At 70.4% G+C, this 230,686-nt stretch carries 187 protein-coding genes, 1 tRNA gene, 1 other RNA gene and 6 pseudogenes (2 of these 195 cut by a window edge); 78 read left to right on the forward strand and 117 right to left on the reverse strand.

Translation table 11 applies throughout. The features are described from left to right. Positions 1 to 1,063, reverse strand: partial view of a glutamine synthetase family protein gene (locus tag OG870_RS13240; RefSeq protein ID WP_266513150.1) — the 5' portion only. Its footprint begins 299 nt before the window's first position; only the first 1,063 of its 1,362 coding nucleotides appear in the window; it begins with the start codon at positions 1,061 to 1,063; its stop codon lies beyond the left edge, outside the window. A 374-nt stretch (positions 1,064 to 1,437) separates the two neighbouring features. Here OG870_RS13240 and OG870_RS13245 point away from each other — a divergent pair, with 374 nt between their 5' ends. The 3 genes from OG870_RS13245 to OG870_RS13255 all read left to right on the forward strand — a co-directional run bounded on the left by OG870_RS13245 (position 1,438) and on the right by OG870_RS13255 (position 4,895). After that, positions 1,438 to 2,103, forward strand: coding sequence for a DUF3105 domain-containing protein (locus OG870_RS13245; protein ID WP_266513152.1), 666 nt, complete (start codon positions 1,438 to 1,440; stop codon positions 2,101 to 2,103). 1 nt (position 2,104) lies between these two features. Continuing rightward, positions 2,105 to 2,731, forward strand: a complete 627-nt coding sequence (locus OG870_RS13250; RefSeq protein WP_266840731.1) for a DUF305 domain-containing protein — start codon at positions 2,105 to 2,107, stop codon at positions 2,729 to 2,731. Between the two features lie 256 nt (positions 2,732 to 2,987). After that, positions 2,988 to 4,895, forward strand: coding sequence for a S53 family peptidase (locus tag OG870_RS13255; protein WP_266927643.1), 1,908 nt, complete (start codon positions 2,988 to 2,990; stop codon positions 4,893 to 4,895). Positions 4,896 to 5,010: 115 nt separating this feature from the next. On the opposite strand, the gene OG870_RS13260 is transcribed toward OG870_RS13255, so the two are convergent. Next, on the reverse strand, positions 5,011 to 5,412 hold the full coding sequence (locus OG870_RS13260; protein WP_266840730.1) for a hypothetical protein: 402 nt from the start codon (positions 5,410 to 5,412) through the stop codon (positions 5,011 to 5,013). Between the two features lie 185 nt (positions 5,413 to 5,597). Here OG870_RS13260 and OG870_RS13265 point away from each other — a divergent pair, with 185 nt between their 5' ends. Beyond that, complete coding sequence (locus tag OG870_RS13265; RefSeq protein WP_266513160.1) at positions 5,598 to 7,634, forward strand: NAD(+) synthase; 2,037 nt, start codon at positions 5,598 to 5,600, stop codon at positions 7,632 to 7,634. Positions 7,635 to 7,853: 219 nt separating this feature from the next. Here OG870_RS13265 and OG870_RS13270 read toward each other — a convergent pair whose 3' ends face one another. The 4 genes from OG870_RS13270 to OG870_RS13285 form a co-directional block, all read right to left on the reverse strand. Beyond that, positions 7,854 to 9,083 carry an MFS transporter gene (locus OG870_RS13270; protein ID WP_327690883.1) on the reverse strand — a complete coding sequence of 410 codons (1,230 nt, stop codon included), beginning with the start codon at positions 9,081 to 9,083 and terminating at the stop codon, positions 7,854 to 7,856. Positions 9,084 to 9,180: 97 nt separating this feature from the next. Further along, positions 9,181 to 10,230 carry an endonuclease/exonuclease/phosphatase family protein gene (locus tag OG870_RS13275; RefSeq protein WP_266585187.1) on the reverse strand — a complete coding sequence of 350 codons (1,050 nt, stop codon included), beginning with the start codon at positions 10,228 to 10,230 and terminating at the stop codon, positions 9,181 to 9,183. A 220-nt stretch (positions 10,231 to 10,450) separates the two neighbouring features. Next, positions 10,451 to 11,080, reverse strand: a complete 630-nt coding sequence (locus OG870_RS13280) for a TetR/AcrR family transcriptional regulator (RefSeq protein WP_266513169.1) — start codon at positions 11,078 to 11,080, stop codon at positions 10,451 to 10,453. Positions 11,081 to 11,153: 73 nt separating this feature from the next. Further along, positions 11,154 to 12,743, reverse strand: coding sequence for an MFS transporter (locus OG870_RS13285; RefSeq protein WP_266513172.1), 1,590 nt, complete (start codon positions 12,741 to 12,743; stop codon positions 11,154 to 11,156). 169 nt (positions 12,744 to 12,912) lie between these two features. Here OG870_RS13285 and panB point away from each other — a divergent pair, with 169 nt between their 5' ends. The 3 genes from panB (at position 12,913) to OG870_RS13300 (ending at position 15,867) form a co-directional block, all read left to right on the forward strand. Next, positions 12,913 to 13,788, forward strand: a complete 876-nt coding sequence (panB, locus tag OG870_RS13290) for a 3-methyl-2-oxobutanoate hydroxymethyltransferase (protein WP_266513175.1) — start codon at positions 12,913 to 12,915, stop codon at positions 13,786 to 13,788. 223 nt (positions 13,789 to 14,011) lie between these two features. Continuing rightward, on the forward strand, positions 14,012 to 15,037 hold the full coding sequence (locus OG870_RS13295; RefSeq protein ID WP_266513177.1) for an ATP-binding cassette domain-containing protein: 1,026 nt from the start codon (positions 14,012 to 14,014) through the stop codon (positions 15,035 to 15,037). Further along, positions 15,034 to 15,867 (forward strand): ABC transporter permease, encoded by an 834-nt coding sequence (locus tag OG870_RS13300; protein WP_266840724.1) that lies wholly within the window; start codon positions 15,034 to 15,036, stop codon positions 15,865 to 15,867. The genes OG870_RS13295 and OG870_RS13300 overlap by 4 nt, the downstream gene beginning before the upstream one ends. A gap of 20 nt (positions 15,868 to 15,887) precedes the next feature. Here the strand turns inward: OG870_RS13300 and OG870_RS13305 are convergent, their stop codons facing one another. After that, positions 15,888 to 19,187, reverse strand: coding sequence for a BTAD domain-containing putative transcriptional regulator (locus tag OG870_RS13305; RefSeq protein WP_266840722.1), 3,300 nt, complete (start codon positions 19,185 to 19,187; stop codon positions 15,888 to 15,890). A gap of 259 nt (positions 19,188 to 19,446) precedes the next feature. On the opposite strand from OG870_RS13305, the gene OG870_RS13310 reads away from it, so the two are divergent. Continuing rightward, entirely contained in the window at positions 19,447 to 20,247 is an 801-nt protein-coding gene (locus OG870_RS13310; RefSeq protein ID WP_266513184.1) for a site-2 protease family protein, read from the forward strand. Here the strand turns inward: OG870_RS13310 and OG870_RS13315 are convergent. From OG870_RS13315 to OG870_RS13325, 3 genes are read right to left on the reverse strand one after another with little or no spacing between them, the layout of a single operon-like run. Then, positions 20,237 to 20,491 (reverse strand): hypothetical protein, encoded by a 255-nt coding sequence (locus OG870_RS13315; protein ID WP_266513186.1) that lies wholly within the window; start codon positions 20,489 to 20,491, stop codon positions 20,237 to 20,239. The two genes, OG870_RS13310 and OG870_RS13315, sit on opposite strands and share 11 nt — an antisense overlap. Positions 20,492 to 20,505: 14 nt before the next feature. Then, positions 20,506 to 21,222 carry an NADPH-dependent F420 reductase gene (gene npdG / locus OG870_RS13320; RefSeq protein ID WP_266585174.1) on the reverse strand — a complete coding sequence of 239 codons (717 nt, stop codon included), beginning with the start codon at positions 21,220 to 21,222 and terminating at the stop codon, positions 20,506 to 20,508. 37 nt (positions 21,223 to 21,259) lie between these two features. Continuing rightward, complete coding sequence (locus tag OG870_RS13325) at positions 21,260 to 22,333, reverse strand: sialidase family protein (RefSeq protein ID WP_266840720.1); 1,074 nt, start codon at positions 22,331 to 22,333, stop codon at positions 21,260 to 21,262. 79 nt (positions 22,334 to 22,412) lie between these two features. On the opposite strand from OG870_RS13325, the gene OG870_RS13330 reads away from it, so the two are divergent. Together OG870_RS13330 and OG870_RS13335 are read left to right on the forward strand one after the other, a co-directional pair. Next, a complete protein-coding gene (locus OG870_RS13330) occupies positions 22,413 to 23,015 on the forward strand; it encodes a hypothetical protein (protein WP_266513194.1) in 603 nt (200 codons plus the stop codon). Between the two features lie 262 nt (positions 23,016 to 23,277). Further along, positions 23,278 to 24,584 (forward strand): annotated as a pseudogene (locus tag OG870_RS13335) (MFS transporter). 18 nt (positions 24,585 to 24,602) lie between these two features. Here the strand turns inward: OG870_RS13335 and OG870_RS13340 are convergent. After that, positions 24,603 to 24,833 (reverse strand): hypothetical protein, encoded by a 231-nt coding sequence (locus OG870_RS13340; RefSeq protein ID WP_266585169.1) that lies wholly within the window; start codon positions 24,831 to 24,833, stop codon positions 24,603 to 24,605. Positions 24,834 to 24,891: 58 nt separating this feature from the next. Between OG870_RS13340 and map the strand changes: the two genes are divergently transcribed. After that, positions 24,892 to 25,749 (forward strand): type I methionyl aminopeptidase, encoded by an 858-nt coding sequence (gene map, locus OG870_RS13345; protein WP_266513199.1) that lies wholly within the window; start codon positions 24,892 to 24,894, stop codon positions 25,747 to 25,749. A gap of 80 nt (positions 25,750 to 25,829) precedes the next feature. Here the strand turns inward: map and OG870_RS13350 are convergent, their stop codons facing one another. Next, on the reverse strand, positions 25,830 to 26,486 hold the full coding sequence (locus tag OG870_RS13350) for a PhzF family phenazine biosynthesis protein (protein WP_266513201.1): 657 nt from the start codon (positions 26,484 to 26,486) through the stop codon (positions 25,830 to 25,832). Between the two features lie 274 nt (positions 26,487 to 26,760). Between OG870_RS13350 and efeO the strand changes: the two genes are divergently transcribed. Genes efeO through OG870_RS13370 form a run of 4 tightly spaced genes read left to right on the forward strand, consistent with a single transcriptional unit; the run spans position 26,761 to position 31,070 of the window. Further along, positions 26,761 to 27,912, forward strand: a complete 1,152-nt coding sequence (efeO, locus tag OG870_RS13355) for an iron uptake system protein EfeO (RefSeq protein WP_266585168.1) — start codon at positions 26,761 to 26,763, stop codon at positions 27,910 to 27,912. Between the two features lie 13 nt (positions 27,913 to 27,925). Next, positions 27,926 to 29,233, forward strand: a complete 1,308-nt coding sequence (efeB, locus tag OG870_RS13360; protein WP_266585166.1) for an iron uptake transporter deferrochelatase/peroxidase subunit — start codon at positions 27,926 to 27,928, stop codon at positions 29,231 to 29,233. 3 nt (positions 29,234 to 29,236) lie between these two features. Beyond that, positions 29,237 to 30,109, forward strand: coding sequence for an iron uptake transporter permease EfeU (gene efeU, locus OG870_RS13365; protein ID WP_266513209.1), 873 nt, complete (start codon positions 29,237 to 29,239; stop codon positions 30,107 to 30,109). Beyond that, entirely contained in the window at positions 30,069 to 31,070 is a 1,002-nt protein-coding gene (locus OG870_RS13370) for a hypothetical protein (protein ID WP_266585164.1), read from the forward strand. The genes efeU and OG870_RS13370 overlap by 41 nt, the downstream gene beginning before the upstream one ends. Before the next feature lie 10 nt (positions 31,071 to 31,080). Here the strand turns inward: OG870_RS13370 and OG870_RS13375 are convergent, their stop codons facing one another. The 5 genes from OG870_RS13375 to OG870_RS13395 all read right to left on the reverse strand — a co-directional run bounded on the left by OG870_RS13375 (position 31,081) and on the right by OG870_RS13395 (position 36,154). Continuing rightward, positions 31,081 to 31,815 carry a bifunctional DNA primase/polymerase gene (locus tag OG870_RS13375; protein WP_327690885.1) on the reverse strand — a complete coding sequence of 245 codons (735 nt, stop codon included), beginning with the start codon at positions 31,813 to 31,815 and terminating at the stop codon, positions 31,081 to 31,083. A 38-nt stretch (positions 31,816 to 31,853) separates the two neighbouring features. Continuing rightward, positions 31,854 to 32,516 (reverse strand): TetR/AcrR family transcriptional regulator, encoded by a 663-nt coding sequence (locus OG870_RS13380; protein WP_266513217.1) that lies wholly within the window; start codon positions 32,514 to 32,516, stop codon positions 31,854 to 31,856. A gap of 45 nt (positions 32,517 to 32,561) precedes the next feature. Beyond that, a complete protein-coding gene (locus OG870_RS13385) occupies positions 32,562 to 33,569 on the reverse strand; it encodes a small ribosomal subunit Rsm22 family protein (protein ID WP_327690886.1) in 1,008 nt (335 codons plus the stop codon). Between the two features lie 162 nt (positions 33,570 to 33,731). Continuing rightward, positions 33,732 to 34,907 carry a serine hydrolase domain-containing protein gene (locus tag OG870_RS13390; protein WP_266513222.1) on the reverse strand — a complete coding sequence of 392 codons (1,176 nt, stop codon included), beginning with the start codon at positions 34,905 to 34,907 and terminating at the stop codon, positions 33,732 to 33,734. Continuing rightward, positions 34,859 to 36,154: a multidrug effflux MFS transporter gene (locus OG870_RS13395; protein ID WP_327690887.1), complete on the reverse strand. Its 1,296-nt coding sequence runs from the start codon at positions 36,152 to 36,154 to the stop codon at positions 34,859 to 34,861. Before OG870_RS13395 ends, OG870_RS13390 begins: the two co-directional genes overlap by 49 nt. 118 nt (positions 36,155 to 36,272) lie before the next feature. Here OG870_RS13395 and OG870_RS13400 point away from each other — a divergent pair, with 118 nt between their 5' ends. Next, positions 36,273 to 37,295: a Gfo/Idh/MocA family protein gene (locus OG870_RS13400; RefSeq protein WP_327690888.1), complete on the forward strand. Its 1,023-nt coding sequence runs from the start codon at positions 36,273 to 36,275 to the stop codon at positions 37,293 to 37,295. 65 nt (positions 37,296 to 37,360) lie between these two features. Further along, positions 37,361 to 38,158, forward strand: a complete 798-nt coding sequence (locus OG870_RS13405) for an SDR family oxidoreductase (protein ID WP_327692301.1) — start codon at positions 37,361 to 37,363, stop codon at positions 38,156 to 38,158. 260 nt (positions 38,159 to 38,418) lie between these two features. On the opposite strand, the gene OG870_RS13410 is transcribed toward OG870_RS13405, so the two are convergent. From OG870_RS13410 to OG870_RS13420, 3 genes are all read right to left on the reverse strand, one after another. Next, complete coding sequence (locus OG870_RS13410; RefSeq protein ID WP_327690889.1) at positions 38,419 to 39,567, reverse strand: D-alanyl-D-alanine carboxypeptidase family protein; 1,149 nt, start codon at positions 39,565 to 39,567, stop codon at positions 38,419 to 38,421. A 93-nt stretch (positions 39,568 to 39,660) separates the two neighbouring features. Beyond that, positions 39,661 to 40,641, reverse strand: coding sequence for an aldo/keto reductase (locus tag OG870_RS13415; RefSeq protein ID WP_327690890.1), 981 nt, complete (start codon positions 40,639 to 40,641; stop codon positions 39,661 to 39,663). A 56-nt stretch (positions 40,642 to 40,697) separates the two neighbouring features. Continuing rightward, positions 40,698 to 41,024, reverse strand: a complete 327-nt coding sequence (locus OG870_RS13420; RefSeq protein ID WP_266513235.1) for a nuclear transport factor 2 family protein — start codon at positions 41,022 to 41,024, stop codon at positions 40,698 to 40,700. Between the two features lie 139 nt (positions 41,025 to 41,163). Here OG870_RS13420 and OG870_RS13425 point away from each other — a divergent pair, with 139 nt between their 5' ends. The 3 genes and pseudogenes from OG870_RS13425 to OG870_RS13435 all read left to right on the forward strand — a co-directional run. Further along, a complete protein-coding gene (locus tag OG870_RS13425) occupies positions 41,164 to 41,730 on the forward strand; it encodes a DoxX family membrane protein (protein ID WP_266923817.1) in 567 nt (188 codons plus the stop codon). Between the two features lie 22 nt (positions 41,731 to 41,752). Next, positions 41,753 to 42,079 carry a MazG-like family protein gene (locus OG870_RS13430; protein WP_266513241.1) on the forward strand — a complete coding sequence of 109 codons (327 nt, stop codon included), beginning with the start codon at positions 41,753 to 41,755 and terminating at the stop codon, positions 42,077 to 42,079. Positions 42,080 to 42,159: 80 nt separating this feature from the next. Further along, positions 42,160 to 42,399: pseudogene (locus OG870_RS13435) on the forward strand (cytochrome P450); the annotation flags it as partial. Positions 42,400 to 42,421: 22 nt separating this feature from the next. On the opposite strand, the gene OG870_RS13440 reads toward OG870_RS13435, so the two are convergent. The 24 genes from OG870_RS13440 to OG870_RS13555 all read right to left on the reverse strand — a co-directional run bounded on the left by OG870_RS13440 (position 42,422) and on the right by OG870_RS13555 (position 82,539). After that, positions 42,422 to 42,862: a lasso peptide biosynthesis B2 protein gene (locus tag OG870_RS13440; RefSeq protein ID WP_266923819.1), complete on the reverse strand. Its 441-nt coding sequence runs from the start codon at positions 42,860 to 42,862 to the stop codon at positions 42,422 to 42,424. Beyond that, a complete protein-coding gene (locus OG870_RS13445; protein WP_266923821.1) occupies positions 42,859 to 43,116 on the reverse strand; it encodes a lasso peptide biosynthesis PqqD family chaperone in 258 nt (85 codons plus the stop codon). The genes OG870_RS13440 and OG870_RS13445 overlap by 4 nt, the downstream gene beginning before the upstream one ends. Positions 43,117 to 43,121: 5 nt before the next feature. Then, positions 43,122 to 44,936, reverse strand: a complete 1,815-nt coding sequence (locus tag OG870_RS13450; protein WP_327690891.1) for an asparagine synthase-related protein — start codon at positions 44,934 to 44,936, stop codon at positions 43,122 to 43,124. 21 nt (positions 44,937 to 44,957) lie between these two features. Further along, entirely contained in the window at positions 44,958 to 45,101 is a 144-nt protein-coding gene (locus tag OG870_RS13455) for a lasso RiPP family leader peptide-containing protein (RefSeq protein ID WP_266513253.1), read from the reverse strand. Positions 45,102 to 45,258: 157 nt separating this feature from the next. Beyond that, on the reverse strand, positions 45,259 to 46,188 hold the full coding sequence (locus OG870_RS13460; RefSeq protein WP_327690892.1) for an ornithine carbamoyltransferase: 930 nt from the start codon (positions 46,186 to 46,188) through the stop codon (positions 45,259 to 45,261). Next, positions 46,185 to 46,796: a TIGR00730 family Rossman fold protein gene (locus tag OG870_RS13465; RefSeq protein WP_266513258.1), complete on the reverse strand. Its 612-nt coding sequence runs from the start codon at positions 46,794 to 46,796 to the stop codon at positions 46,185 to 46,187. The genes OG870_RS13460 and OG870_RS13465 overlap by 4 nt, the downstream gene beginning before the upstream one ends. Continuing rightward, positions 46,793 to 47,797: a 2,3-diaminopropionate biosynthesis protein SbnB gene (sbnB, locus tag OG870_RS13470; RefSeq protein WP_327690893.1), complete on the reverse strand. Its 1,005-nt coding sequence runs from the start codon at positions 47,795 to 47,797 to the stop codon at positions 46,793 to 46,795. The genes OG870_RS13465 and sbnB overlap by 4 nt, the downstream gene beginning before the upstream one ends. A 2-nt stretch (positions 47,798 to 47,799) precedes the next feature. Further along, complete coding sequence (sbnA, locus tag OG870_RS13475; protein ID WP_266513263.1) at positions 47,800 to 48,831, reverse strand: 2,3-diaminopropionate biosynthesis protein SbnA; 1,032 nt, start codon at positions 48,829 to 48,831, stop codon at positions 47,800 to 47,802. Between the two features lie 59 nt (positions 48,832 to 48,890). Continuing rightward, on the reverse strand, positions 48,891 to 49,877 hold the full coding sequence (locus tag OG870_RS13480; RefSeq protein ID WP_406349673.1) for a beta-ketoacyl-ACP synthase 3: 987 nt from the start codon (positions 49,875 to 49,877) through the stop codon (positions 48,891 to 48,893). Beyond that, positions 49,874 to 50,848 carry a TauD/TfdA family dioxygenase gene (locus OG870_RS13485; RefSeq protein ID WP_327690894.1) on the reverse strand — a complete coding sequence of 325 codons (975 nt, stop codon included), beginning with the start codon at positions 50,846 to 50,848 and terminating at the stop codon, positions 49,874 to 49,876. The genes OG870_RS13480 and OG870_RS13485 overlap by 4 nt, the downstream gene beginning before the upstream one ends. 102 nt (positions 50,849 to 50,950) lie before the next feature. After that, positions 50,951 to 51,604 carry a helix-turn-helix transcriptional regulator gene (locus OG870_RS13490; protein ID WP_266513271.1) on the reverse strand — a complete coding sequence of 218 codons (654 nt, stop codon included), beginning with the start codon at positions 51,602 to 51,604 and terminating at the stop codon, positions 50,951 to 50,953. A gap of 934 nt (positions 51,605 to 52,538) precedes the next feature. Further along, entirely contained in the window at positions 52,539 to 53,312 is a 774-nt protein-coding gene (locus OG870_RS13495) for a thioesterase II family protein (protein ID WP_266513274.1), read from the reverse strand. A gap of 13 nt (positions 53,313 to 53,325) precedes the next feature. Beyond that, complete coding sequence (locus OG870_RS13500; protein ID WP_327690895.1) at positions 53,326 to 54,480, reverse strand: Zn-dependent hydrolase; 1,155 nt, start codon at positions 54,478 to 54,480, stop codon at positions 53,326 to 53,328. A gap of 14 nt (positions 54,481 to 54,494) precedes the next feature. Next, the gene (locus tag OG870_RS13505; RefSeq protein ID WP_266513278.1) at positions 54,495 to 55,877 is read right to left on the reverse strand and encodes a condensation domain-containing protein; all 1,383 of its coding nucleotides are present in this window, start codon (positions 55,875 to 55,877) and stop codon (positions 54,495 to 54,497) included. Then, positions 55,874 to 56,146 carry an acyl carrier protein gene (locus OG870_RS13510; RefSeq protein ID WP_266513280.1) on the reverse strand — a complete coding sequence of 91 codons (273 nt, stop codon included), beginning with the start codon at positions 56,144 to 56,146 and terminating at the stop codon, positions 55,874 to 55,876. Before OG870_RS13510 ends, OG870_RS13505 begins: the two co-directional genes overlap by 4 nt. A 111-nt stretch (positions 56,147 to 56,257) precedes the next feature. Then, on the reverse strand, positions 56,258 to 57,028 hold the full coding sequence (locus OG870_RS13515; RefSeq protein WP_266585132.1) for a DUF4097 family beta strand repeat-containing protein: 771 nt from the start codon (positions 57,026 to 57,028) through the stop codon (positions 56,258 to 56,260). A 30-nt stretch (positions 57,029 to 57,058) separates the two neighbouring features. Then, the gene (locus OG870_RS13520) at positions 57,059 to 58,303 is read right to left on the reverse strand and encodes an MFS transporter (protein WP_266513285.1); all 1,245 of its coding nucleotides are present in this window, start codon (positions 58,301 to 58,303) and stop codon (positions 57,059 to 57,061) included. Next, complete coding sequence (locus OG870_RS13525) at positions 58,300 to 71,781, reverse strand: non-ribosomal peptide synthetase (RefSeq protein WP_327690896.1); 13,482 nt, start codon at positions 71,779 to 71,781, stop codon at positions 58,300 to 58,302. The genes OG870_RS13520 and OG870_RS13525 overlap by 4 nt, the downstream gene beginning before the upstream one ends. A gap of 13 nt (positions 71,782 to 71,794) precedes the next feature. Further along, complete coding sequence (locus tag OG870_RS13530) at positions 71,795 to 76,771, reverse strand: non-ribosomal peptide synthetase (protein ID WP_327690897.1); 4,977 nt, start codon at positions 76,769 to 76,771, stop codon at positions 71,795 to 71,797. Next, a complete protein-coding gene (locus tag OG870_RS13535) occupies positions 76,768 to 76,983 on the reverse strand; it encodes an MbtH family protein (RefSeq protein ID WP_266585126.1) in 216 nt (71 codons plus the stop codon). Before OG870_RS13535 ends, OG870_RS13530 begins: the two co-directional genes overlap by 4 nt. A 54-nt stretch (positions 76,984 to 77,037) precedes the next feature. Further along, positions 77,038 to 78,198: an acyl-CoA dehydrogenase family protein gene (locus tag OG870_RS13540; RefSeq protein WP_266513293.1), complete on the reverse strand. Its 1,161-nt coding sequence runs from the start codon at positions 78,196 to 78,198 to the stop codon at positions 77,038 to 77,040. Between the two features lie 3 nt (positions 78,199 to 78,201). After that, complete coding sequence (locus OG870_RS13545; protein WP_266585124.1) at positions 78,202 to 79,749, reverse strand: GMC family oxidoreductase; 1,548 nt, start codon at positions 79,747 to 79,749, stop codon at positions 78,202 to 78,204. Then, on the reverse strand, positions 79,746 to 80,708 hold the full coding sequence (locus OG870_RS13550; RefSeq protein WP_266513297.1) for a R2-like ligand-binding oxidase: 963 nt from the start codon (positions 80,706 to 80,708) through the stop codon (positions 79,746 to 79,748). Before OG870_RS13550 ends, OG870_RS13545 begins: the two co-directional genes overlap by 4 nt. A gap of 31 nt (positions 80,709 to 80,739) precedes the next feature. Further along, complete coding sequence (locus OG870_RS13555) at positions 80,740 to 82,539, reverse strand: fatty acyl-AMP ligase (RefSeq protein WP_266585122.1); 1,800 nt, start codon at positions 82,537 to 82,539, stop codon at positions 80,740 to 80,742. A gap of 160 nt (positions 82,540 to 82,699) precedes the next feature. Here OG870_RS13555 and OG870_RS13560 point away from each other — a divergent pair, with 160 nt between their 5' ends. The 4 genes from OG870_RS13560 to OG870_RS13575 are packed head-to-tail and all read left to right on the forward strand — an operon-like array spanning position 82,700 to position 86,386. Continuing rightward, the gene (locus tag OG870_RS13560) at positions 82,700 to 83,920 is read left to right on the forward strand and encodes a beta-ketoacyl-[acyl-carrier-protein] synthase family protein (protein WP_266513302.1); all 1,221 of its coding nucleotides are present in this window, start codon (positions 82,700 to 82,702) and stop codon (positions 83,918 to 83,920) included. Positions 83,921 to 83,949: 29 nt separating this feature from the next. Then, a complete protein-coding gene (locus OG870_RS13565) occupies positions 83,950 to 84,882 on the forward strand; it encodes an acyl-ACP desaturase (protein WP_266513304.1) in 933 nt (310 codons plus the stop codon). Then, complete coding sequence (locus OG870_RS13570) at positions 84,879 to 85,148, forward strand: acyl carrier protein (RefSeq protein ID WP_266513305.1); 270 nt, start codon at positions 84,879 to 84,881, stop codon at positions 85,146 to 85,148. The genes OG870_RS13565 and OG870_RS13570 overlap by 4 nt, the downstream gene beginning before the upstream one ends. Beyond that, positions 85,145 to 86,386: an Nramp family divalent metal transporter gene (locus tag OG870_RS13575; protein ID WP_266585120.1), complete on the forward strand. Its 1,242-nt coding sequence runs from the start codon at positions 85,145 to 85,147 to the stop codon at positions 86,384 to 86,386. The genes OG870_RS13570 and OG870_RS13575 overlap by 4 nt, the downstream gene beginning before the upstream one ends. 53 nt (positions 86,387 to 86,439) lie before the next feature. Here the strand turns inward: OG870_RS13575 and OG870_RS13580 are convergent. The 3 genes and pseudogenes from OG870_RS13580 to OG870_RS13590 form a co-directional block, all read right to left on the reverse strand. Continuing rightward, positions 86,440 to 87,045 (reverse strand): annotated as a pseudogene (locus tag OG870_RS13580) (response regulator); the annotation flags it as partial. Positions 87,046 to 87,061: 16 nt separating this feature from the next. Continuing rightward, on the reverse strand, positions 87,062 to 87,724 hold the full coding sequence (locus OG870_RS13585) for an AfsR/SARP family transcriptional regulator (RefSeq protein ID WP_266513311.1): 663 nt from the start codon (positions 87,722 to 87,724) through the stop codon (positions 87,062 to 87,064). A gap of 867 nt (positions 87,725 to 88,591) precedes the next feature. Next, the gene (locus OG870_RS13590) at positions 88,592 to 89,131 is read right to left on the reverse strand and encodes a hypothetical protein (protein WP_327690898.1); all 540 of its coding nucleotides are present in this window, start codon (positions 89,129 to 89,131) and stop codon (positions 88,592 to 88,594) included. A 341-nt stretch (positions 89,132 to 89,472) separates the two neighbouring features. Between OG870_RS13590 and OG870_RS13595 the strand changes: the two genes are divergently transcribed. Both OG870_RS13595 and OG870_RS13600 read left to right on the forward strand, forming a co-directional pair. Then, positions 89,473 to 90,651 carry a sensor histidine kinase gene (locus tag OG870_RS13595; RefSeq protein ID WP_266513318.1) on the forward strand — a complete coding sequence of 393 codons (1,179 nt, stop codon included), beginning with the start codon at positions 89,473 to 89,475 and terminating at the stop codon, positions 90,649 to 90,651. Next, positions 90,648 to 91,334, forward strand: a complete 687-nt coding sequence (locus OG870_RS13600) for a response regulator transcription factor (RefSeq protein WP_266585114.1) — start codon at positions 90,648 to 90,650, stop codon at positions 91,332 to 91,334. Before OG870_RS13595 ends, OG870_RS13600 begins: the two co-directional genes overlap by 4 nt. 101 nt (positions 91,335 to 91,435) lie before the next feature. Here OG870_RS13600 and OG870_RS13605 read toward each other — a convergent pair whose 3' ends face one another. Beyond that, the gene (locus tag OG870_RS13605; RefSeq protein WP_327690899.1) at positions 91,436 to 93,634 is read right to left on the reverse strand and encodes a DEAD/DEAH box helicase; all 2,199 of its coding nucleotides are present in this window, start codon (positions 93,632 to 93,634) and stop codon (positions 91,436 to 91,438) included. Beyond that, positions 93,634 to 94,983 (reverse strand): BREX system ATP-binding protein BrxD, encoded by a 1,350-nt coding sequence (gene brxD, locus OG870_RS13610; protein WP_266923854.1) that lies wholly within the window; start codon positions 94,981 to 94,983, stop codon positions 93,634 to 93,636. Before brxD ends, OG870_RS13605 begins: the two co-directional genes overlap by 1 nt. A 177-nt stretch (positions 94,984 to 95,160) precedes the next feature. Here brxD and OG870_RS13615 point away from each other — a divergent pair, with 177 nt between their 5' ends. Continuing rightward, complete coding sequence (locus tag OG870_RS13615) at positions 95,161 to 96,978, forward strand: GmrSD restriction endonuclease domain-containing protein (protein ID WP_266585108.1); 1,818 nt, start codon at positions 95,161 to 95,163, stop codon at positions 96,976 to 96,978. Continuing rightward, positions 96,975 to 98,021 (forward strand): CBS domain-containing protein, encoded by a 1,047-nt coding sequence (locus tag OG870_RS13620; RefSeq protein ID WP_266585106.1) that lies wholly within the window; start codon positions 96,975 to 96,977, stop codon positions 98,019 to 98,021. Before OG870_RS13615 ends, OG870_RS13620 begins: the two co-directional genes overlap by 4 nt. A 106-nt stretch (positions 98,022 to 98,127) precedes the next feature. Here OG870_RS13620 and pglZ read toward each other — a convergent pair whose 3' ends face one another. From pglZ to OG870_RS13640, 4 genes are all read right to left on the reverse strand, one after another. Continuing rightward, positions 98,128 to 101,034 carry a BREX-2 system phosphatase PglZ gene (pglZ, locus tag OG870_RS13625; protein WP_327690900.1) on the reverse strand — a complete coding sequence of 969 codons (2,907 nt, stop codon included), beginning with the start codon at positions 101,032 to 101,034 and terminating at the stop codon, positions 98,128 to 98,130. Beyond that, positions 101,031 to 104,915: a BREX-2 system ATPase PglY gene (gene pglY, locus OG870_RS13630; RefSeq protein ID WP_327690901.1), complete on the reverse strand. Its 3,885-nt coding sequence runs from the start codon at positions 104,913 to 104,915 to the stop codon at positions 101,031 to 101,033. The genes pglZ and pglY overlap by 4 nt, the downstream gene beginning before the upstream one ends. Positions 104,916 to 105,291: 376 nt before the next feature. Next, entirely contained in the window at positions 105,292 to 107,430 is a 2,139-nt protein-coding gene (locus OG870_RS13635; protein WP_327690902.1) for a tetratricopeptide repeat protein, read from the reverse strand. Next, positions 107,427 to 107,837 carry a hypothetical protein gene (locus tag OG870_RS13640; protein WP_327690903.1) on the reverse strand — a complete coding sequence of 137 codons (411 nt, stop codon included), beginning with the start codon at positions 107,835 to 107,837 and terminating at the stop codon, positions 107,427 to 107,429. The genes OG870_RS13635 and OG870_RS13640 overlap by 4 nt, the downstream gene beginning before the upstream one ends. A 228-nt stretch (positions 107,838 to 108,065) precedes the next feature. Here OG870_RS13640 and OG870_RS13645 point away from each other — a divergent pair, with 228 nt between their 5' ends. Next, positions 108,066 to 108,335, forward strand: a complete 270-nt coding sequence (locus OG870_RS13645) for a hypothetical protein (RefSeq protein ID WP_266513328.1) — start codon at positions 108,066 to 108,068, stop codon at positions 108,333 to 108,335. Continuing rightward, entirely contained in the window at positions 108,328 to 108,966 is a 639-nt protein-coding gene (locus OG870_RS13650; protein WP_266585096.1) for a DUF6879 family protein, read from the forward strand. Before OG870_RS13645 ends, OG870_RS13650 begins: the two co-directional genes overlap by 8 nt. 116 nt (positions 108,967 to 109,082) lie before the next feature. Here OG870_RS13650 and OG870_RS13655 read toward each other — a convergent pair whose 3' ends face one another. The 5 genes from OG870_RS13655 to OG870_RS13675 form a co-directional block, all read right to left on the reverse strand. After that, a complete protein-coding gene (locus OG870_RS13655; protein WP_266585094.1) occupies positions 109,083 to 109,958 on the reverse strand; it encodes a hypothetical protein in 876 nt (291 codons plus the stop codon). Positions 109,959 to 110,359: 401 nt separating this feature from the next. Further along, positions 110,360 to 111,016, reverse strand: a complete 657-nt coding sequence (locus OG870_RS13660; RefSeq protein WP_327690905.1) for a class I SAM-dependent methyltransferase — start codon at positions 111,014 to 111,016, stop codon at positions 110,360 to 110,362. 71 nt (positions 111,017 to 111,087) lie between these two features. Further along, positions 111,088 to 111,588, reverse strand: a complete 501-nt coding sequence (locus OG870_RS13665) for a hypothetical protein (RefSeq protein ID WP_327690906.1) — start codon at positions 111,586 to 111,588, stop codon at positions 111,088 to 111,090. A gap of 203 nt (positions 111,589 to 111,791) precedes the next feature. Continuing rightward, positions 111,792 to 112,028, reverse strand: a complete 237-nt coding sequence (locus tag OG870_RS13670) for a hypothetical protein (RefSeq protein ID WP_327690908.1) — start codon at positions 112,026 to 112,028, stop codon at positions 111,792 to 111,794. A 6-nt stretch (positions 112,029 to 112,034) separates the two neighbouring features. Further along, positions 112,035 to 112,229: a hypothetical protein gene (locus tag OG870_RS13675; RefSeq protein ID WP_327690909.1), complete on the reverse strand. Its 195-nt coding sequence runs from the start codon at positions 112,227 to 112,229 to the stop codon at positions 112,035 to 112,037. A gap of 176 nt (positions 112,230 to 112,405) precedes the next feature. Here OG870_RS13675 and OG870_RS13680 point away from each other — a divergent pair, with 176 nt between their 5' ends. Beyond that, positions 112,406 to 113,158, forward strand: a complete 753-nt coding sequence (locus OG870_RS13680) for a DUF6879 family protein (RefSeq protein ID WP_266585085.1) — start codon at positions 112,406 to 112,408, stop codon at positions 113,156 to 113,158. Between the two features lie 10 nt (positions 113,159 to 113,168). Continuing rightward, a complete protein-coding gene (locus OG870_RS13685) occupies positions 113,169 to 114,020 on the forward strand; it encodes a helix-turn-helix domain-containing protein (protein WP_327690910.1) in 852 nt (283 codons plus the stop codon). Positions 114,021 to 114,095: 75 nt separating this feature from the next. Here OG870_RS13685 and OG870_RS13690 read toward each other — a convergent pair whose 3' ends face one another. Together OG870_RS13690 and OG870_RS13695 are read right to left on the reverse strand one after the other, a co-directional pair. Beyond that, positions 114,096 to 114,299 (reverse strand): DUF397 domain-containing protein, encoded by a 204-nt coding sequence (locus OG870_RS13690; protein ID WP_266585082.1) that lies wholly within the window; start codon positions 114,297 to 114,299, stop codon positions 114,096 to 114,098. Further along, complete coding sequence (locus tag OG870_RS13695; protein ID WP_327690911.1) at positions 114,296 to 115,126, reverse strand: helix-turn-helix domain-containing protein; 831 nt, start codon at positions 115,124 to 115,126, stop codon at positions 114,296 to 114,298. Before OG870_RS13695 ends, OG870_RS13690 begins: the two co-directional genes overlap by 4 nt. A gap of 191 nt (positions 115,127 to 115,317) precedes the next feature. Here OG870_RS13695 and OG870_RS13700 point away from each other — a divergent pair, with 191 nt between their 5' ends. After that, complete coding sequence (locus OG870_RS13700; RefSeq protein ID WP_443063461.1) at positions 115,318 to 115,905, forward strand: ATP-binding protein; 588 nt, start codon at positions 115,318 to 115,320, stop codon at positions 115,903 to 115,905. On the opposite strand, the gene pglX is transcribed toward OG870_RS13700, so the two are convergent. Both pglX and pglW read right to left on the reverse strand, forming a co-directional pair. Then, positions 115,832 to 119,458 (reverse strand): BREX-2 system adenine-specific DNA-methyltransferase PglX, encoded by a 3,627-nt coding sequence (pglX, locus tag OG870_RS13705; RefSeq protein WP_327690913.1) that lies wholly within the window; start codon positions 119,456 to 119,458, stop codon positions 115,832 to 115,834. The genes OG870_RS13700 and pglX overlap by 74 nt on opposite strands. Then, on the reverse strand, positions 119,455 to 124,179 hold the full coding sequence (gene pglW / locus OG870_RS13710; protein ID WP_327690914.1) for a BREX system serine/threonine kinase PglW: 4,725 nt from the start codon (positions 124,177 to 124,179) through the stop codon (positions 119,455 to 119,457). The genes pglX and pglW overlap by 4 nt, the downstream gene beginning before the upstream one ends. Positions 124,180 to 124,653: 474 nt before the next feature. Here pglW and OG870_RS13715 point away from each other — a divergent pair, with 474 nt between their 5' ends. Then, positions 124,654 to 127,719: an AAA domain-containing protein gene (locus OG870_RS13715; RefSeq protein ID WP_327690915.1), complete on the forward strand. Its 3,066-nt coding sequence runs from the start codon at positions 124,654 to 124,656 to the stop codon at positions 127,717 to 127,719. 304 nt (positions 127,720 to 128,023) lie between these two features. Beyond that, the gene (locus OG870_RS13720; protein ID WP_266585070.1) at positions 128,024 to 128,152 is read left to right on the forward strand and encodes a DUF6408 family protein; all 129 of its coding nucleotides are present in this window, start codon (positions 128,024 to 128,026) and stop codon (positions 128,150 to 128,152) included. A 53-nt stretch (positions 128,153 to 128,205) separates the two neighbouring features. Here OG870_RS13720 and OG870_RS13725 read toward each other — a convergent pair whose 3' ends face one another. The 5 genes and pseudogenes from OG870_RS13725 to OG870_RS13745 all read right to left on the reverse strand — a co-directional run bounded on the left by OG870_RS13725 (position 128,206) and on the right by OG870_RS13745 (position 134,767). Continuing rightward, positions 128,206 to 130,317: a DUF2075 domain-containing protein gene (locus tag OG870_RS13725; protein WP_327692303.1), complete on the reverse strand. Its 2,112-nt coding sequence runs from the start codon at positions 130,315 to 130,317 to the stop codon at positions 128,206 to 128,208. Between the two features lie 205 nt (positions 130,318 to 130,522). After that, a complete protein-coding gene (locus OG870_RS13730) occupies positions 130,523 to 132,409 on the reverse strand; it encodes a DUF2075 domain-containing protein (RefSeq protein WP_266923881.1) in 1,887 nt (628 codons plus the stop codon). 399 nt (positions 132,410 to 132,808) lie between these two features. Then, positions 132,809 to 132,967, reverse strand: a pseudogene (araD, locus tag OG870_RS13735) (L-ribulose-5-phosphate 4-epimerase); the annotation flags it as partial. A 36-nt stretch (positions 132,968 to 133,003) separates the two neighbouring features. Continuing rightward, entirely contained in the window at positions 133,004 to 133,321 is a 318-nt protein-coding gene (locus OG870_RS13740; protein ID WP_327690916.1) for a hypothetical protein, read from the reverse strand. Between the two features lie 414 nt (positions 133,322 to 133,735). After that, entirely contained in the window at positions 133,736 to 134,767 is a 1,032-nt protein-coding gene (locus OG870_RS13745) for a substrate-binding domain-containing protein (protein WP_327690917.1), read from the reverse strand. Positions 134,768 to 135,278: 511 nt separating this feature from the next. Here OG870_RS13745 and OG870_RS13750 point away from each other — a divergent pair. Then, the gene (locus OG870_RS13750; RefSeq protein WP_327690918.1) at positions 135,279 to 136,778 is read left to right on the forward strand and encodes an arabinofuranosidase catalytic domain-containing protein; all 1,500 of its coding nucleotides are present in this window, start codon (positions 135,279 to 135,281) and stop codon (positions 136,776 to 136,778) included. Positions 136,779 to 137,048: 270 nt separating this feature from the next. Continuing rightward, positions 137,049 to 139,667: a LamG-like jellyroll fold domain-containing protein gene (locus OG870_RS13755; RefSeq protein ID WP_266513349.1), complete on the forward strand. Its 2,619-nt coding sequence runs from the start codon at positions 137,049 to 137,051 to the stop codon at positions 139,665 to 139,667. Between the two features lie 537 nt (positions 139,668 to 140,204). On the opposite strand, the gene rnpB is transcribed toward OG870_RS13755, so the two are convergent. The 6 genes and pseudogenes from rnpB to OG870_RS13790 all read right to left on the reverse strand — a co-directional run bounded on the left by rnpB (position 140,205) and on the right by OG870_RS13790 (position 144,983). Beyond that, an RNA gene (gene rnpB / locus OG870_RS13760) (RNase P RNA component class A) lies at positions 140,205 to 140,609 on the reverse strand. A 130-nt stretch (positions 140,610 to 140,739) separates the two neighbouring features. After that, positions 140,740 to 141,522, reverse strand: a pseudogene (locus OG870_RS48155) (DMT family transporter); the annotation flags it as partial. Positions 141,523 to 141,541: 19 nt separating this feature from the next. Continuing rightward, positions 141,542 to 142,369 (reverse strand): AraC family transcriptional regulator, encoded by an 828-nt coding sequence (locus OG870_RS13775; protein ID WP_266840648.1) that lies wholly within the window; start codon positions 142,367 to 142,369, stop codon positions 141,542 to 141,544. 30 nt (positions 142,370 to 142,399) lie between these two features. After that, a complete protein-coding gene (locus tag OG870_RS13780; protein ID WP_327690919.1) occupies positions 142,400 to 142,939 on the reverse strand; it encodes a TetR/AcrR family transcriptional regulator in 540 nt (179 codons plus the stop codon). After that, positions 142,932 to 143,354 (reverse strand): DUF4260 family protein, encoded by a 423-nt coding sequence (locus tag OG870_RS13785; RefSeq protein WP_327690920.1) that lies wholly within the window; start codon positions 143,352 to 143,354, stop codon positions 142,932 to 142,934. The genes OG870_RS13780 and OG870_RS13785 overlap by 8 nt, the downstream gene beginning before the upstream one ends. A gap of 147 nt (positions 143,355 to 143,501) precedes the next feature. Continuing rightward, positions 143,502 to 144,983, reverse strand: coding sequence for an RNB domain-containing ribonuclease (locus tag OG870_RS13790; RefSeq protein WP_266585053.1), 1,482 nt, complete (start codon positions 144,981 to 144,983; stop codon positions 143,502 to 143,504). A gap of 76 nt (positions 144,984 to 145,059) precedes the next feature. On the opposite strand from OG870_RS13790, the gene yaaA reads away from it, so the two are divergent. Together yaaA and eda are read left to right on the forward strand one after the other, a co-directional pair. Then, positions 145,060 to 145,842: a peroxide stress protein YaaA gene (gene yaaA, locus OG870_RS13795; protein ID WP_266585051.1), complete on the forward strand. Its 783-nt coding sequence runs from the start codon at positions 145,060 to 145,062 to the stop codon at positions 145,840 to 145,842. 123 nt (positions 145,843 to 145,965) lie between these two features. Beyond that, complete coding sequence (eda, locus tag OG870_RS13800) at positions 145,966 to 146,592, forward strand: bifunctional 4-hydroxy-2-oxoglutarate aldolase/2-dehydro-3-deoxy-phosphogluconate aldolase (protein WP_266513369.1); 627 nt, start codon at positions 145,966 to 145,968, stop codon at positions 146,590 to 146,592. Between the two features lie 22 nt (positions 146,593 to 146,614). Here eda and OG870_RS13805 read toward each other — a convergent pair whose 3' ends face one another. The 3 genes from OG870_RS13805 to OG870_RS13815 all read right to left on the reverse strand — a co-directional run bounded on the left by OG870_RS13805 (position 146,615) and on the right by OG870_RS13815 (position 149,598). Beyond that, entirely contained in the window at positions 146,615 to 147,934 is a 1,320-nt protein-coding gene (locus OG870_RS13805) for a bifunctional RNase H/acid phosphatase (protein ID WP_266585049.1), read from the reverse strand. 72 nt (positions 147,935 to 148,006) lie between these two features. Continuing rightward, positions 148,007 to 148,750, reverse strand: coding sequence for a zinc ribbon domain-containing protein (locus tag OG870_RS13810; RefSeq protein ID WP_323178434.1), 744 nt, complete (start codon positions 148,748 to 148,750; stop codon positions 148,007 to 148,009). Next, positions 148,747 to 149,598 carry a Nif3-like dinuclear metal center hexameric protein gene (locus OG870_RS13815; protein ID WP_266585047.1) on the reverse strand — a complete coding sequence of 284 codons (852 nt, stop codon included), beginning with the start codon at positions 149,596 to 149,598 and terminating at the stop codon, positions 148,747 to 148,749. Before OG870_RS13815 ends, OG870_RS13810 begins: the two co-directional genes overlap by 4 nt. A gap of 244 nt (positions 149,599 to 149,842) precedes the next feature. On the opposite strand from OG870_RS13815, the gene OG870_RS13820 reads away from it, so the two are divergent. Further along, positions 149,843 to 151,111 (forward strand): hypothetical protein, encoded by a 1,269-nt coding sequence (locus OG870_RS13820; RefSeq protein WP_266585045.1) that lies wholly within the window; start codon positions 149,843 to 149,845, stop codon positions 151,109 to 151,111. Between the two features lie 314 nt (positions 151,112 to 151,425). On the opposite strand, the gene OG870_RS13825 is transcribed toward OG870_RS13820, so the two are convergent. The 3 genes from OG870_RS13825 to OG870_RS13835 all read right to left on the reverse strand — a co-directional run bounded on the left by OG870_RS13825 (position 151,426) and on the right by OG870_RS13835 (position 154,463). Continuing rightward, a complete protein-coding gene (locus OG870_RS13825; protein WP_266585043.1) occupies positions 151,426 to 152,364 on the reverse strand; it encodes a 3-oxoacyl-ACP reductase in 939 nt (312 codons plus the stop codon). A 17-nt stretch (positions 152,365 to 152,381) separates the two neighbouring features. Continuing rightward, the gene (locus OG870_RS13830) at positions 152,382 to 153,467 is read right to left on the reverse strand and encodes a Zn-dependent alcohol dehydrogenase (RefSeq protein ID WP_266585041.1); all 1,086 of its coding nucleotides are present in this window, start codon (positions 153,465 to 153,467) and stop codon (positions 152,382 to 152,384) included. A gap of 120 nt (positions 153,468 to 153,587) precedes the next feature. After that, positions 153,588 to 154,463, reverse strand: a complete 876-nt coding sequence (locus tag OG870_RS13835; protein WP_266923903.1) for a MaoC/PaaZ C-terminal domain-containing protein — start codon at positions 154,461 to 154,463, stop codon at positions 153,588 to 153,590. A gap of 259 nt (positions 154,464 to 154,722) precedes the next feature. Between OG870_RS13835 and OG870_RS13840 the strand changes: the two genes are divergently transcribed. From OG870_RS13840 to OG870_RS13850, 3 genes are read left to right on the forward strand one after another with little or no spacing between them, the layout of a single operon-like run. Next, complete coding sequence (locus OG870_RS13840; RefSeq protein ID WP_266513392.1) at positions 154,723 to 155,646, forward strand: ABC transporter ATP-binding protein; 924 nt, start codon at positions 154,723 to 154,725, stop codon at positions 155,644 to 155,646. Beyond that, positions 155,646 to 156,362 carry an ABC transporter permease gene (locus OG870_RS13845; RefSeq protein WP_266520219.1) on the forward strand — a complete coding sequence of 239 codons (717 nt, stop codon included), beginning with the start codon at positions 155,646 to 155,648 and terminating at the stop codon, positions 156,360 to 156,362. The genes OG870_RS13840 and OG870_RS13845 overlap by 1 nt, the downstream gene beginning before the upstream one ends. Positions 156,363 to 156,377: 15 nt before the next feature. Further along, positions 156,378 to 157,658: a sensor histidine kinase gene (locus OG870_RS13850; RefSeq protein WP_266513394.1), complete on the forward strand. Its 1,281-nt coding sequence runs from the start codon at positions 156,378 to 156,380 to the stop codon at positions 157,656 to 157,658. Here the strand turns inward: OG870_RS13850 and OG870_RS13855 are convergent. Continuing rightward, positions 157,636 to 159,174, reverse strand: a complete 1,539-nt coding sequence (locus OG870_RS13855; protein ID WP_266585037.1) for an alpha-L-arabinofuranosidase B — start codon at positions 159,172 to 159,174, stop codon at positions 157,636 to 157,638. The genes OG870_RS13850 and OG870_RS13855 overlap by 23 nt on opposite strands. Positions 159,175 to 159,436: 262 nt before the next feature. Between OG870_RS13855 and OG870_RS13860 the strand changes: the two genes are divergently transcribed. Then, positions 159,437 to 160,069: a response regulator transcription factor gene (locus OG870_RS13860; RefSeq protein ID WP_266588465.1), complete on the forward strand. Its 633-nt coding sequence runs from the start codon at positions 159,437 to 159,439 to the stop codon at positions 160,067 to 160,069. A gap of 3 nt (positions 160,070 to 160,072) precedes the next feature. On the opposite strand, the gene OG870_RS13865 is transcribed toward OG870_RS13860, so the two are convergent. The 3 genes from OG870_RS13865 to OG870_RS13875 form a co-directional block, all read right to left on the reverse strand. Further along, positions 160,073 to 160,897: a hypothetical protein gene (locus tag OG870_RS13865; RefSeq protein WP_327690921.1), complete on the reverse strand. Its 825-nt coding sequence runs from the start codon at positions 160,895 to 160,897 to the stop codon at positions 160,073 to 160,075. Further along, positions 160,897 to 161,439: a SigE family RNA polymerase sigma factor gene (locus tag OG870_RS13870; protein WP_266513401.1), complete on the reverse strand. Its 543-nt coding sequence runs from the start codon at positions 161,437 to 161,439 to the stop codon at positions 160,897 to 160,899. The genes OG870_RS13865 and OG870_RS13870 overlap by 1 nt, the downstream gene beginning before the upstream one ends. Before the next feature lie 103 nt (positions 161,440 to 161,542). Further along, positions 161,543 to 162,973, reverse strand: coding sequence for an MFS transporter (locus tag OG870_RS13875; RefSeq protein ID WP_327690922.1), 1,431 nt, complete (start codon positions 162,971 to 162,973; stop codon positions 161,543 to 161,545). A 228-nt stretch (positions 162,974 to 163,201) separates the two neighbouring features. Between OG870_RS13875 and OG870_RS13880 the strand changes: the two genes are divergently transcribed. The 6 genes from OG870_RS13880 to OG870_RS13905 all read left to right on the forward strand — a co-directional run bounded on the left by OG870_RS13880 (position 163,202) and on the right by OG870_RS13905 (position 169,140). Continuing rightward, positions 163,202 to 164,938 carry an MFS transporter gene (locus OG870_RS13880; protein WP_266513407.1) on the forward strand — a complete coding sequence of 579 codons (1,737 nt, stop codon included), beginning with the start codon at positions 163,202 to 163,204 and terminating at the stop codon, positions 164,936 to 164,938. Positions 164,939 to 165,132: 194 nt separating this feature from the next. Then, a complete protein-coding gene (locus OG870_RS13885) occupies positions 165,133 to 165,783 on the forward strand; it encodes a class I SAM-dependent methyltransferase (protein ID WP_327690923.1) in 651 nt (216 codons plus the stop codon). A 22-nt stretch (positions 165,784 to 165,805) separates the two neighbouring features. Then, positions 165,806 to 166,777, forward strand: coding sequence for an N-acetylmuramoyl-L-alanine amidase (locus OG870_RS13890; protein WP_327690924.1), 972 nt, complete (start codon positions 165,806 to 165,808; stop codon positions 166,775 to 166,777). A gap of 85 nt (positions 166,778 to 166,862) precedes the next feature. Continuing rightward, positions 166,863 to 167,669: a DUF5336 domain-containing protein gene (locus OG870_RS13895; protein ID WP_266585027.1), complete on the forward strand. Its 807-nt coding sequence runs from the start codon at positions 166,863 to 166,865 to the stop codon at positions 167,667 to 167,669. Positions 167,670 to 167,793: 124 nt separating this feature from the next. After that, on the forward strand, positions 167,794 to 168,804 hold the full coding sequence (locus OG870_RS13900) for an LLM class F420-dependent oxidoreductase (RefSeq protein ID WP_327690926.1): 1,011 nt from the start codon (positions 167,794 to 167,796) through the stop codon (positions 168,802 to 168,804). Positions 168,805 to 168,852: 48 nt separating this feature from the next. Then, the gene (locus OG870_RS13905; RefSeq protein WP_266585023.1) at positions 168,853 to 169,140 is read left to right on the forward strand and encodes a hypothetical protein; all 288 of its coding nucleotides are present in this window, start codon (positions 168,853 to 168,855) and stop codon (positions 169,138 to 169,140) included. 149 nt (positions 169,141 to 169,289) lie between these two features. Here the strand turns inward: OG870_RS13905 and OG870_RS13910 are convergent, their stop codons facing one another. Genes OG870_RS13910 through OG870_RS13920 form a run of 3 tightly spaced genes read right to left on the reverse strand, consistent with a single transcriptional unit; the run spans position 169,290 to position 172,566 of the window. Beyond that, a complete protein-coding gene (locus OG870_RS13910) occupies positions 169,290 to 170,360 on the reverse strand; it encodes a prenyltransferase/squalene oxidase repeat-containing protein (protein WP_327690928.1) in 1,071 nt (356 codons plus the stop codon). Next, positions 170,357 to 171,091: a class I SAM-dependent methyltransferase gene (locus OG870_RS13915; protein ID WP_266513430.1), complete on the reverse strand. Its 735-nt coding sequence runs from the start codon at positions 171,089 to 171,091 to the stop codon at positions 170,357 to 170,359. Before OG870_RS13915 ends, OG870_RS13910 begins: the two co-directional genes overlap by 4 nt. After that, the gene (locus OG870_RS13920) at positions 171,085 to 172,566 is read right to left on the reverse strand and encodes a glycosyltransferase family 4 protein (protein WP_327690929.1); all 1,482 of its coding nucleotides are present in this window, start codon (positions 172,564 to 172,566) and stop codon (positions 171,085 to 171,087) included. The genes OG870_RS13915 and OG870_RS13920 overlap by 7 nt, the downstream gene beginning before the upstream one ends. A gap of 396 nt (positions 172,567 to 172,962) precedes the next feature. Here OG870_RS13920 and OG870_RS13925 point away from each other — a divergent pair, with 396 nt between their 5' ends. Beyond that, the gene (locus OG870_RS13925; RefSeq protein WP_266513435.1) at positions 172,963 to 173,616 is read left to right on the forward strand and encodes a TetR family transcriptional regulator; all 654 of its coding nucleotides are present in this window, start codon (positions 172,963 to 172,965) and stop codon (positions 173,614 to 173,616) included. Between the two features lie 305 nt (positions 173,617 to 173,921). Here OG870_RS13925 and OG870_RS13930 read toward each other — a convergent pair whose 3' ends face one another. Then, positions 173,922 to 174,155, reverse strand: coding sequence for a ferredoxin (locus OG870_RS13930; protein WP_266513438.1), 234 nt, complete (start codon positions 174,153 to 174,155; stop codon positions 173,922 to 173,924). A gap of 6 nt (positions 174,156 to 174,161) precedes the next feature. After that, positions 174,162 to 175,619 carry an aldehyde dehydrogenase gene (locus OG870_RS13935; protein ID WP_266513441.1) on the reverse strand — a complete coding sequence of 486 codons (1,458 nt, stop codon included), beginning with the start codon at positions 175,617 to 175,619 and terminating at the stop codon, positions 174,162 to 174,164. A 210-nt stretch (positions 175,620 to 175,829) separates the two neighbouring features. On the opposite strand from OG870_RS13935, the gene OG870_RS13940 reads away from it, so the two are divergent. The 9 genes and pseudogenes from OG870_RS13940 to OG870_RS13980 all read left to right on the forward strand — a co-directional run bounded on the left by OG870_RS13940 (position 175,830) and on the right by OG870_RS13980 (position 184,693). Further along, positions 175,830 to 176,858 carry an MBL fold metallo-hydrolase gene (locus OG870_RS13940; RefSeq protein ID WP_266585015.1) on the forward strand — a complete coding sequence of 343 codons (1,029 nt, stop codon included), beginning with the start codon at positions 175,830 to 175,832 and terminating at the stop codon, positions 176,856 to 176,858. 42 nt (positions 176,859 to 176,900) lie between these two features. Then, positions 176,901 to 177,341, forward strand: a pseudogene (locus OG870_RS13945) (nuclear transport factor 2 family protein); the annotation flags it as partial. A gap of 78 nt (positions 177,342 to 177,419) precedes the next feature. Beyond that, complete coding sequence (locus OG870_RS13950) at positions 177,420 to 177,755, forward strand: RidA family protein (protein ID WP_266588463.1); 336 nt, start codon at positions 177,420 to 177,422, stop codon at positions 177,753 to 177,755. Positions 177,756 to 178,158: 403 nt separating this feature from the next. Further along, positions 178,159 to 179,421 (forward strand): prenyltransferase/squalene oxidase repeat-containing protein, encoded by a 1,263-nt coding sequence (locus OG870_RS13955; RefSeq protein WP_266588456.1) that lies wholly within the window; start codon positions 178,159 to 178,161, stop codon positions 179,419 to 179,421. Continuing rightward, entirely contained in the window at positions 179,418 to 180,062 is a 645-nt protein-coding gene (locus tag OG870_RS13960; RefSeq protein ID WP_266585013.1) for an SCO2322 family protein, read from the forward strand. Before OG870_RS13955 ends, OG870_RS13960 begins: the two co-directional genes overlap by 4 nt. Next, positions 180,055 to 181,122 carry an energy-coupling factor transporter transmembrane component T gene (locus OG870_RS13965; RefSeq protein ID WP_266585011.1) on the forward strand — a complete coding sequence of 356 codons (1,068 nt, stop codon included), beginning with the start codon at positions 180,055 to 180,057 and terminating at the stop codon, positions 181,120 to 181,122. Before OG870_RS13960 ends, OG870_RS13965 begins: the two co-directional genes overlap by 8 nt. Continuing rightward, positions 181,119 to 183,098, forward strand: coding sequence for an ATP-binding cassette domain-containing protein (locus tag OG870_RS13970; protein WP_327690930.1), 1,980 nt, complete (start codon positions 181,119 to 181,121; stop codon positions 183,096 to 183,098). The genes OG870_RS13965 and OG870_RS13970 overlap by 4 nt, the downstream gene beginning before the upstream one ends. A 38-nt stretch (positions 183,099 to 183,136) precedes the next feature. After that, entirely contained in the window at positions 183,137 to 183,982 is an 846-nt protein-coding gene (locus OG870_RS13975) for an ECF transporter S component (protein WP_266513459.1), read from the forward strand. Positions 183,983 to 184,273: 291 nt separating this feature from the next. Further along, a complete protein-coding gene (locus OG870_RS13980; RefSeq protein WP_266513461.1) occupies positions 184,274 to 184,693 on the forward strand; it encodes a transglycosylase SLT domain-containing protein in 420 nt (139 codons plus the stop codon). A gap of 197 nt (positions 184,694 to 184,890) precedes the next feature. On the opposite strand, the gene OG870_RS13985 is transcribed toward OG870_RS13980, so the two are convergent. After that, positions 184,891 to 186,138 (reverse strand): alpha/beta hydrolase family protein, encoded by a 1,248-nt coding sequence (locus tag OG870_RS13985; RefSeq protein WP_327690931.1) that lies wholly within the window; start codon positions 186,136 to 186,138, stop codon positions 184,891 to 184,893. A gap of 103 nt (positions 186,139 to 186,241) precedes the next feature. Here OG870_RS13985 and OG870_RS13990 point away from each other — a divergent pair, with 103 nt between their 5' ends. After that, complete coding sequence (locus tag OG870_RS13990) at positions 186,242 to 186,946, forward strand: YoaK family protein (RefSeq protein WP_266585004.1); 705 nt, start codon at positions 186,242 to 186,244, stop codon at positions 186,944 to 186,946. Between the two features lie 9 nt (positions 186,947 to 186,955). Here OG870_RS13990 and OG870_RS13995 read toward each other — a convergent pair whose 3' ends face one another. From OG870_RS13995 to OG870_RS14005, 3 genes are read right to left on the reverse strand one after another with little or no spacing between them, the layout of a single operon-like run. Beyond that, positions 186,956 to 187,426 carry a pyridoxamine 5'-phosphate oxidase family protein gene (locus OG870_RS13995; RefSeq protein ID WP_266585002.1) on the reverse strand — a complete coding sequence of 157 codons (471 nt, stop codon included), beginning with the start codon at positions 187,424 to 187,426 and terminating at the stop codon, positions 186,956 to 186,958. Position 187,427: 1 nt separating this feature from the next. Further along, complete coding sequence (locus tag OG870_RS14000) at positions 187,428 to 187,883, reverse strand: hypothetical protein (RefSeq protein ID WP_266585000.1); 456 nt, start codon at positions 187,881 to 187,883, stop codon at positions 187,428 to 187,430. A 57-nt stretch (positions 187,884 to 187,940) separates the two neighbouring features. Beyond that, entirely contained in the window at positions 187,941 to 188,468 is a 528-nt protein-coding gene (locus OG870_RS14005) for a GNAT family N-acetyltransferase (RefSeq protein ID WP_266513476.1), read from the reverse strand. Between the two features lie 73 nt (positions 188,469 to 188,541). Here OG870_RS14005 and OG870_RS14010 point away from each other — a divergent pair, with 73 nt between their 5' ends. Next, positions 188,542 to 188,754, forward strand: a complete 213-nt coding sequence (locus OG870_RS14010) for a DUF397 domain-containing protein (protein WP_266513479.1) — start codon at positions 188,542 to 188,544, stop codon at positions 188,752 to 188,754. Here the strand turns inward: OG870_RS14010 and OG870_RS14015 are convergent. Beyond that, positions 188,738 to 189,907: a steroid 3-ketoacyl-CoA thiolase gene (locus OG870_RS14015; protein ID WP_266513482.1), complete on the reverse strand. Its 1,170-nt coding sequence runs from the start codon at positions 189,905 to 189,907 to the stop codon at positions 188,738 to 188,740. The genes OG870_RS14010 and OG870_RS14015 overlap by 17 nt on opposite strands. A 237-nt stretch (positions 189,908 to 190,144) precedes the next feature. Here OG870_RS14015 and OG870_RS14020 point away from each other — a divergent pair, with 237 nt between their 5' ends. Further along, positions 190,145 to 191,380 (forward strand): cytochrome P450, encoded by a 1,236-nt coding sequence (locus OG870_RS14020; protein ID WP_266840626.1) that lies wholly within the window; start codon positions 190,145 to 190,147, stop codon positions 191,378 to 191,380. A gap of 80 nt (positions 191,381 to 191,460) precedes the next feature. On the opposite strand, the gene OG870_RS14025 is transcribed toward OG870_RS14020, so the two are convergent. The 4 genes from OG870_RS14025 to OG870_RS14040 all read right to left on the reverse strand — a co-directional run bounded on the left by OG870_RS14025 (position 191,461) and on the right by OG870_RS14040 (position 196,724). Beyond that, positions 191,461 to 192,636 carry a flavin-containing monooxygenase gene (locus OG870_RS14025; RefSeq protein WP_266513488.1) on the reverse strand — a complete coding sequence of 392 codons (1,176 nt, stop codon included), beginning with the start codon at positions 192,634 to 192,636 and terminating at the stop codon, positions 191,461 to 191,463. Then, the gene (locus OG870_RS14030; protein WP_266840624.1) at positions 192,540 to 192,863 is read right to left on the reverse strand and encodes a tetratricopeptide repeat protein; all 324 of its coding nucleotides are present in this window, start codon (positions 192,861 to 192,863) and stop codon (positions 192,540 to 192,542) included. Before OG870_RS14030 ends, OG870_RS14025 begins: the two co-directional genes overlap by 97 nt. Positions 192,864 to 192,941: 78 nt before the next feature. Beyond that, positions 192,942 to 194,600, reverse strand: coding sequence for a response regulator transcription factor (locus tag OG870_RS14035; RefSeq protein WP_327690932.1), 1,659 nt, complete (start codon positions 194,598 to 194,600; stop codon positions 192,942 to 192,944). Positions 194,601 to 194,678: 78 nt separating this feature from the next. Then, positions 194,679 to 196,724, reverse strand: coding sequence for a bifunctional glycosyltransferase 87/phosphatase PAP2 family protein (locus OG870_RS14040; protein ID WP_327690933.1), 2,046 nt, complete (start codon positions 196,722 to 196,724; stop codon positions 194,679 to 194,681). A gap of 358 nt (positions 196,725 to 197,082) precedes the next feature. Between OG870_RS14040 and proP the strand changes: the two genes are divergently transcribed. Next, positions 197,083 to 198,498, forward strand: coding sequence for a glycine betaine/L-proline transporter ProP (gene proP, locus OG870_RS14045; RefSeq protein WP_327690934.1), 1,416 nt, complete (start codon positions 197,083 to 197,085; stop codon positions 198,496 to 198,498). 108 nt (positions 198,499 to 198,606) lie between these two features. Next, entirely contained in the window at positions 198,607 to 199,278 is a 672-nt protein-coding gene (locus OG870_RS14050; protein WP_266513503.1) for an O-methyltransferase, read from the forward strand. Positions 199,279 to 199,326: 48 nt separating this feature from the next. Here the strand turns inward: OG870_RS14050 and OG870_RS14055 are convergent, their stop codons facing one another. Further along, positions 199,327 to 199,719, reverse strand: coding sequence for a hypothetical protein (locus tag OG870_RS14055; RefSeq protein WP_266513506.1), 393 nt, complete (start codon positions 199,717 to 199,719; stop codon positions 199,327 to 199,329). A gap of 81 nt (positions 199,720 to 199,800) precedes the next feature. Here OG870_RS14055 and OG870_RS14060 point away from each other — a divergent pair, with 81 nt between their 5' ends. After that, complete coding sequence (locus tag OG870_RS14060; protein ID WP_266584990.1) at positions 199,801 to 200,229, forward strand: J-domain-containing protein; 429 nt, start codon at positions 199,801 to 199,803, stop codon at positions 200,227 to 200,229. A gap of 22 nt (positions 200,230 to 200,251) precedes the next feature. On the opposite strand, the gene OG870_RS14065 is transcribed toward OG870_RS14060, so the two are convergent. Both OG870_RS14065 and OG870_RS14070 read right to left on the reverse strand, forming a co-directional pair. Continuing rightward, a complete protein-coding gene (locus tag OG870_RS14065; RefSeq protein ID WP_266584988.1) occupies positions 200,252 to 200,881 on the reverse strand; it encodes a hypothetical protein in 630 nt (209 codons plus the stop codon). Positions 200,882 to 200,886: 5 nt separating this feature from the next. Continuing rightward, positions 200,887 to 201,558 (reverse strand): hypothetical protein, encoded by a 672-nt coding sequence (locus OG870_RS14070; protein WP_266584987.1) that lies wholly within the window; start codon positions 201,556 to 201,558, stop codon positions 200,887 to 200,889. 200 nt (positions 201,559 to 201,758) lie between these two features. Between OG870_RS14070 and OG870_RS14075 the strand changes: the two genes are divergently transcribed. Next, positions 201,759 to 202,391 carry a dihydrofolate reductase family protein gene (locus OG870_RS14075; protein WP_327690935.1) on the forward strand — a complete coding sequence of 211 codons (633 nt, stop codon included), beginning with the start codon at positions 201,759 to 201,761 and terminating at the stop codon, positions 202,389 to 202,391. A 92-nt stretch (positions 202,392 to 202,483) separates the two neighbouring features. Here OG870_RS14075 and OG870_RS14080 read toward each other — a convergent pair whose 3' ends face one another. After that, the gene (locus OG870_RS14080; protein WP_327690936.1) at positions 202,484 to 204,583 is read right to left on the reverse strand and encodes an MDR family MFS transporter; all 2,100 of its coding nucleotides are present in this window, start codon (positions 204,581 to 204,583) and stop codon (positions 202,484 to 202,486) included. Between the two features lie 353 nt (positions 204,584 to 204,936). Beyond that, the gene (locus OG870_RS14085; RefSeq protein WP_327690937.1) at positions 204,937 to 205,476 is read right to left on the reverse strand and encodes a hypothetical protein; all 540 of its coding nucleotides are present in this window, start codon (positions 205,474 to 205,476) and stop codon (positions 204,937 to 204,939) included. Between the two features lie 95 nt (positions 205,477 to 205,571). Between OG870_RS14085 and OG870_RS14090 the strand changes: the two genes are divergently transcribed. Continuing rightward, positions 205,572 to 205,739, forward strand: a complete 168-nt coding sequence (locus OG870_RS14090; RefSeq protein WP_327692304.1) for a peptidoglycan-binding domain-containing protein — start codon at positions 205,572 to 205,574, stop codon at positions 205,737 to 205,739. 230 nt (positions 205,740 to 205,969) lie between these two features. Here OG870_RS14090 and OG870_RS14095 read toward each other — a convergent pair whose 3' ends face one another. Continuing rightward, the gene (locus OG870_RS14095; RefSeq protein WP_266513538.1) at positions 205,970 to 206,638 is read right to left on the reverse strand and encodes an HAD family hydrolase; all 669 of its coding nucleotides are present in this window, start codon (positions 206,636 to 206,638) and stop codon (positions 205,970 to 205,972) included. Positions 206,639 to 206,822: 184 nt separating this feature from the next. Beyond that, positions 206,823 to 207,404, reverse strand: coding sequence for a TMEM165/GDT1 family protein (locus OG870_RS14100; protein WP_266923949.1), 582 nt, complete (start codon positions 207,402 to 207,404; stop codon positions 206,823 to 206,825). Positions 207,405 to 207,770: 366 nt separating this feature from the next. Between OG870_RS14100 and OG870_RS14105 the strand changes: the two genes are divergently transcribed. From OG870_RS14105 to OG870_RS14120, 4 genes are all read left to right on the forward strand, one after another. Continuing rightward, positions 207,771 to 208,415 carry an HNH endonuclease family protein gene (locus OG870_RS14105; protein ID WP_266513543.1) on the forward strand — a complete coding sequence of 215 codons (645 nt, stop codon included), beginning with the start codon at positions 207,771 to 207,773 and terminating at the stop codon, positions 208,413 to 208,415. A 92-nt stretch (positions 208,416 to 208,507) separates the two neighbouring features. Further along, positions 208,508 to 210,151 carry an alkaline phosphatase D family protein gene (locus OG870_RS14110; RefSeq protein ID WP_266584979.1) on the forward strand — a complete coding sequence of 548 codons (1,644 nt, stop codon included), beginning with the start codon at positions 208,508 to 208,510 and terminating at the stop codon, positions 210,149 to 210,151. 369 nt (positions 210,152 to 210,520) lie between these two features. Continuing rightward, on the forward strand, positions 210,521 to 210,976 hold the full coding sequence (locus OG870_RS14115; protein ID WP_266513548.1) for a DoxX family protein: 456 nt from the start codon (positions 210,521 to 210,523) through the stop codon (positions 210,974 to 210,976). 246 nt (positions 210,977 to 211,222) lie between these two features. Continuing rightward, positions 211,223 to 211,834 carry a DedA family protein gene (locus OG870_RS14120; protein WP_266513550.1) on the forward strand — a complete coding sequence of 204 codons (612 nt, stop codon included), beginning with the start codon at positions 211,223 to 211,225 and terminating at the stop codon, positions 211,832 to 211,834. Between the two features lie 201 nt (positions 211,835 to 212,035). Here the strand turns inward: OG870_RS14120 and OG870_RS14125 are convergent, their stop codons facing one another. Further along, positions 212,036 to 212,263, reverse strand: a complete 228-nt coding sequence (locus OG870_RS14125; RefSeq protein ID WP_266513554.1) for a DUF2277 domain-containing protein — start codon at positions 212,261 to 212,263, stop codon at positions 212,036 to 212,038. 105 nt (positions 212,264 to 212,368) lie between these two features. On the opposite strand from OG870_RS14125, the gene OG870_RS14130 reads away from it, so the two are divergent. Beyond that, entirely contained in the window at positions 212,369 to 213,268 is a 900-nt protein-coding gene (locus tag OG870_RS14130; RefSeq protein ID WP_327690938.1) for a ketopantoate reductase family protein, read from the forward strand. Positions 213,269 to 213,351: 83 nt separating this feature from the next. Beyond that, entirely contained in the window at positions 213,352 to 213,678 is a 327-nt protein-coding gene (locus tag OG870_RS14135) for a hypothetical protein (RefSeq protein ID WP_266513559.1), read from the forward strand. A 64-nt stretch (positions 213,679 to 213,742) separates the two neighbouring features. Here OG870_RS14135 and OG870_RS14140 read toward each other — a convergent pair. After that, positions 213,743 to 213,814 (reverse strand) — tRNA-Val (locus tag OG870_RS14140). A gap of 174 nt (positions 213,815 to 213,988) precedes the next feature. Here OG870_RS14140 and OG870_RS14145 point away from each other — a divergent pair. Continuing rightward, positions 213,989 to 214,759, forward strand: a complete 771-nt coding sequence (locus tag OG870_RS14145) for a DUF4097 family beta strand repeat-containing protein (protein ID WP_327690939.1) — start codon at positions 213,989 to 213,991, stop codon at positions 214,757 to 214,759. 81 nt (positions 214,760 to 214,840) lie between these two features. Next, positions 214,841 to 216,217 (forward strand): hypothetical protein, encoded by a 1,377-nt coding sequence (locus OG870_RS14150; RefSeq protein WP_266513564.1) that lies wholly within the window; start codon positions 214,841 to 214,843, stop codon positions 216,215 to 216,217. Between the two features lie 102 nt (positions 216,218 to 216,319). Here OG870_RS14150 and OG870_RS14155 read toward each other — a convergent pair whose 3' ends face one another. The 3 genes from OG870_RS14155 to OG870_RS14165 all read right to left on the reverse strand — a co-directional run bounded on the left by OG870_RS14155 (position 216,320) and on the right by OG870_RS14165 (position 220,891). Next, entirely contained in the window at positions 216,320 to 217,435 is a 1,116-nt protein-coding gene (locus OG870_RS14155) for an amidase domain-containing protein (RefSeq protein ID WP_327692306.1), read from the reverse strand. Positions 217,436 to 217,518: 83 nt separating this feature from the next. Further along, entirely contained in the window at positions 217,519 to 218,796 is a 1,278-nt protein-coding gene (locus tag OG870_RS14160) for a hypothetical protein (protein WP_266588452.1), read from the reverse strand. 76 nt (positions 218,797 to 218,872) lie between these two features. Continuing rightward, positions 218,873 to 220,891 (reverse strand): transglycosylase domain-containing protein, encoded by a 2,019-nt coding sequence (locus tag OG870_RS14165; RefSeq protein ID WP_443063428.1) that lies wholly within the window; start codon positions 220,889 to 220,891, stop codon positions 218,873 to 218,875. Positions 220,892 to 221,031: 140 nt separating this feature from the next. Here OG870_RS14165 and OG870_RS14170 point away from each other — a divergent pair, with 140 nt between their 5' ends. Further along, positions 221,032 to 221,253 carry an FmdB family zinc ribbon protein gene (locus OG870_RS14170; RefSeq protein ID WP_266840602.1) on the forward strand — a complete coding sequence of 74 codons (222 nt, stop codon included), beginning with the start codon at positions 221,032 to 221,034 and terminating at the stop codon, positions 221,251 to 221,253. A 3-nt stretch (positions 221,254 to 221,256) separates the two neighbouring features. Here the strand turns inward: OG870_RS14170 and OG870_RS14175 are convergent, their stop codons facing one another. From OG870_RS14175 to OG870_RS14185, 3 genes are read right to left on the reverse strand one after another with little or no spacing between them, the layout of a single operon-like run. Then, a complete protein-coding gene (locus tag OG870_RS14175; protein ID WP_266513572.1) occupies positions 221,257 to 222,069 on the reverse strand; it encodes an HAD family hydrolase in 813 nt (270 codons plus the stop codon). Continuing rightward, on the reverse strand, positions 222,069 to 224,876 hold the full coding sequence (locus OG870_RS14180; protein ID WP_266840600.1) for a phosphoribosyltransferase: 2,808 nt from the start codon (positions 224,874 to 224,876) through the stop codon (positions 222,069 to 222,071). Before OG870_RS14180 ends, OG870_RS14175 begins: the two co-directional genes overlap by 1 nt. Positions 224,877 to 224,900: 24 nt before the next feature. After that, positions 224,901 to 226,067, reverse strand: coding sequence for an HpcH/HpaI aldolase/citrate lyase family protein (locus tag OG870_RS14185; protein WP_266513577.1), 1,167 nt, complete (start codon positions 226,065 to 226,067; stop codon positions 224,901 to 224,903). 196 nt (positions 226,068 to 226,263) lie between these two features. Between OG870_RS14185 and OG870_RS14190 the strand changes: the two genes are divergently transcribed. Continuing rightward, a complete protein-coding gene (locus tag OG870_RS14190; protein ID WP_266840598.1) occupies positions 226,264 to 227,091 on the forward strand; it encodes a TerD family protein in 828 nt (275 codons plus the stop codon). A gap of 9 nt (positions 227,092 to 227,100) precedes the next feature. Here the strand turns inward: OG870_RS14190 and OG870_RS14195 are convergent, their stop codons facing one another. From OG870_RS14195 to OG870_RS14215, 5 genes are all read right to left on the reverse strand, one after another. Beyond that, positions 227,101 to 227,838 (reverse strand): TerD family protein, encoded by a 738-nt coding sequence (locus OG870_RS14195; RefSeq protein ID WP_266513582.1) that lies wholly within the window; start codon positions 227,836 to 227,838, stop codon positions 227,101 to 227,103. A gap of 111 nt (positions 227,839 to 227,949) precedes the next feature. Then, positions 227,950 to 229,098 (reverse strand): DUF475 domain-containing protein, encoded by a 1,149-nt coding sequence (locus tag OG870_RS14200; protein WP_266513584.1) that lies wholly within the window; start codon positions 229,096 to 229,098, stop codon positions 227,950 to 227,952. 163 nt (positions 229,099 to 229,261) lie between these two features. Continuing rightward, the gene (locus OG870_RS14205; RefSeq protein ID WP_266513587.1) at positions 229,262 to 229,837 is read right to left on the reverse strand and encodes a TerD family protein; all 576 of its coding nucleotides are present in this window, start codon (positions 229,835 to 229,837) and stop codon (positions 229,262 to 229,264) included. 113 nt (positions 229,838 to 229,950) lie between these two features. After that, positions 229,951 to 230,526, reverse strand: coding sequence for a calcium homeostasis/redox stress adaptation protein (locus tag OG870_RS14210; protein WP_266513589.1), 576 nt, complete (start codon positions 230,524 to 230,526; stop codon positions 229,951 to 229,953). A gap of 113 nt (positions 230,527 to 230,639) precedes the next feature. Further along, positions 230,640 to 230,686, reverse strand: partial view of a peroxiredoxin gene (locus tag OG870_RS14215; RefSeq protein ID WP_266513591.1) — the end only. The gene runs 412 nt beyond the window's last position; 47 of the gene's 459 nt are visible here — the last part of the coding sequence; its start codon lies off the right edge, out of view — the gene reads right to left on this strand; the stop codon is at positions 230,640 to 230,642.

The raw sequence follows: 230,686 nt of genomic DNA on the forward strand, positions 1-230,686 counted from the left end.
CCAGGTACGGGTTGGCGCCGGAGTCGATGGAGCGCACCTCGACGCGCGCGGAGCCCGTCTTGCCGGGCTTGTACATCGGGACACGGACCAGGGCGCTGCGGTTGTTGTGGCCCCAGCAGATGTACGAGGGGGCCTCGCCGCCGGCGCCGGCGGTGCGCTCCGAGCCGCCCCAGATGCGCTTGTACGAGTTCACCCACTGGTTGGTGACCGCCGAGATCTCGGCCGCGTGCTTCAGCAGGCCCGCGATGAAGGAGCGGCCGACCTTGGAGAGCTGGTACTCCGAGCCGGACTCGTAGAACGCGTTGCGGTCACCCTCGAAGAGGGACAGGTGCGTGTGCATTCCGCTGCCCGGGTGTTCCGAGAACGGCTTCGGCATGAACGTCGCCTGCACGCCCTGCTCCAGCGCCACCTGCTTCATGACCAGGCGGAACGTCATGATGTTGTCGGCCGTGGAGAGCGCGTCGGCGTACCGGAGGTCGATCTCCTGCTGGCCCGGGGCGCCCTCGTGGTGGGAGAACTCCACCGAGATGCCCATCGACTCCAGCATGGTGATCGCCTGGCGGCGGAAGTCCATGCCGATGTTCTGCGGGGTGTGGTCGAAGTAGCCGGAGTTGTCGGCCGGGGTCGGGCGGGTGCCGTCGAGCGGGCGGTCCTTCAGCAGGAAGAACTCGATCTCCGGGTGCGTGTAGAACGTGAAGCCCAGGTCGGAGCCGCGGGTCAGGGCGCGCTTGAGGACGTAGCGCGGGTCGGCGAAGGACGGGGAGCCGTCCGGCATGAGGATGTCGCAGAACATGCGGGCGGTGCCGGGGGCCTCGGCGCGCCAGGGCAGGATCTGGAACGTCGACGGGTCCGGCTTGGCGATCATGTCGGACTCGTAGACCCGGGCGAAGCCCTCGATCGCGGAGCCGTCGAAGCCGATGCCCTCATCGAAGGCCTGTTCGAGTTCGGCCGGGGCCACGGCCACGGACTTGAGGAAGCCCAGCACGTCCGTGAACCACAGGCGTACGAACCGGATGTCGCGCTCCTCCAAGGTCCGGAGCACGAACTCCTGCTGCTTGTCCATCTTCCGCTTCCCCATCCTTGCTGGTCAGGCCGCCTGTCTCCGTGTCCCGCAGGAGGCGGTCGGGCACCTGAGCATCACACCACAACAGCATTTCAGGCGCGTTGCAGACCATGATCGACGCGGCGACCTCGGCCTGAATGCCCGGCATACGTCAGGTGTACGGCTCTACAGCCCATCTTGCCTGCTCGGACTGACATCCGTAATGCCCGGCCCCACCTCCCACCCGAGGAGCACCGCTTCTGTTCGGCTCGGCTTCGGCGAGTTCCTGTCGGGTACCTGTCGATCCGGCCATTCCCGCGACCTCCCTTCGAGGCGCCCCAGGGCCCCCATTACGATCAGCGGACCCGATCGTCCCTTTCGCAGAAGGACACCCCATGGGCTCCGCCAACAAGACCACCGGCACGGCACGCAAGGCGCGAATAGAGGAGATGCGGCGCGCCGAGCAGGCCCGCGAGCGGCGCAACCGGATCCTGATCATCGCCGCGAGCACCGTGGTCGTCGCGGCTCTGGTGGCCGGCGGTGTCTTCGTCGTGAAGTCGCAGGACGGCAAGGACGACACGGCGGGCGACGGCAAGGCGCAGGCCTCGGGGCACTTCGTGACCGGCAAGGACGGCGTGCGGACCTGGACGGGCAAGCTGGCCCGCAACCACGTCCAGGGGACCGTCAAGTACCCCATGCGCCCTCCGGTCGGCGGCGACCACAACCCGGTGTGGCTCAACTGCAACGGCGACGTCTACACCAAGGCCGTCAAGGACGAGAACGCGGTGCACGCGCTGGAGCACGGCGCGGTCTGGGTGACGTACACCGACAAGGCGAAGAAGTCCGACCTGGACGCGCTGTCCGCGAAGGTGAAGCAGACGCCGTACTCGCTGATGAGCCCGTACGCGAACCAGACCTCCCCCATCGAACTGTCGGCGTGGGGGCACCAGTTGAGCGTGACGAGCGCGAGCGACCCGAAGGTCGGCAAGTTCTTCGAGACGTACGTGCAGGGCAAGCAGACTCCCGAGCCGGGCGCCTCGTGCACCGGCGGGACGATGTGACGTGAAGAAGCACATCGGCTGGATCACGGGAACGACCGCGGCGGTGCTCGTCGCCGCCGGGGCGATCACCTACGCGGTCGCCGAGGACAGCGGGTCGGGCGCGAGCACGCCGTCGGCCGGCTCCGCGGACGCCGGGTTCGCGCGGGACATGGCCGTGCACCACCAGCAGGCCGTCGAGATGTCGTACATCGTGCGCGACCGCACGAAGGACACGGAAGTGCGGCGGCTCGCCTACGACATCGCGCAGACGCAGGCCAACCAGCGCGGGATGCTGCTGGGTTGGCTTGATCTGTGGGGGCTGCCGAAGGTGTCGGCCGACCCGCCGATGACCTGGATGGGCATGGGTGACATGGCCTCCGGCAAGGACGGCTCGCTGATGCCCGGCATGGCGACCAACACCGAGATGAAGAAGCTCGGCACGCTGAACGGCAAGCAGGCGGAGATCTTCTATCTGCAGCTGATGACGGACCATCACAAGGGTGGCATCCACATGGCCGAGGGCTGCGTCGCCAAGTGCACGGTCGGCGTGGAGAAGAGCCTCGCACAGGGCATGGTCGACGCGCAGAAGTCGGAGATCGACCTGATGGCGGGCATGCTCAAGGAGCGTGGCGGGAAAGCGCGTTCATAAATCTCCGGTAGCGCCCCCACGGGGGCGAAAGCCTCAAATCGGTCCTCCTGACGGTTCCTTGGGTTTCTCTTGGCTTACCCATTCCCCTGGCATGAACGGTTCATCGAGAGAGTGGCCCCCATCACTTGATCCATTGCCCGCCCCTCCGCCGCGGAGCGGGTCTACGCGGATCACGTGACGACCGACCACACATGCGAAGAACCGCATCGCAGGGGGTTCAATGAGATCCAATCGCGCCAAACTGCGCGCCGTGAGCATGGCAGCGACACTGCCCATGCTCGCCGGTGCGCTGGCGCTCGGCATACCCGCGGCACACGCTGCGGACAACCCCGGCCGGGACGCACTCGCGGGCACCAAGCCCGCGTGGGCGACGGCCAAGGCGGACAAGGGCGACGCCTCGAACGGCGCCCAGGTCTCGCTGAGGGTCTACCTGGCCGGCAAGAACGCGGCGGGCCTCGCCGCGTACGCGAAGGCCGTCTCCGACCCGAGCTCACCGTCGTACGGCAAGTACCTGAGCGCCAAGAAGGCGCAGTCCCGCTTCGGCGCGACCAAGGCCCAGGTGGCCGCGGTCAGGTCGTGGCTGACGGCCAACGGCCTGAAGGTCACCGGAGTTTCGCAGCACTACGTCTCCGTCACCGGTGACGTGGCCGCCGCCGAGAAGGCGTTCGGCACCCAGCTGCACAACTACACCAAGGGCTCCAGGACGTACCGCGCGCCGTCGAAGACGGCCTCGGCACCCGACCGCCTGAAGGGCGCCGTGCTGACCGTCACCGGTCTGGACAACGCGCCGCACAAGGCGAGCCACGACGACCAGCTGCCCGGTCCGGGCGCCGCGTTCAAGAACGCCGGGCCGTTCTCCTCGTACTACGGCTCGAACACCGCGAGCACGCTGCCCGACGCGTACGGCAAGAAGATCCCGTACGCCATCAAGGGCTACACCGGCAAGCAGCTGCGTTCCGCCTACGGCGCCGGCACGTACACCGGCAAGGATGTCCGCGTCGCCATCACGGACGCGTACGCCTCGCCGACCATCGCCTTCGACGCCGCCAACTACGCGAAGAAGCATGGCGACGCCGCCTGGAAGACCGGTCAGCTGAGCCAGTCGCTGCCCAAGAACTACACGCACACCGGCGCCGACGAGTGCGACGCCTCGGGCTGGTACGGCGAGGAGACCCTCGACGTCGAGGCCGTGCACGCGGTCGCGCCGGACGCGCACGTCACGTACGTGGGCGCCGCCTCCTGCATGGACGACGACCTGCTCGACTCGTTGAGCAAGGTCGTCGACAACCACCTGGCCGACATCGTCTCCAACTCCTGGGGCGACATTGAGGCCAACCAGACGCCGGACCTGGCAGCCGCCTACGACCAGGTCTTCCAGTTCGGCGCGGTCGAGGGCATCGGCTTCTACTTCTCCTCCGGTGACAACGGCGACGAGGTCGCCAACACCAAGACGAAGCAGGTCGACACCCCGGCCAACTCGGCGTGGGTGACGGCGGTCGGCGGTACCTCGCTCGCCGTCGGCAAGGGCGACAAGTACCTGTGGGAGACCGGCTGGGGCACCGAGAAGGCCACGCTGTCCGCGGACGGCAAGAGCTGGACCGGATTCCCCGGCGCGTTCACCTCGGGTGCGGGCGGCGGCACCAGCAAGACGGTCGCCGAGCCCTTCTACCAGAAGGGCGTCGTCCCGGACGCGCTGGCCAAGGCCAACAATGCGGCCGGTAACCGTGTGGTCCCGGACATCGCGGCGATCGCCGACCCCAACACCGGTTTCCTGGTCGGCCAGACGCAGACCTTCCCGGACGGGTCGGAGCAGTACAGCGAGTACCGCATCGGCGGCACCTCGCTCGCCGCTCCGGTGATCGCGGCCGTGCAGGCGCTGGCCCAGCAGGCGGCCGGCGGCAAGGCGATCGGTTTCGCCAACCCGTCGATCTACTCCAAGTTCGGGTCGAAGCTGTACCACGACGTCACGGACAAGCCGACGGGCACCGACCTTGCGGTCGCGCGCGTCGACTTCGTGAACGGCGTTGACGCCTCCGGCGGTCTGGCCACCTCGGTCCGCAGCCTCGGCAAGGACAGCTCGCTGTCGGCCGTGAAGGGCTACGACGACGTCACCGGCGTGGGCTCGCCCACGAACGGCTACGTGGACTCGTACAAGCGTCACTGACGCCTTACGGGCTTCCGAGCGCCGTGCGCCCGCTCCTCCTCACTGGGAGGGGCGGGCGCACGCGTGTGCGGCCTCGGCTTCCGTGAGTCGGCTTCCGTAAGTCAACTTCCGTGAGTCAGCTGGTTGCTTTGTGCCGGCGGTCGAGGATCAGAAAGACCAGGAATCCGGCGGCGAAGAGCAGCGCGCCGGCGATCAGGAACGGCACCGGGGCGTACTCGTCGGTGCAGGTCTCCCCTCCGGCCGTGGCCCGGCACACGTTCCCCGGGCCGCCTCGATTCAGGTAGGCGAGGTAGAAGAGCGGCAGCGACAGCCCGGTGATGCCTCCGACGACGGCGTTGCGGTGCCCCTTGCGCAGCAGGAACACGGCGGCCAGGGCGCCCAGGACGATCAGGACCAGGCCCACGGACAGCAGCGCGGCCAGGCCGAGCGCGACACACCCGCCGACCGCGAGCCAGGCCAGGAACCAGCCCCATTCCGACGCGCGGTCGTCCAGGACCGCGGAAGCCTTGCGTTGCACGGCGCCTCCTGCTTCGGCCGTCGGCCTTCGGCACCTTCGGCGTGGGACTGCGGCGAACGTGCGGCACGTCCCGGCGAAGACAATTCAGCATACGGCGGTGCCATGATCACGCCAATCACGCTGTGCCGGTACGCGGACACGAGGCCCGCCCCCATCGCGTCGCTCTGACGATTACACTGGCCCTCGTGCCTCAGTCGAACTTCTGGTCCATCTATCAGCACGGCTTCGCACGGGTCGCCGCCTGCACGGGCCACACCGTCATCGCGGACCCCCACGCCAACGCCGAGGCGGTCCTGCGTCACGCACGCCGGTGCGCCGAGGAGGGTGTCGCCGTCGCCGTCTTCCCGGAGATGGGGCTGTGCGGCTACTCGATCGAGGACCTGCTGCTGCAGGACGCGCTGCTCGACGGGGTCGAGGCGGCGCTCCAGGAGGTGGTGGCCGGGTCAGCCGACCTGCTGCCGATACTGGTCGTCGGCGCCCCGCTGCACCATCGCAACCGGATCTACAACTGCGCGGTGATCGTGCACCGCGGCCGTGTCCTCGGCGTCGTGCCCAAGTCGTATCCGCCGAACTACCGGGAGTTCTACGAGCGCCGGCAGATCGGTGACGGTGCCGACGAGCGCGGCGGGTCGATCCGTGTCGGCGGCGAGGCCGTGCCGTTCGGAGTGGATCTGCTGTTCGCGGCGGACGACGTCCCGGGGCTCGTGCTGCACGCGGAGATCTGCGAGGACATGTGGGTGCCCGTGCCGCCCAGCGCGGAGGCGGCCCTCGCCGGTGCGACCGTCCTGGTCAACCTCTCCGGCAGCCCGATCACGGTCGGGCGCGCCGAGGACCGCAAGCTGCTGTGCCGCTCGGCGTCCTCCCGCTGCCTGGCCGCGTACGTCTACGCGGCGGCCGGCCTCGGCGAGTCGACCACCGACCTGTCCTGGGACGGCCAGGCGATGGTCTACGAGAACGGCGTGCTGCTGGCCGAGACGGAGCGGTTCCCGCTAGGCGACGAGTACGCGGTGGCCGACGTGGACCTCGACCTGCTGCGGCAGGAGCGGCAGCGGATGGGCACGTTCGACGACAACCGCCGTACGCACCGGGCGCGGACGAGTGACTTCCGCACGGTCGGGTTCGAACTCGATCCGCCGGTCACCGACCTGGGTCTGCGTCGCCGCCTGGAGCGCTTCCCGTTCGTGCCGGCCGACGCCGAGCGCCTGGCCCAGGACTGCTACGAGGCGTACAACATCCAGGTCGAGGGCCTTCAGCAGCGGCTCGCGGCGATCGGCGGCCCGAAGGTCGTCATCGGGGTGTCCGGCGGCCTCGACTCCACGCACGCGCTGATCGTCGCCGCCCGCGCGATGGACCGCGCGGGCCGCCCGCGCAGCGACATCCTGGCCTGGACGCTGCCCGGCTTCGCCACCAGCGACCACACCAAGGACAACGCCCACAAGCTGATGGCCGCCCTGGGCGTCACCGCGGCCGAGCTGGACATCACGCCGACCGCACGGCTGATGCTGCAGGAGATGGATCACCCGTTCGCGTCCGGCGAGCCGGTGTACGACGTCACCTTCGAGAACGTGCAGGCCGGGCTGCGTACGGACTATCTCTTCCGGCTCGCCAACCAGCGTGGCGGCATCGTGCTCGGCACCGGTGACCTCTCCGAGCTGGCGCTCGGCTGGTCCACGTACGGGGTGGGCGACCAGATGAGCCACTACAACGTCAACTCGGGTGTGCCGAAGACGCTGATCCAGCATCTGATCCGCTGGGTCATCAGCAGCGGCCAGCACGACGAGGAGACCGGCAGGACGCTCGCCGCGATCCTCGACACCGAGATCAGCCCGGAACTCGTACCGGGTGAGGAGATGCAGTCCACCGAGTCCAGGATCGGGCCGTACGCGCTGCACGACTTCACGCTGTTCCATGTCCTGCGGTACGGCTTCCGGCCGTCGAAGATCGCCTTCCTGGCCTGGCACGCCTGGCACGACCAGAAGACCGGCGCCTGGCCGCCGAACTTCCCGGACGCCAAGCGGGTGGCGTACGACCTACCGGAGATCCGGCAGTGGCTGGAGGTCTTCTGCCGTCGCTTCTTCGCGTTCGCGCAGTTCAAGCGGTCGGCCATGCCGAACGGGCCGAAGGTGTCGGCCGGTGGTTCGCTCTCGCCGCGGGGTGACTGGCGCGCGCCGTCCGACGGCTCGGCCACCGCATGGCTGCGGGATCTTTCCCGCTTCGACTAGCCGGTCAGTTCGCGCGGCTGATCAGTCCCGTGCGGCAGTCGGTACGTCCGGGAGTCGATACGTCCGGCAGTCGATACGTGCGGCCGGGTGGGGGTGCCCGGCCCTGGGGGCTGCGCCCCCGGACGCCCCATCGGCCCGAGGGCCTCGTCCTCAAACGCCGGACGGGCTGAATTGCCCCGACCGGCGTTGATGCTCCGACCATCCTTCAAGCAGTGAGCCTCAGCGGTGCAGCGCCTCCGGCTGCTGCGGCACGTGGGACGCGACCACGCGTTCCCGTCCGGACCGCGCCTGCGGGACGAACCGCCGCCGGTCCACCGCGTACGCGGCCCCCGCAACGCCCAGGCCGAGCACGGCCAGCGCCGCTCCGGCCAGGGAGGGCGAGGTCACGCCGAAGCCGGCGGCCAGTGCCACGCCGCCGATCCACGCGCCCCCGGCGTTGGCCAGGTTGAACGCGGCCTGGTTCGCGGAGGACGCCAGGGACGGGGCCGCCGACGCCTTCTCCATGACCATCAGCTGGAGGGGCGAGCCGGTGATGAAGGCCGCCGCGCCGAGCAGGATCACGGCGAGGGCCGCGCTCCACTGGGTGGACATCAGCAGCGGGAACAGGGCCAGTACGGTCGCCAGCGAGACCAGACCGCCGAAGAGCGTGCCCCGCAGCGAGTGGTCCGCCAGGCGGCCGCCCGCCAGGTTGCCCGCCGTGGCGCCGACGCCGAACAGGGCCAGCAGCAGCGTCACGCTGGTCTCGGCGTACCCGGCGGCGTCCGTGAGCATCGGCGTGATGTAGCTGTACGCGGCGAACAGGGCGCCGAAGCCGGCGACCGTGGTGCCGAGCGCCAGCCAGACCGGCACGGACCGCAGAGCGGCCAGTTCGCCGCGCAGGCCCGCGGAGGGGGTGGCGTGGGCGGGGGCGTGCGGGATCAGCAGGGAGAGTGCGGCTATCGCCGCCAGGCCGATCGCAGCGACGCCGAGGAAGGTGGCCCGCCAGCCCAGATGTTGTCCCATGAGAGTGGCGACCGGGACGCCGGCGACGTTGGCGACCGTGAGGCCGAGGAACATCAGCGAGACGGAGCGTGCCTTGCGCTCCGGCGCCACCATGTTCGTGGCGACGACGGCGCCCACGCCGAAGAAGGCGCCGTGCGGCAGACCGCTCAGGAAGCGGGCGGCCAGGAGCGAGTCGTAGCCGGGGGCGAACGCGGACAGCGCGTTGCCGACCACGAACAGGGCCATCAGGCCGATCAGGACCGTACGGCGGGACATCCGCGCGGTGGCGGCGGCGAGGAGCGGGGCGCCGATGACGACACCCAGCGCGTACGCCGAGACCAGATGACCCGCGGTGGGGATCGAGACGTTCAGGTCGCTCGCGACGTCGGGCAGCAGGCCCATCATCACGAACTCGGTGGTGCCTATACCAAAAGCGCCGACGGCCAGTGCGAGCAGGGCCAGGGGCATGAAGGGGCCCGTTCCTTCCGGAGTGCAGAGGGGGTGTGTTCCACGAGTGTATGTTCATTCGCGGAACAAAGCCTCTCGGGCCCGGTATTCCGGCAGATCAGGACTCGGTGTCGAGGCTCACACGGGCCGCGATCGGCAGATGGTCGCTGCCGGTCGCGGGCAGCGTCCACGAGCTCACGGGCTCGACGCCCTGGACCATGATCTGGTCGATCCTCGCCATCGGGAACGAGGCCGGCCAGCTGAACCCGAAGCCGCTGCCCGCCGCACCCTGCGTGGAGCGCATCTGGGAGGTGACGCCGTTCAGGGCACGGTCGTTCATCGTGCCGTTCAGGTCGCCGAGCAGCACCTTCCGCTTCAGCGGTTCGTCGGCGATGGCCTCGCCCAGGGCGTTGGCACTCTTGTCGCGCTGGCGGGCAGTGAACCCGGCCTCCATCTTCACGCGCACCGACGGGAGATGGGCGGCGTAGACGGCGACCGGTCCCTCGGGCGTGGTGACCGTGGCGCGCATCGCGCGCGTCCAGCCCAGCTTGATGTCGACGGCCCTGACGTCGGTCATCGGGTCCTTGCTCCACAGGCCGACGGTGCCCTGCACCGAGTGGTACCTGTACGTCGACGCAAGCGCCTTCTCGTACACCGGGACCGCCGACGCGGTCAGCTCCTCCAGGGCCACCACGTCCGCGCCGGACGCGGCCACGTCGCGGGCCGTGCCCGACGGGTCGGGGTTGTCGGCGTTGACGTTGTGCGTGGCGACGGTCAGGTCACCGCCACTGCCGGTCTTGTCGGAGAGCAGACCGCCGAAGAGGTTCAGCCACACGATCGCCGGAAGCACCACCGCGATCAGCGCGGTCGCCGACCTGCGCACCAGGGCGAGCAGGAACAGCACCGGGACCAGGAGGCCCAGCCAGGGCAGGAAGGTCTCGGTGAGGCTGCCCAGGTTGCCGATGCGGTTCGGGATCCGCGCGTGCAGCAGCATGATCAGGGCGAGGAGCACCGCGACGGCGGCGAGGATGATGCCTCGGCGCCAGATTCTCGGATCGCCGCGCCATCCGGAGACCAGGCGGCTCATCAGGCGCCGGAACCGGTCTCCGCGGCGCTCGGGCCCCGAGCCGCCGTTGTCCGTCTCCGTCATGTACGCCTGCTGCGCCATACCGCGTCGCCTCACTGCCTGCCTTGCACACCGTCCGTCCCCCGCACCACGGGGGTGTCGGACACCCCCCTAGACCCTAGGGGATGATCGGCCCTGGACCTGCCGTCACATGACGGCCGTACGGGGACGAGGACGACCGACCCGGCACCGGGAGTTCCACATACGGCTACGGAAAGCGCCGTCTGTGACGAAAGGCGCACACTCGGGCCGCGCACTCGGGTTACGGCGTCGGGGAACTGACGGGCCGTAGTCCTTCGAGGAGTGTGTCGACCAGCCGCTCCGAAAGACCCTCCGGCAGATCGGCGTTGGGCTGCATGACGGTGCGCAGCAGCATCGGGCCGACGACGATGTCGTTCAGCAACTCGACGTCGACGTCCGCCCGGATCTCGCCGTTCGCCTGCCCGCGCCGCAGGACCTCGACCTGGCGTCTGCGGCGCGGTTCGACGACCGAGGCGTGGTAGGCCGCCCAGATCTTCGGGCTGCTCTTCATCTGCGCGAAGACGCTGTGCAGCAGCAGCGAGGAGCGGGTCAGCAGGGCGCGCCTGCGCAGCTGTTCCAGCATCGCCACCAGGTCGTCGCGCATCGAGGTGCCGGGCAGCTGCGGATCCGGCGGCTCGGCACCTCGTACGACGTCGACGAAGAGCTCCTCCTTGCCGTTCCAGCGGCGGTAGATGGTGGCCTTGCCGACTCCCGCGGTACGGGCGATGCGCTCGATGGAGAGCTCCGCCAGCGGCACGCCCTCCTCCAGCAGCTTCATCACGCCCTCGACGATGGCACGCTCGACGGCCTCACTGCGAGGGCGGCCCCTGGCGGGTCCCTCGGGAGCGGCTTGGCTGTCGGCGAGGCTCACTTCACTGCGTCCCTTCGGTGTGCTGAACCCGATTCTCCCTTGTGTACGACACCACCCCGCAGTCCGGGCGGCGTTATTCCGCCGCGGTGACCAACTCCTGGGCTCCTTCGCCCTCCTGACGGGCCGGCGGCTTCCCGGGCAGGAACACCGCCACGACGACCGCGCCGATCACCGCCACGCCCGCGCCCCACAGCGCGGTGACGTGCATCGCGTGCAGGAACGCGTCGTTGGCCGGGGTGACCAGCGCCCTGCCCTGCGGGCCGAGCTTGGCGGCGACGCCGAGCGTGGCCTCGATGGACTCGCCGGCGGTGTCGCGCAGGGCGGGGGGCAGCAGGCCGAGCTTGCCCTCGATGCCGTTGCGGTAGGCCGTGGACAGGACCGAGCCGAGGACCGCGATGCCGAGCGCGCCTCCGACCTGACGGAAGGTGTTGCTGAGCGCGGACGCGGAGCCCGCCTTCTCGCGGGGCAGGGCCTGCATGATCACGACGCTGGTCGGCGTCATGATGTGCGCCATGCCGGTGCCCATGAGGAAGAAGATGACTTCCAGGAGCCAGATCGGGGTGTCCACGTCCAGCGTGGCGAACGCGGCCAGCATCGCCGCGATGATCACCATGCCGCCCGTGGTGGTGGCCCGGTTGCCGAAGCGGTCGACGACCAGCCGGGCGCGCGGCGCGAAGATCAGCTGGGCGGCGGCCAGCGGCAGCATCAGCAGACCGGTCTGCAGCGGCGAGTAGCCGCGCACGCTCTGGGTGTAGAAGACCGAGAAGAAGGTCACGCCCATGAGCGCGAAGAAGACCAGCGCGATGGCGGCCATGGCGGCCGAGAAGACCTTGTTCTTGAAGTACGTGACGTCGAGCGACGGGTGGTCGCTGCGCTTCTCGAACACGATGAACGCGGCGAGGACCACGACGCCGGCGGCGATGGTCGACAGCACCTTGACGTCCGTGAAGTCGGCGAGCTCGCCGCCCTTGATGATGCCGTAGACGAGCAGGACGAGTCCGACCACGGACAGGACGACACCGACGGGGTCGACGCGGCCGGGCTTCGGATCGCGGGAGTCGGGGACCAGCCACAGCATCAGCCCCAGGGCGAGGAGCACGATCGGCACGTTGATGAGGAAGACGGAGCCCCACCAGAAGTGGTCGAGGAGCACACCGCCGGTGATGGGCCCTATGGCGATGGCGAGACCGACGCCGCCCGCCCAGATGCCGATGGCCTTGGGCTGCTCGTCGCGTTCGAAGACGTTCATCAGGACCGCGAGGGTGGCCGGCATGACGAAGGCCGCACCGAGGCCCATCAGTGCACGGAAGGCGATGAGCTGGGTCGCCGAGCCGGACTCGGCGGCCAGCGCCGACCCGATGCCGAACACGGCGAGACCGCCGAGCAGGACCTTCTTGCGCCCCAGCCGGTCGCCCAGCAGGCCCGCGGTGAACAGCAGTCCCGCGAAGACGAGCGTGTAGGCGTTGATCGCCCACTCCAGCTCGCTCTGCGTGGCGCCCAGGCCGGTCGGGGCCGGCGTCGAGATCGTCTTGATGGCGACGTTCAGGATCGAGTTGTCGAGCACCACGATCAGCAGGCTCAGCATCAGAACGCCGAGGATCGCCCAGCGGCGCCGGTACACGGCTTCGGGTACCCGGGTGGCGGGAACGGGTGGAGTCGTCATGCGACCAGACTAGGTAATTCAGATACGAGACCGTGCCGTATCGAAAGTATTTTTACCCAGTCCTTACGTGATGGACGTCCCTCTGGCTCTCTCTGGCACGAAGTGCCACCATGGAGGTGATCCGGGGACGCCGTGAGGGCGCCTCGAGATGACTGAAGGAGCCGTTGCAATGACGCAGCTTTCGGCTGCCCAGACTGTCCAGAACAGGCCCTCCGACGGCAGCAAGGCGCTGTACGGGGGGAAGGGCACACGCCGTATCACCGTTCGCGACATCGCCCTCGCCAAGGAACGCGGCGAGAAGTGGCCCATGCTCACCGCCTACGACGCGATGACCGCGTCCGTCTTCGACGAGGCCGGCATCCCGGTGCTCCTCGTCGGCGACTCGGCGGGCAACTGCCACCTCGGGTACGAGACGACCGTGCCGGTCACCCTCGACGAGATGACCATGCTGTCGGCGGCCGTGGTACGCGGCACCCAGCGCGCCCTGATCGTCGGCGACCTCCCCTTCGGCTCCTACCAGGAGGGCCCGGTGCAGGCGCTGCGCTCGGCGACCCGGCTGGTCAAGGAGGCCGGCGTCGGGGCGGTCAAGCTGGAGGGCGGCGAGCGCTCGCACGAACAGATCCGCCTCCTGGTGGAGTCCGGCATCCCGGTCATGGCCCACATCGGCCTCACCCCGCAGTCCGTCAACGCCATGGGCTACCGCGTGCAGGGGCGCGGCGAGGAGGCGGCCCAGCAGCTGTTGCGGGACGCGAAGTCCGTGCAGGACGCGGGCGCGTTCGCGGTGGTCCTTGAGCTGGTGCCGGCGGAGTTGGCGGCCGAGGTGACGCGGGTGCTGCACATCCCGACCGTCGGTATCGGCGCCGGGCCGGAGACGGACGCGCAGGTGCTGGTCTGGACGGACATGCTGGGCCTGACCCCTGGCCGGGTCCCGAAGTTCGTCAAGAAGTACGCGGCCCTGCGCGAGGTCATGGGCGACGCGGTCAAGGAGTTCGCCCAGGACGTGGTCGGCGGGACGTTCCCGTCGGAGGAGAACTCCGTCCACTAGAGCCATCGCGGTACAGAGGCAGCCCGCCGATCTTCCCCCGTCGGCGGGCTGCTGCTTTGTGGCCCCGGCCGTTTCTGGGGGCCGCGCTCCCAAGACCTCCTGTCGGCCTCCGGCCTCGTCCTCAGACGCCGGACCGGGCTGGAAATGGCTGATGTCGGCCGCTTGTCGGGCCTGTAGGTGAGCTGTCGGTCGTTTGTCGGTGGGGCCTGGCACCGTTCTCGGCATGACGCGATTCGACAAGAACTCCAGTGACGGCGGTATCGCCGTGACCGTACGGGGGATGGTCAAGCACTACGGCGAGACCAAGGCGCTGGACGGCGTCGACCTGGACGTGCGCGAGGGCACCGTGATGGGTGTGCTCGGGCCGAACGGGGCCGGTAAGACCACCCTCGTACGGATTCTGTCCACTCTCCTGCAGCCGACCGCCGGGCAGGCGACCGTCGCCGGATACGACGTGCTGCGGCAGCCGCGGCAGCTGCGCCGGGTGATAGGACTCACCGGGCAGTACGCCTCGGTCGACGAGAAGCTGCCCGGTTGGGAGAACCTCTACATGATCGGGCGGCTGCTCGACCTGCCCCGCAAGCAGGCCCGCACGCGGGCCGACGAACTGCTGGAGCGGTTCTCGCTGACGGACGCCGCCAAGCGGCCCGCCAGCACCTACTCCGGCGGTATGCGGCGACGGCTCGACCTCGCCGCCTCCATGATCGGGCGGCCCGAGGTGCTGTTCCTCGACGAGCCGACCACCGGACTCGACCCCCGTACCCGCAACGAGGTGTGGGACGAGGTCAAGACGATGGTCGGCGAGGGCGTGACCGTTCTGCTGACCACGCAGTACATGGAGGAGGCCGAGCAGCTCGCCTCCGAGCTGACGGTCGTCGACCACGGCAAGGTCATCGCGGGCGGTGCCATCGACGAGCTGAAGGCCAAGGTCGGCGGACGGACGCTGCGGGTGAAGCCCGCCGATCCGCTGCACCTGCGCCCCCTCGCCGAAGCACTCGACGAGCTCGGCATCACCGGGCTCGCCACCACCACCGTCGACAGCGAGGGCGGCAGCGTGCTCGTCCCGGTCCTCAGCGACGAGCAGCTGACCGCCGTGGTCAGCGTGGTCATGGCGCGCGGCATCACCATCAGCTCCATCACCACCGAACTGCCCAGCCTGGACGAGGTGTTCCTGTCCCTCACCGGCCACCGCGCCAGTGCCCCGCAGGACGCCGTGCCCACCGAGACCCGCGAGGAGGTCGCCGTATGAGCGCCGCAACCGCCACCGCCGCCACCGCCACCGCTCCGGCCGCCGCCGACGCCCGTATCCCGCTGCGCGGCCACCTGCGCCACACCAGCGCCCTGATCCGCCGCAACCTGCTGTGGATCAAGCAGGACCCCGAGTCGATGTTCGACGCGCTGCTGATGCCGGTCATCTTCACCCTGCTGTTCGTGTACGTCTTCGGCGGCTCGATCGGGCAGGCCCTGGGCGGCGGTCAGGACGGGTACGTGCAGTACGTCATCCCGGGCATGATCGCGATGATGAGCATGTCGCTGTCCCAGGGCGTCGGCACCGGGTTCAGCCAGGACTTCAACTCCGGTGTCATGGACCGCTTCCGGTCGCTGCCGATCGGCCGCGGCTCGGTGCTGTTCGCGAAGATCGCGGTCGAGCTGGCGCGGATGCTGTTCGCGACCACCGTGCTGATGATCGTCGCCGTCCTGGTCGGGTTCCACATCAACCACTGGGGCGGTCTGTTCGCGGCCGTGGGCCTGTCCGCGGTGTTCGCCTCCTCGATCATGTGGGTGTTCCTCACCCTGGGCGTGACCCTGAAGAACGCGCAGTCCGTGCAGGCGATGGGCTTCCTGGTCCTCTTCCCCCTGCAGTTCGGCTCGTCGATCTTCGCGCCGACGAACTCGATGCCGGGCTGGCTGCAGGCCTTCACCGACTACAACCCGCTGTCCACGCTCGCGGACGCGGCCCGCGGACTGATGGTCGGCGGCCCGGTCGCGCACGACCTGTGGGTGACCCTGGGCTGGTCGGTGGCGATCACCGCGGTGGCGGCGCCCTACGCGATCCACAAGTTCCGTACCAAGAGCTGACGTTCACGCCTGTGCGCACGTCACACCAGGGCGGTGGCCTCCTCGGGAGAGAGGCCGCCGCCCTCGGCGTGCGCGGTCTCGTACGCCTGGTCGCCGAGGACGGCCCGCACCTGCCGCTCCGCGCGCTCGTACACCGCGCGTTCCAGGGAGGTCGGGACATGGCCCGACGGCAGGGCTGCCCGGGCCGCCCCGATGCAGCGGGCGGCATCAAGGGCCCGGCTGCCGCCGTCCGACCCGGCCAGGCCGATCGCGGAGAGGGCCAGGTACATGGGCCACATGTGCGGGGCGATGGCCTCGGACACCGGATCGCCGGCCCGCCGCATGGCCTGCCGGGCCTTGTCCAGGGAAGCCTCAAGATTGCCGTCGACCGCCTCCACCCAGGCCTCCGAGCCGAGTATGAACGCGTCGAAGACGACGAAGTGTGAGCTGCTGAACTCCACACGCAGCAGCCGCAGTTGCTCGCGCGCCTCGGTGAGCCGGTCGGTCATGGCGAGCCGGCCCGCGAGGAACATCCGGGCGGCGGGCATGGCCTCGTTGCCCGGGCCGAACGGCATCTCGATCACCTCGCGCAGGATCCGCTCGCCCTCCTCGGCCTCGCCCGCCTCAATGAGCGCGGCCCCGAGCCGGGCACCCAGCACCGCCATCTGGGCGTTGGCACCGAGCCGTTCGGCATGCTCGATCGCCGACTCGTAGTCGTCGGCGGCGCGCCGGTGCTCGCCGATGCGTTCACGGGCCTCGCCCCGCGCCGAGAGCGCTTCGGCCGTGCCCCACAGGTCGCCGATGCGCTGGAAGATCTCCAGTGACTCGTCGGCGTCGCGGGCCGCGTCGCCCGCCCAGTCGCTGCGGTTGGCCAGGACGTTGGCGCGCATCTGGAGCGTGGCCGCGAGCTCCCACTCCATGCCGGGGGTGGTGCGGCAGGTGTGGACCGAGGCGTCGAGGATGGCGGGCAGCCGCAACACGCCTCCGGTCAGCATCACCGCGTAGAACCAGACCATGCCCGGGGTGCGGCAGATCTGCGGGGCGCCGGGTTCGTACACCTCGGTGATCAGGCGCAGCCTCTCCTTCGCCTGCGGGGAGTCCCAGGCCTCCAACTCGGTGTCCATGCAGGCCAGATGGGCGAGATGGACACCGCGCCGGGCCTCGGCGAGGAGTTCGCCGGTCAGCGGGGGCGGGACGTCGGTGCAGCGCTGCCAGACCGGGGCGGCCCGCCGGACGGGCGCGGCGAAGGGGTCGGGGCCGAGGGCCATGACCTCGACACACCAGTTGCGCGCCTCGATCCGCACGTCGCGCATCTGCCAGTACCAGGCCAGCGACAGGACGAGACAGAGGCCTTCCTGTTCGTCACGCTCGCTGACGGCGTGGCGCAGGGCGGTGCGGAGGTTCTCGTACTCGCGCTCCAGCAGTCCGATGGCGGCGAGTTGGCCGGGGCCGCGGAGCAACGGGTCGGTGGTGCGGGCGAGTTCGCGGTAGTACGTCAGGTGGGCGCGCTCGGACTCGGCCCGCTGCCCGGCCTCGTCGAGCCGCTCGCCGGCGTACTCGCCGACGGTTTCGAGCAGCCGGTAGCGCATGTCCCCACTGCCCGAAGGGGCAGCCACGACCAGGGACTTGTCGACGAGCGAACCGAGGGCTTCCAGCGCTGCGGACCCGCACACGGCCTCGGCGGCGGCGAGTTCGCAGCCGCCGGCGAACACCGACAGACGGCGCAGCACGTCCCGTTCGGCCTCGTCGAGCAGCTCCCAGGACCAGTCGACGACGGCGCGCAGGGTCTGCTGGCGGGGCAGGACCGTACGGCTGCCGGAGGTGAGCAGCCGGAAGCGGTCGTCGAGCCGGTCGGCGATCTGGCGGGGCGTCAGCATACGGAGCCGGGCGGCGGCGAGCTCGATGGCCAGGGGCAGTCCGTCGAGCCGCAGGCAGATCTCGGCGCACGCCTCGGGATCCTCGTCGATGCGGAACCCGGGCCTGGCGGCGGCGCCCCGGTCGGCGAGCAGCCGCAGGGCCACCGGTTCCGGCAGTGGTTCCACGGGCCGCAGCACCTCCCCCGGTACGCCTAGGGGTTCACGGCTCGTGGCGAGCACCGTCAGCTCCGGGCAGCGCTCCAAGAGCTCCTCGACGAGCCGGGCGGCCGCGTCGACGACGTGCTCGCAGTTGTCGAGGACGATCAGCATGCGACGCCTGCCGCAGTGCTCGGCGAGCCGCTCCAGCGGATCGTCGTTGCGGTCGCTGCCGGCCGCCCGCATGGCTTCCGCTCCGGCGCCGTACAGCACGGTCTCGCGGGCTCCCACCGCGGTGAGCACGGCCTCCGGTACGGCGTCCGGGTCGTCCAGGGGCGCGAGTTCGGCCAGCCACACCCCGTCCCGGGCCGCGTCCCGCACGCTCTCGGCGGCCTCCTGCGACAACCGTGTCTTCCCGGCCCCGCCCGGCCCGAGCAGCGTGACGAGCCGGGCCGACGCGAGATCACCCCGAATGGCATCGATGTCGGCCTCCCGGCCGACGAAGGAGGTCAGGCGGGCGCGGAGGTTACCGCGCGGCGGGGCACCGGGGCCGGCGGCGGGCGGGGCGACGGCCGGCCCACCGGCTGCGGCCCCGGGGCTGCCTCCTGCCAGCAACTCCCCGTGCAGAGCGGCCAGTTCGGGACCGGGATCGGAGCCCAGCCGGTCCGCCAGCAGCCGCCGTACGTCGTCGTAGGCGTCCAGCGCCTCCGCCGTACGGCCCGCGTCGCGCAGGGCGCGCAGGCGCAGCACCTGGAGGGGTTCGTCGAGGGGGTGGGTGTCGCAGAGGGCGGTCAGTTCGGGCAGGGACTGCTCGGCGTGGCCCAGGGCGAGGGCAGCGGTGTGGCGGGCGCGCAGGGCGTCCAGGCGGCGGGCGTCCCAGCGGGCCGCCTCGGCGGTGCGGTCGGGGAGGTCGGTGAGGGCCGGGCCGCGCCACAGGCCGAGGGCGTCGTCGAGGACGACGGCCGCCTTGGCGGGGTCGCCGTCGGCCAGCGCGCGCGTGCCCTCGCCGGTCAGCCGCTCGAAACGGTGCAGGTCGACGTCGTCGGGCCGGGCCGTGAGCCGGTAACCGCCCTCGGCGGAGGCCACGGCGTCCGCGCCGAGCGCCCGGCGCAGACGGCCGACCAGCGCCTGCAGCGCGCCCGGTGCGTCGGCGGGCGGATCGGCGCCCCACACCTCGTCGACCAGGACGCCGGCGGGGACCGTGCGACCGGCCCGTAGCGCGAGCACGGTCAGCAGAGCACGCAGCCGTGCCCCGCCGACCTGGACGGGGGTGCCGTCGGGGCGGAGAGCCTGAGCGGTGCCGAGGATGCGATAGCGCACGGGATCCATTGTCTCCGGAGAGGTCGGGGCCGGTCACGGGGTTCGGGCCGACGGTGCGTCGGCTTCGGAGGTCTTCGGAGGTCTTGGGAGGTCTGGGAGGTCTTCGGCCGTACGGAAACGGGTTCGGAACCAGGTACGGGCGGGCGGTTCAAGGTCCCGCATGTCCTTACCCTTCCACGGAACCCCCGGCCCACCGCGAGACGTTTTCCCGGTACGCCCGGTACCGTCGGGCAGTCCCACCGCGCGCACGCACCGTCCAGGGAGCCCCATGACCACCGCCACCACCAGCCGCAGCGACCGGCGGATCAGCCCCGTCTTCATCGGGATCCTGGCCGTCACGGCGGTGACCGGCTGGGCCACCTGGACCGGGTTCTCCGAGCAGCCGGGCCTGGCCGTGTTCCTGTTCGTGACGGCGGCGTGGATCGTCTCCCTGTGTCTGCACGAGTACGCACACGCGCGTACCGCCCTGCACAGCGGCGACATCACGATCGGCTCGAAGGGCTACCTGAGCCTCAATCCTCTCGCCTACACGCACGCCCTGCTCAGCATCGTCCTCCCCGTCCTCTTCGTGATCATGGGCGGCATCGGTCTGCCCGGTGGCGCCGTCTTCATCGAGCGCAACCGCATCAAGGGGCGCTGGCGGCACAGTCTCATCTCGGCGGCCGGCCCGCTGACGAACGTCCTGTTCGCGGCCGTGTGCACCGCTCCGTTCTGGCTGCACGCGCTGGACGGCGTGCCGCGGGACTTCCGGTTCGCGCTGGCCTTCCTCGCCCTGCTCCAGGTCACGGCCGCCATCCTGAACTTCCTGCCGGTGCCCGGCCTGGACGGCTACGGCGTGATCGAGCCCTGGCTGTCGCGCAACATCAAGCGGCAGGTGGAGCCCTTCGCGCCGTTCGGCCTGCTGTTCGTGTTCGCCCTGCTGTGGATCCCGGCCGTCAACAGCGTGTTCTTCGACGTGATCGACTCGATCCTGCGAAGCCTCGGGATCGGCGACTTCGACACGTACTGCGGTCAGGAGCTCTACCGCTTCTGGCAGGGGACGAACGAGTTCTGCTCGGTCAGCCCGTGACCGACCTACGGGTCTTGCCCCGCTTCATGTAGTACCAGCACATGTTGCTGGACAGCCCCGCCAGCAGCACCCACACGATCCCCAGCCAGCTGCCCTGCGCGAAGGCGACCACGGCCGCGGCCACGGCGAGCACACAGACGATCAGGGCATACAGTCCAAGGCGGGGCATTTCGATCGGCTCCTGTCGGCGGACTCGAGTTCGGGCCTTCGGGGGGACACTGCTACGACGACCAGTGTCCCCCATCCCCCTCCGTCTCCCTACACGTCCGTGACACGCAGCCCGGCGTGGGCCTTGTACCGCCGGTTCACCGAGATCAGGTTGGCGACGAGCGACTCGACCTGGTGGGCGTTGCGCAGCCGGCCGGCGAAGATGCCGCGCATGCCGGGGATGCGTCCGGCGAGGGCCTGCACGATCTCGACGTCGTCCCGCACCTCCCCCAGCACCATCACGTCGGTGTCGATCTCGACGATCTCGGGGTCCTGCAGCAGCACCGCCGACAGGTGGTGGAAGGCCGCCGTCACCCGCGAGTCCGGCAGCAGGGCGGCGGCCTGCTCGGCCGCACTGCCCTCCTCCGGCTTGATCGCGTACGCGCCCTTCTTGTCGAAGCCGAGCGGGTTGACGCAGTCCACGACGAGCTTGCCGGCCAGCTCCTCCCGCAGTGACTCCAGGGTCTTGCCGTGACCGTCCCACGGCACGGCGACGATCACGATGTCGCTGCGGCGCGCGCACTCGGCGTTGTCCGCGCCCTCGACGCCGTGCCCGAGCTCGTCGGCGGCGGCCTGGGCGCGCTCGGCGGCACGCGAGCCGATGATCACCTTCTGGCCGGCCCTGGCCAGCCGGTAGGCCAGGCCCTTGCCCTGGGGTCCGGTCCCGCCGAGGACGCCGACGACGAGCCCGGAGACGTCGGGGAGGTCCCAGGGGTCCTTGGCGGGGGCCTTCGCGGGGACCTGTGCAGCACTGTCGGTAGAGGTCATGGGCCGACTTTACGTCCGCCCCGGACGCCCCCGGCGGTCAGGTGAGCCGCGTCACGGGCACCCGCCGGAAGACGATCCGCTCGTACGCGCCGAAGTCCCCGGTCTCGTAGAGGAGTCCGACGGTCGAGGAGTCGATCCGCACCAGGTCGGAGTAGGCGGCGGGCAGACCGTCGACCGTGTGCACGGGCCGCCAGGTCGTGCCGTTGTCCGCCGACGCACGGATGGTCATCAGCGCGCGGGCAAAGGCGTCCGCGGGGCCGGAGAACAGCAGGACGTCGGGGTCGCGGAGCTGGAGCAGGCTGCCCTCGCACACCGGACCGTCGAGACCGGCCTGCGGGCGGAAGGGGGTGTGCAGGGTCCTGCCGCCGTCCTGGGAGTGGGCGTCGGCGCGGTTGCCCGGCGAGGGAGAGTCGTTGCGGGTGTTGAAGTAGACGCGGCCGTCGGGGAGTTCGGCAGCGGTGGTCTCGTTGACGTTGATGTAGCCGTCGGTGTTCTCGTCGACGTAGCCGAGGGACCAGGTCTCGCCGCGGTCGTCACTGATCAGGCAGTGGCCGCTGTTGTACCGGGGCTCGGTGCCGACGTCGGTGCCGCTGGGCGGCAGGGTGTGGTTGGCGGGGACGACGACCCGACCGGTGCTCAGCTGGAGCGCGTGGCCGGGCGTGGTGGCATACCAGCGCCAGCCCGCCTTCTTCACCTGCCGGGTGATCTCCCTGGGGCTCGACCAGGTAACCCCGTCGTCGTCACTGTGCTGCACCCACACCCGCCGCCCGTCGGCGTCCTTGACCTTGCCGCGCAGGATGGCGTCCTCGCTCGCGGAGGCCGCCGAGCGGACGTGGACGAGGAGGATGCGACCGGTGTCGAGGACGACGGGCGCGGGGTTGCCGGCGAGCTGGACACCGTTGCTCGCGACGGCCTTCAGCGGGCCCCAGGTGCGGCCGCCGTCCGTCGAGCGTTTCAGCACGATGTCGATGTGGCCGTAGTCGCTCGCCGACTTGACGCGTCCCTCGCAGAAGGCGAGGAGGGTGCCCTTCGCGGTGGCGACCACCGCCGGGATCCGGTAACTGGCGTATCGCTCGCGGCCCGCACGGAAGGGGACAGTTGCTTCGGTCATCCGCGCAACGTCCCCAGGTCGGGCGAATTCGGGGTGAACTTCGGGTCACGGGTGACCGGTTGGTGCAGGATGCGGACGCATGGACGCCGTACGGGTCGCGCTGCTGCGCGAAGTGCTCGCAGGAACCGAGTGGTTGGGCGCCACGCGGCGCTTCGCGGGGACCTTGCGCGGATCCGTGGTGTCGCACGGCGGCGGGCTGCTCCTGGTGGGTACGCAGGAGTACGAGCCGTGGCATCTGGCGGCCCACCTGGTGGACGAGGCCGCGTGGTCGGGGACGCCGGAGCTGGCCCCGACTCTCGTACGGCATGGTGCGTGCCCGTCCGATCCGGCGCATCTGGCCGTCGGGCTCGGCCGGTTGGCCGCGGCGCGCCGGGGCGAGACGCTGCTGGTCGTGTCGCCGGGAGGGCCGGGCGCCCCGCTTCTGGAGCGGGTGCACGACGCGCGGCGGGCCGGGGCGACGGTGCTGGCACTTGGCCCCGGTGGAGGTGAACTCGCCCCTATGGCACACGAGTCGCTGAGTGTGCCGGAGGGCTCGGAGCTGGACCTGGACACCGTGCAGCACCTGGTCAGTGCGGCGGCCGGGGAGAGCGCGCTGCCGGCGCCGAGGGGGAACCGGCGGCTGAGGGACCGCCTGTCCCGGCTGGCCGACCACCTGACGGACCCACCACCCGCGGGCTGGTGACCTTCCCGACGGCCTGGGGCTATCGCCCCCACGGCCCCTACCCGTCCCGTCCCGGGGGCTGCGCCCCCGGACGCCCGTTTTCGGCCTGACGGCCTCGTCCTCAAACGCCGGACGGGCTGAAATGAAGGGCCGGACGGACTGAAGGCACACACCGGACGAGTTGAAGACAGCTGAAGGAAAAGCGGTTGCCGACGGCGGTGGCCTCCGCCGACCATGACCCCTCGTGACCACCGACGACGCCTCCGCACCGCCGCCCTCGCGGCTGCGCGACCTCCTCCCCGACCTCGCTCCCTGGCGGAACTCGGTCGACTTCCGGCGGTTGTGGGTGTCGGGGACGATCTCGAACTTCGGGAGTTTTCTGACGTTCGTCGCGCTGCCGGTGCAGTTGAAGGAGCTCACCGGGTCGGCGGCGGCGGTCGGTGCGATCGGGGCCGTGGAGCTGCTGCCACTGCTGGTGTTCGGGCTGTACGGCGGTGCGCTCGCCGACGCCCTCGACAAGCGGAAGCTGATCGGGTGGACGGAGGCAGGTCAGGGGCTGCTCAGCGCGGCGCTGCTGACCAACGCCCTGCTCCCGCACCCCGCCGTCTGGCCGCTGTACGTCGTCGCCGCGCTGTCCTCCGCGCTCGTCTCGGTGCAGCGGCCGGCCCTCGACTCCCTCTGGCCGCGGATCGTGGCCCATGAGCACCTGCCGGCCGCGGCCTCGCTCAACTCCCTGCGCTGGACGGTCGGCGGGGTCGCGGGCCCGGCGCTCGCGGGTGTGGTCGTGGCGTACGCGGGCCTCGGCTGGGCGTACGGCGCGGACCTGCTGACCTTCGTCGTCTCCGTGGTCCTCGTCGTCCGCATCGCCGCCTCCCCCGCCGCCCACGAGGCGGCGAAGCCGTCCCTCACGGCGATCGCGGAGGGCGCCCGGTACGCCTGGAGCCGCAAGGAACTCCTCGGCACCTACGCCGTGGACCTCGCCGCGATGTTCCTGGCGATGCCCCTCGCCGTACTGCCCTTCCTCGCCGACGAGTTGGACGCGAACTGGTCGCTGGGCCGTGGGGGTCCCCCCACGCCCTTAAGGCAGTGGGGGAGTACGCGACGGTGTCGCTCGGATCGATGCTGGTGGGCCTGACCGGTGGCTGGACCTCGCGGGTGCACCGGCACGGGCGGATGGTGGTGCTGGCGGCCGCGCTGTGGGGCCTGGCGATCGCGGCCGCCGGCATCGTCGGCAACGTATGGCTGGTGCTGCTGTTCCTGACCGTGGCCGGCGGCTGCGACATGGTCAGCGGGATCTTCCGCGGGGCCATGTGGAACCAGACGATCCCGGACGAGCTGAGGGGCCGACTCGCCGGGATCGAGCTGCTGTCGTACTCGGTGGGCCCCACCGTCGGCCAGGTCCGCTCCGGCGGTTTCGCCGCGTGGTGGGGCGTGCGGACGTCGGTCTGGTCGGGCGGCCTGCTGTGCGCGGGCGCGGTGGGCCTGCTGGCTCTCTGCCTGCCGAAACTGATGACGTACGACGTCCGCACGAACGAGCACGCGCAACGACTGCGCGACCGACGGAAGACGCCCGCACCCGCCCAATCCTGATCAGGATCGGGATAGGGATCAGTCGTCGTCAGGGGTTGCGGCCGGGGCGTCGTGCCACTTCGGGTCGTTCTCCCATTCGAGATTGCGCTCGCGGGCCGTCGCCATCGCGGCCTCCGCCTCCTGGCGCGAGGCGTACGGCCCGAACCGGTCCTTGGCCGGACACTCCGGCCCCTCCTCGACCTTCTTGTGCTCCAGGCAGTAGTACCACTCGCCCGGTTTCCCGGCAGTGCGCTTCTTGAACAAGGCCATGACCGGCTCCTCTCGCCACCGACATGTTCCCCCATGCCCGCTGGTTAGACTCGCTGGCATGTCTGGCCAGTCGCTGCTCGTACCAGGGGAGCTGTCTCCCACCCGTTCCGTACCCGGAAACATCCGCCGTCCCGAGTACGTCGGCAAGCCCGCGCCGTCGCCGTACACCGGACCGGAGGTGCAGACGCCCGAGACGATCGAGGCGATGCGCACCGCCGGCCGGATCGCCGCGCAGGCGATGGCGGAGGCGGCCAAGCTCATCGCCCCCGGGGTCACCACCGACGAGCTGGACAAGGTGGCGCACGACTACATGTGCGACCACGGCGCCTACCCCTCGACACTCGGCTACCGCGGCTTCCCCAAATCCCTGTGCACCAGCGTCAACGAGGTGATCTGCCACGGCATCCCGGACTCGACCGTGCTCCGGGACGGCGACATCATCAACCTCGACGTGACGGCGTACATCGGCGGGGTGCACGGCGACAACAACGCGACGTATCCGGTCGGGAACGTGGACGACGAGAGCCGTCTCCTGGTCGAACGCACCAGGGAGTCCCTGAACCGCGCGATCAAGGCGGTCAAGCCGGGCCGCCAGATCAACATCATCGGCCGAGTGATCGAGTCGTACGCCAAGCGCTTCGGGTACGGAGTGGTCCGCGACTTCACGGGCCACGGGATCAGCTCCTCGTTCCACTCGGGCCTGATCATCCCGCACTACGACAGCCCGCACGCGACGACGGTCATGCAGCCCGGGATGACGTTCACCATCGAGCCGATGCTGACGCTGGGGACGCACGACTACGACATGTGGGACGACGGGTGGACGGTCGTCACGAAGGACCGCAGGCGCACGGCCCAGTTCGAGCACACGCTGGTGGTGACGGAGACGGGAGCGGAGATCCTCACGCTCCCCTAGCGCACGCCAGGGATCGCTCTCCGCAGCACACCCCCGAGGCCCGCCCCCAACGGAAGTATCAGGGCGGGCCTCTTTGCCGGCTAGCGCTCCGGCTCACGCTCCAGGAAGACCCGGCCGCCGATCTCGACCCAGCCGTACGGCTGCGGAGCGGTGAGGATCTGCGACCCCGCGCCCTGGGTGATGTTGAGCGCCCGGCCGAGGCGGTCCGTCAGGAGCAGCGCCGCCGCACCCGTCGCCTCGTCCTCGTCGATGCCGTCGTCGCGCCCCGGGAAGCCTCGCGCCCGGACCCGCCCGGCCGGCTCGTCCTCCCAGGCCCAGGCGTAGATCCACTCCCCCTTGGCCGGCACGGGCAGCGCGTCGACCTCGGCGGCCGTCGCGTACTGGCGCAGCGTCCGCGGCGGAGCCCACTCAGCCCGCGCCTCGATCCAGCTGAACTCCCCGTCCTGGCGGGCCCCGACCACCCCGGCCGGCGTCACCAGCTCGGGCACGTCGAGGAGCCAGGCCGTGCCGACGCAGGGGTGGCCGGCGAAGGGCAGCCGCAGGGTCGGGGTGTAGATGTCGACGACTCCGCGCTCGGGGTCGTCGACGAACACGGTCTCGCTGAACCCCAGCTTCCCCGCGAACGCCTGCCGTTCGTCCGGATCCGGCAGCACGGATCCGTCACGGACGACGCCGAGTTCGTTGCCGTAGCCACCGTCCGCTCCGCAGAAGACACGGAGCACGTCGTAGTCAGTCACGGGGGCATTGAAACATCGCCGTTCGGGGCGTGTTGCGGCCGCCCACGGCGGGAGCCGTTCCGGTCGCTCGAAGCGAAATCCTTGAAGCTCCTTTGACCATCCCTTGGGGTCCGGTTTTGGCCAACGTGATCGCTCCGTGCCCATACACCGTCCATGAGAGCTGAATCACCACATGGGTGGGTATCACGCAGGCAAGCCTTAGATAAGTTAGGCGAGCCTCACCATCCCTGTGTGAGTCCCGACACGCGATTTTTCGCCACCGCTTGGAGCCTGCATGCGAGCCGCCAGACTCTCCGTCGTCACCGCCGTCGTCACGGCCGCGGCACTGACCGCCGTCACGGGGTGCACGGAGAAGAGCAAGGGTGACGGTGACGCGGCGGTCAAGGTGACCGCCGCCGACTCCACGTGCGACACCTCCGCCAAGTCGGTGCCGGCCGGCCAGGTCACGCTGAGCATCGAGAACAAGGGTTCCAAGGCGACCGAGGTCGAGATCCTCTTCCCGGACGACCGGATCGTGTCGGAGAAGGAGAACATCGGACCGGGCACCAAGTACACGCTGACCGCGGAGGTGAAGGCGGGATCGTACGAGATCGCCTGCCGCCCGGGGATGAAGGGGCACGGCATCCGGCAGAAGCTCACGGTCACCGGCTCCGGCGCGGTCGCCAAGCGCGACCCCAAGCTGGACAAGGCCGTCGCCGACTACCGCGAGTACGCGCAGGAGCAGGCCGACGCCACGCTCCCGAAGGTGGAGACCTTCGCCGCGGCGATCAAGGCCGGCGACCTCGACGCCGCCAGGAAGGCCTACGCCCCGTCCCGCGTCGGCTGGGAGCGCACCGAGCCGATCGCCGAGTCCTTCGGGGACATAGACCCGGAGACCGACACCCGCGCCGACGGCCTGGAGAAGGGCCAGAAGTGGACCGGCTGGCACGCGCTGGAGAAGGCGCTGTGGCAGGACAAGAAGATCGGTGCCGCGCAGAAGGCGCTCGCCGACCAGCTGGTCACCGACCTGAAGGACTGGCAGAAGCGGGTCGGCAAGGCCGTGATCACCCCGACCTCCATGGCCAACGGTGCCAAGGAACTGCTCGACGAGGTCGCCACCGGCAAGGTCACCGGTGAGGAGGACCGCTACTCGCACACGGACCTCTCCGACTTCAAGGCGAACGTCGAGGGCGCGCAGAAGGCGTACGAGCTGCTCAAGCCGGTCGCGCAGCAGAACGACAAGGCGCTGACCACCGAGCTGGACAAGCAGTTCACCTCGCTGAACACGACGCTCGACAAGTACCGCACGGACGGTTCGCAGGGACAGGAACAGAACGGCTTCGTGTCGTACGACACCGTCACCAAGGAACAGCGCAAGGAGCTCTCGGACGCGGTGAACGCGCTCGCGGAGCCGCTGTCCAAGCTCGCCGCCGCCGTTGTGAAGTAGGGGACGGAACACCATGACGGACACTCAGGAAGCAACGGGCGCGGAAGCCGCCGCTCAGCAGCAGCCCTCCCGGCGTTCGCTGATCGGCTGGGGCGGGGCCGGGCTCGCGCTCGGTGCCGCCGCGGCCGGCGGTGCGGTGGCGATGACCCGTGTCGGCAACTCCACCGACGAGGCGGACCCGGCCGCCGCCGAGACGGGCGCGGCGGTCGCCTTCCACGGCGCCAACCAGGCCGGCATCGCCACACCGGTGCAGGACAGGCTGCACTTCGCCGCGTTCGACGTGCAGACCGACGACCGCGCCGAGTTCGTGCAGATGCTGAAGGACTGGACGGCGGCCGCACGCCGGATGACCGCGGGGAAGGCGGTCGGTGACGGCGCGTACGGCGGTCTCGCCGAGGCGCCGCCGGACGACACGGGCGAGGCGCTGGGTCTGAAGCCCTCGCGGCTGACGCTGACGATCGGCTTCGGTCCGTCGCTGTTCGAGAAGTACGGCGACACGTTCGGGATCAAGGACCGGCGGCCCGAGGCCCTGGCCGACCTCCCGCAGTTCGCCGGCGACGCCCTCGACAAGTCGCGCACCGGCGGCGACCTGTGCATCCAGGCCTGTGCCGACGACCCGCAGGTCGCCGTGCACGCGATTCGCAACCTGGCCCGCATCGGCTTCGGCAAGGTCAACATCCGCTGGTCGCAGCTCGGTTTCGGCAAGACCTCGTCGACGACCCCCGACGCGCAGACCCCGCGCAACCTGATGGGCTTCAAGGACGGCACCCGCAACATCGCGGGCACGGAGACGGACCGGCTGAAGAAGTTCGTGTGGGTCGGGGACGAGGACGGCGGCAAGGGCTCGGACTGGATGACCGGCGGGTCCTACCTCGTCGCCCGGCGCATCCGGATGCACATCGAGACCTGGGACCGCACGTCGCTGCAGGAGCAGGAGGACGTGTTCGGCCGTGACAAGGGCGAGGGCGCCCCGGTCGGCAAGGCCAAGGAGCACGACAAGCCGTTCCTGAAGGCCATGAAGCCCGACGCGCACGTCCGGCTCGCGCACCCCGACTCCAACAACGGGATCACGATCCTGCGCCGTGGCTACTCCTTCACCGACGGCACCGACGGTCTCGGCCGCCTGGAGGCGGGCCTGTTCTTCCTGGCCTACATGCGTGACGTGCGCAAGGGGTTCATCCCGCTGCAGCGCAGGCTGTCGGCGACCGACGCGCTCAACGAGTACATCCAGCACGTGGGTTCGGCGGTGTTCGCCGTTCCGCCGGGCGTCCGCGACAAGGACGACTGGTGGGGCAGCACCCTGTTCTCCAAGGAGGCGTAGCCCGTGTTCTCCAACTATCTGATCGGTCTGCGCGAGGGCCTGGAAGCCAGCCTGGTCGTCTGCATCCTGATCGCCTACCTGGTCAAGACGGACCGCAGGGACGCCATCCGGCCGATCTGGATCGGCATCGCCGTGGCGGTGCTCATCGCGATGGGCTTCGGCTGCGCGCTCGAATTCGGCTCCCAGGAGCTGACGTTCCAGGCGCAGGAGGCGCTCGGTGGTTCGCTGTCGATCGTCGCGGTCTGCCTGGTGACGTGGATGGTCTTCTGGATGCGGCGCACCGCCCGGCACCTGAAGTCGGAGCTGCACGGCAAGCTGGACGCGGCCCTCGCGATGGGCACGGGCGCGCTGGTCGCCACCGCGTTCCTCGCCGTCGGCCGTGAGGGCCTGGAGACGGCGCTGTTCGTGTGGGCGTCGGTCCACGCGGCCAGCGACGGCACCCCGCGCCCGCTGGTCGGCGTGGCGCTGGGCCTGGCGACCGCGGTCTTCCTGGGCTGGCTGTTCTACCGGGGCGCCCTGAAGATCAACCTCGCGAAGTTCTTCACCTGGACCGGCGGCATGCTGGTCGTGGTCGCGGCGGGCGTGCTGGCGTACGGCTTCCACGATCTGCAGGAGGCCGACTGGGTGCCGGGCCTGACGAACCTGGCCTTCGACATCAGCGGCACCATCCCGCCGGACAGCTGGTACGGCACGCTACTGAAGGGCGTGTTCAACTTCCAGCCGGACCCGACCGTCCTCCAGGTCACGGTGTGGCTGCTGTACTTGATCCCGACGCTCGCGCTGTTCTTCGCCCCGGTAGGGTTCGCCTCCGGGAAGGGGAAGGTGAAGGCACCTGATGAGCAGGGATCGCGGCCCTCGAAGGCTCCGCAGGCTTGACCGGCGCGTACTGATCGCGGCCTCGGTGACCGCTTTGTCGTTGACGGCGAGCGGTTGCGTGGTGGTGCACGGGGAGCGCGAGGTACTCCCCTCCTCCACGCGCGGCGAGGCCGCCAGGGCGCTCCGGCAGTTCACCACCGCGTACAACAAGGCGGACAAGGCGTACGACAGTTCGCTCGATGCCGCCCATGTCACCGGCGCCCTGGGCGACATCGACGCGGCCCGCCTCAAGGCCGGTCACGCGAACAACCCGGGCGGCAATCCGGCGCACACGCCACTGAAGCTGTCCGACGTGACGTACACGATCCCCAAGAAGGCCGGCTGGCCGCGCTGGTTCGTCGCCGACGCGGCCGCCAACAAGGGCGGCAACTCGCGCTGGGTGTTCGTGTTCCTGCGGGACGGACTGGACGAGCCGTGGCAGGTGGCGTATCTGACGCTGGTGTTGCCCGGCCAGATGCCGAAGTTCAAGCAGGACGCGGACGGCTGGGGCGAGGCCGTGCCCGCGAACTCGACAGAACTGGCCGTCAGGCCCGCGGACTTGAGCAAGGACTACGCGACCTACCTGAAGAGCGGCGGGAGTTCCTTCGCGGACGGCGCGAACACCAGCAGGTGGCGCGCGAACCGGAAGAAGAGCGCCCAGCAGCCGGGGCGGGTCACCCAGTACATCGACGAGCCGCTGACGAGCGGGGACTACGCGCCGCTGGCCCTGCGGACGGCGGACGGCGGAGCCCTGGTGTTCTTCACCACGCGCTACTACGCGAAGGAGACGGCCTACCCGGGCACGTCGCTCCCCACGCCCACCAAGGACGTGCAGGCGCTGACGAAGGGCGAGGTCAAGCAGTCGCTGACCATGGAGCTGAGGTCGAACCAGGTGGCTCTGGACCCGGCGCGAGGCTCGGGGAAGACGCAGGTGGGCGTGCTGGGACGAATCGAGGGGCTCACGTCGGCGGTGGGTTCGTAGCCCCCAGGCCCTAGCGGCGCAGGGGCCAGGCGGAGCTCGCCTGGTCGGACTCCTCGCCGACGTGGCGGGCGCAGGCGTCGGTGAGGATCTCAAGGAGGCTCAGCGGGTCCGGCAGGGCGTGCTCGGGACCGCGTACCCAGTGCACGCCCTGGTCACCGGGGAGCCGGGCGGGCGGTACGAGGACGTAGGAACCGCGGCAGTGCCAGCGCAGTCCGGGATGTTCGTCCGCGGTCTCGGGGTGGCAGTCCAGTTCGCACGGCCACCACTCGTCCTCGTCCTCGGGGGTGCCCCGGGTGAGGGTGAAGAAGAGAAGCCGGCCGTCGTCGCTCTCGGCGACCGGGCCGACCTCGATGCCGGAGGCGAGCAACCGCTCCAGCGCCTCCCTTCCCGCCTCCAGAGGCAGGTCGAGGACGTCGTGCACCATGCCGGTGGCGGTGATGAAGTTGGCCTGCGGCTGGTGGCGGGCCCAGCGCTCGATCTGCCCGCGGTCGGTGGTCGACTGGGTCTGCCAGGCGAACGACACCGGGTGCCGGGCGGGGGTGGGGCAGCCGACGCGGTCGCAGGAACATCGGTAACCGGGGGCTGGATGCGCGGCGGGGGCGAGCGGCAGTCCCACTCCGGCGGCGGCGAGCAGCAGGGCCTCGCGGCCGGCGTCATCGGCGCCGGTCTCCTTCGGGCGGCGGCCACGCAGCCACTGGGAGAGTTTGCCCTGCCGGCCGGTGCGGCCACCGAACTCCGCGCTCATCTATCGCCTCGCCTTGCTGTCGTGCGGAACAGCATGCCCTATGGTCCCACCGACCCGCGCTCCGGGGTACCAGAAGGGACATCCGGGGTACGTGGGGCAAGTCCGTGGAGTGCGTAGTCGACGAGGGTGTCCGTGTAGTCGTACGAGATCGGGCCCGTGTGCTGGAGCCAGCGCTGGGCCAGGGGCGAGACGAAGAGTTCCAGGGCGATGCGCGGGTCGATCTCCGGGCGGACCTCGCCGGAGCGCTGTGCGGAGCGCAGCCGGGCGACGTACAGCTGGAGGGAGGGTTCGAGGAGCTTGGCCACGGAATCCCGGCCGAGTTGCTCGTTGACCAGGCCCTCTGCGGCCAGGGCGCGGGAGGGCACCTCGAATCTGGGGTCCTTCAGCTGGTCGACGGTCATCCGCAGCACGGCCTTGAGGTCGGCGGCCAGGTCGCCGGTGTCCGGGATGACGTAGGGCTCCTGGCCCGCCTCCCGCGCCGCCACCGCGCTGAGGTCGAGGAACGCCTCCAGCAGGACGTCCGCCTTGGATTCCCACCACCGGTAGATCGTCTGCTTGCCCACGCCGGCCCGTGCGGCGATGCCCTCGATACTGGTCTTCGGGTAGCCGACCTCGCTGACCAGCGCGAGGGCGGCGTCGTAGATCGCGCGACGGGACCTCTCGCTGCGGCGGGTGGAGTCGGGGGCGGGCTTCTTGACCATGCCCAGACCGTACCAAGGGGTGAGACGGAGCGTCTCGTCACGCTTCTACGACGATGACCGCGCCGGTGAGGTGTACGGCGGCCAGGGGTCCCCCCAGTCCGCGTCCCGCGCCGCCTTGTACAGGTCGCCGTGGCGTTTGGTGACCGTCGTGCGGCGCAGCTGCTCGTCGGCCTCGCACAGGTCGAGGAGGACCTGGCCCTTGCGGATCTGCGGGCGCCGGACGACTCGGGAGGGGGCGGGCCCGGCCGGGAAGCGGGTGGCGGCGACGTAGCTGAACTTCTCGTCCTCGTAGGGCAGGGAGCCGCCCTTGACCTGGCGGTGCAGGGAGGACCGGCTGACCCGGGCCGAGAAGTGGCACCAGTCCTCGCCGGGGACGATCGGGCAGGCGGCGCTGTGCGGGCAGGGCGCGGCGATGTGGAAGCCGCCCGCGATCAGGCGGTCGCGGGCCTCGATGACACGGGCGTAGCCGGCCGGGGTGCCGGCCTCGACGATCACGACGGCCTGCGCGGCGGCTGCCGCGGCGTCGACGAGCGAGGCGCGGTCGGGGGCGGTCAGTTCGTTCAGGACGTAGGAGACGGTGACCAGGTCGGTCTCGTCGAGGGCGAGCGTGGCGCCGATCCGGGAGCGCCGCCAACTGGCTTGCTCCAGCGCCGGGTTGGCGGCGGCGATCTCCCGGCCGAGGGCGAGGGCGGGTTCGGCCCAGTCGAGCACGGTGACGGGGCGGGCGCCGTCCCAGGTCGCGGTGACGGCCCAGGTCGCGGCACCGGTCCCGCCACCGACGTCCACATGACTCCCGGGCACCCACTCGGGCACGGCGTCGGCGAACGCCTCCAGCGCGGAGCACACCGCCTCGAAGGTCGCGGGCATCCGGTAGGCGGCGTAGGCGGCGACGTCGGCCCGGTCCCGGAGGATGGGGGCGTCGGTCGGGGTGGCCCCGCGATAACTGGCGATGAGCCGCTCGACGGCCTGCGCGGCCTGCTTGGGCGGAAGCCCGTCGAGCAGAGCGGCGAGGCTGTGACGCAGAGTCTCGGCGGGGGCTGCGGGGACGTTCACCGCCCGATTCTAAAGCGCGGCAACCTTGCCGATGCCGACGGGCACCTTCTCGCTGTCGTCCGCTGCATCCGGCCCGTCCGGCGTTTGAGGACGAGGCCGTTCAGGCCGAAGCGGGGGTCCGGGGGCGGCAGCCCCCGGCAACGGCCCGCACCACCCACCGCGTCATGCCGGCCGCACGGCGCGCGCCACCCTCGTCGCCGCAGCCGCCCTCGGCTTGCTGTCCGCCGCCCGCCGCCGCGGATGCACCGTGTTCGCCAGCAGCACCAGAAACGTGTCCGTCGCGGGGTCCAGTACCAGCGACGTCCCCGTGAACCCCGTGTGCCCCGCCGCTCCCCGCCCCGCCAGCTCGCCCATGAACCACGGCTGGTCGACGGCGAAGCCCAGCCCCGGCGGGGTCAGCAGCAGTTCCACGAAGTCGGAGCCGAGGATGCGGGCGGGGCCGTGGGAGCCGCCGGCGAGCAGCGTCCGACAGAACACGGCCAGGTCCCGCCCGGTGGAGAACATGCCTGCGTGGCCGGCGATCCCCCCGAGCGCCCACGCGTTCTCGTCGTGGACGACGCCCCGCACCATCCCCCGGTCCACCTTGGCCCAGGGCCGCCGCTGGTCCTCCGTGGCCGCCGCGCCGGGGCAGGGCCCGAAGTCGGTGGACAGCATGCCCAGCGGCCGGGTGATCCCGTCGTTGATCAGGACGTCCAGCGTGCGGCCGGTGATCCGTTCCAGGACGAACTGGAGCAGCAGGAGGTTGAGATCGGAGTAGGTGTAGGTACCGGGTACGCCCACGGGTTCCTCCGCACGCAGCTTCACCAGCCGCTCGGTGTCGTCGGCGCAGTCGTACAGCGGGAGTTCGGGGCGCAGCCCGGAGGTGTGGGTGAGCAGCTCCCGTACGGTGATGCGGTGCCGGACGGCCGCGCGGAACTCGGGGAGGTAGGCGCCGACCCGGGCGTCGATGCCGAGCGTGCCGCGCTCGATCTGCTGCACGGCGGCGACCGCGGTGAACAGCTTGGTGAGGGAGGCCAGGTCGAAGGGCGTGTCCACGGTCATCGGGACCCGCGCCTCGGCGGGCAGCTCGATGCCGCGGTCGGTCTCGGCGTCGTAGGCCGCGTACCGCACGGCCCAGCCCGCCGCGTCCTCGACGGCGATCACCGGTCCGCGCCCGGCGACCACGACGGTGCCCGCGGCCCAGGGGTGCTCCCCGGCGCTGAGGTCCCGGACCTTCTGGACGAGGTGCCGGAGTTCTCCGGGGTCGAGTCCGGCCCGTTCGGGGGTGTCCCTGCGCAGTCTCGGTGCGCTCAGCTCTCTGCTCCCTCTTCGCTCGCACGCCTGTTCCAAGGACGGCACAGTCCCACGAAGCAGGCCAGTGCCACCAGTGCAGCGGCCAGTTGGACGACGGCCATCGGGACGGCGGTGTGCTCGCCGGCGATCCCGACGAGCGGGGAGGCGACGGCGCCGATGAGGAACGAGGACGTGCCGAGCAGCGCGGACGCGGAGCCCGCGGCGTGCTTGGTGCGCATCAGGGCGAGCGCCTGGGCGTTGGGCAGGGTCACGCCCATCGCGGACATCAGGACGAACAGGGCGACGGCGACGGGCACGAGGCCGACCGTGCCGAGGACGCCGGTGGACATCAGCAGCAGGGCGGTCGCGGCGGCGATGACGACGGCCAGGCCCGCGCCCATCACCTTCTCCAGGCTCACCCGCCCGACCAGCACCTTCCCGTTGAACTGGCCGACCGCGACCAGCCCGACCGAATTGAGGCCGAACAGCAGGCTGAAGGTCTGCGGGGAGGCGCCGTAGATCTCCTGGATCACGAAGGGCGAGGCCGATATGTAGGCGAAGAGCGCCGCGAACGCGAAGCCGCCCGTGAGCATGAAGCCGGTGAAGGGCAGGTCGGCGAGCAGGCGCCGCATCGCGTGCAGGGCCTCGCCGACTCCCCCGCCGTGCCGCTCGCGCACGGGGAGGGTCTCGGGCAGCTTCGTCCACACGAAGCCGGTCAGCACCGTCCCGACGACGGTGAGCACCACGAAGACGCCCCGCCAGTCCGTCACCCGCAGGATCTGTCCGCCGATCAGCGGCGCGACGACGGGGGCGACCCCGCCGATCAGCATGAGGGTGGAGAAGAAGCGGGCCATCGCGACGCCGTCGTACAGGTCGCGGACCACGGCCCGCGCGATGACGATCCCCGCCGCGCCCGCCAGGCCCTGCGCGAGCCGGAAGGCGACCAGGAACTCGACGGTGGGCGCGACCGCGCACAGCACGGTCGACACGACGTAGGCGACGAGCCCGACCAGCAGCGGGCGCCGGCGGCCCCACCGGTCGCTCATCGGCCCGGCCACCAGCTGTCCGAGCGCCATGCCGAGCAGACAGGCGGTGAGGGTGAGCTGGACGGTGGCGGCGGGTGCGTGCAGGGACCTGGTGACCTCCGGGAGCGAGGGGAGGTACATGTCCATCGCCAGCGGGGGCGTGGCGGTGAGGCCGCCGAGGATCAGGGTGACGAGCAGACCGGTGCGGCGCACAGCGGGGGCGGCCGGTTCCCCTTCCGGTCCGGCCGCCTGTTCCCTGTGTGGTGTCGAGGCCCCCTGCTCGGCCATGTGCCCCTCCCTTTCCGAGCGCCGCATTTTCCCGGGGGCAGCCCCCGGACCCCCGGCCACCTATGCTCTCAGCTCGTACACAGTGCCGAAGGCCACATGAGCGAGGGCGGGGTCCGTGATGACGGCGGAAAGCGTGCGGTGGGGGATCCTGGCGACCGGCGGGATCGCCGCCGCGTTCACGGCGGACCTGGTGGACCTCCCGGACGCGGAGGTCGTCGCGGTGGCCTCGCGGACCGAGGCGTCGGCGAAGGCGTTCGCGGAACGGTTCGGGATCGAGCGGGCGTACGGCGACTGGGCCGCGCTCGCCGAGGACGCGGACATCGACGTCGTCTACGTCGCCACCCCGCACTCGGCGCACCGGGCGGCGGCGGGCCTGTGCCTTCAGGCCGGGCGCAACGTGCTCTGCGAGAAGGCGTTCACGCTCAACGCGCGCGAGGCCGAGGAGCTGGTCGCGCTGGCGCGGGGGCGCGGGAGCTTCCTGATGGAGGCGATGTGGATGTACTGCAATCCCCTCGTACGGCGCCTGAAGGATCTCGTCGACGACGGCGCTATCGGTGAAGTCCGCAGCGTGCAGGCCGACTTCGGGCTCGCCGGTCCGTTCCCGCCCTCGCACCGGCTGCGCGATCCCGCGCAGGGCGGGGGCTCGCTGCTGGACCTCGGCGTGTACCCGGTGTCGTTCGCGCAGCTGCTGCTCGGTGAGCCGGCCGACGTGGCGGCGCGGGCGACCCTCTCCGAGGAGGGCGTCGACCTCCAGACGGGCGCGCTGCTCTCCTTCGACAGCGGTGCGCTCGCCTCGGTGCACTGCTCGATCGTCGGCGGTACGGCGACCTCGGCGTCGGTCACCGGCTCGCGGGGCCGTATCGACATCCCGTACGGCTTCTTCTTCCCGGACCGTTTCGTGCTGCACCGGGACGGCCGGGACCCCGAGGAGTTCGTGGCCGATCCGGCGGACGGACCGCGCAGCAGTCTGCGGCACGAGGCGCGGGAGGTGATGCGCGCGCTGCGGGCCGGTGAGACCGAGTCGCCGCTGGTCCCGCTCGACGGCACCCTCGCGGTGATGCGGACGCTGGACGCGATCCGGGACCGTATCGGCGTCCGCTACCCGGGAGAGGACCTGGAAGAGGCCGCCACGACCGCTTGAGCCCCTGCTCCCCCGCCTCGGTCACGGCATGGCTGCCCTCGCCTACGCTCCAGGCCATGGATGCCATGCGGACTCAGCAGACGGAACGGACCGAGCAGACCGAGCAGACGGCGAAGCGGTCGAGGATCGCGGTGGTGACCGGCGCCGGCTCCGGCATCGGACGGGCGGTCGCCGTGGAGCTGCTGGGTGCGGGCTGGTCGGTGGCGCTGGCGGGACGGCGCCTCGGGACGCTGGAGGAGACGGCGGCGCTGGTGCCCGACGGGGCCGGTCTCCCCGTACGGACGGATGTCTCGCAGCCGGACGACGTGGCCGCGTTGTTCGCCGCCGCCGTCGACCGCTTCGGCCGGGTCGACCTGCTGTTCAACAACGCGGGGACGTTCGGTCCCGGCGGGGTGCCGGTCGAGGAACTGCCGTACGACGCCTGGCGGCATGTGGTGGACACCAACCTCAACGGGGCGTTCCTGTGCGCGCAGGCGGCCTACCGGCAGATGAAGGAACAGGACCCACAGGGCGGACGGATCATCAACAACGGGTCCATTTCTGCCCATACGCCCCGGCCGCTCTCCGTCGCCTACACGGCGACCAAGCACGCGCTGACCGGCCTGACCAAGTCGCTGTCGCTGGACGGGCGGGCGTACGACATCGCGGTCGGGCAGATCGACATCGGCAACGCGGCGACCGACATGACCGCGCGGATGCAGACCGGGGCACTGCAGGCCAACGGCGAGGTCGCGGTCGAGCCCGTGATGGACGTCGCCGATGTGGCGCGCACGGTGCGGCACATGGCCGAGCTGCCGCTGGAGGCGAACGTGCAGTTCGCGACGGTGTTGGCGACCGCCATGCCGTACGTGGGGCGCGGCTGACCGCACCCGCGGACCCCTCCACTCCTCAACTTGCACAACCGGAATGTGAGATTCCGGAGATTGTTGCCGGTCGCGGGCCTATGCTCAAACCGTCTCCACAAGAGCTTCACACTTGGGGGAGTGAAGTTCCGTAGACCAAACTGAGGGGGGAACGGCAGCCGTTCCAGCGCGTCGGATGGGGGTGGATTCCGCGTGGGACCGCGGGATACGCACCGGTGCGTGGAACGGCTGCCGTGTACGTCGGTCGGCCGCCGTGCACGTCAGTCGGCGGCCCGGCTCCCGCGTTTGACCCGCCGCCGCAGCGCCCACACCCCGCCGGCCAGCACGGCGACCGTGCCGCCCGCGCCCTCCAGCAGCCGCCAGGCCGAGGGACCGCCGGACCCGGCGCCCGCAGCGCCGGCCGCCGCCTGGACCGTCCCGTGGCTCGGCGTCACCTTCGCCCCGCCCTCGCTCAGCGGCTCGACCAGCGTGCCCACCGCCCGCGCCGAACTCCCCTTCGTGAAGCCCCAGTCGAGCAGCGCGGCCGTCTCCTCGTACACGGCGTTGTAGCCGCTCTTCGGATGCATCACGGTGACAAGAAGAGTCCGCCCGCCGCGGGTGGCGGCACCGGTGAAGGTGTTGCCGGCGTTGCTGGTGAAACCATTCTTGACCCCGATCAGTCCGTCGTACGTCTTCACGCCCCACGCGCCCGTGAGCAGGCGGTCGGTGTTCTGGATCTGGAAGGTCTTCTTGCCGCCGGCCGGGAAGTTCGCGGTCCTGGTGTGGCAGTACGCGCGGAAGTCGGCGTTCTTCAGTCCGTGCCGGGCGAACAGGGTGAGGTCGTAGGCCGAGGACAGCTGGCCCTTGTGGTCGAAGCCGTCGGGGCTGACGACATGGGTGTCCAGGGCCTGCAGGTCCTCGGCCTTGGCCTGCATCTCGGCGACCGTCCTCGCCACCCCGCCGTTCATGTGGGCGAGGACGTGCACGGCGTCGTTGCCGGAGCGCAGGAAGACGCCCTGCCACAGCTGCTCGACGGTGTACGTGATCCCGGGCTTGACCCCGACGAGGCTGGAGCCGGCCGGGATGTCGGCCAGGTCGGCCTCGGTCACCGTGTACCGCTCGGTGCGGTCGAACTTCTTCAGCACGGTGTCGGCGAACAGCATCTTCAGCGTGGAGGCGGGGGCCAGGCGCCGGTGCGCGGCATTGGAAGCGAGCACCTCTCCGCTGTCGCAGTCGGCGACGAGCCAGGCGCTCGCGGTGAGTTTCCCGGGCAGACCTGTGACGCCGCTCACTTGAATTCCCGCGCGGGCAAGTCGCGCACCGCCGACGACGGTGGCCGCGGCGGCAGCGGGAGTCGCCGCGGCGAGCGGAACGGCGACGGCGGTCAGGCCGAGAGCGGCACGCCGTGTGAGCGGAGAAGAATCGCGCATTCCGGGACCGTACACCGCACCCAACAGGGGCTTCCTGGCAGTACGCCCGTACGGCGACCAGGGCCGTTGGGCGCTGCCCCCCGCGGGAACCCTTCACCGCCCGAGCAGCCGGTCGATCTCGGCCAACTGCCCGGCGGCGAGCGGGCCCTTGGCGATCGCGCCGGCGTTCTGTTCGGCCTGGGAGACCGAGCGGAACCCGGGGATCGGGATCGTGTGCGGGCTGCGTGCCCACAGCCAGGCGAGGGAGCCCTGCGCGAGGGTCCGGCCGTCACTGGTGAGGATCTCGTTGAGCGCGTCGACGCGGGAGAGCCACCGCGGGTCGACGCCCGCGCCGTCCCCGAAGCCCTGGAGCCAGGCCGGCGGCCTGCTGCGGATGTCCCCGGCATCCGCGCTTCCCTGGCGCTTGCCCGCCAGCAGCCCCATCGCGAGCGGACTGCGGTTGACGCTCGCGAGTCCCGACTCCTCGCACAGCGCGAGCATGTCCGGCGCGTCCTGCAGGACATTGAGCGCGTGCTGTACGGCCGTGCCGTGCTCCCCCTGCGCGAACACGGCGGCACGGGCCGGGTCGTCCGTGCTCCAGCCGTAGGAGCGGATCAGCCCCTCCCGCACGAACTCCTCGCAGGCGTCCCGGAGTTCGGCCGCGCGCGCCGGGTCGAGGTCGCTGAGGTGCAGCTGGTAGAGATCGATGTGACCGGTGCCCAGGCGCTTCAGGGACGCGGTCAGCGCGCGGCGGGCGTACGCCGGGGAGTCGTCGCTGCCGGTGAGGGTGCGGGTCTCCTCGTCGAAGACGTTGCCCCACTTGGTGGCGAGCACGACGTCGTCGCGGCGCCTGCCGAGGGCGCGCCCGAGGATCCGCTCGCTGTGCCCGGCGCCGTAGGTGTCCGCCGTGTCGAAGAAGGTCACGCCGAGGTCGAGGGCGCGGCGGACCGCCCGTACGGACTCGTCGTCGTCGACCTTGCCCCAGCCGAGCGGCTGCCCGTCGGCCGCCTGCCACTCGCCGCCGATGGCCCAGCAGCCGAAGCCGAGCGCGCTTACGTCCATGCCGCTGCGTCCGAGAGTCCTGTTCGTCTCCATGGGTGAGGACGTTAGAAGCTGGAGCGCACACGAAGACAAGAGCCGGGTCGCGCCGCTTACGCCTGCCCGGTCTCGAAGCGGGAGATCCTGCCGTCGTCCTCGACCTGGAAGCTCCACCGGGTCTGCATCTCGCCCCAGGTGTCGTTGCGGTAGTGGGCGAGGAGGGCACGGCCGCCCTGCGACTCGTTGTCGACGTCCAGGTGACCGTTGGAGGAGAAGATCTCCCGGTCGATCCACTCGTTCAGATCGCGGTCGGAGCCGTCGTCCGCCATGGTCGCGTTCTCCGTGAGAAGGGCCAGGAAGCCCGAGCGGTCATGGGCGTTGACGGCGGTGACGAAGGCGCGGACGGCCGGGTCGCTGAGTCTGGCGGGCTGAATCGTCATGCCAGCAGACTCACACCACCCGCCGGGACCCGCCACCCGTACGGCGGCGCGGGCGGGTACGGCGGCGCGAGAGGTGCGACGGTGGAAGGCGGAGGGGACTGTTTCCTGCCGACTCGTTCCAGTTGCTCCAGGAGAAACCATGACCTCTTACGACCGGCGTGATCTGGGGCTGCTGCTGCTCCGGCTGGGTACCGGCGGTGTGCTGGCGGCACACGGCGCGCAGAAGCTGTTCGGCTGGTTCGGCGGACACGGCATCGAGGGGACCGGCCAGTTCATGGAGTCCGTCGGCTATGCGCCCGGCCGGGCGAGCGCGACCGCGGCGGGCTTGGCGGAGACCGGCGGCGGCGCGCTGCTGGCGCTGGGTCTGGCGACCCCGGCGGCGGGCGCCGCGGCGGCCGGCGCGATGGCGGGAGCGTCGGCGGTGCACGCCCCCAACGGCTTCTTCAACATGGAGGGCGGCTACGAGTACGCGGCGACCCTGGCCCTGGCCGCCACCGGCCTCGCGGTCACCGGCCCCGGCCGCCTCTCGCTCGACCACGCGCTCGGCCATGTCCTGGACCGCGGCTGGATGGTCCCGACGGCACTCGGCGCGACGGCCGCGGTCACGGCGCTGGTCGTGGGCGCGCGCAACAAGAGGCTGCGGGATGAGAAGAAGGACGACCAGGAGGCCCTGTTCGAGGAGGAGGAAGCGCTGTTCAGGGAGTGACCGGGGTGGGCAGGCTGCGCCCATGACCGACCTCTGGGAATCTGTCGACGACCTGTGGACCTGGCTGGACGAGAACCGTGCGCACGGCGGCCGGGAGGGCCTGCTGCTGCGCATGCTCAAGCTGTCGGAGGAGGTCGGCGAGGTCGCGCAGGCGGTCATCGGCGCGACCGGGCAGAACCCGCGCAAGGGCGTGACCCACACCTGGGAGGACGTCGAGGGCGAGCTCTGCGATGTCGTGATCACCGCCCTGGTCGCCCTGCGCACTCTCACCCCCGACACCCGTGAGGTGTTCACCCGCCATCTGGAGCGGGTCACCGCACGCTCCCTCGGGCCGTCCGCCGGCCACTGAGGATCCAGGTCGGTCCTCGTGGCCGTCGTCTGCGGGGTCGTACAATTTGGATCCGAACGACATCCGAGATCCGACATGCTGAGATGGACGGCGGCCGCCACCGCGCGCTGCGCAGCGTGATCCAGCGGCAGTTCGGGGCGAGCGTCATCAACAGCTACAGCGACTTCCTGCGGGGCCTGACCGCGAAGACGCTGGACGCGGCGCTGGCGAAGGGAAGCTTCGACTTCGTGGCCGACGTCTCCGCGGACTTCCCCATCAACGTCCTGGCCCGTCTCCTGGACGTCCCGCCGGAGGACAACCAGCAGCTCATCGACTGGGGTCGCTCGCCTGACACAAAGATCTTCAGCAGCTTTCTGGCGCGCCTCGCCGGCCGACCGGAGGGACCACCAGCAAGGGGCGGTAGTGGCCCGCCGGGACCGGCTCACCGACAGGCAGGCCGGCGACCTCGATCCAGGCGTGGGCCGCGAAAGGACTGGTGCGGACTCCGGTGCACCACGTGGGCCACACCCCGCGGAACCTGCACAGGAGGGCCACCGCTATCGACCGCTGCAGACAGGCCTGGCCCGCGCAGCGCAGACTTACGGAGACGATCGCCTGTCGGGCCTGCAGGGCCTGATCCGCCGTGGCGGGCGGCGCGCCCCGGCGGAGGAACTCAAGAACCGACCGCAACCGGGCCGGCCTGCGGGAGGCGAGCACACGGGCCGCGGCGACCGCGAGCAACGGTGCCAGGCGGCGATGAGGCGGAAGGCCGCTTTGCTCGGGCAGAGCCAAGGGGGCGCTCATGTGACGTCCAAGAGGAGTTCGGCCGCCTGCAGTTGGGCCACCACCGCCGAGACGTCACGGTGGGCGTGCGCCAGGACGATCCGGTGCCGCTCGACCAGCGCATGCGCGGCGCGCTCGTCCGACTGGTCGTCGAGCAGGCTGTGGAGTACGAGCACACCGGTGCGGTTGAGCTGCCAGTAGCGGCCGGTGCGTTGGTGGAGAAGGACGGCGCCGTCGTCGGTTTCGGCCATCACCACGTCGGGGTGCAGACGCATGGGCATCATCGTCTCCCAGGGGTCGGTGGAAGCTGCCTGGCGGCGCGGGCCCAGACCTCGAGGCCGATCAGGTCCTCGACCGCTATGTCGGTGGAGATGCCGGCGTGCGGAGTCAGGAGTTGGCTGCGCAGCACTCCGGTGGAGATCAGCCCCATGTCGCTCAGGACCGAGTCGGAGAACAGTTCAAGAAGCGCTGTGAGGTTGCGTTTTCGTCCGGCTCGCAGGTCGGCGCTGAATTCTCCCTTCGTGGTGCGGTCGAGTACGACGTCCGGGACGAGGCCGCGCATGGAGGTGGCCAGCAGCGGCTTGTAGCGCCGTGGGGTGACCCGCTCATGGAGACGCACGGCCAGGGCCGCTTCCACGACCTGGTTGTCGAGGTACGGCTGGTGCAGGCGCACGCCTGATTCCTCGTACAGGCGGGCCACCTGGCGATAGGCCGGCGCGGTCGTCCGCAGTGCGGTGAGGAACTGGTGCTGTCCGCGGTCATGAGCGAAGGGCTGAGCGTGCTGGGCGGTGTCCCGGAGAGCTTCTCGCGCGGCGTCGACCGCCTCGTCGGTGGCCCATGCCGGAGCACGCAGCGATGCGAGTCCCCAGTCCAGGGAGGGAGTGCGGCGCGGCGGTGCCGGACGCGTCAGTTCCGCGGCCTGCCCGAGCCACCAGTCCCGCACGTCGCCCCGGCGCTTGAGCTGGTGGACGACTCCGTCCCACGGCCATCGGTGCAGTGCGCGGTAACCCCGCAGGTGCCGTAGTGCGATCGCCGGGTGGCGGCGGGCCAGGCGGTACAGATAGCCGGGGGCCCGGCCGAACAGCTCGTCCCCTCCGTGCCCCGCGATGTGCCGGCGAACGCCGTGTTCGGCGAGCAGGTGGGCGGAGTAGCGCACGCGTGCCAGGGTGCGCGAGAACGGGTAGGGGCGCTCGCCGTCCGCCGCTGCGTCGGGATGTGCGAACACCGGGGGCAGTTCGTGCTGCCCTGCGACGACATGGCGGGCCTCGGGGAGCCAACGCGCGGACTCTCCGGCGAAATAGGCGTCGTCGTTGCCGGCTTCGGCCTCGCCCCATCGGAAGGTCAGCAGGTCGGGCGTGTGTCGTGCCGCGAGGAAACACAGAGATGTCGAATCCATGCCACCCGAGAGGTCCGCGCCCAGTGATCCGCTGCCGGCTCGGCGGCCGTCCGTCGCGGTCACCAATGCGTCTCTGAGGTGTGCGGCACCTTCGAGCAGCGGGATGTCAGGCTCCGGCGGGTGCCACCAGCGTTCTTCTGCCGTTCCGTGGGGCTCCAGCACAAGGCGGTGGTCGTGCGGCACCGTGCTCACGCCGGCCCAGACGCTCCTGTCGGACAGTGGCGGTGGGAGCAGGCCCCCGCACACCAGCCGGGCAGCCAACGCCTTCTCGTCGACGCCGGCCCCCGTCATAATGGCGAGCACGTCGGCCCGGTCGGAAGCGACCGGCAGGTGGCCCGCCCGTGCGTGAAAGACCTGCCGCAGGCCGGACAGACTGCCGTAGACATGGATCGCGGGGCCGGCTGCGGCCACCAGATGAAAACTGCCCGGCAGCTCCGTCACCAGGGCGGCGGCCTCGGACAGCGTCCGGATCCGTCGGCAGTGGTCGGCGAGGCGGGTGGTGGTGACCGGGCAGAACCCGATCACCACCACCCTCATGGGGGATGCCGTCGCCTCAAGGATCTCGTCCGGATCCCATTCGCCCACCAACCACGGCCGCCCCGAGGGATGTTCGATCACGTTCGGGCTGTTGAACGGCCCTGGGGCGTCGGTGACGTGGATTCCTGGTGCGTCCGGAAGGACGACAAACCCCTTGCTCATGTCATCGGACCTCGACGGGCCCTACCAGCCCTGCTTGCCCAGCACGTCGGTGTGGTCGCTGCCGAACCCGAGCGTGTCCTCGGAGAACTCCCCGACGGCCACCAGCGCCGGCGGCTCGTAGCTCTCGGCAACGTCCTGCTGGTCGCGCACGGTGTTGTTTTCCATGGCTTCATTCCTCCTTGTAGACGAACGGGCTCTCGGCTGGAGGGCCCGCCTGCCGCACGGCTTCAGGCGCTGATCACGGCCTTCTCGATCCGGCGAGGCCACGTCCTGAACCGTGCGGAGTCCCCGCGGCCTCTGCCGCGCCGCGACCGCGCCGGTCTCACGGCCGTTCGGAACGGACCCACTCCAGGACGGCCATCGCGCTGTGCATCTTGTTCTCGGCCTGCTCGAAGGCGATCGACCGCTCTCCGTCGAGCACCTGCGCGCTGACCTCCTCGCCGCGATGGGCCGGCAGATCATGCATGAACAGCGCGTCCGCTCCGCCGTCCCACAGCCGCTCGTCGACCTGGAACGGGGCGAAGACCTCGCCCCAGTGCGGATCCGGCTTGGAGGTGCCGGTGGTCTGCCAGCGCGTCGTGTACACCACGTCGAACTGCCCGGCCGCGCCCGCGGCCGGCGGCTCGCTCCGCTCCAGCACCGTCGCGCCGTGCTTCTCGGCCTGCCGCTCGGCCCTGGCTAGTACGCCGTCGGGGAGGCCGTATCCGGGCGGCGTGCGCAGTTCGAGGCGGACGCCGGAGAACCGGCTGAGCGCGAGGGCCAGCGCGACCGCGCTGTTGTTGCCCTCGCCGACGTAGAGCACGCGCAGATCCTCGACGGTCGAGAACTTGTCGAGCAGCGTCGTCAGATCCGCCAACGCCTGGGTGGGGTGCTCGTCGGTTGTCATCGCGTTGACCACCGACATGCCGCCGGGCGCCGCGAACTCGCGCAGCTCCTGCGGGTCGCCGGCGGTGCGGGCCACCAGCAGGTCGAGCATGCCGGAGAATACGCGCCCGGTGTCGGCGATGGACTCGCCGGTGTTCAGCTGCAGGTCCCCGGGCCCGTAGGCGAGCACCTGGGCGCCCAGCCGCAGTGCCGCCGCCGAGAAGGCGGTGCGGGTCCGTGTCGACGTCTTGCGGAAATAGGTGCCGACGATCTGGCCGTCCAGCGGTTTGCCCGCGGCGGCGAGGTCATGGCGGAACTGGACGCCGCGGGCAGCGATCGCCTCCAGATCGGCGTCGCTGAGGTCGTCGAGCGATATCAGATGTCTCATGCGGGGCCTTCCAAACCTGTCGCAACGGGGACCCTGGGGGCCTGGCCGAGCAGGTCCAGCGCCTGCTCGCAGTCCTGGGCGACCTGCACGAGCGCCCGCTCGGACGCGGTGATGAAGCCCTCCGCGTGCAGGTGGTCGAGCAGCGCGGTCAGCGGATCGAAGAAGCCGTCGACATTGAGCAACACCACGGGTTTCTCATGGAGGTTCAGCCGGTTCCAGGTGACCACCTCCATCAGCTCGTCGAGGGTGCCGAACCCGCCGGGCAGTACCGCGAACGCCGACGCCAGCCGGTACATGAGGGCCTTGCGCTGGTGCATGGAGCGGACGATGAAGAGCTCCGCGCCGACCCGGTCGGGATGCTCCCGGTCGAACAGCTCGTGCGGGATCACTCCGGTCACCCGCGCGCCCGCGTCGACGGCTCCGTTGGCCAGTGCGCCCATCACGCCGACGCCACCGGCTCCGTACACGAGCCCGACGCCCCGGCCGACGAGCGCCGCTCCGAACTCGGCCGCGACGTCCGTGTACTGGGGCCTGGTCCCCGCTCTGGAGCCGCAGAAGACGCCGATGCCCCGGGTGTGACGGGCAGTCTGCGCGGACACCTCGGTCACGAGTCGGTCCCGTCGAGGAAGTCGGTCACGGCCACTCCCGATCCGCGTTCCCGGGCACTGTCGAAGACGAGCCGGGCCACGGCGAGGTCGAGCACCCCGAGTCCGAACGGCGAGTAGACCGCGACGCGGCCGGGATCACGCCGCAGCTGTGTTCGCTTGGTCAGCAGGTCACCGATCTGGGCGTCGACGAAGTCCTGGTTTCCCGCCTCCTGCCGGGCCAGATCCAGCGAGGTCTTCTCGCGCAGTACGTGGTCGGTGTCGTCGACGACGTTGTGCGCACCGCGAATCGCGTCGGGGTGGATGTCGCGCAGCGAGATGTGCAGCACCGTCGCGCCCGGTTGGCATGCCTCAAGTCCGGTGTGCGGGGACGCCGCCGTGGTGGCCAGCGAGACCAGTTCGTGGGCGCCGAGAGCCTCGCTGATCGTCGCGGCAATCGTGTACCGCAGTTCCGGCAGGCGCCCCGCGGCCTTCACGATGAACGACCGCGCCCGCTCGGCGTCCTGGTCGAAGACGGTCACCTCGGCCAGTGCGGGCAGCTTGGCGGCGAGGAAGGCGAGGATCTCCGCGTTGATCACGCCGGCTCCGACCAGGCCGACTCCGCGCACTCGCTCGGGCGCGGGGACCAGCAGCGCGGCGCCCAGCGCGGCACTCGCGGCGGTGCGCTTGGCGGAGATCAGCGACGCTTCGAGCAGGGCCTGCGCCCGGCCGGTGCGCGGCGAGTTGAGCACCATCACCGCGCTGGCCCGTTCCAGCCCCACGTCGAGGTTGCCGGGGAAGGAGGCGATCCACTTGACCCCCGCGCTCTCGTGCGCGCCGCCCAGATAGCCGGGCAGCCCGATGATGCGTTTGCGCACGTCGTCGGGGAACCGCAGAAAGACCGAATGCGGCAGCACCGAAGCGCCCTGTGCGTGTGCCGCGTACGCCTCACCGACGAGGTCGATCAGATCGTGCTCGCGACCGTCGAGGATCTCCCGCACCTCGCGCTGTCGAATGATGAGCATCGTTACCCTTTCTCCCGCTGCGTCGCGGCGACCGAATCAGGGGTCTTCCACAGGTGCGAGACTTCGCCGAAGTGCTCCTGCACCCAGCTGTCCGAGTAGACGGTGTGCAGATAGCGGTCGCCTCCGTCAGGGAAGATCAGCACGCACACCGATCCGGCCGGGAGCCGCGGCCGCAACCGCTCGAACGCGGCAACGGTCGCCCCGGACGAGCCGCCGGCGAGGAGCGCCTCGCGCTGGCTCAGCCGGCGACAGCCCACCACGCAGTCCAGGTCGGTGACATGGACGACCTCGTCGGCGGCGCCCGGCTCGAACAGCGCGGAGCGGACCGAGGCGCCATGGCCCGGGATCAGCCGCCGGGGCGGCGGGCCGGACTCGGAGCCGGGCTGGAACAGCACGCTGCCCATGGCGTCGACCGCGATGACCTTCGTGTCCAGCCCGTGCTCGCGCACGTATCTGCTGCAGCCCAGCAGGGTTCCGGTGGTGCTGGTGGCGGAGAAGAGATAGTCCACGCGACCGTCGAGTGCCTCGACGATCTCCCGCATCGTCCCGGTGTGGGCCCGCGGGTTCATCTCGTTGGCGTACTGGTTCGTCCAGTACGCGTGCGGGATCGACTGCACCAGCTCCTTGACCCGGCGCAGCCGCACCGACAGGTACTCGCCGTCGGTGTCCGGCTCGGTCACCACCTCGACCTCGGCGTGCAACGCCCGCAGGATCGCCAGGTTCTGCTCGGTGGTCTTGGCGTCCACGACGCAGATGAAGCGGATGTCGTGGTAGCGGCAGACCTGGGCCAGGCCGACCGCGAGATTGCCCGAGCTGGATTCGACGACGACCGAGCGGCCCGGCACCAGCCGGCCGGAGCGGATCTCGTCCATCAGCATGCTGACCGCGGGGCGGTCCTTGATGCTGCCGCCCGGATTGAACCGCTCCATCTTGGCGAAGATCCGTCCGTCGAATCCCGGACGTAACCGCTCCAGTTCGATCAGTGGGGTGCTGCCGACGGCGGAAAGGATGCCGGTGAGCTCATGTTCTGCCACAACTCGATCCTTCGCGCCGGCCCTATAGCACCCCTATACGTGCCGCCCCGGCACGGGTCCTAGGGCAGCGTGGCGAGCAGGCCGGCATAGCTGAGACCCGCGCCGAAGCCGAGCAGCAGCGCGAGGTCGCCTCGTTTGACCTGTCCCGACGAGCGCATCCGCTCCATCGCCAGCGGAATGGACGCCGCCGAGGTGTTCGCCTGCTCGACGATGTCGCGGGCGACGACGACGCCGCCGAGGCCCGTGCTCTGTGCCACGGCGTCGATGATCCTGAGGTTGGCCTGATGCGGAATGAAGGCATCGACCTCGCCCGGTGTCAGGCCGGCGCCGTCAAGGATCTGCCCCACCACGCCGGGCAGTTCGGTCAGCGCCCAGCGGAACACGGTCGGACCCTGCATCCGGATGACGGGGCCCCGGTCCGGCAGCTCCGGGCGGCGGCGGACGGTGATCGCCTCGGCCAGGCTCGGCTGCCCGCCCATCACCGCGGGACCGATCTGCGGACGACGGCTCGCGGCGACGAGTACGGCGCCCGCGCCGTCGGAGAAGATGAAGGCCGTGCTCCGGTCGGTGGGATCGAGCAGGTCCGACATCCGCTCGACGCCGATCACCAGGGCCGTTCTGGCGCCGCCGGCGGTCACCGCGTCGGCGGCCAGCCGCAGCGCCACGGCGAATCCCGAGCAGGCGGCGCTCACTTGGACGGCGGGCGCGCGCACGCCCATCCGCGCCGCCACCGCCGACGGCAGGTCCACCGGATCGTCGCCCACGTGCGACATGGTCGCGATGATGACGCGATCCACTTCCGCGGGGCTCGCGCCGGCGTCGGCCAGCGCCTTCTCCCCCGCCGTGGCAGCCATCTCCGCCAGGGTCTCGTCGGCCTGCGCGAAACGGCGCGTACTGATTCCGGTGCGGCGCACGATCCATTCCGGGGAGGAGTCCAGCACCCGGCAGATCTCGTCGTTGCCGACCACGCGCCGCGGACGGAACACCCCGAGGCCCACCATCGCCGCACCACTCATACCGGCACCGCTCATGCCAGTACCGCTCATGCCAGCACCGCTGACCCGTCCGGCCGGTGTCCCCGGGTGCGGCGTGCGTCGAGATGGACGAACGTGCGGTGCAGCCAGCGGTCCCGGCCGTCGTAGCGCGGCGTGAAGGCGGTACGGCCGTGGATCGAGATCCTGTTGTCCACGAACGCGAGCTCGCCCGCGGCCAGCGTCAGCTGCGTGGAAACGCCCACGAACGCGTCGCGCAGAAGCTCCAGTGCCTGCTTCGCCTCGTCGTCCAGGGCGACGGTGGCGTTGAAGTCCACGCGCACATCGGGATCGTCCGGTGCGCCCGCGAGCACGGCGTGCGCCGCACCGGCGTCACCCTGCTGGAACGACGGCGGCGGGTCCGTGACGAAACGCGGACGGTGCAGCACCTGCCGGGCCGCCTGGGGAAGGTGGGCCAGCGCTCGTCGAATCGAGGAGACCACCGTGCCTGCTTTGCCGTCGTGGTCGCTGCGGAGGCACAACAGCCCGACGTAGTCGGGACGATGCGGGTGGAAGGCGTTCTCCACGTGCATCTCCAGCGAAACCGAGCCGGCGTTGCTCTGACTGCCCTCCCGGCCGGGCACCGGCACGACGTTCTGCACCAGCGCGCCGCCCTTCTCCGCCCGGTACGCGGCGAGTTCGCCCAGGCACGACGTGAGCAGCGCGATGATCGCCGCGGGCGCGGTCGGGGTGCGTACGACCGATTCCGCCGCCGTCGGAGTGGGCGGCAGGGTCGACTCGTCGACCGGCAGATTGCGGACGATCAGCAGGCCGTCGACGCCTGGATCGTGCCGGTAGTGGCGCACCGCTTCGCGCAGCCGAACCGGCAGGCGCACGGAGAACTCCCGCGCGCGAGCGACCCAGGCGTCCTCGTCAATTCTCGGCAGTTCCTCTCCGACCAGATCCGCGCCGACCGCGGCCACCGCGGCACGCTCGGACGTGGTCAGGGTGATGTCACCGGCGTCGGCGCTCCCTGTGCGGCCCATGATGATGCTCCGTTCCATCTCGAACAGGGCGCCCAGGATGGAGGAACGGGCAATATTTGATCGATACTTCCTGACTTCCCACGTGGACGAGGTCCTCGACGCTCACGAACCGGGCGTCTCCTCCAGGGCGAGGTCGTCCAGCACACTCTGCTGCCCGAGCAGGAAGCACAGCTCCGACCGGGAACTGGCACCCAGCTCGTTCTTGATCCGCCGCAGGTGGTTCTGGACCGCCCGTGGTTTCAGTCCGACGCGCCGACCGATCTGCTCGTCGGTCTTGCCCTCGATGACGAGGCGCTTGACCGCCTCCTGGACCTCGGCGCCGACCAGGTTCGCCGTCTCGGCGAGCGGAGCGGACTCGAAGATGATCGCCCGGCTCCAGAAACGGTCGAACAGGTCCCCCGCGAACCGCGCGACCGCGGGGTCGGTGAACATGGCCGCCTCGGTGCGCTCGGAGTTGGTGGGCACGATCACCACCTGGTGGTCGACGACGATGAGCCGGTCGAAGAACTCGTCGAGGGTGCGTACTTGGGCACCGTGCTCGGCGGTCTCACGGACGTAGTCCTTCGTGGGCTGGTCGTAGCGCGCGGGATGCTGGTACAGGGTGCGGGTGATCACACCGCGCTTCAGGCAGTCCAGGTGCGTGGGAAGCGCCTTGGCCAGCGTCGACTTGGACCGGGCGCCGCCGGGCTGGGCCAGCAGCACCTCTTCGCGCGAGGATTCGAGGGTGAAGCGGATGGTATCGTTGATCTTCTTCATGCCGGAGATCAAGCACGTGGACCTGCCGTTGGGCCCCGCCCCCGTCTTCGGTTCGTACTCCGACGGTATGACGCCGCGCCCCAGGGCTTCGCCCAACTCCCCCAGCAGATCGCGCAGTTCGTTCTCCACTCTGCGTGCGCGTGCCAGCAGTCGTCCGCTAGCGGGATCCGAGTCGCCTGGCCCAGTGGAGTGAGTGGCTCTTAACTGATCGGAAACCGCCATGAATCCTCCCCGTGTCATCTGGCTGTCTGTGGCGATGCTACTGGAAGCTGTGGATCATGTGTGCGAAGCATGTCCATGGCCCTGACCGAGCTTTTTGTCCCAGCGGGACTGTTGCTCGGGGCTTCGAACGCGGAGTCGTGTGGGACATGTGGGACAGATTCGCTTGAGGGCATCACCGGCGACAGATGGCGCCGTTGATTCCGTTTACGCCCTGAGAGGCACGGCGCCACTGCGCCAAACGGTACTACTGAAACAAGACACGACACCGCCCATATTCCACGGCCCCCACGATGCGGCGCAGGCCGCGCCCGGGCGGGCACGGCCTATGTCCAGGGGGAGACGGTCTTACGGGCACTTCGCCGCCTGGCCGACAGAGGGCAGCTGCGGCCCTGCTCAACGGCCTTCTGTGGTGCCGGTCCGGGACGTGCCGTCGCAGACGCCCGACGCGCCCCCGGCGAGAGCCACCCGCGCCACTCCGGCGCCATATTCCGGATCGCGTCAATCGGCCTCATGGAGCCGACGGCTCACCCGCGCGTCCACCCCGGGCCGGCGCGACACCCGAGCCTCGAACCGGGCAACGTCACCGGGACGCCCTACGAGCCGTTTTTTGACCGACATTTTGGCTCCCGGTTCCGAGCCCGCCGTGAGCAAGGGTCCGCTCGGCCCTCTCCCGTGAACGCGGATGTGTACCAGGGCGAGACGACCGCTCACATCAAGGTTCGCTGCGGGTCACCGTGAGTTCATTCAGCAGGAACCCGAGCACCTCGTCGCGCTGCTCGCCGAGATAGAAGTGGGCGCCGGGGAAACGCCGGACACGAAACGGCCCGGCCGTCGTGTGCGCCCAGGCCGTCAGCTCCTCGGCGCCGACGCGGGGGTCGTCGAGGCCGCCGATGGCGGACACAGGTATCTCCAGCGGGGTGCGCCGCTCGCAGACGTAGCTGTCGCACAGCCGGTAGTCGGCTCGGATCGTCGGGGCCAGCAGTTCCAACAGGGCGGGGTCGGTCAGCACTTCGGCCCGGGTTCCGCCCAACGACGCCAGGTGGTCGCGCAGTTGGCCGTCGGACATCAGATGCACCGCGGGGCTCTCCCTCACGAGATGCGGCGCCGCATATCCGGACACGACGAGCGAGTCCGGCGCGCGGCCCGCCTCGGTCAGCGCACAGGCGAGTTCGAACGCGATCAGGGCACCCATGCTGTGGCCGAACAGCACGAACGGACCGTCCTGTGCGTGCTCGATCAGCGCCTGGGCCGCCTCGGCCGCGACCGCCTGCACCGAGTCGGCCATGGGTTCGCCGAACCGCCCCTCACGTCCGGGCAGTTGCACGGGGACCACACGGGTCGCGGGAGCCAGCTCGGCGATCCACTCCCGGTAGGCCGACGCCGCGCCGCCCGCATGCGGCAGGGCGTACAGTCGCGGTCCCGAACCCGGGCCGTCGCCGTAGGGAAACCACTTCTTCAGCAGGCGCTCCGCCGCGCTCTGCGCCATGTCCTCACCCCGATCACAGCTCTTGGCCGGTGCCCGGCACATGGGCGACGACTGATTCGAGCAACGCCTGTGCGCCGCGGACCAGTTGCGGAGCCGGAGTGTCCTCCTTCGGGTTGTGGCTCACCCCCGCGGCACTGGGTACGAAGATCATCGCGGTCGGCACCCGGCCGGCCAGCACGCTGGCGTCATGTCCCGCGTAGCTGAACATCCGCGACCTCGTGCCGCCCGCTCGGCCGCAGCCTCGTTCGAGGACCTCGCACAGCCGCGCGTCGAAGGTGGTCACCGGCTTCGCCGAGATGCGGACCACGTCGCAGGTGCACCCCTCCGCCGCGGCCGCCTCGTCCGCCGCGGCCCTGAGCGCGAGGGCCACGTCGCCCAGGGCGCGCTCGGAGCCGGACCGCCACTCGACCACCAGCCTGGCCTCACCAGGGATGACGTTGGGAGCGCCGGGGAGGAACTCGATGAATCCGATGGTGACCACCATCGCCGGATCGGTCGCCGAAGCGATCCGGCGAACTCGCGTCGCGAGGGCGGCCGCTGCCATCCCGGCGTCGGCCCGCTGCTCCATCGGCGTGGTGCCCGCGTGGTTGGCCGACCCGGTCATCGTGACGGCGTAGCGGTCGATGCCGACGATGCCCTCGACCACCGCCAGATCCAGCTCGGCGTGCTCCATCCGCGGCCCCTGCTCGATGTGCAGTTCGATGAACGCCTCGACATCGGCGATGGCCGCCGACCGGGCGAACGCCGTCGAGCCGATCAGCCCGCCGGGTGAGTCCGGCCGCGCGCCCTCCTCGTCGAAGAACCCCGCCACCCGGAGGCTGCGCGCCGCCGGATGGTGGTTCTCGTGCAGCGTGCGCAGCACTTCGAGCGCGGCGATCACGCCGTAGGCGCCGTCCAGGCGTCCTCCTGCCGGAACCGTGTCGGTATGGGATCCGGTCAGCAGATACCGGTCCTCGCCGTCGGGTGCGGCGGCGAAGACATTGCCGATCTCGTCCGTCGAACCCGTCAGACCCGCCTCGCGGATGCGTCCCAGGAGCCAGGCCCGCCCTTGCAGGTCGGCTGCGGATCCCGCGATCCGGTCGACGCCCCCGTCCGGGCGTTCGCCGAACTTCGCGAAGCCGGCGATGTCATCGAGGAGACGCTCGGCGGAGACTCTCGGTGTCGTCATGGTGATCGCCCCCTTCACCCGACGCCGATCGCCAGCAGCGCCTGGCGTTCCGGCTCGCTGAGAATCGACACCCGGCCGACCTGCTGGTCCGGATCGTCGGTCGCGACCTCCACGAACCGGATGAACCGGTCGGCGAAGCGCTCCATCCACGCGCGGTCGAACAACGCGACGTCGTACTTGAAGAAGGCCCGGATCGAGGTGCTGCTCTGCACGATCTCCAGCATCACGTCGCACTGGCCCTCCTGTTGGGGGACGTCGAACGCCCGCACCCGGAGCGGCCCCGCCGTGTGCTCCCGTCCGCCCTCCTCCCCCGCGGCCAGCACGTCGGAGAGGGGACGGAGCCGATTGGCCGTCACCATGGTCACCGCGACCTGGGTGAGCGGCGGCCGGGAGGGGTCGTGCGGCAGCCCGAGCGCCTTCGGCAGCAGCGCGAACGGGTAGCCGACATGGGAGAGGCCCTGCTTCACCTGGGTGTCCACCGCGCGGAACAGATCGTCGAAGGTCGTCTCCCGGTCGAGGGTGGCGCGCAGCACCAGGGAGTTGGCGAAGGAGCCCGCCACCTCACGCATGTCGCGCGTCAGCCGCGTGGTGGTCGGCCAGCCCGTCAGGAAGTCGCTCTGACCGCTGTGCCGGTGCACCACCGCCTGGAACACCCCGGTGAGGAAGACGAACGGCGTGAAGCCGCGCCCGAACGCGCTCTCGCGCAGCCGTCCGGTGAGCTCGTCGGGGAGCCTGACCTCCACGGTGGCACCCTGCATGCGCGAACGCGCCGGGCGGGGGCGGTCCGTCGGCAGGTCGACCACGGTCGGGGCGCCGGCGCAGATCTCCCGCCAGTACTGTTCGTGCTCGGCGAAGCCCTGACCGCGTAACAGCGCCTGTTCCGCGGCGACATGGTCGTCCCAGGTGGCGGGCAACGGCTCCCAGTCCGGGTCGCCGCCCTGCGCGCAGGCGTCGATGAGATCGCGCATGACGATTCCCTGGGAACTCGCGTCGGTGGCGACGTGATGCGCGGTCACGGCCAGTACGCCGTCGAGGGGGGTGCGCCGGAAGAACGCCACCCGGTACGCGGACTCGTCGAGCCGCAAAGGCTTCGCCGTACTGCGGTGGACCAGCTCGTGGAGTCGGTCCTCGCCGATGTCCGCGGGCGTCTCGTGCAACTCCAGGAGGACCGAGTCGGCGTCGTGCACCACGCGGCGCACCCCGCCGTCGGTCTCGACGAACGCGGAGCGCATCATGTCGTGTCGTTGCGCGGTGGCCCGGAGCGCGGCCCGCAGGACGTCCGGGTCGAGTTCGCCGACGATGCGCGCGGCCACCACCACGTTGTAGGCCGGGCTGTCCGGCGCCATGCGATGGATCAGCCACAAGGCTTCCTGCCCGACCGAAAGCAGCCGTGTCATCGCGATTCCGCGACGTCCTCGGCCAGCCGCCCGGCCAGCGATCCGACCGTCGGATGGTCCCAGATCATGGCTGCGTCAACCACGACGCCCAGCTCGTCCTCGATGTCGCCGCACATGGTCAGCACGTAGATCGAGTCGAGTCCCAGCTCGGTGAGTTTCCGGTCCGGATCGATCCGCTCGATCGGGAGGTCTATGTAGAAGGCGATCCGCTCGGTCAGCCACCGGCGGATCTCGTCTGTGGTCGGCGCTGTGCCAGTCTCACTGATCATCGCCCCAGCGTCACAGGACCGTCTATACAGGAGCTATCGGCGGGGAGGCCGGGTACCGGAACCCCGGTGTCCCCGGCGTCCCCGCCGTCCCTGCCGTCCCTGCCGTCCGGCTCAGGCCGGCTTCACTACCACGTCGCCCGACGAGGTGGTGACCGAGATGGCCGGCCCGGATCCCGTGGGCACGCTCACCGACCGGCTCCCTGACGAGGTGTGTGCCGTCACCGCGTACGGTCCGCCGGGCACGGACAGCTCCACGGCGCCGGAACTGCTGTGCGTGGTGACCGAGTTGGGCCGCTCGGCGAAGGCGAGATCGATGCGGCCCGAGCTGGAGTTCGCGGTCGCCGCGCCCTTGCCCAGGCCCGCGCCGTGCACCGCCCCGGACGAACTGTCGACGTCCACCGCGCCGGCGATGCGATCGAGGGTGACCTCGCCGGAATCGGTGCTCACCTTGACGGCGGCGACGCCGGTGATGTCGACCGCGCCGCTGCTGTTGCTCGCGCTGACCTTCGCTGTCGCGGGCACGGTCAGGTCGTAGTCGATGTAGCAGTTGTCGCATCCGTTGCTGAAGGTCAGCGACCCGTCGGAAAGCGACTGGTCCGGGTGCGGTTTCGCGCTGTCGTGGTAGTGGACGGTCCGGTGAATCGTCACCGTGCCGTCTTTGCCGGGGTGGACGCGGACGGAGCCGTGGCGTCCGTCCTCGATGGAGACCGAGGTGACGCGGCCGGTGACCGACGTGTCGGCGCTCATCTGCTTGAGGGGGCCCTCGTTCAGGGCCGAGCCCTGGCATCCGCTCGCGCCCAGCACAGCCGCCGAGACGACCGCGGCCGCGGCGAGCAGACGAGGGGACGAGGGAACGAGGGAGACAAGACGGCTACGGGACATGGGGGGTTGTACCTCTCGGTCTGTGGATCTTCAGGTCTGCGACGCCAAGTCGTGGGGTGCCGTCGCGAGTTCACGGATCGCCGGGCTGAGTGCGGTCCACACGGCCAGTCCCGCCATGCACGCCCCCAGCGCCAGCACGGTATGCACACTGCCCCATGAGTTCAGGAGGAATCCTCCCGCCATGGACCCCAGAGGAACGGTACCGTACGCGACCAGAATGGCTACGGAGAGTAGTCGGCCCTGGAGTTCATCCGGCGTCACTCGCTGCTGGTACGAGGCGGCCGCCACGTTCCACAGGGCGCCCGCGTATCCCATTCCGGCGAACAGGGCGCCGAGGCCGGCCGGCGAGCGCACCACCGCGACCAGGGGCATGAGCACGGCCCAGGCGACGTTGCAGCCGATGACGAGCGCGGGCAGCGACGCGACCCGTGTCCACCACGCCGCGTTCAGCGCGCCCAGCAGTCCGCCGACGCCGGAGATCCCGAAGATCACGCCGATCGCCACGCCCGCCTGTGCCGCCGAGGAGTGTTCGTTGCGGACGATGTACTGCAGCGACAGCGTCAGCGCGGCGAACAGCATGTTGCTTCCGGCGATCAACAGGGCGATCACCCGCACGATCGGCTGATGCCACGCCCAGGACAGACCCGCTCCGAGATCCGCCGTCATCGAACGGCGAGGCCCTTTCACCCGCTCCGTCTGGAACTTGGTGCGGATCATCAGCAGCGACACCAGCGACGCCAGCGAGCTGACCAGGGTGGAGACGAACGGCGCCCATCGGGCCACGGCGAACAGAAAGCTGCCGATCGGGGCTCCGATCAGGCCGGCGCCGCGCTGCCGCGCCTCGTTGCGGGACAGCGCGACCGGAAGGTCGTCGTCGCTCACCAGATTGCGCACCGAGGCACGCTCGGCTATCCGGTACAGGATCGCCAGCCCGTTGTCGAAGAAGGCGACGCAGGCCACCTGGGGCAGCCAGAACCGCCCCCACGCCAGGGCGGCGATCAGGGTGGTGACAGCGGTGATCCGCCCCAGGTCGCACGCGATCATCAGCCGTCTGCGGTCCACCCGGTCGGCGAGCACCCCGCCGGCCAGCTGCAGCAGGTACGGCAGATTGGCGAAGAACCCGACGATCCCGGCGTCCGACGCCGACCCGGTGCAGGCCAGGACGAGCATCGGATAGGCCACCGTGCTGATCCGTGATCCGACGAAGGCCAGGCCCGCGCCGGTCCACAGCAGCAGGAAGTCGCGGTTGGCGCGCAGCGGCCGGGGCGAACTCAATCCGTCATCACCTCGTTGACCAGCGCGGCGAGCAGGCTGGTGCCGGGCTTCGCGAACGGCGCCTCATGGCTTCCCGGCAACCGGTCGACCCGCAGGCCCGCGCCGCTCAGCTGCACCCACCGGCTCAGATAGGACCGGTAGGAGTGGCCACGGGACACGGAGTGCGTTCCCTCGGCGCACGCGTCGGTGACGATCAGGCGCACCGGCGAGACCGTGTCCTCGTACCGGTAGTCGATGCACGCGCGCGTCAGCGTCCGCCACGACTCGACATGGCCGGCCACGTCGTCGAGCGCGCCGGCCCCGCCGGTGATGCCGATCTTGGCCAGCAGGTCCGACACGGCCTGCTCGCGCACCGCGTCGTCCAGGCCGCGCGCGTCGAGCAGTTCGGTGAGGATCTCACCGGCATGCCTGGGCGCGGACGCCGTCGGTTCCAGGTCGGCCAGCGGGTCGACGAGGATCAGTTCCGGTGCGCCATGCCCGCGTTCGACCAGCAGCCGGGACATCTCCCAGGCGATCGTCGCGCCGGAGGACCAGCCCAACAGGGTGTGCGGCCCCTCGGGTTGGGCGGCGAGCAGCTCCGGCAGATAGCGCGCGGCCATCTGCCGGACCGAGCCGGGTTCGACGACCTCGAACGCGGCCACGGGACGCACTCCGTCCAGCCGGTCCGCGAGCGGCACGAACCAGTGCGCGCTGCCGCCCTCGGTGTGCGGTACGAACAGGGTGCGCCGCGGCCCGGTTTCAGCCAGCCACACCAACGCCGCGCTGCGTGCCGTGGCCTGCGAGTCGACGTGCGCAGCGAGCCGTGCCACCGTGCGCTCGCGCACCAAGTCCCGTACGGACAGAGCCATTCCCTGTTTACGGGCTTGCGCGACGATGCGCAGCATGAGCAGCGAGTGGCCGCCCAGGGCGAAGAAGTCGTGCTCGACACCGATCTCGTCGACGCCGAGTGCGACACTCCACAGCGCCGCCAGCGCGCGCTCGGTCGGGGTGCGCGGCGGGACGAGGGGTACGGCACTCGGTCCGCTCGCCCCCGGCGCCGGCAGCGCGCCGCGGTCGAGTTTGCCGTTGGCGTTCAACGGCAGACCGCCCAGCGCGACGAAGGCCGCCGGAACCATGTAGGGGGGCAGCTTCTTCGCGCAGTGCGCCGCCAGTTCCTCGGGCGTCGCGGCGGATTCGGACGCCGGCACGTGATACGCGACGAGCGTCTCCTCGCGGACGATCACCACGACGTCCTTGACCGCCGGATGCGTGGCGAGTACCTGCTGGACCTCGTCCGGCTCGATGCGGTATCCGCGCAGTTTGATCTGATGGTCGGCGCGGCCGAGGAACTCGACGTTGCCGTCCGGGCGGATCCGGGCCAGGTCGCCGGTGCGATAGAGCCGCGAACCGGCCTCACCGAACGGGTCGGGCACGAACGCGGCGGCGGTGCGTGCCGGAAGGTTGGCGTAACCACGGGCCAGGCCCGCCCCGCCGATGTAGATCTCACCGACGGACCCCACCGGCAGGGGTCGCATACGCCCGTCGAGCACGTACATGGTGGTGTTGGGTACGGGCAGGCCGATCGAGACGACCTCGCCCTCGACCGGTCCGTCGAGGTGGTGGACGCTGTTGGCCACCGAGATCTCGGTCGGGCCGTACTCGTTGAGCATCCGCGGGCCGGGGCCGACACCGACGAGTTCGAACCACCGTTCGGCGATCCGGGCGGGGAAGGAGTCCGCTCCGACGGCGAGCATTCCGGCGAGGGTCGCGGCCTGCTCGGTGCCGAGCTGGTGGGTGAGCAGGTCCAGGTGGCCCGGCGTCAGCTTGATGAAGCTGTACGGGCCGCCGCGCGCCAACAGCTGGCCCAGATCGTCCAGTTCGAACCGCGGCGGCAGCAAGGTCACCGGTTCGCCCGCCATCAGCGGCGCGTAGATGTTGGGCACCACCATGTCGAAGGCGATCGACGAGAACAGTGGCGCGCCGCCCTTTCCGTAGGCGCCGTAGCCCTCCACCGCCCACCACAGGTAGTTGGCGAGACCGGCGTGCGATATCTGCACGCCCTTGGGCCGTCCCGTCGATCCGGAGGTGTAGATCACGTAGGCGAGGCTCTGCGGGTCGGGGTCGGCCGTCCGCTCGGGTGGCGTTCCCCCCGCACTGAAGTCGGTGACGACCGTGCCGTCGTATCCGTGCAGGATCGCCGCGAACCGGTCCTCGGATGCGGTGAGGACAACCCGCGCACCGGAATCGGCGAGCATGTATCCGATGCGGTCGGCCGGCAGGTCCGGATCGAGCGGCACGTACGCGCCGTGCGCCTTCCACACCGCCAGGAACGCGACGATCAGCTCGGGGCCCCGGTCCAGCAGAACGCCCACGGTGGTCTCGGCGCCGACACCCGCGGCACGCAGCCGGGCCGCAAGCGCTGACGCGCGTGCGTCCAACTCCGCGAAGGTGAGGCGCTGTTCACCGGCGACGACCGCGCAGGCGTCCGGGTCGCTCGACGCCCGGCGCTCGATCGTGGCGAGCACCGATTCCTGCGGGCGCGGCTTCTCGTTGCTGTTCCAGGCCCGCAGTTGCCGGTCCGACTCGCCGTCCGGCAGGAAGGTGGCGGTCGCGTCGCCGTCCGGATCCGTGGCGATCGCCACCAGTACGGCCCGGTACAGCTGGGCGATCCGCCCCGCGTGCTCCTGGGAGAGCACCCGGGTGTCGGTGGCGATGGTGATGAAGCCGCCGCCGGTGGTCACCGAGAACGGGGAGTCGTTGGAGCCGGCACCGATCACCGCCGCCTGCGCGTCGGGGGCGATCGCCTCGTACTCGGCCTCGAACTCGTGGAAGTCCAGGTAGTTGAAGAGCACGTCGATCAGGTCGCTGTCCTTGACCGCGCGTTGCAGGGCGGGCAGGGGCAGCCGCCGGTGCGGCCAGAGCTCTGTCTCCTGGTCGTACACCTGCCTGGCCAGCTCGCTCCAGGTGGCGGCGGTGCGCTCGAAGACGAACGGAACGCTGTTGAGGTACATCCCGTAGACGCGTTCGGCACCGGACGCCTCCGGACGGGCGTCGACGACGAGGCCGGTGTGGAAGCGGGACTCGTGGGTGAGCATGCTCATGACCTTCAGGTGGGCCGCGTGCAGCACCGCCTTCATCGAGGTCCGCGACGCGTACACCGCCGAACGCAGCCCGGTCGCCAGGTCGGCGAACGGAACACGGACCTGGAACCTCTTCGGCCGGCCCGAAGGCACCGCCCACTGCTGCGGCAGGGTGAACTTGGCGACGTCGGCCACGCGTCGCCGCCAGAACTCGACGTCGTCGCCTGCCTGGACCGCCTCGTTCTCCGCCGCGATGAAGTCGGCGTAGCGCACGGCCTGCGGGCGATGCGGCTCAAGCGCGACACCGTCGCGAAGCCGTGTGTACGCGCCGATCAGCTCGGCGAGCAGGCTGTGATGACTCCAGCCCTCCAGTACAGCGTGGCAGTGCGTCAGGCACAGCCACCAGGTGTCGTCCGCGACGAGATACGCGCCGATGCGCATCAGCGGCGCCTGCTCCACATCGAACAGCGCCCTGGTCTCCCGCTCCACCGCCGCCCGGATCGACGCCTCCCGCTCCGTCGCCGGACGGCCGCGCAGATCCTGCACGGTGACCGGGACGGCGACCTGGCCGTGCACCAGTTGCAGCGGGACGGGATGACCGGTCAGGTCGAAGGAGGTCCGCAGCACCTCGTGGCGCTGCAGCACGATCGCCGCGGCGTCCCGCAACGCCCGCTCGGAGAACGGACGGCCGCCGCTGATCGGGAACGCGGTCACCGTGTGGTACGGACGGTCATGCTCCGGATCCGCGGCGAGCATCTCGGTAAGCATGCCCAACTGCACCTGGGAGATGGGATAGGCGTCCACCACGTCGTCCGGGAAGACCGAACCCTCAGGTGCCAGGGCGAACCGTGCCACGCCCGGGGCGGCGGGCGCCGCGATGGTCTCGCGGGACGCCAGTGCCTCGGCCAGCCCGGCCACGGTGCGCTGCTCGAAGACGTCCCGCACGGACACGTCGTATCCGCTCGCGCGCAGGGCCCCCACCAGACTCACGGCCTTGATCGAGTCGCCACCGACGTCGAAGAAGGCGTCGTCGACCGCCAGATGTTCCACACCCAGCACCTCGCGCCACACCGCGGCGACCGCTTCCTGCTGCGCGGTCATCGGCGACGCGTCGCTCCCCTGCTCGCGCTCGACCGACGTGGGCTCGGGCAGCGCGGCGCGGTCGACCTTCCCGTTGGCGGTCACCGGAATGCTCGCGACCGGCACGATGAAGGACGGCACCATGTAGCCGGGCAGCCGGGCGGCGAGTTCGGCGCGCAGGCCGGCGGCGGACAGCACCGCTCCGCGTTCCGGGCTCGCGTAGCCGACCAGCTCCCGGGCACCGTCGCCGCCGCGCACGGTGACGACGGCCCGGCGGACGCCGGCGCAGCCGGACAGCGCCGCCTCGACCTCGCCCAGCTCGATCCGGTAGCCGTGCACCTTCACCTGGTCGTCCACGCGTTCCACGAACTCGAACTCGCCGTCCGGCCGCATCCGGCCGCGGTCGCCGGTGCGGTAGAGCCGCGATCCGGGCGGGCCGTACGGGTTGGGCACGAAGGCCGCCGCGGTGCGGTCCGGCAACTGCCCGTAGCCGCGGGCCAGTCCGTCGCCGCCGACATGGATCTCGCCGACCACGCCGACCGGCACCGGTTCCCTGTGGCGGTCGAGCACGTACATGCTGGTGTTCGGGATCGGCAGCCCGATCGGCAGCTGGTCGCCGCCCTCGGTGCCGTCGGCCACGTGCGCGCTGTTCCCGACGGTGATCTCGGTGGGGCCGTACTCGTTGACGATCCGCACCGTCCGGCCGTCTCGGGCGCCCCTCGCCAACCGTGCCCAGCGTCGCGCCAGTCCGGTGTCGAAGACCTCTCCGCCGGCGACCGCGACGGCGGCGATCTCCGCCGCCTGCCGCGGGCCGAGCTGTCCGGACAGCAGGTCGAGCAGGGTCGGTGCGACCTTGACGAAGCTGAACGGTCCGGACTCCAGCAGCAACAGGCCGAGGTCCTCGATCGGGGTCTCCTCGTCGAAGATCGTCACCGGGTTTCCGGTCATCAACGGCGCGTACAGGATGGTGACCACCATGTCGAACGACGGCGAGGACAGCAGCGGGGCGCCGCCCGGAGCGCCGGCGTACTGCTCGACCGACCAGTGCAGATAGGTGGCCACGCCACGGTGGGTGTTCTGCACGCCCTTCGGCCTGCCGGTCGATCCCGACGTGTAGATCACGTACGCGAGCGAGTCGGGATCGAGGTCGCGGCCGCTCTCGATCGGCGTGCCAGGCTCGACACCGGCGACGTCGATCACCGGTCCGTCGAATCCGCCGAGCAGGTGCCGATGCCTGTCCAGCGTGATGACCGCGCAGGACCGGGAGTCGCCGAGCATGTGGTCGACGCGTTCCTGCGGCAGCGTCGGATCGATGGGCACGTAGGCGCCGCCCGCCTTCCACACGCCCAGGAACGCGACCAGCAGTTCGGCGGTGCGGCCGAGCAGCACTCCGACCGTCGACTCGGCGGCGACGCCGTGTTCTCGCAGCCGGACGGCGAGTGCGCTCGCGCGCGCGTCCAGCTCGGCGAAGCTGATCCGCTCGTCGCCGTGGATCACGGCGTCGGCGTCGGGAGTGGCGCGTGCCTGCAGCTCGATGGTCTCCAGGACGCCGGGTCCACGGTCGAGGACGGGCCCGCGGGCGGACGTCGCCCGCTCCCGTTCGCCGTCCGGCAGGTGGGCGACGCACGCGTCCCCGTCCGGGTCGGCGGCCATGGCCTCCAGCACGGCGCGGTACATCTGGCCGATGCGGTCGGCGTTGCGCAGCGACAACACGCCGGTGTGCGTGGCCAGTGTGACGTGGCCGCCGCCCGTGGTGACCGCGAGATCGAATTCGGTGGCCCCCTCGCCGATCGCCTCCCCGGCGTCGACCAGATCGGAGGAGAACGCGCTGAAGTCAAGGTAGTTGAAGAGCACGCTGAGCAGCTGACCGTCACCGGAGCTGCGGGCGATCTCCGGCAGCGGATGGCGCCGGTGCGGCCACAGCTCGACCTCCCGGGCGAACACCGTGCGGACCAGGTCCACCCAGGTGCTGCCCGCGGCGACCCCGTCGAAGGCGAACGGCACCGAGTTCAGGTACATGCCGTACACGCGGTCCGCGCCGATCGACTCCGGACGTCCGTCGCACACCAGCCCGTCGAAGAACGGCTCGTCGCCCAGGAGCGAACTCATCACCTTCAGATGCGCCGCGTGCAGAACGCTCTTGAGCGAGGTACGGGAGCGGACGGCGAGGGCGTTCAGGCCCGGCCGCAGATCGTGGAAGGGAATCCGCCGACGGTAGTCCGACCTCGGCAGGTCGGGGTCGTGCCATCCCGCGGGCAGCACGGCGCTGCGCCGGCCGGCGACGACGGACGCCCAGTAGGCGCGGTCCTCCTCGGAGTCGAGCGACGCCAGCTCGGCGGCGATGTAGTCCGCGAAGCGCACCGCCGGAGCCTGCCACGGCTCCGGTTCACCGCCGTCGCGCAGGGTCGCGTACGCGCGCAGCAGCTCGGACGTCAGCGCGTGCAGGCTGAAGCCCTCCAGGATCGCGTGGCAGTAGGCGATCGAAAGCCACCAGGTGCCGTCGTCGACGACGGACGCCGTCAGGCGCATCAGCGGCGCGTCGGTGAGCGTCATCGGTGTGGAGCGTTCCACGGCGGCGAAGCCCTGCATGGCCTCGCTCGCCTCGTGTGTGCCGTATCCGCGCAGATCCCTGACGGCGAGCGGCAGTTCGGCCTGCGCGTGCACCGATTGCAGCGGCGTGCCGTACTCGGTCAGCTCGATGGAGGTCCGCAGGATCTCGTGCCGCTCGACGACGACGGCCGTCGCCCGCCGCAGCGCTTGTTCGTCGAACGGGACGCCGTCGTTGACCGGGAAGGCGGTGACCGTGTGATAGCGGGTGCTGCCGGTGCCGGAGAGCATCTGGGCGACCATGCCCAGCTGCACCATCGACAACGGATAGGCGTCCACGACGTCGTCCGGCAGGACGACGTCCCGTGGCGCCAGTGCGAACGGTTCGACCGGCGCCGCGGACTGACGCGGCGCGGGACGGCCGCTGAGGTGCGCGGCAAGCGTGCGCACCGTGGAGTGCTCGAACACGTCCCGGGCCGAGGCGTCGTAGCCGGCCGCCCGGAGTGCGCCGACCAGGCCGACCGCCTTGATCGAATCGCCGCCGAGTTCGAAGAACCCGTCGAGTGCGCCGACCCGCGGCACGTCCAGTGCCTGCCGCCAGATCAACGCGATCCGCTCCTCGTCGACGCCGCTGGGCGCGGTGAACGTCTCGGCCGCCGTGTACGCGGGCTCGGGCAGCGCCAGGCGGTCGACCTTGCCCGCCGGATTGAGCGGGAACGCGTCCAACGCCGTGTAGACCGAGGGCACCATGTACGAGGGCAGCGCTTCGGCGGCGAACGCGGCCAGGCCGTCGAGGGCGCCGATCACATAGGCGACCAGCGTCTTGTCCTGCGCGCCGCGGGCCGTGACGACGACGTCGCGCACGCCCGGTGCGGTGCGCAGCACCGTCTCGATCTCGCCGAGTTCGATGCGGTGCCCGCGTACCTTCACCTGGTCGTCGGCGCGGCCGAGGAACTCGATCTCGCCGTCCTCGCCCACCCGGACGAGATCCCCGGTGCGGTACTCCCGGCCGCCCGTCCGTGCCGGGGTGAAGCGGGCCGCGGTCAGCTGCGGCTGCGCGTGGTATCCGCGGGCCACGCCCGCACCGCCGATGACGAGTTCGCCGACGACGCCGACCGGAACCCGGGCTCCGCGCGCGTCGAGCACCCGCAGCCGGGTGTCGGCGAGCGGGGCGCCGACGACCACCCGGTCCGGCTGAACCGGCACCTCCCAGGCGGTGGACCAGATGGTGGTCTCGGTGGGTCCGTACACGTTGAGCAGGCGGCCGACCCGGCCTCGGAGGTGACGGGCCAGATCGAGCGGCAGCGCCTCGCCGCCGCACAGCGCGGTCACCTCGGGCCGGTCGAACCCGGCCGCCAGCAGCATCTTCCAGCCGGACGGGGTGGCCTGCACATGGTCGACGCCGTGTTCCTCCACCAGCCGCACCAGCTCGGCGCCGTCGCGCAGTTGACTGTCCGCGGCGAGCACGATCCGTCCGCCCGCGGTGAGCGGGCCGAACAGTTCGAGTCCGCAGATGTCGAACGAGAGTGCGGTCGAGGCCAGCCAGCAGCCGTCGCCCGCGAGGTCACGCATCGAGGCGAGCAGATTGGCGAGTGCGCCGTGGCCGATCTCCACGCCCTTGGGCTTGCCGGTGGATCCGGACGTGTAGATCACGTAGGCCAGATCGTCGTCCGCCCACACGGTCGTGGGCGGTGTCGGTGCCGGCGCCGGCGCCGTCGAGTCCTGGGCGAGATCGGAGAGCGCGTCGTCGAGGACGATGCGCGCGCCGGAGTCGGCGAGCATGTGGCGCACCCGCTCCGCCGGCAGCCCCACGTCCAACGGCAGATAGGCCGCTCCGGCCTTCCACACGCCCAGCAGGGCCGCGATCATCGCAGGAGTACGACGCATCGACACCGCGACGACGTCTCCGCGGGAGACACCCCGCCGTCGCAGCAGTTCCGCGACGAGATCGGAGCGACGGTCCAGTTCGCCGTAGGCGACCTGCTCGCCGTCGCAGACCACCGCGATGTCGTCGGGACGCTTCCCGGCCCGCGTCCGGAACGCGGACGGCGCCGCCGGACGCCGCTCGGCGGGAAGCGGTGCGCCGACCAGCCCGTCGAGCACCCGCAGGTCGTCGTCGGCCAGCGGAACCCGGGACGCCTCGCCGTCCGGGTCGGTGAGCATCGCCTCCAGTACCGCCCGGTACATGGCTGCCAGCCGGTCGGCGTTGGCCCTGCTGACGACGTGGGTGTTGACGGTGACCGAGAAGTGCTTGGCCTGGGTGGTGACCCGGAGCGAGAACTCGTTGGGGCTGATGTCCATCGTCTTGAGGTAGTCGACGCGTTCGCCGTCGACCACGTGGAAGTCGATGAAGTTGAAGTAGGCGTCGATCATCCGCTCGCCACCCGCGGCCCGCTGGATCGCCGGGATCGGGTGACGGCGGTGCGGCCACAGGTCGATCTCCGTGGCGAACACCCGCCGCACCAGCTCGGTCCAGGTCCCGTCGGTGCCTTCGAACGGGAACGGCACGGTGTTGAGGTACATGCCGTAGACGCGGTCGGCGCCCACCGCCTCGGGCCGCGCGTCGCACACCAGCCCGGAGAAGAAGCGCTCCTCCGCGGTGATCATCGACATGACCTTGAGATGGACGGCGTGCAGCACCGCCTTCACCGAGACACCCGCGCGCGCGGCGAATCCCTTGATCTGCGGCAGCAGGTCCAGGTAGGACACACCGGTCCGGTAGGTCTCGCGCGGCGTCGCCGGGTCGGCCCCCCAGCCCTGCGGAAGACGGAACGCCGGACGGCCGGCGACGATCCCCGCCCAGTACGCGGCGTCCTCGCCGTCGGCCAGCGACTCCAGCTCGGCAGCGATGAAGTCGGCGTAGCGCACGGCGGCCGCCGGCTCGGGTTCCGGCTGTCGGCCGGAGCGGAACAGCCCGAACAGATCGATGATCTCCATCAGCATCTGGTGGTAGCTCCACCCCTCCAGCACGGCGTGGCACTCGGTGATCGTCAACCACCAGGTGTTCTCGCCGGTGAGATGGGCGGCCAGCCGGATCAGCGACGGCCGGGACAGGTCGAACGGCTGGTCGCGCTCGCGGGCCATCCACGCGCGCATCGCACCGAGCTGCTCCTGCTCGCCCAGCTCCCGCAGATCCTGTACGTCGACGCTGATCCCGGCGCTCTCGTGCACCAGTTGCAGCGGACGCGAATAGCCGTCCAGGTCGAACGAGGTCCGCAGGTTCTCGTGCCGCGCGACCACGGCCTGGGCGGCCCGGTCGAAGGCGTCGGCGTCGAAGGCCGCGTCGTCGTCGATCTTCATCGAGGTGACGTTGTGGTAGTTGCGCTCACCGCTGTCGGCGAGCATCTCGACCACCATGCCCAGCTGCACGCCCGAGATCGGGTAGGCGTCGACGACGCCGGCGGGCAGCCGCTCGCGGTCCTGCTCCGCGAGCAGCGCGAACGGCTCGACCGGCGGCCGCTGCTCGACCAGCGGGTCCCGCCCGGCCAGGTGCGCGCAGAGCTGTGCCACGGTGCGCTGTTCGAAGACGTCCTTGACCGCCACGTCGAAACCGGCCGCGCGCATCGTTCCGGTCAACGCCACCGCGAGCAGCGAGTCCCCGCCGAGTTCGAAGAATCCGTCCTCGACGCCGACCCGGTCGATGCCCAGGACCTCACGCCAGATCTCGGCCGCCCGCTGCTCCTCATGGGTGCGCGGCGCGACGTACCGCGCGGTGACGGCGAGCGCGGCGCCGTCCGGCGCGGGCAGGGCGCGTCGGTCCAGCTTCCCGTTGACCGTCAACGGCAGCGCGGCCAGCGTCACGAACGCCGACGGGACCATGTAGGCCGGAAGCGCCGCCTCGGCGACCGAGCGCAGCTGCGCGGCCCAGGTGCGCTGCTCGGTGGCCACGCCCTCCTCGGGCACGACGTAGGCGACCAGCCGCTTGTCGCCGGGCGTGTCCTCGCGCACGATCACCACGGCGTCCCGCACCGTCGGCGCCGACGCCACCGTCGCCTCGATCTCGCCGAGTTCGACGCGGTATCCGCGGATCTTCACCTGGTGGTCGGCTCGGCCGAGGAACTCCAGCGAGCCGTCGGCGCGCCGGCGTGCCAGGTCGCCGCTGCGGTAGAGCCGGGCGCCGGGCCTGCCGAAGGGATCGGGCACGAAGCGTGCCGCGGTCAGGTCCGGGCGGCCCGCGTATCCGCGGGCGACGCCCGCTCCGCCGACGTAGATCTCCCCCGGCACGCCGACCGGGGCGAGGCCTCCGTCGCCGTCCAGCAGATAGATGCGCAGGTCGTCCAGGGGGCGGCCGATCGCGTTGGGGGCGCTCGGCGCCAGGTCCTGCTCGGTGATCCGGTAGAAGGTGGAGTGCACCGTGGTCTCGGTGATCCCGTACATGTTGTACAGGCACGGCGCGTCCAGACCGAGCCGGTCCGTCCACGGCCTGAGCTCCGCCGGTTCGAGTTTCTCGCCCGCGAACACCACGGCGCGCAACGCCAGATGCCCGATCCGCGGATCATCGTCGGCAGCTGCGGCGACCAGGGCGCGGAACGCCGACGGCGTCTGGTTGAGGAAGGTGACCTCGTGGCGCACCAGAACGTCGAGGAAGTCGCTGGGCGAGCGGGTGACCGAGGCGGGGACGACGACGAGCTTGCCGCCGTACAGCAGCGAGCCCCACAGCTCCCACACCGAGACGTCGAACGCGTAGGAGTGGAACAGCGGCCAGACGTCCTTCGGCGAGAACCCGTAGTGGCGCTCGGCGGAGGTGAGCAGCCGCGCCACGTGGGCGTGCGTGAGGACGACGCCCTTGGGCCTGCCGGTCGATCCGGAGGTGTAGATCGTGTAGATCAGGTTGTCCGGGACAGACCACGGCTTCGGATCGGCCGTCGGCAGGCCGTCCAGGTCCTCGGAGTCGAGGTCGAGGACGGCACCGGTGTGCACGGCGGCGATCTTCTCGGCGTGCTCGCTCTGGGTGAGCACGATCGGGGCGTGGGCGTCGCCGATGACGTAGGCCAGGCGGTCCGCGGGCGCCGCCGGGTCCAGCGGCAGGTAGCCGGCGCCTGATTTGAGGATGCCCAGCAGCGCGGGGACCAGGTGTTCGCCGCGTTCCAGGCAGATTCCGATCATCTGCTCCGGACCGGCACCGAGTTGCCGCAGCCGATGCGCGATCCGGTTGGCCCGCTGGTTCAGTTGGGCGTAGCTGAGTTCCGCGGCGGGCGCGCCGTCGCCGCTGTCCACCACCAGGGCGGTCGCGTCCGGGGTGCGCAGGGCCTGGGCCTCGAACAGCTCGTGCACGGTGGCCCGCACATCGTGGTCGAAGGTGTCGGCGCGCGGTCGTGAACCCGCTTCGGTGAGCAGGTCGATCTCCGGCTGGTCCAGGAAGGACAGCCGTGAGAGCGGCAGTTGGGGCGCCTCGGCGACGGATCGCAGCAGAGCGAGATAGTGCCGCCCGATCCGTTCCACGGTGGCGTCGTCGAACAGTGCCGTCGGGAAGAGGATCTCACCGTTGAGCGAACCGTCGGGGTGTTCACTGGCGAGTACGGTCAGGTCGAATCGCGAGGACTTGGCGGCGATCGGGAACTCGCTGACGGTGAGCCCGGCCAGGTTGGCCTCGTAGGCACCGGTGGTGCGCAGGCCCAGCATGACCTGGAACAGCGGTGAGCGGGCCGGGTCCCGGTCCGGTGCCAGCTCCCGCACCAGGTGCTCGAACGGAACCTCCTGGCTGATCAGCGCCTGCTGCACGGTGCGGCCCGTGTCACGCAGCAGCTGGGCGAAGGCCGGATCACCCTCCCAGCGGTTGCGCAGCACCAGGGTGTTGATGAAGAAGCCGATCAGGTTCGACGCCTCGGGACGGCCGCGGCCCGCGACCGGCGACCCGACGCTGATGTCCCTGCTGCCGGTGTACCGGTGCAGCAGTACGTTGAAGGACGCGAGCAGAACCGCGTAGAGGGTGGTGTCCTGGTCCCGGCCGATCGCCCGAAGCCGGTCGGCCAGCTCGGCCGGGATGTCGAACGGAACCATCCGGCCGGTCCAGTCCCGCCGTGCCGGCCGCGGGCGGTCGGTGGGCAGTTCCAGCGGCTCGATGTCGGCGAGCTGTTCCCGCCAGTACCGCTGCGCCGAGGTGAAGCTCTCCCGGCGGGCGAGCGTCTCGCGCTCCCACACCGCGTAGTCGGCGTACTGGATGGGGAGTTCCGGCAGCGGGGACGGCCGGCCCTCGACCCGGGCCTGGTAGAGCGCGCGCAGCTCGCGCACCAGGATGTCGATCGACCAGCCGTCCAGCGCGATGTGATGGCAGGACAACGCCAGTACGTGGTCCTGCTCGCCGAGCCGGATCAGCAGCGCCCGCACCGGCCAGTCGGCGGCCAGGTCGAACGGTCGCGACGAGAGCTCGGTCGCGAGTTCGTGCGCGAGTGCCTGCGGATCCGGCGCCGACGCGACGTCGACGACCTCCAGTTCGGCGGCCGTGACCGGCGGATCGATCAACTGCTGCGGCTCGCCGCCGCGTTCGACGTAGCGAGTCCGCAACACCTCGTGGCGCGCGACGACGTCCTGCCACGCCTGGCTCCAGGCCGGTGTGTCCAGGCTGCCGCGCAGGCGCAGCGCAAGCGGAACCACGTACTCCGTGGACCCGGGATCGATCCGGTCGATCAACCACAGCCGCTGCTGCCCGAACGACAGCGGCAGCGGACGCGAGCGGTCGGTCGGTGCGATACGGGAGCTCGCACCCGAGCGTGCTCCCGCGCCGCCCGCCAGACGGCTGCGCAGCAGTTGCGCGCGCAGCTCGTCAGGGGCAGAGGTTTCAACGCCGGTCATCGTGGCCAACCCTTCACTGCTGTTCCAGTTGTTCCTGATGGGCCGCCGCGAGCTGTGCGTCGGACATGTTCTCGATCTCGGCCTGGATCGCCTCCTCCACCGCCTGGGCGAGTTCGGCGACGGTCGGCCCGGCGAAGACGGTGCGCACCGGAAGGTCGACGTCGAACTCGTCCTGGATGCGGGCGATCAGCCGCACCGCGGCCAGCGAATTCCCGCCGGCGGCGAAGAAGTTCGTATGCGCTCCGGGGTCGACGCCCAGCAGCGCCGAGAAGATCGTCGCGACGCGGATCTGCGCCGGACCGGTGGGAGTGTCGCCGTGCGCGAGAGCGGCGTCGTCGACCCGGATCCGCGGCAGCGCCGACCGGTCGACCTTTCCGTTGCGGTTGAGCGGGATCAGCTCGATCGCCGCGAACGCCACCGGAACCATGTAGTCGGGCAGCCGCCGTTCGGTGTGGGCGGTGAGTTCGGAGCCCGTGACCTCCGCGCCCGCCGGCACGTAGTAGGCGTGCAGCCGGACGTCGCCCGACTCGGGGCCCTGGGACGTGTCGGATCCGGTGGCCGCGGCGACCACCACGGCGTCGCGGACGCCGGGGTGCTCACGCAGTACGGCCTCGATCTCGCCGGTCTCCACCCGGTAGCCGCGCACTTTGAGCTGGCCGTCCATCCGGCCGAGGAACATCACGTCGCCGGTGGGCCCGAACCTGGCCAGGTCCCCGGTGCGGTAGAGGCGTTCGCCCGGCGCGCCGTAGGGATCGGGCACGAACCGTGCCGCCGTCCTGGCCGGATCGCCCGTGTACCCGTCGGCGACGCCGGCGCCGCCGACGCACAGTTCACCGGGCGACCCGATCGGTACGCGGTTCAACGCGTCGTCGAGCACGTGCACGGTGACGCCCGGAAGCGGTCTGCCCAGCGGCACGATCCGCTGTACCGGCTCGCCGGCCACCGGATGGATCGTCGAGCCGACCGATCCCTCGGTGGGGCCGTACTCGTTGATCAGCCTTCCGTCGCCGAGCAGCCGGCGCCAGTGCTCGGCCTGGCGCGCCGGCAGTGCCTCGCCGGCGACGACGATCACCGAGGCGAGACTGGCCGCGGCGGCGTCGCCGAGCTGGTGGGCGAGGAGTTCGAGGTGGCCCGGGGTGAGCTTGATGAAGCTGAACGGACCCGTCTCGGCCAGCACTCGGCCGAGTTCGGCAACCGGAAGGTCACGCGGAGCCATGTGCACCGGCTGCCCGGCGAGCAGCGGCGCGTACAGGTTGGGCACCACCAGGTCGAACGCGGTCGAGGAGAAGACCGGCGCACCGGTCGTCCCCTGCGAGGCGAGATCGCGGACGGCCCACTGCAGATGGTTCGCCAGCCCCCGGTGCGGCACTCGCACGCCCTTGGGCCTGCCGGTGGAACCGGAGGTGTAGATGACGTAGGCGGTGTCCTGCGGCGTGGCGTGCGGGCCGACCGGATCTCCCGGCCGGTTCTCGACGCGTTCGCGGTGCAGATCCACCATGACCAGTTCACCGTCGAAGGCCTCGGGCAGCATGGTGCGGTAGCACGATTCGCTGATCAGCACCTTTGCTCGCGCGTCGGTGAGCATGTGCCCGATGCGTTCCGCCGGGAAGAGCGGGTCGATCGGCACGTAGGCGGCGCCCGCCTTCCACACCCCGAGCAGTACGGCGTGCAGATCGAGCCCGCGTCCGACCAGGACACCCACCGCGTCGCCGCGGCACACACCGAGGTCCTTCAGCAGTCCGGCGAACTGGTTCGCCTTCACGTCCAGTTCGCGATAGCTCATCGCCGTGCCCGAGTACGTCACCGCCGGCGCGTCCGGGGTCTTCGCCGCCTGCCGCTCGAAGAGCGCGAGCGTCGTCTCGGGGCCGAATGCGGCGTCCCTACGATTCCACGCGTCGAATTGCCCGTGTTCGGTCTCCGACAGCAGATCGACTTCGCGCAACGGCAGTTCGGGGCGGGCCGCGAGGCGGCCGAGCAGCAGACGGAACTGTTCGGCCAGCGCCTCGACCGTGTCGCGGTCGAACAGCGCGGTGGCGTATTCGAAGCCGAAGGCGTACGAACCGTCGGGTCTGCGGCGTGCGAAGACGGTCAGATCCGTCTTCGCCACCCGCCACGCCTCGCGCATCGCCGCCAGGTCGTCCGAACTGGACATGCCGCCGGTGAGTTCCTGGTCGTGCAGGTCGAACGCGACCTGGTACAGCGGAGTTCGGGACATGTCCCGCTCGCCGCCGTAGGCGTCGACGAGGCGGTCGAACGGCACGTCCTGGTGGGCCAGGGCGAAGCGCCTGGCCTCGTCGACCCGCCGCACCGACCGCTCGAAGTCCTCCTCGGGACGCAGCCGGGGACGCACGACCAGGGAATTGAGGAAGAAGCCGACGACGTCCTGGGTCTCCGGGCGCAGCCTGCCCGCGGTCGGCGTGCCGACGGCCACGTCCCACTGTCCGGTCCGCCGTGCCAGCAACGCGGTGAGCCCGGTCAGCAGCACGGCGAACGGCGTGGCACCGCACCGGCGGCCGATCCGCGTCAGTTCTTCGGCGGTCTCGGCGGGCACGTCGAAGGTGACCAGGGCGCCGGCCTCGTCGCGGACCTGCGGGCGCGGGCGGTCCGTGGGCAGTACGAGCGGTTCGAGGTCCGCCAGTGTGTCCCGCCAGGCGGCGACCCCGCGCTCGGTGCGGGCGTCGGTGTGCCATTGCCGCTGCCAGTGCGCGTAGTCGGCGTACTGGACAGGTGGCGGCGTCGGCTCGTCTCTGGCGAGAAGGGCGTGGAAGTCCCGTTCCAGGATGACCGCCGACCAGCCGTCGCAGGCGATGTGGTGCAGGGTCAGCAACAGCAGGTCGTTCCCGCGGCCGTCCGCGGAGCGCACCAGCAGCGCCCGCCAGACCGGACCGGCGGCCAGGTCGAAGCCGCGGGCGATCTCGGCGTTCACCTCTCCGACCGGGTTCGAGCTCTCGCTGGTGCGCAGTTCGACCGGGGTGGACGGATCGATGATCTGCAGCGGCTCGCCGTCCTCCTGCGCGTACCGGGTACGCAGGATCTCGTGGCGCTCGGCGAGCCGGCCGAGCGCCCCTCGGACCTGCCCCGGGTCGGCCCTGCCGTGGAGGCGGACGAACAGCGGAACGGTGTATTCGCCGCTTCCCGGGCGCAGTTGGTCCAGGAACCACATGCGCCGCTGTCCGAAGGACAACGGGAGCCGGCCGTCACGGGGCGCGCGGGCGATCGGCGGCGGCTCCTCGCGACCGGGACCGTCGGCCGGCGGTGCCACCAGCAGCGCCTGGTCCGCGACGGTCGTGTGGGTGTAGAGATCCTGGAGACCCACGTCCGTTCCCGTCGCCCGGGTCAGCCGCCCCGCGAGCCGGGTGAGCAGCAGCGAGTAGCCGCCCAGCTGGAAGAAGTCGTCGTCGGCTCCGACCTTCTCCACACCGAGCAGTTCCTGCCAGACCTCGGCGACCGCGAGTTCGGCGTCGGTGCGGGGTGCGAGGTAGGCCGGGCGCGAGGCGAGCACGGACTCCATGCTCGACAGCGCCGATCTGTCGATCTTCCCGTTGGACAGCAGCGGGAAGCTGTCGACCGGGGTCAGCACCGAGGGGATCATCGGCGCGGGCAGGCGCTCGCGCAGGAAGGAGCGCAAGGCCGCCGGAGCGACGTCGCCGACGACATACGCCGTCAGCCGTGCCGCTCCGTCGGATCCGGCCGCCGTGCCGACGACCGCGGCCGTGACCTGGGGATGCGCGGCGATCGCCGTCTCGACCTCGCCCGGCTCGATGCGGACGCCGCCGACCTTCACCTGCTGGTCGAGGCGACCCAGGTATTCCAGGTTGCCGTCCTCGCGCCACCGGACCCGGTCGCCGGTGCGGTAGAGCCGGCCGCCGGCCGGTCCGTAGGGATCGGGGACGAAGCGCTGCGCGGTCAGGTCCGGGCGGCCCTCATAGCCGCGGGCCTGCGCCGCGCCTCCCACATACAGCTCGCCGGGCACGCCGACCGGGCACGGCTCGCCACCCGGGTCGAGAACCAGCAGGCGTACGCCGGTCACCGGCCGCCCGATGGGAGCCGGCCCGGACGACACGTCCCGGTCGCACGGGTGTGCGGCGACGTCGATGGTGCACTCGGTCGGCCCGTAGGTGTTGTACACCTGCGCCGTGGCGGGCACGGCGGTCAGGTACTCGGCGTGCAGCGCCTCGCCGCCGGAGGTCAGCAGCCTGAGGCTGTGGCAGCGCGACCAGCCGGGTTCGTCGGCCAGCAGCCGCAGAATCGAGGGCACGACCTGCAGCACGCTCACCTCGGCGTCGAGGACCGCCCTGACGATCTCGGCCGGGTCGCGTTCGGCTCCCGGCGGGGCGATCACCAAGGTGGCGCCGCAGGCCTGCGGGGCGAAGATCTCCCAGCCGGCCGCGTCGAACCCCACCGGCGTGCGTTGCAGCACCCGGTCGCCGGGGCCGAGGCCGTGGGTCCTGACCCGCCAGTCGACGTAGCCGGCGATCCCCTCGTGCGTGATGACGACGCCCTTGGGGTGCCCGGTCGACCCGGACGTGTACAGCACGTAGGCGGCGTTCGCGGGATCCGGCACCGGACGGACGACGTCCGACGGCCGTGCCGCGACCGGCGGTTCGTCGGCCGCACCGACCAGCAGGGTGGGCACCGCGTCGGCCGGCAGGACGCCGGCGTGCGCGTCGTCGGTCAGGACGACGCGCACGCCGGCGTCGGCGACGATCCACCTGGTCCGCTCGGCGGGATGGGCCGGGTCGAGCGGAACGTAGGCCGCCGCCGCCCGCCACACGCCGAGGAGCGCCACGACGAGATCCAGACCGCGCGGCATCAGTACGCCGACCCGGTCCTCCGGGCCGAGGCCGCGGGCGCGCAACGTGTCGGCCACCCGGTCCGCCGCGGCGACAAGCTCCCCGTAGGTGAGCGACCGGTCGCCGTCGACCACGGCGACCGCCGCCGGGGTGCGAGCCGCCTGATCGACGATCCGGGCAGGCAGCAGCGGGCTCAACTGAACTGCCCCATGCGTCGGCGAAGGCTGGCCGGGCGCATGTCCGTCCACACTTCGGCGATGTGCGCCAGGCACGCGTCCTCGGTGCCCTGGAAGCCTTCCGCGTGCCATCCGGCCGGAAGCTCACGTCCGAGCCACCAGATGGAGTGCTGGTCCTCGTCGTTGCGCACCACCAGATGGGTCGGCGCCGCCTGTTCCGTCTGCTCTGTCACAGCGTTCCCCTCATTCGACCTGAGTCCACTGTCGAAAGCAGCGCTATATCGGACCTATACCGAATCAGGACGGTGCAGCAGATCGTCGGCAATGATGCCGCGCATAATCTCTGACGTGCCGCCGTAAAGCCGGGTCACCCGGGTGTCGGTGTAGAGGCGGGCGATCGGGAATTCGGTGACGAACCCGTAGCCGCCGTGCAACTGCAGGCATTGGTCGATCACTTGGCCGGCGGTCTCGGAGGCGAACAGTTTGCAGGCGGCCGCGTCGACCGCGGTCAGCTCGCCCGCGTCGAACAGGTCGAGCGCCTTATCGGTCATCGCCTGCATGGCGCGTACTCGTGCCGTGCAGTCGGCGAGCACGAATTTGGTGTTCTGAAAAGTGGAGACGGCCCGGCCGAACGCCTTGCGCTCCTTGACGTAGGCGACGGTGTGGCGGACCGCCGCGGCTGCCTGCGCCGTCGCCCCCAGCGCGATCGTCATCCGTTCCTCGGCGAGGTTGTGCACCAGGTACTTGAAGCCCTGGCCCGCCTCACCGAGCAGGTTGGCCGCGGGTACCCGCACCTCGTCGAAGAACAACTCGACCGTGTCCTGGGCGTGCAGTCCGATCTTCTCCAGCCGCCGGCCCACCGTGAACCCGGGCGAGTGGGCGTCGACGCACAGGATCGACAGGCCGCGCCGTTCGTCCCCGGGTATGCGCACCACCACCAGCACCAGATCCGCCTGGGCGCCGCCTGAGATGAACGTCTTGGATCCGCGCAGCACGTAGTGCTTGCCGTCCTCGGACAGCGTCGCGGTGGTGGTGATCCCGGCGAGGTCGGAACCGGCTCCCGGTTCGGTCATCGCGATGGCGGTCATCATCTCGCCGCTGATGAACGGCGGTAGCCAGCGCTCCTTCTGCTCGTCGTCGGCGAAGGTCATCAGGTACGGGAGCACCAGGTTGAAGTGGATCGGGGCGGCGCCCAGACCGACGCCGGCCCTGGTGGTCTCCTCGATGAGGATCGCGTTGTACTTGTAGCTGTGCTCTCCCGCGCCGCCGTACGCGACGGGGGCGCGGATGCCGAACACACCCAGCTCGCCGAGCCGCCGGTAGAGCCGGCGCGGAACCTGGCCGGTCCGTTCCCATTCCTGGTGGTGCGGCACGACCTCCGCCTGCAGGAAGTCGCGGATCACGCGCCGGAACGCCTCGTGGTCTGCGTCATAGACAGTGCGCCGCATGGGTCAGCCCTTTCGCTCGGCCGCGATCAGTTCCGCGGCGCGCTCACCGATGAGCATCGACGGCGCGGCGGTGTGTCCGCGCACGATCTCCGGCATGACCGAGGCGTCCGCCACCCGCAGGCCGCGGAGGCCGCGCACCCGGAGCCGTTCGTCCACGACGGACGCCGGGTCGGTTCCCATCCGGCATGTTCCGGTCGGGTGGTAGAGCGACTGCGCCGCCTGGACGGCGGCGTGACGGCGGTCCGGGCCGGGGGGCAGCGCCGGTTGTACGGGGGCGCCGGCCTCCGAGGCGAGGGGCTCGGTGGCGAGCACCTCCTCCGCGATGCGCAGCCCGGCGTCCAGGACTCGCCGGTCCTCCGGATCGCTCAGATATCCCGGATCGATCAGCGGCCGGGACAGCGGATCCGCGTCGCGCAGCGCGATCTCGCCGCGGCTTCGCGGCTGGAGCAGCACCACGGCGAGGGTGAACCCGGCGGACTGCGACCGAGTGCGCCCCTCGTCGACGAACTGCCCGGTCAGCAGCACCAGTTCGATGTCCGGGTGCGGCAGCGCCGGGTCGCTGCGCACGAACGCGTACGCCTCGCCGAGGTTGGAGGTGAGCGGACCGCGGCCGTTCGCGCGGAACTGCGTGAACGCCCCCGGAGCACGGCGCGGATCGGGGCCGGGCTCCGCCGCCTCGACCAGCAGCATCGCGGCCAGGTGGTCGCGCAGGTTGCGCCCGACCTCCGGCGCGTCGGCGACCAACTCGATCCCGTGGTCGCGCAGTCGGTCGGCGGGCCCGATCCCGGACAGCATCAGCAGTCTCGGCGAATCGACGGCCCCCGCGCACAGGATGACCTCGCGGCGGGCCGTCACCGTGACCGGCCGGCCGTCGACGGAGTACCGGACCCCTTCGGCCCGCCCGTCGACGATCTCCACCTTGTGTACGGCCGCTCCGTGGCGCACGACGAGGTTGGGCCGGTGCGCGGCGGGCCGCAGATATCCGTCCGCCGTACTGCGCCGTCGCCCGCCGGCTTGCATCACCATGGTGGGCCGGGCGCCGTCGGACGCCGAGCCGTTCTCGTCGGCGGCGAGGGGAATCCCGGCCTTGCCGCAGGCGTCGAGGAACGCCGAGGTCACCGGGGCCGGATCGGGCAGCGCCGCGACGCGCATCGGGGCGCCGTCGTCGCAGCCGATCCGGGACAGCACGGGGCGGACCGCCGCGTAGGACCAGAGCGGGCCGGCGAGTTCGCCCCAGCGGTCGTAGTCGGCTCGCTGGCCGGGGACCCACATCATCGCGTTGATCGACGACGAGCCGCCGAGGGTCCTGCCGTGCGGCCAGTACACCCGCCGTCCGGCCAGCCGCTGCTGCGGGGCGGTCTCGTCGGCCCAGTCGACGGCGCTGCCGAACAAGCCGGGGAACAGGGCGGGGACAGCGATCGAGGGCAGGTCGTCGGCCGGTCCCGCCTCAAGCACCAGCACGGTCGTGTCCGGGTCCTCGCTGAGCCGGGCGGCCAGCGGTGCGCCCGCCGCCCCGGCGCCGACGACGACGTAGTCGTACGCCTCGTTCACCGCGGCGTACTCGCCTTGCGGCGGTCCTCGTCGGCGAACTCTTCCTCAAGCCGCTCTGCCACGACGTCACGCTCGACCTCGCCCGCGGACTCGTTCAGCGCCGAGGAGATCGCCCGCAGGCGTCGGCGCGGACGGCTGCTCGCGTACAGCAGGATCTCCTTGACCTCGATGTCGAACAGGTCCGCGGGATAGGACTTGGCGGCGAAGTCGATCTGCCGCAGCGCGTGCGGTATCAGCTCCCGCATGGTGCTCTGGGCGACGTTCCAGTTCTCCGGATCGGCGGCGACGTGCCGGCGGCAGGTGTACGTGCCCCACGCCATGTGCCGCCGCTCGTCGTCGCCGATCAGTTCCACGACCCTGCGCATGCCCGGGAAGATCCCGAGTGAGGTGCAGAACCGGTTCCAGGTGTAGTAGCCGGTGAGCGCGAGCGTCCCCTCGACGAGGTGGTTGTACGTGATCGAGGCGCGCACCTGGTTGGCCGGGCTCGGATCGTGGTGCAGTTTCTCCAGCGCCTCCGGCAGGGCGATGCCAAAGATCTCCTGGTAGCCGGGGTTGCCGGTCACCAACTCGTTGAGATCGTCGTGCAGTCCCACGGCGTCCATCCACCGGCGGAAGACCTCGACGTGCTTGGCCTCTTCGAAGCAGAACTGCGCCAGGTACATCTCGTCACCCAGCCGTCCCTCGGACGCGACGGCGGACATGAACGGCTGGATGTCCCGGGTGACCGCCTCCTCGCCCGCCACGAACTGGGCGCACATGACCGCCACGGCCTCCTGGGCCTGCGGGGACAGTGCCGCGAAATCCTCGGCGTCGCGGGTGAAGTCGAGGTCCGCCGGATTCCAGAACCTGCGGTTGCCCTTCGCGAACAGCCGCATGGGCAGCATGTCCCAGTCGATGCCGCCCGCGTTCAACGACGCGTAACCGGTGCGCCGGGCTGGTGAGTCGGGTTGGTTCGTCATGGTTCGTTCCTTTCCGAAGTGCCGGCCTCGCTCAGAGGAGGTCCAGCTGCTTGGCGAGATATCGGCTCCGGCATTCGGCGCGCTTGATCTTGGCGCTGCTGGTGTAGGGCAGTGAACCGGCCGCCAGCAGCACCACCTCGTCCACGCGCACTCCCTGCGCGGACGCGACGGCAGCGGCGACCGCCGTCTCGATCTCGGCGGCGTCCACGGGCCGGCGCACCGAGTCCTGCACGGTCTGCGCCCCCCGCACCACCTGGTGCCGGCGCTGCACCTCCGTCAGCACGACCAGCCGCTCCCGGCTGCCGTCGTCGACCGAGAAGGCACAGCACCGGTCCTCGCGCAACGCCGGATGGGCTCCGTGCAGCGCGGCCTCGATGTCGTGCGGGTAGTAGTTGAGCCCGTTGAGGATGATCGCGTCCTTGCGCCGGCCGGTGACGAACACCTGGCCGTCGTGGACGAATCCGAGGTCGCCGGTGGCCAGGAAGCGGAGCCCGGGTGCTTCGGCCAGTTCGATGCCGAACGTCTCGGCGGTCTGCCGCGGCGCGTTCCAGTAACCCTCGCTGACGCTGGGTCCGGCGATGTAGATCTCGCCGACCTCGTCCGCGGCGCACACGCGGCGGGTCAGCGGAGCGACGATGCGCAGGCACAGGGTGTCCTGGATCTGCCCGCACCCCACCAGCGCCTGGACGCCGGCGACACCGCGGCGGCCGGCGACCGGGACCACCCGGCCCGCGGCCAGTCGCTCGGCGTCGAAAGTGGCGATGACCGGGTCGCGCAGTGCGGGACCGCCGCTGACCATCACCGTCGACTCGGCCAGCCCGTAGCAGGGGAAGAACGCGGAGCTGCGGAACCCGGCGGCGGCGAACTTGGCGCTGAACGCCTCCAGCGTCTCCGGCCGCACCGGCTCGGCGCCCACGCCCGCCAACTCCCAGCCGGAAAGGTCGAGTTCGGCGACCTGCTCCTCGGGCACCCGGCGCACGGCAAGCTCGTAGGCGAAGTTCGGCGCGACACTCACCGCCCTGCCGCGGTCCGAGACGGCGCGCAACCAGCTGACGGGACGCTGCACGAAGGCCATCGGCGACATGTGCACGGCCTCGTAGTCGCGGTACAGCGGCGACAGAACTCCGTTGACCAGACCCATGTCGTGGAAGAAGGGGAGGAACAGCACGTTGGGCGGGGGGCGTTCACCGGCGCGCAGCTCGCCTCGATAGGCGTTGGCCCGGATGAGTTCCAGGTTGTTCAGCACGTTGCGATGGGTGAGGGTCACGCCCTTGGGCACACCCGTCGACCCGGACGAGTACTGCAGATACGCGACCGAGCCCGGCTCGATCTCCGGAGGGCTCCACTTTTCCGCCAGTTCCCGTGCGTCCTCGCCGAGAACCGTGTCCGAGGCGAGGCAGACCACGTCGGCCAGCGACGCGACGGCCCGGCCCCCGTCCAGCCGCGTGAGCGCGGACTGCGTGGTCAGGAGCACCCTGGGCTCGGCGCTGCCGCAGACCGCGTCCACCTTGTCGGTCTTCGGTCCGGTGCGGCCGATCTCAACGGGCGGTATCGGTACGGCGATCAGGCCGGCGTACAGGCAGCCGAAGAATCCGACGATGAACTCGAGGCCGGGCGGATACGCCAGCAGAACCCGGTCGCCGGGATCGGCATGCCGCAACAGCAGCACCGCCAGTGCCCTGGCGCCGCGGTCCACCGCCTCGGCGGTCAGCGACGCGCCGACGGTGCGCCCGTCGGGAAGATAGGTGAAGTACACGCGCTCGGGATCCTCGGCGGCTCTCGACGCGCACATGTCGACCAGGGTCGGCCATCGCCCGGATTCCAATGGCATGCTGCTGCGCTCCTTTGACACCAGATGTGTGCTCAGCCTCCTGGTGTTCGCGGCGCCCTCACAACCGCCTCCCGGCGGCCCCGATCTCCTCCTTTGGTAGGGGGGAATCCCGCCCGATCGCCGGTGCCGACGCGCACCGTCACGTCGTTACCGTCGCGGCGTGACGAGGAGCGAAGAACAGCAGGTCGTGATCACCGGTCTCGGCATGACCACTCCCCTCGGCGGCGATGTGCCCGGCACCTGGCGGGCGCTGCTGGCCGGCGAGAGCGGCGCCGCACGGCTGACCGAGCCGTGGGCCCAGGAGCTGGCCGCGCCGATTGCGGCCAGGGTGAAGGTGGAACCCGCCGAGGTCCTGGAACGGGTCAAGGTCCGCAGGCTGGACCGCAGTCAACAGCTCGCCCTGATCGCCGCGCGCGAGGCGTGGGCCGATGCCGGGTCTCCGGAGGTCGATCCGTACCGTCTCGCCGTCGTCATGGGCACCGGAATCGGCGGACCGCTGACCGTGCTCGGCCATGACGCGGTGATCAGCAGCCGCGGACCGCAGTCGGTCAGCCCGTTCTCCGTGCCGATGCAGATGGCCAGCGGCGCGGCGGCGACGATCGGTATCGAGCTGACCGCACGGGCCGGTGTCCACACCCCGGTGAGCGCCTGCGCCTCGGGTGCCGAGGCGATCGCCACCGGTCTCGCGCTGATCAGATCCGGCCGCGCCGACGCGGTGCTCGCCGGCGGGTCCGACGCCTTCATCCACCGGCTCGGCCTGACCGCCTTCGATCAGATGCGGGCCCTGTCCCGGCGGATCGACGATCCGGAGGGCGCGTTGCGCCCGTTCGACTCCGACCGGGACGGCTTCGTTCTCGCCGAGGGTGCCGGTGCCATGCTGCTGGAGACGGAGGAGCACGCCCGGGCGCGTGGCGCGCGGGTGCACGCCCGGCTTGCCGGTGCCGGACTGACCTCGGACGGGCGGGACATGACCGCGCCGGACCCGGCCGGTCAGATCAGGGCACTGCGCGGCGCCATGGAACAGGCGCGGCTGCGCGCCGCCGACGTGGTGCACGTCAACGCGCACGCCACCGGCACCTCGGCCGGCGACATCGCCGAGGCGAGCGCCCTCGTGGACGGAGTCGGCGGCCACGTCCTGGTCAGCGCGACCAAGGCGGGCACCGGGCACATGATCGGCGGCTCCGGCGCCGTCGAGGCCGTCTTCACCGCGCTGTCGGTCCGCGACGACGTGCTCCCGCCGACCCGCAACCTGCACCGTCAGGACCCGCAGATCAAGCTCGACGTGGTCACCACGGCGCTGCACACCCGGGTCGACGCCGCGCTGTCCAATTCGTTCGGGTTCGGCGGTCACAACGTCGTGCTCGCCTTCGTCAAACCGTGAATCGGCGAACAACGAAAAGGGAAGCACCCGTGACACAACTCGATTTGCTCGCCGAGCTGGAGCCGGTGGTCGAGAAGAACCTCAACCGCCATCTGGCAACGGCCAAGGAGTGGTTCCCCCACGAGTACGTGCCCTGGTCCGAGGGGCGTGACTTCGACACCGAGCCGTGGGAGCCGGGCCAGTCGCGCCTGACGCCCGAGGCGCAGGCGGCGTTGGAGATCAATCTGCTCACCGAGGACAACCTGCCCTCCTACCACCACATCATCGCCGAGCGGTTCGGCCTGGACGGACCGTGGGGCACCTGGGTGCACCGGTGGACCGCGGAGGAAGGCAGGCACGGACAGGCGCTGCGCGACTACCTGCTGGTGACCCGGGGCGTCGATCCGATCGGCCTGGAGCGCACCCGGATGGCCGCGGTCGGGATCGGCTATCCGGGCCGCGGAGACGATCCGCTCAGCTCCGTCGTCTACGTCACCTTCCAGGAGCTGGCCACCCGCGTCGCGCACCGCAACGCCGGCCGCGCCTGCGGCGATCCGATCGCGGACCGGCTGCTGGCGAGGATCGCCGTCGACGAGAACCTGCACATGGTGTTCTACCGCACCCTGGTGGAGACCGCGCTGGACCTCGACCCGTCGGCGACGGTCATCGCCGTGGAACGGATCCTGCGCGAGTTCGCCATGCCAGGACGCGGCATTCCCGGCTTCGCCCGGCGCAGCCTGACCGTGGCCAGATCAGGGATTTTCAATCTGCGGACCCACCACGACGAGGTCGCCGCGCCGTTGCTGCGTTACCTGAAGGTCCTGGACACCGGCGGTCTCGACGCGCAGGCCGGCGCCGCACAGGAGCGGCTCGGTGAGTTCATGGCCGATTTGGACCGGGCGGCCGCCCGGCAGAGCGAACAGATCGAGGCGGCGAACGCGAGAGACCGTGCCGCCCGCCCCACCACAAGGAGGACATCATGACCATACCCGCCGAGCAGGCCAAGCCCCTGACCAGGGAGGAAGCCACGACGAAGGTCACGGAGATCTTCGAGCTGATCGCCGCGATCCCGGCGACCGACCTCACTCCGGACCGAGGACTCGTCGATGACCTGGGAATCGACTCGCTGACGATGATGGAAATCGCCGTCACGATCCAGGACGAGCTGCAGGTCTCCGTCTCCGACGACAAGATCAAGGACCTGCGCACGGTCGGCGACATCATCGATCTGGTCGCCACGGCGACGTGACGCGCCTCCTTTCCCCGCCGCGCCCTCCCGGCCGCTCCCGGCGCCTCGTGCAGCCGGCGGCCGGGAGGGCCGCGTCGCTCGTCGGCCCGGCCGCGGTGGCCGGCATGGCCTATGTGGATCCGGGCAACTTCGCGGCGAGCGCCGCCGCCGGGGCCGGGGTCGGATACGCGCTGATGTGGGCGGCGCTCACCGCGAGCGTCGCCGCGGCGTTCGTGCAGTACCTCGCGGCCAAACTCGGCGCCGTCAGCGGCGCGGGTCTGTCCCAGCTCTGCCGGGAGCGGCTACGGCCGGCCGCGGTGTGGCCGCTGTGGCTGCAGGCCGAGTTGGTGTGCGCCGCCACCGACCTGGCCGAGGTCGCCGGTACGGCCACCGCCCTGAACATGCTCACCGGCATGCCGCTGCTCGCCGGCGGGCTGCTCGCCGGTGCGGTCGGTTTCCTGATCATGGCTGCGACGCCGGGTGGCCGGCGCGGGGTGGAACGGGTGATGGCCACGGCGCTGACGACGGTGTTCGTCTGCTTCGCCGCCGTCGTCACCGTCGTACGTCCGTCGGTCCACGGGGCCGCGGCCGGACTCGCTCCGCAGCTGCCCGCCGGCGACGGCGCCGCCTTGATGGCCGGCCTGGTCGGCGCGACGATCATGCCTCATGTGATCTATCTGCACTCGGCGTTGGCCGCGCGGACGCCCCGCGTCGACGTCGACGCGGGGGTCAGGGCGCACCGGCTGAACGTGACGACCGCGATGACCGTCGCCGGCATCGTCAACCTCTCGATGCTCGCCATCTTCGCCGGCGTCCTGCACGGACGCGCCGACGCCTCGGTGACGATGGAGCAGACGCATCACATCCTGTCGGCGCAGAGCCCCACGGCCGCGCTGATCCTGGCCCTGGCGCTGCTCGTGGCCGGACTCGCCTCGACCGGAGTCGGCGTCTACGCGGGCCAGGAGGTGATGCGCGGCTTCCTGCGCCGTTCGCCTCCCGCGACGGTACGCCGTCTGGTGACACTCGTCCCGGCGCTGATTCTGCTGAGCGCAGGGGTCAGCCCCACCCGGGCGCTGGTGTTGTCTCAGATCGTGCTCTCGTTCGGAGTCCCGTTCGGCCTGGCACCGTTGATCTGGCTCTCACGCCGCGAGGACGTGATGGGCGAACGCCGGGCCGGCGTCTGGACGACGGCGGTGGCGACGGCACTGTCCTGCGCCTTGGTCACGTTGAACGTGTGGACCGTCGTGGAAGCCGTATGACGTTCCGGGCCGCCGTGTCCGCGCACCAGCCCGATGCGATAGGCGAGCAGTGCCGCGTGCACCCGGCTGGGCAGGCTCAGCTTGGACAGGATGTTGGACACGTGCGACTTCACCGTGGCGGTCGTCAGATGCAGATCACGTGCGATCTGCTGGTTGGAGCCGCCGTTGCCGATGGCGGTCAGGACGTCACGCTCCCGCTCCGTGAGCACGCTGACGGTGTAACTGAAGGCGTCCTCGGGCGGCAGGAAGATCTCGAAGCGGTCGATGAGCCGGCGCGTCAGCGCCGGCCCGATCACCGCATGCCCGCGGGCGATCGACCGGACCGCGTGGACCAGCTCGGGCGCCGACATGTCCTTGAGCAGGACTCCGCTGATCCCGGCGCGCAACGCCCTGAACAACTCCGCGTCGTCGGCCGTGTCGGTCAGCAACGCGATCCTGGTCCGCTCCGCGCGGACCGAGGTCTGCAGCCGGTCCAGGAAGGCCTGGCCGCTGCCGGCGTCCATGCGGGTGTCGACGAGTATGACGTCCGGCTCGTGCCGACGGGCCAGCAGATGCGTCTGCGGGGACCGGTCCGCCGCGACCACGACGTCGATGCCGTCCTGCGCCTGCAGCACGTGCTTGAACCCCTCGCGGACGATCGCGTGATCGTCGACGAGCATCACGGCAAGGCTCACCTCAGGCGACCTTCTGGGGCAGTTCGCCGGCGAGTATCCCCTGGAACAGCCTGCTGAGCCCCGGCCCCGGATACACGCCGAGCTCCTCCTGCAGGATGCGGCGCATCTTGTCGTACTCAAGCAGGGCCTCCGACTGGCGGTTCGCCCCGTAGAGGGCGGTCATGAGCGAAGCCCGGAAGCCTTCGTGCAGGGGATGGCAGGACACCAGCGAGCGCAGCTCCGGCAGGAGTTCGACGGCGCGGCCCAGTTCGACCTCGGCCTCGATGCGCCGTTCCAGCACCGCCAGCCGCGTCTCCTCCAGGGCGGCGGCCTCGGCGCTGATCAGCGGGTCGGCGCCCCCTGCGAGCGCGGGTCCTCGCCACAGCGCCAGCGCGTCACGGTAGGCCGCGGCGGCTGCCGCGTGGTGGCCCTCGTCCCGTGCGGCGTCGCCCCGACGGCGCTGCCTGTCGAACTCCACGATGTCGATCCACGCTCCGTCGGTGTGCAGCAGGTACCCCGGAGCCCGGCGCACCACGCGTACATGCCCGTCCAGATAGGAACGCAGTCGCGAGGCGTATGTGTAGAGCTGGGCGTCCAGCGTGGACGGCGGATTCGTTCCCCACAGATGTTCGGCCAGCCGGACATCATGAACGATGCGTCCCTGACCGAGCAGCAATGAAGCCAAGAATGTTCGTTGTTTGGTCCCGTCAAGTCGTATTTCTTCGCCGGAATGCCAGGCTTCTATCGGCCCAAGAATGCGCAATTCCATGAACGTCCCCCTTACCTCTGACCACTCCGTTCGTTCATTAATGCCGCGCACGGGCGCGCCGCGAATTCGAGAATTCCGCGGCGCGCCTTTGGCGGGCTACGTGGTGCAGTCCCAGCCCGGATCGTCCGGCGTTACAGATATGCACAACGAGATGCCCACGGCACCTGAATTTCCGGCTGTAGCGTGCTGAACAGCAGCTGACGCTTGATCAGAGGGTCCCGCGTGATGCGCACCCAGCGACACCGCCAAGCTCAGGCACAATGCGCCGAGCGCGGTCATGGCGATATTCCAGTTCTTCATCGAGCTCCCCGTGTTGACTCAATCCCCTAAACCCGGTCATACAGCTGTTAGGGGCCTGACTCCTCCGCAAGGATCTCAGGATGGCCGCGCCGCAGGCTACAGACGACCCTCTGCGAGGTTGCGCACTGCTCACTTCGGCAGCAGTGAAACGCCCCTTTGGGAGACGCAGGGTGACGAGAGCTCCACAGCAGGTTGCCCTATAACCGTGATCGACGCCAGGTCGAGGCGACATCGAGATCAATCACGGCAGAGGAGGCTACGGATGCCGGTACGAGAAGTCCCCGTCGGCGAGCAAGGCCGACGGGGACTTCAGGAACATCAGGAACCTTGGGGACTTCGGGGACTTCAGGAACCTTGGGGACTTCAGGGGCTTCAGGGACGTCATGGGCTTCGGGAACATCAGATCGGCCGCGTGTGCCGCATGTGCCGCACGTGCCGTCGAGCCGGACCTGGGTCCGACACGGCCGCCTCGCCCGGCAGTTGTCAATTGACGGCAGCCAGCGATGCGGTCTGCGTGACGGCCGCCGGCTTGGCCGTCATGGCCCTGCCGACCAGCGTCGCCGTGCGCGAGAGGGTCATCGTCACCGCCATGAAGATGAGGGCATCGGTCAGCGCGTGGGAGCTGATGTGGTGGTTCACGAGCCAGCGGCCGAGCTGCTGGTCGAAGATGTGGTTCGCCCCGTACACGAAGAAGAGACGGGCGCCGATCGCCGCGACCCACAGAGCTGCGTAGCCCATACCCGCGCGGGAGACCGCACGTCCGGTCGCCGGGTCGCGGTGCACCTTCATCAGGGCGCCCGCCGAAAGCCCGAACAGGATGCCCACCACGGCGCCGGCCACCTCCAGAGCGAGTCCGGAACCGCTGGACGAGGGGTTCTTGATGTACACGGGAATGATCACAGCCGACAGCAGCAGCGGCCTGGCGATCCGGAACCAGGTGATTTTGCGGCGACCCAGATCGGCCTCAAGCACCGCGATCAGCACCGCGAGGTTGACGATCCAAACGCTGGCGCCCATGAGCATCTCCTTGTGTCACTCCGGTGGTTCCGACATCCTCAAGGCTAGGAATCGCGTGCCGTCGACGCCTCAGCCTGCGGATTGAAGCCAGGTGGACGCCGGGTGGAACCGTCGGCCTCCACCCGGTCTCCACCCGTGCGTCGTTCCGCACACCCCTGCGTCGTTCCGCACACACGCACCGCGTGTGCCGCGGGCGCCGATGAACCCAAGAACCCGGAACTTCCGCAGGTTTCCAGCCACTTGGGCACTACCGCCGAAAGTTCCGGCGCAGCGTACCGACTTTCACAGTGGTGGAAAGATCTCTGGAAAGCTCTCTGGAAAGAGCGCAGCGTCTCGAAGGAGCTTGAATGCCCGCTTCAGCCCCACGATCCGCGTGGTTCGCCTGGCCCTTGCGGGCCGCGCGCGCCCTCGGCCTCGTTCTGGTCATAGCGGAGAGCCTCACCGGGCATCCGGCTCCCGCCGCCGAGGGCCGTGGACTCGCCATCGCGCTGGCGTTGTCGGTCGCCGCGCTGTGCTGGGCGTTGTGCGTCTTCGCCGAGTTGCTCGACCGACGCGTCCTGACGCTGGCGCTCGGCGGTCTGGCGGCGGGCGGCGGCCTGCTCGCCTCACTGCAACACCACGGTGTCAGCCTGGTGTTCGGCTGCCTGGCCGGGTTCATGGCCGGCTACCTGCTGGAGCTGACCGCCGCTCTGGGTGTCACGGCGCTCGCCTGCCTGGGCGCGGCGTGCGGACAACTCGCTGTGGGCGGCAACACGGCCAAACTCGCCGTCAGTCTGTTGCTGTACTGCTGGTTCTTCTTCGCCGGGCGGGTCCGCGACGACTACTCCGCACGCGCGCGACAGGCCGAGCAGCTACTTGAGCAGAGCGCGAGGTTGTCCATAGAGGAGGCAAGGGTGGCCGCGTTGGCCGAACGTGCGCGGATCGCCCGGGAGATCCACGATGTACTCGCGCATTCGATGGCTTCGCTGTCAGTGCAGTTGCAGGCCGCCTCGGCGCTGCTCAACAGTGACGGTCTGCCGAAGCATCCGGATCTCGCGACGGCGTCCACCTGCGTCAGACGGGCCGGCAGTCTTGCGCGTGAAGGTCTGATCGAGACCAGGCGCGCCATCCACGCCTTGCGCGAGGACCATGAGGACGACGCCGAGCAACTACCGGCGCTGCTGGCCACGTTGGCCGAGGACTATCAGGACGCCGACGGCTCGGCCGCGACCCTGGCGGTCACGGGCGACGTCAAGGCGTTGCCCGCGCAAGCCGGGCTGGCGCTGTTGCGTACGGCTCAGGAGGCATTGACCAACGTCCGTAAGCACGCGCCGGACGCGCCGGTGTCGATCACCCTGGACTATCAGGAGACGGAGACGAGACTCACGGTGACCAATCCGGCATCCGACGCGGCGGCACCGCTGGCCGACACCGGCGCGGGCTACGGTCTGACCGGGTTGCGCGAGCGCGCCGAGCTGGCCGGAGGGCAGCTCAGCGCGGGCCCGCTGGACGGCGGCTGGCAGCTTACGGCGAGGATTCCGTCATGAGTGTGCAGAACGGTATGCAGAGCGCACAGGCGCCGATCCGGATCGTGATCGCCGACGATCAGACCGCTGTCCGCGAGGGTTTGGGTCTGCTGCTCGGCCTGCTGCCCGACATCGATGTGGTGGCCCAGGTCGGCGACGGCGACGCGGCGATCGAAGCGGTCGCCCGGCACGCACCGCAGGTGGTGTTGATGGACCTGCACATGCCGCGCCGCGACGGAATCGAGGCGACCAAAGCGATCCGCGCCGACCATCCGAATGTACAGGTGGTCATCTTGACCACCTACGACGATGACGCGTCGATCCTGCACGCCCTGCAGGCCGGGGCGTTGGGCTTCTTGACCAAGGACGCCACACAGGCCGAGATCGGCCGCGCCCTGGCGGCCGCTGCCGCGGGCCAGGCCATCCTCGACCCGACCGTACAGACCCGCCTGCTGGCCGCGGCCGCCGGCGGCCCCCTGCTGTCGCAGGACCCGGGCGGCCTGACCGCACGCGAGACCGACGTGCTGCGGCTGATCGCGCAGGGACAGACCAACCGGGAGATCGCACACACCCTGTTCGTCACGGAAGCCACCGTGAAAACGCACATCAACCGCATCTTCGCCAAGACCGGAAGCCGGGACAGAGCCGCCGCGGTCCACTACGCGTACGCCCGAGGCATCGCGGAGCGGCCCTCGTCGGGATAACTGGTCCCCGTCGAAATGACTGGCCCACATCGGGATGACCCCGGTCAGGCCGTAGGCGTAACCGTGCAGCGCCCGTCTTCAGCGGCCTCGGCGACTCCGGTTCAGCCGTCGTACTGAAAGCGTGCCGGCTCGCCGAGGACCGACCGAGCGTTCTCGAAATCGGCCAAGCGGGCCGCCACGGTGGCCACGGCGAGGCTTTCCGGGAGGGCGGCGGAGAACTTCAGGCCGCGTACGGCCCGGCGGTCCACGTCAGGCAGGACGAGGTTCTCGCCGACGTTGTCACGGGCCGCATGCCAGTCGGCCGGGGTGAGGTTCTCGCGCAGGCGCAGCCAGCTGTCAGTGGGCCGCTGCAGCGGATCGGTCACCGACTGCAGGGTGGCTGCCAGGGTGGCATTGGCGCGATAACCAGCCCACGTCCACCAGCGCACGTCGCTGCCGACGCGCGCCACCAGGGTGCCGCCCGGATGCACGGTGTCCGGTGCGTCCACCTCACCCTGCTCCGCCAGGCACGCCTCCGCACGCCGGGTAAGGGAGACGGGCGGATCCGTGCCCAGCAGAACCTCGCGCATGGCACGCGTCAGGGCGTATGACAGTCCGGCGACTCCGCCGTTCATCCACTTGGCGATGCCGCCGCCGTCAGCCGGCTCGACGAAAACGCGCTTACGTAGCCAGTCGATGTACGTGACCTGCCAACTGCGTCCGCCGAGCAGCAACCGTCTGGGGCCGGGGCGTTCCTCGGTGAGCACGCTCGGGTCGGTGCGGCCGATCTCTGTGCGTCCGGACAGGACCGTGAACTGCGGCGGTGCGGTGAAGGAGGCGGTGAGTTCGATGAAGTGCCGCTTGCCGAAGCGGTGTTCCGCCTCGGGACCGACGAACAGCATGCCGCCGTCGCTGTCGAGGAAACCCTCCTCCCTGAGGAAGCGCAGGATGGGAGCAGCCGACTTGTCGAAGGGGGCGAGGCCGTTCCACTGCCGGTCCCACAACTGATCGCCGAGCTTGTGCTGTTGCAGGGTGACGGCGAGCAGTTGCTGGGCCACCAGGTGGCGCGGCTCGGGCGGGGGGACGACCGGTTCCACCCAGCCGCGCGACCACATCAACAGCAAGCCCGCCGCCTGGAGCAGCGTTTCCTTGCGAGTGGTCAGGAAAAGACAGTTGCGCACCGTGCCCGACCGCCGCCCCGTGCGTCCGATGCGTTGCAGGAATGAAGCGACGGAGGCCGGCGAGTCGATCTGGATGACGCGGTCCAGGTCACCGACGTCAATGCCGAGCTCGAGGGTTGACGTGGAGACAATGACGCAGTCGCGTGCCTCGGCGAATGCCTGCTCTGAACGGGTCCGCTCGTCGACCGAGAGGGAGGCGTGAGACAGGAAGACGGTCACCTCGCGCGCACGAAGCGCGGCGCCCAGCTCCTCGACTTGGCGGCGTGAATCGCAGAAGACGAGCCGCTTCTCTCCCCTGTGCAATGCCGCGATGAGTTTGGCTGCGTTGTCCAGGGAGCCGACGTAGTCGAGTTCCACTTCGCCCGCCGGCCTGTGAAAGGGTTCCGCGACCACCTTGTCGCCGTGTCCGCCGCTGCCATCGGCGGCCGGCGGTTGCACCCCAGGAGCGACGACCTGACCGGTGCGGCGGCCGGCGCCTGCGCCTTGCAGCCAGTGCAGCAACTCGGCGGGGTTGCCGACAGTCGCCGAGAGCCCGACGCGCTGGATGGGCCGTCCGGTGACCCGCTCCAACCGTTCGAGCACGGCCAGCAGGTGCCATCCCCGGTCGTCCCCTGCGAACGCGTGCACTTCGTCGACGACGACGGCCCGCACGCTCCCCAACAGACGGGCGTGGTCGGTCTTGACGCCGATCAGCATCGCTTCGAGCGACTCGGGTGTGGTCAGCAGGACGTCCGGCGCCTCGCGCCGGATGCGCTGCCGTTGCGATTCCTTGGTGTCGCCGTGCCAGAGCGCGGCGCGTCGCCCAAGCCACTGGGCGTACGCATCGACACGGCCGGCCAGGTTGTTGAGGAGTGCCTTGAGCGGGCACAGGTACAGCACGGATGTTCCGGTCCACTTCTGCTCGGTCATCGCCGACAGCAGGGGGAAGCAGGCCGCCTCGGTCTTGCCGCCGGCCGTCGGAGCCAGCAGTACGGCGTCCTGTCCCTCCATGAGCGGGGTGATCGCCGCGCGCTGCAGGGGCCGCAGGTCGGGCCAGCCGAGGGTGTTGACGATGTGATGCAGGACCACGGGGTCGAGCCGGTCGAGTACGTCGGCGCGCTCGTCACTCGGGTCTTTCCCCGCCGGGTCCCCGTCTGCCATCACAGCTCCAGGTCGATGTCGTCGGCCGATGCGGAGTTTCCGGAGACGGCGGCGGCCAGGTTCCGTTCGACGTCGGTGAGTTCGCTGCTGGCGACGGTGAGCCGGTAGTGCTGCCGGGGGTCGAAGTCGTCGAACTGGTCCACACGGTCGAGCACATCCCCGACGAGTTTCTTCAGGAACAGCCGGGGAGCCACCCCGACCTTGCCTCCCAGCGCTCCGCCGACGGCCAGCGCCAGGTCCGCGACGTACGCGTCGTCGACGACCTTCCGCACGCGCTCCGGTGCTTCCGCGGCATCGGCGTACAGGTCGCGGATGGTGACGCCGAGTCCGACCAGGGACTCCTGGTTGAAGCCGGGCAGCCTGATCTGCACGGCGCGAGGGTTGTCGAAGCGGGGGTCGGTGGTGAAGTCGGTGGCCAGCCGCTGAGCCAGCGGGGCCAGGCGCTGCACGCCCTGCTGACCGTCATAGAAGGCCGGGGTGCCCGTGATGACCAGGTAGAGCCCGGGGAAGCGGCCTGAGTGCACTTCGTCGATCAGCTGCCGCAGCGCGTTGAGTGCCTTGTCCCGGGCGTCCGACCGGACCCGCTGCAGCGTCTCCACCTCATCGAGGACGACGAACAGCCCGGTGTGCCCGGAGTCGCGCAGCACGGTGAGGAGCCCCTGCAGGAACCCGAGAGCGCCGAAGTGGTCGAGGTCGCCACGCACCCCCGCGGTCCGGCGCGCGGAGGCCGCGACATGCGGCTGGCCGCCGAGCCACGCCAGGACGGCCGCAGCGGTCGCCTCGTCGCCGTCCGCGAGGGCGGCCCGGTAGCCGCGCAGAGCGGTGGCGAAGGACGGGGCGTGCCGGGAGACCTCGGCGAGCCGCGCGGCAAGCAGCTTCTCCACCTCGCCCGGAAGTTCGTCCTCGGTCGCGCCGGCCGCGAGGGCGTCCTCCTCCAGGGCGTAGAACCAGGCGTCGGCCACGGGCCGCAGCGCGCTGGGTGGGAAACTGGAGGTGGTGAGCCGTTCGGTGAGCCGCCTGTAGACCGTTTCCAGCCGGTGCAGCGGGGTCTCGTTCTCCGAGACCTGGATCTCGGCGACGGCGAAGTTACGGCGCTTGGCCCGTTCCCCCAGCCAACGAGTGAAGAACGTCTTTCCGGACCCGTACTCGCCCCGCACGGCCTTGAACACGGAGCCGCCGGACGCCACGGCGTCCAGCTCTGCGTCCAGGGCCGCCTCGAACCGGTCAAGTCCGGTGGCCAGTAGGTCGAGCCCGCTGTCGGGCACAGCACCGCGCCGCAGGGCGTCGATGACGATACGGCGACGGGCGGCGCTCACCTGCGTGGGGCGCTGGGATCCGGTGGTGCTCACAAGCACCAGTCTTCCATTTCTACGGGCACCACCGTATGGGGACCGGAAGCCGGTCGGCCCACGGTCCCTGAGGGCACTGCGACGAGCCGCCTACTTCGTTGAATCGGTTGACGGTCACCTGAAGACGCTGCTGGAATCACTCTCCGTACATATGCCTGGGTGGGGAGTGGAACGAACGTGGCGGCACTGGACAATGTGAAGCTGAAGGACGTACTCGCGGACGTGGCATCGGGCTCCTTACAGTTGCCCGACTTTCAGCGGAACTGGAAGTGGGACGACGACCGGATCCGCGCGATCATCGCGACAGTGACGCTGGATTACCCGCTCGGTGTGGTGATGACGCTCCAGACCGGCGGTGCCACCCGGTTCCGCTCCCGGACGCTCACCGGGGCACGCCCGGACGGGGATCCGGCCGCGGACCTCCTCCTGTTGGACGGGCAGCAGCGTCTCACCTCCCTCTTCCAGGCCCTGTGGCTGGACGCCCCGGTGGAGACCGCGGATGCCCGTAACAAGCCCATCGAGCGGTGGTACTACGTCGACATCGCGAAGGCGGTCGGCCCGCCCGCGGACCGCGACGAGGCCATCCTGTCCGTCCCGGCAGACAAGGTGCTACGTACCGACTTCAACCGCACGGTGGTGCTGGATCTGAGCACCACGGAGAATGAGTGCGCGGCCGGTGTCTTCCCCCTGCATCTCGTCTTCGACGCCCAGCGCGTGAACCAGTGGATGATGTCGTACGTCAAGGCGGACGAGGACCGGAACTGGGACCTGTGGGGGCAGTTCGACGATTTGGTCCTCCAGCAGGTTCGCGCCTTCCAGGTCCCGATGATCCGGCTGGCCGCCTCCACCTCCATGGATGCCGTCTGTGCGGTGTTCGAGCGGGTCAACACGGGGGGTGTGCCGCTGAACGTCTTCGAACTGCTCACCGCCACCTATGCCGGGGACCGCGAGTACGTGGACGGGACCGGGGACTACTACCAACTCCCTGAAGTGTGGCGGGAGATCAAGCAAGGGCTGGCGGCCAAGTACCCGGTCTTCGGCCGTCTGGACAGCAGCATCGAGAACGGACTGAGCAGTATCGACTTCCTGCAGGCCATCGCCCTGGTGCGCACGTGGGAGCGGAAGCAGGCCGGCATCGGGTCGACGGTGTCGTGCAAGCGCCGGGATCTGCTGGACCTCCCGCTGGCCGATTTCGTCCGCTTGGCGCCGAAGCTCGCCGAGGCCTTCGCCTGGGTGGGCGACTTCCTGGAACGGCAGTGCATCGTCCGCCCGAGCGACCTGCCGTACAAGACGCAACTCGTCCCGCTCGCAGCCGTCCGTGCCATCCTCGACACGGCGCTGGACAGCCTGGGAGCGGAGGAAAAGACCGAACAGTGGTACTGGTGCGGCGTCCTCGGCGAGATGTACGGAGGCTCCACCGAGACTCGCTTCACCCGTGACGTCGAACAGCTCGTCCCCTGGATCGCGCAGGAGGACCGGGCGCCCGACACCGTCACGGATGCGTTCTTCTTCGCCGACCGCCTCGACAGCCTCACCACCCGCAACAGTGCCGCCTACAAGGGCATCTACGCCCTGCTGATCAAGCAGGGCGCAGTGGACTGGCACTACACGGACAGCCCTCTCAACCCCGGCAGGCTCGACGAGTACAGCGTGGACGTCCGGCAGGTCTTCCCCAAGACCTGGTTCCGGCGGGGCAACAGCGAGGGCCTGCCCACGAACTCCATCGTGAACAAGACCCCCCTGTCCTACCGCGCGGCGATGGACATGACCGGGGCGCCGGCGTCCTACGTGTCCACCATGGTCGCCGCCTCCGACATGCGCCCCGAGTGGTTCGACGATGTCCTCGCCACCCACCTCATCGATCCGGAAGCACTCCGCGACAACGACTACGAACGGTTCTACAACGACCGTTCCAAGCAGCTGCAGGATCTCGTGCACGCCGCCATGGGCAAGAGGACCATGCTCCGTGACCTCGCGGAGGGCGACGCCCGATGACGACCCCACCGAGCGGGCAGGACCTCGCCGCGCTCAAGGGCAGGACCGTGCCCGTGCAGGACATCCTCGACCTGTTCCAGGTCAGGGTCCGCGACCACCGGACGGTGCACCGTATCTCGCATGCCCTCACGGACGCCGGGCTGACGACACTGCCGGACTTCGCCGTCTGCGGCCTGCGCAGCAACGTCGACGTGGTGCCGCTCGCGTCCATTCCGGCGCAGGCCGCCTCCGCCGACACGGAGGAGGACGAGACGGAGGAGGCACTGCCTTCGGCCGCCCTTCCACAGCGGCTTCTGCTCGGGGACATTCCATCGGCGCGACGCGGACTGGTGTCCGTCGGTCCCGGTACACCCCTCGCGCAAACGACGTTCCTGATGCGCACGAAGGGCGTCGCGCAGGTCCCGGTGACCACCGGCATGGCGCAGATCCACGGAGTGGTCACCTGGGGCTCTGTCGCCAAGATGTACGAGGCGGGCAAGCAGCCGACGCTGGACAACGCGATGGAGAAGGACTCGCTTCCGGTCGCCGACACCCGCCAGGAGTTCTTCTCCGCCCTGCCGGTCATCCGCGAACACGGCTACCTCCTGGTCCGTGGCGACGACGGCTGCCTCTCGGGCATTGTCACCGCCGCGGACGTCACGGACCGCTTCGAGGGCGCGGCACGGCCCTTTTTCATCGTTGGCGAGATCGAGTCCCTGCTGCGCCGCTGCCTGGGCGCGGCGCTGGACGAGGAGACCATCAAGGCCGTCCAGACGAACAAGAAGCCCGAGCACCGCACCGGCCAAGTATCCGACCTCATGTTCGGTGACTATCTGAGGCTCCTGGACGGCGACCAGACGAAGACATCGCTGGCCGAAGCGGCCGACGCCAACTGGGAAGCCCTCAAGTGGCCCAACATGCCCAGGGAACAGTTCATCGGCCGACTGAAGCGAGTGAAGGACATCCGCAACCGGATCGCACACTTCGACGAGAAGCCGCTTCCGCAGGAGCTGATCGACGAGCTGACGACCTTCGCGAAGGTGCTGCGGGCGTTCGTGGCCTGAAGCAGCGCAGCGGCAGACGAAGGCAACGCCGGCTGCTTCCTCTCGGGAACAGTGAGTCGCGTTCGGGGTGCCTCCAGGCGAACGCCGGGGGGCACCCCGAACGCTGTCAGCCGGCTCGAAGGGCGAACTGCTCACGCAGCAACGCCTCATGGAGCCGTAGCGTGCGCCCGTCCGGCAGGGTCTCCAGCACTTGTACCCCGTCGTAGTTGAGGAGCTGCCGCAGGACCGCGGCGAAGCCGTCGCTCCGGGTGGCGGGCATGCCCGCACGCTGGGCGAGCGCGGTCACCGGCAGCGTGCCGCCCGCGTCGAGCAGTGCGGCGAGGGCCTTGTGGACCTGTTCCTGCTGCGGCTTGCGGGCCAGACCGTCGAGCTGCCCCTGGTATGTCTCCGAGTCGAGCAGCGCCGTCACGAGCGCCTCGGTCCGTGATACGGCGGTCGGAGTGAGGAGGGCATCATCCGCCTTGGCGGTCAGCGCCACGTCGAAGAGGGCGTCGGGCAGCGTCCCGGGGTCCGGTTGCTTCTTCCGGGGTTTCGCGGTGCCCTTCCTCGGAGCCGCGTCGGCCATCTGAGCCGCACGCTCGTCCGTGACCGGCCTCCCCGCCTCCTCCGGAGCCCACCAGATCGGCCGCTGATCCCCCAACTCCCTCCAGCTCTTGGGCGGTTCCGCCCCGAACGGCAGGAAGGCGAGCACCGGGATGGTGAACTCGGCGAGGGAGGCCCCGCCGTGGTAGCCCGCCTTGAGGGCGGTGTAGCGCGAGTCTGCGTCCCAGAGCGCGACGATGGACGCACCAGCTTCTGGCCACACCACGCGCGGCCCGGAAAGGGCGATCTCCCGTTCGCCGAGCGGACCGCCGCCGGGCAGGCGGTGGCGCGCGGAGGCGGGTTCGGTGGCGGCGTCGGCTTTGGTGCCATGACGGTCGACGACGTGGCCGTGGTCGCTGGTGACGATGACGGCCATGCCCTGGGCCGCCGCCACCCGGAGCAGGTCGCGCAGGCCGGGTACGTCGTCGACCCGCCAGGCTCCGTCGCCGAGCTTCTGTTCCTTGGCAAGCCGGTCGTCAATGGCGTTGAGGACGACAGCGACATGAGTTCTGCCGTCGGTGAGCGCTTCCGTGAGCGCCGAACCGAAGGTGTCGCCCGCCATGTCGGTCCGCAGGTCATCCTTGTGGAATACGGCGGCCGGGGCCCCGCCCCACAGCTTCAGAGCAGGGAAGAGCCGCTTCTCATCGGCCTGAGTGCCCTTCATCAGAGTGCCCGCGAAGAGCGACGTCCGGGATACGGCCGTCACGGTGGGCAGGGCGGCGGCCATCGCCCTCCGGAGGGGATCGTCCTCGGACAGTGGGTCGAACTCCGCCCAGGAGCGGCGCAGTTCCTCGCCTAGCTCGTTCGCTATGGCCGCGCTCATGCCGTCGAGCACGAGCAGCAGCACCCGCCGCTCCTCTCCGCGCCGGACGACCGGTCCGACCACGCGGTCGAGGAAGGTCTCGACGGTGAGCATGCTGCCCGGCTGGGTGCCGGCCTTGGTCCAGCCGGCCAGGCAGCGCGCGAAGGACGCGTCGATCTGCTGGCGCAGGTCCCGGACGCGGGTGCCCAGGGTGTCGTAGGCGGACTTGAGCACGAGGTTCGCGTCGCCGCCGGCCTCGATGTGCTCAAGGGCGAGGTCGGCCCAGCCGGTCTCGGTGATGTGCCTCTTTATGGCGTCGGCGACGGTGGGGGCATCGGCGGACGGGTCGGTGGCCAGCCAGCGGGCGAGACGCTGCCCCATACGCGCGCGCTCTATGCGGGCGGATTCCTCCGGATCACTGGCGAGCCGGTGGTCAGCCAGGCGCAGCACGGCCTCAGCCACGGCGGCCGTGTCACCCGTCGCGAGGGCCTGGCCGACCGCGGTGAACCGTGCGTCGAGTCCGCCGCGCAGGACGGGGCTCGCCGCTACGACTGCCTCCGCACCGAATTGGCGCGCCAGCACGGCCGCCCGGTCGAGCACCATGCCGGTAGTGCGGCGTGCCTCGCGGGCCCGGTCGGCGTCGGCTCCACCGTTGCGGTATCCGACTGCCAGCAGCGTGGTCACGTACTCCTCGGCGGACCTGCCGAAGGCGGTTACCAAGGCGTCGAGTTGTTCGGCGACCGCCGGGGGCTGATCACCGAAGTAACGTTCGGCACGGCCCCGGGCCTGGTAGGTCTCCGGGGCGGGCTCGGCGTGCTGCCACAGGGCCGCGCACACGAGGCCGAAGGCAGCGGCGTCCGAGCCACGTTCGGCGTCGACGAGGGCGAGCAGGGCGCGTCCGGCGAGGCCCGCCTGGTCCTCCTCGCCGAGGAAGGCGGTCAGTCCGGCGCGCTCAGGGCCGCGCAACCCGAGCAGCCCGTCGGAGGCGCTGGGGCGGGTCGACCAGTTCAACAGTGTCTGCGCACCGAGCCGGTCGTCACCTGGGCGCCGCGTGCCACTCTCAGTGTCGTAACGGCCGAGACGCAGGCGGCGCTGGGCGAGCGCGGTGAGAGCGTACTGCCGGGACAGCCAACCGCCGGGCACGGGCGGCCAACCGCCGGGCGGAGTGGCGTCGAGCAGGGCTTCGGCCGCCCAGTTGATGTCCTTGAGGCGCGGGTCGATCTGTCGCGCGCCGAACGCCTCCCGCACGACGTCCCAGCTGTCGACCGTGTCGATACGCAGCTTGTGGACGCGGGCGAGGATCGCCGGGTCGAGTTCGTTCTGCTCGCGGTCGGTGAGGACGACCAGGACGGCGGGGCCGGGGCGGCGGCCCGTCAGGTGGTCGAGGACGAGTTCGTGGACGGCGAGCGGTGAGGGCGCCACCGCGACGCCGGCCGTCCGGCCCTCGCCCCAGGCGGGTTCGGCGGGCCCGTCCCACTGAGGTGCGGACCGCAGCAGCACGACCCGGCGCCTGCCTCCGCCATCTCCGGTGAGGGAGGCGGCGAGGGAGGACTGCGAGGACAGGTACTGGGTGACGGTCGCGCTGTTCAGCCGGACGGCGCCCGGGACGGCGGCGACGGTGTCCGTCATTCGACGACCTTCCAGGTGATCTCGATGGTCGCGTCGGGGTGGCGGGCAGCCAGTTCGGACAGTTCCGCCTGGAGGTCGGCGGCGGCGCGTGCCGCGGTCGTACGGCGGCCACCGGACGTCCGCGCGGAGCCGCTGCCGGAGGCGGCCGGTGTGGGTGTCTCCTGCGGGGCGTACGGGATGCGCGGGTCGCTCGTCGGCGTGTTCAGGGACAGGTCGTCAGCCGTGGGCTGGGGTGCGACGGGAGGGGGCGGCGGGGTGGCTGCCTGAGTGCGCTTCACCAGGGCGACGACCTCGCGCTGGGTACGGGCCAGGGCGTCGCGCAGGTCCGCGGTGCGCTGGTCGTCGCGGGCCACGTTGCGCAGCGAGTCGAGCAGTGCCGCGCCCTCGGGGCCGAGTCCGGCCGCGAGTTCGAGGGTGCTCCAGGGCGCGGAGGCGACGGCCTCCGCGACTCCGCGGGCCTGCTTGATGGAGGTCCCGTACCGGTCGGCGCTGGTCTCGCCGAGGTCGAAGGAGGCGAGGGCCTCCACGGTCTTCTTCGCCCCGGCCGCGCCCTTGCCGGCCTCCGCCGTGAGCGCGTCCAGCAGTTGCAGGGAGCGGCGGGCGAGGGCGAGTCGTCCGGTGTCGGCGGTCTGGTCGAGACCGAGGAAGGAGGCGTGGGCCTCCAACTGGTGCACCAGGTCCGCCGCGTGGTCCCGGTGGGCGCGGGCGGCCTCGATGATCTGGCGGGCGAACTGGTTGACCATCCGGCCGCGCCGCAGGGCGGGAGCCTTCTGCCCGAAGATCGTCTCGAAGCGCTGCCGTGCCGTGTCCCAGTCGGACTCGGCGGGCAGTGGCTGGCTGCGCAGCGCGTCATGGTCCTTGATCGCGGACAGTTCGGGCGCGGGGTCGAGTACGGTGCCGCCGCGCACCCACACCCGGTCGTCCATCTCGGCGAACGCGGCGACGACGAGCCGGGCGAGGAAGTCGGGCAGGCCGCGCGGGTCGGGCTTGTCCGTCCAATCGGTCAGGGTGATCAGGGACAGGTCCCCGGTGACGCCCTGGGCGCTGGCGAGCTGGCGGAAGTGGTCGGCCCAGTAGCGGGACAGCTCGAAGTACGCCTCCTTCTGCTGCCCGAGGCGCAGGGGCCCGGCGATCCGCTGCATGAGCTTGCGGTCGGTGGCCGGGACCTCCACCCGCCCGTCACGCGCTTCCGCGGCGGACCGGACGTGGGTGAACACCTTCTTGGTGTCGACTGACTTGACGGCGGTGCCGGTGCCGTCGGGGTCGAGGTCGGGGTGCGCCGGGTACTGGTGGGCGAGCAGCTTGCCCGCGACGTGCCGGATGCCGTCGTGCAGGCTCTGCCCGAAGGACAGGGTGAGGCCGTCGACATCGGGCAGCGGGACGAGGTGGTCGTCGAAGTCGGGCACGACGTCGGCGGCCTGCTTCTGGGCTAGACCGTAGGCCTGCTTGAAGGCGCCCTTGACCTGCTTGAGCAGAGCCTCACGCTGGGTTTCGAGGAGGCCCTTGGCGCGGCTGCGGTTGTCGGCGTTGAGGTGGCCGGCGTACTGGGTGTCGAAGCGGTGCTCGTCGGAGAGGGCCTTGTCGATGACGACGAGACGCCGGAAGTCGGCGAAGCGCTGCGCGGACAGATGGGCGGGCAGCCAGGCGACGATGCGGGACCGCTCGCCCTGCTGGCGCTCGCGCAGCCGCCGGATGCGGTTGACGTCCTCGACCGGGCCCCACTCGCCCTCGTCGAAGGGGAGGTCTATGGCGATACGCCAGCGGCCGTCCTCCTGCGGCATCAGGTCGTGGTCGGGCAGCTCGTCCTCATCGGCGACGTTCCCGAACACGATCTCGGCGGTGCGGGAGGTACCGCGCCAGGTGAAGCCGAGCTGGTCGCTCAACTGCCCGTGCTCGACGCCCAGTTCCTCGGACAGCAGACGCCGGGCGAGAGCGACCCGGTTGCCGGGGTTGTCGTTGACTTGAGCGTTGGCGATGACGGAGTCCACGTCGACGCCGGACAGCTCCAGCCGCACGCCGGGGTTGGCGTCGGTGCCGGTCTCCTTGATCTCGGGGAACCGGGCCGCCCACTCGGCGACCTTGTTCTTGATGATGCCGACCTCGGCGCCCGGGATCGGCGCGAGGACGGACCCGTGGTTGAGGGCGCCGAGCCGACGGATGGTCAGCTCCGCCAGGGAGGGCACGCTGGGCGCGAGCGCCGAGAGCAGCAGGGTGCACACGAGCCGGTTGTCGCCGACGAACATGCGGCAGCGGTTGGCGCGCTGCGGGTCGGCGATGGCCTCGGGCCGGTTGACGTACTGCTCGACGTCGTCCTCGGTGATGTCGTACGAGCTGAGGAGGTAGGGCCGAAGCTTGGTCTTGTAGAGCTTGTCGGCGGCCTCAAAGACGACCTTCAGGCTGTCGGTGAACGGCTTGTCGCCGCCCGCTGCGATCACCGGGTAGAGGTCGCCGACCGGGATGAGCTGCCCGAGCCGGATCTCGTTGCGGTGGTCGGCGAGCAGCTGGCCCATCAGCTTCAGACCGGTACGGGAGCGCTGCAGCGCGGACGAGATGTGGACGAGGGTGTCCATGAACGCCGGCGAGAACGGGTACGTCAGCCGGAACGACTCCGCGTCCGCGCCGGTCGTGCCCTTCTCCGAGCCGAGGAGGGTGTCCCAGACCTGGGTGCCGACCCGCTTGGTCTGCTCGAAGGCCGCGTCGACGAGCCGTTCCGCCTCGGCGTCCTTCGGCTTGAGGATGCGCGCGTGAGCGATCTGCGGGAGGTTGCGGTCCTCCAGGGTGATCTTGTCGAACCGGCCGGAGGCCAGGTTCAGGGTGTCCTGGATGGAGGCTTCCGCCGCGCCGGACACCTCTTCACCGACGAGTTCACGCAGGTCGCGCTGGCGGGCGATGAACGACACGACGGGGATGGCACGCCGGGCGTCGCCGCCCTCCACGAAATTCGTGATCTTGCTGGCCTCGCGGGCCACGAACTTCTGCTCGTGGATGAGAGTCGCGAGCCAGAGGATCAACTCGTCCAGGAACAGGATCAGGCCGTCGTAGCCGAGCGACTTGGCGTGCTCGGCGATGACGGACAGACCGGCGTCAAGGGAGACGAAGCCGTGCTCGTTCTCGACGGCGTTCTTGGCGAAGCCGGGAAAAAGGTTGGTGCTGGCGTCGTTGACCAGCTTGGCGCGCAACTCGGCCGGGGTGGAGGGGTTGCGGAGGTTGAGCGGGGTGCCCCCCTCGTGGTTCTCCTCGGCGGCGAGCGCGGTGTCGAGGAGCTGCGGGGTCCAGGCGAAGCCCTCACCCCACTCGTCCGTTTCCCCGTCGCCCGCGTCGCCGCCGCCCAGGCCGCGGATGACCGCCTCGTCACCGTAGGTGGCACGGTTGGCGCGGATGTCGGCGAAGAGGGAGTCGGTCCGGTACACCTGCGGGGTCGGCGCGTCCGGGTGCAGCTTCTTGACGTGCGTGACGTACCCGCCGAGCACCCGCTGTTCGAGGGCCTTCGCGCCGAGCATGTGGTACGGCACGAGCAGGAACCTCTTGCCGTCCGTGGTCAGCCACTCTTGCCTGGTCAGCACCGGGTCGAACTCGGTACGGGCACGGGCGGCCGGGTCGCCGCTGAGCAACGCGTACAGCACGGCCATGAAGTGGGACTTACCGGAACCGAACGAGCCGTGCAGGTAGGCCGCCTTGGAGCGGTGTCCGTCGAGCGAGGACTTGATAAGGGCCAGCGCCTCGTCGAAGTTCTCCAGCAGCCGCTCGGTGACGACGTAGTCCTTGAGCGCGTTCTGTGCGCCTTCGGGTGTCGTCGCCTCGGCGAGGGACAGCACGAAGTCCGAGGTGGAGATGTTCTCTTTGATGTCGATGACATCGCTGAGGAGGGGCGGCTGGGCCATTGCGGGTCTCGCTCTCCCTGACGGTGGTCGGTGCTGCTGCTCGTACTCGGTGTCGTGCGGGGTCCGCCGCCGAGGCCCGAGGCCGGTCCGAGGGGTGGGGCGGGGCACAGGGGTGCGGATGACCGGTGCGGCGGGCCGGCTGTCCTGGCCGGTGGCGAGGACGGAGCCGGTCGTGCGGTGACCTGACGGGAACGACGCTCACGGCATCGGCCGGGTCAACGTAGACGGGTTCTCGGCGTCTGCACTTTCGTCCCCCTCGTACTGAACGTCACCCGTACGGCCTGCGCATAGCACCCTACATCGGTACTCCCGTCGACCCCGTGGCGTATACCCTCGCGCACCGTCCGTGCGGGCCGCTCACGCCCCGTCGTAGGCGCTACGGCCGCCATCGCCCTGTCCGGTAGGCGTCCAGCAGTTGTCGGCTCGCGACCGTGAAGGGGTGTTCGGGGCCCAGGCCGTGTTGCCGCCGCTCCACGACGTCGGTCATCAGCGCGATCCCCTCCTCCACGTGTCCGAGCGCGGCCCGGGTCCGGGAGAGGAGTTGCCGGGCGGCGAGCACGATCGGGTACTCGGGCCCGAAGCGCCGCACATACGTCTCGGCGACCCGCCGGATCTCGCGGTCGGCCTCGTCGAAGCGGCCCAGGAGGTACAGCGCCCACGCGTGGTTGTGCCGGGCTCCCAGTGTCACGGTGTGGTCGGGGCCGAGGGACCGATCGCATTCCGACGGCAGCGTGAGCAGTGTGCCGCCTTCCTCGGTGACCACTTCGGCGGCGGGCAGCATCTCCAGCAGGCTGGCGCGGGCCCGCAGGGTCAGCGGATGCGTGGGGCCCAGCGCCGAGCGCCGCCCGGCGACGGTGTCGCGGAGCAGCGCGACGGATTCCTCGCGTCTGCCGAGGTTCGCCAGCACGAGCTGAAGTCCGTAGCCGCTGTCCGCGGTGTCGGGGTCGTCGGCGCCGAACAGGCGCTCCTGGGCGCCCCGGACCGCGCGGAGCGCCGCTTCGGCTTCGGCGTACCTGCCCAGCCGGAACAGTGCCCGCCCTGCCCTGGAGCGGGCGGCGAGGACCGTACGGTGGTCCGCGCCGAGGAGTCGCTGTGCGAGGTCCGCCGCGCTTCGGGCGGTCTCCCAGGCGGAGAGGTAGTCACCGGTCCGGTGCAGGGCGACCGACAGCCGCGTCGCGACGGCCAGGGCGTCGGCGGCGGACGGCCCACCGATGTGCCGCAGCAGGGCCAGCGCGTGGGGTACCAGCAGGCGCAGTCGCGGATCGTGCGGCCCCGCGTCGGGTACGCCGGGCACGGCCGCGTCGAGCAGCCGGACGGCTGTCGTGTCGAGGGCGGGCACCAGGTCCGCGGGGGTCGCCGCCGAGACGCTGTCGAGCAGGATGCCGTGACTCTGTACGCAGCGCGCGCCGGCGGCATCGACGAGTTCGGACAGCGACTGGTCGAGGAGTGCTCTGAGGGCTGTCTCGGTTCGGGCACGAGGCAGTACGGCGCCGATGCCGGCGTGGTTGAGCAGGGTCAGCGGCAGCGGCTCGGCAGCGAACCGGGCCAGCAGTCTGAGCAGGGCCGCCGCTTCGGGCAGCCCGCGCGCTCCGAACGCGTCGAGGGTCAGCTGCCAGGTCAGGCCGACCAGATGCCGGGGGTCCGCTTCGGACAGCGCGTCGGCTCCCCGGTCGATCAGCTGGACCCGTTCGTCTCCGTCGAGCTGGTCCCCGTAGGCGTCCATCGTCCAGGGGTCGAGCACCTGGTGGGAGAGGAAGCCGCCCGCCAGGGTGAGGGCGAGGGGCAGCCGCCCGAGCCGGTCCGCGACCCGTGCCGCCTGCTCCGTCGTACCGCTGTGCGGTGCGAGATCGCGCAGCACGAGCGCGGCGTCCTCTCGGGGCAGTACGCCGATGTACTGCAGCTCGGCGCCCGGCCACCACCGGGCCGCCGCTCGCCGTGTGGTCACCAGGACGGTGCCGCGCGGGCTGGTGCGCAGCCAGTTGCCGTCCCGCAGGATCTCCGGCTCGTCGGTGTTGTCCAGGACCAGTAACCAGGGTTCGGCGGAACGGTCGAGATACGTCCAGACGAGATCGGCGGCAGGTCTGAGGCCGTTGCGTGCGGCGAGCAGTTCGCCGTCGCCCGCTCCTCGGTCGGCGGCAACGGCGAGCATGCCGGCGCGCAGGCTCGCACGGTCGGAGGCGTTGACCCACAGGCCCACCCGGCCCTGTTCTGCGGTGACCTCCTGGAAGAGGGCGCAGGCGACCGCCGTCTTGCCCGAGCCGCCCATGCCGTACAGCACGTAGACCTGGCCGCCGCGCTCCGCCTCGACGCTCGCCCGCAGGTGTTCCATCACCTCGCTGCGGTCGCGCAGCGCGACGGGGGACCGGCCGACCGCCGGGCGTCGCACCGAGTCCGGTCCGCCGTGCTCCGGCCCGTCACCGCCGGAGTGGTGGTGGTGTTCGCTGATGTGCTGGTCGCCCCGCGACTGGTAGACACGTCCCTGGTCCTCGGCGTGGCCGTCCGTCCCACCCGTCATCGCTCTGCGATGTGCTGGTCACGTCCCGCTTGGTAGACCCGGGCCTGACCGGACGCGGTCGCGTGCTGGGTGAACTGCCGGGCGGCCGAGCCACCGGGATCGAGTCGGTCCAGCAGTGCGCGCAGTTCCTCGACGGCGTCGGGCCGGGCGACGAGCAGCCGCCGCACCAACCCCTGCCACTGAAGGCGGAGTTCGTCCAGGGTCTCCTGGTCGTCCGCCGCCACGGCGGCCAGCACCTGCTCGCGACCGGCCTCCAACTCGGCGGCGACGGTCTCGGCGCGCTCGGGTTGCGTCCGACGCCAGAGCTGTGTGATCCCGTCACGCACACGGTGCCAGGCATCGGTCGCCATCAACGCGACCAAGGTGGTCCCCGCGCTCTGTGCGAGCAAGGTCACTTCTGGGTCCACAGCCGCCCCTCCGTTCACCTGATTATCCGACAGCACAGATGGGAAGTGTCACCTGTCAGGCGTTTGCGTGATTTTCTTTCCGATCATTATCATTCCAGCCCTGAGCGGCATGAGACAAGGAGGAATCAATCCTCGCCATTACCCCTTCGAGCTGGTTCTAACACATGATCAGGCGGGTAAGTTGCACGCTACAGTGAGACATCCCGATCGATCGAGGGGGCGACGGAAATGGCCAGGCCATGGGAAGCAGATCCGGACACAGGTTTCAAACAGCGCCTGGGAAAGACTCCCCAGGAGCTCGGTAACACAACCGGAACTCCTGACTGCCCTGACATCTGGGAACTCACGAACGGCGACATCGCTGTCATCGGCCGGGATCTGACGCAGTCACTCGGAAGGAACCTTCCCGACGGGGTCTCGATCGGGTCGGACGAACGCCTCGTAGTCATCCCCCGGAACATGCTCATCGCGGCGAAGCCGGACATCCCCAGTGTTTGATTCCTTCCCCGGCCGCGCCTCCGAACGCCTGGATCGCCCCACGTACCACGCGGACTTGGGCCGGGTCTACAGCAGTGGGATCGGCTTCCTCAACAAGCTTGAGCGCGGCCAGCACTTCAAGGAGCGCGGCTTCCCGAGCTGGGAGGCCTTCGCCGACGGCGACTGGGAGGGGGCGCTGTCCCTGGCCGAGGAGAGGCGCGAGGAGTACGCCGAGGAACTCCGCCAGGCGTCGCGACTGGGGGTCAGGCACCGCCGCCTTCGCGTCGTGGAATTCCCGGTCACGCCGTATGTGCAATGGGAGTTGTTCGTCCTGCGCGTACGCGTGGACGTGGGCGACGACATCAAGGTTCTCGACGCTCGCGATATTTCGCACATCGAGCGGACTCGCCCAGTTCCAGAGGTAGTGATTCTCGGCGATGTAGCCATGTATGAGGTCGTTTACGACGAGGACGGAAATGCGGCCGGAGCCAACCGTTACACCGACCACTCGCTGATCCGGGAAACGAACGCCGGATTCGATGCACTCTATGAGCGCGGTGAGGGATTCCACGATTTCTTCGACCGGGAGATCGTCACCCTGGCCCCGCCCCGGGTGTCCGGTGCTCCGACGGGTGTTCGCGGTTCGCGGTGATCAGCGGGGCGGGATGACGAGCGAGCCCTCATGCCAACAGATCACCCCGCCCGGCGATGAGGAGAACGCCCGTCGCATCGGCCACCCCGTCGGGGGTGAGGAGTGCGCTGGCGGTGTCAAGACTGGGGTTCCTCCAGCTTGATGGCAGGGGCGTCTGCGCCGTGCTGTTCGGCGTGTGGGGTGGCGAAAGACTCGTGGTCTTCCACGACTTCGCCGTCCACGACTTCCCCATCCATCACTCGGTGCGACGGGTCCGCCAGCGGCAGGCTGGAGAGGTGCTTCTTGAGCCTCTTGGCCATCGGAAGGTAGGTCGCAAGAGTGAGCCCGCCGGAGACAACGGCCCCAACGAGAGGGATGGCCTTCGAGACGCTCTTCGCGAAGGAATCCTTTGTCATCTTGACGCCGAGGTAGGCTGCGACTTTTTTGACGATGGGATAGATGAGGCCCTTGGTGAGTGCCTTCTGAGGCAGCTTCTTGACGGCCTGCTCCGACATCATCCCCGCGACCTTCCCCACAGCGGCGTTCGCCGACTGGGTGCCGAACATCACGCCGAAGAACAGCGTGAGCACCCCCATGGTCGCGTCGTCGACGTCATCGCCGTCGTCGGAGAACAGGTCGGGCCAGCTGTAGAGGTAGGCGAGTTTCTGCGCGATACGCACCATGTGGCCGAAGTACTGGGCCAGGTCGGCGGGCACAGTGGCGGGAAGGGCGAGGATGCCGGGGATCCCGGCAGCGGCGGAGAGAGCGCTGACCTTGCCGGTTTCGAAGCGGATGGAGTCATTGGCCACCTTGTCGAGAACCTCAACAGGGATGCCCGCAGCAGCAGGGGTCTCTTCTATCGCTCTCCGGATGTCGTCCTCGGAGCAGTGGCGAGCCAGCGCACTTCGGAGGTACGCCTCCCTGTTGATACGCACACCCGGAAGCTTTGCTGCCGCCAGCAGCACCGCGGAGAAGCGCGACTCGGGGTTCTCGATGCCTTTGCCCTGTTTCATAGCAGAAACTTACAGTAACTTTGCGCCCCAAGGGGCGGGCTTTGTATGCCCAGTTGGGGCCTCCTGATGTGGGTGTCGGTGGCGTGAGGGCTGGGTCCATCACGATGTAGATCGTCGCCCAGGAAGGCGACCGCCGTCGCGAACCGCGCGTCTCTGGGCGGACGTTGATCGCGGTGGCAGCCAGCGCCGGCGCGACACCCGGTGAGCGAGGCGCCAGGGCTGCTGAAGGTCCTGCGGAGGCGGACATGCGCAGGGCCCTCGGCACATGCCACAGCGTCCGGCATCCGAACGCGAGTTCACCATGCGCTTCACCTCAACTCCACGCGGGGCCCGCCTCGCCCGCCGACTCCTCGGACCAGCCGTCGCGGATCGAAGCACAAAGACACGCTCGACCGTGTCCGTCACGGAGCGACCGCGCGGACAAGGAGCGTCCCGATGTGCCCAGGCTGAGGCGCGTCGAGGACCCGCGCGTCGGCCGTGGCGAACCCGGCCCGCGTGAGCAGGCGCTCCCAGACGGCCGGGCGGTAGCTGTAGCGGTAGGTGAACATCGCCTTTCCGGCGAAACCTCCCTTGTACATGCCCTGCGGCCCGTACGCACCGGGGATGGCCGGCGGCTGCGAGAACACGAACACGCCACCGGGCCTGAGCCGTTGGCGGACAAGGGGGAAGAGACGGCCCGGGTCGGTGAACCATGCGGCACCGAAGATCGAGTAGACCGCGTCGTACACCTTCTCGTGCCCGCTCAGGTACTCCAGCACCTCGCAGCACACGAACTCCGCACCGGTACCGGCCCACTTCGTGGTGGTCTTCTCGACCATGACGGGAGACAGGTCGACACCCCGAGCGGCGATGCCGCGCTCAGCAAGGTGGGCGAGGGCGCGGCCGGTGCCGCAGCCGATCTCCAGCACGGAGCGCGAGTCGCCCAGCAGCTCCGGGCCGGGTCCGTGACCGGCGTACTGGGTCCAGCAGAACCCCGGCTCCGCGTCTTCCTTGAAAGCGGAAGCGGCGAAGGTGTCCCACAGCTCCGTCTCGGCAGCGATGTCGTGTTGTGCGGGCAAGTCGATTCCTCTTCGCAAAGGCTGGCCCCTGTCCTCCTGGGGACCGAGGACAGGGGCCAGCGTAGGACTGTTCAGTGGCTGTCAGGGACCTTGTTGTCGCACGGCGAGCAGTCCGTGCCGTCGATCGCCCACAGCTCCTTGTCGATGTCGAAGCCGATGGAGTTCAGGAAGCCCGCCGTACGCAGGCACAGACCGTCGCGACGGCGCTGGATGAACGGGGCGTGGTGCTTGTAGCGACCCTCGTTGTACGCGTCGCAGAGGGCCCACCACACGGGAGTGTCAAGGATGAGCTGGTGAACACCGATGTCGACGAGCTTGCCGACCCCGAGGTGGACCTCCGGGTGCTCCATGCAGCCGATGGTGTACATGACCGCGTTGCCGAGGATCCGCTCGGCCATGTCGCGGACCATCGTGTGGTCGCGCAGCAGCAGAGCCACCTCGCGGTCCCACAGGGTCATGTCGCCGTCCAGCACGTTGATCGTCAGGTGCTTGATGCGGGGCTGAACGGCGTTGAGGAGTTCCTTCGGGTCCCGTGTGCGGGTGCTCACGGGCCGGTCGAGTGTGGCGGTCATGGACTACTCCTTCGAAGACAGCTCGTGTCGTACCGGTTCGAGCCCGCCCCGCCTGTCAGCCTGTCCCGGCTGAAAGCGCGGCGCGGGCGCCTTTGAGGATCCCGTTCCAGCGAGGACTACTGGGTGACCTGGCTGGAGCGGGCGGCTGGGTGGAGCCCTGGCGGTTGCCCATTCAGCAGACATGGTCGAGGTGTCCGGAGTGGTCACGAGAAGACCCCGCCACTGCTTGCCGAGTTCAGAGCACGGGTTCGCTCCCGCATGGCCTGCTGCCGCTCCTCGTCCGTTGCACGGCGGACGCGAGCAGGGTCGACGCCCCACTCGCGTCCGCCCGTCACCGGCCGAAGCTGCACGACCCGTCCGAGGTGACCCATGACGTAGCCGAGCCTGTCGCGCTCGGTGTCGACGACCAGCGCGCCCTCCGGCTGCTGTTCCTCAGGCATCACGCGTCACCCCCGTCGGATCGCTTCGGCCAGGCGGGCGGCCACGTCGGAGCGCACCCGCCCCAGCTCAATGAGCCGCAGCGTGGGGGAGGCAGGGTCGACCCTCAGCGAGGGCAGGACGAGCCCGACATCGGACAGCGCCGCTCTCAACGTCTCCGCCGCCGCGTGCGGGTCGACGTTGTTCCGTTCTTTCGAGGCCATGAGCAGGACGCTAGAAGCGGGACGTTGACTGGCGGTATGCTGTTTTCTCGAATTTGCTCGCCTCGCGCCCAAGATTGCTGGTGTTTTCCCCTGAGCCCTGCCTGACCCCGTAGTGCCAGGCCCGGACCCCCGACCATGCTGATGGGATCAACACCCCGCGAAAGGGAGGAACGTCCATGGCGCGTCGGTTGCGCTTCACCGGCACGGACAGCAAGGTCGACGGTTGCCCCGCCCTGCACACGGACGAAGGCACCGGCGAGATCATCGTTCAGGGCACGCCCGTCACCGCCCCCGAAGACCTCGCACAGCTCCAGCACTTCGGAGTCAGCGAGGCAGCGGTGGCCGTGCCGCGCGAACTGCTCGTGAACTGGGGACCGAAGGAGATGGAGCGAGTGCCGGAACTCGTGGACCGGGCCACCTTCCGCCGCCTGTTCGAGACCTTCGAGCACACCGCCTGGCGGCTGGAGACGCGGCGCGGTTACGCGTCGGACCGACAGGACCCCGACTTTCAGGCGTTCCTGGCCACCGGCTCGTCACCCTGCGACCCCGACGAACCCTGGTTCGTCAACATCAAGGCCCAGACGGGCGCCGGTAAGACGGTCGGCCGTGTCCGCATCGCCGACAACCCGCCCACCACGGAACAGCTGTTCCTGCTCGACTACGCCCGGCACAACGCCACCTTCGGCGAAGACATCCGGTACCTGTGGCGCGAGGACGCCGCGCGGGCCGGCCTACCCGCCGAGGACTTCTGGATCTTCGATTCACGGCTGGTCGCCCTGCTGCACTTCGACGACGAGGACAACCTGCTCGACATCGAGCTGATCACCGAACCGGCTGAGGTCGTGCGGTACGCCATCGTGCGCGACGCAGCGACGCACCACGCAATCCCGCGCGACCAGTTCGCCACGCAGGTGGCCACGACCGAATAGCGCGTGACAGGTGAGCACTGACTACCAGCAGGCACGGGTGGCGTTGGGGGCGCGGCTGCGCGAGCTCCGTTTCCTGTGCCCTGGTGGTCGGCTCACCGGTCAGCAGCTCGCGCAGCGACTCGGCTGGCCGGGCTCCAAGGTCAGCAAGCTGGAGAACGGCAAGCAGACGGCCACCCCCGAGGATCTGAGGGCGTGGGCCGACGCGACCGGGCAGCCGGGGGTATACCCCGAACTCGCTGCCCGGCTGGCCGGGTTCGAGTCGCACATCAGGTCATGGCGTCGAGCGCTGGCGAACGGCTTCAAGCCCCTTCACGAGGGGCTGAGCGCCGAGATCGACCGCACCTCGGACATGTGGGTCTGGGAGGAGTCGGTGATCGCCGGACTGCTGCAGACCCCGGAGTACGCCCGGCACGTCATCCAGCGGTATGCGGAGCTGCTGGACGGACCCGGCGACATCGAGGCAGCCGTCCGCTCTCGGGTACAGCGCCAGGAATGGCTGTACCGGTCCGGCCGCAGGCTGCACGTGTTGATGTGGGAGGCCGCGTTGCGGTCGCTGATCTGCCCGCCCGCGGTGCTGGCGAGCCAACTCGACCGTCTCAGCGGCATGATCGGTATGGACACGGTCGAGCTGGGTGTCATCCCCTTCACGGCGTCCGTCAAGATCGTGCCTGCCAACGGCTTCTGGGTGCTCGATGACCGGCTGGTCGTCGCCGAGGACTGGCACGCCGAACTGTGGCTGGACGACGCCGACAACATCGCCTTGTACAAGAAGGTCTGGAAGACCCTCAGCGAGTCGGCGGTGCATGAGGCCGACGCCCACAACCTCATCAACTCGGCCCGCCGAGCCTTGAACTCGCGTTGAGGGGGCTCAAGCTCCCGTTGGGATGTGCGCAGGGCCCCTGGGTAAGCACACGCCTGCCCAGGGGCCCTGCCGCTGTCAGAGGGCCGCGAACTCGACGAACGCGGTCCACGCCGTGGGTTCTACGGCGAGTGCGGCGCGGGTTGTGTCCTTTGAGTCGCGGACGTGGACCCTGGCCGGGGCAGCGGCAACTTCGACGCACTGACCGCCCTCAGCGCCGCTGTAGCTGCTCTTGACCCAGACAAGCGCAGGCGTGGGACCGCGCTTTGCTTCAGCGTTCATCTCTCTCCCAACAGCTTCTCGATGAAGGCCAGGGACTCACTCGGAGTGAGAGCCTGCGCTCGGATAATCCCATAGCGCGCGGACAGCGCATGGACCGCATCTCGCTCGGTGACCAGCGTGCTCCGACCTTGAGCCTCCATGTAACCGACCTGTTGCCCCTGCCTCGGCATCAGCAAGGTGAACGCGCCATCCACACCAGCATTGTCCTCGCGGTCGAGCGGCATCACCTGAAGCTCGACGTTCCGCTTCTGGCCGAGCAAAAGCAGCTGCTCAAGCTGTCCGCGCCACACCTGCTCGCCGCCGAGCGGCCGCCCTACAACCGGCTCCTCCATGACGAAGCTCAGCAGCGGGGCAGGCCACCTGTCGAAGATCTCCTGTCGTGTGAGTCGCGCTGCAACGCGCTGCTCGATGGTCGCCTCGTCCAGCAGTGGACGCCGCATCCCCAGCAGAGCCCGCGTGTACTCCTCTGTCTGCAACAGGCCGTTGACCACGTGGGTGTCATACACGTAAAGCTCGACTGCCTCGGCCTCCAACTTGGCCGCATCCCGGAAGAACGCCGGATACTGAGCCCGAGCCACCTCCTCCTTGCTCGCGCTCAACACCCCACCCGCCCCCAGCACTTCATCCGCCTGGTCGATGAACTTCGGCGGCGGGATACGTCTCGCCTGCTCGAACGACGCGATCGTCGAGGCCGAGTACCCGGTCAGCGACCCGAGCTTCGCGCGGTCCATCCCCGCCCGCTCCCGGAACAGCTTCAACTGCCGCCCGAACACATAGAGAATGCCCGTCCCGACCTCGTACTCCGGCTGCTGAACCTCGACGTCCACTCCGCAGCTCCTCTCGTACAACCGCCCAGTCAGCGAACTCGGAGCCTGGGAACCGGTCACGCCCAACACCACGTACAAGCGCACGGCCCGCGTGTACAGCCCGTACCCGTCAGAGCATCGCTCCTGTTCAACGCTACGCAGTGTCCGCAACCGTTGACCTCATGAAGTCAGCAACTCCCCCGAACGGGCATATGCCACAACACCGCGCACCCGAACGCGAGTTCACCATGCGCTTCACCTCAACCCCACGCGGTGCCCGCCTCGCCCGCCGACTCGTCTCACACCGCCTGAACGACTGGGGCCACTCGTACGCGACCCCGATCAACGAGACGCTCACCCTCATCACGGCGGAACTCACCGCCAACGCCGTACGACACGGCCACGTCCCCGGCCGGGACTTCCACCTCCAACTCACCCTGGCCGAGGGCACCTTCCGCATCGAGGTGACCGACACCCGTGCCGAGAAACAGCCCCCGTCCACTCCCCCGAACCCCGACACCGCATCCGAGTCCGGCCGGGGCCTGCTCCTCGTCGCCGCCCTCGCGGACGACTGGGGCGTCACTCCTCGCCTGGCCGCCCCCGGCAAAACGGTATGGGCGCAGCTGCGCGTACCGACCGGAAGCCGCCCGCCCACTTACCAGGCGGCGGCCCCTTGTCCGACCGACTCGGTATCGGCGTACGAGCACAACACCGAGTCGTTTCCGGCTACTTCTTCACTGCCACGCGACGGCCTCGGGTTGCGGCCGGGGGCTGCCAGTTACGGAGATCGTCATCCGTGAGTCCGTGTTCGCCCTGCTTCTGCTGGCGGTAACCGGCGAAGAAGTCCGCCGGAGAGCCGCTGTAGAGCATGTCGAACTCGTTGTGCCACTGGGACAGCCACGGCTGGAGTTCCAGCAGGCCGGCGAGGAACGGCGTGATCTCCTCGGTGGACAGCGCGGTGTTGGTGAAGTACGTCGCGAGGGCCTGCGCCTGCTCCCGGTGGTCCCAGCCGGCCCACCCGTACAGCTCGGGGGTGGCGGCGTTGGTCTGCCCGTAGGAGATGAACCGCTCCTTCGGCACGTCGAGCTTGCCGCGCGCCTTCCAGTAGGAGACGCGCAGGAAGTCGGCCGAGGTGTACTTCGGTGGCACGGGGATGGAGTCCCGGATCTTCCGCTTGGCGGGCTCGTCGGGCGCGGCGTCCTCCTTGCGCTGGAGGTCCCACACCTCTTCCCAGTCGGCGCGCTTCTTCAGCCCGGAGGGCTTGTAGCGCAGGGCAGGGAGAAACGGCACGTGCTCGTCGGTGATCAGCTCGGCGACAACCTTCGCGAGTTCCTTGCGAGGCGCGTAGAGCTTAGCGACGGAGACGAAGTCCTCGTCGCGGGAGAGCGCTTCGGTAAGGCGGGCCAAGGTGAGGATGATGGACTGACCGTTCTCGTCGAACCAGAAGTTGCGGTTCTCCATACGGTCGAGCAGCCAGGAGCGGAGGGCCTTCTCCTGCATAGCATCCCAGCCTTCAGCGGCCCAACGGCGCTTGTACTCAGGGCGCTCGACCGCACTAATGGCACGAGACGATTCAATGGCGTTGATGCGCTTCTGAACGACCTCACGATACTCGGCGGGCCAGTGAGACGGAATCTCGGTAATCGGGGTGGACCCATGACGGGCAAACCATGCCGTCTCCTGTTCCCCCCGCCTGACTTGCCGCGCGAGTACAATTTCGAAGGAGCGTTCGCCTAGTGCGAGTTCCGGGATGTCAGGGTCATCGGAATTATCGGAGACGCGAAGATCCTCAGGATAAAGGTCATACAGGAAGTAGACTTGCCAGTCCAGCTCCTCTTGAAGGGCCAGCATCCGAGCGCGAGTGGATTCCCACTTAGCCCTAGCTTCGCGAAGGGCGCGTGCCGTAGGGGCGCCATCAGCGACCAAGGCAGCGGGGCTGTTGACCGCTAGATGCTGGGCGAGGTTGTCGAGGGCCGTGGCTAGAGCGGCAGGGCACTCGGCAGGAACAGGGAAACGCTCCAACTTAGTTCCCGTGAACTCATAGCGCTCTTCCCACGCCTCATCCTGCATGCCGCGCCCGTTGCCGCCTCCAGCCTTGGGTTGACTCACTTGCCTCAGCCAAAACCCAGCAGCCGAGCTGTTAAGTAGTCCCAACAACTGCAGGTACCCCTCCTCGCTCCCCCCCTTCGGCAACTTAATCACCGGAGACGACTGTTTGAACACCTTCCCACCCCGGTCCAAAACGAAGTGGTTATGCGTGGCAACAAATGCAAAATTGATCGTCCAATCATGGGCACCGGGACTTGGAGTGGTTTGGTGCCATTCATACCACCGTCGACCATCCGTAAAATACGTCCCCTTTGAGAAGGTGGCACGATTCCCCATCGTGGTTCGCGCCGGCCACAACCATTTGTACGCTTGGGAAGCATGAGGCAGCTCACGAAGCATCAGGTCCTCGGTGTACGGAAAGAAGCTATAAGTGTCACCATCTCGCACCCAGTCTCGCAATTCATCACCGAGCACCAGATCCTTACCGAAGGATTCCTCTGCCCCACGTCGCACCCAAGCTGCTCGAGTCGTCAACATGATGTCGTCAGCGTTTGTCATGCCAAAGACCCCGAGTCGACTGGTCAAGGAAGAAAGTTTGGTCGCGCAAGCTTCGTCGAGCCGCTCGACCATCTCAAGTCCACCATCGGCCAAAATCCACGGCTGACGCCCGAAGTACTTCCCTCGTGCAAGATCATCTACTGATACCCACTGGCTAACCGAACCAGGCATGTCGATTTGCGCCACAATCGCCTGCCAAACCAACCCGTCCTCGGCGTTGCCTGGCACAGACGGCTCGCCCTGGACACTACGAACCGTCCGGATGACGGGCGATCGCCCGTCTCCGCCTCGCTGCCTTCCCACGAGAATGACAGTCGGCGTGCCATGCCCTGGGATGTAGGCTCCCGAGGTGTCAATTACCTCAGTCAACTCCACTGCGTGACCGAAATATTGCTCGATAAGCTTGGTCCCAAACTCACGCTTCATAAAAGAGTTTGCGGTGATCTGGCCAACCATTCCATAGCCATGTCCCGTAGCGTCCCCGCGCTTAGCCAGCTCGAAGAAACGCTGAGCGAACGGAACCGACAAGGCATACTTGCCAGAACACGCCGGATACATCTCCCGATACAGCTCGTTAAGCGTCTTGTCCTTGACCGTGATGTACGGCGGGTTCCCCACCACCACGTGATACCGCCCCGGCCGCAGGATCTCCGGGTGCAGGTGCACATCCTCCGTGGCGTACTTGAACTCGGCCAGTTCGTCCGCGAGGTCCTCGTCCACCCCGCCGAACAGGTTGCCCTGCTGAGAGCGGCGGGCTTTGATCAGCGAGTCCCCCACCGCCAAATGAATCGGCCACTCGTACTTCGCCGCCTCCGCCAGCGTCCGCACCTCACCCGCCGCCATCGCCGCAACCAGCAACCGGAACCGAGCAACAGCCACCGCGAACGGATTGATGTCCACCCCGTGCACTGAGTCCAGCGCAGCCCGCACCCGCTCATGCGCATCTCGCCCCGGCTGCCCCTCCCCCCACAACCGCACCAACCGCCGAAACGCCCCCAGCACAAAGTGCCCCGACCCACAAGTAGGGTCGATCATCTTCAGTTCCTCGTATCCGAACTCCCGCACAGCCGGATTCATCGTCCTGTCGAGGATGAACTCCTCCACGAACTCCGGCGTCTGGAGCAGCGCGTACGTCTTCCGCGCAGCCTCACTCAGGTCCTGGTACAGATCCCCCAGGAACCGGGTGTCCCAGCCCTCCGTACCGTCCTCGTTCAGCGGGTCGGTGAAGTCATGGACAAGGAAACCCCCCTCATCCCTCCCCCGCCAGAACTCGACCAACTCCCGCGCACCGTCGTGCGACAGCGGAACCTGGTACAGCGGATTATGCCGCTCATCAAAAAGCAGCCGCCCCGCCTGCCCCTGCCCCAACTCCTCGAACGCCTTCTCCAGCCACCCCCGGTACGTCGGATCCTCGTCCGATTCCACATACGCGTCGTACCGAGACTCCGCCAACTCCCGCCGGTCGCCGTCCGGCCCCGTCAGGTACGGCTCCGGGATCAGGCGGTTGTCCTCGCAGAACCGTACGAACACAGTCCCCAGCACCCACGCCACCGCGACCTGTGTGACCCGCTCGTCCAGCCACGAGGTCCACGTCGCCGCCGTACGACCCAGCTTGCGTGCCTGGTCGTACTCGGACTTCAGACGCGCGCCGACATCGCCCAGCGCCTTCACCTGTCGCCCGAGGTCGGTCTCGACCGCCTTGACCTGCTGCTTCAGGTCGTTCAACAGAGCCTTGCGGTCGATCACTTGACGTCTCCCTCGACACCACTGGCACCAGCACTAGCCACAACCTCGCCGGACCCGCGATGGGCGTTGCCCACCCACGTGTCCGGAAGCTGAATCCACTCGCCCAGGCCGGCCTGGTACGGCACGGCCACCTGCCCGAGCCGGGGCTCGCGCGAGGGATCGCTCTGCGGGACCAGGAGCCACAGTCCCCGCCCGCCCCGCCGGGCCGCCGACGCCAGCCGGTCCAGGACGCCCATCGCGTCGTAGCGCGCGAACACCCCGGCCTCCGTCAGCAGCACAGGACCGGCGGGACCAACAGGGCCGGCCCCGCCCCCGCCCCCGTTGCCCAGCAGCTCCGTGATCCGGGGCTCCACCGCACCCCACGCCGTCCGCACGTACTCCGCGAACCGCACCGCACCCTTCGAACCCGGCTCGGCGGCGTCCGCCTTGAGCAGGGTCTCCCAGGTGGGCTTGGTGCCCGGCGTGACCTGCGCGTGCAGGGCCTCCAGGAACAGCTCGGTCACCGACACCGCATCCGTGCCCAGCCGCCCGGCACCCAATTCCCGCAGCGCGTCCCGCACCAGCTGCTGCCGTACGGTCAGCACCCGGTACCCGTCCCGGCGGGCCGACGCGAGCAGCCGTTCCTCCGCGCGTACCGCGCCCGCGAGCTGCGGGTCGTCGGCGTACCGGGTCACCGCACCCGTACGCGTCGACTGGCGCCACGCACCCGTCGTCAGATAGCTCGACGCGTCGTCCACCCGCGTCGGCAAGTAGCGCAGCACGCCCTCGCGTTCGTGCATGCTGAGCGACAGTTCGAAGCCGGCGTCGCGCAGCGCCTTGGTGAGCGGGCCGCCCGTCGGCAGTTCGTGGTGTGTGCCGCCACGCCCGTCGGGGACGACCATCTCCGGGAAGCGAGCACGGACCCGCTCGTGCACGGCCTCGCCGGTCAGCCCCGGCTGCTGTCCCTCCGGCATACCCGGGATCCAGCGGACGAGCCCCGCCTGTGTGAGGCGCAACGCCCTGACCAGCGACAGGTCCCGCGAGTAGATCTCCAGGCGCGGTGTGGCGGCGGCGTTCACGGATGCGGCAGCCGCCAGCTCCACCATGCGCCGCTCGTCCCAGTCCACCGCGCCCGGTGGCACCGTCAGCGCGCCCAGTTCGGCCAGGACGGTCGCCGCCGTCGGCAGGGTGTCCAGCTTGGCGAGGCGGTCGGCCGTCTTGCCGAGGCGGGTCGCGTACTCCAGCAGGCCGGGCGCGGTCGGGGTGTCCGGGCCGTCGTTCTCCCGTACATCGAGGGCGAGCAGGCCGGCGCCCAGGGACTCGTCCGTCGCCTTGCGGTTCGGCTGGTGCTGGAACTCGGCTTCCTGCGGCAGCAGTTGCTCGCCCTCGACCACGGCCCGTACGGCCGCCAGCGCCATCGCCCGCCGCTGCTCGCGCCCCGCGAGATGCGTGCCGCGCCGGACCGCCAAGGCATCCGCGATCTCCACCGCCGAAGCGACCCGTCCCATGCTCGCCAGGAGGTCGATGATCTCCTCGCGCAGTGCCTGGACGGCGGGCTCCGCCTTCCACCGCTTGCGCTCGTCCTTGAGCATCTGCGGGATACGGCCGTGGCTCAGGGCGAGCGCGTCCGCGACGTCCTTCTGCTTCGGCCAGACCCCGATGTCGGGCAGCACGCCGTGCTCGTCGGGCAGGCGCAGCAACAGCCGTACCATCTCCGCCTTGTTGCGGTTGGAGCCGTTGTTGTTGACGGCGGGCACGAAGACGGTGGCGAGGGTGTCGAGGCTGACGGAGCGGAGCGTGCGGGGGGACAGCGCGCCCGCCGAGGCGCCCGTGGCGAGTTCGCCGACGAGGGCCGACTCGGCGGCGGTGAGCTGCTCCAGCTCCTCCTTGGCCTCCGCGCGGCCCTTCGGCGTCAGCGGCGAGACGGGGATCTCGCGCAGCCGCTCGCCCCACTCGCGCTGACGCTGCTGGACTTCGTTGCGGGTCTTGGCGCCGAGGCCGGGGGCGTTGACGAGCTTGCGGCGGCTGTAGTCGAGCAGTTCGCCGACCGTGGTGATGCCGAGGCCGTAGAGGAAGGACTGGGCGGCGGGCGTGAGGCCGGAGACGGTCAGCGGGGTGTCGCGGGTGACCTCGGCGGCGAGGCGGTCGCGCTGCTGCTCGGCGGTCTCCGGCTCGGCGTCCGCGATCGCCACCGCGGCGGCGCCCTCGGCGGGTGTCCCCTCCCCTGCGGTCGCGGGGGCCGGGTGGCGTGAACGGTGGCTGGACGGGACGGTCTGGGAGGCGTCGAGGAAGACCTTCCGCCAGGCGTCCCGCATCGGCTTCAGCTCGGGGAACCGCTTGCCGGCGTCGCGGTGCAGGGCCTTCTGGAAGAAGGCGACGAGACCGTCCCGTACGGCCGGGTCGAAGGCCTCGGCCGCGATGGTCGGGTACGGCCACTCCTTCGCGTCGGTCATACGCGGCAGGACACTGCCGTCGCCCCACTTGGGCAGCTCGCCGGAGGCCATCTGGTGCAGGGTGACGGCGACGGCGTACCGCTCGGCGTGCGAGTCGTACGAGCCGCGGGTGATGACGTCGACGAAGGGGTCGAGGTAGCCGTCGGTGCCCGCGTTGGTGCTCTTCGCCGGGTAGCCGGCGAGGGAGAAGTCGATGAGGACGAGTTCGCGGGTGCGGTTGGGGCGGATGCGGATGGCGATGTTGTCGGGCTTGATGTCGCGGTGCCAGACGCCCTCGCCCTCCAGGAAGTCGACGGCTCCGAAGAGGTAGTCGCCGTACGCCTCCAACTGGTCCACCTGGAGGCGGCCGTTGTCGCGGAGCTGGCGGGCGACCGTCTCCTCACGGCGGCGCGGGCGGCCCCCGCCCTCGGTGCTCTGTCCGTTGTCGTCGCGCTCGTCGCCGACGTACTCCAGTGCCAGGACGGTACGGCCGCCGATGTGCAGCGGCTCGGGTTCGACGAGGCGGATGATGCCGGAGTGGGGGCGCAGGCGTCCCATGGCCTCGGCCTCGCGGGCGAGGATCTCGCTGCGGCTGTCGGAGAGGGCGACCTTCAGCACGGCCAGCGGGCGGGTCCTGCGGGCTTCGGCCTGCAGATCGCGGACAAGGAAAGCGCGGCTGGTGGAGCCCGTGCCGAGGCGGCGGCGGATCTCCCACCGGCCGGCGAACACGTCACCGGCGACGGCCTCCAGCGGGTCCTTGTCGGCGGTGGTCCCGTCGTCCTCGTCGGCCGGCCCCTCCGTAGCGATGGCCGCCTGGGCCGGGGCGGTGAGGGAGTCCTCGACGACCTCCAGCAGCTCCAGGAACTCGTCCACGCTGGACAGGCGCTGGCCCGGCCGGTAGGCGGTGGCGGCCTGGACCAGCTCGTCCACGTCCTCCGACAGGCCGTCCACCAGGGAGCTGGGGCGCAGGCCCTCCCCCGCCTCCAGTCGGGCCAGCAGCTCGGCCTGGCTGGCGGCCGGGGCCTTGCCGGTGACGAGGAGGTAGGTGAGGACGCCGAGCCCGTACACGTCGAGGTGGACCGGGTCGGGGTTGAGGGCGGTGAGTTCGGGGGCGAGGTAGGCGTCGGCGTCGTCGGCCAGGTGCATCGCGGACAGGGCGGTCGGCGCGAAGCGGGTCATGCCCTGGCCCTGGGAGGAGTCGCCGCTGCGCTGGGTGGCGATCTGCCAGTCGGAGATCTGGAGGTGCGGGGTGAGCCAGGCGGCCTCCTCCCCGACGGCCCGGCCCTTCCTGCCGCGCGGCCGGGGGACGACGAGCACGGAGCGGGCGGCGAGCGCCCGGTGGTGGATGCGGCTGGAGTGCGCGGAGCGCATGGTCTCGGCGAGCTGGCGGACGAGTGCCATCCGGCCGAGGATGTCCAGCTTCTCGCCGTACTGGACCAGGTACTCGTCCAGCTTCAGGGTGTCCGGGTGGTAGTCGAAGATGAGGGAGGGGCCGGCCGCGTGTCCGGAGGGGAAGTACTGCTTGAGTTCGACCACGCCCGGGTGCTTGAAACGGCCCAGCACCGCGGCTTCGCGCCGGGCGGCGTTCTCGACGGACTGGCGCAGGGAAGCGTCCGAGCCTCGCTCGCTGAGGTAGATGCGGACGCGGGCGGCCTCGGGGAGGTCGCTGTGGCGGGCGAGGTAGTCCGCCCAGGTGGGACCGGAGTCGAAGGACTTCCGCTCCAGGTCGTACGGGCCGACCTTGTACTGCGCGTCGCTCTTGCGGATGCCGATGTTCTTGAGGGCCGCCTCGATCTCGCGCGAGCCGATCGCGGTGATACGGCGCCGCTCGTCGCGCGGGGGCTGCCCCAGCATCTCGACGAGCTGGTGGACGGTGTAGACGCCGTTCTGGTCGTGGGCGGGCAGCCGTACGCGGAGGCTGTTGTCCGTGAAGCAGACGGCCTCTGCGACCCAGACCCGCTTGTTGCCGGGCAGCGCAAGCAGGCCGGCGAGTTCCTTGGCCTTGCGGTTGACCAGGTGCAGCGGGTTGCCGTGCGTACGGCGGCGGCCGCCGGGTGTGGTCTGCACCCAGGTGCCGTTCTCGGACGTGACCGAGCCGTGCCAGTCCTTCAGCTCGATCATGCAGACGCCGCCGGGAGTGACGACCAGGAGGTCGACTTCCCGGACGTGACCGGTGTTCGCGGTGAAGGTGAAGTTCGACCAGGCACGCCAGGGGTCGGAGTCCGGCAGCTGCTCCCGGATCGCCTCCAGGCCGCGGCGTTCGTGATCGAACTCGGACTCGGTGACCGTGACCCACCGGCCTTCCCGCATGCCTGTTCCCCGCTCCTCGTGCCTTCAGCGGCCGCCGTTCCCCATGGTCAGCCCCTCGATAATGATCCTAGTGGCCGCCTGTGGCTTGAGAAGGGGTGGTGAAGAAACGGGACCATGGGACATGCGGCCCGCAGGACCGGCCCGGTCCGCGTCGCGCAAAGGAGCGGCGAGAGGCCCCGTGAACGGGCCGTACCCGTACGCACCCGCAGCGCGAAGAAGAGACCGAAGGTGAACTCACACTCCCCGCCCGCCCCGCAGCAGCCGGGTTCCGACGCTCCGGGCTCCTGATCCGCGGCGAACAGATCGTCGCGGAGCTCGCCACCTACGCGGTGCTGCATGGGCCACGTCCCAGAACTCGACTTCCACCGGTGAGGAGGGTGTTCTCCCCGCCCGGCAGCGCTGACCGGAAACACGTTCGCCCCACCTCGGGGTACATAGGCTCGCTCTTCCGTGTGCCCTGGTCCGGCACACGTCATGACGATGAAGCCGATCACCTCGGGGGTGGAGATGGCACAGGAATCGATCCGTCCGTATCCGGTGGGTGAGCTGCTGGCAGCGGTCCGGCTGGAGGTCACCGCCGAGCTGCGCAGCGACGGCAAGGACGAGCAGAAGGTGGCCCTGTCGAAGGGCCGCCGTACCTCGCACTCCGAGGCGCGGCACGAGTACCTGTTCCAGTGCCGCAAGTGGCAGGACGGCCTCGACGGCAAGCCCGTGCTGGTCCGGCCATCCCGCTCCACCGGTGACTGGGCGCCGGCCGAGGCCAAGCGGCTTCCGGACGGCGGTGTGCGCCTGACCACCGCCGTGGACCTGGGCGACTCGCCCGCGAACGTGCAGATACGCGAGGACGACGCAGCCGGATGGCGCACGCTCGCCGAACGCCTGGAAGCAGTGGGACAGCCGGAACACCCTGTGCGTGTGGAGAGTGCCGGGTGGATGGTCGGCCGGGGCAGCCCGCGGCTCGGCAGCGACCGCTCGATGGCCCGGTGGGTGGCCGACTGGGCGTCCTTGCAGCTCAATTCCGGACAACGTCAGGCGGTCTCCCAGGCTCTCGCCAGCGAGGTCACCTTCCTGTGGGGGCCGCCCGGCACCGGCAAGACCGATGTCGTCGGACACATCATCGAGGGAAGTTACCGACAGGACCTCACGGTTCTCTTCCTGGCGCCCACCAAGGTCGCCGTCGACCAGGCCCTGGAACGCGTCTGCGACCTTCTCTCCGCGGAGACCGGCTTCCCCGACGGGCTCGTGCAGCGCGCCGGAGACATCACGGTCCCGTCGCTGCGGGACAGGTACGGCGAGCAGGTGGATCCCGACCGGATCGCCGCGCGGCTCTCCGCGACGCTGGACGCCGCACTCACCGAACGCGCCGCCGCCCTGCGCACCGCTCAGGCGGGCATCGCCGCGCACGACAAGGTGGGCGTCGTCCGTGCCGATCTCGCGACGGCCCAACAGCAGTACACGCAGTCCACGCAGAGCCGCGACGCGGCGAACTCAGCCCAGGCCTGCGCCCGCAGGGAGATCGCCGAGCAGACCGCCCTGATCGAGAAGGTCGGCGCTCCACGCGGCCTGTTCGCCGACCGGAAGCAGAAGCAGCTGGACGACGCACGAGTAGCCGTCACCGGAGCCCGTACCCGCCTGGAGTCGATCGCGTCGAACCTCGCCGCTGCCGAACGTGCCGGGCGGCATGCCATGGCGGAAGTGACCCGGCTGCGGTCCGTCCTGTCGGCCGAGGAGACAAGGGTGTCCGGCCTGCCGAGCCGGGCATCGCTGGTGTCGCAGGCCGACAGGCTGCAACAGGAGATCAACACGCTGGAAGAGCAGCGGCGGGCGATCAAGGACACGGTCCGTTCGAAGTGTCGGGTCCTCGGTGCGACCGTCGCCAAGGCCGTCCAGTCGCACAAGCTGCTCGACCGGGTCGACGTGGTCGTCATCGACGAGGCGGGGATGGTCGATCTTCCCTCCGCCTGGTACGCGGCAGGTCTCGCCGGGAAGCGGGTCGTCGTGGCGGGCGACTTCCGCCAGCTTCCGGCGGTGACCAAGGGCAGCGGCGACCGCAAGGCGACGCCGGAGGAACGCGACCACGCCCTGCAGTGGTGCGCGCGGGACGTCTTCCACGCGGCGGGCCTGGTCGGGGAGGCCGGATCCGTCCGGCCGGACAATCGGCTCGTGGCGCTGAACACCCAGTACCGGATGCGCGGTCCGATCTGCGATGTGGTCAACACCGTCGCCTATCCGGACGCGCCCTTGTCCACAGGACGGGCGGACGGCTCTCGCATTCCGTTCAACCCGCTGGTCGACGCGCCCGTGATCCTCATCGACACGTCGAAGCAGCGGATCGCCGGGCGCGACCACCTCACCAACACGGTGCACGAGGCGGCCGTCCACGAACTCGTGCGCGGTCTGCAGTACGAGGGCGTCCTGCCCGGCCGCAAGGCGGAGGACGTACCCGCGGGGGAGCAGGCCACGGACCGGCTGGCGGTGATCGCCCCGTACCGCGCGCAGGTGCAGGCCCTCAAGAACAGCCTGTCGTACCGTTTCGGGACGTCGTACGAAGGTCTCGTGGACACCGTCCACCGGTTCCAGGGGAGCCAGCGACCGATCGTCGTCCTCGACACCACGGCCGGATCCGGCAGGTCGCCCGGGTACTTCTTCAGCGGCAGCGGCCTGTCCTCGCACACCTGCCGGCTCCTCAACGTCGCACTGAGCCGGGCGCAGGACCACCTCGTCGTCCTTGCGGACGTCGAGCACCTGCGTGAGCACCTGCCCGTCGGCAGCGAGGCGCTGCGCATGCTCGATCACCTGGAGGCGAACGCGCAGTGCATGTCCGTGGACCAGCTCATCCCGGTCCGTGACGCGGCCCAGCTGTCGGCCCTGTCCGACGAGGAGCTGGCCCGGCCTGCGTTCTTCCCCGCGGACGAGGTGCCCGCGGCCGTTCAGTGGGACATCGCGAGGACCACTCGCACGATCGAGTTGTACTCACCCTTCCTCGATCGCCAGCCGGTCCGCACCTGGTCGGCCCATCTTGCGAAGCGGGTGGTGGACGGCGTTCAGGTGACGGTCAGGACCCGGGACCCGCAGGAGCAGACGACCGATACGGCGGCTGCACGTGTTCGGGAACTGGTCGACGAACTGCTTTCGGTGGGCTGCCGGGTCGAGTTCCGCGAGCGGATGCACGAGAAGGTGCTGATCCTTGACGGGAGTGTGCTGTGGCACGGCTCGCTCAATCTGCTGGCCAACAAGGGCCCCACCGACCTGATGATGCGGCTCACGGACCCGGTGGCGTGCGAGCGGGTGGGGCGGGTCATCGAGCGTGCCCGCAAGGAGAGGGCCGCGTGGAACCCGCGGACGACAGGCGCGGACAAGGCGGGCGGAGCGGGCCGTTCCGACGGAGAACGCCTCTATCTGGAGGTCCCCTACGCGGACAAGGACGAGGCGAAGAAGCGGCTCGGCGCGCGGTGGGATCCCGACCGCCGCAAGTGGTATGTGGACGCCGCCAAGGTGAGCCGGGAGCAGGCCGCGCGCTGGCTGCCGCCGTCATCATGACGTCCTCCCGGCGGTCGCAGGCGCCGCCCGGATCCACACACAGCCCTCACGGACGACGGAGAGCCGCCCGCCCCCGGCAGGCCCGGACAGGGCGCCTCACTCGCATGCCTGCACAACTCCAGTTGCAGTAGGGTTATTTGTGCTGCGCATCCTCCCGGAGGGGTACGAGCGCGGAGTTCATGTGCCGGTCGGCGGCATGTGAGCAGTGGTGGTGAATCGCCACGCGGACACGCGTGGTGTGTGAGCGGATGCCCGGTGGGCCGTCCCCCCACCATTCCTGCTCACGGCCAAGGAGTGGTCACCTGTGAACCCTGCCGAGTACAAGCCTGCGCGTTTCGCCTGGTTCCGTAAGGTCCTGGTGGACGTCGCCATCAGTGTCGTCGCCAACGTGTTGGTGGCGGCGATGATGTCGGCAGCGCACCTGCTTTTCTGAAGCAGGCGAGTGGCGGGCACCGGGAGCCCGCCGCTCCACCTTGAGCGCAGGGCTCAGAACAGCATCATGTCGTTCTTCCGCTTGGCCTTGCTCTGTGCCCGTCGGGCCCTGCGGCTCCGCGCGGCCCCGCTGTGCCGCGCGATCCTCAGCTCGGGAGGGATGGTCGACTGCGTCGGCCGGAGCCCCTGCACGTCGGTCTTCCCCACCAACTTCCTGAGGTGACGCCGGGTCTCCTCGTCCGTGGAGTAGAGGACGGTCGCCCGGCTCGCTCTGGTCAGCAGGACGTGGTAGGCGTGACGCACGCAGCGGGCGAATTCGTCGTCGTCGAGGGTGCTGGTTCGAACCTTCGGATCGAGCGAGCCCGGCTTCGCGACCCGCATGACACCAGCCGCCAGGCCCTTTCGCTGTTTTCCTCGCCGGAAGACCCAGCGGTCGGTACGCCAGACCATGTCATCGCCCATGATCACCCCACACCAGTCCCACTCAAGACCTTGCGCGGTGTAGACACAGCCGACCTGGCCGATTCCGGCGTCGTGTACCGGCCAGATCCTCGACGGTGGCTCGCCGTTGGCGCAGAAGGACTCACTGGACGCGTTCCATGGACGGTGCCAGCCACCTATGCGTACGTCCTTCTCGAGGTTCTTGTTCTCGTCCGGCTTGCTCCAGGGCCAGCAGTAGCCGGCCACCATCCGGGCGGTCGCTCCTGCCTCGAACTCGGTGCGGACGATGTGCTCCATCTCGTCGGGTGTGTCGACGACTTCGATGTGCATGAGTCCGTCCGGGACCCAATCGTGCGGCTCCTGCGTCGAAACGCCGAGCAATGCCCGAACCCAGCGGAGGTAGGCGTCACTGCCTCCACATCGGTACTGCTCCGTCAGATGGTAGCGACGGACAAGCGCATCGCGGCGTCGCGCGGCATCCTCGATATGTTCCACGGTGCCGACGTCGTGCGGGCGCACGGTCTGGCCTGCGTCGAGAAAGAAGACCGTCAGACGTGACGCATCGAGCAGTTCGTCCACCTGCGGCTTCGTGCCCTGCTTCTCCGCAGGGAGGCGGTAGTTGGTGGTCTTGTCCCTCAGCCGGTGCGCCTCGTCGCAGATCAACACGTCCAGCGGCGGACTCGGCGCATTCACGAAACTGCTGAAGTACGCGAAGCGCTCCCGGAACTCGGCCGCGGTGTATCCGACGTTCTCCTTGATCGCGGCGTTGAAGGCCCGCGAACCACTCGCGTACTTCACCGTACGACCTGCGGCTTCAAGATCGGCTCGCAGTTGCAACCCGACGGCGCTTTTCCCGGTGCCAGGCCCTCCGCTGATCAGGAAGACGGCATGCTGTGGACGGGGCACGATCGCCGCTCGGTCCGGGCTGTCCAGAATCAGCTCCGAAGCATCGAGTACGTCATCGGCGACTTCCCTCTGGCGCCCCCGCAAGGTGAAGACCGTGTCCTCCCCGCACGAGTTGACCATCGCTTCGAGCAACGGCGTGTTCCGGAGATTCATCCGGTGCAGTATGTACTCGGCCGAGGAGTAGTCGTCCTCGGCTGTGAAATGGCGCTGCAAGTCGCTGAGAAGCCTGGCCCGGGTATCACTCGTGTACGTGTGCGCGTAGGGGCCTGTAGGCGCGTCGACGCCGAGCAGTGGCCGGACGGATTCATTCGTGGCGTTGTGCAGATAGGCGAAACCACCGCACTCGAACTGCAGCCCGTTCAGCGGACCTGTGGGGCCGGTGAACAGCGCGTGGTATTCGCTGAGTTGGAGGGCAGGGTGTTTGACGGGGTCGTCGATCCCGTCGACGTACACGAGATCAGCTGTCGCAGCCTCCACCCTCGTCACCGCCGACCACTGTTTCAACTCGACGAGCTGGACGGAAAGGGTGCCTTCCGCGGGGTGCCTGCCCACGAGAACCACATCGATCTGCCCGTCCGTACCAGGGCCTTCGGATTCCTCCACGGTCGGCGAGCATTCGACGATCATCTCGACGTTGCCCCGCTCGGCGGCCACCAGGTCCTCAGCGAGAGAGACAAGGCTTCTGGCCCAGGCGGAGCGCTCGCCGTCAGAGGACTCACCTCGCCCGAAGTGCACCCAGCGGGCGGCCAGGTGCGGCACCAGGCGACGCCGTGCGTGCAGGGCCAGCAGGTCTCGCGCCGCCAACCGCAGCAGGAGCATGGACACGAGGAGGTTCCCCCAGGGCACGAGTGACTCGTGCGGGTGGGGGCGTGTCCACAGAGGAAGCCCGTCGGGCCGCGACCGGTTCGGTGATCTTAGGCAGAAAGCGGCTCACCCAGGGAACGGCGATCCTCTTTCGGCCTGTTCGACCGAGTGGCTTGGCCGATTCACGGCAATCTCGGTTGTCCGGCCGTGGGTACCGCGGTCACGTCGCGGCCAGATTCCGCGTCGGCTGTCCCCCGAGTTCCCGCAGCTTCTCCCGTGTCTCCGGGTCCGTCGAGTACACGATCGTTCCGACCATGCCGCGGGTCAGCAGGACCTTGTAGGTGTTGCGGATCAGGCGGTCCACGTCGGCGTCCGGGGTGGACTTCTTGAAGACCGGGTCCTTGGACGCCGTACGGTCCGTGACCCATCGGTCGCCGCGCCACACAAGATCCGGGCCGATGATCACGCCGGACCAGTCGTACTCGAAGCCCTGGGCGGTGTAGACACAGCCGATCTGTCCGAAACCTGCCGGGTCAGTGGCCCACAGAGCGGCCGGCGGCGCACCGGAGACGGAGCGATCACCACGCAGATTCCAGGGGCGGGCCCAGTCCCCGATGACGACGTCGGGCGGGAGCGGATCGCCTGGTTTGGGTTCCGGGGACCAGCGCCAGCAGTAACCCGCGGACATGCGGGCGCCGTAGCCGTGGGTCCGCCGGGCTTCGAGGAAGGCTTCCATCTCCTGCGGGCTGTCGGCGACCGACAACCGCATGCGGTCGTCGGGTTCCCACACCACCGGCCCGCCCGGCTCCAGGCCGAGGAGCCGGACCACCCAGCGCAGGTAGGCGTCACTGCCCCCGCAGCGGAACTGGCTGTCCAGCGGGATGACGTGGCACGGGATGTCCCGCTTCGCCGCTGCCGCCTTGATCTCGGCGACCGTCCCCATCTCGCCGGGACGGACGACCTGGTGCTCGTCGAGGAAGAAGACGGGCACGTAGGCGACGTCGATGAGTTCGTCGATCTGGGCCCTGCCGGTACGGTTCTCGGCGCGCGTGTAGCGGTTGGCCGAGGTCTCCCGAATGCGGTGCGCCTCGTCGCAGATCAGGGCACCCAGGCTGTTCTTCTCGGCCGTCATGAAGCTGTTGAAGTACTTGAACAGGTCCTGGACTTCTCGCCTGCGAGCTCCGGCGACCTTCCTCATCGTCTTCGTGAACGACTGCGAGCCGGTGGCGTGCAGTGCGGGAACACCGCGACGGTAGAGCTCGCCGAGCAGTTGGAGAGCGATCACGCTCTTGCCGGTGCCGGGGCCACCCGTGACGATGACGACTTCCTTGCGGTCGGAGTGCTTCGCCTTCTCCACCGCGTTGAGGACCATGCGATACGCGACCTGCTGCTCGTCGAGAAGGACGAACTGTGTGCGTTCGCGCACCTCCTCGGCGGCCACGGACATCAGCTGCTTCGACGGCACCGTCGCGCCTGCGTGGAGTTCGTCCGCTGCCCTGGCCCCTGGGTGCTTGTCGCTCAGCCTCGAACGAAGGTGGTCGAGGAAGGCGCCGCGGCGTTCCGCGGTGAAGAGCAGTCCATGGCCGTCGTACTCGATCTCCCGCAGCCCGGTCACGCCGAACTCGGTGGCGTTGTGCAGAAATGCCACTCCGGCCACCCGGTGCCCGTGTTCGGATACCGCCCCGTTGAAATTGACGAGGTACTCGCAGTAGCGGCGCACCTGCTCGATGGGGTTGAGGACCGGCTGGGCGTATGCGTCGACATGGCACAGGGTGAGGTCGTCCTCGTGGGGCAAAGCCTGGCTCCACTGTTTCAGCTCCACCACGACGTACGACGGGTCTCCCGTGACCGGGTGCACACCGGCGAGTACGACGTCGGCCCGCTTGCTGTTCAGCGGGAGCGCGTACTCCAGCATGACCTCCACGTCTCCCAGGCCGGCGTCGTTGAGTGCGGCTGCCAGGACGGGGATGCTGCGTTCCCAGGAACGCACCTCCGAGGCACCGGGCCGATAGCCGTGCATGTGGACGAAGTTGTCGGTGAGGTGCAGGAACAGCGAACCGTCGAGTGCCATGACGGCGACCGTTTTCGCGGACGCGCGGAACAGCAAGGACTTCCCCCAGGCAGCACGAAAGGACTCGTGCGGGTGGGGGCATGTCCTTCGAGACTCCACCGGGGTGGAGCGGAAGCCCGTCGGGCCGCGTTGACGATGTGTTTGAGGGTACCTGGCGGTCTTGAGGCTCGCCGAGTCGTTCTTCGCCACCATCAAACGGGAGTTGCTCGGCACGAGCTCCTGACCCAGCCGGGCCGCCGCCCGCACCGCGATCTTCGACTTCCTACGTGGCCACACGGTCCGCTTTACACCGGTGCGGAACAGGGTCTGGCCAAGTCCCTGATTTCGCCAAAAGGGCCGATGACCAGCGCTTTCACTGGTCATTGGCCCTTGAGGGCAGACGAGTCGGGCTGTACGCCAGTACAGCCCGATCAAGCCGACAGCGAAGCGTGCCGGTCATCTGGAGGCCGTTGTCATGTCTGGGTTGCCGTAGTAGGCGTCGGTGCCGTGCTTGCGGGTGTAGTGGCGGTCGAGCAGGTGGCTGAGCGGTGGGGCGGTCGGGGCGAGGCTGAGGGTCTGGAGCGCGATATCGGCGACGGCCTCGTAGATGATCGCGTCGGTCCACCGGGACGGACCCGGCCAGCGTGCCCATCAGCGTGGACTTCCCGGCGCCGTTCTCATTGACGAGTGCCATCGTCTTGTCCTTGCCCAGCGCCTTCTCCGCGGCCAGGGTGTACGCCCCGGTGTCGCCCTGCTGGTACGGCACTGCACCACAGTGCCGAAAATGACGCCGGACTTGATGAACTTCAGCGTCTGGGCGTCGGAGTCGTCCGACACGATGTGCACGGAGCCGGACTTGCCCGCCGAGGTCACCGCCTGCGCCAGCGCGGGGCCGTCGTAGGAGTGGACCCCGTACAGGCCGTTGACGTCGGGGTTGTTGGCCAGGATGGTCTCCGCGTCGGAGGCCACGGTCCCGCCGACGGTCTCCGGCCGTTGGCATGGCGGTGCCTGGGAGGCGGGCGGGGATGGTCGGTGGTGGTGCAGTCAGCAAGCACAGGCGGGCGAGTGGCCTGCTGTGGCCGTGCGAAAACGCCGACCGTGGTGAACGGCCGCGGTGAGGGCGGCACGGTGACGATATGTGAGTGCCTGACGGTGGGTCAGGTCGTGGGGGCCATCGGACCGGAAGACGGCTCGCCTCGCCGGGATCGCGACCCAAGTGGCTTGGCAGCAACGGTCGTTCGGCATATGGCACTCGCCGTGACGACCCCTGGTGATCGGGGTGGTCCCCCAGCCGAATGGCCGGCGCTCACGCTGACGGGAAGCGGTCCATGGCGGACTTCCCTTTCTCAGTGCAGGCCGGTGGTGCGACCGGGGCGACGCCGGTCAGCGCCGGGGGCGGGTGGCCGAGGTTCGCACCACAAGAGTGGGCGGGATGACGATGTGGGGTGTCTCGCCGGACGCCGGGATCCCGGCGTCGGGATCGCCGACGATCTCGATCAGCGCCCGCAGGGCACGTCGGCCGAGTTCGTCGAAGTCCTGACGGACGCTGGTCAGCGACGGGCCGAAGTACTCGGTCTCCGGCATGTCGTCGAAACCGACGACGCTGATGTCCTCGGGCACCCGGTGCCCGGCCTGTTGCAGGGCTCGCAGCAGGCCGAGGGCCATGTGGTCGTTGGCGCAGAACACCGCGGTGACATCGGGGTCGGCGGCGATCCGCTGACCGAGCTCGTACCCGGTGCCGGCCGTCCAGTCGACGCCGCCCAGCGGTTCGACCACCGGAGCGCCACGCTTCCCCAGCATGTTGCGCCAACCGGCCTCGCGCTCCTGCGCGTCGAGCCAGGAGCGCGGCCCGATCAGATGGTGCACCGTGCGATGACCGAGGTCGAGCAGGTAGGAGGTGGCGAGTTCGGCACCCGCCTCGTTGTCCACGGCGACCGAGGCCAGCGAGGTGTGGGTGCCGCAGCCGACCGCGACCAGGGGCACGTCCGACGGCACGTTCGCCAGTGCGGCGACCGCGGTGCTCTGCGGCGCGATGACGATGATCCCCTCCACGCCCTGGTCCCGAAGCCGGTCGACGGCATCCAGTACCGAGCGCCGGTCGAGCGTGCCGATCGCGGCCACGGTGACGAAGTACTCGTGCTGTCTGGCCGCCTGCTCGATGCCGTAGAGCATGCAAGCCGGGCCGTACAGCGTGGTGTTGAAGCTGATCACACCCAGGGTGCGGGTGCGGCGGGTGGCCAGGGTGCGGGCGGCGGCGTTGGGGCGGTAGCCGAGTTCACGGACGGCGGCGAGCACACGGTCCCGGGTGGCCGGCCGCACGTTCGGGTGGTCGTTGAGGACCCGTGAGACGGTCTGGTGCGAGACGCCCGCGACCTGGGCCACGTCCGCCATCACCGGTGCACGATCCGCGTCCATGCTCCACCTTCTCACGCACCATCATGTATCCGATCCGGCGCCTTCTCCGATGGGGGGCAGCGCGTCGTGGGCGAATTGTTAGCGCACACATCCTGAGGGTCAAGGCGCTCCAACCGCTCTCTTTCGGAATTCTCAACCGGATCGTCAGGCCCTAGAACCGCTCTGACCTGCCCATTTGTCGCCGCCAGCGTCGCCTACGCAATGCCGACCGGGCGCCGGAGCTATGGGAGTGCATGACCTTTGTTTCCACACTCTTGACTGTTCAGCAGTGTTGACCGGATGTTCATCCCGGCGTAAAAAGACGGAGTCGCGAGACCGGTCGATCATCATCGACCTCGCGAGAACAGTGCAGGCACAGCATCCCGGTCCAGCTCCAACAGGGCGTCCGACAGGCCGACCGTACCCCCGTCCCCATACAGCTCGGATGAGTGGCGGCATCCGAGAGCCCCCCTTGTTAGCGCTCACAATTCCCCTGCCGAGCGGGTCGAACCCAAGACGGAAGAGGTCCACAGTGATAGCCACACATCTGAGAGGGCTCCGGCTGAGGGTGGTGGGCGCGGTCCTGGCACTGCTCGCCGGCATCCTGGCCGCCACCATCAGCACCGCGGGCACGGCCCAGGCCGCCTCGTCGCTGCCCTGCGACATCTACGCTTCCGCCGGGACGCCCTGCGCCGCGGCGCACAGCACCACGCGGGCGCTCTACGCCTCTTACAACGGCTCTCTCTACCAGGTCAAGCGCGCCTCGGACTCCGCCACCACGAACATCGGCGTACTCAGCGCCGGCGGCTACGCCAACGCCGCGGCGCAGGACTCCTTCTGCTCCGGCACGACCTGCGTCATCACCAAGATCTACGACCAGAGCTCGAACCACAACGACCTGACCATCGAGGGGCCGGGTGGCAACGGCGGACAGGACGTCGGCGCGATCGCGAACGCTCTGCCGGTCACGGTCGGCGGCCACAAGGCGTACGGCATCTTCGTGAACGCCGGCGTCGGCTACCGCGACAACAGCACCACGGGCATCGCCACCGGCAGCTCCCCCGAGGGCGCCTACATGGTGACCAGCGGCCACCACGTGAACAACCGCTGCTGCTTCGACTACGGCAACGCCGAGACGTCCGGCAACGACACCGGCAACGGCCACATGGACGCGATCAACTTCGGCACGGAGTGCTGGTTCTCGTGTTCCGGCGCCGGATCGGGCCCCTGGGTCGAGGCGGACCTGGAGAACGGGCTCTTCTTCGGAGGGAACGGAGCCAACTCGAACAACAAGGGCAACTCCAGCGAGTTCGTCACCGCCCTGGAGAAGAACAACGGCAAGACCACCTACGCCATCAAGGGCGGCAACGCCCAGTCGGGCAGCCTGACCACCTGGTACAACGGGGCCCTGCCCAACCTCGGCGGATACACCCCGATGCACCTGGAAGGCGCAATCGTCCTGGGCACCGGCGGTGACAACAGCAACGGTTCGGCCGGATCCTTCTTCGAAGGCGTCATGACCTCCGGATATCCGACGGACGCCGCCGACAACGCCGTACAGGCCAACGTCACCTCGGTCGGCTACACCACCCCGACCGCGACCTTCCCGGTCGCCGGCACCGCCTACCGCCTGACCAACGTGAACAGCTCCAAGGTCCTCGACGCCGTCAACTGCGGGACAGCCAACGGAACCGCGATCGACCAGTGGGCCTCGCTCGGCAACTCCTGCCAGCAGTGGAAGTTCGCCGGCGCGGGCAACGGCCACTACACGATCACCAACGTCAACAGCGGCACGGTCCTGGACGACGAGAACTGCGGTCAGTCCAACGGCACGGCCGTCCAGCTGTGGGCCTCGCTCGGCAACACCTGCCAGCAGTGGGACGTCACCGCCGTCGGCAGTCACTACACCATCAGCAACGTCAACACCGGCACGGTGCTCGACGTGACGAACTGCGGAACGGCCAACGGGACCGCGGTCCGTCAGTGGCAGCAGCTCGACAACACCTGCCAGCAGTGGAACATCGCCCCCTGACCGAACGACCGACTCGCCGATGGCCCGCCAACCTCCCCAACGGCGGACCAACGGCCTGTCTTGGAACGCGATCGGTGGACGGGCCGCCAAGCTGCCCGGACCTCACCCTCCACAGCCGGCCCGGAGCGCACTGATCCGCGCCTGGGCTCCACGCACATCCAGCCGCCGCCGGCAGAAAGGCACTTACCTCTCTCCCCCGGGTCAGCCTCGTTCCCCCGCCGCGCCCCACACGCAGTGTCCGATCGATCCGTCTCGCAAAGGAATTCCCGCATGCCTTCAGAAGCCGGACTGCCCCGCAGAACCGTCCTGACAGCCCTCGGTGCCGCATCCCTGGCCGGGACCTTCGCTGCTTCCGCTCCCGCCCGGGCCGCCGAGCGCTCGGGCACGGCCGCGGACGCCACCGCCTCGGACCTGCCCGCCGCAACCGCACACTGGACCTTCGACGAGGGCTCCGGTACCTCCGCCGCCGACTCGTCCGGCAACGCTCACCCCGCCACGCTCCAGGGTGCGGCCGCCTGGGACACCGGCAAGGTCGGCGCCCACAGCCTGAGCCTCACGGCAGGCGGCAACGCCACCGCGTCCGGGCCCGTCCTCGACACCTCCAAGGCGTTCTCGGTGGCCGCCTGGGTCAACCTCACTCAGCTGGGCGGCTACCAGACCGCCGTCAGCATCGACGGCAAGGTGGTCAGCTCCTTCTACCTGGGGCTGCGCGACGACGTCGGCACCTTCGCCTTCGCCCGACTCGACTCGGACGCCGCCCAGAACGCCGCCGTGGCGGCCGCCGCCTCGGCCCCCACCACCGGCACCTGGACCCATCTGGTCGGCGTCAGCGACCCCTCGGCCGGTGTCACCCGCCTCTACGTCGACGGCGTGCTGGAAGGCGAAACCGCCTACACCGCGGGCTGGACCGGCACCGGCGACACGGCGATCGGCCGGGCGCTCTACGGCGGCGGGCAAGTCGACCAGTGGCAGGGCCTGATCGACGACGTGTGGATGTTCCCGGCCGCCCTCACCTCCGACCAGGTCGCGACGCTGGCCGGGGTGCCGGTGGAGACCACGACACCGCTGCTGAGCGTGGACGTCGCCAATCCCGCACACGCCGTGTCCCCGATCCTCCCCGGCCTGATGTTCGAGGACATCAACCACTCCGGCGAGGGCGGCATCTACGCCGAACTGGTGCAGAACCGCTCGATGATGGCCAGCGACACCACGCCCGTGCACTGGTCCGCCGTCGGCGGCACGACCCTGGCGCTCGACACCGCCACCCCCCTCAACGACGTCCTCAAGCGTTCCCTCAAGGTCGTACTGCCGAGCGGTACCGGGACCGGGAACCGGGCCGGGGTGGCCAACGACGGTTTCTGGGGCATACCCGTGCGCCCCCGAACCACCTACACCGCACGCTTCTTCGCCAAGGCATCGCGCCGCATCGGTCCCCTCACGGTGGCCATCGAGTCGGCGGACGGCACGACGGTGTACGCCTCCGCACGAGTGCCGCACATCGGCACCGCCTTCCCCGACCGCCCCTTCGAGCTGACCCTGCGCACCGGTTCAGGCGCCCCCGTGACCGGCGACGCGAGGCTGACCGTCACCACCGCCGACCCCGCCGCCGCGGGCGGGACCCTGTGGCTCCAGCACGTCTCGCTCTTCCCGCCCACCCACAACAACCGCCCCAACGGCCTGCGCACCGACCTGATGGACAAACTCATCGCCCTCAAGCCGAAGTTCCTGCGCTTCCCCGGCGGAAACTTCCTCGAGGGCAACACCATCGCGACGCGGTTCAACTGGAAGAACACCATCGGTCCGGTCTGGGAGCGCCCCGGCCACATGGACGACGCCTGGGGCTACTGGTCCACGGACGGGCTCGGACTCCTCGAATACCTGGAATGGGTCGAGGACATGCACGCCCAGCCGGTCCTCGCCGTCTTCGCCGGCTACACGCTGAAGGGTGAACACGTCACCGGCGACGCGCTCAAGCCGTACGTCCAGGACGCCCTCGACGAGATCGAATACGTCACCGGCCCCGTCACCAGCACCTGGGGCGCGAAACGGGCCGCCGACGGACACCCGAAGCCGTTCCCGCTGGAGTTCGTGGAGATCGGCAACGAGGACTGGTTCGATTCCTCGGGCTCCTACGACGCCCGATTCACGGCCTTCTACGACGCGATCAAGGCGAAGTACCCGCACCTGAAGCTGATCGCCACGACGACGGTGACGAGCCGCACGCCGGACCTGATCGACGAGCACTACTATCTCGCGCCGTCCGCCGCCCAGGCCTCCACCCACAAGTACGACAACCGGGACCGCAATTCGACGAAGGTCTTCGTCGGTGAGTGGGCCGCGCAGGAGGGCCGCCCCACCCCCGACCTCAACGCCGCGCTGGGCGACGCCGCTTGGCTGGCCGGACTGATCCGCAACTCGGACCAGGTCCTGATGGAGTGCTACGCGCCGCTGTTCTCCCACGTCAAGAACAACGTGTGGGCCACCAACCTCATCGCCTACGACAACCTCACCAGCTACGTGTCGCCCAGCTACTGGGCGCAGCAAATGCTGACAAGCCAACTGGGCAAAACGGTGCTGCCGGCCACCGCACGCGCGCTGCCCGGCCTCGCCACCGTGGCCACCCGCTCCGGCAACCGTCTCTACGTCGCGATCGTCAACTCCGGGACGGAGAAGGCGACCGTGCCGGTCGAACTGAAGGGCTTGGCGAAGGGTGTCAAGAAGAACGCCACCGCCACCGTCCTGACGGGCCCTTCACGCACGACCACCAACACCCTGGCCGACCCCAACACCCTCGTACCCAGCACCAGCACGGTCAAGGGCGCCGCGGCAACATTCACCAGCACCGTGCCGGCACTTTCCGTCACGGTCCTGGAACTCACCCTGACCTGACGCCTGCCGAATGCCACAACACACCCTGCTTGCCTGCTCGTTGCGGGCGGGCAGGGTGCAATCTCGCGTGCGGGAACGCGGCCCGCAGTCCTGGCGCACAGCAGGCCGAACAGCGCCCCGTGGTGCTCGGCGGCGGCCGGTCGGAATCCGCCGGCGGGGCCTCGATCGGCCCGGCCTGGGGGTCGGCATCCACGTCGCCCCCGGGCCAAGCCGGGGCGCATCCGCCCGGGGGGCAAATGTCAAGCATGCAGCTTGCCCACGAAGCCGGATTGTCGAAGAGGTACAAGCTCACGAAGCTTCGCGCCTTGCCAGGCTTCGCAGCCGGACCATCCGGATCACGCAGGGCAGAGGCCTCTTGCCGCAGGCCAGAACCCGTCGCCGCCAATCTCCACCCTCGGAGCCCATCGCTGCTTTCATGGCTACGCACGTAGCCGTGCGACCCCGTTTGAACCGGTGCGGTACGGGTTCTGACTAGGCCTCAGATTCCACAAAAGGAGCCCCTGACCGGCACTTTCACTGGCCAGGGGCTCTTGGCGACAGACGAGTCGGGCTGTACGCCGGGTTCTGTCGCCCGGTCGCCTCGCGGCGGCCGGGGAGACGGCCATCCATCTAGGACCGGCGTTGCCGCCGGCCTCGTGCGGTCTACCCGCGGACTCGGGCGGGCAGCCCTCGAACGTCCGCGCAGAAACACCGGGGTGTTTCCTTTTGACCTTGCTCCGGGTGGGGTTTACCTAGCTGCCCAGGTCGCCCTGGGCACTGGTGGTCTCTTACACCACCGTTTCACCCTTACCGGAGGCCGAAGCCTCCGGCGGTCTGTTTTCTGTGGCACTGTCCCGCGAGTCACCTCGGGTGGCCGTTAGCCACCACCCTGCCCTGTGGAGCCCGGACGTTCCTCGGGAAGCCTCCGTCAAGAGGACTCCACGCGGCCGTCCGCCCGGCTCGTCTGCCGTGTCGACCATGCTACCCGGCGTGTGCGTTCGACCGGACCGGAGCCGGAACCGGGTCCCGCCGTCGCCAGGACCGAGCCTGCCAGGATCAGGGTGAAGGCCGCCGCGATGCCCGCCGTCAGCTCCTCGCCCAGGAACAGGGCTCCCGCCGCCACCGCCACGGCCGGGTTGACGTAGGTGAAGACCGTCGCCCGGGTGGGTCCGACCTCCTTGATCAGTTCGAGGAACGCCACGAAGGCGAGCGCCGTGCAGATCGCGCCCAGGCCGATCAACGCCACCAGCACCGAGGTCGACGGCATCTCGGACGGCCAGGTCGCCGCGGACGCCGGCGCGTAGACCAGCGCCGCCAGTGCCAGGCAGGGCGCGGTGAGCTGGAGGGTCGGGACGTCCTTCAGCCAGCGGGCCGCGATCAGCGGTGCCGTCGCGTAGCCCAGGACCGTGAGCATGACCTCGCCCAGGGAGCGGGCGTCTCCGCCCGTCAGGTGCGGGACCGTCAGCACGCCCACCCCCACCAGGCCAAGGGCCAGCCCCGCCATGCGCCGTACGCCCAACTGCTCCGTGTCGCCGAAGAAGCGGGCCAGGACCACGCCCACGATCGGGACGCCCGCGATCAGCAGGCCGGCCGTGGAGCTGGACAGGTGCCGTTCGGCATCGGTGAGGGTGAACCAGGGGCCGATGATCTCTATGCACGCGAAGGCCAGCATCGGCAGCCAGTGGGTACGGATCGTGCGGAGCAGGCCGCCCTGCCGTATCGCGAAGGGAAGCAGCAGGACCGCGCCCAGGGCGCAGCGCGTGAACACCACCATGGACGGGGAGAGCGGGGCGTCCACCGCCACCTTGATCATCAGGTAGGGGATGCCCCAGACGACTCCCATCAGGGAGAACAGGAACCAGCCGCGTGCAGTCATGCAGAGACCATGCGCCCGCTCAGCGCCTGCCGTCTTGAACGCTGTTGCGGTACGCCGCAGGCGTCACCCCCAGTACCCGCCGGAACCAGCGGGTCAGATGCGCCTGGTCCGCGAAGCCGACGAGGGAGGCCACCTCCGCGGGGCGCAGGCCGGTGTCGAGGAGGCGGCGGGCCCTGGTCACGCGGTACTGGGCCAGCCAGGCGTACGGCGGCAGACCCATCGTCGTACGGAAGGCGCGGAGGAGTTGGTAGCGGGAGAGGCCCAGGTCGGCGGCGAGGGCTGCCAGGGAGGGGGGTTCCAGCAGTTCGTCGGCCAGGCGGTCTCGTACGACCGTGGCGATGCGGTCGGCTCCGGGGATCGCGTCCGTCGTCGGGCGGGCCGTGGAGTGGCGGCGGGCCAGGGCCGTGAGCAGCCAGGGGAGGCGGGACTCGGCCTCCAGGGGGTCGGGGCAGGTGTTGAGGTCGGTGTGGGTGCGCAGGATGGCGGCGGCCAGCTCCGGGTCGTCTATCAGCGGCTCGCGGAAGTGCGGGACGCCGTCGGAGAACGTGCCGTCCGTGAGGAGGGCGGGGGCGGCGTACAGGGCGCGGTAGGCGTAGCCGTCCGTCGCGTTGCCGGGGCCGCCCGTGTGTACCTCGCCGGGGGCCAGGACGACGATGGAGCCGGGGCCCGTGCGGATGTGGCCGCCGCGGTAGTCGATGACCTCGGAGCCGCCCACGCAGACGCCGACGGTGAACTCGTCGTGGGCGTGCGGGGCGTAGACGTGCTTGTCGAAGCGGGCGGTCAGCAGGTCGAGCGGGGGTCCGCAACGGCCCAGCCTCGCCCTTGTCCACAGTGCCTGCTCGGCCATGCGCCCATACCCCCTCGACCTCCTTGTGCCCTACGGGGAGTGGAACGCCTTCAGGCCTCTTTTCCATGCCGCGGCGAGGTCGGCGTCGTCCGGAAACCGTCCGTGGATCTCCAGGATCACCATGCCGTGCGCGAACGCCCACAGGGATCGGGCCGCGTCCACATCCCAGTCGCACGCCCGCATCAGCGGCATCGCGGCCCGGTCCTCCAGGCCGGGCGGGAGAGCGGCGCGCGGGAGGGGGCGCTCGGTGGCCAGGCAGTAGAGGTGGGGGTGGGCGAGGGCGTAGGTGCGGTACGCCTCCGCGAGGGCCGGGAGCGAAGCGGGCTCGCGTTCCTCCACCGCCTCCAGGGCCGCCGCCGATTCCTCCAGCATCTGCGCGATCAGCTCCACCTCGACGGCGTGCTTGTCGGGGAAGTGCTTGTAGAGGGAGGGCGCCTTGATGCCGAGGCGGTCGGCGAGCGCGCGCAGGGTGAGCGCGGCCGGCCCGGACTCCTCCAGGAGCGTCCGGGCGGCGGTCGCGATCTCGCGGGCGCGGGGGGTCAGGCGGTCGGTGGCGGGTCGGTCAGCCACGCTGGAAGCCCTCCTTCGTGCGCAGTCCGTAGCCGAAGGCGCGATCGTACGAGATGTGGGCGAGCCAGCCGCACAGGGCCGCGAAGGCGGGGGCCCAGGCGAAGACGGGCTGGACCGAGTACGCGACCGCCAGGGCCAGGGGGACGAGGGCCCGGTGCATCGCGTTGTAGTACGGCACCGCGCGCGGAGCCAGCTGTCCCTTCGCCATACGGGGCGCCTCGTCCAGGGCGACCAGGAAGGTCAGGTCCGGCAGGACGAAGAAGACGAGGGCGAGGCCACCGGCGAGCCACCCGTGGTTGACGGCTTCCAGGATCGCGAAGGCGGACCAGAACAGGGCGTTCGCGAGCCAGGCCGTGCGGCGGAGGAGGGATCGGGCGGAGCGGTGGGCGGTGGTGGTGGTCGTGACCGTACTCATGGCTGCCTCCTGTTGCGGAAGAGAGTGACCGACGGAGTGGCTAACACCGTTAGCCCCCTCTGGACATGACCGTACGGCTAACAGTGTTAGCCGTCAAGGGGTGCCGAGCGCTCCCGCACGCGATCGCGGCGACGATCACGCAGGCGATTACGCAGGCGTGAAGCGTACGGTCGCCGTTCCCGGGTCGGCCTGCGTGAGCCGGACCCGCAGGCGTTCGCCCAGGGGCAGGTGGTCACCCTCGATCCGGCCGATGATCGCCGGAGACTCCAACTGGACCTTCCCGACCGCGAGTTGACGGTCCGCGGGTCGACGGTCCGCGGGTTGACGGCCCGTGGGTTGGTGCTCCCCGACCTCCACCACGTATCCGTCGAAGACCTCGCCCACCCGGTCCTTGAGCAGCGCCGCCTCCACGATGTCCACGCACGCGCGTTCCACCGTGCCCGCGAGCCGGCTGCCGTCGGCCATCTCCTTCGGCAACACGTCCAGCGCGGCGAGCACCCAGTCCGGCGGGGGCTCTCCGGCCACGGCCGCGAGGCAGATCTCGGACGCGTACCGGTCGGCGAGCCGCCTCAACGGCGCCGTGCAGTGGGCGTAGGGGGCGGCGACCGCGGCGTGCGTGGTGATCGGCGGAAGGGCCCCGTCCCGGAAGACGGTGTAGCCCGCCCCGCGCAGCAGAGTCGTGCACTCCTGGAGGAAGGCCGCGTGGTGCGGTCGGTGCGGGTCGAGGGAACGGATCAACTGGGCGTACGAGACATGGTGCGGCCACTCGATGTGCAGCGCGTGCGCGGTACGACGCAGGCGGCCGACGGCGCCGTCCGGGGCGGCCGGGAGGGTGCGCAGCACGCCCGTGCCGCCCGCCAGCATCAGATCCGCGGCCGCCATCCCGGTCAGCAGGGAGATCTGCGCGTTCCAGCCCTCGGCGGGCAGCGGTGCCCGGTAGCCGAGCTGGTACGCGTGGTCGCGCTCGACGATCGCCTGCTCGGGCACGTTCAGTGAGATCCCGCCCCGCTCCACCTCCAGCCGCTGCCGCGCCTGCCCGATCTCGGCCAGCAGGGCGAGCGGCTCCTCGGCCGTCTTCTGGTCGATCTGCCGCTGTACGCCGGTGTAGTCGAGCTTGGCCCGGCTGCGGACGAGGGCGCGGCGGACGTCGACGGCGCCGGTGCGGCCTTCCGCGTCGAGGTCGATCGTCCAGAGCACGGCCGGGCGGACCTGGTCCGGGAGGAGGCTGGCGGCGCCCTCACTCAGCGGCGCGGGATGCAGCGGGATCTTCTCGTCCGGGAAGTACAGCGTGGCCACCCGCCGGTGGGCCTCCGCGTCCAGCGCCGCTCCCGGCGCGACGAAGGCGGCGACGTCCGCGATGGCGTAACGGACGCGGTAGCCGGTGCTGCCCCGCCGGGACAGGTGCATCGCCTGGTCGAGGTCGGTCGACGTCGGCGGGTCGATGGTGAAGAGGGGGATGTCCGTGGCGTCGTACGACGGAAGGGCGGGGGCCTTCGCGGCCCGTTCGGCCTCGGCGAGCACCTCGGGCGGAAAGCTCTCCGGGACGCCGAGTTCGGTACGCAGTGCGATGAGGGCGGCCCGGAGGGGGGCTTCGGGGGCGCCGGTCACGCGGATGTGGCGGCGGGGCATGTAGCGAGCGTAGGGCCGTGGCCGCCTCGGGGCACGCCGTACGCTGTCGCAGAGCTCAAACAGAAGGAGATCTTCCGTGCTGGTCCTGCTGCCTCCCTCCGAAGGCAAGGCAACCTCCGGCCGTGGTGCCCCGCTGAAGCTGGAGTCGCTGTCCCTGCCCGGACTGACCCCCGCCCGTGAGGCCGTGCTCGGCGAGCTGGTCGACCTGTGTGCCGGGGACGAGGAGAAGGCGCGGGAGGTGCTCGGGCTGAGCGAGGGGCTGCGGGGCGAGGTGGCGAAGAACGCCGGGCTGCCGACGGCCGGGGCCCGGCCCGCGGGGGAGATCTACACGGGTGTGCTGTACGACAACCTCGACCTGGCTTCCCTGGACGCTGCCGCGAAGAGGCGTGCCGCCCGGTCCTTGCTCGTCTTCTCCGGGCTGTGGGGCGCGGTCCGGGTGACCGACAGGATCCCCTCGTATCGCTGCTCGATGGGTGTGAGGCTGCCCGGACTCGGGGCGCTGGGCTCCCATTGGCGGACGGCGATGTCGGACACGCTGCCCGAGGCCGCCGGGGACGGGCTGGTACTGGATCTGCGCTCCTCCGCGTATACGGCCGCGTGGAAGCCGAAGGGCGAGGTCGCCGGGCGGACCGCGAGCGTACGGGTGCTGCACGCGCCGACCCGCAAGGTCGTCAGCCACTTCAACAAGGCGACCAAGGGGCGGATCGTACGGAGTCTGCTGACGGCGGGCGCGGCGCCCAAGGGGCCGGGCGCGTTGGTGGAGGTGCTGCGGGACCTCGGGTACGTGGTGGAGGTGGAGCCACCGAAGGGCGCGGGCAAGGCGTGGACGCTGGATGTGCTGGTGGACGAGGTCCACTGAGACCTGCCTCTGCTGAGGCGTCCACTACTGAGGCGTCCGCTGGCGCCCATGCCCAGGCGCCCTGCCATTGCAGCGTGCGCAACGAGCTTTGCGCATGCTGCGACGCCTCGGCAGTATGGCGCCATGCCCACCTCGCTGCTGGATCTCGCCCCCGTCGTGCCCGTCGTCGTCCTCGATGACGCCGCCGACGCCGTACCGCTCGCGCGGGCGCTGGTCGCCGGTGGGCTGCCGGCCATCGAGGTGACGTTGCGGACGCCGGTCGCGCTGGAGGCGATCCGCGCGATCGCCGGTGCGGTGCCGGACGCGGTGGTCGGGGCGGGCACCGTGATCACACCGGAGCAGGTGAAGGAGTCGGTGGCCGCCGGGGCGCGCTTCCTGGTCAGCCCGGGCTGGACGGACGTGCTCGTGGAAGCGATGCGGGCGTCCGGGGTGCCGTTCCTGCCGGGGGTGTCGACCACCTCGGAAGTGGTGGCTCTGCTGGAGCGCGGGGTGCGGGAGATGAAGTTCTTCCCGGCGCAGGCGGCGGGCGGGACGGCGTATCTGAAGTCCCTCGCGGGGCCCCTGCCGCAGGCGCGGTTCTGTCCGACGGGCGGCATCGGTGCCGCGAACGCGCCCGAGTACCTCAGGCTGCCCAACGTCGGCTGTGTGGGCGGAACCTGGATGATTCCCGCGGACGCCGTCGCCGCCAAGGACTGGGGGCGGGTCGAGATGCTGGCGCGAGAGGCGGCTCAGCTCGGGCCGGGCGGCTGACCTGCTCCGCGCCCCGGCACGGTCAGCGCAGGTGAGAGGTGTCGTTGAAGAGTCGTACGCTCGCGTTGCCGTCCGTGTAGTAGGCCACCGCCGAGAGGGAGGCGGCCGAGAGTTCCATGCGGAACAGGGACTCGGGCGGGGCGCCCAGGGCGAGGCGTACGAACGTCTTGATCGGGGTGACGTGGGTGACGAGGAGAACCGTGCGGCCCTTGTACGCCGCCACCAGCTTGTCCCGCGCCACCGCGATCCGGGTCGCGGTCGCCGCGAAGCTCTCGCCCCCGCCGGTCGGCCGGGCCTCCGGGTCGGCCAGCCAGGCGTTCATGTCGTCGGGGTAGCGCTCGCGGACCTCGCCGAACGTGAGCCCCTCCCAGGCGCCGAAGTCCGTCTCGCGCAGCCCGTCGTCGACGCTCACCTCCAGGCCGAGACGTGCGGCGACGATGCCCGCGGTCTCGCGGGTACGGGCGAGGGGCGACGCGACGATCGCCTCGATCGTGCCGCGCCGGGCCAGCGCGGCCCCGACCCGCTCGGCCTGCTCCCGGCCGACGTCCGACAGGGACGGATCGGTACCGCCACTCCCCGAGAACCGCTTCTGCGGAGTCAGCGGGGTCTCACCGTGCCGCAGGAGGACGAAGGTCGCGGGCGCCCCCATGTCGGCGGGAGCCCAGCCGGGACTGGCAACGGTGCGCGCGGCCCGGACGTCGGCGTCAGCCTTCGCCCCGGCACTGCCTGCCTCCCCCCTGTCCTCCACCGCACCGCTGCGGTCGGAGGGGACGGCGGAGACGTCAGCGGCAGGGCGTGCCTCTGCCAGCGCCGCGCGTGCTCTCGCCGCGCCCGCCGCCGCGTCGCCCGGCGGGCCGGACGGCTCCGGGGCCGCGAGCCGCGCGGCGCGTGCGTCCAGCTCTGCCGTGGACACCGACGGCGACCACTGCTCGCCGCGCTTGCCCGCGTCCATCGCCTCGTTCGCGAGCCGGTCCGCGTGCTTGTTCCGCTCGCGCGGGATCCACTCGTACGTCACCTGCTCCGGCGGGAAGACGCGGGCCGCCTCCGTCGCCAGCGGCTTCATGTCGGGGTGCTTGATCTTCCAGCGGCCCGACATCTGCTCGACGACCAGCTTGGAGTCCATGCGGACGTGCACCTTGGCCGACGGGTCCAGGTCACGGGCGGCCCGCAGGCCCGCCAGCAGCCCCCGGTACTCGGCGACGTTGTTCGTGGCGACGCCGATGTACTCGGCCGCCTCCACCAGCGTCTCCCCCGTCGCCGCGTCGATCACGACGGATCCGTAGCCCGCGGGCCCCGGATTTCCCCGTGAACCGCCGTCCGCCTCGACGATGAACTCCCGCACGGCACAAGCCCCTTACAGTCGCCCTGGCGATCGCCCAGGCCGTCGCCCGGGCCATCGCCCTTGCCGTCGCTCCTACAGACCGGACTCGGCCGTACGCACCAGGATGCGACGGCAGTTCTCGCAGCGCACCACGGTGTCGGGGGCGGCCGAGCGGATCTCGTTGATGTCGGTGATCGCCAGCTCCTGACGGCAGCCCTGGCAGGTGCGCTGGTACAGCTTGGCCGCGCCGATGCCGCCCTGCTGCTCGCGCAGCTTGTCGTAGAGCTTGAGCAGGTCCGCGGGGATGGTGCCCGCGATGACCTCGCGCTCCTTCGTCACCGTGGCCACCTCGCCGTCGATCTCCTCGAACGCGGCGTCGCGGCGCGCACTCGCGTCGTCGATCTTCGACTGGACGGAGGAGACCCGCTCGGTGAGTTCGGTGACCCGCTCCTGCACGGACTCGATGCGCTCCATGACCTCCAGGACGACGTCCTCGAGGTCGCCCTGCCGCTTGGCGAGGGAGGTGATCTCGCGCTGGAGGTTCTCCAGGTCCTTCGGGGAGGTCGCGGCACCGGAGTCCAGGCGCTGCTGGTCGCGGGCGGCGCGCTGGCGCACCTGGTCCACGTCCTGCTCGGCCTTGGTCTGCTCGCGGGCGGTGTCGCTCGCCTCGGTCTGTGCGGCCACCAGCAGGTCGCGCAGCTGGTTGTGGTCCTTGGTCAGCGACTCGATCTCGGCGTGCTCGGGCAGCGACTTCCGCCGGTGGGCGAGCTGCTGCAGCCGGACGTCGAGTGCCTGGACGTCGAGGAGTCGGATCTGGTCGGCGGGCGCGGCGTTCAGTTGGGGGCTCCTGCGGTTGCGTCAGAGGAGGCCGCATGGGCCGTCCAGGGGTCGGTGACCGTCTTGGACACATGGACCCTGAGGTCCCATCCGTGCCGGTCGGAGATCTCGTCGAGCTGGGTTGCGGCCAGCTCGCACCAGGGCCACTCGGTGGCCCAGTGCGCCGCGTCGAGCAGCGCGAGGGGGCTTTGGGCGGTGGCCTCGGAGGCCGGGTGGTGGCGCAGGTCCGCGGTGAGGAAGGCGTCCACCCCGGCCGCGCGGACCTGGTCGAAGAGGCTGTCGCCGGAGCCGCCGCTGACGGCGACCGTACGGACCGTCGCCTCCGGGTCGCCGGCGACGCGGATGCCCTGCGCGGTGGCGGGCAGCCGCTCGGCGGCACGGGCCGCGAACTCCTTCAGGGACAGCGGGTGGTCCAGTTCGCAGACGCGGCCGAGGCCCCGGCGGCCGGACGGATCGGTGGCGTCCGGCACCAGGGGCCCGACGATGCGCAGGTCCAGCGCGCCGGCCAGCGCGTCGCTGACGCCCGGGTCGGCCGTGTCCGCGTTCGTGTGGGCGACGTGCAGCGCGATGTCGTTCTTGATCAGGGTGTGCACGACGCGGCCCTTGAAGTGGCCGGCCGCGACCGTCGTCGTACCGCGAAGGTAGAGCGGGTGGTGGGTGACGAGCAGGTCGGCGCCCAGCTTCACCGACTCGTCGACGATCTCCTGGACCGGGTCGACGGCGAACAGGACCCGGGTGACCTCCTGGGCGGGGTCGCCCACGACGGTGCCGACCGCGTCCCAGGACTCGGCCCGCTCGGCGGGCCACAGGTTCTCCAGCGCGGCGATGACTTCAGACAGACGGGGCACGGTCAAAAGGCTACCTGGCTGATCTGTGCCGCTGAACCGATGTCCCGGTCCCGGCACCACGATCCCGGTCGCAACGAACGGAACGGTGCCGGAACCCGGCCGCACCCCCGGCCCCCGTCAGCACACCGGCCCCCGTTTCCTCAGGCGAATCGTTCCTTGGCCACCCTTATGTGTGAAGCAGGAGCCTCGTGGTCCCACGTGTGTGCGTGCGAAAACTAGCTTCGTCGCCGGAGGTGACCAGACCATGACGGCGTGTGCGATCGAGCCCGAGGCTGCCCCCGAGGACGGCGCCCCGCAATCGGGCTGCACCATCACCGCGGACGGCGCCTACGCCGCCCGGCTCGCCCTGGACGGCGACTCCTGGTTCCCGGAGCGCTGGACACTGGACGGCCCCGAGCCGTACGCCGTGTCGCTGCCCGGCAACCAACCCGAGGAGCCCGGCACCGAGGTGCAGCCGATGGGCGACGGGCGGGTGCTCATCCGCCGGCCGATGGACGGGCGGCATGTCTTCTCGCTGCTCTACCCGACGGGGCCCGGCACCGGCGAGGTGCTGATCGGCGCGGTCGAGTGCCCGGACGAGGACACCCGGCTGCGGCTGCTGCCTCCCGCGCCGGGCGGCGAGCAGGCGTACGCCCTGGCCGTGGGCCGGCACACCAGCACGGTGTGGCTGGTGGCGGGCGGCGCCTTCGGGCCCGAGCACGTGGCGGAGGTCCCGGGGCGCTGCTCGGGCGGGGTGTGGCTGGATCATGCGGGGCGGATGCTGGCGCTGGACCGTGAGATCGGCGGCCGGACCAAGGCGGTCGTGGTCGACCTGGAGCGGGCCGGCGAGGTCTCGCCCCTTCTGCAGATCGCCGAGGCCAGCGACGACCGGCTGCTGCTCGCCGACCCGGACAGCGGCCTGCTGCTGATCCGCTCGGACGCGCCGTCGCCGGGCGAGGACCGGCTGGGCTGGGGGGTGCTGGGCAGCACGCTGCCGGTGCGTTTCCCGGAGTGCCTGCGCCTGCCCGACTGTGCCGTCACGCCCTTCGCCATCCAGCCGGGGCAGGTGCTGATGCCGGAGAGCTGCGGGGTGGCGCTTCGGGTCGACGGGCCCGTCGGCAGCTGGGTGGGGCTGTGGCGACCGGACCGGCGGCGGCTGCACCATCTCCCGGCGCCTGAGGGGTGGTTGGCGGGCGCCGGGCTGTGGACCAGGGACGGGGTGCTCCAACTGCCGTACGCCACGGTCGAGATGCCGTGCGGCGTGGCACGGATGATGGCGCCCCCGGGGGAGACGGGGGAATCGGGGGAGATGGGGGAATCGGGGGATGCAGGGGGATCAGGGGGCGCGGGGGGATCAGGGGGCGCAGGGCCGGAGGATCCGGTCCGGGATGGTGCGACCGCCCCGGCGGCGGACGGGAGTTCGTCCCCGTCGCCGGGCACGCGGTCCCCGTCCGTATCGGATCCTCCGGAGCCTGTCGCGCCGCGTCCCGTGCCGTTGCAGCAGGCGCCCTTGGGACGTCTTGTAACGAAATAGTGCCGATGGGCGTGGCCGTCTGGATTCGAACAGAGGGCAGCCGGTTAAACTCGCCCGGCTGTTAGAAAGATCATGTTAACGGGGTGAATCCTTCCGATGAGCGACGCACGCACCATGCAGCTGTCCGCCGAGACCCGGGAAGACGCAGGCCACGGCCGGCACCGGGGTCCGGTTTCGGTCCAAGACGGTGACTCGGCCCCTCGCGGCCGCCACCGCAGGCCGGACGAGGACGCCGAGGCGGCTGCCTGACGGTTACACGGTTACGCACGGAAGGGCCTCGCACGTCGACCGACGTGCGAGGCCCTTCCGTCTCTCTACCCGCGCCGGAGCCCCAGCACCTCCGCCGCCGCGAACGTCTCCCCCGCCGGCCGCTCCGCGTAGTGCGGGGTGAGCAGGGCGTCGAGTTCGTCGTAGGTGAAGGTGTCCTGCTTGCTGTCGAACTTGGCCTGCACACTGGGCCGTTCGATGATCGCCACCATGCCGCCGTGTACGACGAGCAACTGCCCGTTGACGCGAGCGGCGGCGGGTGAGGCCAGATAGCCCACGAGCGGGGCGACGTGTTCGGGGGCGAGCGGGTCGAGCCCCTCCGTGGGCTGCTCGAAGCCGGCGAAGACGTCCTCGGTCATCCGGGTGCGGGCGCGCGGGCAGATGGCGTTGGCCGTGACGCCGTACTTGCCCAGGGCGAGGGCGGAGGAGGTGGTCAGGCCGACGATTCCGCCTTTCGCCGCCGCGTAGTTGGGCTGCCCGGCGGAGCCCGCCAGGAACGCCTCCGACGACGTGTTCACGATCCGCCCGAACACCGGCCCGCCCACCGCCTTGGACCGCTCGCGCCAGTGCGCGGCCGCGAAGTGGGTCGTGTTGAAGTGGCCCTTGAGGTGGACGCGGATCACCGAGTCCCACTCGCCCTCGGTCATGGAGAAGACCATGCGGTCGCGCAGGATGCCCGCGTTGTTGACCAGGATGTCCAGTTTGCCGAACTCGCTGATCGCCGACTCGACCAGTTCGCGGGCCTGTTGGAAGTCGGCCACGTCCCCGGTGTGGGCGAGCGCCCTGCCGCCCGCCGCGCGTATCTCGGCGGCGACCTGCCCGGCGGGGCCGCCGGAGGCCTCCCCCGAGCCGTCCCGGCCCGGCTGCCCGAAGTCGTTGACGACGACGGCGGCGCCGAGCCGGGCGAGTTCCAGCGCCTCGGCACGGCCCAGGCCCCGGCCCGCGCCGGTGACGATGGCCGACAGTCCCTCAAGTGGCAGTGACATGCGTATCCTTGGAGTCGTCAGATCTCGATGCACGTACGAAGCGCCGTGCCCGTCCGCATCTGGTCCAGTGCCTCGTTGATCTCGCTCAGCGGCACCCGGTGGGTGATCAGGCCCTCCAGGTCGATGCGGCCCGCCCGCCACAGGGCGATGGTGCGCTCGTAGGAGCGCAGGACGTCGCCGCCGCCGTACATCGAGGGCAGGATCCGCTTCTCGTCGAAGAACAGCTCGAACATGTTGAGCTGCAGGAAGTCGTCCATGGCGCCCGCGCCGACGACGACGAGCGTGCCGCCGCGCCGGGTGTTCTCGTACGCCGTCCGGGCCGTGGCCGACCTGCCGACGACCTCGAAGACGTAGTCGAAGCCCTCGCCGCCGGTGACCTGTTGCCTGGCGTCGGCCAGCTCGTCCGGCGAGACCGCCTTCGTGGCACCGAACCTGAGGGCGGACTCGCGGCGCGAGGCGACCGGGTCGACGGCGACGATCTCGGCGGCGCCCTTGAGCCGCGCGCCCTGGATCGCGGAGATGCCGACGCCGCCGCAGCCGATGACGGCGACCGACGAACCGGCCTCCACGTCGGCGGTGTTGAGGGCGGCACCCAGGCCCGTGGTCACCCCGCAGCCGATCAGCGCGGCGATGTCGAAGGGCACGTCGTCCGGTATCGGCACGGCGCAGCCCGCGTCGACGACGACCTCCTCGGCGAAGGTGCCGGTGCCCGCGAAGCCGAACACGTCGGCAGGGGTGCCGCCGGGGCGCCTGAAGTTGGGGGTGCCCGCGTTCATGAACCCGGCCAGACACAGCTCCGTCTGCCCGCGCCGGCAGGCCGGACAGGCACCGCAGGCCGGCAGCCAGCACACGACCACCCGGTCGCCTGGCTTCACACCCCGTACGCCGTCCCCGACTTCGACGATCTCGCCCGCGCCCTCGTGTCCGGGCACGAACGGCGCCGGCTGCGGCAGCACCCCGCTCATCGCCGACAGGTCCGAGTGGCACAGCCCGGTGGCCCGCACCCGGATCCTCACCTTGCCGGGCCCGAAGCCTGTCGCCTCGACGTCGTCGAAGACCTCCAGCTTGTCCTGGCCGATCTCGTGCAGTACGGCTGCGCGCATGGTGCGGCTCCCCTCAACTGCCTGCTTCAGCTACTTGTTTCGGCTACCTGCTTCAGCTGCCCGTTTCAACTGCCTGCTTCGACTGCGTGCTTCGGCTGCATGCTTCAACTGCCCGTCGGATCACGAGTGTTCGACGATGGTGTCGGCGAGGACGGGCGCGTCGTCCCGCTCCGCCGCGCTCACGGCGACCCTGGTGGACTCCGGTGTGTGCCACATGCGGATGCGCAGGGTCTCCCCCGGATACACGACGCCCGCGAACCGGGTGGTGTACGAGCGCACCCGGGTCACGTCGCCGCCGAGCAGCGTGTCGACGACCGCCTTGAGCGTCATGCCGTAGGTGCACAGTCCGTGCAGGATGGGCCGTTCGAACCCGGCGACCTTGGCGAAGTCGGGGTCGGCGTGCAGCGGGTTCCAGTCGCCGGAGAGGCGGTAGAGCAGGGCCTGGTCCTCGCGGATCGGGCGCTCGACGGTGCGGTCGGGGGCGCCGGTGGGCGGGTCGAGGCGAGCGGACGGGCCGCGGTCGCCACCCCAGCCGCCCTCTCCGCGGACGAAGATCTGCGCGTCGCTGGTCCACAGCGGGCCGTCGGCGTCGGCGGCCTCGGTGCGCATGACCAGGACGGCCGCCTTGCCCTTGTCGTACACGGCGGCGATGCGGCCGGTGGCGGTGGCCGTACCCGCGACGGGGATCGGGCGGTGCAGGGTCAGCGACTGGCCGCCGTGCAGGACGCGGGCCAGGTCGACGTCGATACCGGGCATGGACAGGCTGCTGATCACGCCGGGTGAGCCGGAGCCCGCGACGGTGGCGAAGCTCGGCAGCACGTGCAGCCGGGACTCCAGGGTGTAGCGCAGCTCGTCGGGGTCTGTGGCGGGGCTGCGTTTGTCGGGATTCGCGGCCGCCCCGACGCCGAGGTGGTAGAGCAGGACGTCCTTGCGGTCCCAGGTGATCTCGCCGGAACGTGGCTCGGCGGCGACGGCCTGCGCTGCGTCGATGGGCATACGGCTCCTGTACATGGGCGGCATGAAGACCCCGGTGCGGCCGTCCGCACCGTCGGCCGCACCGAGGTCGCTACGGGGCCGACCTAGAACGCGTTCCAGTCCGGCGACCTCTGTATAGCCCAGCGCCCGTCACTTGTGAAGGCTCCTGACGGAGTGTCAGCTCGCTGTGCCGTAGCGGTCGCCCCGTGACATTTGTCCTGCCGGAGTCCGTACAGGCGGATCTGCCGGACGGCCGCCCCCTCTCCGTAGCGTCGCCGTCATGACGAACACGACTGGAACGGGAGCCGGGGCGGAGCCCGCGGTGTCCTTCACGGGGGCGGTCAAGAACTTCGGCTCCGTACGCGCCGTCGACGGCGTCGACCTGGCCATCGCGCCCGGCGAGACCGTCGCCCTGCTGGGCCGCAACGGAGCCGGCAAGTCGACGACGATCTCGCTGCTGCTCGGCCTGAACGAACCCGACGAGGGCACGGTCCGCCTCTTCGGCGCTCCCCCGGAGCGGTCGGTGCGCGCCGGGCGGGTCGGCGCGATGCTGCAGGAGGGACGGGCGGTGCCCAGGGTGACCGTGCAGGAGCTGGTCTCCTTCGTGGCCCGCCGCTACCCGGCCCCGATGCCCGTCGCGCGGGCGCTGCGACTGGCCGGGATCTCCGAGCTGGCGGGGCGGCGCGTGGACCGGCTGTCCGGCGGTCAGACGCAGCGTGTGCGGTTCGCCGTCGCGCTCGCCGGGAACCCCTCGGTGATCGTCCTGGACGAGCCCACCGCGGCCCTGGACGTGGAGGCGCGGCAGGCCTTCTGGACCTCGATGCGGTCCTACGCCCGTCTCGGCCACACCGTTCTGTTCTCCACGCACCACCTGGAGGAGGCGGACGCGCACGCCGACCGGATCCTCGTCATCGACGGGGGCCGGATCGTCGCGGACGGCACCGGTGAGCAGCTCAAGCGGTCGGTGGGCGGCAGCCTGGTCGCCTTCGACCTCGCGGGACGCTCCACCGAGGGCCTGGAGCTGCTGCCCGGCGTACGGTCGGTGGAGGTGCGCGGGGACCGGGCCCGACTGCGCAGCGACGACCCGGACGCGACGGTGGTCGCGCTGGCGGAGCTGCACGCGATACGCGGCCTGGAGGTCGTCCCGGCGTCGCTCGACGACGCGTTCCTGGCCCTCACCGCACGTGTCGAGGAGGCGGCGTGATGCTGGACTATCTGCGGCTCGAAGTGCGCCGGACCCTGCGCGACGCCGGTTTCGTCGTCGGCGGGATCGCGATGCCGGTGCTGATGTATCTGCTGTTCACCAACCTCGGCGCGGACGACGGCAGTTGGAAGACCGGCGCGATGGTCGGCATGGCCGGTTACGGCGCCGTCGGCTCCGCCCTGAACACCGGCGGCGGGGTCGCCGAGGACCGGGCGATCGGCTGGCTGCGGCAGCTGCGGGTGACGCCGATGACCCCGCGCCAGGTCGTCGTCGGCCGGGCCCTGACCGGCTCGGTGACGGTGCTGCCGGCCATCCTCGCCGTCCTCGCGGCGGGCGGCCTGGTCAACGGCGTACGCCTGGACGTCTGGCAGTGGGCGGCGATCGCCGTGCTGCTGTGGCTGGGCTCGGTACCCTTCACCCTGCTGGGCCTGGGCAACGGCTACCGGCTGACCGGGCAGACCACGGGCGTGGCGAACATGGCGTGCAACCTGGGTCTGGCGGTGCTGGGCGGCCTGTGGTTCCCGGTCACCCTCTTCCCGGGCTGGCTGAGCACCCTGTCCGCGTACACCCCGACGTACCGGTTCGCCCAGCTCGGCACCTCGGTCGCCGACGGGCACGCCCCGGCGCTCGGCGCGGTCACGGTCCTCACCCTCTGGCTGCTGGCCTTCGGTTCGTACGCTGTGCTGTCGTACCGACGGTCCGGCCGGACCGTCTGAACGGGGAGCGAGATCATGTCCTGGATGCGAGGAGTCACCTGTCAGGTGGGCCGGTGGCGGGCGGCCCGGGCGCAGTGGCGCGCGGAGATGGAGCGGTTCAAGGCCGCTCAGAAGGAGGCGCGCAGGACGGGCGGGAAGATGCCGGAGAACCCTGGTCCTCCGCCGACGGGCTTCGCGCTGCTGCCGTGGCTGCTGATGGGGATGGGTGCCTTCTCCAACCTCTTCCAGGGCAAGACGCCCAATCCCTGGATCGGTGGCGTGGGTCTGTTCGCCTTCAACTCCCTCTACATCTATGTGACGTTCCGCTCCTTCGTGAAGGAGAAGCGCGAGGCGGACGCGACCCGGGTGGCGCTCGCCGCGATGGCCGTGATCACCTGCGGACTGGCCATCGGGTACGGCGGCAGCTGGCTGTACTTCTTCCCGCTGCTGGGCCTGGCCACCGGTGCGGTCGTGCGAGGCCCGTGGCTGGGCAAGGTCGGCCTCGGGCTGACGGCGCTCGCGGCGGCGGTCTCCGTGTTCCGGGCGGGCTGGGACGCGGTGAACGTCGCGTACGGCACGTTCCTTTCGACGATGGTGACCGCGGCGATCCTGTCCCTCTCCGAGGCCGTACGGGAGCTGCGCGCGGCCCGGGAGGAACTGGCCCGGCGGGCGGTCGAGGAGGAGCGGCTGCGCTTCTCCCGCGATCTGCACGACCTGCTCGGGCACACCCTGTCGGTGATCGTGGTGAAGTCGGAGGCGGCCCGGCGGCTGGCCTCGCGGAACCTGGACGCCGCGCTCACCCAGATCACCGACATCGAGTCGGTCGGCCGCCAGGCGCTCACGGAGATCCGCGAGGCCGTGACCGGCTACCGCGAGGGCAGCCTCGCCACCGAACTGGACCGGGCCCGCTCGGCGCTGTCCGCGGCGGCCGTCGAACCGGTGGTGGTCCGCTCGGGCACACCGCTGGCGCCGCAGACCGAGGCGCTGCTGGGCTGGGTGGTGCGGGAGGCGGTCACCAACGTCGTGCGGCACGCCTGCGCCACACGCTGCGAGATCACCGTGGACAGCACACCCGAGCACGTCCGCCTCACGATCGCCGACAACGGGTCCGGCGAGCCGGTCCCCTCGTCGACGCCGCCCTTGCCGGGCATCGGCGGCACCGGCCTGAAGGGGCTGACCGAACGCCTCGCGGCGGCCGGCGGCTCCCTGCGGGCCGGCCCGTCGCCGCGAGGCGGTTTCACGGTGACCGCCGAACTACCGGTGGAGCCCAGCGGCCTGGCGGACGCCGCTCTGCTTACGGTGCCCAGGGCTGGCTGACCACCCAGCTCACGTCGTCCGCCCAGGACGTGGCGCTGTCCCAGGTGTTGGAGCCGCCGTTGCTCGCCACGTAGACGTTGAGGTTGTAGTGGCGGATGAACTTGGCCGGGTAGTTGTACGACGCGAACGAGGTGCCCGTGCCGCTCTTGCCGGTCGTCGGGCAGAAGGTCGCGTCGGATCTGAACTGCGCGGTGCCGTCCATGGGTTGCCGCTGGAGTCGGTAGTTGTAGTGCCGCAGGAAGTCACCGGGGTAGTTGCGTGACTCGAAGGAGACGCAGGAGCTGCCGGCCAGGCCCCGGCGGACGATCCAGGTGGCGTCGCTCTTGTCGAGCGCCGAACTGCTCGACGTGATCGGCGAGACGACCCCCGCGTCGTTCTGGTGGCGTATGTAGTCGGTGGTGCAGCACGAGGTCGTCGCGCGCAGCGAGATCTCCGAACCGGGGTTCAGCGAACCGGTGGAGCCGGTCGAGCCGCCGTATCCGACGGAGACGATGTTGGCCTGCACCGAGTTGTCGGCGGCGTCCGTCGGGATGCCCGAGGTCATGACGCCCTCGAAGAAGGACCCGATGGAGCCGTTGCTGTTGTCGCCGCCCGTGCCGAGGACGATCGCGCCCTCCTGATGCATCGGCGAGTAGCCGCTCGTGGTGGGCTCACCGCCGGAATAGGTGGTGGTGAGGCTGCCCGACTGGGAATTTCCGTATTTCAGCGCGAAATGGTCCTGACCGTTGTTTTTCAGCAAAGCGGTCACGAACGGCATCGCCCCGGTGCCGGTGTTCGACGTGTTCTTGCTGTAGCCGGCGTCCGACTGGAACAGGCCGTTCTCCAGGTCTGCCTGCACCCATGGGCCGCCGCCGTAGCAGGGCGAGAACCAGCACTCGGTGCCGAAGTTGATCGCGTCCATGTGGCCGTTGCCGGTGTCCTTGTTGTTCGTCTCGGCGTTGCCGTAGTCGAAGCAGCACCTGCCGTTGACATGGGTACCGGAGGTGACCATGTACATCCCCTCCGCCTGCCCGTTCACGGCGACACCGGAGGTGGAGTTGTCCCGGTAGCCCATGCCTGCCGAGATCTCCAGGCCGTAGACCTGGTGGCCGCCGACGGTCACCGGCAGGGCGTCGGCGGGTGCGCCGACATCGGCCGCACCTGCCCCGCCGGCCCCTTCGACGGTCAGGTCGTTGTGGCGCGAGGACTGGTCGTAGATCTTGGTGATGATGCAGGTGGTGCCGGAGCAGAAGGAGTCCTGGGCCGCCGCGTTGGCGTACCCGCCGGCGGCCAGCAGCCCGATGTTCGCCGTGGCGCTGTCGGAGGCTCGCTGCACCTGGTACAGCGAGCCGCTGTACGAGGAGTAGAGCGCCCTGACGAGGCTGTGCGCGGCGACGCAGGGGGTGCCCGCGGCGGCGTAGATGTCGCAGGGCAGCGAACTCGCGGCGGCGGCCTGCGGGACACCGACGGCGAGCGCGAGGACGGTGACGAGCGCCGAGAGCGCGGCCAGGGTCGCGGTTCTGAGTCTTGAGAACAAGGCTGACCTCTTTCACTGTCCGATATCCCGAACGTCGTTCGACCAAAATGCCGAACGTATTTCACCGATCGAAATACCGAACAATTGCGGGCGGAAGAACAGGCACAGCAATTGCAAAGGTGAACTCCCAATGCAGAGGCGATTGTTGGCCCGGACCCGGAGGCCGTCAAGACTCGCGGAACGGAACAATGACAAGTCTTTAGACGGGTTTCTCGTCGAGCCCCGGGCGCGCCCCGCGCCCTACCCTTGAGCCGTGAACGAGATGCCCCGGGACCACCGGCCGACGAAGTGTGTGAGGGTCCTGCTCGCCGAGGACCAGGGAATGATGCGGGGCGCGCTCGCCCTGCTGCTCGGCCTGGAGGAGGACCTGGAGGTCGTCGCCCAGGTCGGGACGGGCGACGCGATCGTGGACGCCGCGCTGACCCACCGGCCGGACGTGGCCCTGCTGGACATCGAACTGCCGAACATGAGCGGCCTGGACGCGGCGGCCGAGCTGCGCGAACAGGCTCCGGACTGCCGGGTGTTGATCCTCACCACCTTCGGGCGGCCCGGCTATCTGCGCCGCGCCATGGAGGCGGGCGCGGCGGGCTTCCTGGTGAAGGACGGTCCGGTGGAGGAACTGGCCGCCGCGATCCGCCGGGTGCTGACCGGCGAGACCGTGATCGACCCGGCGCTCGCCGCCGCCGCACTCAGCGCCGGGCCGAGCCCGCTCACCGCCCGCGAGTGCGACGTCCTCAAGGCGTCCGTGGACGGCGCGACGGTCGCCGACATCGCCGCCAAGCTGCATCTGTCCGAGTCGACGGTCCGCAACTACCTCTCGTCCGCGATCGGCAAGACGGGCACCCGCAACCGCATGGAGGCGATGCGGGAGGCCCGGCAGCAGGGGTGGCTGTGACCGTCACCCCAACTTCGTCACGAACACCGACTTGGAGCCCGTGCCCTTCGGCGCCAGGCACACGAACCAGTTGTCCGGGGACCCCTCGGCCGGGCGGATGCCCTGCTCCTGAAGCGCGGCCGCGGCTTCCCCCGAAAGCCTGCGGAGCTTGGTACGAGTGCCGTCCTGCCAGGTGCAGGTGACCTCCTGAGCGGACTTGGCAACCCGGCCGATCACCAGGCGCACGGGTCCCCCGGAGGCGGGCTGCAACCGGGTCGAGCCGGATTCCAGGTCCGTGTCCGCCTCCCTGCTCCCCTTGGGGAGCGTGCTGTAAATCACCAGCGACCGCTGGTCCCCGTAGCTCCTGTGCACGAAGTAGGCGCTCTTGCCGATCAGGTCGGAGGCCTTGCGGATGTCCCCGGGGAATTCCCCGTACTCGGTCATGGCCGCCAACTGGGTCTGCGCCTCCGCCGCATTGCGCGGTGCGCCCCACACGTTGATCCAGACGTCCCAGTCCTTGCCGTCCTCGGTACCCCTCGCCAGCGTCGTCGACTGCGGCTCGCCGAGCCTCGGCGCCGCGGTCGTCGGCGGGTGGGTGGCCACCTGCGCTCCGCGATGCCCGTCCCCGTCACCCGGCAGCCCCGCAAGCGCCAGCGTCCCCGTCGTCCCGACGATCGCCAGCGCCGCCGCCGTCGCCACCGCCCAGCGACGGGCCCTGCGACGCCGGCCACCGCGGATCACCGCCTGGGTGGGGGCTATACCGATCTCGACCCCGTCCGCGGCTTCGGCGAGCAGGAGGGCGATGTCGGTGTTCGTCATGTCGTGGTTCGTCTCCCGGTCCGCGCTCATCACTTACGCCCTCCCCCGCTCGTCACCATGTCCGCCAGTCCCGGTATGGCGCGGAGTTTCGCGATCCCCTTGGCCGCGTTGCTCTTCACCGCGCCGACGGAGCAGCCCATCGCCTCCGCCGTCTGTGTCTCCGTGAGGTCCTCCCAGTACCGCAGGACCACCGCCTCCCGCTGCCGCACGGGCAGTTGGGCGAGCGCCGTCAGCAGAACGCCCCGGTCGTCGGCCTGGGCGATGCGGTCACCGGAGTCGGCGATCTCGCGCGCCAGGCCCGAGTCGTCCTTCGGCGCCAGGAACTCCCGTAGTTTTCTGCGGTGCTTGCGCGCATGCGCGTTGATCATCACGCGCCGTACATACGCCTCCGGGTCGTCCGCCGAGCCGACCCGGCGCCAGGCCACGTAGACCTGTTCGAGCGTCGACTGGACGAGGTCCTCCGCGGCGTGCTGCTCCCCCGTGAGGAGAAATGCCGTGCGCATCAGCCGAGGCCAGCGGCCGATGACAAAGCTCTGGAACTCCGTGTCCCGAGCCTCCTTGCGTTCCCCCATGGGCACCTCCTAGATGTCTTAAGGAGTCCATGGGCAGCCCGGACCGTTGCCTCACCCCGCCGAGATCTTCGGCGACCTCACTCCGCCGAGATTTTCCGCGGCCTCACTTCGCGGAGGTTCTGCGGGGCAGCCACACCAGCATCAGCACCGCCCCCGCGAGCAGCACCCCGGTGCCCGTCCGGAAGACCAGCGCGTACCCCTCCGTGAGCGCCCCCGGAGCATCGCTCCCGGCCGACCGCGTCGCCGCGATGGTCGACATCACCGCGAGCCCCAGTGAACCGCCCATCGTGCGCGAGGTGTTGACCAGCCCCGAGACCAGTCCGGCCTCTCCGGGAGCCGCCCCCGCCGTGGCGAGCGCGGCGAGCGGGGTCGCCGTCAGGCCGGCCCCCAGCATCATCAGGATCCCCGGGATCATGATCTCCGTCGGGTAGGCGCCCTCCGGCGTCATCATCGACTGCCAGCCGAAGCCGGCCGCCGCCACGACCGTCCCGAGCACGGCCACCTTGCGCGCGCCGAACACCGGCATGAACCGGGGCGCCGCCTTCGAACCGACGAGCACCGCCAGCGAGCTCGGCACCAGCGCCAGCCCGGCCTCCAGCGGCGTGTAGCCGAGTACGTTCTGCGCGTACAGCGTCATGAAGAACCACATGCAGAACATCGCGGAGCCGCACAGGAACATCGCCGCGTTCGCCGACGACACGGCCCGTACCCGGAACAGCCCGAGCGGCATGAGCGGGACCGCCGTACGCGACTCGACGAGCAGGAAGAGCGCGATCAGCGCGAGCCCCGCGGCCAGCGGCACGAGCGTGGCCGCCGCCGTCCACCCCTCCGCCTCCGTCTGCGAGATCCCGTACGCGAGGGTCGCGAGCCCTGCCGTCACCAGTACCGCGCCCGGCAGATCGAGCCTGCGCCCGTTCCCGTTCCGGCTCTCCGCCAGCCATCGCGTCGCGCCGGCCAGCACGACCGCCCCGATCGGCACGTTGATCAGCAGTACCCACCGCCAGGACAGGCCGTCCACCAGCGCCCCGCCGACCAGCCCGCCCGCCGCTCCGCCACCGGCACCCACCGCGGTCCAGGTCGCTATGGCCCGCGCCCGCGCGGCCCCCTCCGGGACCGCCGAGGTGAGGATCGTCAGCGTCGACGGCGCGAGCACGGCCGCCCCCAGCCCCTGCACGGCCCGCGCCACCAGCAGCTGACCGCCCTCCTGTGCCAGGCCGCCGCCGAACGAGGCCAGCGTGAACAGGGCGAGCCCCACCAGGAACATCCGCTTGCGCCCGTACAGGTCCCCGGCCCGCCCACCGAGCAGCATGAAACCGGCGAAGGCGATCGCGTACGCGTTCACCACCCACTGCAGTCCCTGCGGGCTCAGCCCCAGGTCGGCCCGCATCGACGGCAACGCCACATTGACGACCGACACATCGAGCACGACCAGGAACTGTCCGGCGCAGGCGAGCGCCACGACCAGCCACGTGGGCGGCGCGGTACGGCGGGACGAGGTCCGGGTGACGTCAGCGGCTTCCAGCATGCCTGTCATGCTCTCAACCCGCTTACGCCCCTTGCATCGGGATTTCGCCCGACCCGGTCCTCGGTCTCACGACCAGCACCGCCCGCCAGTCAGCCAGCCAGGCAGCCAGGCAGCCACCTGACGGTTGATCAGATACCCATGGCTCGGTCAAGAATTCATTAGAGACCCGAAGCAACGGAATAGTTGCCTGCGCATACGAGGTTTACCCAGCACTTATCTCACGGGAGGCCTCACTCAATGACGCACACGACGACCGACCAGCCCGCGCGGAAAGCGAGCGGAGCCCTGGTTCCGGTGCTCGCCTTCGCGGGGATCGTTGTCGCGGTGATGCAGACCCTGCTCGTCCCGGTCATCAAGGACCTGCCGCAGCTGCTGGGCACCGCGCCCAGCAACGCCACCTGGGTCCTGACCTCGACGCTGCTCTCGGGAGCCGTAGCCACGCCGATCATGGGCCGCCTCGGCGACCTCTACGGAAAGCGGCGCATGCTGATCCTCAGCCTCGCCGTCATGGTGGTCGGTGCCCTGGTCAGCGCCCTCACCAGCGAACTGCTCACGATGATCGCCGGCCGTGCGCTGCAGGGCTTCGCGATGGGCGCGATCCCGCTCGGCATCGGCCTGATGCGCGACATGCTGCCGCGCGAGAAGCTCGGCTCGGCCATGGCCCTGATGAGCTCCTCGATCGGCGTCGGCGGCGGACTCGCGCTGCCGCTCGCGGCCCTGATCGCCCAGCACGCCGACTGGCACGCTCTCTTCTACGTCGCCGCCGGCCTCGGCGCGCTCGCCATCCTCCTCACCCTCCTCGTCGTACCGGAGTCCCCGATGCGCGCCGAGGGCTCCTTCGACGTCCTGGGTGCGATAGGCCTCTCCACCGGACTCGTCCTCTTCCTCCTGCCGATCACCAAGGGCAGCGACTGGGGCTGGACGTCCGGCACCACGCTCGGCCTGTTCGCCGCGTCCGCCGTCGTCCTCGTCCTGTGGGGCGTGATGGAGCTGCGCGTGAAGGCCCCGCTGGTGGACCTGCGCACCACGGCCCGCCCGGCCGTCCTGTTCACCAACCTCGCCTCGATCATGGTCGGTGTCTCCTTCTACGTCGTCTCCCTCGTCCTTCCCCAGCTGCTCCAGCTCCCGAAGGCCACCGGCTACGGTCTCGGCCAGTCGATGGTCACCGCGGGCCTGCTGGTCGCGCCGCTGGGCCTGACGATGATGCTCACGGCGCCGGTCTACGCCCGCCTGTCGGCGAAGTACGGCCCCAAGGTCACCCTGATCCTCGGCATGCTGATCATCGCGATCGGTTACGGCGCCGGCCTCGGCCTGATGAGCGCCGCCTGGCAGAGCCTCGTCATCGCGGTGCTCCTCGGCGCCGGCATCGGCCTCGCCTACTCCTCCCTCCCCGCGCTGATCGTCGGCGCGGTCCCGGCCTCGGAGACGGGCGCGGCCAACGGCCTGAACACGCTGATGCGTTCCATCGGTACGTCGGTGTCGAGCGCCGTCATCGGCATGGTGCTGGCCAACACCGCGAACAACGTCGGCGGTGTGGAGATCCCGACCATGCACGGCTTCCGGGTCTCCTTCCTGATCGCGACCGCCGCGGTCGCCGTCGGCCTGCTGATGGCGCTGTTCCTGCCGAAGGCGAACCGTGCGCCGCAGCTGCGCGCGAGCAGCGAGGAGGACGACGCCGTCGTGGAGCGCGCCGAGGAGGTCCTGCGGGGCTTTCGCGGCCGCGTCCTGGATGCCACCGGCTCCCCGGTCGCCCGTGCCAAGGTCACGCTGATCGACCGGCGGGGCCGGCAGGCGGGGGCGACGCTCTCGGAGGAGGACGGCAGCTATGCGCTCGCCGTGCCGGCCGAGGGAGCGTACGTCCTGGCCGCGCGGGCGTCGGGGCACGGTCCGCTTGCCTCCTCGGCTACGCACGGGGGCGAGGAGCGGGCGGTGGACCTGGATCTGTCGCTGCCCGGTGAGGCCGTGACCGCTTAGCGCCCAGCAGGGTGCGGCGCTCCGGCAGCCGGCGGCCGCGGGTTCGTTGCGCTGGTCGCGGAGTTCCCCTCGCCCCTGAGAGCAAGATTGCCGCACCCCCTTCACAAGCACGCTTGCCGCACCCCCTGTCCCATGGCCGGCGGGGGGTGCGGCAGCATGTGTGCCGAGACGCGCGTACGACCGAAAGGAACCCCATGGCCGCGGCACCCAAGCCGGAGATCCTGGCCGCCTTCGAGGCCGCGAAGGGGTTCATGCCCGTGGACGAGGGCCTCGCCCTGTACGAGGCGGCGATCGAGGCCGGGCGCCTCGGCCTTCCGCTCCTCGAAGTCGGCACGTACTGCGGGCGCTCCGCGATCCTGCTCGCCGACGCGGCCCGCGAGACCGGCGTCACCGCGCTGACCGTCGACCACCACCGCGGCAGCGAGGAGCAGCAGCCGGGCTGGGACTACCACGACCCGGAGACGGTCGACCCCGAACTCGGCCTGATGGACACACTGCCCACCTTCCGGCGCACGCTGCACCGCGCCGGGCTGGAGGAGCACGTGGTGGCGCTGGTGGGCCGTTCGCCGCAGATCGCGTCGATCTGGAACGCCCCGCTGGGCCTGGTCTTCATCGACGGCGGCCACACCGACGAACACGCGAGCGCCGACTACGAGGGCTGGGCCCCGCACGTGGCTCAGGGCGGACTGCTCCTCATCCACGACGTCTTCCCCGACCCCGAGGACGAGTTCACCGGCCAGGCCCCGTACCGCGTCTACCTCCGGGCCCTCGACTCCGGCGCCTTCACGGAGATCTCGGCGACCGACTCACTGCGCGTCCTGCGGCGAACGGGCGCAGGGATCTGAGGGCCCGGTTAGAGTCGCTGACGTGTCGTACGTAGGCCCGGACTTCGATCCTCCCCAGCCCCGCCGCTCCCGCCGCCGCCCCCTGACCGTCGCCGTCGCCGCGCTCGTGCCGGGCGCCCTGCTCGGGTGGCTCGTGTACGAGGCGGTGGGCGGGACGGGGAACGACGGCGGTGGGGCGGGCGCCGCGACCGTGCGGACGTCCGCGACGGCGACGTCCGCCGCTCCGGCCTCCTCCCCCGCCACCGACGACGGCAAGAACCCGAGCGCGACGCCCACCCTCGCCTCGCCCACCTCGTCGGCCCCCGTCGCCTCCGGCTCCCTCAGGGGCAAGGTCGTCGTCATCGACCCCGGTCACAACTCGGGCAACTTCCAGCACACGTCCGCGATCAACCGCAAGGTGAACATCGGGACGAACTGGAAGGAGTGCGACACCACGGGCACGTCCACCAACGCGGGTTACACGGAAGCCCAGTTCACGCTGGACGTGTCCCACCGACTGAAGGCGCTCCTCGAAAAGCAGGGCGCCACGGTGAAGTTGACCCACGACACCGGCTCCCCGGCCTGGGGCCCCTGCGTGGACGAGCGGGCGGCGATCGGCAACAAGGCCCACGCCGACGCCGCGATCTCCATCCACGCCGACGGCTCCGCGGCCGGCAACCGCGGCTTCCACGTCATCCTCCCGGGCAGCGTCCACGCCGGCACCGCGGACACCCGCTCCATCGTCGCCCCCTCCGCCGAACTCGGCGAACGCATCGCGGGCAACTTCGTCCGCGCCACGGGTTCGGCCCCGTCCAACTACATCGGCGACGGCACCGGCCTCGTCACGCGTAAGGACCTGGGCGGTCTCAATCTGTCAACGGTTCCCAAGGTGTTCATCGAGTGCGGCAACATGCGCGATATCAAGGACGCAGCACTGCTCACGAGCGGTGCATGGCGACAGCGGGCCGCGCAAGGAATTTCTGAGGGAATAGTGAGTTTCCTGCACGGTTCGTGATCAGCGGGCTGCTCCCGGCGGACACCGTGGTCGGACGGGCGATAGGGTTCACCGACGACGAGACGACCTACGAAGGACCTTTGAAGTGAATATCCGCTCCCTCACTCGAGGCGACGGCGTGGTGATCGGAGCAGCGGTGTTGCTGTTCATCGCGTCGTTTCTCGACACGTATGGCGGCGACAGCAGCAACATCCCCAACGCCTGGGACAACCTCGGACTGCTGATGAGCGTGTACATCGGCGGCATCGCAGGCGCGGTCCTGGTCGTCGTCGCACGCGCGCTGCCGCAACCCCGCAAGGTCGTTGGCCTCGACCTCGGCCAGTTCGGCGTGGCACTGACGGTCTTCGCCGCGTGGACCGCCCTCTGGACGATCTTCGACCCGGCAGGGTCGATCGACACGGGCGGGTTGAGTGTCGAAAGGGGCGCAGGCCTCATCCTCGGCCTGATCGCCGCCCTGCTCCTGGCCGGAGCCGCAGTCGCCTCTCCGCTGGCCCCGCCCCTCCAGGCCGCCCTCCTCCCCGCCCCCAAGCCCGTCGCCCCGCAGCCCTACGGCGGTCAGCCGCAGGGTGGTTACGGCTACCCCGGTGCCCAGCAGCCGCAGGCCGGGCAGCCCTACGGCGGTCAGCCGCAGCCCGGGCAGCCCTTCGGGGGGCAGCAGCCTCCGCAGCCCCAGCAGGCGCAGCAGCCGGCCGGGGACTTCTCGCCGTTCTGGTTCGCCGTTCCGGTGCCGCGGCCACTGTTCGCGGAGGACGGTTCGCCGACGCCGATCGCCGAACTCGCGCCGGGCACCTGGTACCTGGCCGTCGAGCAGCGCGGTCCGGGTCTGGTCGCCCAGACGCAGGACGGCCGTCGTGGCGTGCTGCAGGACACCTCCGGGATCCAGCGCGGCTGACGCCCCACAGACCGTACGACGGCCTCCCGCCCTTCCGGGCGGGGGGCCGTTGTCGTACAGTCGCGGCCCACAGGCCACTGACTGACTGAACGTCAGATAGCGTCGGATATCCCGTGGAGGCGTCATGCGGCTCGGTCTCGCCCTCGGCTACTGGGGCCGCGGCCCCTCCGCGGACCATGTGCCGCTCGCGCAGGAGGCCGAGCGGCTCGGGTACGACTCCGTGTGGACGGCCGAGTCGTGGGGGTCCGACGCCTTCACGCCGCTGACCTGGATCGCGGCGCAGACGTCAAGGATCAAGCTGGGGACGGCGGTTGCGCAGATGGCGGCCCGGTCTCCCACCACCACGGCCATGCACGCGCTCACTCTCGACCATCTCTCCGGCGGGCGCGTGATGCTCGGGCTCGGCCTTTCGGGTCCGCAGGTGGTGGAGGGCTGGTACGGGCGGCCGTTCCCGAAGTCACCGCTGACCGCGACACGGGAGTACGTGGACGTCGTACGGCAGGTGTTGCGGCGGGAGGCGCCCGTGGTGCTGGAGGGGCGGTTCCACTCCCACCCGTACACCGGCGCGGACGGCACGGGCCTCGGCAAGGCGCTCAAGTCCATCACCCACCCCCTGCGTCCCGGCCTTCCCGTCCTGCTCGGTGCGGAAGGGCCGAAGAACGTCGCGCAGACGACCCGGATCGCCGACGGCTGGCTGCCCCTGTACTGGTCGCCGTCCCGTCCCGACGTGTACGGACCGGCACTTGAGGAGCTCCCGGAGGGCTTCCTCGTCGCCCCCATGGCCCGCGTGCAGGTCTGCGGCGACGTGGCCGAGGGGCTGCTGCCCGTGAAGACCATGCTGGGCTTCTACATCGGCGGCATGGGACACGCGGCCCGTAACTTCCATGCCGATCTGATGGCGCGCATGGGGTACGAGGAGGAGGCGCGCCGGATTCAGCGGTTGTTCCTGGAGGGCCGTCGCGAGGAGGCCGTGCTCGCGGTGCCGGACGCCTTCGCCGACGAGATCTCGCTGGTCGGGCCGCGCGAACGGATCGCGGAGCGGCTGGAGTTGTGGCGGAAGGGGCCGGTGACGGATCTGCTGGCCCTCTCCCCGGACCGGGAATCGCTGAGGGTGCTGGCCGAGCTCAACTCCTGACTGAACCCGTACGGGTTTCATCCAGGATTCGGCGGCAATCCGGAAGGTATGTCTCGATACAGCAGCGGCAATCGGGCCGGGGCGGTCGTAGCGATCGTCGCCGACATCATGGCCCTCATCCTGGGCCTGTGGATCGTGATGTACCTCTTGGACGCCAACCGTGCCAACGACCTGGTGCAGTTCGTCCACAACGCGGCGAACTGGCTGGCCGGCTGGTCGCGTGACCTGTTCACCTTCGACAAGGCCTGGGCCCGCGTGATCGCAGGCTACGGTCTGGCCGCGGTGGTCTACCTGTTCATCGGCCACGCGGTGGCCGGACGGATCCAGCGGCACTGAGCGCTCCGCGCGGTGAGCCGGGACGCCCTGGAGCTGGGCGGGGGCTGCCGGTCGACGGGTGCGGGCGGTCGGTGGCTGGTCGCGCCCACGCGGCGGAGCCGCACGTCGGCACAGCCCCGCGCCCCTTTGGGGCGCGGGGCGGGGCGCGGTCAGGCGCAGCAGTCCGGGTCCAGTCCCCTCGGCAGGCTCTCGCCGCCGAACACCGTGCAGGTCGCCTCGTGGCCGCCGAGGGCGGCGACCGCGAGGAGGAGCGAGCCCGCGGTCCACGTGGTCAGTTCCTGCGGCCAGACGGCCTTGTCCTCGAAGACGTAGCCCGTCCAGTAGAGGCCGCTGTCGGCGTCGCGCAGGTGCTGGATGGACTGGAGGACCTCCAGGGCTCGGTCGGACTCGCCCATCGCCCACAGGGTGAGGGCGAGTTCGGCTGATTCCCCGCCCGTGACCCACGGGTTGGGGACGACGCAGCGCACGCCCAGGTCGGGCACGACGAAGCGCTCCCAGCCTTCCTCCACACGGGACTTGGCCTCCGCGCCGGTCAACGCGCCGCCCAGCACCGGGTAGTACCAGTCCATCGAGTAGCGGTCCTTGTCGAGGAACCGCTCCGGGTGCCGGCGGATCGCATGGCGCAGCGCGCCCACCGCCAACTCCCAGTCCGGCTGCGGCTCTTCGCGCTGCTCGGCGATGGCGAGCGCGCAGCTCAGCGCGTGGTGAATCGAGGAGGAACCGGTCAGGAGGGCATCGGTGGTGATGCTGCCGTCCTCCTCGCCCTTCCAGCCGATCTGCCCGCCGGGCTGCTGGAGCCCGAGGACGTACTCGATCGCGGCGTGGACGGCCGGCCACATGCGGTCCAGGAAGGTGTCGTCCCCGGTGGACAGGTAGTGGTGCCAGACGCCTACGGCTATGTACGCGACGAAGTTCGTCTCGCGCCCGCGGTCGGTGACGTCGTCGAAGTCGCCGTCGGCGTAGGCCGCGTACCAGGAACCGTCCTCGTTCTGGTGGCGTGCGAGCCAGTCGTACGCCCGCTCGGCGGCCTCGTGCTCGCCCGCCGCGTCCAGCGCCATCGCTGCCTCGGTGTGGTCCCAGGGGTCCAGGTGGTGCCCCCGGAACCACGGGATCGCCCCGTCCTCCCGCTGCACGGCGAGGATGCCGCGCACGGTCACGGCAGCCTGCTCGGCGGTGAGGACCCCGGGCAGGACGAGGTGTTCTGTCCGGGGAGTGGTCACCGGGCGTCCACCGACGGGAGGTGCGGCTTGGTCGCGTACGCCACGAAGCTCTTGCCGATCAGCGGGTTCAGGGCCTGCTCGGCGACCCGGGTGGCCAGGGGCTTCTTCATGATGTCCCAGACCAGCAGCTTGTGGTACGCCCGCACCGGCAGCGCCTTGTCGTTGTCGACGCCGAACGCGCACTTCAGCCACCAGTACGGCGAGTGCAGCGCGTGGGCGTGGTGCGTGCCGTACGGCTTCAGCCCGGCTTCCTTGATCTTGGCGATCAGCTCGTCCGCCTTGTAGATGCGGATGTGGCCGCCCTCGACCTCGTGGTAGGCGTCGGACAGCGTCCAGCAGACCTTCTCGGGGCCGTAGCGCGGGACGGTGATGGCGATGCGGCCGCCCGGCTTCAACACCCTGACCATCTCGGCGAGTACGCCCTTGTCGTCCGGGATGTGCTCCATCACCTCGGAGATGATCACGACGTCGAAGGACTCGTCGGGGAAGGGCAGCGCCAGGGCGTCGCCCTCCATCGCCGTGGCGGTCGCGCCCTCGGGAGCCTCGCCGGCCTCCTTCATCGCCGCGAACCACTTCGCGACCTCGCGGATCTCCTCGGCGTTCTGGTCGAGCGCCACGACCTGCGCGCCGCGCCGGTAGCACTCGAACGCGTGCCGGCCGGCCCCGCAGCCGAGGTCCAGGACGCGGTCGCCCGGCGCGAGCGGGAACCGGGAGAAGTCGACGGTCAGCAAGTGGCCCTGCTTTCGGGATTGGATGCGGCTAGTTCTTCGACGGCTGCGGGCTGCGGTTCCGCCATGGCTGCGTGGTGCGGCTCCGCCACGACTCCGGGCTGCCGCTCCGCCACGGCCGCGCGGTGCGGCTCCGCGGCGGCAGGTGCGGGCCGGCCGGTCGCGGTCGCTTCGGCGTGTGGGCCGGCGATGGCCTCGCGGTATCTGGCCACCGTTCCCTCGGCGGCCCGGGCCCAGGTGAAGTTCCGCAGCACCCGCTCACGGCCTGCGCGGCCGAGCCGCGCCCCCAGCTCCGGGTCGCCCAGCAGGCGGCTCAGTCCCGCGGCCAGCGCGCCCGGGTCACCCGGGGGCACCGCCAGGCATGTCTCGCCGTCGCGGCCCGCGACCTCCGGGATCGCGCCGCCGGTCGTGGCGACCAGGGGCGTACCCGTGGCCATCGCTTCGGCCGCCGGGAGGGAGAAGCCCTCGTACAGGGACGGGACGCACGCGACCTCGGCCGAGCGGACCAGGTCGACCAGCTCGGCGTCGGAGATGCCCTTCACGAAGTCGACGGCACCCTGGAGGCCGTACCGTCCGATCGCCTGGGCGACGGGCCCCTCCGCGGGCTGCTTGCCCACGACCACGAGGTGGGCGTCGGGGTGTTCGGTGCGAACCTTCGCCAGCGCCTCGACCAGGAACACCAGGCCCTTGAGCGGTACGTCCGCGCTGGACGTCGTCACGATCCGGCCCGGCACCACGGGCACGGACGGATCCGGCGAGAAGAGGTCCGTGTCGGCGCCGATGTGGACGACGTGGATCCGGTCGTCCCGTACGCCGAGGTGGTCGACGATCTCCTGGCGGGAGGTGCCGGAGACGGTGAGGACCGAGGGCAGGCGACGCGCGACGCGCTTCTGCATGCGGGTGAAGGCGTACCAGCGGCGCTTGGACAGCCGCTGCTGCCATCCCTGCGCCGCGTCCAGCTCCAACTGGCGGTCCACGGTGATGGGGTGGTGGATCGTGGTGAGGAGGGGCGCGCCGACGTCCCCCAAGAGGCCGTAGCCCAGCGTCTGGTTGTCGTGCACGACGTCGAACTCGCCGCGCCGGGCGCGGAGATGGCGGCGGGCGCGCAGCGAGAAGGTGAGGGGCTCGGGGAAGCCGCCGGTCCACATCGTCGCGACTTCCATCGCGTCGATCCAGTCGCGGTACTCGTCGCCCTTCGGGGTGCGGAAGGGGTCGGGCGAGCGGTAGAGGTCGAGGCTCGGCAGCTCGGTGAGGGTGAGACCCGGGTAGCCCTCGTCGAGGACGGGGTACGGCTGGGAGCCGATGACCTCGACGCGGTGGCCGAGGCGGGCCAGTTCGCGTGAGAGGTGCCGGACGTAGACGCCCTGGCCGCCGCAGAACGGGTTCCCTTTATAGGTGAGGAGTGCGATGTGGAGCGGTCGCTCGCCGTCGGCGGCGAGGTCCTCCTGGGGACCCGCCTGACTGGCCTCAGCGGTCACTCTGGGCCCCCTTCTGCGTGCACTGTCCCGCGAGATTACGCCGGGACGCTAATCTAGAACAAGTTTCAGACTTGATCGTCCAGGAGGCTCTGAATCTACCGGCAGGTAGGGGCACGGTGAGCAGTGGATCAGGTGATTCGCGCCACGGCGGACGCCCTGCCATGCTCGGTGCGATCACCAGGACCTGTCCGGCGGATCAGGTCGGCTGTGAGATGCGGTTCCTCCTGGCCGACCCGAGCGGGGTCCGGTGCGTGCAGCTGCGAGGCGGAGGAGGGAGTCGACGCGGAGCGTCGGCGACCGACGACAACGCCGCAGATGCGCGTGCCAGGGCCCGCGACGCCGAGCTGATCCGCCGGACAGGCCCTGACCCTCACCGACTGTCACGGAACGGGAACCATGCCAGCGCAAGCGAAGGTGGCCAAGGTGGAAGCACGTACCTCGCAGCCGGCCTCCCCGCCCCTCACGGAGCGGCAGGAGGCGCGTCGTCGGCGCATCCTGCACGCAAGCGCGCAGCTGGCCAGCCGGGGCGGTTTCGACGCCGTACAGATGCGTGAGGTCGCCGAGTCCTCGCAGGTGGCCCTGGGCACCCTCTACCGCTACTTCCCGTCCAAGATCCATCTGCTGGTCGCCACGATGCAGGACCAGTTGGAGCACATGCACGGGACGCTGCGGAAGAAGCCGCCGACGGGTGACACGGCGGCGCAGCGGGTCGCGGAGACCCTGATGCGGGCCTTCCGGGCGCTGCAGCGCGAGCCGCATCTGGCCGACGCGATGGTCCGCGCCCTCACCTTCGCCGACCGCAGCGTCTCGCCCGAGGTCGACCAGGTCTCCCGCCAGACCACGGTGATCATCCTGGACGCGATCGGACTGGAGAACCCCACCCCCGAGCAGCTCTCGGCGGTCCGCGTCATCGAGCACACCTGGCACTCGGCCCTGATCACCTGGCTCTCGGGCCGCGCCTCCATCGCCCAGGTCAAGATCGACATCGAGACGGTGTGCCGCCTGATCGACCTGACGGATCCGGCCGCGGGGAGTACGTCCCGCGACTGAGGCGCACGCACGGAACCTACGAGACGGGTTCCCTTCGCCGGCATTGTCCGGATCAGGTCCTGGGGGTCGCCTTCCGGCCCTACTGCTGCCTTCCGGCCTCTCAGCCCGACCGTCGACGTCGGCCCCGGCGGATGCGTCTGCATCTGCGTCTCGCCAAAGTCGGCTACTCCGGTGGAACTCCCTCACTCGCCTCGTAGGCCACTTCTAAGGATAGAACGCCTGTAAGCCAATGAAACCCCCTGAAGGCTGATTTTTTGGACACCACCTTCTCGTGTTCGGCCCTTACCCCTACTCCTCTTCGGCCCTTATTCCTCCGGCGGAAACACCGGCTCCCCGCTCCCCAGCAGAGTGATCACGATGGCCTCCACCGGGCAGTTCTCCGCCGCCTCCAGAATGCGTTCGTTGGCGTCGGTCTCCGGCTCGACCGGGTGGGACTGCATGGCGGAGTCGAGGCGGAAGGCGCCGGCGGCCCGGTGGACGCACTGGGCCGAGCCGATGCAGACGGAGCGGTCGACCTCGACGTGCCAGCGGTCACCCATGGCGGCTCAGCCCTCCCAGCCGGCCGGGAGATGGATCATCTTGTGTTCGAGGAACTCGCCGTAGCCCTCGGGGCCGAACTCCCGCCCCAGCCCGGAGTTCTTGTAACCGCCGAAGGGGCCGAGCATGTCGAGGCTGAAGGTGTTGACCGAATACGTGCCGGTACGGACCTGGCGGGCGACCTCGATGCCGTGCGCCACGTCCGACGTCCACACGCTGCCGCTCAGCCCGTAGTCCGAGTCGTTCGCGATCTTCAGGGCCTCGGACTCGTCGCCGTAGGGCAGCAGGCAGATCACCGGGCCGAAGATCTCCTCGCGGGCGATCCGCATCGAGTTGTCGACGTCGCCGAAGAGCGTCGGCTCGACGTACCAGCCGCGCTCCAGGCCCGGTGGGCGGCCGCCGCCGGTGAGGATCTTGGCGCCCTCCTCCTGGCCGATGCGGATGTAGTCGAGGTTGCGCTGCTGCTGGCGCCGAGCCACCAGGGGGCCGACCTGTGTCGCCGTGTCCAGCGGGTCGCCGACGACCAGCGCGCTCGCGGCCGTCGCGAAGGCGTCCGCGAACTCGTCGTAGCGGGAGCGCGGGAGCAGGATACGGGTCTGGGCCACGCAGGCCTGGCCGTTGTTCATCCAGGCCGCCGGGACGACGCCCGCGACGGTGGTGGCGAGGTCCGCGTCGGGGAGGACCACGGCCGCCGACTTGCCGCCCAGCTCCAGGGTCACGCGCGTGAGATTGCGCGACGCCACCTCCATCACACGCTTCCCGGCGGCCACCGAACCCGTGAAGGAGACCTTGTCGATCCCCGGGTGTCCGACCAGGTACTCGCTGACCTCGCGGTCGGCCGGGAGGATCGACAGGACGCCCTCCGGGAGCCCGGCCTCACGGGTGATATCGGCGAGGATGTACGCGTCCAGCGGCGACTCGGGCGACGGCTTGAGCACCACGGTGCAGCCGGTGAGCAGCGCGGGCGCGAGCTTGGCGGCGGCCACGAACTGCGGGACGTTCCAGGGCACCACGGCCGCCACGACGCCGACCGGTTCGCGGCGCACGAGGATCCTGCCGAGCACGCCGTCGCGGGTCTCCTCGTAGGTGAAGTTCCGCGCGACGGTGATCGCCGCGTCCCACACCATCATCGCGCCGAGTGCCTGCGCGAGGACGCTCCAGGAGTACGGCGACCCGTTCTCGGAGGAGATCACGCGGGCGATCTCCTCGTGCCGTACGGCGATCGCGTCCTTGATGCGGGTGACGACCTCGATCCGCTCGTCGAGCGACATCCGCGGCCAGGGTCCCTCGTCGAATGCCCTTCGCGCGGCCGCGACCGCCCGGTCCACATCCGCCGTTGAGGCGTGCGGCACGCGTCCGATGACCTCCTCCGTGTGCGGCGAGATCACCTCGATGACGTCCTTGCCGAGGGGGTCGGTCAACTCCCCGCCGATGAACAGCTGTCCGTGTTCCACGAGCTCGGTCATGGCCGACTGCCTTCCCGGGAGCTGACTCTGACGGTTCATCAGATACGGGAACTGATACCAGTTCCCCTCGGAGGAGTCCACAGGCCGCACACCGCCGTCACGGCACGTCCGCGACGGCGGCGTGGCGGTTCGGGCGTCCGATCGATGACTTGGGCTCCCATTGAAACTGGTTCTAGTTATAGTGACGGGAACGCGGCGACAGGGGAGCCCATGGCACAGGTCAGCGACCACGGCGGCGGTGTGCGGTCCGTCCAGGTCCCCATCCCGGACAATCCCCTGGGACACACGCTCGTGTACGTCGTCGACACCGATCGCGGGCCGGTGCTGGTCGACACGGGGTGGGACGACCCCGCGTCCTGGGACACCCTCGTCGAGGGGCTGGCAGCCGCCGGTACAGCGGTGAGCGAGGTGCACGGTGTCGTCATCACCCACCACCACCCCGACCACCACGGCCTGTCCGGCAAGGTGCGCGAGGCGTCCGGGGCCTGGATCGCGATGCATGCCGCGGACTCGGCGATCGTGCGGCGCACCCGGGAGACCCGGCCCGGGCGCTGGTTCTCGTACATGGCCGCCAAGCTCACCGCGGCCGGCGCCCCCGACGAGCACGTGGCGCCCCTGCGCGACGCGGCCCCCCGCACCACCCTGCCGGGCTTCTCCCCCGCCCTGCCCGACCGCGAGATCGTCCCCGGCGAGCTCCTCGACCTCCCGGGCCGCCGGCTGCGAGCCATCTGGACCCCGGGGCACACCCCCGGCCACGTCTGCCTGCACCTGGAGGAGGAGCACCCGGCCCGACTCCCGGGCAGCGGACGCCTGTTCTCCGGCGACCACCTCCTCCCCCGGATCACCCCCCACATCGGCCTCTACGAAGACCCCGACGACGCGACCGTCACCGATCCCCTCGGCGACTACCTCGACTCCCTGGAGCGGGTCGGGCGGCTGGCAGCCGCCGAGGTGCTGCCCGCTCATCAGCACACGTTCACCGACGCGGCGGCCCGGGTACGGGAGTTGCTCGCGCACCACGAGGAGCGGCTCACCGGGCTGCGCGCCCTCCTGGTCGAACCGCTCACCGCCTGGCAGGTCGCCGAGCGCATGGAGTGGAACCGGCCCTGGGCACAAATCCCCTACGGATCACGGAACATCGCGGTCTCGGAGGCCGAGGCGCATCTGCGGCGGCTGGTCAAGCTGGGGCGGGCGGAGGCGGTGACGGGGAGCGACCCGGTGACGTACGTGGCCGTGTAACTCGCTCGCACCTCGTGAGTGTCCCCTGGTACCAACGTCTCCATGGACCCCACGGAGCAACTCCTCGCCGAACGCGCCTGTGAACGTCTGATCCTCGACCTCGTCCACCGCCTCGACCTCGGTGAACCCGCCTCCGTGGCCGAGCTGTTCACCGAGGACGGCGTGTGGGAGTGGCCCCCTCCTGGGGACGGGCGGCGGTCCGAGGGACGGGAGGAGCTGCGGGCGTACTTCGGTTCCCGGCCGCCGGACAAGCTCTCCCGACGGGTCATGTCCAACATCCGGGTCACGGTGACGTCGGCGGACACGGCCGAGGCCACGTCGTACTTCACGACGTACCGCGTCGAAGGCTGGTCGGGCGGCATGGTGCCGACCGGGCCGCCGGTCCAGGTCGGCCACTACCAGGACACCTTCCGCCGCGTCGACGACCGGTGGCTGCTCGCCTCCCGGACGCTGCACCTCCCGTTCGGCGGCCCCACTCCCCGGCAGGGACGCGGCCCCCTCGAACCGGTCAGCACCGACCGTGCTCCCTTCGTCCCCTTCGCCGACGGCAGCCCGCCGCCGCTGTCCCAGGGCGTGCGCAGCGGTCCGTGGCTGTTCACCTCCGGGCAGGGGCCGCTGGATCCGGCGACCGGTGAGATGCCGGCGGACTTCGGGGCGCAGGCGCGGCAGGCGCTCACCAATGTCGAGGCGGTGGTCGCGGCGGCGGGCGGCGACCGGCGGTCCATCACGCGCTGCACCTGCTACCTGGCCGACCGGACCCACTTCGCCGAGTTCAACCGCGTCTACCGGGAGTTCTTCACCGACTGCAGTCCGCTGCCCGCGCGTACGACGGTGGTGGTGCGGCCGGTGCGGGAGGGGGTGCTGGTGGAGGTGGACGCGGTGGCCGCCCTGGGGTGAGCCGTCACACCAGGAGGGACCGGATCAACTCCTCGGCGTCGCGACCCGAGCCGAGCAGTCTCCCCGGCCTGTCCGTGCTCCCCGTGGGCCCGAACCTACCCCGCCCGCCCACCCCCGGCGTGCTCGTTACGGGCCGGTAGAGTGGCCGGGTCGTCATCACGCCGTACGGGGGGAAGCCGGTGCAATTCCGGCGCTGACCCTCCCCCAGTGCCTCAAGGGCCTGGGAGGTACCCCCATCGTGAACCGTCCATCGAAGGCGGTCAGCCGGACTGCCCCGCACGGTCGTGACCGGCTCGCGTGTGCCGGCAGCCTGCCGGTGCACGGCACCGTCGAGGCACACGGAGCCGAGCCGCCCGGGGTGTCCCGTGCTGCCCGCTCCCGCAGGGAGAGGCACCCGCCGATCATGAACGTCGTCCGCCGCAGCGCCGCGGTCCTGGCAGCCACCGCCGTGATCGGCGCGGCCACGCCCGCCGTGGCCGCATCCCCGTCCCCGTCCGTGGCGATACCCGACGGTCTGTACGGCACCGCCGACCCCAAGTACGACGGCGTCTGGCGGCAGTCGCTGGCGCTGCTCGCGCAGGACACCGTCGGCGTGAAGCCCGCCGCGAAGGCGGTGGACTGGCTGCTGGGCCAGCAGTGCGCGAACGGGGCCTACGCGGCGTTCCGCCCGGATGCGGCGAAGGCCTGCGACGCCAAGGTCATGGTCGACACGAACAGCACGGCCGCCGCCGTTCAGGCCCTCGTCGCGCTCGGCGGCCACGACACGGAGACCGGCAAGGCGGTCGGCTGGCTGAAGTCCGTGCAGAACGAGGACGGCGGCTGGGGCTACTCGCCGGGCGGAGCGAGCGACGCGAACTCGACGTCCGTCGTCATCGGCGCGCTGACCGCCGTCGGCGAGCAGCCCGCGCAGGTCGTCAAGGGCGGGAAGGGCGAGAAGGGCGGGAAGTCGCCCTATGACGCCCTGTTGACGTTCGCTCTCCCCTGCGACGGGGGCGGCGCGGGCGCCTTCGCCTTCCAGCCGGACAAGAAGGGGACGTTGGCCGCCAACGCGGACGCGACGGCGGCCGCCGTGGTGGGCGCGCTCGGCAAGGGGCTGGCCGGGGACGCCGTGAAGCCTGCCGGGACCGCCGTGACGTGCAAGGGAGCCGACGACCGCGAGCAGGCGGCGCGCAACGGCGCCGCGTACCTCGTCACCGCACTGGCCAAGGACAAGCACCTGACGTCGACACTCCCCGGCGCCAAGCCCCAGCCCGACTACGGCAACACGGCCGACGCGGTCCTCGCTCTCGCGACCGCCGGTCAGGGCGACAAGGCGGCCGACGCCATGCGCTGGCTGGAGGGCAACTCCCGGACGTGGGCGAAGCAGGGCGGACCGGCCGCATACGCGCAGCTGGTCCTCGCCGCGCACGCGGAGAGCGCCGACGTGCGCGACTTCGGCGGCCAGGATCTCGTGTCGCTCCTCAACGCGACCGGTCCGAAGCCCGCCTCCGTCCCGGCGTCCGCCCCCGCCCCCGCCGAGCACTCGGGCCAGGCAGACCACAAGGACGACTCCGACGACTCCAGCGACTCCGGTGTCAGCGTCTGGTGGATCGTCGGCGTGGGCCTCGTCGGCGGCATCGGCGTCGGATTCCTGCTCAGCGGCCGTAACAAGAGGCGACAGCCGTGATACGGCGCTGCGCGCTGCTCCTCGCCGCGCTGTTCCTGACCCTGGCCGGCAGCGGCCAGGCGCAGGCCGTCGGCTACCGCTACTGGTCGTTCTGGGACTACGACGGCGGTCACTGGACCTACGCCACCCAGGGCCCGGCCACCGCCCGCCCCGACGACGGCGCCGTCCAGGGCTTCCGCTTCTCGGTGAGTGAGGACTCCAGCGACTCGGCGAAGCCGCGCGCGACGGCGTCGTTCCCGGTGATCTGCGCGCGGACTCCGGCGCGGGACGGCAAGAAGCGCGTGGCTCTCGTCCTCGACTTCGGTACGGCGGCGGACGCCCCGTCCGGCGAGACACCGCCGGTGCGTCGTACGGCCTGCGCGCGGGTGTCGTCCGACGGGACCACGGCGGAGGCGCTGGCGTCGGTGGCGAAGCCGCTGCGGTACGACACCAACGCCCTGTTGTGCGCGATCGCGGGGTATCCCCACAAGGGGTGCGGGGAACAGGCCTCCGGCGGGAAGAAGCCGACGGCGGGCTCGACTTCGGCCAAGTCCGGGGAGACGGAGGGCGGGCCGGCCGTGGGGCTGTTCGTGGGGGCCGGGGCGGTCGCGCTGATCGGTGCGGCAGCGGTGTGGCAGGCACGGCGACGCAGGCATGGCTAGTCGTTCCGTGCTTCACCCCGGTGCCTGGTGGCTGTGGTCCCTGGGCCTGGGCACCGCGGCCACCCGCACCACCAACCCCCTCCTCCTGGCCCTGCTCATCGCGACGTCCGCCTACGTCGTCGCCACCTGCCGCACCCGGGCCCCCTGGTCCCGCTCCTACTCCGCCTTCCTCAAGCTCGCCCTCGCCGTCCTGGTCATCCGCCTCTTCTTCGCGGTGGCCCTCGGCTCCCCCATCCCCGGCACGCACGTGATCGTCACCCTCCCCGAACTCCCCCTCCCCCACTGGGCGCAGGGCATCCGGCTGGGCGGCAAGGTCACCGCCGAATCACTCACCTTCGCCTTCTACGACGGCCTGAAGCTGGCCACGCTGCTCATCTGCGTGGGTGCCGCGAACGCCCTCGCCAACCCGTCCCGCCTGCTCAAGTCCCTCCCGGGCGCGCTGTACGAGACCGGCGTCGCGGTGGTCGTCGCCCTCACCTTCGCGCCGCACCTCATCGCCGACGTCCAGCGTCTGCGCGCCGCCCGTCGCCTGCGCGGCCGCCCCGACAGCGGCCTGCGCGGTCTGCTGCAGGTCGGACTCCCGGTACTGGAGGGCGCGTTGGAGCGTTCCGTCGCCCTGGCCGCCGCGATGGACGCCCGCGGTTACGGCCGCAGCGCCGAGGTCGCGACCGGCGTACGCCGGACCACCGCGGCTCTCACCCTCGGCGGACTGCTCGGTGTCTGCGCGGGAACGTACGGGCTGCTGACCGCCGAAGGCGGCACCTACGGGCTGCCCCTGCTGCTCGCCGGGGTCGCCGCGGCGCTGGCGGGGCTGCGGCTGGGCGGCCGGCGCAGCCTGCGCACCCGGTACCGCCCGGACCGGTGGGACCTGCGCGCCTGGCTGGTCGCGGGGTCCGGTGCCGCGGTCGCCGCGCTGCTGACCCTCGCCGCCGCGGACGAGCCACAGGCCCTGCACCCCGGTGTAGTCCCGCTCGTCGCCCCCACCCTTCCGCTGTGGCCGGCGGCAGCCGTACTGCTCGGCCTGCTGCCGTCCTTCGTCGCCCCCAAGGAGCCGTCGTGATCCGCTTCGAGGATGTCTCCGTGACGTACGACGGGGCGGCCGAACCCACCGTGCGGGGCGTCGACTTCGAGGTGCCGGAGGGCGAACTCGTGTTGCTGGTCGGCCCGTCGGGGGCCGGCAAGTCGACCGTCCTGGGTACCGTCAGCGGGCTCGTCCCGCACTTCACGGGAGGCACGCTCAGGGGCCGCGTCACGGTGGCGGAGCGCGACACCCGTACCCACAAACCACGCGAACTCGCGGATGTCGTGGGCACGGTGGGGCAGGACCCGCTCTCCCATTTCGTGACGGACACCGTCGAGGACGAACTCGCTTACGGAATGGAGTCGTTGGGGCTGGCGCCGGATGTGATGCGGCGCCGTGTCGAGGAGACCCTCGACCTGCTCGGCCTGGCCGGTCTCCGCGACCGCCCCATCGCCACCCTGTCCGGCGGCCAGCAGCAGCGCGTCGCCATCGGCTCGGTCCTCACCCCGCATCCCAGGGTCCTGGTCCTCGACGAACCGACCTCCGCCCTCGACCCCGCGGCCGCCGAGGAGGTCCTCGCCGTCCTCCAACGTCTGGTCCACGACCTCGGCACGACCGTACTGCTGGCCGAACACCGCCTGGAACGCGTCATCCAGTACGCCGACCTGGTCGCCGTCCTGCCCGCCCCCGGGGTGGCACCCGTGCTCGGCACGCCGGCCGAGATGATGGCCGTGTCCCCGGTGTACCCCCCTGTGGTCGCCCTCGGCCGCCTGGCCGGTTGGACCCCGTTGCCGCTGACGGTGCGCGACGCACGGCGCCGGGCGGGGGGTCTTCGGGAACGGCTGGCCGAGCAGCGGAGGACACAGACCCCGACAGACGGCCCGACGCAGGGGGCGAGCCCGGCAGACGACAGCCCGAGGCAGGAGGTGCGCGCCGCAGACGACAGCCCGACGCAGGGGGCGAGCCCGGCAGACGACAGCCCGAGGCAGGAAGTGCGCGCCGCAGACGACAGCCCGACGCAGGGGGCGAGCCCGGCAGACGACAGCCTGAGGCAGGAAGTGCGCGCCGCAGACGACAGCCCGACGCAGGGGGCGAGCCCGGCAGACGACAGCCTGAGGCAGGAGGTGCGCACGGCAGACGGCCCGACGCAGGAGGTGACCACCGCCGCGGCGGAAAAGGACGCGGACCCGCCCTGGTGGTCCTGGCCCTTCCCCGCCCGCAGACGCACGAGTTCCCGTACGGCGGTCGCGTCCCCGACTCCCGCCCCCACCGCGGAAGTTCGCGCCCTGGCCGTCCGCCGCGACCGGGTCGAGGCCCTCCGGCACGTCGATCTCACTGTCACCCCCGGCGAGACGATCGCTCTCATGGGGCGCAACGGGGCCGGCAAGTCGACGCTGCTCAACACACTCGTCGGGCTGGTCGAACCGTCCGCCGGAACGGTCCGGGTCGGCGGCGCGGTCCCCCACCGCACCGCGCCCCCGGACCTCGTGCGCCGGGTGGGCCTCGTACCCCAGGAGCCCCGCGACCTCCTCTACGCCGACACGGTCGCCGGCGAGTGCGCGGCGGCCGACCGGGACGCCCGGGCTGAACCGGGTGCCTGCCGGTCACTGGTGTCGGAGCTGCTGCCCGGTATCACCGACGACGTCCATCCGCGCGACCTCTCCGAGGGACAGCGCCTCACGCTCGCGCTGGCCGTCGTGCTGACCGCGCGGCCACCGCTGCTGCTCCTCGACGAACCGACCCGCGGCCTGGACTACGCGGCGAAGGCCCGCCTGGTGACCGTGTTGCGCGCTCTGGCCGCCGAGGGGCACACGATCGTCCTGGCCACGCATGACGTCGAACTGGCCGCCGAACTCGCCCACCGGGTGGTGCTGCTGGCCGACGGCGAGGTGATCGCGGACGGCCCGACGGCCGACGTGGTCGTCTCGTCCCCGTCCTTCGCCCCGCAGATCACCAAGATTCTGGCCCCGCAGAAGTGGCTCACCGTCTCCCAGGTCCGGGAGGCGCTCGCGTGACCGGGACTCAAGGTCACCCAGGCACGGACGGCGCGAGGATGACCACGACTCCCCCCGCGAGGACCGTCCGCCCCACCCCCCGCACCAGGGCCGTCCACCTCGGCCCCCGCTCCATCACCGCCCTCGTCCTCGTCAGCGCCGTCGGTGTCGTCGGCTTCGGCTGGCCCTTCCTCGCCCCGCCGGCCTCGCAGCTGAGTGCGCATGCGCAGGACGCGCCCTGGCTGTTCGCGGGACTGCTGGTGCTGCTGGTCGCCGTGGTGGCGGCGACGATCTCCGAGTCGGGCCTCGGACCCAAGGCGGTCGCCATGCTGGGCGTGCTCGCGGCGACCGGGGCCGCCCTGCGCCCGCTCGGCGCCGGAACCGCGGGCATCGAGCCGATGTTCTTCCTGATGGTGCTGAGCGGGCGGGTACTGGGTCCCGGCTTCGGCTTCACCCTCGGCTCGCTCACCATGTTCGCGTCCGCGCTGCTCACGGGCGGGGTGGGCCCATGGATGCCGTTCCAGATGCTGGCGATGGGATGGTTCACGATGGGGGCCGGGCTGTTGCCGGGCCCGGACCGGCTCCGGGGACGCGGCGAACTCGCCCTCCTCGCCCTCTACGGTTTCCTCGCCGCCTTCGCCTACGGCACGCTCCTGAACCTGGCCGGCTGGCCCTTCATCGGCGCGCTCGCCTCCGGCATCGCCTTCGACCCGCATGCCGCCGTCCCCGCCAATCTGGCCCGTTTCCTCGCGTACTGCGCGGCCACTTCGCTGGGCTGGGACCTGGGCCGGGCCACGGTCACCGTGGTGCTGACGCTCAGCCTCGGCCCGGCCGTGCTCAGGGCGCTACGCAGAGCCACCCGACGGGCGGCGTTCGAGACCGCGGTCACATTCGAGTCCAGTTGACCGGTGAACCACCCCACATGACCCACATCACCCACTAATCACCCTAGTAGTACATATCGGACGCCATGTCCACGCCATAAGCGCCTCTGACCTGCACTTTGAGAGCCAGGTCACACCACCCCCACCTCCCCCACATACGACCACAACTAGCAAATAGGGTCATTGCGGACCCCCTCCGAGCCTGTTTCTCTGGATGACGTCGCACGGCGCCGACGAGCCCCAGGGCCTCGGCGCCGACGCATGCCCCCCGGGGCAGCACGCGACTCCCTGTCCCCGAAGAAAAGGTTCCTCGTGTCCGTCTCCCGCATCGCCCGCACCCTCTCGTCCCCGAAGAAGGCCCTCGCCTCCGCCGCCGTGGCCGCCGCCACCGCCGGCCTGGTGCTGACCGCGGCTCCCGCTCACGCCGCGACCGCCAACTCGGCCGCGGGTGCCCAGACGATCGCGCACAAGATGATCCCGAGCGCGGCCCAGTACAACGCCTTCAGCAAGATCGTGGAGCACGAGAGCGGCTGGAACGTCACCGCCACCAACTCGTCCTCCGGCGCCTACGGCCTGGTCCAGGCTCTGCCCGGCTCGAAGATGGCCTCCGCCGGCGCGGACTGGAAGACCAGTGCCAAGACCCAGATCAAGTGGGGTCTGGACTACATGAACTCCCGCTACGGCAGCCCGACCGGCGCCTGGGCCTTCTGGCAGGCCAACGGCTGGTACTGAGCCACGCCGAACCCGGACACGCTGAACCCAGACACGCCGAGCCGGGCCACACAGGCCTGACGACGCCCGCAAGACCGAAGGCGGCGGCCCCGATCCCCGGGCCGCCGCCTTCGCCACGCCCCGGGACCCGGGTTCCGGCCCCGGCCCCCACCCCTGCCCCTGCCCCTGCCCCCGGACGCGGCCTCCCCGCGCCCGGATCACGCCCGTACGCCGTCGAAGAACCGCACCACCTGCGGTGCCGACGTCGCGAACGCGCCGAAGTGGTCCACGGCCCCCTGGTCCACCACCCGCACCTTCGTCCCCTGACCGGCGAGAGCGCGGGCGCAGGTGCGGGTGTTGCCGATGGGGACGTCGGTGTCGTTGCCGGCCGTGTACAGCCGTACCGGCACGTCCGCCTTCCAGTCGCAGGTGTGGTCGGCCGAGCGCATCGCGGACAGCAGCGGGCCCGTCGGATGCCGCAGACGCTCGTAGAAGGCCGGCGTGAGCAGTCGCTTCACCGAGGGCGCGAGGCCCCTGACCACGTCCTCCTCCTCGTGACGCCCGTCGAAGAGACCCGCCACGCGGCTCGCGTACGGCGCGCGGAAGACCTCCGCCGGGTTCTTGTACAGGTGATGCAGCCTGTTCTGCGCGACCAGCCAGTACGAGATGTAGAGGACGCCGCTCGTGTCATTGACCCGCCCGTCGAACAGGGCAGGCACCTCCTGACCCTCCAGGTTGTACGGCCCGCTGATCGGGGCCAGCGCCTTCAGCCGGAAGTGCCGGTCCGCACCGGAGCGCAGCGCCTTGCCGAGCGCCATCGCGACCTGGCCACCCTGTGAGAAGCCGGTCGCGTACACGTCCCCGGTGAGCGGGCGGCCGAGCCGGTCCGCGGCCGTGCGGGCGGCGCGCAGCACGTCGACGGAGGCCGTCACGGACGAGGCGGTCTCCATGTAGGGGTGCAGCCCCGGGCCCCGGCCGAGGCCGAGATAGTCGGGGGCGGCCACCGCGCGGCCGGCGCTCGCGTTCAGATAGGACGGGATGCGGCCGAAGTCCTCGCCCACGGAGGGTGCGTAGTCCCGGTGGACCATCGTGCCGTGCGTGTCGGAGACGAGGTCGAGCCGGTGGGCTCCGCCCTTGGGGAGGGTGAGCAGGCCCGTCGCGGTGGTGGGGTTCCCGTGCGGGTCCACCGTCCGGTACGTCAGCCGGTACGCCCGTACTCCGTACCGCACGGGGTCGGCGGCGACGTCCCGCTTGGTCAGGAACGTCCTGACCTGCGTGGCGTCATGATCCGCGACCGGGGTGACGGAGACCAGCTCACCGCGTCGCGGCTGATGCGTCTGCCCGCCCGCGGCCGCGACCGGAGCGACGGCGAGCCCGGCGAGCAGCAGGGCCGCCGCTCCGGCGAGTCCCCGCCGACTCCGCCAACTGGTGCGTGTTTCCTGGGATTTGCGCGTCTCATCACTCATGTCCCCGACGCTACGGACGCGCACCGCACGCCGGCATCCGAGACTCCCCCGCGTCCATGGTGGACTTGAGTGCACCCAGCCCGTCCGGCCACCCGGAGACTCGATGAGCGAGCAGAGCAGCAGCACCACCGACACGCCGACGGACGACCCTCACGAGACACGCGGACTGCGATTGGTCGTCGTGCTGCTGGGGCTCACGGTGGTCAGCGGACTGATCGACGCCGTGAGCTATCTGGGACTCGGACACGTCTTCACCGCGAACATGACCGGCAACGTGGTGGTGCTGGGCTTCGCCGCCGCCGGCGCGCCGGGCTTCTCCGTGCCGCACACGGCGACCTCCCTGTTCTGCTTCCTGCTGGGCGCGGTGGCCGGAGGGCGGGTGGCGCGGTGGCGGGGCGAGGGGTCGCGCCGTACCTGGACCCGGCTCGTCCTGGCCGCCGAGGCGGCCCTGGTGGGCGCCTCCGCGGTGGCCGCCTTCGCCGCGCCGCACGCCACCGCCGGCGACTACGCCCTGATCGCCCTCACCGCCTTCGCGATGGGTCTGCGCAACGCCACGGTCCGCAAGCTCGGCGTCCCCGACCTCACCACGACCGTCCTCACGATGACCCTGACGGGGCTCGCCTCCGACTCCCGCGCGGGCGGCGGCTCGGGTCACCGCTCCCCGCGCCGCTCGGCCTCCGTCGTGGCGATGGCGGGCGGGGCCTGGCTCGGCGCATGGCTGGTGATCCACCACGGCCTGGGCCTTCCGCTGCTGGTCGCGGCGGTGGCGACGGGGCTGCTGGCGGTGCTGGCCTCGGGGCGGGAATAGGGCCGTACGTCAGCCGGGGTCGGCCGGGATGCGATGGTCCGGCCGGCCGTCCTTGGCGAGGATCGAGTGGTCGTCGGCGACCGCCCGGTACAGCCGCATACCGGAGTCGCCCTGTACGTCGTCGAGAGTCCAGGCCCTCCCGCCGTGCCGCAGGGACCGACGGGAGAACACTTCGATCGCACGCTCGGCGTCCGGGCCCACCACGGCCCCGGCGACCGCGGCCATGTACACGCCCTGGCCCGTCCCGATCGGCACCGACGAGTCGAAGACCGAGAGGCCCACCTCGGGTCGCACGGCGATGTTGTGGGAGTGCCGGGTCTGCGGCGACGACACCCAGAAGAACTCGCGGCACCCATCGTGGGCGAAGTAGACGGGCGAGCTCCACGGCCGCCCGTCCGCGTCGGCGGTGGCGAGCACCATGTACAGGTTCGCGTCGACGATGCCGCGCACGATGTCACCGGGGTGCCTGCCGGAACTCATCTCAGCGGCTCCGGCGGTACGAGAGGGCGAAGTCCCGCTCCCAGGCGGCCGACTCGCCACGAGCGATCTCCCAGGCGCCGCGGATGGTGTCGCCGTCCTCGCTCACGTACCCGACGTACCGCTGCCGGAAGCTCAGCGGCGTGAAGTCCGACCTCTCGCGCAGCAACTGCCACACCCCCTCGTCGAAGGTCATGGCGTACAGCCGTACGACGCCCCGCGAGTCGTAGTAGTGCTGCGTGTAGCCGCCCGTCTCCGGGTCGGCAGCGATGATCGCCATGCTCTCCGGTGCCGGGTTCGGCGCCTGCGTCCGCTGGACCAGGAACCGCCCGTCCAAGGTCCACTCGAACACACTGCGCCCGGGAGGCACCTCCATCCCCGGAAACTCGGCCTCCACCACCCACTCGCCGACCAGGACGTCCAGCCGTTTCAGGGATTCCTGCCGTGTCGCCGCGTCCACCGCACACACCTCCATGTCCTCCGGTTCACAGAGGGAGACGGCGATGGCGCGCGAAACTCATCGGTCCGCGAGCTGCAACCTCGCCGTGCACAGGCCGGTCTCCTCGGCCCGCCGCGTCCGATTGCCCATCGCCCCACCCGCGTGGGCCTTTGGCGCACCGACCTCGAACCCGAGGCTCCGCAGGAACCCCAGCCCCGGCTCCCACTCCCCCGGGCACGTGGCGGCCACCGTCCGCATCCCCCGCCCGGCCGCCTCCTCGATCAGGCGGCCCGCGACGCTCGCGCCCAAGCCCTCACGCCGGGCCTCGGGGGCGACGAGGAACATCCCCACCGAACAGCTCTCGACATCGGGATGCCGGTCCACGACATCGACCAGGCCGACGACCCTCTCGCCCCGGCACATCACCAGCACGCGCTTCTGGTCGAAGTCCGCGCCGTCGGGAAGCGCGTAGTACAGGCTCTGTACGTCCCCCGGGAGAGCCGGATTGCCGGTCGCGGCGACGAAGTAGTCCTCGCAGGACGCGAACAGAGCGGCCACGCCCGGCTCGTCCTCCGGCCGCATCTCACGCACCGTCACCTCGTCCACGGTCTCACCGCCTCATCTCAGGCACTCGAACCAGACGGTCCTACCACCCCCGACCGCCGGGCTCACACCTCATTTGTGGACCACCGCGTCGAGCGGCCCGAGCCCGCGACCACCCCCCGCGTCCAGCGACAACTCCGTCGAGACACGCGGAGGTTGGGGAAAGCCGTCCGCCACCCCCACCATCGCCGTCCGCGATTCAAAGACCCCCGCCGGGCCGGTGCTCTCGTTCCGGCCCGACGCGTTCCGTCAGTTCGTCGCTCGGGGCGCGTCTACAGCCGTTGGATGATGGTCCCGGTGGCCAGGCCGCCGCCCGCGCACATGGTGATGAGCGCGAACTCCTTGTCCGTGCGCTCCAGTTCATGAAGCGCCGTCGTGATGAGCCGCGCTCCCGTCGCCCCCACGGGATGCCCGAGTGCGATCGCGCCGCCGTTGACGTTGACCTTCTCCAGGTCCTGCTCGAAGACCTGCGCCCAGCTCAGCACCACTGACGCGAACGCCTCGTTGATCTCGACGACGTCGATGTCCTTCAGCGTCATCCCGGCCTTGCCCAGCACGGTGCGCGTCGCGTCGATCGGGCCGTCGAGGTGGAAGTGCGGGTCGGCACCGACCAGCGCCTGTGCCACGATCCGTGCGCGCGGCTTCAGCTTCAGGGCCCGCGCCATCCGTTTCGAGGCCCACATGATGGCGGCGGCGCCGTCGCTGATCTGCGACGAGTTGCCCGCCGTGTGGACGGCCGTCGGCATGACCGGCTTCAGGCCGGCCAGCGCCTCCATCGACGTGTCGCGCAGGCCCTCGTCCCGGTCGACGAGCCGCCACATGCCCTGCCCGGCACGCTGCTCGTCCTCGGTGGTGGGCACCTGCACGGCGAACGTCTCCTTCTTGAAGCGCTCCTCCGCCCAGGCCACGGCGGCCCGTTCCTGCGAGATGAGGCCGAGTGAGTCGACGTTCTCGCGCGTCAGCCCGCGATGACGGGCGATCCGCTCCGCCGCCTCGAACTGGTTCGGCAGGTCCACGTTCCACTCGTCGGGGAACGGCTTCCCGGGCCCGTGCTTCGATCCCGACCCCAGCGGCACCCGCGACATCGCCTCGACGCCGCACGAGATGCCGACGTCGATGACGCCGGCCGCGATCATGTTGGCGGTCATGTGCGACGCCTGCTGCGAGGACCCGCACTGGCAGTCGACCGTCGTCGCCGCCGTCTCGTAGGGCAGGCCCATGGTGAGCCAGGCCGTGCGCGCGGGGTTCATGGACTGTTCGCCGGCGTGCGTCACCGTGCCGCCGACGATCTGTTCGACCGCGTCGGCGGGGATGCCGGTGCGGCCGAGGAGTTCACGGTAGGTCTCGCCCAGGAGGTAGGCGGGATGCAGGTTGGCGAGCGCTCCGCCGCGCCTGCCGATGGGGGTGCGTACGGCCTCGACGATCACGGGTTCCGCGGCCATGGGGGGATCCTCTCCTCCGGTACCCGCGCGGCGCGGGGGCGTCCCGGCCGGCCCCGCCACGCTGAACTAGTACGTGTTCTAGTTCCCTGTGCAGTCTGCTGACAGCTCAACCACAACCGCAAGGGTCGTGCACGCAATTCGGCTTGCCATACCTATTGCCTCTTGTAGAACCCGTTACTACCTTCACGGCAAACCTGCAGAACTGATGGACCGTCAGAACTCAAGCCGGAGTCGCCCATGCCCTGTCCAGCTCTCCCCGACGGGTTCGACTTCACCGACCCCGACCTGCTGCACCACCGTGTGCCCCTGCCGGAGTTCGCCGAGCTGCGCCGGGCCGAACCGGTGCGCTGGATCCCGCAGTCGGCCAACCTCGCCGGCTTCCAGGACGAGGGGTACTGGGCCGTCACCCGGCACGCCGACGTCAAGTACGTCTCGACGCACCCGGAGCTGTACTCCTCGTACCTCAACACGGCGATCATCCGCTTCAACGAGCACATCGAGCGCGACGCCATCGACGCCCAGCGGCTGATCCTGCTCAACATGGACCCGCCGGAGCACACCCGGGTCCGCCAGATCGTGCAGCGCGTCTTCACTCCGCGCGCCATACGGGCGCTGGAGGAACGGCTGCGCGACCGCGCCCACGCCATCGCGCGGGAGGCCGGTGCGCGCCCCGGCCCCTTCGACTTCGTCACCGAGGTCGCCTGCGAACTGCCTTTGCAGGCCATCGCCGAGCTCATCGGCATCCCGCAGGACGACCGGGCCAAGATCTTCGACTGGTCCAACAAGATGATCTCGTACGACGACCCGGAGTACGCGATCACCGAGGAGGTCGGCGCCGAGTCGGCCACCGAACTCATCGCCTATGCCATGAACATGGCCGCGGACCGGAAGCAGTGCCCCGCGAAGGACATCGTCACCACGCTGGTGGCGGCCGAGGACGAAGGCAACCTCAACTCCGACGAGTTCGGGTTCTTCGTGCTGATGCTGGCCGTGGCGGGCAACGAGACCACCCGCAACGCCATCACCCACGGCATGCACGCCTTCCTCACCCACCCCGAGCAGTGGGAACTGTACAAGAGGGAGCGTCCGCAGACGGCGGCCGAGGAGATCGTGCGGTGGGCGACCCCGGTCAACTCCTTCCAGCGCACGGCCACTCAGGACACCGAACTGGGCGGGAAGCTGATCAGGAAGGGCGACCGGGTCGGCATCTTCTACGCCTCCGCCAACCACGACCCCGAGGTCTTCACCGACCCCGACACCTTCGACATCACCCGCGATCCCAACCCCCACCTCGGCTTCGGCGGCGGAGGCCCGCACTACTGCCTCGGCAAGTCCCTGGCCGTCCTGGAGATCGACCTCATCTTCAACGCGATCGCCGAGGCCCTGCCGAACCTCACCCTGACCGGCGACCCGAGCCGCCTGCGCTCCGCGTGGATCAACGGCGTGAAGCACCTCCAGGTCGAGGTGGCCTGACACGCTCGGGCCGGCGGCATCCCGGCGCCGCCGGCCCGTCCCACGAAACACGGAACGTCGGGGGAGGCAGGAACGTCCCCCTACGCGCCGTTCCTGCCTCCCCCGAGGGCCGCACTGCTCTGCCCGGCGGTGCCCTGCCCAGCCGTGCGCTGCTCGGCCCGCGCCGGAAGGGAGCGCGCGGCGAGGTGTCGTACGACGAACTCGGCGTCCCGGCCGACGCCCTGGATCATCGACGAGGCCATGGCGTACTGGAAGAGCCTGCCGACGAAGTACAGGCCGGGCTGTGTCTCGACGACTCCGCGGCGCTGGGCGGGTTCACCGTCCTCGTCGAACACGTTCGCCCCGGGCAGGTCGATCCAGGAGATGTCCGGCCTGAACCCCGTGCACCACACGACGTTGGCGACATCGGGGGCCGACCCGTCGGCGAGTACCGGCCTGCCCTCGCGCACCCCGCTCGTGCGTGCCACGCGCCGGACACCGGCCGCCTTGAGATCGGCGGGCTTGACGCGGATCAGTGGGGCGCTGTGGGCGAGCACCTTAGGGCGCAGCTTGCGGCCCATCGGGGTGCGTACGGTGATCAGGTGCCGGAAGGCGAAGAACAGGGCGGGTGTCAGGACCCTGGCCTTGCGGTGCTCGATCCGCCACGGGATCTGTCCCGGGTGCGGGCCGGACAGCAACACGCTGTGGGTGCGGGCGAGTTCGAGCGAGATGTCGGCGCCCGAGTTGCCGGCGCCGACGATCAGGACGGGGCCGTCGCACAGTTGGTCGGGATTGCGGTAGTCGACGGCGTGCAACTGCGTGATGTCGGGGGCCAGTTCGCCGGCGAAGGAAGGCGTCTTCGGCAGCCGGTCGTAGCCTGCGGCGACGACGACGTTGTCCGCCTCGTAGGTCCGAGCCCCCTGTGCCGTCTCCGTCTCGACGACGTAGCGGCCACCCTCGTACGACACCCGCCGCACCGAGACGCCGGTCCGCACCGGCAGTTCGGCCCAGGCGGCGTAGGCCTGGAGGTAGTCGGCGTACTCGTCGCGGGTGGGGAACGACCAGGCGGGGCCGGGGTACGGCAGCCCGGGCAGCCCGTCGAACTTGGCGGGGCTGAACAGCCGCAGTGAGTCCCAGCGCCCACGCCAGGCGTCACCGACGCGCTCGCCCGCGTCCAGGATCACGAAGGGACGGCCGGTACGGGCGAGGTGGTATCCGGTGGCGAGACCTGCCTGGCCTCCGCCGACGACGACGGTTTCGATGCGCTCGGTATGCATGACAGCTCCTCGCTGGTGACGGGCGTGCCGTTGCTGGTGGTGGCGGGATGTGTCCGGCGGTCGGCCTCGTAGATCTCCACGGCCCGGCGCAGCAGCCGCTCGGCCTCGGCGTGCTCGCCGAGCAGTCGCAGCAGGGTGCCGAGGTCGGCGGCGCAGTCGGCGAGCCGTAGCCGCGCGGCGCGGACCTGTTCGTGGAGACCGGCTGTACCGGTCGGGTCGTCGGACACGTTTCGATGCTCGCGCCGGTGCGGAGCCGGGCGCATCGAGAGGAATGCCCATTCGCCGGGCGGAGCGTATGGGTGGTTCTACGCAGGTGTGTCCCGCTGCACGAGTCCGTGCTCGAAGGCGTAGGCGGCCGCGGCGGTGCGGGAGGTGACGTCGAGCTTGCCGAAGATGTTGCTGACGTGCCGGGCGACGGTCTTCTCGCTGAGGACCAGCTCGGTGGCGATGGCGTGGTTGGTGTGGCCGCGGGCGATGAGCCGTACGACTTCGAGTTCGCGGGGTGAGAGCGTCGGGTGCCGGTACTCGGCGCCCACGGTCAGACGCTCGGTCCTTTCGATGTCCGGCACGGCGCCGAGCCGCTCGAAGACCTGGCGTGCCGCGTCCAGCTCCCAGCCCGCCGAGTCCTCGTCGCCGAGCGCCCGGCAGGCAAGGCCGATCGCCACCTCGACGCGCGCGGCCTCGTACGGCACGTCCAGCTCGCGCCAGATCCGCCCGGCCTCCCGGAGCGGGGGCAGGGCCTGGCCCGCCGCGCCCCCGGCCAGCCGCACCGCTCCCTGGGCCTGCCCGGCCATGGCCCGCAGGGCGGCGGCGCGGTGGAAGGCGGCGATGTCCTCCAGTTCATCGGCGGCCCGGGCCGCCTCCCGCGCGCCCGCCTCACCCTCCGCGAGCAGGATCTCCACCGCGGCGGGCAGCAGGCGTGCCCTGCGCAGCGGCTCGGCCGTCTCGGCCAGTGCCCGGCGGATCGCCGCCGTCGCCGCCTCGACGCGGCCTCGGGTCAGCCACAGGAGGGCGAGGCCGGGCTGGGCGTCCCAGCCGTGGTGGAGGGTGTCCCGGTAGGCCTGCTCGGCCTCGGTGAAGTCGCCGCGCAGGCGGTGCAGTTCGGCCAGCTGGTAGAAGGCACCGCCCGCGACCTGTCCGCCGTATCCCGCGGTGAGCTGGGTGCAGGCCAGGCGGGCCTCGCGGACGGCGTCCGGCCAGGCGCCGCCGAGCTGGAGCAGCGCGACGCGGTGCACGCGGCACAGGCCGCGGTAGGCGCCGGTGAAGTCGGGCTGGGCCGCGCACCACTCGGCCAGGGCTTCGCTCCACTCCTGGGCGCGGCGCAGTTCCTGGAGGTCCTGGCAGGTGCCGATGACGACGCAGTAGATCATTCCGGTGCAGCGGGCGGTGGGCCCGCCGTCGGCGACGGCGACCATCGCCTCGTCCAGCTCGGCGAGCCCGGCCGCGACCTGCCCGTTGCTGACCAGGGCGAGGCCCAGCGTCATCGCCGTACCGGCCGCGAGGTCGGCGTCCGCGCGGGACGCGACGGCCTCGCCCAGCCGGCGGGCGGTGTCGAGCATCTGCTCCGGCTCGCCCGCCCGGAAGTGCAGCTCGGCCTCCAGCATGAGCAGGTAGGCGCACTCCGGGCAGTCGGGTTCGGTGGCCGCCAGTCGTCGTGCGCGGGCCAGCCAGGCACCCGACTGCGCGAAGTCGCCGCCCCACGCCAACGCCTTGCACAGCCAGTACGCACACCGCAGCGCCGCCCCCACGGTTCCGGCCTCGGCATACGCGGTGTAGGCCCGCCGCAGCAGCCCCACGGCATCGTCACACCGCCCCAGCATGTCGGCGGCCTCGGCGAACAACTCGACATCGGGGGTGTCGAGGGGGCGCTGCACGTCGGCCCGCGCGAGTACGTCGTAGGCGTCGGTCCAGGCCTGGGCCCGTACGGCATCCCGCCCCCGCCAGACATCCTCGTCCCAGTCCATGGCGCCTCCGCACAACATTGCACCGCGAACGGGGCGGCGCTGTCACCCGCTGGGCAGGCACCTCGGGACGCGGACCCCTCAGCCCACCGCCCGTTCCCTCACGGCCACCGGTTCCTCGCTGGTCGCCGCCGCCGTGGCCGGTTTCGCCCGTGGGCCCTGAAGGAGGTACGTCAGTCCGAAGCCGGCGCCGACGACGAGCGCGCCGCCCGCCGCGTCCAGGACCCAGTGGTTGCCCGTCGCGACGATCGCCGAGACCGTCAGGAGCGGGTGGAGCAGTCCCAGGGCCTTCATCCACCACCTGGGGGCGAGCACGGCGATGACCACCCCGCACCACAGCGACCAGCCGAAGTGCAGCGAGGGCATCGCCGCGTACTGGTTGGTCAGCGCCGTCAAGGTGCCGTAGTCCGGCTTGGAGAAGTCCTGGACGCCGTGGACGGTGTCGATGACGCCGAGGCCGGGCAGGAGGCGCGGCGGCGCCAGAGGGTAGAGCCAGAAGCCGACCAGGGCGAGGAGCGTGGCGAAGCCCAGCGCGGCCCGGGCCCAGCGGTAGTCGGCCGGGCGGCGCCAGTAGAGGACGGCGAGGACCGTCAGCGGGACCACGAAATGGAACGACTCGTAGTAGAAGTCGAAGAAATGGCTCAGCCGGTCGACCTTGACGACCGTGTGGTTGACCCAGTGCTCGACGTCGATGTGCAGCCACCGCTCCAGATCCAGGATCTGGTGACCGTGGTCCTCGGCGGTCGCCCGGCCCTGCGAGTTGGTGCCGCCGGTCGCCGCGAGCCGCACCTTCTGGTAGGCGGCGTACGTGACGCGGATGAGAAGGAGTTCCAGGAGGAGGTTCGGGCGGGCCAGGACCCGGCGCAGCGCCGGCAGCAGGGGGACGTGCCTGAGGCGGGCCGGGACCGCGGGTGCGTACGGGGCCGGGACCGGCGCCCGGTAGTACGGCGACGTGCGGGACAGGAACGGGATCGCGGTCGCGGCGACGAGGGCCGCGAGGAGGACGACGTTGTCCCGCAGGACGTACATCTGCGACATGTTCGGCAGCATCATCCTGCCCGGCAGCGTCATCATCAGGACGACGGCGACCGGCCACACGTACCGGTCGGAGGCCCGCTTGCCGACCCTTCCGACGACCGCGAGCAGCACCCACAGCAGCTGGTGCTGCCAGGTCGTCGGGGACACCGCGATCGCCGCGCACCCCGTGATCGCCACCGCGAGCAGCAGCTGGCCGTCGCGCGCGTAACGCACCGCGCGCCGCACACCGAGCACCGCGACCGCCGTGCCCAGCGTGAAGAAGAGGGCGATCTCCAGCGGGCCCTCAAGGCCGAGCCGGAGCAGCGCGCCGTGCAGGGACTGGTTGGCGAGGTCGTCGGCCTTGCCGCCGAGACCGGTGCCCGCCATGTGGTGCACCCAGTAGATGTACGAGTCGTGCGGCATCGCCGCCCACGCGAGCGCGGTGCACGCGGCGAACGTGATCCCCGTGGTCAGGGCGGCCCGGCGGCGGCCCGTGAACCACAGCAGCGGTGCGAAGAGCAGCACGGTCGGCTGGAGCGCCGCGGCCAGACCGATCAGGACGCCGCCGGCCCGCTGCCCGCGCACGGCGAAGCAGCCGACCAGCACCAGCAGGACCGGCATGATGCTCGTCTGTCCGAGCCACAGGGCGTTGCGCACCGGCAGCGACAGCATCAGCAGGCTGACGGCGACCGGCGCGGCGAGCAGCGAGGTCCTTCTGCTCACCGGCTGCGGCAGCGCACGGGCCACGACCAGACCGAGCGCGACGACCAGCAGCAGCGTGCCGAAGGTCCAGCCCCAGCCGAGGGCCTGCTCGGCGGCCTTGGTGAGCGGCTTCAGGACGAGCCCGCCGAACGGCGTGCCGGTGAACTGCGTCGAGTCGTAGAGCGAACCGTTCACATGCAGGACGCCGTTCGGGCCGACCCAGGTCTCCAGATCGGTCAGCCGCTCGCCCCTCGGCGTGCTGAGGACGACGGCCACCTGTCGTACGGCGAGGATCGCCGCCACCAGCCACAGCCCCAGGCGCGCCACACGCAGGCGTCCCCCGGCCGCTTCGGCTGCCGTTGCCCGGAAGGCCTTCGTCGGTCGCCCGCTTTGCTCCACGTTCGCCACGCCTCGTCGGCCTCCGCTCCGTCGTCCGGATGCGCACCCTGGGGCTCGCAGGGCTCCCGGAGAGAGACGCCGTCCACCCCTGGTTCACGTCACGTCTTTTCCTCTTTTGTCCGAATGACGATAGTGCGTGGGAGGGCGGGTTGCCTCCGAGGGACGCGAGATGGATCACAACGAGCGACGGCGAGAAACGTGTTCGAGCGGGCATACGCACCTGCACACGTGGTGTTTACATGCACTGCGCAACGACCTGGGTGCGACCCGTGAGGACGGCTCGCGCCCTATGGTCGCTTTTCGGCCCACCGTCATCGCCGCCGCGGGCCGCGTCCCTGTCCCCGTCGAAAGGTAGGCGAGCGAAGTCTTGGCGTCCGCCACATTCACCGCTCCCCCCGTACGCGCCCGCACCTCCACCCCCGCCCGACCGGTCACCGCCACCGACCCCGCTCTCGTCCGCCGCGCCGTGAAGGCGGCCGCGCTGGGCAACGCGATGGAGTGGTTCGACTTCGGTGTCTACAGCTACATCGCGGTAACGCTGGGCAAGGTCTTCTTCCCGTCCGGCAACCCCACCGCCCAGCTCCTGTCCACGTTCGGCGCCTTCGCCGCGGCCTTCCTGGTCCGTCCCGTCGGCGGCATGTTCTTCGGCCCGCTCGGCGACCGGATCGGCCGCCAGAAGGTCCTCGCACTGACGATGATCATGATGGCGGCGGGCACCTTCGCGATCGGCCTGATCCCGTCGTACGCCACGATCGGCGTCGGCGCCCCGCTGCTGCTGCTCCTGGCCCGTCTCGTCCAGGGTTTCTCGACCGGCGGTGAGTACGCCGGCGCCTCGACCTTCATCGCCGAGTACGCGCCGGACAAGCGGCGCGGCTTCCTGGGCAGCTGGCTGGAGTTCGGCACGCTGGCCGGCTACATCGGCGGCGCGGGCCTGGTCACCCTGATGACCGCGCTGCTGTCCGCCGACGACCTGGTGTCCTGGGGCTGGCGCATCCCGTTCATGATCGCGGGTCCGATGGGCATCATCGGCCTGTATCTGCGGATGCGGCTGGAGGAGACCCCGGCCTTCGCGGCGGAGGTCGAGAAGGCGGAGGCGAGCCGCCCGAAGGTCCCGCTGCGCGAGATGATCACCGGCCAGTGGCGCGCCCTGCTGCTGTGCATGGGCCTGGTCCTGGTCTTCAACGTCACCGACTACATGCTGCTGTCGTACATGCCGAGCTATCTGACCAGTGAGCTCAAGTACGACGAGACGCACGGGCTGCTCGTGGTGCTCGGCGTGATGGTGCTGATGATGGTCGTCCAGCCCTTCGCGGGCGCCCTGACCGACCGGATCGGCCGCCGCCCGGTGATCGCGGCGGGCTGCGTGGGCTTCCTGTTCCTCTCCGTCCCGGCGATCCTGCTGATCCGCCAGGGCAGCCTGGCGGCGGTCGCGCTGGGCATGGGGGCGCTGGGTCTGCTCCTGGTCTGCTTCACGGCCGCGATGCCCTCGGCCCTCCCGGCCCTGTTCCCGACCCGGGTCCGCTACGGCTCCCTGTCGATCGGCTTCAACGTGTCGGTGTCCCTGTTCGGCGGCACGACCCCGCTGGTGGTCACGGCCCTGATCGGCGCGACCGGCAACATGATGATGCCCGCGTACTACATGATGGCGGCGGCGGTCGTCGGCGGTGTGGCGGTGTGGTTCATGGCCGAGTCGGCGGGGAAGCCCCTGCCGGGGTCGGCGCCCGCGGTGGAGGCTCCCGCGACGGTTGCTTCCGCGACGGTTGCTTCCGCGACGGAGAAGTAGGAGCGATCGAAGCCCGGCGGCCGGAACCGGCGCATACTCGAAATCGTTGACCCGACCGGCTGACGCGCTGTTGGCAGCGTTGACGAGCCCTATGAAAGGCGTAGGTGAATGAGCGAGTCGCAGCTCTGGGACGACGTGGACGACTACTTCGCCACCCAGCTCTCGCCGAACGACGAAGCACTGCAGGCGGCGTTGCGCGACAGCGAGGCGGCCGAGCTGCCGTCCATCGCCGTCAGCCCACCCCAGGGCAAGTTCCTGCAGCTCCTCGCCCAGATCCAGGACGCCCGCACCATCCTGGAGATCGGCACCCTCGGCGGCTACAGCACCATCTGGATGGCCCGCGCACTGCCCGAGGACGGCCGTCTGGTCTCGCTCGAATACAGCGCCAAGCACGCCGAGGTCGCCACCCGCAACATCGCGCGCGCGGGCCTGGACCGGATCGTCGAGGTGCGGGTGGGCCCCGCCCTGGAGTCGCTGCCCAAGCTGGCCGACGAGAACCCGGCGCCCTTCGACCTGGTCTTCATCGACGCCGACAAGGCCAACAACCCGCGCTACGTGGAGTGGGCGCTCAGGCTCACGCGCGCGGGCAGCCTGATCGTCGTGGACAACGTCGTACGGAGCGGCCGGGTCGCCGACGCGGACAGCACGTCACCCGACGTGCTGGGCACCCGCGCCGCCATCGAACTGATCGCCTCGCACCCGCGGTTGAGCGGCACGGCGATCCAGACGGTGGGCAGCAAGGGCCACGACGGCTTCGCACTCGCGCGCGTGCTGGCGTAGCCCCTGCCCACCGGGAACCCCGTGTCCTGCTCAGGACTCGGGTTCCGCTCAGAACTCGTGGTAGAAGCCGACGTTGACGCTGCGCGGGGCGGTGCGGTCCAGGACGACGATCTCGCCGTTGCCGCCCCTCGGCAGCGGCACGGTCCCGCCGTAGACGAGCGGCTGCGCGTACTCGCCGACGATCAGCCGGACCTCGGAGGACGGGTCGTCCTGCGAGCCGCGCAGCCAGGTCACCTGCCAGGTCCCCTCCGGGCCGCACAGGAACTCCAGGTGGACCCGTGAGATGAACAGCCAGTCGTCGGGCGTCACGAGACGGCACACGGATTTGTCACGCCCCACCCGCAGCACGGCGCCGGGCTCACTGGGTGCGTCGGCCATGAGCATGCCGGCCGTGGCCCCCTCTTCCGCCCCGGAGACGGTGGCCATGGTCAGTTCGAGCACGCGCTGCTCCTCTTGAAGTGTCCTTACACAGCGGCCGCATGATAAATCGCCCGGCGGTGCCGCGTCCGGCACAATGGACTCATGACCGAGCGAAAGCCACCGGGTGTCCCGTTCGAGTCCTGGGTCGACAAGCAGATCCGTGACGCCGAGCGGCGCGGAGAGTTCGCCCAACTGCCGGGCGCGGGCAAGCCGTTGCCGTCGGGTTCCGACACCTCGTACGACGAACTCTGGTGGATCAAGCAGAAGATGGCGCGCGAGGGCCTCTCCGTGCTGCCGCCGACGCTCGCCCTGCGCAAGGAGGCCGAGGACGCGCTCGCCGCGGCGTACGCGGCGCCCTCGGAGCGGATCGCGCGGAAGATCATCACCGAGATCAACGTCAAGATCCGCGACATGATGTTCAAGCCGCCGCCCGGCCCCCCGCTCGGTATGAAGCCGTACGACGTCGAGGAGGTCGTACGCGAGCGGCGGGGGCGCCGGACGGCGGCGGGCGAGTCGGAGTCGGCCCTGTAGGAGCCGGTCAGCGCTGCGGGAGTCAGCTTTGCAGGAGCCGTTCGGCCAGCTCGCGGTAGTCCCGCAGCGCCAGTCGGAGCTGCTCGGTGTCGGGGTGCGTGGCCGGGGACCCCGACTTCTCGCCCCGCTCGCCGTCCTGCCAGGACATGCGCAGGGTGCGACGGCGCCGGGTGAGTGCCTCCGTGAAGCGGCCTGCGATCTCCTCGACCACGTGGTCGGCCTCCTCGACGGCGTCCCGGGGCCCGTCGACGAACCCGGAGACGGCCTGCCGGAGCCGGAGCTCCAGCTTGTCGCACTCCTCGTGCGGGAGGAGCCGGGTGGTGGTCGCGGCGGGCGTGGTGGAGGTGGTGCCGGTGCGGTGGGCGGTGCCGGAGGTGCTGGGGCGGCCCTTGTCGGAGGTGCTGTGGAGGTCGGAGGCGACGCCCTCGCGATCCGTCTCCTGTCCCTTCTCCTGTCCCATCACCCGTCCTGTCGTACGGTCTTCGCGCAGTCCGGCCGCTCCGCCGCCCGCGAGGTCGCCGGCGCCCCGAACGGGCTCACGCTCGGCCGCCTCCGGCGTCTGGGTCGTCCCGGTCGTCTCCGGCGGGATCGGTGTGACCGAGCGCCGCTTCGTCCTGTCCTCGGCGCCGGCGCCGGTCGTCGCGTCCGTCATGTCGCTCAACTCCCCTTTGCGTGGTGCCGGTTGAAGGCCCACGGCAGATGGCTGCCGCTGCCGCTGGCGTCGTTGCGGGCGGTCTCCTTGCGCATGGCGGGCTTCGCGGAGTCCTCGCGGGTCGGCTTCATGAGGTCGTCGAAGAGGGCCCGGGCCTCGACCAGCGACTCGCGCATCTCCTCGGTGTCGGCGCGGTCGCCGTCCTGCCCGCCCGCACCCGCGCTGACGACGCGGTGGACGCGCCGGTAGCCGTGGACGTGGTGGGCGTGGTGGACGGAGAGCGCGGCGAGCTGTTCGTCGTAGCGGTCGCCTTCGGGGAAGCCCCGGACGGCGGCGAGTTCCGCGAGGAGCCGGTCCGCCTCGCCGACGGCTTCACGCGGCGCGTCCACGAAGCGCTCCTGTACGGCCGTCCAGCGAGCCTCGAACTGCTCGCGCCGGCCGGGCTCCAACGGCTGCTCGCGCAGCGACCCGTGCCGCTCCACGCGCTCCGTGAGCTCCCGCTCGGTGGCCTTCGCGTCCCCGTCGTGCCGGGCCAGGGTCCGGTCGTACTCGGGTCCGAAGCGCCGCTTCAGGTCCCGGCCGCCGCGCGGGCCCCGGGAACGCATGGTCAGGACGGCCGCGACAACGACCACGGCCGCCACGATCACGATCAGAGCAATGATCATGCCTGTGGACATGGGTGCCTTCCGTTGTGTCGGCCCCGTCGGGCCGGTTCCCCGGTCGGGTTGCCCGGAAGGCACCCCTCAAACGGCGTCGGCGCGGCGCTCAGGGCGCGATTCGTTCGGGTGGTGTGTCGATTCGGCGGCGGTCCGATCGACGTAGGGGTGAAGGCATCACGAACAGGCACCGCGCGGGTGCTACGGCTGAGGAGGTTGTCATGAGTGAGGTCATCGCACGGCTGGCCATGTCGCTCGACGGGTACATCGCGGGACCCGAGTCGGGGCGCGAGCATCCGCTCGGCATCGGCGGGGAGCGGCTGCACTCGTGGGTGTACGGGCTGCGGACGTTCCGCGAGATGCAGGGGATGAAGGGTGGGACGACGGGCCCGGACGACGACCTGATCGCCGAGCACATCGTGCGGCCCGGCGCGGTCGTGATGGGCCACGGCATGTTCGTCACCGGGGAGATCCCCTGGGGCGAAGAGCCGCCGTTCCACGCGCCGGTGTACGTCGTCACCCACCACGCCCGCGAGTCCGTCGTGAAGAAGGGCGGCACCACCTACCACTTCGTCACCGAGGGCCCGGAGCGCGCGCTGGAGCTGGCGCGGGAGGCGGCCGACGGGAAGGACGTGTCACTGGCGGGCGGGGCGGACCTCGTGCAGCAGTTCATCCGGAACGGCCGGCTGGACGAACTGCTGCTGCACGTGGTGCCGGTACTGGCGTGCGGCGGGCGACGGTTGTTCGACAACCTCGGCGACCAGCACATCGAGTGGGAGAAGACGCAGGTACTGGACTCCGCGGGGGTCACGCACATCCGGTTGCGCTCCCCGCACACCGTGTCCGCAGAGTGAGCGGATGACCTGGACGATCACCCCGGAGCCCTACAACCCCCCCGTCGCGGCCGCCCTCTGGCGGGGGTACTGCACCGGTCTCTCGACACCGGCTAAGGCGCCCCCGTAGGCGAACGGCCCAACGGAGGAGTCCCGTTGTGCGGCTGTTCCCGGTCCGAGCCGCACAGTTCGTCGTTGAGCCGGCCGACCAGCTGGGCGAGGTCCGTCGGCCGGTCGGGGCCCCACCAGTCGCCGAGCAGTTCCGCCAGGGACTGCTCGCGGGCCTGCGCGAGCCGTTCGGCGACCTCGCGGCCCTCGTCGGTGAGGACGAGGTCGAGTCCCTCACGGGTGGCCAGGCGCTGTTCCTCGATCTGGCGGCCCGCGGCGATGATGACCCGCAGCGGCACAGAACTGCGCTCGGCGAGCACGCCCGGCTCGGCCCAGCCGTACTTCTTGATCCGCAGCAGCAGCCAGCTCGACGCGGGCAACAGGTCGTAGCCCGCCCGTTCGGTGATCTCCCGGTAGATCTCGCGCCGGCCCTCGCGGGTGCCCAGCACGGACAGTGCGCGGCACACCTCGTCGTACGAGGACCGTTCGACCGGATTGCTGGCGAGCGTCTCGGTGACGTCGGGCGCGGTGACGGAGCCGCGCAGCTTGTCCTCCTTGAGGAACCAGGCAAGTACGAAGCCGACCAGGGCGACGGGGGCGGCGTACAGGAAGACATCGGTGATGGACGCCGCGTACGCGTGCAGGGCGGGCGGGCGCAGGTCGGGCGGCAGGGAGCCGATGCCGCGTGGGTCGGATTCGAGGGAGTTCGCCGAGACGCCGGCCGGGAGCCGGGTGCCCTGGAAGGCGTCGGTCAGCTTGTCGCCGAGGCGGCTCGCGAAGACCGTGCCGAAGATGGCGACGCCGAAGGAGGCGCCGATCGAGCGGAAGAAGGTCGCGCCGGAGGTGGCGACGCCGAGATCCTCGTACGAGACCGCGTTCTGCACGATGAGGACCAGCACCTGCATGACCAGGCCGAGGCCGAGGCCGAAGACGAAGAAGTCCACGCTCATCGCGGCCGTGGAACTGTTCTCGTCGAGCCGGTGCAGCAGGAGCAGGCCGAGGGCGGTGACTCCGGTGCCCGCGATCGGGAACACCTTCCAGCGGCCGGTACGGCTGACGATCTGCCCGGAGGTGGTGGACGAGAGCAGCATGCCGAAGACCATCGGCAGCATGTGCACCCCGGACATGGTGGGCGTCACGCCCTGCACGACCTGGAGGAACGTCGGCAGATAGGTCATCGCGCCGAACATGGCGAAGCCGACGATGAAGCTGATGATCGCGGACAGGGTGAAGGTGCGGATGCGGAACAGCTTGAGGGGGAGGACGGGTTCGGCCGCCCTCCGCTCCACGGCCACGAACGCCACGACCAGTACGACGCCCAGGACGATCAGCCCGACGATCTGCGCCGAACCCCAGCCCCAGGTGGTGCCGCCCAGGGAGGCGACCAGGATCAGGCAGGTGGCGACCGAGGCGATGAGGAACGTGCCGAGGTAGTCGATGACGTGCGGTGTGGCCTTGCGGGGGATGTGCAGGGCGCTCGCGATCACGGCGAGGGCGACGACGCCGACGGGCAGGTTGATGTAGAAGACCCAGCGCCAGCTGAGGTGCTGGGTGAACAGTCCGCCGAGCAGCGGGCCGAGGACGCTCGTCGCGCCGAAGACGGCTCCGAACAGCCCCTGGTACCGGCCGCGTTCACGGGGTGAGACGACGTCCCCGACGATCGCCATCGACAGCACGATCAACCCGCCGCCGCCCAGGCCCTGCACCGCCCGGAAGGCGATGAGCTGGGGCATGTTCTGCGCCATTCCGCAGAGCGCCGAGCCGATGAGGAAGATCACGATCGCGATCTGGAACAGTCGCTTCCGCCCGTACTGGTCGCCGAGCTTGCCCCACAGCGGGGTCGCCGCGGTCGAGGCCAGCAGATACGCGGTGACCACCCAGGACAGGTGCTCCAGGCCGCCCAGGTCGCTGACGATGGTGGGCAGCGCGGTCGACACGATGGTCTGGTCGAGGGCGGCGAGCAGCAGCCCGAGGAGCAGCGCGCCGATCGAGACGAGGACGTTACCGGACACGTGTTCCTGGGCGGCGCTGCCCCGCTTCGGGGGCTTCGCGGGTGGCTGTGCGTCTCGCACATTCCCCGTCATACCGTGCGCATCCCCGGCCATGAAGACCTCCCGAGGCTCTCGTTACAGGTCCATGGTGATCGCTGTGACCGGTTATGGCCTGTTGAGTCCTGTTGGAAGCCGATATTCCGGGGGCTGGGGCAACGGCCCGAAGATGATCTGGATAACCTCTGGAGTTCGCGAGGGGAGCGTGAAGGGAGGGACGAACGCGTGACAGACCCGAAAGGTCACCAGTGCCCGGAGTGCGGAGCGCCCAGAGGGGCGGACAACACCCCGTCCTGCGGCTGCACTCGACGGGCGTCCGACGACCTGCGCGATGCCCGTACGGCCGAACAGGCGGCGGCGGAGGACTTCGATCCGCTGCGCATTCGGCCGTATGTCGAACTGGAGGGCGATTACGGGGCGGCCGAGCACCCGGCGACTCCGCCCGCACCGACTCCGCCCGCCCCGGCTTCGGCGGCGGCGGCCGAGGCCGAGGCGACGATGCCGTTGCGCGCCGTGAGCCCCGAGGCGCCTAGCGCCGCCGATCTGCGCCTGTTCGAGCAGACGCCCGCGGAGGGCGGCCGGTACGACGAGGCGGTGAAGCCGCGGGGCAGACGCCGTACGGTGCTACTCGGCGTGGGCGGGGCCGTGGTCGCCGTCGTGGCGGCGGCGGGGCTGGCGAGCGGGATGTTCTCGTACGAGAAGCCGTCGCGGGAAAGCGCACTGCCCGACGACGTACGCGCGAGCGTGCCGGAGGGGTCGACGGGCCCCGCGTCCGCGGCCGCGTCCCGGACCGGGGCCGCTCCTTCGCTACGGCCGTCCGCGCCGCCGGTACCGCCCGTCAGCGCGAGCCCGTCACCCTCGGCGTCCCCATCGGCGACGAGCGCCTCACCGAGCCCGTCCCGGTCGGCCGAGCCGACCCAGAGCGCGCCGACGGCCGGCGCGACCGCCACCGCCACGATCGGGGCGTCCGACAGACGCCAGCCCTCCGCCCCCCGTCCTGCGCCTCGGCTCCCAGGGCTCCGAGGTCGTCGAACTCGAACGACGGCTGACCCAGCTCGGCCTCTACACGGGCAAGGCGAGCGGCCGCTACGACGAGGGCGTCGAGGACGCGGTCAAGCGGTACCAGTGGGCGCGCGGGATCCAGGAGGACGAGCTGGGGGTGTACGGGGCGGCGACGCGGGCGCGGCTGGAGTCGGAGACATCAGAACCGTGACGCTGCGCTTGCCTGGCCGGGGGTGGGTTGTGGGGCCGCGGCTTGCCGGGCTCCACCCGGCGTGGGTGCGGGCCTTCCTGGGGGCTGCCGCCCCCGGACCCCCGCGTCGGCCCTGAACGGGCCTCGTCCTCAAACGCCGGACGGGCCGAGATGCACCGACCGGCGCCTTGGAACCGCAGCTCGCCGGGCACCACCGGACGGGCTGAAGTGCACCGGTCCCCGGGGCTCCGTCAGCGCACGTACAGCCGAAGAGTGCCGTCCGCCGTGGCCTCCACCCGGACGCGTGTCAGGTCCGGCACCACCACGTCCGGCTCATGGAAGTCGGCCCGTGCGCCGACGCCGACGACGCGCATCCCTGCCGCGCGTCCGGCCTGGATTCCGGCCGCGGAATCCTCGAAGACGATGCAGTCGGCGGGGTCGATGCCCAGTTCGGCGGCGCCCTTGAGGAATCCCTCGGGGTCCGGCTTGCTGGCACCGACCGACTCGGCGGTCACGCGCACGGCGGGAAGGTCCAGGCCGGCGGCGGCCATACGGGCCGTGGAGAGCGCCACGTCGGCCGAGGTCACCAGGGCGTGCGGGACGCCGCGCAGGGAGGCGAGGAACTCGGGCGCGCCGGGGATCGCGACGACGCCGTCCATGTCGGCGGTCTCCTCGGCGAGCATGCGCGCGTTGTCGGCGTGGTTGTGCTCCATGGGGCGGTCAGGCAGCAGCAGCGCCATGGAGGCGTAGCCCTGGCGCCCGTGCACCACCTTCATGACCTCGGCCGCGTCCAGCCCGTGCCGCTCGGACCAGCGCCGCCAGCAGCGCTCGACGACGGCGTCGGAGTTCACGAGGGTGCCGTCCATGTCCAGCAGGAGGGCGCGGGCGGTGAGGACGGTGGGCACGGTGGTGACCGTCATCGGCAGCTCCAAGGCGCGGAGGAAGGAGCGGGGCGCAGGGTAGGGCCCCACAGGAACAAGGCGGCCCCGCCCGCCGGTCAGGGGAAACGGGCGGGAGCCACTTTGTTTCTCCACGGTACAAAATAGCCGGGGCATCCGCCACCGCTTTCGGCAACAGTTCACCGGACGTTCAGCACGAGCGGGCTCAGCCGGCCACCGCCTCCCAGAGGCTCCACACGCCGAGCGCCACCATCAGGAGGGCCGCGATCTTGGTGATGAGGGACAACGGGACGCGCTTCATCAGGGCTTTTCCGCCGACGATGCCGAGTCCGGCCACCGCCCACAGCGCCAGCACCGCGCCGAGGCCGACGGAGAGCGGGTCGTCATAGCGGGCCGCGAGGTTGGCCGTCATGATCTGCGTCAGGTCTCCGAACTCGGCGACCAGGATGAGCGTGAACCCGGCACCGGCGACCTTCCAGAAGGACTGGTTCTCCGGCTTGCGGATCTCCTCGTCGCCCTCGTCCTTCTTCATCAGCAGCACCGCGGCACCGCCCAGGAAGAGGACTCCCGTCACCGCGTGCACGATCCGCTGCGGCAGCAGGGTCAGCACGCTGCCCGCCGCGACGGCCAGCGCGACATGGAGGGCGAAGGCCGCGGCGACGCCCGCGAAGACGTACGAGGCGCGGTAGCGGGTGCCGAGGACGAGCCCGGCGAGCGCGGTCTTGTCCGGCAGTTCGGCCAGGAAGACGACGCCGAAGACAAGCGCCGTGACGGTGATGCTGATCAAGGTTCCTCAATCGGTCGGGACTGCCCCACCGAGAGTGCTGTGACTGCGATACGAGACACCTCGGTACGGCAGCACACACATGTGCACTGCTTACCGAAGGTCTCGCTGGCCGACCTCGTGACCGAGGTCTGCCTCCGGGCGCCGGCTCAGACGAGCTGAGCAGTATGTCGACGGTCCGGCGAAGAGCTACTCCCCTTCTGCGCCGTCCATGGTACGCGACCGGCCCACGACCGAAAGTCCGGCCATAAACCTTGTTGTGTCATGCGCACGTCACTAGCTTCTAACCGTACGCACACCCTCCCGCAACACGGCGCCGCGAGCATTCCCTCGCTCGCTCCAACGCCCCCACACCCCAAGGGAGTTCGCATGCCGAAGTTCTACGCGCGTCGACAGCTGAGCATACTCGCGGCCCTCACCGGACTCATAGCCTCGGTCGGGCTCTTCAACGGTCCGACCGCCTCCGCCGCCCTCCCCACCCCGGTCAGCGCGGCCACCGCCCGCACCTACCTCGCCTCCCTCACCGTGGCGACCGAGGACCGCACCGGCTACCAGCGCTCCCTGTTCCCCACCTGGATCACCATCAGCGGCACCTGCAACACCCGCGAGTACGTCCTCAAGCGCGACGGCTCCAACGTCGTGACCAACTCCGCCTGCACCGCCACCAGCGGCAGCTGGTACTCGGTCTACGACGGCGCCACCTGGACCGCCGCCTCCGACCTCGACATCGACCACCTCGTCCCGCTCGCCGAGGCCTGGGACTCCGGGGCCAGCAAGTGGACCACCGCCCAGCGCCAGGCCTTCGCCAACGACGTGACCCGTCCGCAGCTCATCGCCGTCACGGACAACGTGAACCAGCAGAAGAGCGACCAGGACCCCGCCGAGTGGATGCCCCCGCTCAGCTCGTACGCCTGCACCTACGTCCGCGCCTGGGTTCAGGTGAAGTACTACTACGACCTCTCCGTCGACTCGGCGGAGAAGAGCAAGCTCAGCTCGGTCCTCAGCGGTTGCTGATCCGGCTGCTGATCCGGCGGATTCCGTGAAGGAACCTCCCCGCCGACCTCCGTCGTTCCGTACCGTACGGGGCGACGGAGGAGGGCGATCAGGTGTCCGGACTGCGGCTGGGACCATTGCTGAGGTTTGCCGACGGGGAGTCCGCGACCGTCTGGGTCGAGACGAGCCGCCCGTGCACCGCCGAGGTGCGCTGTGCGGACGGCGCCCGTGGTGAGTCCCGCACGTTCCAGGTGGCGGGCCACCACTATGCGCTGGTGCCGGTCACCGGGCTGACGCCGGGCACGACGACGCCGTACGAGGTGTTCCTGGACGGCGCACGGGTGTGGCCGCTACCGGACGCGCCCTTCTCGTCGTTTCCGCCCTCCGTCATCCGGACCTCACTGGGGGGCGACGAGCTGCACGTCTCGTTCGGCTCCTGCCGCTGGGCCACCCCGGCCGCGGACGAGCGGGACCCGGTCGGCCCCGACGCCCTGGACACCCTCGCCGCACGCATGGCGGCCGACCCGGACGGCGAACGGCCGGACGTGCTGCTGCTGTTGGGCGACCAGGTGTACGCCGACGAGACCTCCGAGGCGACCCGCCGCTGGCTGTCCGCCCGACGCGACCTGAGCGACCCGCCGGGCAACGAGGTCGCGGACTACGAGGAGTACACGCGCCTGTATTACGAGTCGTGGCTCGACCCGGAGGTGCGCTGGCTGCTGTCCACCGTGCCGAGCTGCATGATCTTCGACGATCACGACGTCATCGACGACTGGAACACCTCCGCCGCCTGGCTGGAGGACATGCGGGCCACCCCCTGGTGGCGCGAACGGCTGCTCAGCGGCCTGATGTCGTACTGGGTGCACCAGCACCTGGGCAACCTGTCGCCCGCGGAACTCGCCGTCGACCCGCTGTACGCGGCCGTGCGCGAGGCCCCCGACGGCACCGACGACCTGCGCGCCTTCGCCGCCAAGGCCGACGTCGACCCGGCCGCCGTGCGCTGGAGCTACCGGCGCGACTTCGGCCGCGTACGCCTGCTGATGGTGGACTCGCGCGCGGCCCGTGTTCTCGAAGAGGACAAGCGCTCGATGCTCGACCCCGGTGAGGCCGAGTGGCTGCGCGAACAGGCCCTCCAGGAACGGGACTCGTACGACCACCTCCTCATCGGCACCTCCCTGCCCTGGCTGCTGCCGCACCTGGTGCACGACGCCGAGGCGTGGAACGCGGCCCTGTGCCGGGGAGAGCGCGGGGCGCGCTGGGCGCGGTTCGGGGAGGACCTGCGGCGCAAGGCCGACCTGGAGCACTGGGCCGCCTTCCCGACGTCCTTCGCCGCGCTGGCCGATCTGATCGCCGAGGTCGGTTCGGGGCCGGAGGCACCCGCAACGATCCTGGTCCTGTCGGGAGACGTGCATCACGCGTACGTGGCCGAGCCGACATGGGTCTCGGGCGTCGCGCCGGACGCCCGCGTCCTGCAGCTGACCTGCTCGCCCGTCCACAACTCCGTGCCCCTGTACATACGCCTCGGCTTCCGGTTCGGCTGGAGCGCGACGGCTCGGGCGCTGGGCCGCCGCTTCCTGCGCCACGGCCGCTGCTCCCGGCCTCCGGTCGACTGGCGCAAAAAGGGCGGCCCCTGGTTCGGCAACCAGCTCATGACGCTGACGGTGCGGGGCCGTTGGGCGCGGCTGCGGCTGGAGCAGGCCCGGCCGAACGAGGTGCTGAAGACCGTGGAGGAGTCCGTCCTCACCCCGCATGAGTGACGGAGCGGCACAGGAATGCAGACGCCGTAATCCCTGAAATCTCGTCAAATCCAGGCGTATTCAAGGCAGTTCGTGTTCGGTGTGCCCCTTGGGGGGCGCACCCCGGCTGACGGCGGCGCGCACCCGACCAGGAGTGAATTCGGACACACTTTCGGTCGCGGAAGTGGTGGCGAGAGCTCTCCTACGTGCGGCTGCGGGCGAAACGTAGCCGAAAGCGGAACCCGACCGGTGGCCGAATGTTGAACTTGCAAGCATCAATAACGTGAACCTAACGTGAAGTATCCGCTCGGCCCGTCCCCCAGGCCGGTCTTCCCCGGACCGGCCTGGCCGGTCTTCCCCGGACCGGCCCGACCGAAGGAGATACCCCCCATGTCCGCTCGCCTCAACAACGCCCAGCCGTATGCCCTGGGCCTGTTCCGCATCGTCGTCGGCCTGCTCTTCGCCTGCCACGGCGCCGCCTCCCTCTTCGGCGTCCTCGGCGGCGCGGTCGGCACGAACGGCGGCACCGTCGAGAGCGGTGTCTGGCCGTTCTGGTACGCGGCCGTCATCCAGCTGGTCGGCGGCGTCTTCGTCCTGCTCGGCCTGGGCACGCGTGCCGCCGCGTTCATAGCCTCCGGCTCGATGGCGTACGCCTACTTCAAGATGCACCAGCCGAACGCCCTGTGGCCGATGCAGAACGGCGGAGAGGCCTCCGCGATGTTCTGCTGGGCGATGCTGCTGCTCGTCTTCACCGGCTCGGGCGCCTTCGGCCTGGACCGGCTGTTCGCGAAGCGCTCGACGAGCCAGAGAAGGCCGGCCGCGGACCAGACGCCGGTCGCTGCCTGATCCACTGATCCGATGCGCGAAGGGCCTTCCCCCGCCGGCGGGGGAAGGCCCTTCGCGTTTCGTACGCGGCCGGTGGCCAAATCCGTTGCCGGGCAGGTGAACGTCCTGTGCCGGTCGCACGCGCCCCCCGTGAACCTCCTGTCACACCCCGGGCGTACGCTGTAAGGCTGTTAAGGCCGCTCTTGCCGCTCCCTCGCGACGTCGCGGCGCGCGGTCTGGCCACGGGGGAGTCACGGGGAGTTCGCGGTGCTGGAGAGTGTGGGGTCGCTGACCGGCAGCCCTTGGATCTACGCCATGGTGGCGCTGTCGGTCCTGCTTGACGTGTTCGTGCCGGTTCTGCCGAGCGGGGTACTGGTGATCACCGCCGCCACGGCGGCGGCCGCGGGCTCGGCGACCGGCCACGTGCCGCACGCGGTCCCCGACATCCTGTCCCTGACGCTCTGCGCGGCCACCGCCTCCGTCCTCGGCGACCTCGTGGCGTACCGCCTGGCCTGGCGCGGCGGTGAACGTCTGGACCGCGCCATCGCCCGCTCGCGCCGGCTGACCACCGCGCAGGAACGTCTCGGCGCGGCGCTGGCCCGCGGCGGCGGGGCCCTGGTGATCCTCGCAAGGTTCGCCCCGGCCGGCCGCTCGGTGGTCTCCCTCGGCGCGGGCGCCGCCCACCGCCGCGCCCGCGACTTCCTCCCCTGGTCCGCCCTGGCGGGGCTGGCCTGGGCGACGTACAGCGTGGCGCTGGGGTACTACGGCGGGCAGTGGCTGGGTACGACGTGGCTGGCCACGGCGGTGTCGGTGCTGGCGCTGTTCGGGGCGGGAGCCGGGGCGGCGTACGTGATGCGACGACCGGCCAAGGCGTCCTAGGTGTATTGACCCGCAGGGTTGTTGACGCGGCTGATGGGTTGCTGGCCCAGAGGGGGTGCGCCGCACGACGCCCGGCACGCTCCCCCACTGCCTTAAGGGCGTGGGAGGTGCCCCCACTCGCCGCACCGCCGAAAGCCCGAGTACGCCCGGTACGAGGGTTCCGGGCTGCACGCGTCCTGGGCGGACGCGTCCCGCGGACTGCTAGGCGGCGGGCGCCTTCTGGCCCCGTACCTCAAGGCCGGCCAGCAGCTCGGCCGTGGCCTCGGTGACGGCGTCGACGGCCTGGTCGAAGACCTCCTGGTTGTGTGCGGCGGGCGCCCGGAAGCCGGACACCTTCCGTACGAACTGCAGGGCCGCGGCCCTGATCTCTTCCTCCGTCGCCTCTTCGGGCAACGCGGGCGGGCGAAGTGTCTTGATGCTTCGGCACATGAGACCAGTCTCACCCATGTCTCACCCATGTCCGCGGCGCCTGACATGATCCGTTCCGAGGCGGCCACCGGTACGGGGCCGACCGACGAAGGGAACAACAGAATCATGGCGAACGAACTCACTGTCGCGGTCCTCGGCCCCGGCGGCACGGGCGGCCTGCTCGCGGGGCTGCTGTCCCGCGCCGGCCACCGCGTGATCTGCCTGTCCGGCGAGGAGACGGCCAAGACGCTGCGCGCGGACGGGATCCGTGTCCGCAGCGGCCTGTTCGGCGACTTCACGGCCCGCGTCGAGGCGGACACCGTGCTGCGCGAACCGGTCGGCGCGTGCCTGGTCGCGGTCAAGCACACCGCTCTGGACGCCGCCCTGGACCGCGTCCCGCCCACGGCCCTGGGCGACGGCCTCCTCGTACCGCTCCTGAACGGCGTCGAGCACCCGGCCGCCCTGCGCGCCCGCTACCGTCCCGGCCTGGTCGCCCCGGCGGTCATCCGCGTCGAGTCGACCCGGGTCGCGCCGGGCGTGATCGAACACGGCAGCCCGTTCGCCGAGATCGACCTGACCGGCGAAGAGGTGGACCGGGCACGGCTCGACGCGCTCGCGCGTGCCCTTTCCGCCGCCGGCCCGGCGACCCGCGTCCTCGACGACGAGACGGCCGCGCTGTGGGCGAAGATGTCGTTCCTGGCGCCGTTCGCCCTGCTCACCACCAGGTACGGGCTCCCGCTCGGCGAGATACGCACCCGGCACCGGGACGAACTGACGGCCCTGGTCGAGGAGACGGCCGCGGTCAGTCGCGCGAGCGGCGGCCCGTCGGACCCGGCCCAGGCACTGGCCCGCTACGACGCCTTCCCGCCCCCGACCAGGTCGTCGATGCAGCGCGACGCCGAGGCGGGCCGGCCCCTCGAACTGGACGCGATCGGCGGCGCGTTGCTGCGCGCGGCCGAGCGGCACGGGGTGAGTGCGCCGGTGGCGGCACGGCTGGTACGGGAGTTGAGGGACGCCGGGCACTGACTCCCGCGCGCCCCGCCCACTCGTTCGCATGAACCCCGGGAAGGAACTCGCATCCCAAATTCGAACAGGCGTAGCATTGTGCTGTGGCTACGACCTATGACTTTCCGAGTGACCTCCTCGCTGGTCAGGAGGAGCTGCATCAGGTCCGGGCCGAGCTGTCGGCCCTGTTCAGGCGGCTCCCCTGGTCCGTGGAGCCCGTGGACGGCTTCAGCGACGCGGGCGGCTGGCGCAAGGTGGAGCGCCCCGCCTCCCCCGGCTGGACGGCCGACGAGCAGGCCGAGGTCGAAAAGCTCCGACAGCGCGAGCACGAGCTCGCCGTCTTCGTCAGCACCCATCGCTTCTGGGCGGAGGTCACGGCCGGCGAGCGGGTGGAGGCGCGCACCAGGCTGAAGCACGCGCGCGAGGCGTGAGACGTGGGGAGTGAGGGATGCGGGAAGGCCCCGGCCATGAGTGGCCGGGGCCTTCCTGTCGGTGTGGGCGCGGACGGTTTCGAACCGCCGACATCCTGCTTGTAAGGCAGGCGCTCTACCCCTGAGCTACGCACCCGAGACGAGTCGACAGCCTACCTTGCCCGAGCCGGTGCCCCGCAAACCCGTATCGGGGGCGGGCCGGTGCGGGGGTTTTCCCCACCCCGCATCCGGGAGTGGCCCGGATCCCCCTGTGGCTTCCCGCTCCGTACCGTCGAAGAGCTTTCACCATCCGTCTCAGGGGGAGATCGTCATGGCCCGTTCCGTCACCGCCCGCGCAGCCCTCGCCGCCGGGGCCATCGTGGTTCTCGTCGGGGCCGCGACCGCCTGCGGCGCTTCAGCGGGGGACGACAAGGATCCCGATCACCGGTCGTTCGCGCTGAAGGGGCACACCCTCACGGTCGACTCCGACGACTCGGCGCTGGAGATCGTCGCCGCGGACCACAACCCGCAGGGGAAGGTCGAGGTCACGCGGTGGTTCCAGGGGAAGGTCGCCATCGGGAAGGACCCCAGGGTGAGCTGGTCGATGAAGGACGACCGGCTGACGCTGCGGATGAGGTGCTCCGGTGTCGTCGCCGACTGCTCGGCCAAGCACCGCATCGAGGTGCCGCGCGGGGTCACCGTGAAGGTCGAGGACGGGGACGGCAGCGTGCGGGCGCGCGGGTTCGAGGACCCCCTGAGCATTCGTACGGGCGACGGGTCCGTGCATGTCAGCGACACCACCGGCCCGCTGACGCTGCACACCGGCGACGGGTCCGTGCACGCCGACGTCTCCTCGCGACGGGTACGCACCGAGACCGGTGACGGCTCCGTGCACCTCGAACTCGGCGCCGTACCCGACCTGGTGGACTCCCGCAGCGGCGACGGCTCCGTGACCATCGCGCTGCCCAGGTCCACGTACCGGGTGACGACCACGTCGGACGACGGCTCGGTGCACGTGTCCGTGCCCCGTTCCGACTCCAGCTCGCACGTGGTGTCCGCGCGCACCGGTGACGGCAAAGTCACTCTCAAGACCGCGAACTAACCGGCCCGTGTGTTCGTCCTTAACCGGTGGGAGAATGAAACGAGGCACCGGCCAGGACGGATGACAGCACGGGAGAGGGATGTGACGGCGACACCTTCGAAGCCGTACTCGCCGTTGGTGCCGCGCGCACACCGTCAGGCGCTCAAGGACACCCTCACGCTGCTCGCCGTGCCGCTCGTCGTCGCGCTCGCGCTGCCCGCCGCGTTCGCCGGCGGCGGCACCCGGCGCTGGTTCGGCGGGCGGGCCGAGAGCCAGCGGGCCGAGGCGCAGGCCGCGAAGGACGCCGCGGCGGCCGCGTTCTACGAGCTGGACACCGCCCAGCGCGACCTGCGGATCTCGATCGAGACGATCACGGCCGTCGACGACTCCCCGGCCGCGCGGCGCGCGATCTCCGACTTCGACGCGCTGGGGCGGCGCATCGACGAGGCCAGCAGTCGCTACATCGAAGCGGTCGACGCGCACGACCTCGACCGTGACGACCTGGAGGCCTCGGTCGCGGCACACGCGCGCACCGAGCTCACCCGGGCCAAGGACGAGCTGGCCAACGTCAAGCGGGAGCTGGACCGTTTCTCGGACGGCCTCGGGCCGCTGCTCGGCAAGGCGGAGACGCAGCTGGCCCGCCTGGCGCCCGCGGTGGAGCGTGCCCGGCAGGGGCTGCTGGCCGCGTCGAACGCCCTCGACGCCGTACGGGGAACAGGGCTGAAGGCGGACGACCTCGCCGCGCGTCTCGCCCGCCTCGCCCCCGAGCTGACGAAGCTCAATCAGGGCGCCGGGCAGCACGGGGTGCCGGAGACGCTGGAGCGGGCCGAGCGCCTGGCGCGGGAGGCCGAGGCGGTCCGCGCGGAGGCCGAGCGGCTGCCGGAGAAGGCCGCCGAGATCGATCACCGGCTGGTCTCGCTGCGCACCCGCGCGCAGGCGCTCACCACGCGCGCCGGGCAGGTGGAACCGGTGCTGAGCGAGCTGCGACGGCGGTTCGTGGCGGCGTGCTGGCAGGACCTGCAGCACGTACCGGACCAGGCCGGGGAGAACGTCCGGCAGGCCGAGCTGAAGCTGAAGGAGGCGCAGGCGGCGCGGGACAACCAGCGCTGGCCGGACGCCACCTCGCTGCTGTCGACGGTACGGGCCCTGCTGAACACGACCGACGAGTCCGTGTCGGCCGCGCGGGACAGACTGCAGCGGCTCAACGCCGTACAGAAGGATCCGCAGCAGGAGATCGACCGCACGCGCTTCGCGATCCGGGATGCCCAGCGGCTGGCGATGACGGGCCGGGCCACGCCGGACCCGCGGCACGCCCGCCCGCTGGACGACTCGGTGGCCCGGCTGGACCGGGCGGTCGCCGCGCTGGAAGGCCGTCACCCCGACTACTGGCACTTCCTCACGGAGACCGAGGCGGTACGGCAGACGGTGGCGAGGGTCGTCGCGCAGATCCGGGAAGCGCGCGGTTCCGCGACGCACTGAAGGGGCGCGGAGCGGTAGCGATATCGATCTGCGGCTCCGCCACGCGGGCGCGACCGGCCCCGGTGGCGCCGCAGACGAAGGCGGCGCCACCGAGCGGAGTGCCTAGCTCCGGTAGGCGTAGTAGGCCGAGTTCGGATACGACGCGAGCAGGCTCGACAGCGACCGCCGGTAGGTGTCGGTGTCGTGGTACGTCAGGTACGGCACCCCGCTGGAACTCCGGTAGGTGGTCATCATCGAGTGGTCCTTCGACCCGTCCTTGTCGAAGTCCATCTGCAGCAGGTCACCGACGTCCATCTGATACGCGTTCGCCAGCGCGGTCGTCCGCTTCGCGGTCTGCGTGAACCACGACCACTCGTTGACGCCGATCCAGGTGTCCGACTCGCCCGACGTCTTCGAGTACCAGGTGCCGTAGTCCTCGCGGGAGCTGGTGGCCTGCTTCCAGCCGCCGGCGAACAGGGACTGGCTGACGAAGTTGGTGCAGTCCCCGCCGGCGCTGTTGTAGCGCCGGTAGGCGGTGTTGTAGTTCTTCCAGTACTTCTCGGCGTACGCCGCCATCGCCGCGTACTTGTACGTGGTTCCGGTGCCGAGGTTCTTGGGCTTCGCGGGGGCGGGGTAGGTGGTGGCCGCCCGGGGCGCGTCGATGACGGCGCCCGGGCGGACGGTGGGCGCGGCCGTCGCCGGGGCGGGTGCGTTGACCGGGCGGGGGCCCTTGTCGGTGAGCCGTTCGCGGGTGAGCTGCCAGGTGCCGTCCGGGCCCGCGGTGAAGGTGAGCCGGTGGTGGGCGGTGAAGCCCGTGGTGGCGGGTTCGTCGCCGCGCACCTTCGCGTACGTCAGTGTGGTGCTCTCGGTGACCTGGACCGTGGCCGTGCGGCCCCGCAGGCGGGTGCTGTCGACGGTGACCTTGGTGTCGGCGCCGGTGTAGGCCTCGCCGAGCGCGGCGAGCCGGGAGCGGGTGCCCCGCAGGGACGTCACTGCGCCGGCCTCGGCCCTGGCCGCCGTGGCCGCCAGCCGCACACCGCCGGTCGCCTTCAGCGCCGCAGCTGCCTTCGGGGCCCCTTCGAGAAGGGCGGCCGTACGGTCGGTGAGGACGGCGTCCGCGAGACGGCCGAAGGCGTCGGTCGTCGCCGCGGTCACGGGCGGCGCGGGTGTTCCCGCGGTGGGGGCGCCGCCGGCCGCGTGGGCGGCGGACAGGGGAAGCAGGGCCGCGGAGAGGGACATCGCGGCCACGATCGTGCAACGGCCGCTGTTCGTACGGGACTTGCTGGGTCTCACTGAGGTGTCTCCTTGTGGTGGGGGGTGGTTCAGTGCGCGATCGTCGACCAGTCGGGCGCCTGCGCGGGGTCCAGGCCCCGCAGGCGCGCCAGGGTCTCCGGCTGCTGCACGTCCAGCCAGTCGGCCAGCTCCTTGAAGGACACGCACTTGACGCCCTTCTTCGTGCAGACGTTCTTGACGACCTGGTCGACGGCCTTCATGTAGATGCCGCCGTTCCAGCCCTCGAAGTGATTGCCGATGAACAGCGGGGCACGGCTGCCGTAGTACACGCGGTCGAAGCCGGCCAGGTAGGAGTCGACGGTCTGCCGCTGCCACCGGGTGTAGTCGGCGGGGTTGCCGTCGATCTCGCCCTTGGACTGGTTGGCGAGGAAGTTGAAGTCCATCGACAGGCCCTGGTACTTGCCCTGCTCGTAGGGGAGCAGCTGCAGCGGGAAGTTCCAGACGCCGTTCTTCCGGGCGGGCCAGATCTGGAAGTCGCCCGTGGACGAGGCGTCGTAGCGCCAGCCGTAGCTCCTGACGGCCTTGAGCAGGTTCTTCTGGCCCTCCAGACAGGGGGCGCGGCCGCCGGTGACCTCTTTGCGGAAGTCGAAGGGCAGGGCGGGTACGTCGGTGTAGCCGGTGTTGGTCTTCCAGTTCTCCACGAACGCATAGAACTGGTCGATCTCGCTCTTCCACTCGGCGACGCTCCAGTCGCCGCCGCCCTTCTTTCCACAGAAGTGGCCGTTGAAGTGGGAGCCGATCTCGTTGCCGTCCTCGTACGCCAGGCGCAGCTGCTCCAGCGTGGTGCGGATGTGGTCGCCGGTGGCGTAGTCGATGGCGGCGGTGCCGACCGGGTGGCGGGGCGGGTGGTAGAGCTTCGCCCTGCTCTTGGGCAGGAGGTAGATGCCGGTGAGGAAGAACGTCATATGGGCGTCGTACTTCTTCGCCAACTCCCGGTAGTGGGAGAAGAGTTGGTCGCTGCCCTCCAGTGCGCCGTCCCAGGAGAAGACGACGAACTGGGGTGGCTTCTCACCGGGTTTGAGCGGCTTCGGCTTCAACTCGCCTTTCTTCGGGCCGGTGTAGGAGGTCGAGCCGTCGCCGAGGATCTCGGTCTTGCCGTTCCAGGCGGGTTCCGTGCTGGTCCTGGCGGTCGAGGTCCTGGGGGTCTTGTTCGCGGAGGCGGCGGGGGCGGTGTGGTCCGGGCGGGTCAGGACCAGGAATGCGGCGACCACCGAGGCCACCACGAGGAAGGCGGTCAGGGTGCGGACTTCCGGGCGGGCGGGGCGGCGGGCGGCGGCTCTGCGGCGCCGGCCGCTGGGCGGCTTCATATGAGGCATGCGGTGCTCACGAGGCATGCGGTGCTCATTCTGCGAGGGGGGTGGGGGGTGGTGCGGGTCTCGGGGGTCAGCCGAGGCCCATGGCGTCCGCCCAGACGTCGTAGGGGACGCCGTCGGCGGAGTCACCGGCCAGGCCCTGGAGCGGCAGTGGCTCCAGGGATGTGGCCAGGTCCATGCGGTAGACGACGACCGCGGTCGACACGGACACGGCGGTGCCCGCGTACCAGGCCGCGGTGTCGTCCTCGGTGGTGCCGGACTTCCCGGCCGCCTTCGGGGTGGAGACGGTGGGGTGGGCGGCGTTAAGGGAGTCCGTCAGTGCCTGGGAGACCTCTTCGGCGACCTGGGCGCCGATCGCCCGGTGCGCGGTGGGGGTGCGCAGCCGGACCGTCGCGCCGTTGCGGGTGATCCGGCGCACCGAGTACGGCTCGGTGTGCTTGCCGTCCGCGGCGAAGGTGGCATAGGCGCCGGCCATCCGGATCGCGCTGGGGGTGGAGTTGCCCAGGGACAGCGCGGGAACCTGCGGGCCGATGCTGGAGGCGAGCAGCCCGGCCGCCTCGGCGGTCTCACGCACCCTGTTCAGGCCGGTGTCCATGCCGAGTTGGATGAACGGCGTGTTCACGGACTGCGCGAGGGCCTTGCCGAGGGGGATGCGCCCGTAGGACTTCCGGCCGTGGTTGTGACCGACGACCTGCTTGCCGGCGCGGTCCCAGTACGGGCCTTCGGGGGTGGTGACGGTGACGCCGTCGTTGCCGTCGTAGAGCGTCTGCGGGGTGACCGGTGTCGCGGGCTCACCGCGTGTCCTGCGGACGCCGTGCTCCAGCCCGGCGGCGTAGACGAACGGCAGGAACGCCGAACCGGCCTGCACAGTGGTCGCGTTGGACTCGTTGTAGCCCTGCGTACGGTGGTCGGGTCCGCCGTACACGGCGAGGATCCGGCCGTCGGTGGCGACGGAGGCCGCGCCGTAGTGCGCGGTCAGCGCGGCCTCGGGCTCGTCCTCGCGCGCGCTTCGGCGGGCCCCTGCGACGGCGTCGGTGAGCGCGGCCTCCCGCCGGCGGTCGAAGGTCGTGTAGATCTGGTAGCCGCCGAGGTCGAACTGCTTGGCCGAGATGTGTGCGGCCTTCTTGGCGTACTGCTGCGCCAGCTCGACCAGGTAGTCGCTCTGCTTCCCGGTGTCGTGGTCGCGGGCGGACCCGAGCGGCTCGGGGAACGTCCTGTACGAGGACCGCTCGGCCGGCGACAGCCTGCCGATCTTGACCATCCGGTCGAGGATCCAGGACCAACGCTCCACGGCACGCCGGTGGTTGGCCTTGGAGAGCGTCGGGTCGTACAGCCCGGCCCCCTTCAACAGCGAGGCGAGGAAGGCCGCCTGACCGGCGTTCAGGTGAGTGACGTCCTTGCCGTAGTAGGCCTGGGCGGCGCGCTGGATGCCGTACGTGCCGCGACCGAACCAGCTGGTGTTGAGGTAGCCCTCCAGGATCTGGTCCTTGCTCATCCTGTTGTCGAGCTTGAGGGCGATCATCGCCTCGGTGAACTTGCGGCTGACCGTCTGATTCTGCGTCAGATACACGTTCTTGACGTACTGCTGGGTGATCGTCGAGCCGCCCTCGGTGTCCCCCTCGCCGACGGTGCGCCACAGCGCGCGGGTCAGGCCCCTGATGGAGATACCGGGGTCGGAGTAGAAGTTCTCGTTCTCCGCCGCGAGCACCGCCCAGCGGACGTCCTCGGGAATGTCCTTCAGCGGCATGGCCTGCCGCCGCACCCAGCCGGTGCGGGCGAGGGGGGTGCCGTCGGACCAGAAGTAGACGTTGTCCTGCTGGGTGGCGTAGCTGTTCAGGTTCGGTGGTATGTCGGTGACCGCGTAGGCGACGCCCAGGAACAGGCCGGACAGTCCGACGGAGGTCAGTGCGGCGCCGAACACCTGACGTAAGGAAGGGATCCAGCGGCGCGCGCCGGTACGGCAGGGGCGCGGGTAGGCAGGGCGGATGCGGCGTAACGCCACCCACAAGGACCGCTTCGGTACCGCCCGTCGGCGGCGCGGCCGGCGGTGGTCAGTCGCCCGGCCTCTTCGCTGCGCTGTCCCGGTCACGTGCGAAAACTACCAACGATCTTCGCATCTTCTACACACGCGAATCCAACAGGAACGATCACATACCGATCAGTAAGGAACATGGCGACCTTGAGAGATTGGTCACACTCGCGGCCGCGTGGTCCCGTTAACCTGGTCGCATGCCTCGCTACGAATTCCGCTGCCGGACCTGCGGCGACACGTTCGAACTGAGCCGGCCGATGGCTCAGTCCTCCGACCCCGCCGACTGCCCCGCCGGGCATGCGGACACCGTGAAGCTTCTGTCGACGGTGGCGGTGGGCGGGAAGACGTCCGCCCCCGCCGCGGCACCGGCGAGCAGTGGCGGCGGGGGCGGTTGCTGTGGTGGCGGCTGCTGCGGCTGACGGCTACTGAGCCGCCCCGGCCGCCTTCAGGAACTCCCGGAGGATGCGCTCCCCCGCCAGGATCCCCCGTTCCGGCAGCGCCACGATCTCCGGGGCCGTCCAGTCGGCGTCCGCCAGTTCGCCATGGCCCGGGCGCCAGCCCTTGTCCGCCGCCAGCAGCAGGTCGGCGTCCAGCAGGGAGTCGCCCGCGGCCAGCGTCAGGGTCGCGCCCGTGCGCCGGGCGACCTCGTGCATCGCCGCGCTCTTGGTGAGCGGCTTCGGGACGGCGTAGAGCTTGCGGCCCTGCAGCGACACGGTCCAGCCGCGGTTCTCCGCCCACACCGCGAGCTCCTTCACCCAGTCCTCGGGCAGCAGTTCGCGCTCGACGACGAGATAGGCGAAGAGGTCCTCGGCGACCCGGTGCTTGCGCACCCACGCCGGATCCGCCGTCTGCAGCAGGTGCTCCCGCACCTCGTCCAGCGGCGCGCACTGCTCGGCCAGCCGTCCCGTCACACGCGCGTGCCAGTCGAGGTCGGAGACACCGTCCACCATCAGATGGCCGCCGTTGGCGCAGATCGCGTACTTCGGCGGCGGGCCCGGCAGGTTGATGCGCTGGTACTGCTTGCGCGTGCGGGTCGTCGTCGGCACGAACACCGCCGCGTCACCGAGGTCGGTCAGCAGCCCGGCCGCCGTCTCCGTCATGAACGACAGCGGCCTGGCCTCGTGCACCTCGACGCAGAGCAGCCGGGGCGCCCGCGCGTCCGGCATGGTCAGCGCGAGGGCCGCGGCGGAGTAGATGAGCGTACGGTCGAGGTCGCTCGCCACCAGCACCGGCATCAGACCGACACCGCCCGGCCGTCGGCACCGGTCGCGCCCCGCGTGAACCTGGGATGGATCAACCCCACGCAGGTGTACGGCAGTTCGTCGACCTCTTCCACGGGTACGCCTCTCTGTCCGGCCAACAGCCTCACATGGTCCAGGTCGGCGCCCGCCCCGGCCCGCGCCAGGATCTTCCACGGCACCCGGCGCAGCAGCACGCGCGTGGTCTCCCCGACGCCCGGCTTGACGAGGTTCACGTCGTGGATGCCGTACTCCTCACTGATCCGCTCGACGGCCGCCCAGCCCTCCCAGGTCGGCTCGCGATCGCCGGCCAGCAGCTCCTTGGCCTGTGCGTCGGCGGCGTCCGCGACGTCCGGGAAGCGGGCGGCGACGGCGTCCAGGAAGGCCACCGAGACGTCGGCGCCGGCGAGTTCGCGATAGAACTTGGCGCCGTGGAACTCGTGCGAGCCGACGAGGTCCGCACGCAGGACCGTCCGCGAGATCAGGCCCGAGACGGTCGAGTTGAGGCAGGCCGAGGGGATGAGGAAGTCCTCCCGGGTGCCGTACGTCCGCACGCACGAGCCCGGGTCGGCCAGCACCGCGATCTCCGGGTCGAAGCCGGTGATCCCGTCGGACAGCTCGAACTCCCGTATCGCGTCGGCGAGTTCGCGGGTGATGGCGCCCTTGCCGGTCCAGCCGTCGACGAACACCACGTCGGACGGGTCGTGGTGGGCGGCCAGCCAGCGCAGCGCGTTGGCGTCGATGCCTCGGCCGCGGACGATGGAGACCGCGTAGTGGGGCAGTTCGAGCCCGTGCCGGAACTGGGCCCAGCGCCGCATCAGCACACCGATGGGCGTACCGGCACGGGCCAGCGAGACAAGCACCGGCCGCGGCGACCGCTCGGCGAGCACGATCTCCGTCACCGCGCCGACCGCCAGCGCGAGCCGCGCCGTGGACTCCCGCAGCGCCGCGTGGAACAGCTCCTGGTACTGCTCGCTCGGCTGGTACTCGACCGGCAGCGACTCGGCGTAGTGCGCGCCACCGCTCTGGATGGCCTCCTCGCGCTCCTCGGTCGGCGCCTCCAGCGTCACGTCCGAGAGGTCCTGGAGCAGCCAGCCGACCTCTTCCGGCGCGTACGAGGAGAAGGCGGGGCCGCGAAGGGGCTCGGGCAGCATGGCGGGCCTTTCGGGGACGTACGAGGGCACGACCGCGAGGGCGACGTGCGGGGTGTGCGCGGCCAACTGGGCCAACAGGCCGTCCGGCGCGTGCAGTTCGGGGGTGTCGGCGGCGGAGTCGACCACGGCGACCACGGCGTCGAAGCCCGCGCCGGCGACGTTGTAGGCGTACCGCGGGCCGGGGCCGTCGGCCGGGTCGTCGTGGGCGGGGAAGACGATACGGCTGCGTATCGCGTACCCGGGGTCGTCGACCGCGAGCACCGGCGAGCGGGTGGTCGTGGAGTACCGCACCTCGGCGCCGACGACCTGCTCCAGCTCACGGGCGAGCCTGAGCGGGGCGTACATCAGCTCCTCGAACCCGAGCACGAGGACGCTGCGCGCGGCGGGGGGCAGTGCTTCGGCGAGGCGGGCTGCCATGGCGGGGAGGGCGCCTTCGAGGCGGGTGCGGTGCTGCGGGGTGAAGCCGTGGCGACCGCCGTCGGGGAGGCCGCGGGGCCAGCGCAGCTGTATGCGGGTGGGTATGGGGTGGTTGCGGCTGTCTTCCGGGTGCGGGCCGGTGGGGGTTGATCGCGCAGTTCCCCGCGCCCCCAGGTGGGTGGACTCGCCGCCGGCTTCGACGTCAACGCCCTTGCCCTTCAGCGGCGCGGGCAACTGCCCGCCCGGCCACAACGGCACCACAGACGACACACCACCCGCCGCCGCACTCTCGGCCTCATCACCGGCCACATCATCAACACCCTTGCCCTTCAGGGGCGCGGGGAACTGCGCGACCGGCCACGACGGTGCCGCAGACGACACACCACCCGCCGCCGCACCCCCGGCCTCATCACCGGCCACATCATCAACACCCTTGCCCTTCAGGGGCGCGGGGAACTGCGCGACCGGCCACGACGGTGCCGCGGACGACGAACCACCACCCGCCGCACTCTCGGCCTCGTACCGAGCCACCAGTTCCTGCCCCTTCTCCAGCACCCCCTCGGGCAGCCGAACCGTCCCCGAAGCGGCCGTCACGAGATCCACCCGGGCCCCGATCTCGCGCGCGAACTCCTCCAGCCGCCCGGCGTCCGCGGAAGATCGCATGTCGACCAGCGCCACCACCACATACCGCCGCCGCGGATACCGCTCATGAAGATCGCGGACGGTGTTCAACACCGTGTTCCCCGTCGAGAACTCGTCGTCGACCAGGACCAACGGCCCGTCCCCGGCCAGCAGCGCCGGATCCTCCGGCAGCAGCAGATGGGACGTGGCGTGGGAGTGGGACTCCTCGAAACCGCCCGCCGCCGCGACGCCCGCGACCGGGCGGCGGGTCGAATGGATGTACGGGGCAAGGCCCACGCCGTCCGCGACCGAGTGGCCAAGACCCGTCGCCGTCTCCGCGTAACCGAGGACGACCGCGGCGCCCGCCTCCTCGGCACCCAGAAGATCCCGCACCCGGCGCCCGAGCGCGAACCCGTAGCCGTACACGACGGACGGCGACTGCGGTACGTGCTTGCCGAGCACGTTGGACACGAGCAGATGCGCCCGCTTGGGGTTGCGGCGCAGGGCCAGCCCCAGCAGGTCGGTCAGCTCGTCGTCGCCCGTGAGTTCGAGACCGAGCCGCTCGGCGACCCAGGTCCCGGACCAGACCGGGTTGTTCACTGCGTTGTTCATGCGTCCCTAGATGGTGAAGTGGGTTCAGCCGGGGATTCCGGCGGCGAGCAGGTCCACGAAGCTGACGTCCTCGCGTGCGACGCCGAACACCTCGGCCCGCAGCATGGTCCGCTCGGCCCACGCACGGTGCGGCTTCACCTCGTTCATCTTGTTGGTGTACGCCGACCTCAGCACACCCCCGCCGCCGCGCTCGGGCCGCAGGATGTCCGCGGCGTCACCGAACTCTTCGTGACTGACCACGGACAGCGCGTGCACGGGCAGTACGTGGGAGGGGTGGATACAGGTCTTGCCCAGCAGGCCGTTGGCCTGGTCCAGGGAGATCTCCCGCAGCAGCCCGTCCATCGCGTGCTCAATCAGTTTCTCGCGCAGCTCGACGGCCTGCCCCTCCAGGAAGGGGCTGGTGCGCAGCATCGGCTTGAACATGCGCTCCGGCACCCGGAAGTACTCCCACACGGGCCCGGTCACCGTGAATCCGGTGCCGTCGGCCCGCCCGAGCATGTTCACCACGTCGGAGATCACGGAGGCGACGACATGGACGTCGTACGCCGTCATGTCGGGGGCCCGGCGCAGCCCGTACGAGGAGCAGAAGTCGGTCACGCCCAGGCGCAGCGCGAGCACGCGGTCGCGGTACTTGTCGACGGCGCGGGCGATGCCCTCCAGGCTCTCCACCCGCGACTCGCGGTAGAGCAGCTCGGGCGACTCCAGCACCGGCATCGCGAACAGCCGCCGCCCGCTCGCGGCCTCGGCGCTCGAGAGGGCCTCCAGGAAGGGAATGCCGCGCTCCTCGGTGAACTTGGGAAGCACGAATCCGGACAGCAACCGGACCGTCACCCCGAGCCGCTCCACCAGGTCGGGAATCTGCTCGGGCGTACGGACCCGGATGAAGAGCAGCGGGAGGCCGGCTCCGGTCCGCGCGTCCAGGTCGGCGAACTGACGGACGAGGTTCTCCTCCCCCTCCGGCACGTCCGCGTCGTCGATCGAGTCCTCCAGGCACAGCACCATCGAGACAACGCCCAGCCCCGCCTGCTTGACGATGTCGTCGGCGAGCCGCGGCCGGGTGGCCGGGCTGTAGAGCGTGGCGCCCAGGGCCACGGAGAGCAGCCGGGCCGGAGAGTCCGTGGTGAACTCACACGGCTCCTGGTGGAAGAGGTGCTGCCGCACCTCCGGGGCGATGTGCCCGAAATGACGCATAGGACTCCCCCGTGGCGCAACGTCATGCTCTGGATTCGGTAATAGGTGGCCGGTAATAGTACGTAGAGATCCATGCCAAGGGTTCCCACTGGGCATGAATTTCTGGTAACTCGGCCATGTCGACGGCGATTCGACACGGCTGCGGGTCGTGTACCCCGCGTTGTCGTGATCAGAACCGAGAGGGCAGGATGACCGCATGACGCACGCGATGCTGAAGGGGTCGAACGTCCCGCTCGAGGCCGCCACGGTGCGCGCCGTGCTGCGCTGGACGCCCGGGCAGGGGGTCCCGGATGTCGACGTCTCGGCGCTGCTCCTCGGCCTCGACGGCCGGGTGCGCTCCGACGAGGACTTCGTCTTCTACAACCAGCCCCGGCACCCCTCCGGCAAGGCCAGGTGGCTCGGCAAGAAGCGCGTCGCCGACGGCCTCACCGACACGATCCAGACAGATCTGGCCGGAGTCGAGGCCGGCGTCAGCCGGATTCTCCTGGTCGCATCGGCGGAGGACGTCACCTTCGACCGCGTACAGGGCCTGCGCATCCTGCTGTACGACGCCGCCGTCACCGGCGGCGAGCCGCTGATCCACTTCGACATCAAGCCGCAGACGGGCCGGGAGACGGCCCTGATCTGCGGCGAGCTGTACCGCCGGGGCGAGGTCTGGAAGTTCCGCGCCCTGGGCGAGGGCTACTCGAACGGCCTGAAGGGCCTGGCCACGGAGTTCGGCATCTCGGTGGACGAATCGGAGGCCGCGGCCGAGCTCGGGCAGGCGCAGTCGGCCGCCACGGTCCTCGCACCCGAGGTCTCCCAGCCGCTCCCGCCCGAGCAGCCGACCGCGGTCCCCGTGCAGCCGGCGTACGGCTACCCCCAGCAACCTCCGGCCACGCAGCCCGCCTACGGCTACCCCCAGCCCGCCGCGGCGGCCGCCGCGGGCACCCAGTCCGGCTACGGCTACCCGCCCGCGGTGACGTCCGCCCCGGACCCGGACTTCCGGCTCCCGCCCCAGGGACCCCAGTTCATCCGGCCGTAGGGGCGGCCCTCAGCGCTCCACCTTGGACTTGTAGCCCCGACCCCACTGCAGGCCCCACCCGTACAACCGGTCCAGCTCTGCCTGGAACCCGTAGACGAACTTCACCTCGCGCCGTACGACCAGTTCGCCCTTGACGTTCTCGATCATCACGACCGCGCACGAGCGGGCCTGGGGATGGCGTTCGTCCAGATGTATCTCGATCCGCGGCCCGTTGCTCGGGTACAGCGTCACGATCGCGTGCGTGCGGTCGAAGGCCGGTGTCTGGTCGTAGATGTACACGAAGACCAGCAGTCGCTTGATCTCGTCCCGGTGGTCGAGGTTGACGTACATCGTCTCGCCGGACGCGGACCCGAACCGGTCGTCGCCGCTGAGCTTGACGTACGGCGGCGCGTTGACGTCCCCGAGGAGGTTGCCGAGCGGCTGGACGACGCCCTTGGTGCCGTCCTGGAGCTCGTACAGACACGCCAGGTCGAGGTCGACGTTGACCATGCTCTGGCTGTGCCCCATGACCTCGGGAGGCCTGAGCGCCTTGAAGGGGTGCCTCAGCAGGGACTCCCGCTGCGTTCCGCCGATGTCGGAGGTCCGCATCCGCCAGTGCAGGTTGACCCGGAGATGGCCCGTCGCCGCGCCCTGCTTGGTGAGGGAGACCTGGTGGTGCCGTTTGGTCAGCTCGATGGAGTTCGTGGCCGCGCTGCCCGAGTCGAAGTCGGCCTCGCGTCCGCGCCAGAGCCCGTCAAAGAAGCCCATTCCCGCCCCCAGATTCACCCGGGTCCCTCGGACCCGGCTGTACTTGAACAACCGGCGGGGCGGCCGGAGACCGGCCGCCCCGCACAGAGCGTTCCCTCACCCGCAGGTGCGTCACACCCCGGACGAGATCTCAGTCTTCTCGTCCGAGGCCGTCGCTTTTCCCTCGGCTTCCGCGAGGGCCTTGTTGCGGCGCACGGAGGACCAGAAGGACCAGCCGATCAGGACGACGCCGACGAGGCCGGTGATGACCTCGTTGATCTGGTACTGGATGGTGACCATGAGGATCACGGCCAGGGCACCGATCGCGTAGTGCGCGCCGTGCTCCAGGTAGACGTAGTCGTCGAGGGTGCCCTGGCGGACCAGGTAGACGGTGAGCGACCGGACGTACATCGCGCCGATACCGAGACCCAGCGCCATCAGCACGATGTCGTTGGTGATGGCGAACGCGCCGATCACGCCGTCGAAGGAGAAGGACGCGTCCAGGACCTCGAGGTAGAGGAACATGAAGAACGCGGCCTGGCCGGCCAGCACGACGGGCGGCTTCTTCTTGCCGGTCCGCTCGGCCTCTTCCTCCTCCTCGTGCTCCCGCTCCTCCTCTTCCTCGAGCTTGTCCTCGAAGTAGCCGGAGAGACCGCCGACGACCATGTACGTGATCAGACCCGCGATGCCGGAGATCAGCACCGTCTGCGCCTTGTCGACGTGCGCGCCGCCGTGCTGGTGGGCGTGGGTGGCGAAGGTGAACGAGGTGACCAGCAGGACGACCAGGGCGATGCAGACCGACAGCATGTCGACCTTGCCGAGCTTGGCCAGCGGCCGCTCGATCCAGCGCAGCCACTGGATGTCCCGGTCCTCGAAGATGAAGTCCAGGAAGATCATCAGCAGGAACATGCCCCCGAAGGCGGCGATTGCCGGATGGGCGTCCGTGACCAGTTCCTGGTAGTGGTCCTTGTTGTTGAGAGCGAGGTCGACCGCGTCTATCGGGCCGATCTTGGCGCTGATGGCGACGATGACGACGGGGAAGACCAGCCGCATGCCGAAGACGGCGATGAGCACACCGACCGTGAGGAAGATCTTCTGCCAGAAGGCATTCATCTTCTTCAGGATCCCGGCGTTGACCACCGCGTTGTCGAACGACAGCGAGATCTCGAGGACGGAGAGGATCGCCACGATGCCGAAGGCCTCCCACCCCCCGTAGAGGACCGCCGCAGCCAGGCCGATCGCGGTAATCGCGAACGACCAGCCGAAGGTTTTCAGAAGCACTGGCTACCCAATCCTGTGTTGGGGGTCCCCCCAGACGGAGTCTGGGGGAGGGTCTCCCCCGCGCCGTACTCGGCTTTACTCAATGTTGACGCTCGCCGCACAGTCTAGGGGGAGGACCCTCCGGCAGGGACATGCGGGCCCCGGCCGGCCGGAGAGCTGGGCTTTACGAAACATTGACCCCGAAGTCCAGGGCGATGCCGCGCAGGCCCGACGCATATCCCTGTCCCACGGCCCGGAACTTCCATTCGCCCTGGTAGCGGTAGAGCTCGCCGAAGATCATGGCGGTCTCGGTGGAGGCGTCCTCGGAGAGGTCGTAGCGGGCGAGCTCCTGGCCGTCGGCCTGGTTGACGACGCGGATGAAGGCGTTGCTCACCTGTCCGAAGGTCTGGCCGCGCTCGTCGGCCATGTGGATCGAGACCGGGAAGACGATCTTGTCGCACTGGGCGGGCACCTGGCCGAGCTCGACCAGGATCGACTCGTCGTCGCCCTCGCCCTCACCGGTGAGGTTGTCGCCCGTGTGCTCGACCGAGCCCTCCGGGCTCTTGAGCTGGTTGTAGAAGACGAAGTATTCGTCGCCCAGCACCCGCCCGCCGTTGCACAACAGGGCGCTGGCGTCGAGGTCGAACGGGGCTCCGGTGGTGGAGCGCGCGTCCCAGCCGAGCCCGATCAACACCTGAGTGAGGTTGGGTGCGGCCTTGGACAGGGAGACGTTGCCCCCCTTGGCGAGCGTGACGCCCATGATGCTGGTCCTCCCCGAGATGGTGCTTGTTTGGTTGTCCTGCGCGGCCGGCGCCGCACGTAAACGGTGCGGCGCCGGCCGATGAGGCCCTGACGTGTGCCCTGTGACGTGTCTCAGACGTTCACGCCGAAGTCCTGCGCGATGCCGCGCAGGCCCGAGGCGTAGCCCTGGCCGATGGCGCGGAACTTCCACTCCGCACCGTGCCGGTACAGCTCGCCGAAGACCATGGCGGTCTCCGTCGAGGCGTCCTCGGAGAGGTCGTAACGCGCGATCTCCGCCTCGCCCGCCTGGTTCACCACGCGGATGAACGCGTTGCGCACCTGGCCGAAGGACTGCTGGCGGTTCTCGGCGTCGTAGATCGAGACCGGGAAGACGATCTTGTCGACATCGGCCGGGACGCCGACGAGGTTGATCTTGATCTGCTCGTCGTCGCCCTCGCCCTCACCGGTGATGTTGTCACCGGTGTGCTCGACTGAGCCGTCCGGGCTCTTGAGGTTGTTGAAGAAGACGAAGTTCGCGTCGCTGGCGACCTTGCCGGACGAGTTCACCAGCAGCGCGCTGGCGTCCAGGTCGAAGTCGGTGCCGGTCGTGGTGCGGACGTCCCACCCCAGACCGACGATGACCGCGGTCAGGCCCGGGGCCTCCTTGGTCAGCGATACGTTGCCGCCCTTGCTGAGGCTGACTCCCACGAGTCCTCCATTGGGTTCCAGGGGCGGGGAGCCCCGCGTGCGTTCTGACATCGGATCAACGAGTCGATCCTAGTGACGGGTTCCCGCGGCACGCAGGCCTTGGGGGCCAACAATCACAGGGTGTCGAGTGCCTTCACGTACTCGTTCAGGTCGCGGGCGT

Source organism: Streptomyces sp. NBC_00461 (assembly GCF_036013935.1).
Taxonomy (GTDB): Bacteria; Actinomycetota; Actinomycetes; order Streptomycetales; family Streptomycetaceae; genus Streptomyces.

What these genes read in the sequence shown, in the direction of transcription:
- npdG (WP_266585174.1), bottom strand. Translation starts at nt 21,222, where the DNA reads ATGACCTCTACCGACAGTGCTGCACAGGTCCCCGCGAAGGCCCCCGCC.
- OG870_RS13820 (WP_266585045.1), top strand. Translation starts at nt 149,843, where the DNA reads ATGACGGCGTGTGCGATCGAGCCCGAGGCTGCCCCCGAGGACGGCGCC.
- OG870_RS13865 (WP_327690921.1), bottom strand. Translation starts at nt 160,897, where the DNA reads ATGAGCGCGGACCGGGAGACGAACCACGACATGACGAACACCGACATC.
- OG870_RS13245 (WP_266513152.1), top strand. Translation starts at nt 1,438, where the DNA reads ATGGGCTCCGCCAACAAGACCACCGGCACGGCACGCAAGGCGCGAATA.
- OG870_RS13935 (WP_266513441.1), bottom strand. Translation starts at nt 175,619, where the DNA reads ATGACCGAGCTCGTGGAACACGGACAGCTGTTCATCGGCGGGGAGTTG.
- OG870_RS13900 (WP_327690926.1), top strand. Translation starts at nt 167,794, where the DNA reads ATGCGGCTCGGTCTCGCCCTCGGCTACTGGGGCCGCGGCCCCTCCGCG.
- OG870_RS13620 (WP_266585106.1), top strand. Translation starts at nt 96,975, where the DNA reads ATGACGACCCCACCGAGCGGGCAGGACCTCGCCGCGCTCAAGGGCAGG.
- pglZ (WP_327690900.1), bottom strand. Translation starts at nt 101,034, where the DNA reads ATGACGGACACCGTCGCCGCCGTCCCGGGCGCCGTCCGGCTGAACAGC.
- OG870_RS14155 (WP_327692306.1), bottom strand. Translation starts at nt 217,435, where the DNA reads ATGTCCCTCTCCGCGGCCCTGCTTCCCCTGTCCGCCGCCCACGCGGCC.
- OG870_RS14095 (WP_266513538.1), bottom strand. Translation starts at nt 206,638, where the DNA reads ATGACGGTCACCACCGTGCCCACCGTCCTCACCGCCCGCGCCCTCCTG.
- OG870_RS13840 (WP_266513392.1), top strand. Translation starts at nt 154,723, where the DNA reads ATGACGAACACGACTGGAACGGGAGCCGGGGCGGAGCCCGCGGTGTCC.
- OG870_RS13420 (WP_266513235.1), bottom strand. Translation starts at nt 41,024, where the DNA reads ATGACGATTCAGCCCGCCAGACTCAGCGACCCGGCCGTCCGCGCCTTC.
- OG870_RS13635 (WP_327690902.1), bottom strand. Translation starts at nt 107,430, where the DNA reads ATGACGGGTGGGACGGACGGCCACGCCGAGGACCAGGGACGTGTCTAC.
- OG870_RS13480 (WP_406349673.1), bottom strand. Translation starts at nt 49,877, where the DNA reads ATGAGCGGTACTGGCATGAGCGGTGCCGGTATGAGTGGTGCGGCGATG.
- OG870_RS13255 (WP_266927643.1), top strand. Translation starts at nt 2,988, where the DNA reads ATGGCAGCGACACTGCCCATGCTCGCCGGTGCGCTGGCGCTCGGCATA.
- OG870_RS13745 (WP_327690917.1), bottom strand. Translation starts at nt 134,767, where the DNA reads ATGGACGCGGATCGTGCACCGGTGATGGCGGACGTGGCCCAGGTCGCG.
- OG870_RS14160 (WP_266588452.1), bottom strand. Translation starts at nt 218,796, where the DNA reads ATGAAGCCGCCCAGCGGCCGGCGCCGCAGAGCCGCCGCCCGCCGCCCC.
- OG870_RS13505 (WP_266513278.1), bottom strand. Translation starts at nt 55,877, where the DNA reads ATGACACGGCTGCTTTCGGTCGGGCAGGAAGCCTTGTGGCTGATCCAT.
- OG870_RS13375 (WP_327690885.1), bottom strand. Translation starts at nt 31,815, where the DNA reads ATGAGCGCGGAGTTCGGTGGCCGCACCGGCCGGCAGGGCAAACTCTCC.
- OG870_RS13645 (WP_266513328.1), top strand. Translation starts at nt 108,066, where the DNA reads ATGGCCAGGCCATGGGAAGCAGATCCGGACACAGGTTTCAAACAGCGC.
- OG870_RS14125 (WP_266513554.1), bottom strand. Translation starts at nt 212,263, where the DNA reads ATGTGCCGAAGCATCAAGACACTTCGCCCGCCCGCGTTGCCCGAAGAG.
- OG870_RS13825 (WP_266585043.1), bottom strand. Translation starts at nt 152,364, where the DNA reads ATGTCACTGCCACTTGAGGGACTGTCGGCCATCGTCACCGGCGCGGGC.
- OG870_RS14195 (WP_266513582.1), bottom strand. Translation starts at nt 227,838, where the DNA reads ATGGGCTTCTTTGACGGGCTCTGGCGCGGACGCGAGGCCGACTTCGAC.
- OG870_RS13395 (WP_327690887.1), bottom strand. Translation starts at nt 36,154, where the DNA reads ATGGCCGAGCAGGGGGCCTCGACACCACACAGGGAACAGGCGGCCGGA.
- OG870_RS13930 (WP_266513438.1), bottom strand. Translation starts at nt 174,155, where the DNA reads ATGGGTGACCGCTGGCACGTCGAGGTCGACCGCTCCGTCTGCATCGGC.
- OG870_RS13875 (WP_327690922.1), bottom strand. Translation starts at nt 162,973, where the DNA reads ATGACAGGCATGCTGGAAGCCGCTGACGTCACCCGGACCTCGTCCCGC.
- OG870_RS13275 (WP_266585187.1), bottom strand. Translation starts at nt 10,230, where the DNA reads ATGGCGCAGCAGGCGTACATGACGGAGACGGACAACGGCGGCTCGGGG.
- pglW (WP_327690914.1), bottom strand. Translation starts at nt 124,179, where the DNA reads ATGCGGGAAGGCCGGTGGGTCACGGTCACCGAGTCCGAGTTCGATCAC.
- OG870_RS14080 (WP_327690936.1), bottom strand. Translation starts at nt 204,583, where the DNA reads ATGGCCGGGGATGCGCACGGTATGACGGGGAATGTGCGAGACGCACAG.
- OG870_RS13500 (WP_327690895.1), bottom strand. Translation starts at nt 54,480, where the DNA reads ATGACGACACCGAGAGTCTCCGCCGAGCGTCTCCTCGATGACATCGCC.
- OG870_RS13460 (WP_327690892.1), bottom strand. Translation starts at nt 46,188, where the DNA reads ATGAGACATCTGATATCGCTCGACGACCTCAGCGACGCCGATCTGGAG.
- OG870_RS13405 (WP_327692301.1), top strand. Translation starts at nt 37,361, where the DNA reads ATGCGGACTCAGCAGACGGAACGGACCGAGCAGACCGAGCAGACGGCG.
- OG870_RS14175 (WP_266513572.1), bottom strand. Translation starts at nt 222,069, where the DNA reads ATGCCGGTGCTGGTGGCGAGCGACCTCGACCGTACGCTCATCTACTCC.
- OG870_RS14115 (WP_266513548.1), top strand. Translation starts at nt 210,521, where the DNA reads ATGTCCGCTCGCCTCAACAACGCCCAGCCGTATGCCCTGGGCCTGTTC.
- map (WP_266513199.1), top strand. Translation starts at nt 24,892, where the DNA reads ATGTCTGGCCAGTCGCTGCTCGTACCAGGGGAGCTGTCTCCCACCCGT.
- OG870_RS13295 (WP_266513177.1), top strand. Translation starts at nt 14,012, where the DNA reads ATGACGCGATTCGACAAGAACTCCAGTGACGGCGGTATCGCCGTGACC.
- OG870_RS13440 (WP_266923819.1), bottom strand. Translation starts at nt 42,862, where the DNA reads ATGAGCGCCCCCTTGGCTCTGCCCGAGCAAAGCGGCCTTCCGCCTCAT.
- OG870_RS13380 (WP_266513217.1), bottom strand. Translation starts at nt 32,516, where the DNA reads ATGGTCAAGAAGCCCGCCCCCGACTCCACCCGCCGCAGCGAGAGGTCC.
- OG870_RS14065 (WP_266584988.1), bottom strand. Translation starts at nt 200,881, where the DNA reads ATGACGGACGCGACGACCGGCGCCGGCGCCGAGGACAGGACGAAGCGG.
- OG870_RS13515 (WP_266585132.1), bottom strand. Translation starts at nt 57,028, where the DNA reads ATGTCCCGTAGCCGTCTTGTCTCCCTCGTTCCCTCGTCCCCTCGTCTG.
- OG870_RS13445 (WP_266923821.1), bottom strand. Translation starts at nt 43,116, where the DNA reads ATGCGTCTGCACCCCGACGTGGTGATGGCCGAAACCGACGACGGCGCC.
- OG870_RS13975 (WP_266513459.1), top strand. Translation starts at nt 183,137, where the DNA reads ATGACCACGACTCCCCCCGCGAGGACCGTCCGCCCCACCCCCCGCACC.
- OG870_RS13905 (WP_266585023.1), top strand. Translation starts at nt 168,853, where the DNA reads ATGTCTCGATACAGCAGCGGCAATCGGGCCGGGGCGGTCGTAGCGATC.
- OG870_RS13370 (WP_266585164.1), top strand. Translation starts at nt 30,069, where the DNA reads ATGAGCAGGGATCGCGGCCCTCGAAGGCTCCGCAGGCTTGACCGGCGC.
- OG870_RS13785 (WP_327690920.1), bottom strand. Translation starts at nt 143,354, where the DNA reads ATGAGTACGGTCACGACCACCACCACCGCCCACCGCTCCGCCCGATCC.
- OG870_RS13305 (WP_266840722.1), bottom strand. Translation starts at nt 19,187, where the DNA reads ATGGATCCCGTGCGCTATCGCATCCTCGGCACCGCTCAGGCTCTCCGC.
- panB (WP_266513175.1), top strand. Translation starts at nt 12,913, where the DNA reads ATGACGCAGCTTTCGGCTGCCCAGACTGTCCAGAACAGGCCCTCCGAC.
- OG870_RS13755 (WP_266513349.1), top strand. Translation starts at nt 137,049, where the DNA reads ATGCCTTCAGAAGCCGGACTGCCCCGCAGAACCGTCCTGACAGCCCTC.
- OG870_RS13845 (WP_266520219.1), top strand. Translation starts at nt 155,646, where the DNA reads ATGCTGGACTATCTGCGGCTCGAAGTGCGCCGGACCCTGCGCGACGCC.
- efeO (WP_266585168.1), top strand. Translation starts at nt 26,761, where the DNA reads ATGCGAGCCGCCAGACTCTCCGTCGTCACCGCCGTCGTCACGGCCGCG.
- OG870_RS13655 (WP_266585094.1), bottom strand. Translation starts at nt 109,958, where the DNA reads ATGAAACAGGGCAAAGGCATCGAGAACCCCGAGTCGCGCTTCTCCGCG.
- sbnB (WP_327690893.1), bottom strand. Translation starts at nt 47,797, where the DNA reads ATGCTCATCATTCGACAGCGCGAGGTGCGGGAGATCCTCGACGGTCGC.
- OG870_RS13455 (WP_266513253.1), bottom strand. Translation starts at nt 45,101, where the DNA reads ATGGAAAACAACACCGTGCGCGACCAGCAGGACGTTGCCGAGAGCTAC.
- OG870_RS13285 (WP_266513172.1), bottom strand. Translation starts at nt 12,743, where the DNA reads ATGACGACTCCACCCGTTCCCGCCACCCGGGTACCCGAAGCCGTGTAC.
- eda (WP_266513369.1), top strand. Translation starts at nt 145,966, where the DNA reads ATGCCCACCTCGCTGCTGGATCTCGCCCCCGTCGTGCCCGTCGTCGTC.
- OG870_RS14105 (WP_266513543.1), top strand. Translation starts at nt 207,771, where the DNA reads ATGCCGAAGTTCTACGCGCGTCGACAGCTGAGCATACTCGCGGCCCTC.
- OG870_RS13330 (WP_266513194.1), top strand. Translation starts at nt 22,413, where the DNA reads ATGGACGCCGTACGGGTCGCGCTGCTGCGCGAAGTGCTCGCAGGAACC.
- OG870_RS13700 (WP_443063461.1), top strand. Translation starts at nt 115,318, where the DNA reads ATGCCACAACACCGCGCACCCGAACGCGAGTTCACCATGCGCTTCACC.
- OG870_RS13860 (WP_266588465.1), top strand. Translation starts at nt 159,437, where the DNA reads ATGCCCCGGGACCACCGGCCGACGAAGTGTGTGAGGGTCCTGCTCGCC.
- OG870_RS13680 (WP_266585085.1), top strand. Translation starts at nt 112,406, where the DNA reads ATGGCGCGTCGGTTGCGCTTCACCGGCACGGACAGCAAGGTCGACGGT.
- OG870_RS13595 (WP_266513318.1), top strand. Translation starts at nt 89,473, where the DNA reads ATGCCCGCTTCAGCCCCACGATCCGCGTGGTTCGCCTGGCCCTTGCGG.
- OG870_RS13665 (WP_327690906.1), bottom strand. Translation starts at nt 111,588, where the DNA reads ATGACCGCCACACTCGACCGGCCCGTGAGCACCCGCACACGGGACCCG.
- OG870_RS14050 (WP_266513503.1), top strand. Translation starts at nt 198,607, where the DNA reads ATGAGCGAGTCGCAGCTCTGGGACGACGTGGACGACTACTTCGCCACC.
- efeB (WP_266585166.1), top strand. Translation starts at nt 27,926, where the DNA reads ATGACGGACACTCAGGAAGCAACGGGCGCGGAAGCCGCCGCTCAGCAG.
- OG870_RS13725 (WP_327692303.1), bottom strand. Translation starts at nt 130,317, where the DNA reads ATGCTCCTGCTGCGGTTGGCGGCGCGAGACCTGCTGGCCCTGCACGCA.
- OG870_RS13450 (WP_327690891.1), bottom strand. Translation starts at nt 44,936, where the DNA reads ATGAGCAAGGGGTTTGTCGTCCTTCCGGACGCACCAGGAATCCACGTC.
- OG870_RS13525 (WP_327690896.1), bottom strand. Translation starts at nt 71,781, where the DNA reads ATGACCGGCGTTGAAACCTCTGCCCCTGACGAGCTGCGCGCGCAACTG.
- OG870_RS14205 (WP_266513587.1), bottom strand. Translation starts at nt 229,837, where the DNA reads ATGGGCGTCACGCTCGCCAAGGGGGGCAACGTCTCCCTGTCCAAGGCC.
- OG870_RS13885 (WP_327690923.1), top strand. Translation starts at nt 165,133, where the DNA reads ATGGCCGCGGCACCCAAGCCGGAGATCCTGGCCGCCTTCGAGGCCGCG.
- OG870_RS13415 (WP_327690890.1), bottom strand. Translation starts at nt 40,641, where the DNA reads ATGGAGACGAACAGGACTCTCGGACGCAGCGGCATGGACGTAAGCGCG.
- OG870_RS14070 (WP_266584987.1), bottom strand. Translation starts at nt 201,558, where the DNA reads ATGTCCACAGGCATGATCATTGCTCTGATCGTGATCGTGGCGGCCGTG.
- OG870_RS13675 (WP_327690909.1), bottom strand. Translation starts at nt 112,229, where the DNA reads ATGGCCTCGAAAGAACGGAACAACGTCGACCCGCACGCGGCGGCGGAG.
- OG870_RS13430 (WP_266513241.1), top strand. Translation starts at nt 41,753, where the DNA reads ATGACCGACCTCTGGGAATCTGTCGACGACCTGTGGACCTGGCTGGAC.
- OG870_RS13995 (WP_266585002.1), bottom strand. Translation starts at nt 187,426, where the DNA reads ATGAGTTCCGGCAGGCACCCCGGTGACATCGTGCGCGGCATCGTCGAC.
- OG870_RS13690 (WP_266585082.1), bottom strand. Translation starts at nt 114,299, where the DNA reads ATGAACGCTGAAGCAAAGCGCGGTCCCACGCCTGCGCTTGTCTGGGTC.
- OG870_RS13985 (WP_327690931.1), bottom strand. Translation starts at nt 186,138, where the DNA reads ATGAGTGATGAGACGCGCAAATCCCAGGAAACACGCACCAGTTGGCGG.
- OG870_RS14035 (WP_327690932.1), bottom strand. Translation starts at nt 194,600, where the DNA reads ATGGACTGGGACGAGGATGTCTGGCGGGGGCGGGATGCCGTACGGGCC.
- OG870_RS13965 (WP_266585011.1), top strand. Translation starts at nt 180,055, where the DNA reads ATGGCTAGTCGTTCCGTGCTTCACCCCGGTGCCTGGTGGCTGTGGTCC.
- OG870_RS13410 (WP_327690889.1), bottom strand. Translation starts at nt 39,567, where the DNA reads ATGCGCGATTCTTCTCCGCTCACACGGCGTGCCGCTCTCGGCCTGACC.
- OG870_RS14025 (WP_266513488.1), bottom strand. Translation starts at nt 192,636, where the DNA reads ATGCATACCGAGCGCATCGAAACCGTCGTCGTCGGCGGAGGCCAGGCA.
- OG870_RS14015 (WP_266513482.1), bottom strand. Translation starts at nt 189,907, where the DNA reads ATGGCCGCGGAACCCGTGATCGTCGAGGCCGTACGCACCCCCATCGGC.
- OG870_RS14060 (WP_266584990.1), top strand. Translation starts at nt 199,801, where the DNA reads ATGACCGAGCGAAAGCCACCGGGTGTCCCGTTCGAGTCCTGGGTCGAC.
- OG870_RS13340 (WP_266585169.1), bottom strand. Translation starts at nt 24,833, where the DNA reads ATGGCCTTGTTCAAGAAGCGCACTGCCGGGAAACCGGGCGAGTGGTAC.
- OG870_RS13400 (WP_327690888.1), top strand. Translation starts at nt 36,273, where the DNA reads ATGACGGCGGAAAGCGTGCGGTGGGGGATCCTGGCGACCGGCGGGATC.
- OG870_RS13590 (WP_327690898.1), bottom strand. Translation starts at nt 89,131, where the DNA reads ATGCTCATGGGCGCCAGCGTTTGGATCGTCAACCTCGCGGTGCTGATC.
- OG870_RS13870 (WP_266513401.1), bottom strand. Translation starts at nt 161,439, where the DNA reads ATGGGGGAACGCAAGGAGGCTCGGGACACGGAGTTCCAGAGCTTTGTC.
- OG870_RS13880 (WP_266513407.1), top strand. Translation starts at nt 163,202, where the DNA reads ATGACGCACACGACGACCGACCAGCCCGCGCGGAAAGCGAGCGGAGCC.
- OG870_RS14170 (WP_266840602.1), top strand. Translation starts at nt 221,032, where the DNA reads ATGCCTCGCTACGAATTCCGCTGCCGGACCTGCGGCGACACGTTCGAA.
- OG870_RS14130 (WP_327690938.1), top strand. Translation starts at nt 212,369, where the DNA reads ATGGCGAACGAACTCACTGTCGCGGTCCTCGGCCCCGGCGGCACGGGC.
- OG870_RS13670 (WP_327690908.1), bottom strand. Translation starts at nt 112,028, where the DNA reads ATGCCTGAGGAACAGCAGCCGGAGGGCGCGCTGGTCGTCGACACCGAG.
- OG870_RS13790 (WP_266585053.1), bottom strand. Translation starts at nt 144,983, where the DNA reads ATGCCCCGCCGCCACATCCGCGTGACCGGCGCCCCCGAAGCCCCCCTC.
- OG870_RS13540 (WP_266513293.1), bottom strand. Translation starts at nt 78,198, where the DNA reads ATGCGGCGCACTGTCTATGACGCAGACCACGAGGCGTTCCGGCGCGTG.
- OG870_RS14185 (WP_266513577.1), bottom strand. Translation starts at nt 226,067, where the DNA reads ATGCGTCATTTCGGGCACATCGCCCCGGAGGTGCGGCAGCACCTCTTC.
- OG870_RS13775 (WP_266840648.1), bottom strand. Translation starts at nt 142,369, where the DNA reads ATGGCCGAGCAGGCACTGTGGACAAGGGCGAGGCTGGGCCGTTGCGGA.
- OG870_RS13835 (WP_266923903.1), bottom strand. Translation starts at nt 154,463, where the DNA reads ATGCCCATCGACGCAGCGCAGGCCGTCGCCGCCGAGCCACGTTCCGGC.
- OG870_RS13325 (WP_266840720.1), bottom strand. Translation starts at nt 22,333, where the DNA reads ATGACCGAAGCAACTGTCCCCTTCCGTGCGGGCCGCGAGCGATACGCC.
- pglY (WP_327690901.1), bottom strand. Translation starts at nt 104,915, where the DNA reads ATGGCCCAGCCGCCCCTCCTCAGCGATGTCATCGACATCAAAGAGAAC.
- OG870_RS13315 (WP_266513186.1), bottom strand. Translation starts at nt 20,491, where the DNA reads ATGGGGGACACTGGTCGTCGTAGCAGTGTCCCCCCGAAGGCCCGAACT.
- OG870_RS13715 (WP_327690915.1), top strand. Translation starts at nt 124,654, where the DNA reads ATGACGATGAAGCCGATCACCTCGGGGGTGGAGATGGCACAGGAATCG.
- OG870_RS13925 (WP_266513435.1), top strand. Translation starts at nt 172,963, where the DNA reads ATGCCAGCGCAAGCGAAGGTGGCCAAGGTGGAAGCACGTACCTCGCAG.
- OG870_RS13605 (WP_327690899.1), bottom strand. Translation starts at nt 93,634, where the DNA reads ATGGCAGACGGGGACCCGGCGGGGAAAGACCCGAGTGACGAGCGCGCC.
- OG870_RS13310 (WP_266513184.1), top strand. Translation starts at nt 19,447, where the DNA reads ATGACCACCGCCACCACCAGCCGCAGCGACCGGCGGATCAGCCCCGTC.
- OG870_RS13850 (WP_266513394.1), top strand. Translation starts at nt 156,378, where the DNA reads ATGTCCTGGATGCGAGGAGTCACCTGTCAGGTGGGCCGGTGGCGGGCG.
- OG870_RS13300 (WP_266840724.1), top strand. Translation starts at nt 15,034, where the DNA reads ATGAGCGCCGCAACCGCCACCGCCGCCACCGCCACCGCTCCGGCCGCC.
- OG870_RS14020 (WP_266840626.1), top strand. Translation starts at nt 190,145, where the DNA reads ATGCCCTGTCCAGCTCTCCCCGACGGGTTCGACTTCACCGACCCCGAC.
- OG870_RS13600 (WP_266585114.1), top strand. Translation starts at nt 90,648, where the DNA reads ATGAGTGTGCAGAACGGTATGCAGAGCGCACAGGCGCCGATCCGGATC.
- OG870_RS13495 (WP_266513274.1), bottom strand. Translation starts at nt 53,312, where the DNA reads ATGGCGCAGAGCGCGGCGGAGCGCCTGCTGAAGAAGTGGTTTCCCTAC.
- OG870_RS13830 (WP_266585041.1), bottom strand. Translation starts at nt 153,467, where the DNA reads ATGCGCGCAGCCGTACTGCACGAGATCGGCCAGGACAAGCTGGAGGTC.
- OG870_RS13270 (WP_327690883.1), bottom strand. Translation starts at nt 9,083, where the DNA reads ATGCCCCTGGCCCTGCTCGCACTGGCCGTCGGCGCTTTTGGTATAGGC.
- OG870_RS14145 (WP_327690939.1), top strand. Translation starts at nt 213,989, where the DNA reads ATGGCCCGTTCCGTCACCGCCCGCGCAGCCCTCGCCGCCGGGGCCATC.
- OG870_RS13990 (WP_266585004.1), top strand. Translation starts at nt 186,242, where the DNA reads ATGAGCGAGCAGAGCAGCAGCACCACCGACACGCCGACGGACGACCCT.
- OG870_RS13550 (WP_266513297.1), bottom strand. Translation starts at nt 80,708, where the DNA reads ATGACGAACCAACCCGACTCACCAGCCCGGCGCACCGGTTACGCGTCG.
- OG870_RS13570 (WP_266513305.1), top strand. Translation starts at nt 84,879, where the DNA reads ATGACCATACCCGCCGAGCAGGCCAAGCCCCTGACCAGGGAGGAAGCC.
- OG870_RS13510 (WP_266513280.1), bottom strand. Translation starts at nt 56,146, where the DNA reads ATGATCAGTGAGACTGGCACAGCGCCGACCACAGACGAGATCCGCCGG.
- OG870_RS13955 (WP_266588456.1), top strand. Translation starts at nt 178,159, where the DNA reads ATGAACGTCGTCCGCCGCAGCGCCGCGGTCCTGGCAGCCACCGCCGTG.
- OG870_RS13425 (WP_266923817.1), top strand. Translation starts at nt 41,164, where the DNA reads ATGACCTCTTACGACCGGCGTGATCTGGGGCTGCTGCTGCTCCGGCTG.
- OG870_RS14180 (WP_266840600.1), bottom strand. Translation starts at nt 224,876, where the DNA reads ATGAACAACGCAGTGAACAACCCGGTCTGGTCCGGGACCTGGGTCGCC.
- OG870_RS14075 (WP_327690935.1), top strand. Translation starts at nt 201,759, where the DNA reads ATGAGTGAGGTCATCGCACGGCTGGCCATGTCGCTCGACGGGTACATC.
- OG870_RS14190 (WP_266840598.1), top strand. Translation starts at nt 226,264, where the DNA reads ATGACGCACGCGATGCTGAAGGGGTCGAACGTCCCGCTCGAGGCCGCC.
- OG870_RS13940 (WP_266585015.1), top strand. Translation starts at nt 175,830, where the DNA reads ATGGCACAGGTCAGCGACCACGGCGGCGGTGTGCGGTCCGTCCAGGTC.
- OG870_RS13485 (WP_327690894.1), bottom strand. Translation starts at nt 50,848, where the DNA reads ATGGGCCGCACAGGGAGCGCCGACGCCGGTGACATCACCCTGACCACG.
- OG870_RS13490 (WP_266513271.1), bottom strand. Translation starts at nt 51,604, where the DNA reads ATGAAGAAGATCAACGATACCATCCGCTTCACCCTCGAATCCTCGCGC.
- OG870_RS13555 (WP_266585122.1), bottom strand. Translation starts at nt 82,539, where the DNA reads ATGCCATTGGAATCCGGGCGATGGCCGACCCTGGTCGACATGTGCGCG.